This is a genomic window from Poritiphilus flavus (genome assembly GCF_009901585.1).
Taxonomy (GTDB): Bacteria; Bacteroidota; Bacteroidia; order Flavobacteriales; family Flavobacteriaceae; genus Poritiphilus; species Poritiphilus flavus.
The window spans coordinates 517,551-748,236 of the sequence record NZ_WXYO01000001.1 but is presented as its reverse complement, the minus strand read 5'-3'; the positions used below and the strand labels follow the sequence as shown (position 1 = coordinate 748,236).

The 230,686-nt window shown below is 44.9% G+C and carries 207 protein-coding genes and 1 pseudogene (2 of these 208 only partly in view); 121 read left to right on the top strand and 87 right to left on the bottom strand.

The features are described 5' to 3' along the window. The 20 genes from GTQ38_RS03150 to purD form a co-directional block, all read left to right on the top strand. Window positions 1-629: the 3' end of a DUF6909 family protein gene (locus tag GTQ38_RS03150; RefSeq protein ID WP_161433881.1), read on the top strand. The gene continues 1,063 nt to the left of window position 1, outside the view; only the last 629 of its 1,692 coding nucleotides appear in the window; its start codon lies off the left edge, out of view; the stop codon is at window positions 627-629. Next, a complete protein-coding gene (locus GTQ38_RS03145) occupies window positions 630-1,631 on the top strand; it encodes a hypothetical protein (RefSeq protein WP_161433879.1) in 1,002 nt (333 codons plus the stop codon). Between the two features lie 30 nt (window positions 1,632-1,661). Then, on the top strand, window positions 1,662-2,705 hold the full coding sequence (rfbB, locus tag GTQ38_RS03140) for a dTDP-glucose 4,6-dehydratase (protein WP_161433877.1): 1,044 nt from the start codon (window positions 1,662-1,664) through the stop codon (window positions 2,703-2,705). A 27-nt stretch (window positions 2,706-2,732) separates the two neighbouring features. Beyond that, window positions 2,733-3,602, top strand: coding sequence for a glucose-1-phosphate thymidylyltransferase RfbA (rfbA, locus tag GTQ38_RS03135; protein ID WP_161433875.1), 870 nt, complete (start codon window positions 2,733-2,735; stop codon window positions 3,600-3,602). Then, the gene (rfbC, locus tag GTQ38_RS03130) at window positions 3,599-4,144 is read left to right on the top strand and encodes a dTDP-4-dehydrorhamnose 3,5-epimerase (RefSeq protein ID WP_161433873.1); all 546 of its coding nucleotides are present in this window, start codon (window positions 3,599-3,601) and stop codon (window positions 4,142-4,144) included. Before rfbA ends, rfbC begins: the two co-directional genes overlap by 4 nt. Beyond that, window positions 4,141-5,019: a dTDP-4-dehydrorhamnose reductase gene (gene rfbD / locus GTQ38_RS03125; protein ID WP_161433872.1), complete on the top strand. Its 879-nt coding sequence runs from the start codon at window positions 4,141-4,143 to the stop codon at window positions 5,017-5,019. Before rfbC ends, rfbD begins: the two co-directional genes overlap by 4 nt. A gap of 2 nt (window positions 5,020-5,021) precedes the next feature. Continuing rightward, on the top strand, window positions 5,022-5,582 hold the full coding sequence (locus tag GTQ38_RS21160; RefSeq protein ID WP_161433870.1) for an acyltransferase: 561 nt from the start codon (window positions 5,022-5,024) through the stop codon (window positions 5,580-5,582). Then, complete coding sequence (locus GTQ38_RS03115) at window positions 5,579-6,265, top strand: cytidylyltransferase domain-containing protein (protein ID WP_161433868.1); 687 nt, start codon at window positions 5,579-5,581, stop codon at window positions 6,263-6,265. The genes GTQ38_RS21160 and GTQ38_RS03115 overlap by 4 nt, the downstream gene beginning before the upstream one ends. Then, the gene (locus GTQ38_RS03110) at window positions 6,255-7,268 is read left to right on the top strand and encodes an N-acetylneuraminate synthase family protein (RefSeq protein WP_161433866.1); all 1,014 of its coding nucleotides are present in this window, start codon (window positions 6,255-6,257) and stop codon (window positions 7,266-7,268) included. The genes GTQ38_RS03115 and GTQ38_RS03110 overlap by 11 nt, the downstream gene beginning before the upstream one ends. Before the next feature lie 36 nt (window positions 7,269-7,304). After that, a complete protein-coding gene (locus GTQ38_RS03105) occupies window positions 7,305-8,420 on the top strand; it encodes a class I SAM-dependent methyltransferase (protein WP_161433864.1) in 1,116 nt (371 codons plus the stop codon). Window positions 8,421-8,535: 115 nt separating this feature from the next. Then, window positions 8,536-9,906 carry a glycosyltransferase family 2 protein gene (locus GTQ38_RS03100; protein WP_161433863.1) on the top strand — a complete coding sequence of 457 codons (1,371 nt, stop codon included), beginning with the start codon at window positions 8,536-8,538 and terminating at the stop codon, window positions 9,904-9,906. Beyond that, window positions 9,890-11,128 (top strand): oligosaccharide flippase family protein, encoded by a 1,239-nt coding sequence (locus GTQ38_RS03095; protein ID WP_161433861.1) that lies wholly within the window; start codon window positions 9,890-9,892, stop codon window positions 11,126-11,128. The genes GTQ38_RS03100 and GTQ38_RS03095 overlap by 17 nt, the downstream gene beginning before the upstream one ends. Next, on the top strand, window positions 11,121-12,101 hold the full coding sequence (locus GTQ38_RS03090) for a polysialyltransferase family glycosyltransferase (protein WP_161433859.1): 981 nt from the start codon (window positions 11,121-11,123) through the stop codon (window positions 12,099-12,101). Before GTQ38_RS03095 ends, GTQ38_RS03090 begins: the two co-directional genes overlap by 8 nt. A gap of 33 nt (window positions 12,102-12,134) precedes the next feature. Continuing rightward, window positions 12,135-12,671: a hypothetical protein gene (locus GTQ38_RS03085; protein WP_161433857.1), complete on the top strand. Its 537-nt coding sequence runs from the start codon at window positions 12,135-12,137 to the stop codon at window positions 12,669-12,671. Window positions 12,672-12,697: 26 nt separating this feature from the next. Further along, entirely contained in the window at window positions 12,698-14,185 is a 1,488-nt protein-coding gene (locus GTQ38_RS03080; protein ID WP_161433855.1) for an O-antigen ligase family protein, read from the top strand. Further along, window positions 14,169-15,401 carry an O-antigen ligase family protein gene (locus GTQ38_RS03075; RefSeq protein ID WP_161433853.1) on the top strand — a complete coding sequence of 411 codons (1,233 nt, stop codon included), beginning with the start codon at window positions 14,169-14,171 and terminating at the stop codon, window positions 15,399-15,401. Before GTQ38_RS03080 ends, GTQ38_RS03075 begins: the two co-directional genes overlap by 17 nt. 87 nt (window positions 15,402-15,488) lie before the next feature. Continuing rightward, window positions 15,489-16,577 carry a DUF1972 domain-containing protein gene (locus GTQ38_RS03070; protein WP_161433851.1) on the top strand — a complete coding sequence of 363 codons (1,089 nt, stop codon included), beginning with the start codon at window positions 15,489-15,491 and terminating at the stop codon, window positions 16,575-16,577. A 105-nt stretch (window positions 16,578-16,682) separates the two neighbouring features. Beyond that, window positions 16,683-18,035 carry an undecaprenyl-phosphate glucose phosphotransferase gene (locus GTQ38_RS03065; RefSeq protein ID WP_161433849.1) on the top strand — a complete coding sequence of 451 codons (1,353 nt, stop codon included), beginning with the start codon at window positions 16,683-16,685 and terminating at the stop codon, window positions 18,033-18,035. A gap of 126 nt (window positions 18,036-18,161) precedes the next feature. Further along, window positions 18,162-19,148 (top strand): UDP-glucuronic acid decarboxylase family protein, encoded by a 987-nt coding sequence (locus GTQ38_RS03060; RefSeq protein WP_161433846.1) that lies wholly within the window; start codon window positions 18,162-18,164, stop codon window positions 19,146-19,148. A 188-nt stretch (window positions 19,149-19,336) separates the two neighbouring features. Further along, a complete protein-coding gene (gene purD / locus GTQ38_RS03055) occupies window positions 19,337-20,608 on the top strand; it encodes a phosphoribosylamine--glycine ligase (protein WP_161433844.1) in 1,272 nt (423 codons plus the stop codon). A 60-nt stretch (window positions 20,609-20,668) separates the two neighbouring features. On the opposite strand, the gene GTQ38_RS03050 is transcribed toward purD, so the two are convergent. Further along, window positions 20,669-20,890, bottom strand: a complete 222-nt coding sequence (locus GTQ38_RS03050; protein ID WP_161433842.1) for a DUF6341 family protein — start codon at window positions 20,888-20,890, stop codon at window positions 20,669-20,671. A gap of 191 nt (window positions 20,891-21,081) precedes the next feature. On the opposite strand from GTQ38_RS03050, the gene GTQ38_RS03045 reads away from it, so the two are divergent. The 3 genes from GTQ38_RS03045 to GTQ38_RS03035 are packed head-to-tail and all read left to right on the top strand — an operon-like array spanning window position 21,082 to window position 23,689. Beyond that, the gene (locus GTQ38_RS03045; RefSeq protein ID WP_161433840.1) at window positions 21,082-22,020 is read left to right on the top strand and encodes a DUF6427 family protein; all 939 of its coding nucleotides are present in this window, start codon (window positions 21,082-21,084) and stop codon (window positions 22,018-22,020) included. 30 nt (window positions 22,021-22,050) lie between these two features. Continuing rightward, window positions 22,051-22,653: a DUF4254 domain-containing protein gene (locus GTQ38_RS03040; RefSeq protein ID WP_161433837.1), complete on the top strand. Its 603-nt coding sequence runs from the start codon at window positions 22,051-22,053 to the stop codon at window positions 22,651-22,653. After that, complete coding sequence (locus GTQ38_RS03035; protein WP_317169032.1) at window positions 22,640-23,689, top strand: glycosyltransferase family 9 protein; 1,050 nt, start codon at window positions 22,640-22,642, stop codon at window positions 23,687-23,689. The genes GTQ38_RS03040 and GTQ38_RS03035 overlap by 14 nt, the downstream gene beginning before the upstream one ends. 13 nt (window positions 23,690-23,702) lie before the next feature. Here GTQ38_RS03035 and GTQ38_RS03030 read toward each other — a convergent pair whose 3' ends face one another. From GTQ38_RS03030 to GTQ38_RS03015, 4 genes are all read right to left on the bottom strand, one after another. Then, window positions 23,703-24,323, bottom strand: a complete 621-nt coding sequence (locus tag GTQ38_RS03030) for a TetR/AcrR family transcriptional regulator (protein WP_161433835.1) — start codon at window positions 24,321-24,323, stop codon at window positions 23,703-23,705. 234 nt (window positions 24,324-24,557) lie between these two features. After that, on the bottom strand, window positions 24,558-25,613 hold the full coding sequence (arsS, locus tag GTQ38_RS03025) for an arsenosugar biosynthesis radical SAM (seleno)protein ArsS (protein ID WP_161433833.1): 1,056 nt from the start codon (window positions 25,611-25,613) through the stop codon (window positions 24,558-24,560). 75 nt (window positions 25,614-25,688) lie between these two features. Continuing rightward, window positions 25,689-26,024 (bottom strand): arsenosugar biosynthesis-associated peroxidase-like protein, encoded by a 336-nt coding sequence (locus GTQ38_RS03020; protein WP_106144907.1) that lies wholly within the window; start codon window positions 26,022-26,024, stop codon window positions 25,689-25,691. 113 nt (window positions 26,025-26,137) lie between these two features. Then, window positions 26,138-26,899 (bottom strand): TIGR04282 family arsenosugar biosynthesis glycosyltransferase, encoded by a 762-nt coding sequence (locus GTQ38_RS03015; protein ID WP_161433831.1) that lies wholly within the window; start codon window positions 26,897-26,899, stop codon window positions 26,138-26,140. Between the two features lie 272 nt (window positions 26,900-27,171). Between GTQ38_RS03015 and GTQ38_RS03010 the strand changes: the two genes are divergently transcribed. After that, entirely contained in the window at window positions 27,172-28,959 is a 1,788-nt protein-coding gene (locus GTQ38_RS03010) for an autotransporter outer membrane beta-barrel domain-containing protein (RefSeq protein ID WP_161433829.1), read from the top strand. Continuing rightward, window positions 28,956-29,741, top strand: a complete 786-nt coding sequence (locus GTQ38_RS03005; RefSeq protein WP_161433827.1) for a patatin-like phospholipase family protein — start codon at window positions 28,956-28,958, stop codon at window positions 29,739-29,741. Before GTQ38_RS03010 ends, GTQ38_RS03005 begins: the two co-directional genes overlap by 4 nt. Here the strand turns inward: GTQ38_RS03005 and GTQ38_RS03000 are convergent. Together GTQ38_RS03000 and GTQ38_RS02995 are read right to left on the bottom strand one after the other, a co-directional pair. Further along, window positions 29,707-30,081, bottom strand: coding sequence for a hypothetical protein (locus GTQ38_RS03000; protein ID WP_161433826.1), 375 nt, complete (start codon window positions 30,079-30,081; stop codon window positions 29,707-29,709). The two genes, GTQ38_RS03005 and GTQ38_RS03000, sit on opposite strands and share 35 nt — an antisense overlap. Window positions 30,082-30,093: 12 nt before the next feature. After that, window positions 30,094-31,143 (bottom strand): ferredoxin--NADP reductase, encoded by a 1,050-nt coding sequence (locus tag GTQ38_RS02995; RefSeq protein ID WP_161433824.1) that lies wholly within the window; start codon window positions 31,141-31,143, stop codon window positions 30,094-30,096. Between the two features lie 126 nt (window positions 31,144-31,269). On the opposite strand from GTQ38_RS02995, the gene GTQ38_RS02990 reads away from it, so the two are divergent. Further along, on the top strand, window positions 31,270-32,739 hold the full coding sequence (locus GTQ38_RS02990) for a DUF5687 family protein (protein ID WP_161433822.1): 1,470 nt from the start codon (window positions 31,270-31,272) through the stop codon (window positions 32,737-32,739). 13 nt (window positions 32,740-32,752) lie between these two features. Continuing rightward, window positions 32,753-33,448: an ABC transporter ATP-binding protein gene (locus GTQ38_RS02985; protein ID WP_161433820.1), complete on the top strand. Its 696-nt coding sequence runs from the start codon at window positions 32,753-32,755 to the stop codon at window positions 33,446-33,448. Between the two features lie 62 nt (window positions 33,449-33,510). On the opposite strand, the gene GTQ38_RS02980 is transcribed toward GTQ38_RS02985, so the two are convergent. The 6 genes from GTQ38_RS02980 to GTQ38_RS02955 are packed head-to-tail and all read right to left on the bottom strand — an operon-like array spanning window position 33,511 to window position 35,925. Beyond that, window positions 33,511-33,885 carry a nuclear transport factor 2 family protein gene (locus GTQ38_RS02980; RefSeq protein WP_161433817.1) on the bottom strand — a complete coding sequence of 125 codons (375 nt, stop codon included), beginning with the start codon at window positions 33,883-33,885 and terminating at the stop codon, window positions 33,511-33,513. Window positions 33,886-33,914: 29 nt separating this feature from the next. Continuing rightward, window positions 33,915-34,574: a DUF2461 domain-containing protein gene (locus tag GTQ38_RS02975; RefSeq protein ID WP_161433815.1), complete on the bottom strand. Its 660-nt coding sequence runs from the start codon at window positions 34,572-34,574 to the stop codon at window positions 33,915-33,917. Between the two features lie 15 nt (window positions 34,575-34,589). Beyond that, window positions 34,590-34,952, bottom strand: coding sequence for a DUF1801 domain-containing protein (locus GTQ38_RS02970; protein WP_161433813.1), 363 nt, complete (start codon window positions 34,950-34,952; stop codon window positions 34,590-34,592). Between the two features lie 35 nt (window positions 34,953-34,987). Beyond that, window positions 34,988-35,278 (bottom strand): putative quinol monooxygenase, encoded by a 291-nt coding sequence (locus tag GTQ38_RS02965; protein ID WP_161433811.1) that lies wholly within the window; start codon window positions 35,276-35,278, stop codon window positions 34,988-34,990. A 5-nt stretch (window positions 35,279-35,283) separates the two neighbouring features. Beyond that, the gene (locus GTQ38_RS02960; protein WP_161433809.1) at window positions 35,284-35,610 is read right to left on the bottom strand and encodes a TfoX/Sxy family protein; all 327 of its coding nucleotides are present in this window, start codon (window positions 35,608-35,610) and stop codon (window positions 35,284-35,286) included. After that, the gene (locus tag GTQ38_RS02955) at window positions 35,611-35,925 is read right to left on the bottom strand and encodes a hypothetical protein (protein WP_161433807.1); all 315 of its coding nucleotides are present in this window, start codon (window positions 35,923-35,925) and stop codon (window positions 35,611-35,613) included. A 125-nt stretch (window positions 35,926-36,050) separates the two neighbouring features. Between GTQ38_RS02955 and GTQ38_RS02950 the strand changes: the two genes are divergently transcribed. The 4 genes and pseudogenes from GTQ38_RS02950 to GTQ38_RS02935 all read left to right on the top strand — a co-directional run bounded on the left by GTQ38_RS02950 (window position 36,051) and on the right by GTQ38_RS02935 (window position 40,459). Continuing rightward, complete coding sequence (locus GTQ38_RS02950; protein ID WP_161433805.1) at window positions 36,051-37,064, top strand: GlxA family transcriptional regulator; 1,014 nt, start codon at window positions 36,051-36,053, stop codon at window positions 37,062-37,064. A gap of 112 nt (window positions 37,065-37,176) precedes the next feature. Next, window positions 37,177-39,735 carry a type IX secretion system periplasmic lipoprotein PorW/SprE gene (gene porW, locus GTQ38_RS02945; protein WP_161433803.1) on the top strand — a complete coding sequence of 853 codons (2,559 nt, stop codon included), beginning with the start codon at window positions 37,177-37,179 and terminating at the stop codon, window positions 39,733-39,735. A 3-nt stretch (window positions 39,736-39,738) separates the two neighbouring features. Further along, a pseudogene (locus GTQ38_RS02940) lies at window positions 39,739-40,158 on the top strand (bactofilin family protein); the annotation flags it as partial. A gap of 67 nt (window positions 40,159-40,225) precedes the next feature. Continuing rightward, entirely contained in the window at window positions 40,226-40,459 is a 234-nt protein-coding gene (locus GTQ38_RS02935) for an AtpZ/AtpI family protein (protein WP_161433799.1), read from the top strand. A gap of 34 nt (window positions 40,460-40,493) precedes the next feature. Here the strand turns inward: GTQ38_RS02935 and GTQ38_RS02930 are convergent, their stop codons facing one another. Beyond that, the gene (locus GTQ38_RS02930) at window positions 40,494-40,760 is read right to left on the bottom strand and encodes a hypothetical protein (RefSeq protein ID WP_161433797.1); all 267 of its coding nucleotides are present in this window, start codon (window positions 40,758-40,760) and stop codon (window positions 40,494-40,496) included. Window positions 40,761-40,942: 182 nt separating this feature from the next. On the opposite strand from GTQ38_RS02930, the gene atpB reads away from it, so the two are divergent. The 13 genes from atpB to GTQ38_RS02865 all read left to right on the top strand — a co-directional run bounded on the left by atpB (window position 40,943) and on the right by GTQ38_RS02865 (window position 52,393). Continuing rightward, window positions 40,943-42,022 carry a F0F1 ATP synthase subunit A gene (gene atpB / locus GTQ38_RS02925; RefSeq protein ID WP_161433795.1) on the top strand — a complete coding sequence of 360 codons (1,080 nt, stop codon included), beginning with the start codon at window positions 40,943-40,945 and terminating at the stop codon, window positions 42,020-42,022. Between the two features lie 23 nt (window positions 42,023-42,045). Next, window positions 42,046-42,291 carry an ATP synthase F0 subunit C gene (gene atpE, locus GTQ38_RS02920; protein ID WP_161433793.1) on the top strand — a complete coding sequence of 82 codons (246 nt, stop codon included), beginning with the start codon at window positions 42,046-42,048 and terminating at the stop codon, window positions 42,289-42,291. Window positions 42,292-42,370: 79 nt separating this feature from the next. Next, window positions 42,371-42,865: a F0F1 ATP synthase subunit B gene (locus tag GTQ38_RS02915; protein WP_161433791.1), complete on the top strand. Its 495-nt coding sequence runs from the start codon at window positions 42,371-42,373 to the stop codon at window positions 42,863-42,865. Window positions 42,866-42,871: 6 nt separating this feature from the next. Then, on the top strand, window positions 42,872-43,411 hold the full coding sequence (gene atpH / locus GTQ38_RS02910) for an ATP synthase F1 subunit delta (RefSeq protein ID WP_161433789.1): 540 nt from the start codon (window positions 42,872-42,874) through the stop codon (window positions 43,409-43,411). Window positions 43,412-43,460: 49 nt separating this feature from the next. Then, complete coding sequence (gene atpA / locus GTQ38_RS02905; protein WP_161433787.1) at window positions 43,461-45,038, top strand: F0F1 ATP synthase subunit alpha; 1,578 nt, start codon at window positions 43,461-43,463, stop codon at window positions 45,036-45,038. An 87-nt stretch (window positions 45,039-45,125) separates the two neighbouring features. After that, window positions 45,126-45,986: an ATP synthase F1 subunit gamma gene (gene atpG, locus GTQ38_RS02900; RefSeq protein WP_161433785.1), complete on the top strand. Its 861-nt coding sequence runs from the start codon at window positions 45,126-45,128 to the stop codon at window positions 45,984-45,986. A gap of 101 nt (window positions 45,987-46,087) precedes the next feature. Continuing rightward, window positions 46,088-46,588 carry a hypothetical protein gene (locus GTQ38_RS02895; protein WP_161433783.1) on the top strand — a complete coding sequence of 167 codons (501 nt, stop codon included), beginning with the start codon at window positions 46,088-46,090 and terminating at the stop codon, window positions 46,586-46,588. 55 nt (window positions 46,589-46,643) lie between these two features. Continuing rightward, entirely contained in the window at window positions 46,644-48,110 is a 1,467-nt protein-coding gene (locus GTQ38_RS02890) for a lipopolysaccharide biosynthesis protein (RefSeq protein WP_161433781.1), read from the top strand. A 22-nt stretch (window positions 48,111-48,132) separates the two neighbouring features. Beyond that, a complete protein-coding gene (dut, locus tag GTQ38_RS02885; protein WP_161433779.1) occupies window positions 48,133-48,567 on the top strand; it encodes a dUTP diphosphatase in 435 nt (144 codons plus the stop codon). A gap of 79 nt (window positions 48,568-48,646) precedes the next feature. Next, on the top strand, window positions 48,647-49,525 hold the full coding sequence (locus GTQ38_RS02880) for a tetratricopeptide repeat protein (protein ID WP_161433777.1): 879 nt from the start codon (window positions 48,647-48,649) through the stop codon (window positions 49,523-49,525). 4 nt (window positions 49,526-49,529) lie between these two features. Beyond that, window positions 49,530-50,318 (top strand): DUF4292 domain-containing protein, encoded by a 789-nt coding sequence (locus GTQ38_RS02875; protein WP_161433775.1) that lies wholly within the window; start codon window positions 49,530-49,532, stop codon window positions 50,316-50,318. Continuing rightward, on the top strand, window positions 50,315-51,547 hold the full coding sequence (locus GTQ38_RS02870; RefSeq protein ID WP_161433772.1) for a murein hydrolase activator EnvC family protein: 1,233 nt from the start codon (window positions 50,315-50,317) through the stop codon (window positions 51,545-51,547). The genes GTQ38_RS02875 and GTQ38_RS02870 overlap by 4 nt, the downstream gene beginning before the upstream one ends. Window positions 51,548-51,556: 9 nt before the next feature. After that, window positions 51,557-52,393, top strand: coding sequence for an aldo/keto reductase (locus tag GTQ38_RS02865; RefSeq protein WP_161433771.1), 837 nt, complete (start codon window positions 51,557-51,559; stop codon window positions 52,391-52,393). Between the two features lie 10 nt (window positions 52,394-52,403). On the opposite strand, the gene GTQ38_RS02860 is transcribed toward GTQ38_RS02865, so the two are convergent. Together GTQ38_RS02860 and GTQ38_RS02855 are read right to left on the bottom strand one after the other, a co-directional pair. Next, entirely contained in the window at window positions 52,404-52,919 is a 516-nt protein-coding gene (locus GTQ38_RS02860; protein WP_161433769.1) for an acyl-CoA thioesterase, read from the bottom strand. A 55-nt stretch (window positions 52,920-52,974) separates the two neighbouring features. After that, entirely contained in the window at window positions 52,975-53,919 is a 945-nt protein-coding gene (locus tag GTQ38_RS02855) for an HU domain-containing protein (RefSeq protein WP_161433767.1), read from the bottom strand. Window positions 53,920-54,024: 105 nt separating this feature from the next. Between GTQ38_RS02855 and dprA the strand changes: the two genes are divergently transcribed. Next, window positions 54,025-55,128: a DNA-processing protein DprA gene (gene dprA, locus GTQ38_RS02850; protein WP_161433765.1), complete on the top strand. Its 1,104-nt coding sequence runs from the start codon at window positions 54,025-54,027 to the stop codon at window positions 55,126-55,128. A gap of 497 nt (window positions 55,129-55,625) precedes the next feature. Next, entirely contained in the window at window positions 55,626-55,910 is a 285-nt protein-coding gene (locus GTQ38_RS02845; RefSeq protein ID WP_161433763.1) for a hypothetical protein, read from the top strand. Between the two features lie 926 nt (window positions 55,911-56,836). On the opposite strand, the gene trpS is transcribed toward GTQ38_RS02845, so the two are convergent. After that, on the bottom strand, window positions 56,837-57,805 hold the full coding sequence (gene trpS / locus GTQ38_RS02840; RefSeq protein WP_161433761.1) for a tryptophan--tRNA ligase: 969 nt from the start codon (window positions 57,803-57,805) through the stop codon (window positions 56,837-56,839). Window positions 57,806-57,877: 72 nt separating this feature from the next. Here trpS and GTQ38_RS02835 point away from each other — a divergent pair, with 72 nt between their 5' ends. Continuing rightward, a complete protein-coding gene (locus GTQ38_RS02835) occupies window positions 57,878-58,615 on the top strand; it encodes a lysophospholipid acyltransferase family protein (protein WP_161433759.1) in 738 nt (245 codons plus the stop codon). 133 nt (window positions 58,616-58,748) lie between these two features. Here GTQ38_RS02835 and GTQ38_RS02830 read toward each other — a convergent pair whose 3' ends face one another. From GTQ38_RS02830 to recA, 4 genes are all read right to left on the bottom strand, one after another. After that, the gene (locus tag GTQ38_RS02830) at window positions 58,749-60,302 is read right to left on the bottom strand and encodes an outer membrane beta-barrel protein (protein WP_161433758.1); all 1,554 of its coding nucleotides are present in this window, start codon (window positions 60,300-60,302) and stop codon (window positions 58,749-58,751) included. Window positions 60,303-60,313: 11 nt separating this feature from the next. Next, entirely contained in the window at window positions 60,314-60,844 is a 531-nt protein-coding gene (locus GTQ38_RS02825; RefSeq protein WP_161433756.1) for an RNA polymerase sigma factor, read from the bottom strand. 42 nt (window positions 60,845-60,886) lie between these two features. Further along, the gene (locus tag GTQ38_RS02820) at window positions 60,887-61,300 is read right to left on the bottom strand and encodes a hypothetical protein (protein WP_238857757.1); all 414 of its coding nucleotides are present in this window, start codon (window positions 61,298-61,300) and stop codon (window positions 60,887-60,889) included. Between the two features lie 98 nt (window positions 61,301-61,398). After that, window positions 61,399-62,406 carry a recombinase RecA gene (gene recA / locus GTQ38_RS02815; RefSeq protein ID WP_161433754.1) on the bottom strand — a complete coding sequence of 336 codons (1,008 nt, stop codon included), beginning with the start codon at window positions 62,404-62,406 and terminating at the stop codon, window positions 61,399-61,401. A gap of 355 nt (window positions 62,407-62,761) precedes the next feature. Between recA and trhO the strand changes: the two genes are divergently transcribed. The 9 genes from trhO to GTQ38_RS02770 all read left to right on the top strand — a co-directional run bounded on the left by trhO (window position 62,762) and on the right by GTQ38_RS02770 (window position 71,929). Further along, window positions 62,762-63,793, top strand: coding sequence for an oxygen-dependent tRNA uridine(34) hydroxylase TrhO (gene trhO / locus GTQ38_RS02810; protein ID WP_161433752.1), 1,032 nt, complete (start codon window positions 62,762-62,764; stop codon window positions 63,791-63,793). 127 nt (window positions 63,794-63,920) lie between these two features. Continuing rightward, window positions 63,921-65,084 carry a PSP1 domain-containing protein gene (locus tag GTQ38_RS02805; protein WP_161433751.1) on the top strand — a complete coding sequence of 388 codons (1,164 nt, stop codon included), beginning with the start codon at window positions 63,921-63,923 and terminating at the stop codon, window positions 65,082-65,084. Continuing rightward, the gene (locus GTQ38_RS02800) at window positions 65,077-65,559 is read left to right on the top strand and encodes a gliding motility lipoprotein GldH (RefSeq protein ID WP_161433749.1); all 483 of its coding nucleotides are present in this window, start codon (window positions 65,077-65,079) and stop codon (window positions 65,557-65,559) included. Before GTQ38_RS02805 ends, GTQ38_RS02800 begins: the two co-directional genes overlap by 8 nt. 4 nt (window positions 65,560-65,563) lie before the next feature. Then, entirely contained in the window at window positions 65,564-67,912 is a 2,349-nt protein-coding gene (locus GTQ38_RS02795; protein ID WP_161433747.1) for a penicillin-binding protein 1A, read from the top strand. A 126-nt stretch (window positions 67,913-68,038) separates the two neighbouring features. Further along, window positions 68,039-68,740, top strand: a complete 702-nt coding sequence (locus tag GTQ38_RS02790) for a CoA transferase subunit A (RefSeq protein WP_161433745.1) — start codon at window positions 68,039-68,041, stop codon at window positions 68,738-68,740. A gap of 81 nt (window positions 68,741-68,821) precedes the next feature. Beyond that, window positions 68,822-69,178, top strand: coding sequence for a four helix bundle protein (locus tag GTQ38_RS02785; RefSeq protein ID WP_161433743.1), 357 nt, complete (start codon window positions 68,822-68,824; stop codon window positions 69,176-69,178). A gap of 34 nt (window positions 69,179-69,212) precedes the next feature. After that, on the top strand, window positions 69,213-69,869 hold the full coding sequence (locus GTQ38_RS02780) for a 3-oxoacid CoA-transferase subunit B (RefSeq protein WP_161433741.1): 657 nt from the start codon (window positions 69,213-69,215) through the stop codon (window positions 69,867-69,869). Window positions 69,870-70,232: 363 nt separating this feature from the next. Continuing rightward, window positions 70,233-70,778: a GNAT family N-acetyltransferase gene (locus GTQ38_RS02775; RefSeq protein WP_161433739.1), complete on the top strand. Its 546-nt coding sequence runs from the start codon at window positions 70,233-70,235 to the stop codon at window positions 70,776-70,778. Between the two features lie 2 nt (window positions 70,779-70,780). Further along, window positions 70,781-71,929, top strand: coding sequence for a serine hydrolase domain-containing protein (locus GTQ38_RS02770; protein ID WP_394350957.1), 1,149 nt, complete (start codon window positions 70,781-70,783; stop codon window positions 71,927-71,929). Window positions 71,930-71,932: 3 nt separating this feature from the next. Here the strand turns inward: GTQ38_RS02770 and GTQ38_RS02765 are convergent, their stop codons facing one another. After that, complete coding sequence (locus GTQ38_RS02765; protein WP_161433735.1) at window positions 71,933-72,631, bottom strand: LytR/AlgR family response regulator transcription factor; 699 nt, start codon at window positions 72,629-72,631, stop codon at window positions 71,933-71,935. Continuing rightward, the gene (locus tag GTQ38_RS02760) at window positions 72,628-73,593 is read right to left on the bottom strand and encodes a sensor histidine kinase (RefSeq protein ID WP_161433733.1); all 966 of its coding nucleotides are present in this window, start codon (window positions 73,591-73,593) and stop codon (window positions 72,628-72,630) included. Before GTQ38_RS02760 ends, GTQ38_RS02765 begins: the two co-directional genes overlap by 4 nt. 216 nt (window positions 73,594-73,809) lie before the next feature. On the opposite strand from GTQ38_RS02760, the gene GTQ38_RS02755 reads away from it, so the two are divergent. Continuing rightward, the gene (locus tag GTQ38_RS02755) at window positions 73,810-74,379 is read left to right on the top strand and encodes a thioredoxin family protein (RefSeq protein WP_238857756.1); all 570 of its coding nucleotides are present in this window, start codon (window positions 73,810-73,812) and stop codon (window positions 74,377-74,379) included. Here GTQ38_RS02755 and GTQ38_RS02750 read toward each other — a convergent pair. Both GTQ38_RS02750 and GTQ38_RS02745 read right to left on the bottom strand, forming a co-directional pair. Further along, on the bottom strand, window positions 74,376-75,524 hold the full coding sequence (locus GTQ38_RS02750; RefSeq protein ID WP_161434063.1) for a methionine aminotransferase: 1,149 nt from the start codon (window positions 75,522-75,524) through the stop codon (window positions 74,376-74,378). The two genes, GTQ38_RS02755 and GTQ38_RS02750, sit on opposite strands and share 4 nt — an antisense overlap. A 72-nt stretch (window positions 75,525-75,596) precedes the next feature. Further along, window positions 75,597-75,872, bottom strand: coding sequence for a hypothetical protein (locus tag GTQ38_RS02745; RefSeq protein ID WP_161433731.1), 276 nt, complete (start codon window positions 75,870-75,872; stop codon window positions 75,597-75,599). 183 nt (window positions 75,873-76,055) lie between these two features. Here GTQ38_RS02745 and GTQ38_RS02740 point away from each other — a divergent pair, with 183 nt between their 5' ends. Beyond that, window positions 76,056-76,766, top strand: coding sequence for a helix-turn-helix domain-containing protein (locus GTQ38_RS02740; RefSeq protein ID WP_161433729.1), 711 nt, complete (start codon window positions 76,056-76,058; stop codon window positions 76,764-76,766). Window positions 76,767-76,783: 17 nt separating this feature from the next. Here GTQ38_RS02740 and GTQ38_RS02735 read toward each other — a convergent pair whose 3' ends face one another. The 3 genes from GTQ38_RS02735 to GTQ38_RS02725 are packed head-to-tail and all read right to left on the bottom strand — an operon-like array spanning window position 76,784 to window position 80,260. Beyond that, the gene (locus GTQ38_RS02735) at window positions 76,784-77,530 is read right to left on the bottom strand and encodes a succinate dehydrogenase/fumarate reductase iron-sulfur subunit (protein ID WP_161433726.1); all 747 of its coding nucleotides are present in this window, start codon (window positions 77,528-77,530) and stop codon (window positions 76,784-76,786) included. A gap of 53 nt (window positions 77,531-77,583) precedes the next feature. Then, a complete protein-coding gene (locus GTQ38_RS02730) occupies window positions 77,584-79,587 on the bottom strand; it encodes a fumarate reductase/succinate dehydrogenase flavoprotein subunit (RefSeq protein ID WP_161433724.1) in 2,004 nt (667 codons plus the stop codon). Window positions 79,588-79,591: 4 nt separating this feature from the next. Beyond that, complete coding sequence (locus GTQ38_RS02725; protein WP_161433722.1) at window positions 79,592-80,260, bottom strand: succinate dehydrogenase cytochrome b subunit; 669 nt, start codon at window positions 80,258-80,260, stop codon at window positions 79,592-79,594. Between the two features lie 277 nt (window positions 80,261-80,537). Here GTQ38_RS02725 and GTQ38_RS02720 point away from each other — a divergent pair, with 277 nt between their 5' ends. The 3 genes from GTQ38_RS02720 to GTQ38_RS02710 all read left to right on the top strand — a co-directional run bounded on the left by GTQ38_RS02720 (window position 80,538) and on the right by GTQ38_RS02710 (window position 84,841). Further along, window positions 80,538-81,428, top strand: coding sequence for a RimK family alpha-L-glutamate ligase (locus GTQ38_RS02720; RefSeq protein WP_161433720.1), 891 nt, complete (start codon window positions 80,538-80,540; stop codon window positions 81,426-81,428). Next, window positions 81,406-82,371 (top strand): succinylglutamate desuccinylase/aspartoacylase family protein, encoded by a 966-nt coding sequence (locus GTQ38_RS02715; protein ID WP_161433718.1) that lies wholly within the window; start codon window positions 81,406-81,408, stop codon window positions 82,369-82,371. Before GTQ38_RS02720 ends, GTQ38_RS02715 begins: the two co-directional genes overlap by 23 nt. Before the next feature lie 454 nt (window positions 82,372-82,825). Then, complete coding sequence (locus GTQ38_RS02710; RefSeq protein ID WP_161433716.1) at window positions 82,826-84,841, top strand: sensor histidine kinase; 2,016 nt, start codon at window positions 82,826-82,828, stop codon at window positions 84,839-84,841. A gap of 559 nt (window positions 84,842-85,400) precedes the next feature. On the opposite strand, the gene GTQ38_RS02705 is transcribed toward GTQ38_RS02710, so the two are convergent. Further along, window positions 85,401-86,579: a DUF1624 domain-containing protein gene (locus GTQ38_RS02705; protein ID WP_161433715.1), complete on the bottom strand. Its 1,179-nt coding sequence runs from the start codon at window positions 86,577-86,579 to the stop codon at window positions 85,401-85,403. Between the two features lie 25 nt (window positions 86,580-86,604). Further along, the gene (locus GTQ38_RS02700) at window positions 86,605-89,457 is read right to left on the bottom strand and encodes a VPS10 domain-containing protein (protein WP_161433714.1); all 2,853 of its coding nucleotides are present in this window, start codon (window positions 89,455-89,457) and stop codon (window positions 86,605-86,607) included. 134 nt (window positions 89,458-89,591) lie between these two features. Here GTQ38_RS02700 and GTQ38_RS02695 point away from each other — a divergent pair, with 134 nt between their 5' ends. Beyond that, window positions 89,592-89,894 (top strand): hypothetical protein, encoded by a 303-nt coding sequence (locus tag GTQ38_RS02695; protein ID WP_161433713.1) that lies wholly within the window; start codon window positions 89,592-89,594, stop codon window positions 89,892-89,894. 100 nt (window positions 89,895-89,994) lie between these two features. Next, on the top strand, window positions 89,995-91,320 hold the full coding sequence (locus tag GTQ38_RS02690; protein ID WP_161433712.1) for an aminopeptidase P family protein: 1,326 nt from the start codon (window positions 89,995-89,997) through the stop codon (window positions 91,318-91,320). Window positions 91,321-91,515: 195 nt separating this feature from the next. Here the strand turns inward: GTQ38_RS02690 and GTQ38_RS02685 are convergent, their stop codons facing one another. Further along, a complete protein-coding gene (locus tag GTQ38_RS02685; RefSeq protein ID WP_161433711.1) occupies window positions 91,516-91,614 on the bottom strand; it encodes an AbiH family protein in 99 nt (32 codons plus the stop codon). 49 nt (window positions 91,615-91,663) lie between these two features. Continuing rightward, on the bottom strand, window positions 91,664-92,968 hold the full coding sequence (brnQ, locus tag GTQ38_RS02680) for a branched-chain amino acid transport system II carrier protein (RefSeq protein ID WP_161433709.1): 1,305 nt from the start codon (window positions 92,966-92,968) through the stop codon (window positions 91,664-91,666). A gap of 261 nt (window positions 92,969-93,229) precedes the next feature. On the opposite strand from brnQ, the gene GTQ38_RS02675 reads away from it, so the two are divergent. Beyond that, window positions 93,230-93,448: a hypothetical protein gene (locus GTQ38_RS02675; protein ID WP_161433706.1), complete on the top strand. Its 219-nt coding sequence runs from the start codon at window positions 93,230-93,232 to the stop codon at window positions 93,446-93,448. 159 nt (window positions 93,449-93,607) lie between these two features. Here GTQ38_RS02675 and thiL read toward each other — a convergent pair whose 3' ends face one another. Beyond that, on the bottom strand, window positions 93,608-94,651 hold the full coding sequence (gene thiL, locus GTQ38_RS02670) for a thiamine-phosphate kinase (RefSeq protein WP_161433704.1): 1,044 nt from the start codon (window positions 94,649-94,651) through the stop codon (window positions 93,608-93,610). A 160-nt stretch (window positions 94,652-94,811) separates the two neighbouring features. Between thiL and GTQ38_RS02665 the strand changes: the two genes are divergently transcribed. The 15 genes from GTQ38_RS02665 (at window position 94,812) to GTQ38_RS02595 (ending at window position 111,724) form a co-directional block, all read left to right on the top strand. Beyond that, the gene (locus tag GTQ38_RS02665) at window positions 94,812-96,077 is read left to right on the top strand and encodes a choice-of-anchor B family protein (protein ID WP_161433702.1); all 1,266 of its coding nucleotides are present in this window, start codon (window positions 94,812-94,814) and stop codon (window positions 96,075-96,077) included. Between the two features lie 3 nt (window positions 96,078-96,080). Further along, a complete protein-coding gene (locus GTQ38_RS02660; protein WP_238857754.1) occupies window positions 96,081-97,436 on the top strand; it encodes a hypothetical protein in 1,356 nt (451 codons plus the stop codon). A gap of 139 nt (window positions 97,437-97,575) precedes the next feature. Then, window positions 97,576-97,905: a HesB/IscA family protein gene (locus GTQ38_RS02655; RefSeq protein WP_161433700.1), complete on the top strand. Its 330-nt coding sequence runs from the start codon at window positions 97,576-97,578 to the stop codon at window positions 97,903-97,905. A gap of 75 nt (window positions 97,906-97,980) precedes the next feature. Then, complete coding sequence (gene sufB / locus GTQ38_RS02650; protein WP_161433699.1) at window positions 97,981-99,426, top strand: Fe-S cluster assembly protein SufB; 1,446 nt, start codon at window positions 97,981-97,983, stop codon at window positions 99,424-99,426. Between the two features lie 84 nt (window positions 99,427-99,510). Further along, window positions 99,511-100,263, top strand: a complete 753-nt coding sequence (gene sufC / locus GTQ38_RS02645; protein ID WP_161433697.1) for a Fe-S cluster assembly ATPase SufC — start codon at window positions 99,511-99,513, stop codon at window positions 100,261-100,263. Between the two features lie 60 nt (window positions 100,264-100,323). Next, the gene (gene sufD, locus GTQ38_RS02640; RefSeq protein ID WP_161433695.1) at window positions 100,324-101,640 is read left to right on the top strand and encodes a Fe-S cluster assembly protein SufD; all 1,317 of its coding nucleotides are present in this window, start codon (window positions 100,324-100,326) and stop codon (window positions 101,638-101,640) included. 60 nt (window positions 101,641-101,700) lie between these two features. Continuing rightward, entirely contained in the window at window positions 101,701-102,927 is a 1,227-nt protein-coding gene (locus GTQ38_RS02635) for an aminotransferase class V-fold PLP-dependent enzyme (protein ID WP_161433692.1), read from the top strand. A 77-nt stretch (window positions 102,928-103,004) separates the two neighbouring features. Then, a complete protein-coding gene (locus tag GTQ38_RS02630; RefSeq protein ID WP_161434059.1) occupies window positions 103,005-103,427 on the top strand; it encodes a SufE family protein in 423 nt (140 codons plus the stop codon). A gap of 50 nt (window positions 103,428-103,477) precedes the next feature. Continuing rightward, a complete protein-coding gene (locus GTQ38_RS02625) occupies window positions 103,478-103,810 on the top strand; it encodes a DUF59 domain-containing protein (protein ID WP_161433690.1) in 333 nt (110 codons plus the stop codon). 21 nt (window positions 103,811-103,831) lie between these two features. Continuing rightward, complete coding sequence (locus tag GTQ38_RS02620; RefSeq protein WP_161433688.1) at window positions 103,832-104,335, top strand: DUF2480 family protein; 504 nt, start codon at window positions 103,832-103,834, stop codon at window positions 104,333-104,335. Between the two features lie 73 nt (window positions 104,336-104,408). Beyond that, entirely contained in the window at window positions 104,409-105,335 is a 927-nt protein-coding gene (locus GTQ38_RS02615; RefSeq protein WP_161433682.1) for a DUF3078 domain-containing protein, read from the top strand. Between the two features lie 1,061 nt (window positions 105,336-106,396). Further along, on the top strand, window positions 106,397-109,327 hold the full coding sequence (locus GTQ38_RS02610) for a hybrid sensor histidine kinase/response regulator transcription factor (protein WP_161433680.1): 2,931 nt from the start codon (window positions 106,397-106,399) through the stop codon (window positions 109,325-109,327). Window positions 109,328-109,674: 347 nt separating this feature from the next. Continuing rightward, window positions 109,675-110,652 carry a carboxypeptidase-like regulatory domain-containing protein gene (locus GTQ38_RS02605; RefSeq protein ID WP_161433679.1) on the top strand — a complete coding sequence of 326 codons (978 nt, stop codon included), beginning with the start codon at window positions 109,675-109,677 and terminating at the stop codon, window positions 110,650-110,652. A gap of 54 nt (window positions 110,653-110,706) precedes the next feature. Next, entirely contained in the window at window positions 110,707-111,171 is a 465-nt protein-coding gene (locus tag GTQ38_RS02600; protein ID WP_161433677.1) for a hypothetical protein, read from the top strand. Window positions 111,172-111,211: 40 nt separating this feature from the next. After that, window positions 111,212-111,724: a hypothetical protein gene (locus GTQ38_RS02595; protein WP_161433676.1), complete on the top strand. Its 513-nt coding sequence runs from the start codon at window positions 111,212-111,214 to the stop codon at window positions 111,722-111,724. A gap of 865 nt (window positions 111,725-112,589) precedes the next feature. Here the strand turns inward: GTQ38_RS02595 and hflX are convergent. Further along, window positions 112,590-113,798, bottom strand: a complete 1,209-nt coding sequence (gene hflX / locus GTQ38_RS02590; RefSeq protein ID WP_161433674.1) for a GTPase HflX — start codon at window positions 113,796-113,798, stop codon at window positions 112,590-112,592. Between the two features lie 75 nt (window positions 113,799-113,873). Between hflX and GTQ38_RS02585 the strand changes: the two genes are divergently transcribed. Beyond that, window positions 113,874-114,848 (top strand): endonuclease/exonuclease/phosphatase family protein, encoded by a 975-nt coding sequence (locus GTQ38_RS02585; protein ID WP_161433672.1) that lies wholly within the window; start codon window positions 113,874-113,876, stop codon window positions 114,846-114,848. On the opposite strand, the gene GTQ38_RS02580 is transcribed toward GTQ38_RS02585, so the two are convergent. Next, window positions 114,845-115,561, bottom strand: a complete 717-nt coding sequence (locus GTQ38_RS02580) for a 3'-5' exonuclease (protein ID WP_161433670.1) — start codon at window positions 115,559-115,561, stop codon at window positions 114,845-114,847. The genes GTQ38_RS02585 and GTQ38_RS02580 overlap by 4 nt on opposite strands. 153 nt (window positions 115,562-115,714) lie before the next feature. Here GTQ38_RS02580 and GTQ38_RS02575 point away from each other — a divergent pair, with 153 nt between their 5' ends. Further along, complete coding sequence (locus GTQ38_RS02575) at window positions 115,715-116,827, top strand: hypothetical protein (protein WP_161433668.1); 1,113 nt, start codon at window positions 115,715-115,717, stop codon at window positions 116,825-116,827. A gap of 157 nt (window positions 116,828-116,984) precedes the next feature. On the opposite strand, the gene GTQ38_RS02570 is transcribed toward GTQ38_RS02575, so the two are convergent. Genes GTQ38_RS02570 through hemA form a run of 12 tightly spaced genes read right to left on the bottom strand, consistent with a single transcriptional unit; the run spans window position 116,985 to window position 127,993 of the window. Continuing rightward, entirely contained in the window at window positions 116,985-117,464 is a 480-nt protein-coding gene (locus GTQ38_RS02570; RefSeq protein ID WP_161433666.1) for a methylated-DNA--[protein]-cysteine S-methyltransferase, read from the bottom strand. Next, complete coding sequence (locus GTQ38_RS02565) at window positions 117,464-118,585, bottom strand: CNNM domain-containing protein (protein ID WP_161433664.1); 1,122 nt, start codon at window positions 118,583-118,585, stop codon at window positions 117,464-117,466. The genes GTQ38_RS02570 and GTQ38_RS02565 overlap by 1 nt, the downstream gene beginning before the upstream one ends. Before the next feature lie 59 nt (window positions 118,586-118,644). Then, window positions 118,645-119,961, bottom strand: coding sequence for a serine hydrolase domain-containing protein (locus GTQ38_RS02560; protein WP_238857753.1), 1,317 nt, complete (start codon window positions 119,959-119,961; stop codon window positions 118,645-118,647). Between the two features lie 15 nt (window positions 119,962-119,976). Continuing rightward, window positions 119,977-120,963, bottom strand: a complete 987-nt coding sequence (gene hemB, locus GTQ38_RS02555) for a porphobilinogen synthase (RefSeq protein ID WP_161433663.1) — start codon at window positions 120,961-120,963, stop codon at window positions 119,977-119,979. Between the two features lie 12 nt (window positions 120,964-120,975). Next, a complete protein-coding gene (locus GTQ38_RS02550; protein WP_161433661.1) occupies window positions 120,976-121,764 on the bottom strand; it encodes a PhzF family phenazine biosynthesis protein in 789 nt (262 codons plus the stop codon). Window positions 121,765-121,791: 27 nt separating this feature from the next. Continuing rightward, a complete protein-coding gene (locus tag GTQ38_RS02545; RefSeq protein ID WP_161433659.1) occupies window positions 121,792-122,730 on the bottom strand; it encodes a DUF4421 family protein in 939 nt (312 codons plus the stop codon). Continuing rightward, a complete protein-coding gene (gene hemF / locus GTQ38_RS02540; RefSeq protein ID WP_161433657.1) occupies window positions 122,721-123,623 on the bottom strand; it encodes an oxygen-dependent coproporphyrinogen oxidase in 903 nt (300 codons plus the stop codon). The genes GTQ38_RS02545 and hemF overlap by 10 nt, the downstream gene beginning before the upstream one ends. Then, window positions 123,613-124,122, bottom strand: coding sequence for a DUF6973 domain-containing protein (locus GTQ38_RS02535; protein ID WP_394350952.1), 510 nt, complete (start codon window positions 124,120-124,122; stop codon window positions 123,613-123,615). The genes hemF and GTQ38_RS02535 overlap by 11 nt, the downstream gene beginning before the upstream one ends. After that, entirely contained in the window at window positions 124,122-125,147 is a 1,026-nt protein-coding gene (hemE, locus tag GTQ38_RS02530) for a uroporphyrinogen decarboxylase (protein WP_161433653.1), read from the bottom strand. Before hemE ends, GTQ38_RS02535 begins: the two co-directional genes overlap by 1 nt. Before the next feature lies 1 nt (window position 125,148). Continuing rightward, window positions 125,149-125,829 (bottom strand): uroporphyrinogen-III synthase, encoded by a 681-nt coding sequence (locus GTQ38_RS02525; protein ID WP_161433650.1) that lies wholly within the window; start codon window positions 125,827-125,829, stop codon window positions 125,149-125,151. Next, window positions 125,826-126,740 carry a hydroxymethylbilane synthase gene (gene hemC, locus GTQ38_RS02520; RefSeq protein ID WP_161433648.1) on the bottom strand — a complete coding sequence of 305 codons (915 nt, stop codon included), beginning with the start codon at window positions 126,738-126,740 and terminating at the stop codon, window positions 125,826-125,828. The genes GTQ38_RS02525 and hemC overlap by 4 nt, the downstream gene beginning before the upstream one ends. Continuing rightward, window positions 126,737-127,993 carry a glutamyl-tRNA reductase gene (gene hemA / locus GTQ38_RS02515; protein ID WP_161433646.1) on the bottom strand — a complete coding sequence of 419 codons (1,257 nt, stop codon included), beginning with the start codon at window positions 127,991-127,993 and terminating at the stop codon, window positions 126,737-126,739. The genes hemC and hemA overlap by 4 nt, the downstream gene beginning before the upstream one ends. Before the next feature lie 203 nt (window positions 127,994-128,196). On the opposite strand from hemA, the gene GTQ38_RS02510 reads away from it, so the two are divergent. Beyond that, window positions 128,197-129,084: a helix-turn-helix transcriptional regulator gene (locus GTQ38_RS02510; protein ID WP_161433644.1), complete on the top strand. Its 888-nt coding sequence runs from the start codon at window positions 128,197-128,199 to the stop codon at window positions 129,082-129,084. Between the two features lie 6 nt (window positions 129,085-129,090). Here the strand turns inward: GTQ38_RS02510 and GTQ38_RS02505 are convergent, their stop codons facing one another. Both GTQ38_RS02505 and GTQ38_RS02500 read right to left on the bottom strand, forming a co-directional pair. Continuing rightward, the gene (locus GTQ38_RS02505) at window positions 129,091-129,930 is read right to left on the bottom strand and encodes an N-acetylmuramoyl-L-alanine amidase-like domain-containing protein (protein WP_161433642.1); all 840 of its coding nucleotides are present in this window, start codon (window positions 129,928-129,930) and stop codon (window positions 129,091-129,093) included. Window positions 129,931-129,976: 46 nt separating this feature from the next. Next, a complete protein-coding gene (locus tag GTQ38_RS02500) occupies window positions 129,977-133,498 on the bottom strand; it encodes a TraB/GumN family protein (RefSeq protein ID WP_161433641.1) in 3,522 nt (1,173 codons plus the stop codon). A gap of 214 nt (window positions 133,499-133,712) precedes the next feature. Here GTQ38_RS02500 and hemH point away from each other — a divergent pair, with 214 nt between their 5' ends. Together hemH and GTQ38_RS02490 are read left to right on the top strand one after the other, a co-directional pair. Then, a complete protein-coding gene (hemH, locus tag GTQ38_RS02495) occupies window positions 133,713-134,744 on the top strand; it encodes a ferrochelatase (RefSeq protein ID WP_161433640.1) in 1,032 nt (343 codons plus the stop codon). Between the two features lie 128 nt (window positions 134,745-134,872). Next, a complete protein-coding gene (locus GTQ38_RS02490; protein ID WP_161433639.1) occupies window positions 134,873-136,261 on the top strand; it encodes an MATE family efflux transporter in 1,389 nt (462 codons plus the stop codon). Window positions 136,262-136,271: 10 nt separating this feature from the next. Here GTQ38_RS02490 and GTQ38_RS02485 read toward each other — a convergent pair whose 3' ends face one another. The 3 genes from GTQ38_RS02485 to GTQ38_RS02475 all read right to left on the bottom strand — a co-directional run bounded on the left by GTQ38_RS02485 (window position 136,272) and on the right by GTQ38_RS02475 (window position 141,491). Continuing rightward, the gene (locus GTQ38_RS02485) at window positions 136,272-137,534 is read right to left on the bottom strand and encodes a glycosyltransferase (protein ID WP_161433638.1); all 1,263 of its coding nucleotides are present in this window, start codon (window positions 137,532-137,534) and stop codon (window positions 136,272-136,274) included. A 15-nt stretch (window positions 137,535-137,549) separates the two neighbouring features. Beyond that, window positions 137,550-139,244 carry a gamma-glutamyltransferase gene (ggt, locus tag GTQ38_RS02480; protein ID WP_161433637.1) on the bottom strand — a complete coding sequence of 565 codons (1,695 nt, stop codon included), beginning with the start codon at window positions 139,242-139,244 and terminating at the stop codon, window positions 137,550-137,552. A 63-nt stretch (window positions 139,245-139,307) separates the two neighbouring features. Continuing rightward, window positions 139,308-141,491, bottom strand: a complete 2,184-nt coding sequence (locus GTQ38_RS02475; RefSeq protein ID WP_161433636.1) for an outer membrane protein assembly factor BamB family protein — start codon at window positions 141,489-141,491, stop codon at window positions 139,308-139,310. Between the two features lie 214 nt (window positions 141,492-141,705). Here GTQ38_RS02475 and GTQ38_RS02470 point away from each other — a divergent pair, with 214 nt between their 5' ends. The 9 genes from GTQ38_RS02470 (at window position 141,706) to GTQ38_RS02430 (ending at window position 154,093) form a co-directional block, all read left to right on the top strand. Beyond that, window positions 141,706-144,837 carry a WD40/YVTN/BNR-like repeat-containing protein gene (locus tag GTQ38_RS02470; RefSeq protein WP_161433635.1) on the top strand — a complete coding sequence of 1,044 codons (3,132 nt, stop codon included), beginning with the start codon at window positions 141,706-141,708 and terminating at the stop codon, window positions 144,835-144,837. Window positions 144,838-144,848: 11 nt separating this feature from the next. Then, the gene (locus GTQ38_RS02465; RefSeq protein ID WP_161433634.1) at window positions 144,849-146,633 is read left to right on the top strand and encodes an arylsulfatase; all 1,785 of its coding nucleotides are present in this window, start codon (window positions 144,849-144,851) and stop codon (window positions 146,631-146,633) included. Between the two features lie 61 nt (window positions 146,634-146,694). Next, window positions 146,695-147,243: a CopD family protein gene (locus GTQ38_RS02460; RefSeq protein WP_161433633.1), complete on the top strand. Its 549-nt coding sequence runs from the start codon at window positions 146,695-146,697 to the stop codon at window positions 147,241-147,243. 120 nt (window positions 147,244-147,363) lie between these two features. Further along, window positions 147,364-148,779 carry a sensor histidine kinase gene (locus tag GTQ38_RS02455; protein ID WP_161434055.1) on the top strand — a complete coding sequence of 472 codons (1,416 nt, stop codon included), beginning with the start codon at window positions 147,364-147,366 and terminating at the stop codon, window positions 148,777-148,779. Between the two features lie 13 nt (window positions 148,780-148,792). Further along, a complete protein-coding gene (locus tag GTQ38_RS02450; RefSeq protein WP_161433632.1) occupies window positions 148,793-149,575 on the top strand; it encodes an enoyl-CoA hydratase/isomerase family protein in 783 nt (260 codons plus the stop codon). A 25-nt stretch (window positions 149,576-149,600) separates the two neighbouring features. After that, the gene (locus GTQ38_RS02445) at window positions 149,601-151,145 is read left to right on the top strand and encodes a hypothetical protein (RefSeq protein WP_161433631.1); all 1,545 of its coding nucleotides are present in this window, start codon (window positions 149,601-149,603) and stop codon (window positions 151,143-151,145) included. A gap of 115 nt (window positions 151,146-151,260) precedes the next feature. After that, entirely contained in the window at window positions 151,261-152,334 is a 1,074-nt protein-coding gene (locus tag GTQ38_RS02440; RefSeq protein WP_161433630.1) for a PA0069 family radical SAM protein, read from the top strand. Window positions 152,335-152,420: 86 nt separating this feature from the next. Then, window positions 152,421-152,774: a YciI family protein gene (locus GTQ38_RS02435; protein WP_161433629.1), complete on the top strand. Its 354-nt coding sequence runs from the start codon at window positions 152,421-152,423 to the stop codon at window positions 152,772-152,774. 47 nt (window positions 152,775-152,821) lie between these two features. Continuing rightward, window positions 152,822-154,093 (top strand): RNA polymerase sigma factor, encoded by a 1,272-nt coding sequence (locus GTQ38_RS02430; protein ID WP_161433628.1) that lies wholly within the window; start codon window positions 152,822-152,824, stop codon window positions 154,091-154,093. On the opposite strand, the gene GTQ38_RS02425 is transcribed toward GTQ38_RS02430, so the two are convergent. The 4 genes from GTQ38_RS02425 to GTQ38_RS02410 form a co-directional block, all read right to left on the bottom strand. Beyond that, on the bottom strand, window positions 154,086-155,510 hold the full coding sequence (locus GTQ38_RS02425) for a Gfo/Idh/MocA family protein (protein ID WP_161433627.1): 1,425 nt from the start codon (window positions 155,508-155,510) through the stop codon (window positions 154,086-154,088). The two genes, GTQ38_RS02430 and GTQ38_RS02425, sit on opposite strands and share 8 nt — an antisense overlap. A 102-nt stretch (window positions 155,511-155,612) precedes the next feature. Continuing rightward, entirely contained in the window at window positions 155,613-156,272 is a 660-nt protein-coding gene (locus GTQ38_RS02420; protein ID WP_161433626.1) for an HD domain-containing protein, read from the bottom strand. After that, complete coding sequence (locus tag GTQ38_RS02415; RefSeq protein ID WP_161433625.1) at window positions 156,269-157,006, bottom strand: lysophospholipid acyltransferase family protein; 738 nt, start codon at window positions 157,004-157,006, stop codon at window positions 156,269-156,271. The genes GTQ38_RS02420 and GTQ38_RS02415 overlap by 4 nt, the downstream gene beginning before the upstream one ends. Window positions 157,007-157,113: 107 nt before the next feature. Continuing rightward, on the bottom strand, window positions 157,114-157,524 hold the full coding sequence (locus GTQ38_RS02410; protein WP_161433624.1) for a BrxA/BrxB family bacilliredoxin: 411 nt from the start codon (window positions 157,522-157,524) through the stop codon (window positions 157,114-157,116). A gap of 126 nt (window positions 157,525-157,650) precedes the next feature. Here GTQ38_RS02410 and GTQ38_RS02405 point away from each other — a divergent pair, with 126 nt between their 5' ends. The 4 genes from GTQ38_RS02405 (at window position 157,651) to GTQ38_RS02390 (ending at window position 161,205) form a co-directional block, all read left to right on the top strand. Beyond that, window positions 157,651-158,382: a TerB family tellurite resistance protein gene (locus GTQ38_RS02405; protein WP_161433623.1), complete on the top strand. Its 732-nt coding sequence runs from the start codon at window positions 157,651-157,653 to the stop codon at window positions 158,380-158,382. Between the two features lie 52 nt (window positions 158,383-158,434). Continuing rightward, complete coding sequence (locus GTQ38_RS02400) at window positions 158,435-159,019, top strand: HupE/UreJ family protein (protein WP_161433622.1); 585 nt, start codon at window positions 158,435-158,437, stop codon at window positions 159,017-159,019. A gap of 108 nt (window positions 159,020-159,127) precedes the next feature. Then, window positions 159,128-159,586 (top strand): deoxycytidylate deaminase, encoded by a 459-nt coding sequence (locus tag GTQ38_RS02395; protein ID WP_161433621.1) that lies wholly within the window; start codon window positions 159,128-159,130, stop codon window positions 159,584-159,586. Continuing rightward, the gene (locus GTQ38_RS02390) at window positions 159,583-161,205 is read left to right on the top strand and encodes a S41 family peptidase (RefSeq protein WP_161433620.1); all 1,623 of its coding nucleotides are present in this window, start codon (window positions 159,583-159,585) and stop codon (window positions 161,203-161,205) included. The genes GTQ38_RS02395 and GTQ38_RS02390 overlap by 4 nt, the downstream gene beginning before the upstream one ends. A 63-nt stretch (window positions 161,206-161,268) precedes the next feature. Here GTQ38_RS02390 and GTQ38_RS02385 read toward each other — a convergent pair whose 3' ends face one another. Further along, window positions 161,269-161,472, bottom strand: coding sequence for a hypothetical protein (locus GTQ38_RS02385; protein ID WP_161433619.1), 204 nt, complete (start codon window positions 161,470-161,472; stop codon window positions 161,269-161,271). Beyond that, on the bottom strand, window positions 161,469-162,050 hold the full coding sequence (locus GTQ38_RS02380) for a MarC family protein (RefSeq protein WP_161433618.1): 582 nt from the start codon (window positions 162,048-162,050) through the stop codon (window positions 161,469-161,471). The genes GTQ38_RS02385 and GTQ38_RS02380 overlap by 4 nt, the downstream gene beginning before the upstream one ends. Before the next feature lie 124 nt (window positions 162,051-162,174). On the opposite strand from GTQ38_RS02380, the gene GTQ38_RS02375 reads away from it, so the two are divergent. Further along, on the top strand, window positions 162,175-162,747 hold the full coding sequence (locus GTQ38_RS02375; protein WP_161433617.1) for a DUF3109 family protein: 573 nt from the start codon (window positions 162,175-162,177) through the stop codon (window positions 162,745-162,747). On the opposite strand, the gene GTQ38_RS02370 is transcribed toward GTQ38_RS02375, so the two are convergent. Then, window positions 162,737-164,671, bottom strand: a complete 1,935-nt coding sequence (locus GTQ38_RS02370; protein WP_161433616.1) for a tetratricopeptide repeat-containing sensor histidine kinase — start codon at window positions 164,669-164,671, stop codon at window positions 162,737-162,739. The genes GTQ38_RS02375 and GTQ38_RS02370 overlap by 11 nt on opposite strands. A 9-nt stretch (window positions 164,672-164,680) precedes the next feature. Continuing rightward, window positions 164,681-165,415 (bottom strand): LytR/AlgR family response regulator transcription factor, encoded by a 735-nt coding sequence (locus GTQ38_RS02365; RefSeq protein WP_161433615.1) that lies wholly within the window; start codon window positions 165,413-165,415, stop codon window positions 164,681-164,683. A 370-nt stretch (window positions 165,416-165,785) separates the two neighbouring features. Between GTQ38_RS02365 and GTQ38_RS02360 the strand changes: the two genes are divergently transcribed. The 6 genes from GTQ38_RS02360 to GTQ38_RS02335 all read left to right on the top strand — a co-directional run bounded on the left by GTQ38_RS02360 (window position 165,786) and on the right by GTQ38_RS02335 (window position 172,217). After that, complete coding sequence (locus tag GTQ38_RS02360; RefSeq protein ID WP_161433614.1) at window positions 165,786-165,947, top strand: hypothetical protein; 162 nt, start codon at window positions 165,786-165,788, stop codon at window positions 165,945-165,947. A 28-nt stretch (window positions 165,948-165,975) separates the two neighbouring features. Beyond that, window positions 165,976-166,533 carry a hypothetical protein gene (locus GTQ38_RS02355; protein WP_161433613.1) on the top strand — a complete coding sequence of 186 codons (558 nt, stop codon included), beginning with the start codon at window positions 165,976-165,978 and terminating at the stop codon, window positions 166,531-166,533. Between the two features lie 543 nt (window positions 166,534-167,076). After that, on the top strand, window positions 167,077-167,340 hold the full coding sequence (locus GTQ38_RS02350) for a hypothetical protein (RefSeq protein ID WP_161433612.1): 264 nt from the start codon (window positions 167,077-167,079) through the stop codon (window positions 167,338-167,340). 40 nt (window positions 167,341-167,380) lie between these two features. Further along, window positions 167,381-168,313, top strand: a complete 933-nt coding sequence (locus tag GTQ38_RS02345; protein ID WP_161433611.1) for a class I SAM-dependent methyltransferase — start codon at window positions 167,381-167,383, stop codon at window positions 168,311-168,313. A gap of 324 nt (window positions 168,314-168,637) precedes the next feature. Then, a complete protein-coding gene (locus tag GTQ38_RS02340; RefSeq protein WP_161433610.1) occupies window positions 168,638-169,624 on the top strand; it encodes a ribonucleotide-diphosphate reductase subunit beta in 987 nt (328 codons plus the stop codon). 118 nt (window positions 169,625-169,742) lie between these two features. After that, entirely contained in the window at window positions 169,743-172,217 is a 2,475-nt protein-coding gene (locus tag GTQ38_RS02335) for a ribonucleoside-diphosphate reductase subunit alpha (protein WP_161433609.1), read from the top strand. 616 nt (window positions 172,218-172,833) lie between these two features. On the opposite strand, the gene GTQ38_RS02330 is transcribed toward GTQ38_RS02335, so the two are convergent. From GTQ38_RS02330 to GTQ38_RS02320, 3 genes are read right to left on the bottom strand one after another with little or no spacing between them, the layout of a single operon-like run. Then, window positions 172,834-173,751 (bottom strand): hydroxypyruvate isomerase family protein, encoded by a 918-nt coding sequence (locus GTQ38_RS02330; RefSeq protein ID WP_161433608.1) that lies wholly within the window; start codon window positions 173,749-173,751, stop codon window positions 172,834-172,836. An 11-nt stretch (window positions 173,752-173,762) separates the two neighbouring features. Further along, window positions 173,763-174,410 (bottom strand): gluconate 2-dehydrogenase subunit 3 family protein, encoded by a 648-nt coding sequence (locus GTQ38_RS02325; RefSeq protein WP_161433607.1) that lies wholly within the window; start codon window positions 174,408-174,410, stop codon window positions 173,763-173,765. After that, entirely contained in the window at window positions 174,410-176,122 is a 1,713-nt protein-coding gene (locus GTQ38_RS02320; RefSeq protein WP_161433606.1) for a GMC oxidoreductase, read from the bottom strand. The genes GTQ38_RS02325 and GTQ38_RS02320 overlap by 1 nt, the downstream gene beginning before the upstream one ends. A gap of 234 nt (window positions 176,123-176,356) precedes the next feature. Between GTQ38_RS02320 and GTQ38_RS02315 the strand changes: the two genes are divergently transcribed. Genes GTQ38_RS02315 through GTQ38_RS02300 form a run of 4 tightly spaced genes read left to right on the top strand, consistent with a single transcriptional unit; the run spans window position 176,357 to window position 180,252 of the window. Beyond that, window positions 176,357-177,361: a sugar phosphate isomerase/epimerase family protein gene (locus tag GTQ38_RS02315; protein ID WP_161433605.1), complete on the top strand. Its 1,005-nt coding sequence runs from the start codon at window positions 176,357-176,359 to the stop codon at window positions 177,359-177,361. A gap of 17 nt (window positions 177,362-177,378) precedes the next feature. Next, window positions 177,379-177,822 carry a DinB family protein gene (locus GTQ38_RS02310; protein WP_161433604.1) on the top strand — a complete coding sequence of 148 codons (444 nt, stop codon included), beginning with the start codon at window positions 177,379-177,381 and terminating at the stop codon, window positions 177,820-177,822. Window positions 177,823-177,831: 9 nt separating this feature from the next. Then, window positions 177,832-179,061 (top strand): MFS transporter, encoded by a 1,230-nt coding sequence (locus tag GTQ38_RS02305; RefSeq protein WP_161433603.1) that lies wholly within the window; start codon window positions 177,832-177,834, stop codon window positions 179,059-179,061. 54 nt (window positions 179,062-179,115) lie between these two features. Then, window positions 179,116-180,252 carry a Gfo/Idh/MocA family protein gene (locus GTQ38_RS02300; RefSeq protein WP_161433602.1) on the top strand — a complete coding sequence of 379 codons (1,137 nt, stop codon included), beginning with the start codon at window positions 179,116-179,118 and terminating at the stop codon, window positions 180,250-180,252. 113 nt (window positions 180,253-180,365) lie between these two features. Here GTQ38_RS02300 and GTQ38_RS02295 read toward each other — a convergent pair whose 3' ends face one another. Continuing rightward, window positions 180,366-180,830, bottom strand: a complete 465-nt coding sequence (locus GTQ38_RS02295; RefSeq protein ID WP_161433601.1) for an ASCH domain-containing protein — start codon at window positions 180,828-180,830, stop codon at window positions 180,366-180,368. Between the two features lie 273 nt (window positions 180,831-181,103). Here GTQ38_RS02295 and GTQ38_RS02290 point away from each other — a divergent pair, with 273 nt between their 5' ends. Genes GTQ38_RS02290 through nadD form a run of 6 tightly spaced genes read left to right on the top strand, consistent with a single transcriptional unit; the run spans window position 181,104 to window position 185,862 of the window. Continuing rightward, a complete protein-coding gene (locus GTQ38_RS02290) occupies window positions 181,104-182,156 on the top strand; it encodes a sugar phosphate isomerase/epimerase family protein (protein WP_161433600.1) in 1,053 nt (350 codons plus the stop codon). 10 nt (window positions 182,157-182,166) lie between these two features. Continuing rightward, window positions 182,167-182,919 carry a 3-keto-disaccharide hydrolase gene (locus tag GTQ38_RS02285; RefSeq protein WP_161433599.1) on the top strand — a complete coding sequence of 251 codons (753 nt, stop codon included), beginning with the start codon at window positions 182,167-182,169 and terminating at the stop codon, window positions 182,917-182,919. 43 nt (window positions 182,920-182,962) lie between these two features. Further along, window positions 182,963-183,775, top strand: a complete 813-nt coding sequence (locus GTQ38_RS02280; protein ID WP_161433598.1) for a 3-keto-disaccharide hydrolase — start codon at window positions 182,963-182,965, stop codon at window positions 183,773-183,775. Between the two features lie 58 nt (window positions 183,776-183,833). Then, the gene (locus tag GTQ38_RS02275; RefSeq protein ID WP_161433597.1) at window positions 183,834-184,691 is read left to right on the top strand and encodes a YicC/YloC family endoribonuclease; all 858 of its coding nucleotides are present in this window, start codon (window positions 183,834-183,836) and stop codon (window positions 184,689-184,691) included. Next, on the top strand, window positions 184,691-185,281 hold the full coding sequence (gene gmk / locus GTQ38_RS02270; RefSeq protein ID WP_161433596.1) for a guanylate kinase: 591 nt from the start codon (window positions 184,691-184,693) through the stop codon (window positions 185,279-185,281). The genes GTQ38_RS02275 and gmk overlap by 1 nt, the downstream gene beginning before the upstream one ends. Next, window positions 185,278-185,862, top strand: a complete 585-nt coding sequence (nadD, locus tag GTQ38_RS02265; RefSeq protein WP_161433595.1) for a nicotinate (nicotinamide) nucleotide adenylyltransferase — start codon at window positions 185,278-185,280, stop codon at window positions 185,860-185,862. The genes gmk and nadD overlap by 4 nt, the downstream gene beginning before the upstream one ends. 37 nt (window positions 185,863-185,899) lie before the next feature. Here nadD and GTQ38_RS02260 read toward each other — a convergent pair whose 3' ends face one another. The 5 genes from GTQ38_RS02260 to GTQ38_RS02240 all read right to left on the bottom strand — a co-directional run bounded on the left by GTQ38_RS02260 (window position 185,900) and on the right by GTQ38_RS02240 (window position 190,978). Then, window positions 185,900-186,406, bottom strand: a complete 507-nt coding sequence (locus GTQ38_RS02260; RefSeq protein ID WP_161433594.1) for a nicotinate-nucleotide adenylyltransferase — start codon at window positions 186,404-186,406, stop codon at window positions 185,900-185,902. Between the two features lie 145 nt (window positions 186,407-186,551). After that, the gene (locus tag GTQ38_RS02255; RefSeq protein ID WP_161433593.1) at window positions 186,552-186,947 is read right to left on the bottom strand and encodes a hypothetical protein; all 396 of its coding nucleotides are present in this window, start codon (window positions 186,945-186,947) and stop codon (window positions 186,552-186,554) included. A gap of 189 nt (window positions 186,948-187,136) precedes the next feature. After that, on the bottom strand, window positions 187,137-189,098 hold the full coding sequence (locus GTQ38_RS02250) for a sialate O-acetylesterase (RefSeq protein WP_161433592.1): 1,962 nt from the start codon (window positions 189,096-189,098) through the stop codon (window positions 187,137-187,139). A gap of 59 nt (window positions 189,099-189,157) precedes the next feature. Then, window positions 189,158-190,123, bottom strand: coding sequence for a CAP domain-containing protein (locus GTQ38_RS02245; protein ID WP_161433591.1), 966 nt, complete (start codon window positions 190,121-190,123; stop codon window positions 189,158-189,160). Between the two features lie 120 nt (window positions 190,124-190,243). Beyond that, entirely contained in the window at window positions 190,244-190,978 is a 735-nt protein-coding gene (locus GTQ38_RS02240) for a DUF6503 family protein (protein ID WP_161433590.1), read from the bottom strand. Window positions 190,979-191,242: 264 nt separating this feature from the next. On the opposite strand from GTQ38_RS02240, the gene GTQ38_RS02235 reads away from it, so the two are divergent. After that, a complete protein-coding gene (locus tag GTQ38_RS02235) occupies window positions 191,243-191,593 on the top strand; it encodes a toxin-antitoxin system YwqK family antitoxin (RefSeq protein WP_161433589.1) in 351 nt (116 codons plus the stop codon). 74 nt (window positions 191,594-191,667) lie between these two features. Here the strand turns inward: GTQ38_RS02235 and GTQ38_RS02230 are convergent, their stop codons facing one another. The 3 genes from GTQ38_RS02230 to GTQ38_RS02220 all read right to left on the bottom strand — a co-directional run bounded on the left by GTQ38_RS02230 (window position 191,668) and on the right by GTQ38_RS02220 (window position 198,507). Beyond that, entirely contained in the window at window positions 191,668-193,920 is a 2,253-nt protein-coding gene (locus GTQ38_RS02230) for an inorganic phosphate transporter (RefSeq protein ID WP_161433588.1), read from the bottom strand. A gap of 214 nt (window positions 193,921-194,134) precedes the next feature. Continuing rightward, window positions 194,135-196,963, bottom strand: coding sequence for a TonB-dependent receptor (locus tag GTQ38_RS02225; RefSeq protein ID WP_161433587.1), 2,829 nt, complete (start codon window positions 196,961-196,963; stop codon window positions 194,135-194,137). A 104-nt stretch (window positions 196,964-197,067) separates the two neighbouring features. Further along, window positions 197,068-198,507 (bottom strand): hypothetical protein, encoded by a 1,440-nt coding sequence (locus tag GTQ38_RS02220; RefSeq protein ID WP_161433586.1) that lies wholly within the window; start codon window positions 198,505-198,507, stop codon window positions 197,068-197,070. 222 nt (window positions 198,508-198,729) lie between these two features. On the opposite strand from GTQ38_RS02220, the gene dgt reads away from it, so the two are divergent. Then, window positions 198,730-200,073 (top strand): dGTP triphosphohydrolase, encoded by a 1,344-nt coding sequence (gene dgt / locus GTQ38_RS02215; protein WP_161433585.1) that lies wholly within the window; start codon window positions 198,730-198,732, stop codon window positions 200,071-200,073. Here dgt and GTQ38_RS02210 read toward each other — a convergent pair. Next, window positions 200,070-201,179, bottom strand: coding sequence for a DUF3078 domain-containing protein (locus tag GTQ38_RS02210; protein WP_161433584.1), 1,110 nt, complete (start codon window positions 201,177-201,179; stop codon window positions 200,070-200,072). The two genes, dgt and GTQ38_RS02210, sit on opposite strands and share 4 nt — an antisense overlap. Then, a complete protein-coding gene (dxs, locus tag GTQ38_RS02205) occupies window positions 201,166-202,959 on the bottom strand; it encodes a 1-deoxy-D-xylulose-5-phosphate synthase (protein WP_161433583.1) in 1,794 nt (597 codons plus the stop codon). Before dxs ends, GTQ38_RS02210 begins: the two co-directional genes overlap by 14 nt. 142 nt (window positions 202,960-203,101) lie before the next feature. On the opposite strand from dxs, the gene GTQ38_RS02200 reads away from it, so the two are divergent. Both GTQ38_RS02200 and GTQ38_RS02195 read left to right on the top strand, forming a co-directional pair. Next, entirely contained in the window at window positions 203,102-204,214 is a 1,113-nt protein-coding gene (locus GTQ38_RS02200) for a hypothetical protein (protein ID WP_161433582.1), read from the top strand. 105 nt (window positions 204,215-204,319) lie between these two features. Further along, a complete protein-coding gene (locus GTQ38_RS02195) occupies window positions 204,320-204,769 on the top strand; it encodes a nucleoside deaminase (RefSeq protein ID WP_161433581.1) in 450 nt (149 codons plus the stop codon). A 56-nt stretch (window positions 204,770-204,825) separates the two neighbouring features. Here GTQ38_RS02195 and GTQ38_RS02190 read toward each other — a convergent pair whose 3' ends face one another. From GTQ38_RS02190 to aspS, 4 genes are all read right to left on the bottom strand, one after another. Next, entirely contained in the window at window positions 204,826-205,020 is a 195-nt protein-coding gene (locus tag GTQ38_RS02190; protein ID WP_161433580.1) for a cold-shock protein, read from the bottom strand. Between the two features lie 87 nt (window positions 205,021-205,107). Further along, window positions 205,108-205,371 carry a hypothetical protein gene (locus GTQ38_RS02185; RefSeq protein WP_161433579.1) on the bottom strand — a complete coding sequence of 88 codons (264 nt, stop codon included), beginning with the start codon at window positions 205,369-205,371 and terminating at the stop codon, window positions 205,108-205,110. 1 nt (window position 205,372) lies between these two features. Then, complete coding sequence (locus GTQ38_RS02180) at window positions 205,373-207,157, bottom strand: chloride channel protein (RefSeq protein WP_161433578.1); 1,785 nt, start codon at window positions 207,155-207,157, stop codon at window positions 205,373-205,375. Window positions 207,158-207,211: 54 nt separating this feature from the next. After that, window positions 207,212-208,966 carry an aspartate--tRNA ligase gene (gene aspS, locus GTQ38_RS02175; protein WP_161433577.1) on the bottom strand — a complete coding sequence of 585 codons (1,755 nt, stop codon included), beginning with the start codon at window positions 208,964-208,966 and terminating at the stop codon, window positions 207,212-207,214. 190 nt (window positions 208,967-209,156) lie between these two features. Between aspS and GTQ38_RS02170 the strand changes: the two genes are divergently transcribed. Both GTQ38_RS02170 and GTQ38_RS02165 read left to right on the top strand, forming a co-directional pair. Continuing rightward, on the top strand, window positions 209,157-212,087 hold the full coding sequence (locus GTQ38_RS02170; RefSeq protein WP_161433576.1) for a SusC/RagA family TonB-linked outer membrane protein: 2,931 nt from the start codon (window positions 209,157-209,159) through the stop codon (window positions 212,085-212,087). Window positions 212,088-212,098: 11 nt separating this feature from the next. Further along, a complete protein-coding gene (locus GTQ38_RS02165; RefSeq protein WP_161433575.1) occupies window positions 212,099-213,406 on the top strand; it encodes a RagB/SusD family nutrient uptake outer membrane protein in 1,308 nt (435 codons plus the stop codon). A 159-nt stretch (window positions 213,407-213,565) separates the two neighbouring features. Here the strand turns inward: GTQ38_RS02165 and GTQ38_RS02160 are convergent, their stop codons facing one another. From GTQ38_RS02160 to GTQ38_RS02145, 4 genes are all read right to left on the bottom strand, one after another. Further along, window positions 213,566-217,078, bottom strand: coding sequence for an efflux RND transporter permease subunit (locus GTQ38_RS02160; protein WP_161433574.1), 3,513 nt, complete (start codon window positions 217,076-217,078; stop codon window positions 213,566-213,568). A gap of 7 nt (window positions 217,079-217,085) precedes the next feature. Next, window positions 217,086-218,255: an efflux RND transporter periplasmic adaptor subunit gene (locus GTQ38_RS02155; protein ID WP_161433573.1), complete on the bottom strand. Its 1,170-nt coding sequence runs from the start codon at window positions 218,253-218,255 to the stop codon at window positions 217,086-217,088. Window positions 218,256-218,377: 122 nt separating this feature from the next. Continuing rightward, window positions 218,378-219,712, bottom strand: coding sequence for a TolC family protein (locus GTQ38_RS02150; RefSeq protein WP_161433572.1), 1,335 nt, complete (start codon window positions 219,710-219,712; stop codon window positions 218,378-218,380). Beyond that, window positions 219,713-220,318, bottom strand: coding sequence for a TetR/AcrR family transcriptional regulator (locus GTQ38_RS02145; RefSeq protein ID WP_161433571.1), 606 nt, complete (start codon window positions 220,316-220,318; stop codon window positions 219,713-219,715). It abuts the gene before it with no gap. Between the two features lie 314 nt (window positions 220,319-220,632). On the opposite strand from GTQ38_RS02145, the gene GTQ38_RS02140 reads away from it, so the two are divergent. After that, window positions 220,633-221,607, top strand: coding sequence for a polyprenyl synthetase family protein (locus GTQ38_RS02140; protein ID WP_161433570.1), 975 nt, complete (start codon window positions 220,633-220,635; stop codon window positions 221,605-221,607). Here the strand turns inward: GTQ38_RS02140 and GTQ38_RS02135 are convergent. The 5 genes from GTQ38_RS02135 to GTQ38_RS02115 all read right to left on the bottom strand — a co-directional run. After that, on the bottom strand, window positions 221,604-223,322 hold the full coding sequence (locus tag GTQ38_RS02135) for a CRTAC1 family protein (protein ID WP_238857752.1): 1,719 nt from the start codon (window positions 223,320-223,322) through the stop codon (window positions 221,604-221,606). The two genes, GTQ38_RS02140 and GTQ38_RS02135, sit on opposite strands and share 4 nt — an antisense overlap. 6 nt (window positions 223,323-223,328) lie before the next feature. After that, window positions 223,329-224,675 carry a vanadium-dependent haloperoxidase gene (locus GTQ38_RS02130; protein WP_161433569.1) on the bottom strand — a complete coding sequence of 449 codons (1,347 nt, stop codon included), beginning with the start codon at window positions 224,673-224,675 and terminating at the stop codon, window positions 223,329-223,331. Further along, window positions 224,672-228,031 carry a VCBS repeat-containing protein gene (locus tag GTQ38_RS02125; protein WP_161433568.1) on the bottom strand — a complete coding sequence of 1,120 codons (3,360 nt, stop codon included), beginning with the start codon at window positions 228,029-228,031 and terminating at the stop codon, window positions 224,672-224,674. Before GTQ38_RS02125 ends, GTQ38_RS02130 begins: the two co-directional genes overlap by 4 nt. A 72-nt stretch (window positions 228,032-228,103) precedes the next feature. Further along, window positions 228,104-229,978 carry a RagB/SusD family nutrient uptake outer membrane protein gene (locus tag GTQ38_RS02120; RefSeq protein ID WP_161433567.1) on the bottom strand — a complete coding sequence of 625 codons (1,875 nt, stop codon included), beginning with the start codon at window positions 229,976-229,978 and terminating at the stop codon, window positions 228,104-228,106. A gap of 10 nt (window positions 229,979-229,988) precedes the next feature. Then, window positions 229,989-230,686: the end of a SusC/RagA family TonB-linked outer membrane protein gene (locus tag GTQ38_RS02115; protein ID WP_161433566.1), read on the bottom strand. Its footprint extends 2,542 nt past the window's final position; 698 of the gene's 3,240 nt are visible here — the last part of the coding sequence; its start codon lies off the right edge, out of view; it ends in the stop codon at window positions 229,989-229,991.

The window sequence follows — 230,686 nt, the reverse complement described above, 5'->3', positions numbered from 1 at the left end:
ATGCCTGTTGTTACGAGTTGGCACAGGAACTTCCGGATGATAAAAAACCTGTTATCTTTGTTATGGATTACGCTTTTGGAGAGCAGGCCTACGAGACTATTGACGAGTTGCTGAAGCCTTACCGGCCAGAAAAAGGAGAGCCGGTTTTCCTGGATATCGCCTCCATTTCCATCATGGGCAAGGCTGGGATCCTGGAGGGTGGCAAGGGAGATCTGATGATACCCTCAGCACACATTTTTGAAGGTACTGCAGATAATTATCCGTTTAAAAATGAACTTTGTGCTGAAGACTTTGAAGGATATGGGCTTAAGGTTTTCGAAGGAACTATGGTAACAGTTTTGGGGACTTCACTGCAGAATAAGGATATTTTGGAGTTTTTTCACCAATCCACCTGGGGAGTTATCGGCCTGGAAATGGAAGGTGTTCATTACCAGAAGGCCATTCAGTCCGCTTCCAAAATACGAAAGAGCATACGGGAAGACGTGAAGGTCCGCTATGCATACTACGCCTCGGATAATCCTCTGGAAACAGGAAGCACCCTGGCATCAGGAGGCCTTGGAACGGCAGGGGTAAAACCTACCTATTTGATCACAGACAAGATTCTAAAGCAAATATTCAATTCAAAATAAATGGAGAGTCAAACACCTGCAAATCCTAAAAATCCATCTGAAGAAATAGACCTGGGGCAGCTCTTTAACCTGATCGGAAGAGGATTCAACAGATTGTTCAACGTCTTCCTGAGACTTTTTATCTATCTGCGTCGCCACGGTATTAAGCTTGGTATTCTGGCAGTTATCGGATTGGCCGCAGGATTCGGGTTAAACCAGATCGTCACGAAAAAACTTAAGACGGAAGTTATTGTCAAACCCAACCTGGAAAGTCAGAACTATTTATACGATGTCATCGCCGAGATACAATCCAACATAGAAGCCAGGGACACTACTTTTTTTGCGGCTATTGGCATAAAGGCTGAAGAGATCAAAAAACTCAAGGTCGTTGTTGAACCGATGGAAAAGGAAGAGCAGGAGCGTACGGATCAGGACCTGAAATACCTGGAACTTCTGGAAAAGTATCGAACGGACATTTTGGTTGAAGATGTGGTAAGAACAGAGATCCTCAATAACACCAGCCTCAATCACAGGATCACATTTTTCTACAGATCCGCGGAAACCGGGCGGGAGAATGTCAGAAAAATAATGGATTACATAAACTCCAATGAGTATTTCAAAGAGTTAAGTGCCATTACGGTTGAAAATGCCAAAGAAAGGATGACTCAGAACCAGGGATTGGTGACCCAGATAGACGGACTTGTAGCCAACTATTCCCAAAGGATGTCCGAAAGCGGGACCCAGGGCGAAGGCAGGATCATTCTGGATCAGGAAGAGCAACTGGATATTACCGGGCTTCTCAACCTGAAAAATGCCCTGATAAGGGATATCGAAAGAAAAAAATTAGAAATATTAAGGCAAAAAGGTGCTATCCGGGTCATAAATTTAGGAACAACACAGGCGGTGCAGAAGTCTTTTTTTGGTAAGAATATCGTACTTATTCCACTGGTCCTGATGGGAATCTATATCCTTATAGATCTGCTGAGGTACCTCAACCGAAAGGCCAATGAGTTTCAGAACTGAATTAATAACAAAGAATAATTACCCCAAGGCATGAATATATTGATTACCGGTGGTGCGGGATTCATAGGATCCCATGTGGTCCGCAGGTTCGTAAAAACCTACAAGGACTATAAGATCTACAATCTGGATGCACTCACCTATGCCGGAAATCTGGAGAATTTAAGAGACATTGAAGACGAACCGAATTACACCTTCATCAAAGGAGACATAACGGATGCCGCTTTCCTGAAGGAGATCTTCCGGGATTATCAGTTTGACGGAATTATCCACCTGGCAGCCGAATCTCATGTGGACCGCTCTATTACGGACCCCCTTGCCTTCGTGAGGACCAACGTCATGGGTACGGTTAACCTTCTGAATGCCGCCAGGGAATTGTGGGGAGCCGAGACAGAGGACAAACGCTTTTATCATGTTAGTACGGACGAGGTCTACGGCTCTCTTGGAGAGGACGGTTTGTTTTCGGAAAGTTCGCCATACGACCCGAATTCACCTTATTCTGCCTCCAAAGCCAGTTCGGACCATTTCGTTCGAGCCTATGGAGAAACCTACGGACTACCTTATGTAGTATCTAATTGCTCCAATAATTATGGCCCCAATCATTTTCCGGAGAAACTGATCCCGCTTTTCATCAACAATATCATCCACAACAGGCCACTGCCAGTATATGGTGATGGCAACTACACCAGGGACTGGCTTTACGTAAAGGACCATGCGGCGGCAATAGATCTGGTCTTTCATCAGGGCAGGAATGGAGAAACTTACAATATTGGCGGGTTCAACGAATGGAAGAATATCGATCTCGTAAGGTTGCTTTGCGATCTGATGGATAAGAAACTCGGAAGGGAAGCCGGCACTTCACAAAATCTGATCACTTATGTTAAAGATCGTCCCGGTCATGATCTGCGGTATGCCATAGACGCCGGAAAGATCAGTGGGGAATTGGGTTGGAAACCATCGGTGACTTTTGAGGAAGGCCTTGCACAGACGATAGACTGGTACCTGAACAACCAGGACTGGCTGGCACATGTTACCTCCGGGGAATACATGGAATACTATCAAAAAATGTATCAATAGGCTCTTGGCTTTTATGAATAGAATTAAATGAAAGGAATCATACTGGCAGGAGGTTCAGGAACACGCCTGCACCCTCTCACCCTCTCGGTAAGCAAACAGCTGATGCCGATCTATGACAAGCCCATGATCTACTACCCGCTTTCTACCCTGATGTACGCGGGGATACGGGAGATACTGATCATCTCTACCCCAAAAGACCTACCCCTTTTCAGGGACTTACTTGGAGATGGTAAAAAGTATGGTTGCCAGTTTTCCTATGCGGTACAGGAAGCGCCTAAAGGCCTGGCTGAAGCCTTTATTATCGGAGCTGATTTTATAGGGGATGATAAGGTGGCCCTGATACTGGGAGATAATGTTTTCTACGGATCCGGCCTGGCAAAACTGCTTCAGTCTAACAACGATCCGGACGGGGGGATCATTTACGCCTACCGGGTACATGATCCGGAAAGATATGGGGTTGTGGAGTTTGACAAAGAAGGTAAGGTGATCAGCATTGAAGAGAAGCCGGAAAAACCACGGTCTAATTATGCAGTCCCCGGAATCTACTTTTACGATAATGAGGTAGTCGGAATAGCGAAGAATATCAAACCAAGTCATAGAGGCGAACTCGAAATAACGGATGTGAACAAGGAATACCTGAAGCGGAAAAAGCTGCACGTAAGCATCCTGGACAGGGGTACAGCCTGGTTAGACACCGGGACCTTTCAATCCTTAATGCAGGCTGCACAGTTCGTGGAGGTCATAGAAGAAAGACAGGGGTTAAAGATCGGTGCTATAGAAGCGGCTGCCTACGAAATGGGATATATAGACCTGCAACAGTTCCGGGAATTGGCGGAACCACTGATGAAAAGCGGTTATGGAAAAAATTTGCTGGGTATTTTAAGAAAAGAAGGATGAAGGTCATAAAGACTCCACTTGAAGGATGTTTGATCCTTGAACCAAGGCTTTTTGAAGACGAAAGAGGGTATTTTTTTGAAAGTTACAATCAACGGGCATTTAGTGAGGCCGTAGGTCGGGATATCCGCTTCGTTCAGGACAACCAGTCTTTTTCAAAAAAAGGGGTTATACGTGCCTTGCACTATCAGACCGGGGAATTCGCTCAGGCAAAACTGGTCAGGGTAAGCCAGGGCCGGGTTCTGGATGTGGCCGTGGACCTCAGACCGGAGTCCCCCACCTTCGGACAACATTTTTCTATAGAGCTGAGCGAGGAAAACAACAAACAGCTTTTTATCCCAAAGGGGTTTGCACATGGCTTCGCGGTCTTGAGTGATACGGCGGATTTTTGCTATAAATGCGACAACTATTATGCCCCGGAATCAGAAGGCGGAATCATTTATAATGATCCCACATTGAATATCGATTGGGGTATTCCGGAGGAGGAACAGATTGTTTCACCCAAGGACGCTCAATTACCCCCATTTAAAGCCCTGGTAAAATGACAAAGATTCTGGTTACCGGTTCTGAGGGTCAGCTGGGCAAAAGTTTGCAGCACATCGCCCAAGATTATCCGCATTTGCAGTTCGTATTTACGGACCTGTCGGAACTGGATATTGCCAGCGCTGAAGCCGTGGATGAGTTTCTGAGGGATGGAGCTTTCGATTACTGTATAAATTGCGCAGCCTATACCAAAGTAGATCAGGCGGAAGAGGAGCAGGAACTGTCCAGCAGCATAAACGCTGACGGCTGCAAAAACCTGGCTTTGGCCTGTGCAAAGACGGCCTGCGTTTTGATCCAGATATCTACGGATTTTGTATTTGACGGCAATAAGGCGGAACCTTATACGGAAACGGACCGCCCGAACCCACTAAGCCATTACGGCAGCTCTAAGTTGCAGGGAGAACAGTATGTTCAGGATCTGCTCGACACCTATTTTATCATCAGGACTTCCTGGGTCTATTCGGAATACGGCCATAACTTTCTGAAGACGATGATACGGTTAAGCGGAGAAAGATCTGAATTGGGGGTGGTAGAAGACCAAATAGGATCGCCCACTTATGCCATGGACCTGGCAGGGTTCCTGCTGTATTTGATTCAAACCGGATCCACGGCTTACGGAATATATCATTACAGCAATGAAGGACAGATCAGTTGGTACGATTTTGCCAGGGAAATATTCAAACAAAGCGGAGCGGATATCCGGCTTAACCCCATTAGGACAGAAGACTATCCAACCGCGGCCCAAAGGCCAAAAAACAGTACCCTAAGCAAGGCCAGGACCAAAGCGGCTTTTGATATCGAAATTCCCAATTGGAAAGAGAGCCTTAGGGTCTGTCTGAATAATATGAATGTGCTATCGCAAAGGAAAAAGGTATAAAAATGAGTGAAGAAGGCAAGAGCCAACTTAGGAAACACTTAAAATTCACCTTACGGAACAGGTGGCGAAGCTTTTATCAGTCTACAAGACTGGGCAATCTTGGAAGCCGGGTCTTTATTGATAAGCAGGTTTCCCTGTTGCGTTTTCCTGGAAATATCAACATTGACGATGAGGTGGTCTTAAAACAGGGAGCCCAGATATGCGCCTGTAACTCTTCTGCGAAAATCAGCATTGGGAAACGTACTACCGTTGGGTTCTATACTTTCATTTACGCCTCGGAATCTATAGAAATTGGAGATGATTGCCTGATCGCACCCTTTGTCTATATTGTGGATAGCGATCACTCCATCGCCATGGGAGAACGGATCAATACCCAGGCTAACCAGACAGAGGGGATCAGCATCGGCAATGATGTCTGGATCGCGACTGGCGCAAAGATCCTAAAAGGGGTTACCATAGGTGAAGGAGCAGTGATTGCCGCCGGGGCGGTAGTCAAGGAAGATGTACCGGCATATGGTATTGTAGGCGGGGTTCCCGCAAAAGTAATCGGAAGTAGAAAATGACAGGGATAGCGATTTTATGCAGGTATAATTCCTCCCGCCTCCCGGGAAAGATCCTGAAGCAGATCAACGGCAAAGAGATACTGACCTACATTCTGGAACGGCTGAGCCCTCTTACCAGGGAATACCCTATAGTGGTCTGTACATCCACCGAATCCACGGATGACCCAATCGCAGATTTTTGCGCGGAATACGGAGTGAAATGCTTCAGGGGAGATCTGGATAATGTAGCCCTGAGATTCCTCAATTGTGCCCGTGAATATAATTTTGACCATATCGTTCGCATTAACGGAGACAACATTTTCCTGGATCCCTCGTTGATCGCACATATGATCTCTACCATTGAACAAGAGCAGTTCCATTTTATTTCCAACGTAAAAAACAGGACTTATCCCAAAGGCATGAGTGTGGAGATCGTGAATGTGGCTTTTTATGAAAAATGCTTTCCTTTTTTTCAACAGGACGACCTGGAACATGTTATGACCTACTTTTACCGGCAAGACGATGAGAAGATACACTTTGTTTACGATGCGGAAGGAGTAGGGCAAGGCTTGAATTTTGCCATAGATACACCCGAGGATTTTTCCAATGCCAGCAGTATAATCTCTTCTATGGAGAAGGATCATACGGCATATGGGTATCGGGAGATCATAGAGATATTTGAAAAGTTACAATATGAAGAATAATACCTGGAAAGGGAAACACGGGCCCTTATTGATCGCTGAGATAGGAGGAAATCACGAAGGAGATTTTGAGTATGCCCTGGCGCTTACCCGCCTTGCGATCGATTCTGATGTGGACTATGTAAAATTTCAGATCTACTCCGGAGACACCCTGGTAAGCAGGCTGGAATCTCCACAGCGAAATAAACATTTTAAGAAGTTTGAGTTAAGCCGGGAGCAATACATTCAGCTGGCTGAGTTGTGTGAGGCCAAAGGAGTAAAGTTCATGGCTTCTGTCTGGAATATAGATTATGTACCCTGGATCGATGAATTCAGTGATGTTTACAAGATCGGGTCCGGCGACCTTACGGCTTATCCGGTACTTAAAGGATTCGCAGAACTGGGCAAACCTCTTATATTGTCTACGGGCTTATCCACGCTGGAAGAGGTGATAGATGCGGTGCGATTTATACAGGACGCGAATGCCCGCTATAAGGACCCGGATTATCTGGCCGTGCTGCAATGTACCTCCATGTATCCCATTCCCTTTTCCGATGCCAATTTAGCCGTAATGGCCTCATTCCGGGAAGCGTTGGGTCTTCCCATTGGGTATTCGGATCATACAGAAGGAATGCAGGCACTGATCACCTCCTATGCCATGGGAGCGGAGATCCTGGAATTTCACTTTACCGATTCCAGGGAGAATAAGGAATTCAGGGATCACAAGGTTTCCCTGACCAAAGACGAGGTTCTGGAAATGATCCTTGAGATCAGGAAAATCCAGGACCTGAAAGGAGACCCGCTTAAGCGACCTCTGGAAGTTGAAGGAGATCATGTGATCAGTTTCAGGCGAGCGGTTTACCCCAGCGCAGATCTAAAAAAAGGAACCGTTCTTACGGAAGAAAACCTCACCGTATTAAGGCCGAACCATGGGATTGACGCCAGAGATTTCTATAAATTGATCGGAAAAAGATTAAAGGAAGATGTGAAAGAGCATCAAAAATTAAATTGGGATTACATTGAATAATTTAAATACTTTTGCGTAAAAATAAACATGCCTTTTATGAAATGGTTTAAAGAAAGTCCGTTATCCGCTACCCGGGATAAGAGCAAGGAAGTTTGGGTAAGAAAGAATTCCGAAGAAATGGAAGCTTTTCCCGTGGATCTCTATTTGGGAAAAAAGACGGACCTGTTGAAACTCAAAAAGAACATCGTTGAGAACATTAAAAATAAGGTTGAATACTATAACAAGTCCCGGAAGGAATTGTATTCGGGAGAAAACGAAGCAGTTGAAAGCTGCCCGATAACTGGTATTGCCACAGATCAGGCCGAGGAGATCGCCGATATTTACGGGGCCAAATATGTACAGACCCCGGATACTGGCCACGTCTATGTAAAAAACAGGCCAAGCAAAAAGACCATCAACGATTTTTACCTGAATAACGTCACTTATGCCGCTACCTATACGGATAAATCTTCTGCGGAATCCAGGCTTAACTCCATTGCGGTGCCATGGGTGAACTGGACCATTGAAGTTTTTGAAAAGCAATACGGCAGAAAGCCAAAAAGTATTCTTGATGTAGGATCCGGTGCCGGGCACTTCGTAGAGGCTTGCAGGCGCCAGGGAATCCAGGCAGAAGGGATAGAACTAAGTGAAAGCAGCCGTGATTTCGCCAAGGAAATATGGGGCTTCGAAATGGACAGCAGGGATTTTATTGAGGCCGCCGCGGATTACGAAGGCTTCGATATTGTTACTTTCTGGGGCTTGCTGGAGCATACTCCTAATCCCGGAAGGATACTGGATGCCGCTTACCAGGTAGTTTCCAAAAGTGATGCAGGGATGGTAATTTCCAAGCTTCCCCGCTGGGACTCCCTGAGTTCCGCGATTCAACGTTTGAATCCGGAGACCATCATCCGCCATATAGACCCTATGGGCCACATTATGCTATTTACAGATGCTTCGGCGGCGGAGTTGTATTACCTGCACAAGTTTAAACCAATAGCAGCCTGGTACTACGGAATGGATGTTTACGAAACCCTGATGCAGATCGGGAACAGTACGGGAGATTATGGCGCTCTGGTCAATACCGGAGGTTTGCAGGTAGAGTTACAACAGTTTATTGACGAGGCACGCTTTTCGGACGGGCTTACCCTTGTAGGTGTTCCTTTCGATAATTAGTGCTCACTGAGGCAAGGCCTTGTTTAGGAGTATAAGCCAGAACCAAAGGCTGGATCCAGGCACTTTCTTTTCAGACGGAAAAGCAGGAATTTTAAGACTAAATTTTTGAATTCTTATGGTAAAACCGCTTATTACAGTCTATATAACGAATTACAATTACGAAAGATATATAGAGCAGGCGATACAGAGTGTTCTGAATCAAAGCTTTCAGGATTTCGAATTGCTTATCATAGATGATGGTTCTACAGACGACTCTAAAACCATTATCGAATCCTATTCTGACCATCCCAAAATTCAGGTGATCTATCAGAAGAACAAAGGGCTTAATATCACCAATAATATCGCCTTGAAACTTTCCAAAGGCAAGTATATCATGCGCCTGGATGCAGATGATTACCTGGATACGGAAGCGCTCAAAAAGATGGTGGATTACCTGGAGGCAGACCCTGAACTTGGCATGGTATTTCCGGATTATTACATCGTAGATTCCGGGAACAATATCGTGTCAGAGATCAAAAGGCACGATTTCAAAAAAGAGGTAACCATTTACGATCAACCGGCCCACGGGGCTTGTACAATGATACGTGTTAAGGCGATGAAGGCTGTTGGAGGTTACGATGAAAGCTATACCTGCCAGGACGGTTATGAACTTTGGATAAAATTCATCAGTAAATTCAAGGTTGCCAGCATCAATGAGACCCTCTTCAGCTACAGGCGACACAATAATAACCTTACCAACAATGAACTAAGGATACTGGATACCCGCTTGAAGATCAAAGATGCCTTTGTTCAAAGAGAGCGTATACCGTTGCCAAAGACCGCGGCTGTAATTCCGATAAGGCCAAATTACGACATAGCTCTTGAGAACTTTAACGGTTCTACCTTCTTAGATCGCAAAATAGCCAGCCTGCAGAGGGCCAAGAATATCTCAAAGATTATTGTGGCCTCGAGTGACCCTTTGATCGAAGAGCATATCAAAAAACAATACGGAGACGGAATTGATTTCTTCAGGCGTTCGGAGAAGATCGAAAGAATAAACATCTCACTCCTGGAAACCCTGGCTGCTATTCACAAATCCGGGATGATCGATTCCTGTTCAGCGGCCATGTTCTGTTCCGTCAATTATCCCTTTGTGGATGCCGGAATAATCAATGACGCGGTAAATACACTCTCCATCTTCAATGCCGATTCCCTAATTGGGGTAAGGCCGGAAGGAAACACCTTTTTCAGGCATACCGGCCAGGGAATGCAGGCCATCCTGAAACAGGACAGTTTTACCAGACTGGAAAGAGAATCGCTGTACAAGTACACCGGGGGGGTATTACTCACGAAAATCGAAACTGCCCTATCCACCAAAAAACTTATTCACGGGAATGTGGGCCATATCGTCATAAGCGAAAAGGCGGCTTTAAATGTGGAGTCGGCGTTCGAAAAGCAATTTTGCTTGTATCTGGTCAAAGAAAATGAGATTGAAGTGGTCGATTAAAAACTTGCTTCAAAGCGAACAAAGCCAAAACCTCATCCTTCGGGTATTTACGGTAGTAGCCAAATTTCTGCTCTCCATTCTTATTGTCAAAAAACTGGGCATCTATGAAATGGGGGTTTTTGGTATCTTCCAGACCACTGTAACCTTACTCATTTACCTTTTAGGCTTCGACTTTTACACTTATAACACCAGGGAAATTCTGAAACAGCAAGCCCGGGGTCTCAACTATTACCTGGTGAATCAGCTTTTCTTTCACGGACTGATTTACCTTTTGGTATTACCCGCGGTGATTTTTGTTTTCCTCTACAATGTGGTGGACTTTCAGTACATCTGGTTCTTTTACGGGATACTGGTTGCGGAACACTTGTCTCAGGAGCTGTACAGAATACTGATCGTTTTAAAAAGATCTGTGATCGCTTCGGCGGTACTATTCGTTCGCAGCGGACTTTGGATACTGCTGTTGTTATTGCTGTGGACGTTTAGTGATTTTGGAAGGACGATTAACTCTGTTCTGATACTGTGGCTTATAGGGGCAGTGATCTCAATTTTTATGGCCTTGAGATACGTTCCTTTTAAGCTGAACCTTAAGGAAATCGATACCAAATGGATACGGAAGGGCGTAATGATCTCCACCCCATTTTTTATTTCTACCATCTTCTACAAGATCATGGAGTTCTCCGGCCGCTATTTCCTGGATTACTTCAGCACTAAGGAGGCCGTTGGGATCTTTACCTTTTTCTATGGCATATCCAATGCGCTTTTTGTATTTGTCCACGCTACGGTGATCATAGTGATGTCGCCTCATATCATAGAGAGCGCAGGACAGGGAATAAAGAGTTTTAATACGGTTTTTGGAAGGTTCAGGAAGCAGGTACTCGTCAATACCGTAGTGGGATTTTTGATCGGCGCGGCCAGTATTTATCCCTTTCTTTATTTTTTTGACAGCCCTGAACTGTCAGAGAACAGTTTCGTTTTCTTCGTTTTGCTGATGGCCACCTTTTTCTTCTGCTGTTCTTATATCCCACATTATAAATTGTATGCCTTTAAACAGGACCACAAACTGTTGCAGGCGTCCGTATTAGGAGCTGTAATTAACCTTGGCAGTAATTTTTTGCTGGTCCCCAAATACGGTGTTATGGGTGCCGCGTTCGCCCAGATGCTCGGTATGCTGGCATTGTTCCTTATAAAGCAATTTCTATTTCAACGATCCCGACATGAGTGATTCCGTTCGCACCAATATTTTTATAGCGCATACCCCGCTGCAGAATTTTATAGCGTCCAAGATAGTAAAGCAGTACTTCAATGATAGCGGGATCAACAATATGCTTTATACAACTGTTGCTTGGAAAAATAAAGAGCACTTCAATAGCTATCATTTCATTAATAAAAACAGCTTTTTTAGCAAAACGGTCAATACCTATATGGCCAAAAAGGAAATAGGCAGGATATTAAAATCAAGACCTTGCAATCTTTTCATCCCACATACCAGTGCGCTTTTAGACAATTACTTTTTTTATAGCTTTCCCAGGGAGAAATACGGGGTTCGCATAAACTTTTACTACGAGGGAATTCTCTACTTCTACGAATATCACGAACCTTTTATTCCAAAAGTGCACTTAAAGAGAAAGTGGTTTGCGCTGTTGTGCGGTTTTGTGTACAAGAGGAACCCGACTATATTTCCTGAGGACAGTTCTGGCATATACAAGATCTACTCCATACTTCCTGAGTTTACTATTGGGCCAGCTGAAAAGATAACCAAAGTGTCTATCCTGGAAGAAGACTATATTGGTAAAGAAAATTGCGCTTTAATTATCGGAGGTAAGCCGAAAGCTCTGGACAATTCGGAAATGATATCGCTTTATGAACTCATGATTCAAAAGATTCTCTCTAACAAAAGGATAGACAAGATCTATTTTAAAGGACATCATGCAGACCAAACCACGAATTTTGAAGACGCCAATAAAGGCCTTCTAAAAGTTGATGACATCACCCAAAATAGTCCGGTAGAAGAAGTGATTGCCCGCTATAAGCCTTCTTTGGTAGTATCTTATCCCTCATCAGCTTTGGTTAGTTTAAAGTCGATGTACGAGGATAAAATTGAGATTTCGTCCTACTATATTGACGAAAAAAAGGAGCACCTGAACAAACTATGGCCTATCTTTGAGAAACTGCAAATTCAACTAACATTAATTTAAAAACTACCGCAAGTAGGGCATAATGCAAATGGCATGAGAGCAATAAGATTTAAAAAATGGATATTCCCCCTTATCTTAAGTTTGTTTTTGGCTGGAGCTTGCAAACAGTCTGGAAAATCAGGTTCTGATAAACCAGAACACGAGGATCAACTGGTTGTGCAACTTATTGTAAAGGTCAAACAGGACGACAAGCTTGAGCTGTATTATCGCAAAGGAAAAGAGACCTATAACTCTGAAAGAAGACTAGATGCTCCTATCAGAGGTTCCGAAGAATTCCAAACAGTCAATTTTGTCTTTGAAATCCTTGAGTTCCCATCTCACGTGAGAATAGACCTGGGAGAAAATCCACAACAACCCGAAATAGAAATACAACAATTGGCATTTAAGTACAACGAGGCTGAACACATTTTTACACCTGAGGAATTAAAAAAATACTTTAGACCTAATTCCTGGTTACAATTTGATTTTCAAACCCTATCAGGAAAAGGCCGGGTTGTTGATGGCAAATACGACCCGTTTTTGTCGTCAAATGAGATCTCTTATTTCGTGAACAAATTAATCCTATATTAATGCCGGGGCCCAGGTGATGCAGACTCATGGAAAATGTCAAGATAGGTGAGAACAAAGCTTTTTCAGTCTATAGTTTAGTACTGTTGTTAGCCATTTATGGTGGAATTGTCATTACCTCAGTCTTTGGAAATTTAGGGAACCTCAGTGTTTTAGATATTGGTCCGCTCGCCCTGCCTTCTCTAGGGCTTTTCGTTCTTATTTGTTTACTTGCAGTTTGGAGGCGAAAGCTATACTTTTTGTTTCTCGTCTTTGCCATTCTTGCTTTTCCTGCGCCTATTGATGATTTATTTATAAGCGTCCCACTTACAAACCCGGATGACCGTACCCAGGTGGTATTTCCAATGATAACCAGGATAGACCTATATCTAATTCTGGGAATCTTGCTGGGTGTGCTCGGCAAAGGAGGCAAACTACGGGTCATAAAGTTCTCCTTATCATTGAAAGTGCTTTTGGTCTTATTCCTTTTTGTTTTCCTGGTTAATATTTTTAAGTCATTGGACCTGTGGGATTTTAATTTGCTTTTGGCATATTCCTTTCATCTGCGATATGCCATACTTTTTCTGGTTCTTTTACAACTTTACGATATTAAAAATTATCAGAAAGAGCTGATCAACGGTTTTGTGATCAGTCTTGTTTTTCTCTTGTTGGAGGCTTATATAAATACCCTGATGCGAGGGTCAACCCGCTTGTTAAGCGGCAGTCTCTCTCTCAATTCGTTTGCCAATATATCCGCGGCTATTTCACTTTTTGTGATTGTGTTGTTGAGGCATCGCCAAATCAAGAGAAGCTTGGGAATTTTTACATTGGCCGTAGCCATGATAATCCTGATTGGGTCGGCTACCAGGGGGGCTTTCCTGACCCTGATTCTGGCCTATTTTTTGATGTATCTTTTGGGAAACCACAGGAAGATAGTTTTAAATACCCTGAGGGTTGCGGCCGGTGTTGCTCTGCTTCTCGGAGCCTACGTATGGGCTTCCAGGAACAGTCACATTCCGGATCGGTATTCCTACCAGGAGATTGCAAAAAAAATAGACATCAATCTTTCAAAAAATTCTCTAAACGAGGTGATCAAAATCAAAAGTTCCAGGGAAACCAACTCCATAAAATCCAGGATTGACCTGTTTGATGCCTCCCTGAATATGGTTGTTGCCAATCCGGTGACGGGGATTGGGGTAGGACGTTGGAACAGGCATAAGAATCTTTATAGTGAAAATGACAGAGTGCCACGCGTTTTGCTCGACACCCACAATGATTATCTGGCTTTAGTATCTCAATACGGTATTCCCTTAGGGCTGCTGTTTTCCTGGTTGATCTTCTTTTACCCCTTTTATTTGCATGCAAAATCAAAACAAAAAGAAACAGGTCCTCTTTCACATCTGTACGTTATTAATTTTGCAATGGGAATAGCAGCACTTTCAAATTCAGGGTTTTTCAAGCATCAAATCGCTGCCTTGCTGTTAATGTGTTTCTGTATCACCCTTCAACTACATAAGGATTATGCAAAAGCTGATTAGTAGGACAAAGAATGTCGATTTGATACGTTGGAGCGCAGCCATTTTTGCTATGTCTTTTAGTTTTGGTATTGCGGTTAACTCCATTTCTTTTTTCCTTTTCGTTTTTGCCGGGATTGCCATTAGTATAAATGATATAGTACGGAAAAGAGATCTACCATCTTTAAAGCAGTTCAATTTTCCACTGATTGTTTTCTTTGCCTGGATTGCCATAAGAGAAACTTTTGTAAGTCCATCCGAGGCATTTCAGGTGGTTTTCTATTATCTGGCATTCCTTATCGTTCCACTTGTAATTGGCTTTCAGGCGCAAAGGCTTAAAAAGGAACTACCCATTATCCTAAAGGCCTTTTTGCTGGGATGTATAATTAATGCCATGGTAAATCTGGGTTTCGGGATCTATCGCGGGGTGATCCTCAATGAAAGTGGAATAAATTTCTGGTATTTTACATATCAATTCCTTGCGGAACCGTTTGGTATGCAACCTATATATCTGGGGTTCTTTTATGTCTTTGCACTGCTAATACTTGTGAGTTTCAGTGAATTGCGAAAGCATAAGGTTTTGTATTACGCTACTTTCTGTCTGCTTTCCCTTAGCATCGTATTGCTTGCGGCGAGAAATGCCATGGTATGCCTCGTCCTACTAGTTCCCCTTTATCTTGTCATTCGTGAGAAAATCTCCTTCAAAAAGGTATTGGTAGTACTTGGAATACTGGGAGTGTGTTTCGCTCTGGCACTTCAGAATCCGATCATCAAAAACAGAATTCTGAAAGTGAATAAAAAGGGTAATTTCTTTTCGGGGAGTTCATTAAGAGCAGGGATATGGAATAGCGCCTATAATGCCTCCCAAAATGATATTTTTTGGGGTTCCGGAGAAAAGAAAGGAAGCATTTTGCTCTTGCAGGAGTTTGAAACCAGAAAACTGGAAATTCCCCTGAAATACAAATACCATGCGCATAGTCAGTACCTGCAGACCCTGTTGCAGTATGGAATTTTAGGATTCTTGCTGCTTTTAAGTACTTTATTGTGGCCGCTGGTTCGTTCATTCGTTCTGAGAAACTACCTTGGCCTGTTCTGGATCTTATTGGTGTGTTTAACTTCAGTTACTGAAGCCATTTTTACACGGCAATGGGGAGTTTACGGTTTTGCATTCTTCACATGCTTGTTGCTACTCAGAGAGGATGTATCCGGATCTGAGCAAAAACCAGATAAAGACACCTAAGTTTTGTGTCAATTAGAAGCCTTAGACCTAATTTGAGATTCCGCTCCAAATTAGAAGTATATTTGCGGTCAAAATACCAGCCTAACAATGAAGATCGGAATTATTGGTACTCGGGGGATTCCTAATAATCATGGAGGATTTGAGCAATTTGCAGAATACTTATCCCAACATTTGGTTAAGAAGGGGCATCAGGTATTTGTCTATAATTCACATAAACATCCCTTTCAGCAGCAAACCTGGAAAGGCGTAAATATCATTCATAGAAAAGATCCTGAGCACTGGATGGGTACGGCGGGGCAGTTCATTTATGATCTTAACTGCATCTGGGACAGCCGTCGCAGGGAGTTTGATGTAATACTGCAGCTGGGGTATACCAGTAGTTCAGTCTGGGGGTGGTTGTTGCCTTCGAAACCCGAGATATGTACTAATATGGATGGCCTGGAATGGAAGCGTAGCAAATACTCCAAGCCGGTAAGAAAGTTTCTTAAACAGGCAGAAAAATGGGCGGTATGGACCAGTGATCATCTGGTTGCAGACTCTATCGGGATTCAGCAGTATTTAAAAGAACGTTATGGCAAGGAATCTGAATACATTGCTTATGGAGCCGAGATCTTTTCAGATCCATCCAAAGAAGTATTGCAATCTTATGATTTAGTTGAATACGAATACAATATGCTGATTGCCAGATTAGAGCCTGAAAACAATATACAGACAATCCTGGATGGAGTAGTCGCCAGCAATTCAAAACAAGCTTTCCTGGTAGTTGGAAAACACCAGACGCCCTTTGGCAATTTTCTAAAGAACCGATATATGGAGCATAGTCATATCCGTTTTCTGGGGGGCATTTATGATATCAACGCCCTGAACAATCTCCGGTATTGGTCCAATCTGTATTTTCACGGGCATTCCGTAGGTGGAACAAATCCATCCCTACTGGAAGCGATGGCCTCTAACTGTCTCATCATTGCGAACAACAATGTTTTTAACAAAAGTATTTTAGGAGATGATGCTTTTTACTTTGAGGACGCTAAGGATATTACAAGTTTTATGGGCCACAATAAAAAGGACTATCTTCAATATATTGAGAGCAATACATCTAAAATTCTGGCCAATTTCAACTGGTCCCTGATCAATGAAAAATATGAAGAATTTATGGTTCGGGTCTCTAACATATAAAGCCATAAATCACTTTAAAAAAGTAGCTTTTTTACCTTAGAACCTTCACAGAAACAAGGAGCAATTACTAAAGAATTAACTGTATCTTTACGCTTAAATTCCAAAATGCTTTTTAGAAAAGGTAATTACTCCGGTTTCATCATGCCGATTTCCTATGGGATTGATTTGCTGATAATTAACTCATTTGTTTATCTATTACCTCTTCGCGTTCAAAGCCCTGTCCTGTTCCATCTTTACATTTCTCTGGGGTGGATAATTATAGCAATAAAGAGCAGATATTACGAGATCTATCGATATACCAAAGTAACGAATGTCCTTATCAAGATCTTTACACAGTTCGTTTTCTTTTTGCTCATTCTTTATTCTTTTATCGGGTTCTTTAAGCAACCGTTAATGAGCCGTCTAGCTCTGGCCCAATACTTCGCTTATTTACTGATCACGCTATCTGTAATTAAGCTTTTGAGCTATGTACTTCTTATGAACTACCGGAAAAGGGTTAAAGGTAATCTCAGGAATGTTGTAGTCATTGGGGACAATAAAAAAATGAGTCAGCTGATCAAAGTATTCAATGAGAGAACGGAGTTTGGTTATCACTTTATGAGGCAGTTTTCACCTAAAGACGAAGGCTTCAGCCCCATGTCTTGTTTTGTCTATATTATGGAGAATAATGTAGATGAGATCTACTGCTCGGTGGCGGAGCTAAGTGATGAGGAGATCACGGATTTTATTGATTTGGCGGATAACAACCTTAAAACGCTGAAGTTTCTGCCGGACAACAGGAAGATCTTTGCCAAAAAACTGAAGTTCGAATACTATGATTACCTGCCCATACTTTCTCTAAGGGATATTCCTTTGCACAACACTATTGATGCCTTTGTTAAGCGCAGTTTTGATATCGTATTTTCCCTTTTTGTCATTTTTGGGCTTCTGATTTGGATAGCTCCCCTCTTAGCCCTTTTGATCTCTTTGGAGTCCCGCGGACCGGTTTTCTTTATTCAGAACAGAACGGGATTTGACAACAGAGAATTCCAATGTTTTAAATTCAGGTCCATGACCATGAACAAGGAAGCAGATCGTTTACAGGCAGGTAAAAATGATATGCGTGTAACTAAGATTGGAAAGTTCATTAGAAAAACCAGTATAGATGAACTGCCTCAGTTTTACAACGTGTTATGGGGCAATATGTCCGTAGTTGGCCCGAGGCCGCATATGGTGAAACACACCGATGAATACGCCAATAAGGTGGATAAGTATATGCTGAGGCACTTTGTAAAACCAGGAATTACCGGTTTGGCACAGGTAAGGGGTTATAGGGGGGAGATAGAAAAGGACAGCGACATACAGAACCGTATCAAATTCGATATCTTTTATGTGGAGAACTGGTCTTTCTTCCTGGACCTTAAGATCATCGTCCAGACGGTATTAAATGCGATTTCCGGAGAAGAGAAAGCATATTAACGGACACTGGTCAACTTTGGTCTAATTTATCGTGTTTTTGTACTGAAATAATTGGTCAGACTATCGTCTCAGCGTATTTTTGAAATCAAAATAAAGCGTACAAGTACAACCTAATATTCCAATATTTTGAAAAAGGTATTAATCACCGGGGCAGCAGGCTTTCTAGGGTCTCATTTGTGCGATCGGTTTATCAAGGAAGGCTTCCATGTGATAGGGATGGATAACCTGATTACAGGCGACCTGAAAAACATCGAACACCTTTTCAAGCTGGAACAGTTTGAGTTTTACCATCACGACGTGACCAAATTTGTTCATGTTCCCGGGGAGCTGGATTACATTTTGCACTTCGCCTCTCCGGCCAGTCCGATAGATTACCTCAAAATACCTATACAAACCCTAAAGGTGGGTGCTCTTGGGACTCATAACCTCTTAGGACTTGCCAAGGAGAAAAAGGCACGTATCCTGATCGCTTCAACTTCAGAAGTATACGGGGATCCATTGGTACACCCTCAGACAGAAGAGTATTACGGCAATGTAAATACCATTGGCCCGAGGGGTGTGTATGACGAGGCAAAACGCTTCCAGGAATCCATCACCATGGCCTACCATCGCTTTCATGGCCTTGAGACCCGGATCGTAAGGATCTTCAATACCTATGGCCCCAGAATGAGGCTGAATGACGGTAGGGTGATCCCCGCATTTATGGGTCAGGCCTTAAGAGGGGAAGACCTTACTGTATTTGGGGATGGTTCCCAAACACGCTCTTTCTGTTATGTGGATGATGAGATAGAGGGGATCTTTCGTTTACTGATGAGCGATTATGTGTTACCTGTTAATATTGGCAATCCGCATGAGATTACCATAAAGGATTTTGCGGAAGAGATCATAAAACTAACCGGGACCACTCAAAAGATCATTTACAAACCTCTTCCTCAAGACGATCCGCTGGTAAGGCAACCGGATATTACCAAGGCCAAGGAGATCCTGGGATGGGAACCTAAAGTAGAACGGGCGGAAGGGATGCAAAAGACCTTTGACTACTTCAAAACCCTATCAAAAGAGGAATTGGAAAAAACGGAACACCGGGATTTCACAAGTAGAAATAAAAAATAAAACGCTCGCATACCGACTATAGAGGCCATCAGGAACACCAGCTGATGGCTTTTTCTTTTTATGCACCATCCAACACTGCACAGCTAATTCCTATCGGAAATATTACGCCTGCATTTTGTCTTTGAAATTAAAGCGGTCTGGCTAAGATATTTCTTTGGCATATCCTATTTTTGCCCAAACAACTTCATATGAACATACTTGTACTAGGTTCCGGAGGCAGGGAACACACCCTGGCCTGGAAACTAAAACAAAGCCCGAAACTCAGTGAACTTTTCGTTGCACCAGGCAATGCGGGAACGGCGTCCATAGCCACCAATCTCCCGCTTGCGGTAAACGATTTCCAGGCGATAAAAACTGCTGTCTTAAACCATAGGATAGAAATGGTTATAGTGGGACCGGAAGACCCACTGGTGAATGGAATTCACGATTTCTTCCTGGAGGATGCGGAACTTAGCCAGATCCCGGTAATTGGCCCGCAGAAACACGCTGCCACCCTGGAAGGCAGCAAGGAGTTCGCCAAAGAATTTATGAGCAGGCATAACATTCCCACAGCGGCCTATCAGAGTTTTACTTCGGAGAACCTGGAAGAAGGGCTTCGTTTTTTAGAAACCCTTGAACCTCCTTACGTACTCAAGGCGGATGGCCTTGCCGCAGGCAAAGGAGTGCTTATCCTTGAAGACCTGGATGAAGCCAAAAAAGAATTGCGGAATATGCTGCTCGATGCAAAGTTCGGCAATGCCAGCGCAACAGTGGTCATTGAAGAGTTTTTGTCCGGTATTGAATTGAGCTGCTTTGTACTTACAGACGGGCAAAACTATAAGGTATTGCCTACTGCCAAGGACTACAAGCGGATAGGCGAAGGGGATACCGGTCTGAATACGGGTGGAATGGGAGCTATATCGCCCGTTCCCTTTGCAGATGAATCCTTTATGAGCAAAGTACTGGATCGGGTGGTGGTGCCGACAGTAGAAGGACTTCAACAGGATAAGATCCCTTATGTGGGCTTTATTTTTATCGGGCTGATCAAGGTAGGTGAAGATCCTTATGTGATTGAATACAATGTACGTATGGGAGATCCGGAAACGGAAGTGGTGCTGCCGCGGATCAAGAACGATTTTGTTTCCCTTTTCCAGGCTGTGGCCGACGGCAAATTGAATGAGGTAGCGCTGGAAATCGACTCCAGGGCCGCGACAACCGTAATGACGGTTTCCGGGGGCTACCCTGAAACTTACGAAAAGTCTAAAAAGATCTCAGGACTGGAAAAGATCGAGGATTCCATAGTCTTTCATGCCGGAACAAAACTCGAAAATGGACAAGTGCTTACCAATGGGGGAAGGGTGATTGCCCTGACTTCTTTTGGGGCGAATTTCCGCGAAGCCCTGGCTATTTCCTATCAAAGTGCTGAAAAGTTGGAGTTCGAAAAAATGTACTACCGTAAGGATATCGGTTTCGATCTCTGATTGTATGGACGCGCTACCTCCAGGAAGCGTTCGTCAAATCTACAAATGTGTGGATTTAAATTACAGGTAAGAATGCGAGGTGATGCTTTTGTCTTCCTCTCCTCTGTCGTTAAATATCTTCAACTGATTTAGCCAGTATACCATGGCTATAATCCCGATAATAACGAATATCCAGTTTACAGTGTTGGAAGCCCACCAGTTCTCCATGAATCTGAAAACGTCGTAAGGCCAAAAAAGCCCGTTTACGAATAAATCTTCTATGCCTTCAAAAAATGCTCGCATCTTGGTTATATTTACGCAGCAAAAATAGGAAAACCCCTGAAAATATCTAAATTTTTGCGGCTGGGATTTAATGAACTTTAGTTTGAAGCAATGGCGTCGCCAATCGCTGGATAAGTCATTGTAAGATACTAACAGGATTATGGCCAGGAGTATCCCGGACCTACAGGAACAGCTTAATGAAAGTCTCTTAAATGATCTCTAATACCTTCGGCAATACAAAACCGGTAAACTTCATCATACTGCTCAGTTTCCTGTTTTTGTTTTATTGGACCTTACATCTTGGGCTCTTTCAAAAGCGCTATGGCCTGGAGGAATTTGCACTGCAATTGTGTGTTTGTGCCGTACTGCTCTTTAGCATTTTTGTGGTGGATTTTATTGTAAAGCGCAACCAGATAACAGGGACCAATGCGTTTACAATGTTGTATTTCACTATGCTTATCGTAGTTTTTCCGGAGGTGCTGATGGATAACAACGGAATACTCTCCACCTTTTTTCTCCTGTTGGCCTTAAGGCGACTTATAAGCCTGAAATCCCTGAAAAGCATTAAACTTAAACTGTTCGACGCCACCTTGTGGATTGGTGTGGCAAGCCTGTTCTACGATTGGGCGCTGTTGTTTGTGATCCTTGTTTTTGTGGGCATCTATTTCTATGAACCCAAGAATTTCAAGAACTGGCTGGTACCCCTGATCGCTCTTTTTACTGTGGGTGCTATTTCCTGGGGCTTTCTTATCCTGGTGGGATATACGGATTTCCTGACTTCGCACTATCGCTTTTCAGTGAATTTTGAAACAGACTATTTCGGTAGCTGGGGAAACCTGGCAAAACTGATCGGATATACCGTATGTACCATTCTGGCCGGATTGTTTGCCTTTGTGCGTCTGGGCAAGCTCGGCCTGGGCCGTATCATTACCATGCGGTTGGTGGCCATAGCCCTGATCCTGGGGCTGGTGGTAACCGTTCTAAAGACGGGGCAGGATACCTATCCCATTCTGCTAACCTTTTTTCCCGCATCGGTATTATTGACCAAATACGTAGAAGTGATCAAGAAAGTAAACCTGCAGGAGATCGTTCTTATTTCCTCAGTTTTGTTGCCATTCATCATATTTCTAGCCGGCCTGATAAGCAAATAAAAAGGTATCTTTGCCAAAATTCTGAGAGTTATGTTTAGTGCATTCGCCTTTGAGATATTCGAAGAAAGTATTCGGACCTACCATATAAAGGATGACGTCTACCAGGCTTTTACAAATCCCTATCCAACAGAAGATGTAGCCCATCTTTTGTATCGCAAAAACTGGATAGATACCGTGCAATGGCATTATGAAGATATTATTCGTGACCCGGATATTCAGCCGAAAGATGCCCTGGACCTCAAGCGTAAAATAGATGCGAGTAACCAGGACAGAACGGACCTCGTGGAATTTATTGACAGTTACTTTCTAAAAAAATACCAATCGGTAGAGGTTAAGGAAGACGCCACTATCAATACGGAGAGTCCGGCCTGGGCCATAGACCGGTTGTCCATCCTGGCTCTTAAGATCTACCATATGAAGATTGAGGCGGAACGCCCGGATGCAACGGAATCTCATCGAGAGGCTTGTAGTAAGAAACTGGCTGTTTTGCTAGAGCAAAAAAAGGATTTATCTACGGCTATAGACCAACTGCTGGCAGACTTTGAGTCTGGAGACAAATACATGAAAGTCTATAAACAGATGAAAATGTATAACGATGAAGAACTAAACCCTGTTCTTCGTGGCCAAAAGTAAAGGATCACATATACTGGTAATCCGACTTTCCGCATTGGGAGATGTTGCCATGACCATTCCGGTCTTATTCGGGCTTACAAAACAATATCCGGAACTCAGGATCACCGTACTAACAAGGGCATTTTTTAAACCGCTTTTTGAGGCACTTCCGGCTTGTGAGGTGTATGAGGCGGATGTTAAAAAAAAGCATAAGGGTTTTGCCGGATTGTGGAAGCTTTACAAAGAACTGAAATCCCTGGATATTTCCATGGTGGCTGATCTTCACAACGTATTGAGAAGCAATATCCTAAAACGTTTCTTCAGCATTTCCCGCATTCCCTTTGTTCAGATAGATAAGGGTAGAAGCGAAAAAGGGGCGCTTACCAAAGGGCGAATGTTTGAACCCCTGAAAAATACCTGGCAGCGCTATTCCGATGTTTTTGAAGCCCTGGGCTTGCCGGTTCCTCCTGAAAGAATGGACGTTTTGCCCAAGCCAGACCTGGCACAGGAGGTTGCGAACATGGTAGGCGACGATCACAGGAAATGGCTGGGAATCGCCCCTTTCGCAGCGTTTCCAGGAAAGATGTACCCTTTGCAATTGATGGAAGAAGTGATCCAAACGCTAGATAATACCAATAAGTATAAAATATTGCTTTTTGGCGGTGGCAAACAGGAGGTGGAAACCCTGGATAAGTGGGCTTCAAAATATGCCAATACCACATCTGTGGCTGGCAAACTCAATTTTTCTTCTGAGCTTGGATTGATTTCACGACTGGATCTTATGCTTTCTATGGATAGCGGTAACGGACACCTGGCCGCGGTCTATGGCGTTCCTGTTGTCACTCTCTGGGGAGTAACCCATCCCTATGCCGGCTTCGCGCCTTTCAGACAACCGCCGGAAAACGCGCTCTGCGCGGACCGAACCAGGTTTCCAAGGATCCCGACATCGGTCTATGGGAACAAATTACCTAAGGGATATGAGAAAGCCATGGCAACAATCCTTCCTCAACAAGTTATAGACAAGGTGATGGCTACGTTGGCAGACAGCACAAATTGATTGGAAGTAGTTCTTAGTTATAGGCACCTTCTTTTGTGGCGATAGACTTAAAGTATTGCCTGATCTGAGTCATAAAACGGTACTTTCTTGCACTGGGGGCATTCTCTACCATAAAAGTACGTATTCCGATATAAGAGCTCATTAAGAACACAGCAACTCCTTCACTGTCTATATGGCGATTCACATATCCGTTGAACTTACCGCGTTGAATGGATGAAACCAGGTTCACCTCCCAAACTTTGATAATGTCGCTAAGGTGTTTCATTATTTTTGGGTTCCTGCCATTGAACTCGTTGAGGAAATTACCCAGGACAAATCCGAAATCAAGCTCGTTGTGAACAGCTGTCTCAAGAGCATTTTCAAAACAGTTGGTAATAAGTTCCAGAGGATTGTCAGGACCTTCTATGGGCTCAATGAGCATACTGTACATCTTGCGTACCACCAGATTCTCCACGATTTGAATGAAGAAATCCTCCTTGGATTCAAAATGATGGTAAAATGCACCTTTAGATAGGGAGAGCTCCTTTAGGATATCGTCAATGCTGGTGTTGTAGTAGCCCTGCTTGTAGAATAGCTCCAGGCCGGTTACCTGCATTCTTTGCATGGTGGCCATGCGCTTTAGGTTCTTGTCCATTAGATTTGGGTTTATCGTTAAAACAGACTAACAAGTCTATTACAAAGAACCCTCGAATGCTGCCGCCGCCCATTTTTCAAAGTTGTACGACCATAAAAGTCGATAAACTGTCAAAATACCTGAATACAATGAATTTCACCGAATTGTCGACAGACCACTTAGTCGGTTTATTCTGTCGCTTATCGACCTTAATTAGTCCTGTCTTCATCTACCATGACTAAAATAGATACAAAATCAGGCCACCGTCCCCTGGCAGCTGCTTCCCGCCCCTGCGGTACAACCATAGCAATGCTGGGAGATTATGATGTTCCTGTTGTTCAATAGGTCTTCGTTGTAATCCGCAATGTGTTTTACCTTGCTGGCTACCTTAAGGCCCAGCATCTGGTTAAAGTCACAGTCGTACAACCAACCGTCCCAGCTAACCGAGATCGTATTGGTGCACATGACATTCGCAACAGCAGCCGGATTATAGGCATCCACCAGGGCGTACATATAATCTTCATAGTTTTCGGAGGCGATCAGATAGTCCAGAAAACGGGCGATAGGCAAATTGGTAATGGCAAATAAGTTGTGGAAATGGATCCCAAAATCCTCTATCAGGGCCTTTTTAAAATCTCTTTCAAGGGCGGCCTGGTCTCCGGGCAAATAGGCCCCGGATGGATTGTAAACCAGATCCAGTTTCAATTCACTGTCCGGAAGCCCGTAACCCACGGCATTCAATTCCTGGAGCGCTTTTATGGACTTGTCAAAAACCCCATCTCCTCTTTGTTTATCCGTTTTACCACGGGTGTAGTGCGGCATGGAAGAAACTACATGCACCCGGTGTTTCTTAAAGAACTGCGGGAGGTCGTAATACTTTTTGTTTGCACGCATGATCGTTAGATTGGATCTAACGATAAAATCCCGGATCCCGGCCTTGGCAGCTTCTTCTACAAACCAGCGAAAATTCGGGTTCATTTCCGGGGCCCCTCCGGTAAGGTCCAGGGTATGGGCGCCGGTATTGCGGATTACCTCCAGGCATTGCTCCATAGTTTCCCTGGTCATGATCTCTTTTCGGTCAGGTCCTGCATCCACGTGGCAGTGTTCGCATACCTGATTGCACATATAACCCACATTTATCTGAAGAATCTCCAGCTTTTTGGGCCTTAGTGGAAACTGCCCTATCTCGGCGATCTTATCCTTAAAATAAGGTAATTCGCCATCGGCAAAAATACCTCCGTTCAGGATGTCTAATTGGGTATCATTCTCCGCCAGTTCTACCTGCCTGGCTTTTAGTGATTTTGTGGCCATAATAGTTTTCTTAAGAAGGAGCATTAGCTGAATAATCGGATGCTGGTAGGTCCAAAAACTCAGCGGTCATCCTGCTTACATCGATAGTTTATTGTATTTGTTCATCATCTGAACCCCGTGCACCAGGGTGGCGCCACTTTCTATAGCGGCCCCGGCGTGTACGGCTTCCATCATTTCCTCCTTGGTAATTCCCCTTTGCAGACCATCTTTGGTGTAGGCGTCAATGCAATAAGGACATTTTACCACATGGGCTACTGCAAGGGCGATCAGCGACTTTTCTCTTGCGGAAAGCGCTCCTTCTTCGAACACTTTCCCGTAATAGTCGAAAAATTTATTTCCGATCTCTTCGCTCCATTCCGTGATCTTGCCAAACTTTCTGAGGTCAGCCGGATCGTAATAACTGTTTGCCATTTTTTAATTTTTTTGAATTCATAAATAGTTAGGATCCCGGCTATACCGTCCAAGCGGGAAGGGCACCAAAAAGGTGAATTGGGAAATGAGGCGAATGGCCTTATACGGATCTCCTAGCGGTTAATGAAGGGAGAGCCTTTGTTGTAGTCGAGATGAAGAAATACTTTACTGGGATGTAGATTGGGTCGAAAAGGAATGTATATGCAGTTGTGTAATACCTTGGAAAGTGCGCGGATGAGGTCTTTGGAAAACCCAAAAAACTGCCCGGCAAGATTTCGGATATCCTCCAGGGAATCTATGTCTGAAAGTACCTCCAGTTGACAGATGGCAGTATCAGACTTTAGGGCTTTTGAAATAAATGCCTCTCTGAGATCCGCGCTTTGCCAGGGGAGGGTAGCCCATTGCCGCGGTTGGAATTCCGAACGGGAAATCCCCAACAGGTAAAATCCACCATCGGCGGACGGACCTAAGACAGTCTGCCCTTCAGCGAGTAGTTCTGTCGCACGGGCCAATTGAGACCTTTTGAGTCCGGGGGTATCATTACCCAGGGTGATCACATGCTGATACCCTTGCTGGAAAATCTCTTCTACCGCATTGGTAAATCGGGATCCAAAAGTATCGCCCTTTTGCTGTTTTTCCGTCACCAGGAAGTAAGGAAGCCCGGATCTTTCAACCATGCGAACGGTTTGCCGGGTGAGTTCGTCAAAGAGATTCCCTCCATTTACAATTCTTTTGCTCCTAACCTCATGACTGGAAGAATTTGCAAAGATCAGAACGGCTGTAGTAGTGTTATGGACCCCAACTTGTCTCATCGAACTATAGTATTCCTTCGTAAACTTACGATAATTACCCGCATCACTTTGGTCGGCGGCCATTTTTTTTCATTACAAGGCAGGCTCTTAATTCGTTCTATAATATTTCAAATTGCTCATTTCGAGCCCCGGAGATCATCTGCCTCTTATAATTGATCGCCGTTTTAAAATGCGAATATTGTATGGTTTATAAGACTGAAATCATACTGCCTAAAACCTATATTTGCTTACAGTGATTTTTGTCAGAAACGTTTTCAATATTTTGTGAGATCTTGCGTTCCCTATGTGAAGCGGAAGGTTAATGATTTGCTGATATCAACAGGAAAAAAAGATTTATGAAAAAGTTAAGTTTGATAATCGCCATAGCTATCACCTGTATAGGCTGTAGTACAAGTGATGATACGGATCCTCCTAAGGAAGAGGAAGTTCCAACGGGCGTGACCTGTGATGGCAGTGTAACCCTGAGAACACAGGAAGAAGTTGATAATTTTGGCGCAAATAATTGTACCAGCTTAGTGGGTAACTTATATATTGGGGACCCATCTGAAGAGAATTCATCTATTACCAACCTGGATGCCTTGGAAAGCTTAACCTCTGTTGGCCCGGGCAGTATAAAAATCAGGAATAATCTGGAGCTGGTCAGCATAGACGGATTGGATAACGTTACGCTGGTGAGATTTAGTCTGGACATTGCCAACAACCCAAAACTGCAAAACTTAGATGGTTTCCAGAAAATTGATTCTATAGGGGGTTATCTGACGATTAAGGACAATGCTACCTTAACGGACATTTCTGGCTTAAGCAATCTCCCGAATGTAAGAGAGATAATAACAATAAGCAACAATCCGGTGCTTACCAATCTTGATGGCCTTGAAGGAATTGAGCGATTCGGAAGCTTAGTCATAGAGAATAATGCAGCCCTGGCGAATATAGACGGACTTAGAAATTCTAAAACTGCCAATAAACTCAACATATCTGTAAAAGGTAACCCTTCTCTTGAAAACATTGACGGACTAAGCGGACTAAGCGCTGCTATCGGTACAGTAAATATTGAAAACAACGAAGTTTTAACAGATATAGAGGGATTGCAGAATATCACCGCTTTGGAAGAAGCCAATATACGTGACAATCCAATGCTATCCGATATTGAAGGTTTACGCAATGTGAACTCCTTTACATATGGCCTTACTGTAAGGGGCAATGATAACTTAATCGACCTTAAGGGATTAGAAAATGTCAGTTCTTTTGGTTCCGATAGTACAATAGGTTTAACCATATGGTCTAACGACAATCTGACTAGTCTTGATGGATTACAGAATCTTGCCCAAATAGACGGTTATTTGTCAATTCGCGAAAACACTTCCTTAACCACTGTAGAGCAGCTAAATAAACTTGAGAGTGTCTCTGAAGATATCTGGATAACCGATAATGCGGCCCTGCAAAACCTGGATGGATTTGAGAGCCTGACTTCCGTATCCGGAGAGTTAAATATAGCCTCTAACGAGAGCTTAAGCAGTATAGGCGGATTTAATGGAATTTCCCGTGTTAATGCAAACCTGAATATTGAAAACAACCAAAATTTAAGCAGTATAAAAGGGTTTTCGGGAATTACATATTCAACAAATCTGTTTCTGACGGATAATGTTGCGCTTTCTAATGTAAACGGTTTTCAAAACCTTGCAGAGGTCAGAATTCTTGGAGTAATTAATACTGCTTTGGAGGACCTTGAGGGATTTCAGGTCCTTACTGAGGCTAATACTTTGCGCATTAGAAACAACCCGCTTTTACAAAGTTTTAATGGGCTTCCGAGTGTTTTTAGCCCCCGTAGTCTTAGCATTACGGACAATCCCTCGCTGCTACATCTTGATAATCTGTCCGGAGTGACTGATATTACTGGTGCTGTTGAGATTATAAACAATGACAACCTAAGCAACCTCAATGGCTTACAGACCTTAAACTCCATTCGGTTTGACCTGACCATTACCGGAAATGACCTGCTGAGCGACTTCTGTGGATTACAGAATTTGGTTGAAAAAAATGGTCTGATGGGTCTTTACGATGTGCAGGGCAATGCCTATAATCCAACCATATTTGATATTGGTACAGGAAACTGCAGTCAATGAAAAGATCCCTTGCGAATTCAAAGTCCATCGGTTTGGTGCTCTCTGGAGGCGGTGTTCGAGGCATGGCCCATATCGGTCTTATCAAAGCCCTTAAGGAACACCAGCTTGAGGTTACCGCTGTTTCTGGAAGCAGTGTGGGAGCCCTGGTAGGTGCCCTGTATTCCAATGGTAACAGCACGGATGAGATGCTGGCATTCTTTAAGGAAACCCCACTCTTCAAATACAATTTTTTTACCATTAACAAACCCGGATTTTTGGATACGGATCGTTACTTCTCCATTTTCAAGGGGTATTTTCCGGAAGATCAATTCGAGGCTTTGGAAAAAGAACTCTTTGTAGTCGCCACGGACCTCCAGGCCGGAAAGGAGAAGTTGTTCTCAAGCGGTGCGCTGATCAAGCCCTTGCTGGCCTCGGCTGCTCTGCCTCCGGTATTCAGTCCTGTGGATATAGACGGGGTTTTGTATGCCGATGGGGGTATCATGAATAATTTTCCTAAGGAATACCTTCCGGATACTGTGGATTTTGTTATCGGTAGTAACGTTTCCATTGCCGGATATGTAGAAAAAAAGGGATTGAAGAATGCATTGCAACTGGCAGGACGGGTAACCGGCCTGATGATTTATGCCTCCGGGAAAGACAAATTGCGAAACTGCGATCTGGCCCTGGAACCCACGGAACTGGAAGATATTGGTGTGCTGGACAAAACGGGGATAGAGAAGGCCTATGAAATTGGCTATGAGCACGCCTCTAGAGTCCTGGAAACAATTCTTTCCAGGGAATGACAAAGGGTAAGATCACACACCAAACCACGAAAAATACCGCCATCCCTTTGGGATAAGGCTGAGTATTAACTATAGCCGGAATAGCCACAAAAAGCAACCAGGAACTTTTGTAAATCAGCTGGAAAACCAGTACCAGCGCCATTTTCTTGGGGTAGAAAAGACCCAATATGGAAAGTACAAAAATGGCACCCCAAAGCGCTCCAACCAATCTTATGGCTTCGGAATACTGAAATGCATTTTGGAAAACTGTGGCGAGGGCTTTCCTGGGAAAGAACAGGCTTAGGATGCTGATCCAGCCAGCGACCACAATATTGGCTATATAAATGAGCTTTAGTGCCATGACTAAAAGCGTTTAGACATCGTCATAGTCTACCTTCAACACCGGAGTGGTAGGGTGAGCCTGGCAGGTGAGCACGAAACCTTCTGCTATTTCGCTATCCGTTAAGATCTGATTTTTTTCCATCTCTGCCTTGCCCTCGATTATCCTGGCAATACAGGTACTACAGACTCCACCCTGGCAGGAATAGGGGGCGTCAATATTTTCATTGAGCACCGCATCCAGAACCACGGATTTCCGATCCATTTTAAGAGAATATTCCTCATCGTCCAGGACAACCCTAAGTTCAGTTTGTCCCTCTGGGATCTCAAGAGCTTCATCTTCCGTTTCCGTACTGGTGAATAACTCGAAGAATATCTTCTGTTCCGCTACGCCGTTTTCTTTCAATTTGTCGGATACCAGATGTATCATAGGCTCCGGGCCACAAAGATAATGAGCACTAAAATCCAGGTCCTTGTGCTTGTTTTTGAAGATGTAATTTACGGTAGCCGAATCTATTCTACCGAAAAGAGCGTCGTCTTCCCGTGCCCGACTCAGAACGTAATAAAGAAAAAACCGATCGGGATAATCCGACTTTAAACCTTTTAATTCCTCAAAAAACATGGTTTCCTGGAAGGATTGGTTCCCATAGACCAGCACAAAAGTACTTTGGGGATCTTTTTCCAATACAGCCCTGGAAATACTCATGATCGGAGTGATACCGCTTCCAGCGGCGAATGCCGAGATATGGCCGGAACCGCTGGTAGGATCATAAATAAACCTTCCTTCCGGAGGCATCACCTCAAGAACCTCTCCCTCGGCCAATTGCGTATTGGCATAATCGGAAAAACCACCGCCATCCACTTTTTTGATCCCGATAGTGATACTGCTTTTCTCCGGTGAGGAGCTTATAGAATATGCGCGGCGTAATTCCTTTCCGCCAATTTCTTTTTTAATGGTTATGTATTGTCCAGGCAGGAACTTGAAAGTCTCCAGATGCTGCTCCGGAATATCAAAAGTTACGGCAACCGCATTTGGGGTAAGTGACTTTACTTTGCTTACCGTTAGGGGATAAAAATTCGCCATTTTCGCAATTTTCCCGCAAATCTACTAAAGACCGGCGTATTGGGCATGAGAAATCGAAAAAATACCTTAAGCTTGTAACAAAATTCTCCATATTTCTACTAACTCATTGGCTAATTCATCAACCCGATGTTCAGACATTTCGTAAATCTTCAATGGAAAGCCTTTTTCCGATCGGCAAGTCTTGGTAAAGACACCGCGGTTAAAGTGATCATGGGAATTTTCGCAGCAATGATGCTGCTCTATCTCGGCTTATTGGGAGTGATGCTCTATTTCATCCTGGAAAAGGCATTTCCCGGAGCAGACCCGGTCCAAAAGGTAAGTGAGTACTTTTTGTACTGGATACTGATTGAACTTTTTTTTAGGTATTTTATGCAGAAGCTGCCGGTGATGAACATCAAACCGTTTCTCACATTACCGGTTCCTAAAAGCTCCATAACACACTTCGTTTTAGGCAAGTCTGCCCTGTCTTTTTACAATTTCATGTCCCTTTTCCTGTTCGTGCCTTTTGCGGTGGTTTTGCTTACCAAGGGATACCCGCTGTGGAACCTTGTGTTTTGGATCATATCCATATTGGGAATTACATTGACACTGAACTTCGTTAATTTCCTGATCAATAAAAGCGACAAAGTACTTATAGCTCTGGCAGCGATACTGATAAGCCTCTATTTTTTGGAGTATTTCAGTCTGCTGCCCGTTAATGCTTTTGCAGGAGAGCTGTTTTACCTCTTGTACCAGAATCCACTGTTTTGCTTAGTGCCCATCGCCTTGGCTCTACTTTTTTACTGGCTGAATTACCGCTTTCTGCGGGATAAGATCTATCTGGACTCCACACTGAAGAAAAAGGTCAAGGAAGCTGTGACCTCCGATCTCGCCTGGACAAAGAAATTCGGGGATATTGCCCCATACCTGCAACTGGACCTGAAGCTTATCTGGAGGAACAAACGCACCAAGACCCAGGTTTATATTTCATTGGGTATGATTTTCTACGGCCTGATCTTCTATTTTGCGGATAGTTATGGCGCTACCTCTACCATATACGTCTTTGTGGGCATATTTATGACGGGGATCTTCCTGTCTAACTTCGGGCAGTTCATCCCGGCATGGGACAGTGAGTACTACAGCATGATCATGGCCCAGAACATTCCCTTGCGGAAATATCTGGAATCTAAAGCAGGATTGATCTCGGTTAGTGTGGTGGTCATGTTTCTACTTTCTATTCCGTACGTATACTTTGGCTGGCAGGCCCTGGCTATCAACTTCGCATGCGCGATATATAACCTGGGAGTGAATATTCCACTGATCCTCTACTTCGGATCTATGAATAAAAAACGCATTGATCTGGACAAGAGCGCTATTGGAAACATGCAGGGCACCAGCGCAACACAATTTTTAGTACTTATTCCGCTGATGCTTGTTCCCTGCCTGATGTATTTGGGCCTGAAGTTCCTTATTTCCTTTGAAATTGCCCTTGCCGTTTTTACCATTTTGGGGCTCATCGGGCTGGCCTTCAGAAAACCGCTGATGTCCCATATAACAGAAATATACAGGGCAAAGAAATACGATATGATAAGTGGGTTTAAACAAAAGATAAACTGATAATACCATTGCTATGATAAGCTCTCAGAACCTGACAAAGACTTACGGAAGTCAGACCGTCCTGAACATAGAAAATCTCGAGATCCCGAAAGGGCAAAGTTTTGGGTTGGTTGGGAACAATGGGGCCGGAAAGACCACTTTTTTCAGCCTGCTCCTGGATCTGATCCAACCTACAACAGGTAAGATTGTCAATAACGAGGTGCAGGTGAATACCAGCGAATCCTGGAAACCTTTCACCTCGGCATTTATAGATGAGTCTTTCCTTATCGGATACCTCACACCCGAAGAGTATTTCTACTTTGTGGGTGAATTAAGAGGTCAGAACAAGGCGGATGTGGATGCCCTTTTGTCTAATTTTGAGGACTTTTTTCACGGGGAGATCCTGGGGCAGAAAAAGTATTTGAGAGACCTTTCCAAAGGAAACCAGAAAAAGGCCGGTATTGTCGCGTCCTTCATTGGCAATCCGGAAGTGGTTGTCTTGGATGAACCCTTTGCCAATCTTGACCCAACCACGCAGATCAGGCTCAAAGGCATCATCAAAGAACTTTCGCAAAAGCGCGAGGTTACGGTCTTGGTTTCCAGCCACGACCTTATTCATGTCACTGAGGTTTGCGAGCGCATTGTAGTGCTACATAAAGGTGAGGTGGTAAGAGATATTCAGACCTCGGCCGAAACCCTAAAAGAACTGGAAAGCTTTTTCGGCGGGTAGAAAGGTCTGACGCGGAATTCTCCGGTCTGACCGGTGACTAACGCGTCAGACCCATTCTATGATTATCCCTCAGGATTCATGGGCGTAAAGAAGAATTCCTCCCATACAATTTTACCGTTGTCTACCTTGTAAAGGCAAATCTCTGACATTTTGGTTCTGGGAGCTCCTTTAAAGGTCACATCCATTTCCATGGCAATGGAGATGAACTTATCAGCCACCAGGGGGTCCGAGACCGTCATCCCGTGGACTTCTTCAACCATACTGTTAAAGTGCTCCGTTTTTTGCCTTACTTCTTCCAGGCCCCTTACTTCCTTCATCGGGGCTCCGTCCGGTTCAATACTCACGATGTTTTCGTCATAGAGCGTATTGATCGCATCGGTGAATTGTCCCATTCTGCAATAGCCGACCAATTTATCGGCAACTTCCTGTGTGCTCATAACTGCGTTGTTTAATGATTAATATGTCTTTATATAAGGGCGTTATTCAAAAAGTCGTTCAGTGGCTTTATTTCCCTGAAATGGCTCAATATTATCTCTGGCAGCTTCTCGGAACCGTAATGAGCCTCCAGTGGTAAGCTGGCCATAGCATAGAATTGCTTTTTGTAAATAAGCGGGTTCTTCTCCGCGGCAGGCATCAGATCCTTGTCCAGCCTCTTGGAGTTCTCACCCAACAGGTCTCCCAGTCGTTCTTTGAAGGAAGTGGCCTCCACAATCTGCAGGAAACGATCTGAGTTTTCGGCGATTTCCGCCCGGACTTTCTTAAGATCTGCTGGCTGTAGCATAAAAAGTCCACCCCCAACGTGAATACTATCCGCATCTATCCCCAGATAGTAACCGGGGAAAACGGATTTCTTGCCGTTGGGAGAAAAGCCGGCCTTCATGATCAGGTTGTAGGGCGATTTATCCTTAGAGAAACGCACATCCCTGTTGATGCGGAAAAGCGCCTTTTTGGGATCCGGGAGAATGCGATCATCCCAGTCCCTTAAAACGGGGATCAGGGCCTCAAGAAGCTGAAGAAATGGAGCTTTGACCTCCTGCTCATATTTCTTCTTGTTCTCGTGAAACCAGCTTTTGTGATTGTTTTTGGCCAGTGCCTTGAAAAATTGGGAATAATTCTCGGTGATCATAGTATTTATACTTTTTTAAGAGGCATCTTTCATGGCTATCCATTCCTTAATTACGGCCTCCAGTGCCTTTTGTTTGGATTTGATATCTTCCATATTCTCAAACCTGGCTACCCTGGCCTCCTTGCCATCACCCTCCAGTAGCTTTAAAGGATCTTTGATAAGCGCGCCCTTGTGAAACATTAGGCTGACGAATTTCTTGGCGTTCATAAAGAAGGAGGCGATATTTCCTTTGTACATAAAAGTGGGGCTTTTCCATTTTATGGCCTCTTCAATCCTGTCGTCTGAGGCCAGTATGATCTCCCGAACTTTTTGAATTTCTTTTTCTAAAGGGTGCTGTCGTTCCTGCAGGAATTTATTCACTTCCGGATTCTTATTCATTTTTTTAACTGATTAGTTTAATATGGATATAATGATTAATGTACCTCTGCATAGAACTGCGGTTCAGGTCTTTCTTTGCACATGGCATACAGTTTATGAGCGAATTCCCGGCAGTACGCAGAGCTACTGTGTCTTTCCCTGGCCTCTTCATTTTTGAAGATCATTACATGGACGAATCTTGTAGGGTCTTCCAGAAGCTGAAATGACTTATAGAACAAGGTTTCCGGTTCATTTTCCTGAATCGCCTTGACGAAAGCAGTGATTATCGACTTCGCATTTTCCACTTCTTCAGCTCTTACTTCATATGGGATCAGGATATGGACCATTTTGTTCAGTTTAATGGAGGCGCTATGGCTTTATTGGCCCAGGTCAATAATAATTCCTTGTTTTCAAAAACCTCTTTAGGGACAAGTGCATAGGGCATTCTGTTGTGTTTTGGAGCCTGGTAAGCATCAAAATCCGCTTTATTGTCCTCATTCAGTTTTAAGTAACACTCGCCAGCTCCATTGACCATCGCGAACATTTTTTTCTGACAGAATATGCCGTAACCTCCAAACATTTTTTTTGATGAGATACCCTCAATCCCACCCAGTCCTTTTACCAGTTCTTCGGCAACCTGGGAGGCTTCTCTTGTCATTTTAGCTCCTTTCTCGCCCATCTACTTTCCTTTTAAATGTTCCAGAGCTTGCAAAGCCAGGGTTTCCCAGGATTTATGGTCCTTATAGTCAGATTCATACCAACCCGTTAAGGGCTTTTTATTTTTAAATGGACTGAAAACCTTTAGATCTGCCAACTGATTTAGCTGATGGTCTACTTCACCCAGCTTAAAGACCATTTTCTTTTTCCTGGAAAAAAAAGCAAATACCTTTCCCTTATAATGTATGGCAGGAGAGCTCATCATCTTACCATGAGTCACCCCTTCATAGCGCTCGCAAAATTTATTTCTAAGGGATTCGAATCTTTTCAATTCCATTGTGACTAACGGCTCTTTTGATCAAATCTACAAAATGAACATAGGCTTTAAAATGGTCAAATAAGACACTTAAAGGGGTTGATTGTGCCAGGAGCTTCTTGTATTTTTGAAAGAAACGGAAGGTTATGAAACACGTAAGCATATTGGTTCCTAAGAAGAATGCGATCTTGAGTAATGTGGTCGGGCCTCACAAGGTCTTTTCGGCAGCCAATCAATTCCTTAAGGATTATAATGGTAAGGCTCCTTTTTTTGATATACACCTGGTGGGATTGGAAAAGGATTCGGTCCTGTACGACGGGGCTTTTTCTATCCATTGTGACAGCACCATTGATGAGGTGGAGAGAACGGATCTCATTCTGATACCGGCCGTAAGGCCGGACCATCTTCTGGAAGATCTCAAGGAGAACGAGGATTTCGTTCCCTGGATCCTAAGGCAACGCAATGTCCACAACGCGGAAGTGGCAAGCATGTGTCTTGGCGCCTTTGTTTTGGCCAAGACCGGCTTGGTAGACGGAAAGCAATGCGCCACCCACTGGGCGGCAATGGATCTGTTTCGGCAACTCTATCCTGAAGTGGGCCTGGTTTCCAATAAGGTGGTTACGGACGAGGATGGTATATACACCAGCGGAGGAGCCTACTCTTTTCTGAACCTGATGTTGCACCTGGTAGAAAAATACTGTGGCAGGGAACCGGCAATCTATCTGTCCAAGTTTTTTGAGATTGAAATAGATCGGGTGGATCAGAACCAGTTTGCCATATTTCAGGGGCAAAAAGACCACAGTGATGAAACCATCCGCCAGGCACAGGACTATATAGAGGGGAACGTTTCTAAAAAGATCTCTGTTGAGCGGCTGGCGGACCGCTATGCTGTCAGCAGACGTAACTTTGTGAGAAGATTTAAAAAAGCAACTCAGAACACCCCCCTGGAATACATTCAGAGAGTGAAGGTTGAGGCTGCCAAACGCAGCCTGGAATCTACCCAGGATAACGTCGCGGAGGTAATGTCCGGTGTGGGATATTCAGACCAAAAAGCCTTCCGGACCGTATTCAAAAAATACGTTGGGCTTTCTCCCGTGGCCTACAAGAGTAAATACAACAGGGGTACGGCAGACTACAGTCAGAATCTCACAGCCTGGTAGGCTAAAAAAGCGGATTTCTTACTCCTTCTGAAGATTAAGATAATTTTGCCGATCAATGGTATAATAATCCCGTTCTTTTTAAGTTTAAGAATACGAACGAACACCGCTAATTTTGAAACTTCGTTACACTTTTCTTCTTTTATTTTTTTGTGGGGGCTTAATATTCAACGGGTGTTCTACAAAAAAAGATGCTTTTATGAACCGTAACTGGCACGCACTGAACACCAAGTTCAATGTGCTGTATAACGGTAATATCGCTTTTGATCAGGGCAGGCAGGAACTCAATGATTCCTATCAGGATAACTACTGGGAAGTTTTGCCCGTGGAAAGACTGGAGGTAACCGAGGAGATCAAACTGGATTCAGAAGACAACAATCCCAATTTCGTATTAGCCGAAGAAAAGGCCACCAAAGCCATACAAAAGCACGGTATGGATATCAAAGACGAAGAGCGAAACCCGCAGACAGATGAGGCCTTTCTGTTGTTGGGAAAAGCCCGTTATTTTGACCAACGCTATATTCCTGCACTGGAGGCTTTTAACTACGTTCTGAAGAAATATGTAGAAAGCAACAAGCTAAATGAGGCGACTATCTGGAGGGAGAAAACCAACATACGACTGGAAAATGAGGAATTGGCTATAAAGAACCTCAAGCGTTTGATGAAGTACGAAGATCTGAAAGATCAGGAATACGCAGACGCCAGGGCTATGATGGCTCAGGCATACATCAACCTCAACGCGCCGGACACAGCCATTCAGCAATTGAAGATCGCTTCGGCCTACACCAGAAAAAATGAGGAAAAAGGCAGATACTATTTTATCATAGGGCAGTTGTACAATCAACTTGGCCATAAAGACAGTGCCAATTATGCCTTTGACAAGATCATTGATCTGAATAGAAAATCCCCCAGGGTTTATATGATCAATGCTCATATTCAGAAAATTCAAAATACCAAAATCACGGACGAAAACAGGGAGTACCTTCTGGAGTACCTCACAGATCTGGAAGAGAACCGGGAGAACAGACCTTTCCTGGATAAGATCTACCGGGAAATTGCCGAATATCATATGGCAACCGGATCGGATAGTCTGGGGTTGGTCTACTATAACAAATCTCTTAGGGCCACCAGGAACATCAGGCAGCTTAACGCACTGAACTACGAAGACCTGGCGGAATACAATTTTGATGAGAACCTGTATAAGGATGCCGGTGCCTATTATGACAGCGTGCTGACCAATCTGCCTGAGAATACCAAGAAGTACAGGGCGGTAAAGAAGAAACTGGATAACCTGGAAGACGTTATCGCCTACGAAGAGGTGGTTCAGTATACAGATAGTGTCATCACCCTTTATAACATGCCTAAGGCAGAACAGGAGGCTTATTTTGAAGATTATATTGCAAAACTTAAGCAGGAAGCAGAAGAAAAGGCGGCCGAGCAGGAGAAAAGGGCTGCTGCCGGCTTCGCTGCTTTCGCCCAAACCGCAGGAGGTAAGGAAAACCAGGGTAAATTCTATTTTTACAATATTACCACCCTGGGTTACGGACGCACAGACTTCAAAAATCGCTGGGGAGAACGCGAATTGGAAGATGACTGGCGATGGAGCAACAAGACCAGAACACTTCCGGCTTCAGAAAGCGGAGCCCTGACCACTGCCTCGGACAGCACCGCTACCGGGCCGCTAACTGAAGAGCAGAAATACTCCGTGGCTTTTTACTTGGATCAGATACCGACAGATGTGGCCGTTATTGACAGCCTGAGCAAGGAAAGGAACTTCGCCAATTATCAGTTGGGCCTCATCTATAAAGAAAAATTTAAGGAAGATCTGCTGGCCGCTGGTAAGCTGGAGGCTGTATTGGCATCGGATCCTGAAGAACGACTGATCCTTCCATCAAAATACAACCTATACAAGATCTATGAAGCTTCTGCCAGCCCGCTTGCGGAAACAATGAAAGAGAATATCATTCAGAACCATCCGAATTCCCGCTATGCGGAAATCCTCCTTAATCCTCAGGCCATACTGACGGATGCGGAAGACAGTCCGGATGCCCGCTATGCCCAACTTTTTAAGCTCTATCAACAACAGGAGTTTTTACGGGTGATCACCGGGGCAGAAAAGAACATAAACGACTTTACGGGAGACCCTGTGGTGCCTAAGTTCGAAATGCTTAAAGCCAATGCTATTGGAAGACTGCAAGGCTTTACAGAGTTCAAGGAGGCCCTTAATTACGTAGCCCTGAATTACCCTAACAATCCCGAAGGCAAGAAAGCCCAGCAGATGGTTGCAGAGCAATTACCAAAACTGGAACCTAAGGATTTTAGTCCGGAAACAGGTTCCCAGGGTACCGGAAACTGGAAGGTAGTATTCCCGTTCAAACGAAGCGATAACGAAGCGGCCCTTAGATTGAAAAAGCGTTTGGAGGAGTCCATAGAAGACCTGAAGTATAAGAATATAGTGTCTAAGGACATCTATAACCTGGAAGATCAATTCGTGGTGGTACACGGCTTCCGATCCAAGGACTTTGCCCTGGGTTATGTGGAGCTTCTAAAAATTAACAAGGATTACCGGATTGATATTGAGAATTTTGTAATTTTATCTTCCAACTACAAAACAATCCAGGTTCATAAAAATTTACAGGAATACAAAAATCAAATTTTAACCCCAAAACCATAACAAATGTTTTCAGATAACAAAAAACCTAGAACTATGAACGAAATCGGAGGACAACCCAACAGAATTGAAAAGAACACTAAGATCAAAGGAGATATTATCTCAGAAGCAGACTTCAGGATCGATGGTAAACTGGATGGTAATGTAAAAACTTCCGGAAAAGTAGTCATTGGTAAAGACGGCTATATTCACGGAAAAGTAGAATGTGTAAACGCGGATATCGAAGGAAGTTTTAACGGGGAATTGCTCGTTTCCGATCTGCTTTCACTCAAGGCTTCTGCGGTAATAGAAGGTACCGTATCAGTATCAAAATTAGCAGTAGAACCCGGTGCGGCCTTTAACGCTTCCTGTACCATGAAAGGGAAGGGCGGTCTTAGCAGCAGCTCAAGCACGAGCAGCAGTGCGGCAGCAAGTAGCAGTACTTCGTCAAGCGGCAGCGCATCCGGCTCCGGAAGTTATAAATCTTCCGTAAGAAGTAGCTCCAGCAGTACGAATGAACCAGCAAAAGCGTCCTAAGAAAAAGAATCCGCTTAATTCATATGCCAGATTTTCCGGCATCGCATTTCAAATGATTGCGATTATCGGCCTGGGCACCTATGCCGGTGTTAAACTGGATGAGGCTTATCCGAATCAGTATAGCGCCTATACGGTGATATGTTCCCTGGCTTCCGTTGGCCTGGCCATGTACTTTGTTATCAAACAGGTTTCTAAGAATTCTGAAAACTGATCGCATTGAAATGATAAAAGATATCGGCTTTTTCTTAGTGCGTCTCGTTTTGTTTTCTCTGATACTGTTTGCCGTTCACTACTATATCCTTTTCCAATTCTTCAGCGGGGAACTTTATTTTCCGCTTTGGACCATCTATTGCTTCAATGCGGCCATGGCTTTTGGGGTCTATGCTGCATTGAGGTATTACAGCGAGATTCAACCTCAGAATATGTTGAGGATTTTCCTCATACTTACACTGCTGAAAATGGTCCTGGCTGTGGTATTCTTGCTGCCGCTTTTCCTTAAAAAATCGGCTCATGTTCAGCTGGAGGTTTTTAATTTTTTTATCCCCTATTTTTTGTTTCTGTTTTTCGAAATTTTTGGCCTTTCAAAATTTCTCCAAAAAAGCTGAACAAACTGTGTTATAAGTTTGTCAGTTAATATAATGTGTGTATTTTTGCAGCGAATTTTTCGGAGGGGTTTTTACTATAAAAAAGTTCAATGCAGAATAACAGATTCAAGGCCTTTATTACCGCTGTATTTCTTACCGTATTTACATTTGGTTTTGCAGCTTCCGACAAAGAGGCGAGTTCAGAAGATAAACCATTCGATACCAAGGAGTTAATCTTTCACCACATCAAAGATAGTCACGGATTTCACGTTGCCGGAGATGTCTCGGTTCCGCTTCCTGTGATCCTTTGGACAGACAACGGTCTGGTGACCTTCATGTCAAGCGCATTTCATCACGATATTGAAGGTGAGGTTATTGTTGAACGTAAAGGCTTAAAATTCGTAAATGTTCACGAAAAGATCTATCAACTGGATAGCGGAGCCAGCACTGTGAGTTTTGACGCTGAAAGCCATCCTACCAATGCCTCAAGGCCATTAGACCTTTCCATTACCAAAAATGTCTTTTCCATGCTGCTGTCCATGGTAGTGATCTTCCTGATCTTCCTTACCGCGGCCAGATCTTACCGCAAGAGTACGGATAATGTACCTACGGGCATCGGAAAGTTTTTGGAACCCATCATCGTATTTATTCGTGATGAGGTGGCTATTCCTAATATAGGGGAGCACAAGTATCACAAATACATGCCTTTCCTGCTGACGCTGTTCTTTTTTATCTGGATCAACAATATTTTCGGCCTTATTCCATTCTTCCCCTTCAGCAGTAACCTGAGTGGAAATATTGCCTTTACAGCTACCCTGGCGGTATTTACTTTTATTATCACCTTGTTTAGCAGTAAAAAATACTATTGGAAACATATGTTGTGGATGCCCGGACTACCTATACCAATGAAGTTGTTCCTGGCGCCCATTGAGATCATTGGGATGTTTGTAAAGCCCATTGCGCTCCTGATACGTTTGTTCGCGAACATTACCGCCGGGCACGTCATCGTGCTGAGTTTAATATCCCTGATTTTCATCCTGAATACGGAATGGGCCGCACTGGTTTCAGTTCCTTTCACCGTGTTTATCAGCGTTATTGAGGTGCTGGTAGTTGCCATACAAGCCTATATTTTTACAATGCTTTCTGCCCTGTATTTCGGACAGGCGCTGGAAGCCGAACATGATCATTAATTAATTTTTTAATATTTCTAACTATGAGTTTAGCATTAGTACAAGCCGCTGCAGAAGCTGTTGATTACGGAGCCTTCGCCGCTATAGGTGCAGGTTTGGCCGCAATTGGTGGTGGTATCGGTGTGGGTAAAATTGGTGGTGCTGCTATGGAAGCCATGGCACGTCAGCCAGAGATGCAAGGTAAACTTCAGGGTTCTGCGATCGTTCTTATCGCCTTTATCGAGGCGGTGGCACTTTTCGGAGTTGTGGTTTCTTTCCTTGCTACCTAAGACAAACATCAAAACTGAGGTGCTGCGGTTGGCCGCACCTCAGTTTTAAAAGTTAGAATAATAGAGAAAAAGAAAAAACATGGATTTAGTTACACCGGAATGGGGATTGATTATCTGGACGTCCCTTGCTTTTTTGATCTTACTTTTTGTACTGGGTAAATTTGCCTGGAAGCCGATCCTAAAGGCGGTAAATGACAGAGAGGATTCTATCAAGAACGCGCTTTCCGAAGCGGAGAATGCCAGGAAGGAAATGCAAGACCTTCAGGCAGATAACGAGCGTATCCTCAAGGAGGCCCGAGCAGAAAGAGAGAGTATGTTGAAAGAAGCCAGAGAACTGAAGGATAAAATCGTTTCGGACGCAAAAGAGCAGGCTGGCCTGGAAGCTGATAAGATGATCAAACAGGCTCAGGCGACTATTGAAAGCGAAAAGAAAGCCGCTGTTGCAGACATTAAGAGTCAGGTTGCGGACCTTTCTGTAGATATCGCGGAAAAAGTGATAAAAGAACAATTGGCCAACAAAGACAAGCAGCTTAAGCTGGTTAAAGATATGTTGGGTGACATCAAATTGAACTAGGAACTCATGATTCAATCAAGAGCGGCCATACGATACGCGAAAGCGGTTTTAGACCTTGCACTGGAAGGCAAGGCTACTGAGGCTGTGGAAAAGGATATGAGGAAGGTCCTTAAGGCACTATCGGATAATCCGGAACTTCATGAAATGCTGTCAAGCCCTATCGTGAAGAGCGATAAAAAGACGACCATCCTGGCCGAGGAATTCCAAGGGAGCCATACGATCACGGACGGCCTGATCAGAGTACTGATCGCGAATAAGCGAATCACACTTTTAGAACAGGTAGCTCAAAAATATATTATTCTTAACGAAGAGCTTAAAGGAGAAGGAGTCGCCTTTGTGACCACGGCAGTTCCCCTAAACTCAGAATTGGAAAAAGACCTGCTAAAGCAGGTGGAAAAGATCACCGGGAATAAGGTAACTATCAAAAATAAAGTAGACGAAAAGATCATCGGCGGGTTTGTTTTGCGCGTTGGGGATCTTCAGTACGACGCCAGTATAGCTAATAAGTTAAACGGTATAAAACGAGAATTTACGAGTAGTATATAGTCTGAGCCCTGGCAAAAAAGACTATTCAAAGAACATAGATTTAGAAACCATGGCAGAAGTAAAAGCCGCTGAAGTATCAGCAATCTTAAAGAAACAATTATCAGGATTCGAAGCCACTGCAACCCTGGATGAAGTAGGAACAGTATTGCAGGTAGGTGATGGTATTGCCCGTGTATATGGGCTTTCCAATGCGCAATACGGAGAACTTGTAGAGTTTGAAGGTGGCCTGGAAGGGATTGTACTTAACCTGGAAGAAGATAACGTTGGTGTGGTACTCCTCGGACCATCAAAAGAGATCAAAGAGGGAGCTACAGTTAAACGGACACAACGTATTGCTTCCATCAACGTTGGTGAAGGTATTGTTGGCCGGGTAGTGGATACCCTGGGGAATCCTATCGATGGAAAAGGGGCGATATCCGGTGAGCTTTACGAAATGCCATTGGAAAGAAAAGCTCCCGGGGTAATATTCCGTCAGCCGGTAAATGAACCACTCCAAACGGGAGTAAAGGCTATAGATGCCATGATCCCGATCGGTAGAGGTCAGCGTGAGCTTGTGATCGGAGACCGCCAAACCGGGAAAACCACGGTTTGTATCGATACCATCCTGAATCAAAAGGAATTCTACGATGCGGGGAGTCCTGTATACTGTATATATGTAGCCATAGGTCAGAAGGCTTCTACAGTTGCGGCTATTGCCAAGACTTTGGAAGACAAAGGAGCCCTGGCTTATACTACTATAGTAGCTGCTAATGCTTCCGACCCTGCCCCAATGCAGGTTTACGCTCCTTTTGCTGGGGCTGCGATCGGGGAGTATTTCAGAGATACCGGACGTCCGGCCCTGATCATTTACGATGACCTTTCCAAGCAAGCTGTTGCATATAGGGAGGTATCCCTGCTTCTTAGACGTCCACCAGGGCGTGAGGCTTATCCAGGGGACGTTTTCTACCTGCACTCAAGACTTTTGGAGCGCGCGGCAAAGGTAATTGATGACGACTCTATCGCCCAGAATATGAACGACCTGCCGGAACCTTTAAAACCTCTTGTAAAAGGTGGTGGATCACTAACGGCACTTCCGATCATTGAAACACAGGCGGGAGACGTATCGGCCTATATCCCTACTAACGTAATTTCTATTACGGATGGTCAGATATTCCTGGAACAGGACTTGTTCAACCAGGGGGTTCGTCCTGCGATCAACGTGGGTATCTCTGTTTCTCGTGTGGGTGGATCTGCTCAGATCAAGTCGATGAAGAAGGTTGCGGGAACCCTGAAATTAGACCAGGCACAATTTAGGGAACTGGAAGCCTTTGCCAAATTCGGTTCAGACCTGGACGCGGCAACACTGAACGTTATCGAAAAGGGACGTCGTAATGTGGAAATCCTGAAACAGTCGCAAAACGATCCGTTTACGGTTGAAGATCAGGTAGCTATAATTTACGCCGGTTCTAAAAACTTGCTAAGAGATGTGCCTGTTGAAAAAGTAAAGGAGTTTGAGAAAGATTATATCGAATTCCTGAACGCCAAACACCGGGATGTACTCGATACGCTAAAAGCCGGAAAACTGACGGATGAGGTTACCGATACCCTTAGTGCCGTTTGCAAGGATTTGGCGGAAAAATACAGCTAAACAGTTAAGAGTGCAGAGTTAGGAGTTAGGAGTTAAACTCACAACTTAGAACTCATAACCCATAACTATTAAGTCATAACTTGAAATATGGCCAATTTAAAGGAAATACGTAACAGGATTGCATCGGTATCTTCAACTATGCAGATTACCAGTGCCATGAAAATGGTATCTGCGGCCAAGTTGAAAAAAGCACAGGATGCCATTACTGCAATGCGTCCTTATGCCGATAAGCTTACAGAGTTGCTACAGGGTTTGAGCAGCAGTTTGGACTCGGATTCCGGCAGCAAGTATTCCGACAGCCGGGAGGTAGAAAAGGTGTTGGTAGTTGCCATTACGTCCAATAGAGGGCTATGTGGAGCCTTCAATTCCAATATCATTAAGCAATGCGTATCCCGTGCACATGAGGTTTACGGAAATAAGCAGGTAGACTTTCTGACTATTGGTAAGAAGGCAAACGACCTGCTGGGAAAAAAGCACACTGTAGTCTCAGACCACAGTCCGGTATTTGATGATCTTACTTTTGAGAATGTCGCGGTAATCGCGGAAAATCTCATGGAAAGGTTTACTAGCGGAGAATACGACAGGATTGAATTGGTTTACAACAAATTCAAGAATGCCGCTACGCAAACCGTCATGACGGAGCAATTCCTTCCTCTTGAACCTATTGAAGGAGAAAACACAGGTAGCGCCGACTACATTTTTGAGCCCTCCAAAGCTCAGATCGTTGAGCAGCTGATCCCAAAATCTTTGAAAACCCAGCTTTTTAAAGCGGTAAGGGATTCTTTTGCCAGTGAACACGGAGCGAGGATGACCGCAATGCACAAGGCTACGGATAACGCTACGGAACTGAGAGATCAGTTGAAATTGACTTATAACAAAGCACGACAGGCTGCCATTACAAACGAAATTCTGGAGATCGTTGGTGGGGCAGAAGCGCTCAACAACTAAGTCGCCATAAAGGAAAATTACTTGTAAGCCCCGCATTTTGCGGGGTTTTCAGTTTGGCACCAATTTTGGTTTTATATCTTTACAGCAAGTAAGAAAACGGCATGAGATATTCTATTTACATATTATTCAGTTTGGTTATGGGCCTTGGAGGCTGTTCATCACAAAAGAAACTGGAAACTTCTACCCCTTTTGTTCTGGGGCCTACGATTTGTCAGGATTGGATTGGCGGCCGGGCAGAAAGTGGTTCGGGCAGAGTGTTGCGCATTGCTGTCCGGGAGATGCCCGATGAAGGCATAAGCCTGCAGAACGTCTATTTCCGCGGACATATGGCGAAGATTGACATGGTGATGGAGGATAATGGAATGATCGCCCTTGCAAAGTATGAACTCAAGTCGGAAAAGCCGGACATGATCATGCATGCGGATTCCACCAAAGAAGTGGGGAACCAGCCTCCGAAATTAAAGTCCAAAGAATTCCCTTTTGATCTTCAAAAAGACGAAGCCGTACTCAGTTACCTGCAGGATGACAAGATCAAATACGTTAAAATATCCGGTGTGGTAGACAAGCCAGCCCGTGTTTACAAGGGACGCCCAAAAAACTAGCTTTGTTCCAAGGGTTTAAATACGTAATTTTAATCCCTACCTAACGTATTCGCTTTTGGGGCTGTTTCAAAAACTATTCAAACATACCTTTATTTATGGCCTGGCAACTGTGTTGCCGCGTATGTTGTCTTTTCTGCTTACCCCTTTGTTCGTAAGTGTTCTTCAAACGGACGAGTACGGTGAAGTATCTATCATTTTTGCCTGGTTCGCGATTTTCAATGTATTCCTGGCCTATGGGATGGAAACGGCCTTCTTCAGGTTTTACAACGGCAAAGAGAAAAAGGAAGAGGTAGTTTCTACCTCCCTGGTTTCCATTCTTTCATCTACCTTCATATTTCTGGTTTTGGCGCTGAGTTTTGGCGGTTTTATCGCTCAGTCGCTGGACATTGATCTCCGTTACATTCGCTTTGCGATTTATATCCTGGCGCTGGATGCACTGGTGATCATTCCTTTTGCCTATCTGAGGGCAAATGAGCGCCCGATAAGATACGCAATGGTAAAGATCATTAATGTTTCCATAAACCTGGGGCTCAACCTCTTTTTTCTGTTGCTCCTACCGAAATTGGCAGAAGCAAATCCGGAAAGCCTCCTAAATGTGATTTACCAGCCCGGCTTTGAAATTTCTTACATCTTCCTTTCTAATCTAATGGCCAGCGCGGTGACCTTACTTATGATGGCTGGGATATACACAAGGCAGCCCTTGCGCTTTAATCGGGGGATTTGGCGCCGGATGCTGCGTTATGCCTTACCGGTAATGATCGCGGGTATCGCGTTTACGATAAATGAGGTTTTTGATCGAATATTGCTTTGGGAGCTACTACCCGAAGACATAGCAGAAAGCGAAGTAGGGAAGTATGCGGCCTGTTATAAGATAGCGCTCTTTATGACCCTGTTCGCCACAGCTTTCAGGCTGGGAATAGAACCCTTCTTTTTTAGTCATTCATCTACTGAGAACCCCCAGAAAGCCTATGCTCAGATCACCAACTATTTTGTGATCCTTGGCAGCGTCATCCTATTGACCGTTGTAGTCTTTGCCGACCTCCTGAAACGCATTGTGGTTCCTAATTCAGATTACTGGGAAGCAATGCCAATTGTTCCCATCATACTTTTGGCAAGTTTCTGTCTCGGGATCTATCACAACCTCTCCGTATGGTACAAGGTCACGGATCGAACGCGTTTTGGGGCCTTTATTTCGATGACAGGGGCTGTAATAACCATTTTGCTAAATGTCTTCCTCATTCCGAAAATAGGCTATTACGCCTCGGCATTAGCCACCCTGGCGGCCTATGGCTCTATGATGACACTCTCATATTTACTCGGCCGAAAGTACTATCCGGTACCCTATAACTTCCGGAAAATAGTGTTTTACCTGGGATTATCGGTTATCTTCTCCGCCCTCTCCTTCTACGTTTTTAACAGAAGTTTGGTAGTAGGATGCCTCTTCCTTTTCGTATTTTTAGCTTTAGTATATAAAATGGAAAAAGAGGTCCTGAAAAGGATTTTCCTGAAGAGGGCAAAATAATTTGCAAAATCTATAAAAGGGCATGAAAGTTAAGATCATCAATAACTCGCGTCACGCTTTACCTCATTATGAATCCGATGCTTCTGCCGGGATGGACCTGAGAGCCAATATTTCCGCATCAGTTACGTTAGAACCTTTAGAGCGCACTATTATTAAAACCGGACTTTTTATCGAGCTTCCCATCGGGTTTGAGGCTCAGGTAAGACCTCGAAGCGGCCTTGCCGCGAAAAAGGGGATTACAGTATTGAATGCTCCGGGGACCATAGACGCGGATTACCGTGGGGAAATTGGTGTAATCCTTGTGAACCTTTCTTCAGAAGCCTTTACTGTTGAAGATGGCGAGAGGATCGCCCAGTTGGTCATCGCGAGGCACGAAAGGATAGAGTGGGTTGAAGATCAGGAACTCACAGAAACCGAACGGGGATCCGGCGGTTTTGGCAGTACGGGCACCAAATAGTTAAGCCACCTCCCAGTGCTTCCTGAAGAACTATAATTGCTATATGAAAAATCGATTTTACATCTTATTTTTCTTGTGCATGGCACTTTCTCTTTTACAGGGTTTCGCCCAGGAGGATGAGGAAAGCGCTGAGGTATTTCTGGAGGATTATACCGATGAATTTCAGGAAAATTTCTTCGAAGCCCTGAAACAAAAAGGGATTGAAAATTATGATAAGGCGATCAACAGGCTTTTGGAGTGCAAAAGACTGGATGAGGAAAACCGCGTGGTGGATCACGAGCTTGCCAAAGTCTATCTTGCAGACCGTCAATTGGTTAAAGCACTTGATTATGGCATAATAGCACTAAATTCCGAACCGGAAAACCTGTGGTATCTGAACACATTAGTGGAGATTGTACAAAAACAGGGAAGTACCATAGATCATCTTAAAAACGAGATCCCGCTTGAGAACGTAAAACTAAAAGAGCATCTGGCCCTGATCTATTACGACCGCAAAGATTATCAGAATGCACTGGCGATCTTGAAACAGTTGAAAAGCAGTTCTTTTTCAGAAGATCTGACGCTCAAGATCCGGGATTCACTTCAAAAAAAGGAGATCAAAAAAGAAAAAAGACCCGAAGCTGTTGAAAATACTGAGGCGGGCACGGTAGAAGGCTACCGGATCAGGATCTCGGAAATGATCGAAAAGTCGGATTTCAAAGGCCTGAAGCAATTGGCAACGGAGGCCGTGGACAATTTTCCTTCTCAACCCTTTTTCTACTATGCACAGGGATTGGCACTACATAAAACAGGCCAGAGTAAGCAGGCGATCGGGCCCCTGGAATCCGCATTGGATTATCTGCTGGACGATATCCCCCTGGCCAATAAGATATACAGTGAATTGGCAAGTTGTTACAAGGCCCTGGGAAATTCTTCGAAGGCAAATATGTATCTTAGTAAAATAAAATCGGGTTCTTAGCGAGATGGTACCAAATCTGACATCCTATTTAAGAATAATTATGGTTTGCGCCCTGCTAATGGCTTTCTCAGCCTGCAAATCAACCAGGATTACAGCAGGTGGCACAGCGAACGAGAAACTTTCTACCCGGGCGATCATAAAAAACCATTATAAAAATCAACCCGAATTCAGGACCCTAAGTGCCCGAATGAAAATCGATTATAACGATGGAGGTTCATCAAAGAGTGTAGGAGTAAGTCTCAGGATAGAGAAAGATAAAACTATCTGGCTCAGTGCTCCTCTTGGAGTCATTAAGGCCTATATCAGCCCGGAGCGGGTTTCCTTCTATAACAAACTTCAGAATGAGTATTTCGATGGTGACTTCGGCTACCTGAGCAACCTATTGGGCGTAGAGCTAGACTATGGGAAGGTGCAAAACCTCCTATTGGGCCAGGCCCTTTTTGACCTCAGAGAAGAGAAGTACGATTCCAGGGTCAATGATGGTAACTATCAACTGCAACCCGAAGAGTCACTTGCCTTGTACAAGGCGTTATTTCAGATAGAGCCGGCAAACTTCAGAATGGCCGTCCAACAATTGTCCCAACCCCTGAAAAAGCGGCTTCTTGAGATCAACTACAAGAATTATCAGGAAAAGGAAACCCACGTCGTTCCTAACGAGGTTGGTATTATAGCCATAGATGATGAGGAAAGGACTACGATCGGGATTACTTACAGGAACATTGAATTTAATCGGGATCTGAACTTTCCTTATAAGATCCCTAAGGGTTTTGATGAAATTGAGTTGAGTAAATGAGCCGGATTCCAAAACACAGTGGATTTACCATTTTTTGCTGCCTGCTGCTGCTAGGGTTTCTCTCCTATGGACAGACCGGTGAGCAAAAGGAACTTGAAGCCAGAAGAGCTCAACTACAAAAGGAAATCAAAGACATAAACCGCTTATTGTTCGCGGAGAAAAAGCAAAAAGGGACCGTTTTGGATCAGATGGAAGGTCTGGATCAGAAGATCAATGTGCGGCAGGAACTTATTCGGGTCACCAACCGACAGTACAATCTCCTAAACCGGCAGATAAACGCCAATATCAGGAATATCAGCAAGCTTCGCGAAGACCTGGAAAGTCTGAAGGAGGAATACGCGCACATGATCCGCAAGTCTTATCAGAATCGTTCACAACAAAGCAGGATACTCTTTTTACTCTCTTCGGAGAATTTTTTCCAGGCCTTTAAAAGATTGCAGTACCTAAAGCAATACACCAAATTCAGGAAGGAACAGGGCGAACAGATCGTTGCCAAGACCGAAGAACTTACAGCACTGAACCGCGATCTGGGAGAACAACGCAAGGAAAAAGAACAACTCATAGTTGAGAACAAAAGAGCCAGGGCCCAAATGATGAAAGAGATCAAGGCCCAGAAAGAATTGCTGAAAACCATAAGGCAAAATGAAAGTAAATACGCCTCAGCAATAGATAAGAAGAAAAAAGAGGCACGGGAAATAGACCGCCAGATCGAGCGGCTTATCCGAAGCGCCATTGCGGCCTCAAATAAAAAAGCGGGTAAGACAACCAGCTCCGCTAGCAAATTTGTTTTAACCCCGGAAGCGGCCCTGGTAGCCGATAATTTTTCAGCCAACAAGGGAAAATTGATCTGGCCTGTGGCCAAAGGGATCAAAAAACAAGGTTTTGGGATCTACAAGGACGCGGTATATCCAGGAATTAAACATCAGAGCAATGGGGTGATCATTGCGACGGACAAAGGAGCCCGGGCCCGGGCGGTTTTTGAGGGGGAGGTGATCGCGATATTGGCGATTCCCGGGGGTAGCAAAGGAGTACAGATCAAGCACGGCAATTACATCAGTACTTACTATAACCTCTCTAACCTTTATGTGAAGAAAGGAGATAAGGTAGCTACAAAAGACGAATTAGGAGAAATATATACCAATCGGTTTAACGGTCTTACCCAGCTTAAGTTCTATTTGTACAAGGATGCCACCAGGCTTAACCCGGAAGACTGGATTTACCGACTCTAACAGCACTATATGAAACAAATAACTGACCTACAAGGAACCTTTACATTACATAACGGAGTAGCAATGCCTTATTTTGGGCTTGGAGTTTATTTGTCAGAAGATGGACAGGAGGTTGTCAATGCGGTCAAATGGGCCATAGAAGCCGGATACCGCCACGTAGATACCGCTTCTATTTATAATAACGAAGAAGGCGTAGGACGAGGTATCAAAGAAAGCCCGGAAGCTCGCGAGAATATCTTTGTAGTAAGTAAGGTTTGGAATAATGATCAGGGATATGACAGCACTCTAAAGGCATTTGACGCCAGTATGAAGCGGCTGGATCTGGATTATCTGGACCTCTACCTGGTACATTGGCCTGTGGCGGGCAAATACAAGGAAACCTGGAAAGCCCTGGAGCAGCTTTACAAAGAGAAGCGGGTAAGGGCCATAGGGGTGAGCAATTTTCTTCAGCATCACCTTGAAGACCTGATGACAGGGGTAGAGATTGTTCCCATGGTTAACCAAATGGAATTTCACCCTTATTTGGTGCAGCAGGAATTGTTGGATTTTTGCCAAAAACATCAGATCCAATACGAAGCCTGGTCTCCAATGATGCAGGGAAAGATCTTCGGCATGGAAACCTTTCAAAAACTGGCTAAGAAGTATGGAAAGAGTATTGCCCAGGTTGTGTTGCGCTGGAACCTTCAGAAAGGGGTGATCACCATCCCAAAATCTTCCAAACGGGAAAGAATTATTGCCAATGCGGATATTTTTGACTTCGCTCTGGAAGAAGAAGACGTGAAATATCTTGACAGCATGGATAGAGGTCAGCGCTTTGGGCCGGATCCCGATAATTTTGACTTCTGACTTGTTGTGATCAGTCGTTTAGAAATAATGCCTTGAGCTCGGTGGCGTCTCCGGGGGCCATTTTCCCTGCAAGTACCAGGCTGAGTTGTTTTCTTCTCAATGCTCCGTCAAAACGTTCCTTTTCCAGTTCTGTTTCCGGGACAAGAGGAGGGACAGCGGTAGGTTTTCCGGTTTCATCCACAGCCACAAAAGTATAGATTGCTTCGTTTGCTTTACTTCTCTCCCCGCTAAAGCGATCTTCCATCCAAACATCCAGATATACTTCCATAGAGGTTTTGAAGGTTCTGGAGATAGCGGCCTCAATGGTAAGCACACTGCCAAGCGGAACAGATCTGTTGAATGCAACGTGGTTTACCGAAGCAGTAACGGTAATACGGCGGCTATGTCTTCTGGCGGCAATACTGGCGGCCCTGTCCATTCTGGCCAGAAGTTCACCACCGAAAAGATTGTTTAAAGGGTTAGTCTCCCCTGGCAGGACCATATCGGTCATGACCGTTCGGGAGTCTTTGGGCGTTTTAGATTGCATGCAATAAATTTTCCGCAAAGATACAGCTTAAAAAAAGTAGAAAAAGGAAAGTAATCTATTTTGCAGATAAAAGCCAGGCGTCAGCAGATACCGTACGTTTTATTTTTCGAAGGTTCCTTAGCGCTTCCTCCGGATCTTCGTAGCTTCCGTAGGTAACCTGGTGAAGTCCGTATTTGTTCACCCCAAGATAGGCAGCATTGAATCCTCTTCGCTTTAGGGATCGCACTTTCTTATCCGCATTTTCCTTTACTCTGAAAGCACCTGCAATGATGTGATGGTTGCCTTTGTTTCTTTTGGTGACCTCCAGTTTCAATACGGGTAACTCCAGGGGTTTGGTATCAAAAAAAGTGGCCTCCTGTATGTTCTTGGAAACCAATTCCTGGGCCTCCTCGCGGACTACAGAAGTTGTATCCATGGTATCATTGTAAAACCGATACCCCGTAAGGCCAGTGGATAAGGCTAGCAACAAAATGGCCGCATACTTTAAATAAGGCCTGAAATTGTACTGCTTTCGTTCTTCAGGAGTAATGATGAAGGGAATTTTTTCCTCAAGTTCTACTACTTCCTCTTTTAGAACTTCCCTGGTAACAGGAGTGGATACGAACGAAGAAAAACCATAGGATGCCGTAAGGTAGTTAACCTCATAGGATGGCTGAAACTGTATTTTTGTTTCCCGGTTTAACCATAATTCTCCAATATTGGGGAATTTTATTCGTGCCCCGCTACGAAGTTTTAATCGCCATTCCTTAGCGGTTTCCAGGGTACTGCTAAGTACCTCTTCGTAGGTGCGACCTTCCGCCCCAGCGATATAAGAGACCAAAAGCCCGTCATTAGACGCCAATTGCTCGTTAAAAGAGATCACCTTGGAAGGAGGATGAAAAACATGGGAATTGCTATCTATAACCGCAGATTTAGTCTGTGTCAGGAAGGCCCCAAAGTCCGGCACAACCACACAATTATAGCGATATAACAGCTCTTCTATATAATTTTCTATTCCCATTAACGCAAATATGAAAAAAAATTACAGGGCTTCAAACTACCTTTCATAACTTTTTATTAACACAAGATCGGCATTTTTTTGTGAATAACTCTAGATATAACGTAAATGACAGCTAGTGAATTGCTTTCGGCATTAAGATTACAGAGAATCCCAAATATTGGGGACATAACAGCTAAAAAGCTTATAAGTTACTGCGGAAGTCCTGAGGCGGTTTTTTCAGACAGCAAAAGAAGTCTCTCAAAAATTGAGGGAATAGGGACATTTACCCTTCATGAATTGCACAAAAAGACATACCTGGCCGAAGCCGAAGCAGAGTACAATTTTATAAGATCCAACAAATTTGATGTCGCCCTATTTACGGATGTGGAATATCCTGATTACCTAAAACATTGTTCCGATGGCCCCTTTCTGTTATTCATGAAGGGAAATATTAGACTGGAGAATAAAAGAGTGCTAAGTGTGGTCGGGACACGTACACCCAGCCCAAATGGAAAGGCTTTTTGCGAAAAGTTCATTGAGGAACTCGCTCCCTTTAATCCTGTTGTGGTGAGCGGTTTTGCCTATGGTATAGACATTGCCATTCAGAAAGCTGCTATGCAGGCTAATCTTCAAACCATAGGTTGCCTGGCACATGGGCTAAATCAGATCTACCCAAAGCCGCATAAGAAATATCAGGCCTCCGTTGAGGTCAATGGAGGTTTTGTTACCGAATTCTGGAGCAGCAGTATCCCGGACAGAATGCATTTTCTCCGGCGGAATCGGATCATTGCCGGAATGAGTGAGGCAACAGTTGTGGTAGAATCTGCAGATAAAGGCGGGAGCCTGGTGACCGCAGCTCTTGCGAATAGTTACAATCGGGAGGTATTTGCCGTACCTGGCCGGGTTTCAGACAAGTTCAGTCAGGGCTGTAATCAACTGATCAAAGGTCATCGTGCTCAGCTCATAACTTCGGCCGCAGACCTCATTTATTTGATGAATTGGGATAAGGACACAATGGTGAAAAAACCCCGGCAGCAGTCTTTATTCACCGAAATGAACGATAAGGAAAAACACATCTATGAATATCTCACTAAGCACGGGAAGCAATTACTGGACACCATAGCCTTGGAGTGCCGTTTGCCTGTATATAAGGTTAGTTCTTCTTTATTTGAGATGGAAATGCAGGGTTGGGTGCGATGTTTGCCGGGTAAGATGTTTGAGGCGGTTTAGATTTATTATTCCTTTTTGCTTTGCAAAACCGATCTCGCAACTTCGCCATCCTTTCATTACGACGGGATGGCACCAGTCAAAGCTTTCTCGATCTATTCTTTGGAAAAGGAAACCCAAAACCATAAAGTCCTTCCCTTTTGGTTATAAATTTTCTTAAAAGTCGAATAATGCCGAAGGAAATCGGCATACTTTTCAGTTTTGATAGAAATTAGGCTGGTTTCACTATGGCCAAGGGAAGTTATCCAAAGAGCATTTTGCAAAGCAAAAGCGGCCTGGATAACGCGGAAGTGAAAGCCGCCGTCTATTTCAAGAAACTGAAAATAAGCCTAGACTTTTTTGTTTCTTTTTTGGGCGATGCAAAAAAGAACATTTATCCCAGCAATCACAGGATGGTATATTCATTTCTTTTGCTTACCCAAAAGAAACGAATCAAAGAAAAGGGAACTTCTCCGTATGTATTTTCACAGTTAGCGCGGATTTGCAATCCGTGCTTGTAATTGTCAGACGCTAAGACTTTCTATCTGGCTTTTCATTTTCTTTGCTTGTCCAAAGAAAACGAAACAAAAGAAAAGACACTTTTTGGAGAGGCATTTTTAAAGCTCCGCTTTAAAACCGAAGCCATTCTTCTAAATCGCCTCCAGGGCTTCGGCGATTCTTTACGAAGCTTGCCTCCTATGCTGCCCAAAAAGACTTGGCATTCATCAAAGCTTTTAGTACTAAAGTTAGCCGAAGGTTTTTCAGAAATAACGGTGCTGCAAGCGAAAGTGCGTTCCGCCGTGTAGTTTTGTAAATCCAATTTTTAGAAATGCCAGCCAGGCGGAAGAGAGCATGTAGCGTTAGCAGCATCCGTGGTTTTGCTAACGGCAAAAATTTCCTAAAAATCTTCTTGAACTTTTAGTTCTTTTGTTTCAAGACAAAAGAACATCAAGAAGAAGTTACTTAGAGGGTAAAAATGCGGGGCGGGTGCGATGTTTGCCGGGCAAGATGTTTGAGGCTTTATAGGTTTTCTTTTCCTTTTTGCTTGTCCAAAAAGGAATGCAAAAAGGAAACCCACAACCATAAAGAGCTTCCCTTTTGGTTATAAATTTTCTTAAAAGTCGAATAATGCCGAAGGAAATCGGCATACTTTTCAGTTTCGATAGAAATTAGGCTGGTTTCACTATGGCCAAGGGAAGTTATCCAAAGAGCATTTTGCAAAGCAAAAGCGGCCTGGATAACGCTGATGTGAAAGCCGCCGTCTATTTCAAGAAACTGAAAATAAGCCTAGACTTTTTTTGTTTCTTTTTTGGGCGATGCAAAAAAGAAAGGGCAGCTATTTGGTTCGGTATTTTCTATTCATTTCTTCGCTTATACTTCGGAGAAGGAAGCTCCTCAATTAGGCTAAAGGTTTTTAATGAAGGTTTTTCAGAAATAGCGGTGCTGCCAGCGGAAGTGCGTTCCGCCGCTACCGCGAGATTTTATCTCGTGGTAAATCTGCCTATAAAAAGCAATTACCGGGTTAGGCAGTATTTCCGCTTCTGTGAAAATCCGCACTCTCCAAAACTCTAACTTAAACTCTTGAAGAGATGAACTTAAGTTTTTGGATAGTTTAAGTTAAAGATTTGCAGTTGATCGTTTGGACGATCAGCTGGTTTTTTGTCAAGATATTCCTTGATCGCAGCTTTCCTTAAAAATCCTATTACTGAACAAATCTTCTGAAAATAGAAAATCAGTAACCGATCTTCCCTCTTACCCTATTGAGTACCTCATCGGCTATCTTCCTGGCCTTTTCGGCACCGATCGCCAAGGCTTCATCTAATTCCCCAAGGTTGTTCATATAGTAATTGAATCGCTCCCTGGGTTCCTCATATTTCTTTAAGATCAGTTCGTACAATGCCTGTTTGGCATGTCCGTATCCGTAATTTCCGCCGAGGTAATTGGCTTTCATTGCCTCAACTTCTTCATCTGAGGCCAGGATACGATACAGGGCAAAAACATTGTCTGTATCCGGATCTTTAGGTTCCTCCAGAGGGGTGCTGTCCGTAACAATACCCATGATCTGCTTTCTTAGCTGTTTATCAGCCTGGAAGATATTGATAAGGTTCCCTTTACTCTTACTCATTTTTTCACCGTCCGTACCGGGAATGTACATGGTTTCTTTTTGAACCTGGGCCTCAGGTAAAACAAAGGTTTCCCCCATTTGGGCATGGAATCGGGAGGCCATATCACGGGTCATTTCCAAATGCTGCAACTGGTCCTTACCCACGGGAACAATATGAGCATCGTACAACAAGATATCCGCTGCCATGAGTACGGGATAGGTAAATAAACCTGCGTTTACATCCTCAAGCCTGTCGGCCTTATCCTTAAAGGAATGGGCCAGGGTAAGCCTTTGATAGGGAAAGAAGCAACTTAAATACCATGCGAGTTCAGTCACCTGAGGAACATCACTTTGCCTGTAAAAAACAGTCTTTGAGATATCGAGGCCAAAGGCCAACCAGGTAGCGGCCGTGGCATAGGTGTTATGCCTGAGCTCATCCCCATTTTTGATCTGTGTCAGGGAATGCATATCCGCAATAAACAGGAAAGATTCGTTGGCGGGATTGCTTGCCATTTCAATAGCCGGGACAATCGCCCCTAATATATTTCCCAAATGCGGAGTGCCTGTACTCTGTATGCCCGTTAAGATTCTGGCCATGCGATAATTTTACTTAAGGGACAAAAGTAAAAGAAATACCATAACCCTGCTAAAATTGTTACTTTTGATTTTATGCTATCCCTGCTGAAAAAAATTGGTCAAACCCTTTACCGGATTTGGTTTTATGTTTTGGTAGCTCTTCCCATTTTTATTTGCTTCCCTTTGCTGTTATTATTTACATTTTCAGAGAAAACCTATGCTCAGTTTTTTTGGATGGCACGTAATATATGGGCTAATACCATACTTTATGGCATGGGCTGCATTCCACGTATTACCAGGGAGCAAAAGATGGAAAAAGGCAAGAGCTATATGCTGGTTGCCAATCACACCAGTATGTTAGATATTATGATGATGCTCAAAACAAGCAAAAACCCTTTTGTCTTTGTGGGCAAAAAGGAGCTGGTGAAGATCCCGGTCTTTGGCTTTTTCTACAAAAGGGTTTGTATTATGGTAGACCGTGGGGATAGCGGAAGCCGTTCGGCGGTTTACAGGAGGGCTCAGCGCAGGTTAAATCAGGGATTGAGTATCTGCATTTTTCCGGAAGGAGGCGTTCCGGACGAGAAGGTTTTACTGGACGATTTCAAAGACGGGGCGTTTAAAATGGCTATAGCTCACCAGATTCCTGTTGTCCCCATTACATTTTACGATAACAAAAAGAGGTTTTCTTTTAGCTTTTTTAGCGGAGGCCCCGGTCCCTGTCGGGTTAAGGTGCATAAATTCTTTGAAACACAAAAGCTTCAAGAGGATCAGAAAGTCACACTGAGAGAGCGTGTAAGAAAGGAAATTCTTCAGGAATTGCAGGCTGGTTAGGGGATTAAAATACTAATTGGTATATGATAAAAATTAAGAAAAGCGCCCTGCTAAAACAGGGCGCTGAAGGGTGCTACCGCTTTAAACGGTAACTAACCTAACCAACATTCTCAATTTCACAGCAATTTCTATTCTAGAATTTCAGATTAACCCCGCTGTACACTCCCACAGTGAATGGTTGGAAGTTTCCGGCTGAATCTGAAAATGTATTTAATTGATATTTGAACATCGGTTCTACATTAACCTGCATTTTAGGGGATACCTGGTAATTAAGACCAAAACCGATATTGGTACTAAAATTCAGGGAATTGATGTTGTTCGCCTCACCCATTTGAGTGCTACCACCATCCGCTTCCAGGGATACCGAATTATCTACCAGGAAAAGGGAACTTACACCACCTATGACGTTTACTCCGAATTTTTTGTCCACAAGGGCATAGTTCAGTTCAAGAGGGACTTCCAGGTAGCCAAATTGCTGCACCATGATACCATCACGAGAGGGATCTAAGGCAGCTACTTCGGCACTGTTCAATGCAAATTCCGCGGAAGGCTGTCCGCTGGCACTACTTTCAACAACCAGATTCTTGGAGGACCTGGTATAATCAATATTGTTGATCTGCGTATTTGCAGACGCAGATAAGGAGGAAGTGAAGGATACATCGTTGGTATCGTACCCATAATCTACCTTGTGGATTCCGGACCGCACACTGAGTTTTTTGGAAAGTTCGTAGGTAACCGAAAGACCATAACTCAAATTGATATTCCCCGATTTTGAGTTCGCTACAAAATTGGAGTGTATGGGAGAACCTTCACCAAAAGAATCGAAATAGACTGGTGCCACAGTTGGCCCAACAGACCATTTGGATTCTTTAGACTCGGCTATGGCTTCCTGATCTTCTTGCTGGATCTCATCAAAAATGGATTTCTTTTTTGAATCATCCAATGCTACAGCCTCCTCAGTTTCCTGGTTTTGCTCTGCTTCTTTCCCAGGCATTACCTCCTGGTTCCGGGCTATTTCCTTACTATCAGCAGGAACAATAGCTTCTGCATCTGTTTCCTTGGCCTGAACCTCCTTTTGATCTACAACTGCAACGGCCGCTAATTCCGTATCTTTTTCCGTATCTGTTAACTCTGCATTCCTGATCTGTTGTGCTGTTTGCTCATCTGGACTCTTTGTATCTACCTGAGCAACTCCCTGATTAAGTGGACTCTCATTATCCTGACCTTTGATAACAGTGGCAGGTTCCGGTGCGTCATTTTGCTGGCCATTCTGTTCAGATGCCAGGGCGGGATCGTTAACCGCGCTGTTCAAAGGGGATGTGGCAGGAGTCGATTCGTTCCCCTTGTCGTCTGTGGTTGCGGTTGGATCATCTGTTTCCTCTACTTCAGAGGAAGTCAAGGGATTTTCCTGTAATGGACTTTTAGGAGCATCCTGTGTCGCATTCTCCACATCGGTAACTGCAGGAGTATCAGCTTCTCCTTGCCCGAAAGGATTGATAATGTAAAACATTAGGGCCAGCAAGGCTGCGACCCCACCAAGTTTCCACCAGATAGGGATGACCCCTTTTCTTGATTTCTTCTGACGATCCAGGGAAGCGGAAATCGAGTTCCAGACCCTTTCGTCTGGGACTTCCCCGAAGTCCTTGAACTTCTCCCGGAATAGTTCGTCAATATTTTTCTTCTTCATGTCGTCTGGTATTAGGCGATATTGATATTTTCTTTTTTGATTTTTTCTTTCAGGATCGTCCTTGCCCGGGCAAGGTTAGATTTTGAGGTTCCTGTTGAGGTTCCCAATTGCTCACTGATCTCCTTGTGGGAGTACCCATCAAGGACATACATATTAAAAGTGAGTCGGTATTTGTTAGGGAGTTCCTGGATGTATCGAAGCAATGTGGAAAGGCTGATATCCAGGAATTCCGAATCAATTTCGATTTCTTCCTCGATATTCTCCGAAACCACATTGAGGTATTCTTCCTTTCTGTACTTTTGAAGCACTGTGTTTACAGTGATCCTTTTGATCCAGCCCTCAAAAGACCCCTTAAATTTATATTGCCCTATTTTGTCAAAAATGGTCATAAAACTGTCATGCAGATTATCCTCTGCTTCAGTCTTATTCCTGGAGTATTTCAGGCAGGTTCCAAAAAGCATTCCGGAATATTTCCGGTATAATTGTTCCTGTGCCTTTCTATCTCCTTTTTTACAATTATGTATGAGTTCTTCCAGACTCAAAATGTTGGCTAGATTATCTTCGGTCTAGTAGTTAATTCCTTTTTACAATACGGGAACCTCTATTTCTATAAATTCCGGTTCTCCATCCGCATCTTCCCCTGTCCAGAATCGGAATATGTAATCCTCGGAATGTAACACGATAAAATTAAAGGTTGCCTCAACTTCTTCCGCTTCTTGTGTACAGGCCGTATCTTGCAATTCAGATCCTACGGCTACAACATTTCTTACCGTGGTATCTGATTCACTTATATCAAATCCTTCGAAAAAAGTACAGCCGTTAGGCCTAACATAAGTTACTGAAATTTCGTAGGTCTGATTCTGGACAAATGACTCGGGTAATTCCGCGCTTACAATCTGTAAGGCGACAAAATTGAAATTAACTCCGTCGTCATCCAGGCTGCAAGATACCAGCGGAGCCGCCAGTACCAAAAGCAGTATCAACATCTTCTTCCTCATAATATTCTTATGTAATTTACCTTAAGATGAGGACTGAAGCCAAAGGTTGCTTAAAAAAACCAAAAACAAACCCTATTTGCTTTAGGGTTTACAGGGGTTTAGGCGGTAAGTGCGGCGATAGCTTCTTTTATTTTGCCTTCTAATTCCTCGGACAATTCGGGATTGTCCTGTAGCAAAGCCTTAACGGCATCCCTTCCCTGCCCGAGTTTGGTATCTCCATAGCTGAACCAGGAGCCGCTCTTCTTAACGATCTCATAGTCCACGCCAAGATCGAGGATCTCACCAATTTTTGAGATCCCTTCTCCGTACATGATGTCGAATTCCGCGGTTTTGAAAGGAGGCGCCACTTTATTCTTGACCACTTTGATCCGGGTCTTGTTTCCCTGAACACCACCATCGGTGTCTTTGATCTGTGTTGAGCGACGGATATCCAGCCTAACGGAGGCGTAGAATTTAAGGGCGTTACCACCGGTTGTGGTCTCCGGATTCCCGAACATCACCCCAATCTTTTCCCGCAATTGGTTGATAAAGATCACGGTACAACGGGTTTTGCTGATAGACCCCGTAAGTTTTCTCAGTGCCTGTGACATTAGTCTGGCATGAAGTCCCATTTTGGAATCTCCCATTTCACCTTCGATCTCGCTTTTGGGTGTCAATGCGGCTACCGAATCTATGATGACGATGTCTATTGCTCCTGAACGTATGAGGTTATCTGCTATTTCCAGTGCCTGCTCCCCGTGATCTGGCTGTGATATGATCAGGTTGTCTATATCCACTCCGAGTTTTGCCGCATAAAAGCGATCAAAGGCGTGTTCCGCATCAATAAAAGCAGCAATACCTCCATTTTTTTGGGCTTCTGCAATAGCGTGAAGCGTAAGGGTGGTCTTTCCGGAAGACTCCGGACCGTAAATTTCAATAACCCGTCCTCTCGGATAACCTCCTACTCCTAAAGCAATATCCAGGCCCAATGAACCAGATGGGATTACCTCTACATCCTCTACTACCGTGTCGCCCATTTTCATAACCGCGCCTTTGCCATAAGTCTTATCCAGCTTATCCAGAGTTAGTTTCAGGGCTTTTAATTTTGCTTCTTTCTCGCTGCTCATTTCAAATTCTTGTATAGTGTTAGGGGAGCTAAATTACCATTTCTTTTTGCATATCACAACGGCCCACGCAACCTTTTTGGAATTGCTACATCCAATGAATGAGTGTTCGTACTTAAACACAAAACATACCTTAGTTCCTGCGAACTTTGGGCAACGGTGGCCACCTTCTGAAACTTAGTTTCTATGAAAAAGAAAATATACTAGAAGTGGTCGGCAAAGAGTCCTGGTAACCCATTCAGGGCTCTTTTTCCGTTTATATGGTTCTCCGCCGAAATATCCTTATTTTTGCTGCAATTTTCTAGCAGGACGAAACATATTTCGCGCTGTTATCTTTCAACTTAATCATTGATATAGTATGCAACTGTACAATACATTAAGTGCGAAAGAAAGAGCTGCACTCATTGAAGAGGCGGGCAAGGACCGCCTAACCATCTCTTTCTACAAATACGCACACATTGGAAATCCGCAGATTTTAAGGAATTACCTCTACCTTGGATGGGACGCTCTGGAAGTGCTGGGCAGGATTTATATCGCCCGTGAAGGGGTGAACGCCCAATTATCCGTTCCGGCCGAAAACTTTGAGGCATTCAAGAACTTTTTGGATTCGGTTAGCTTCCTTGAAAACGTGCGCCTGAATATCGCCATTGAGCAGGACAATATGTCTTTTTTGAAATTAAAGGTCAAGGTGAGACATAAGATCGTGGCGGATGGTCTTAAGGATGATAGTTTTGATGTTACCGACAAAGGGATCCATGTAGGAGCGGCCCGCTTCAACGAATTGATTGAAGATCCGGATACGGTACTCGTAGACATGAGAAACCATTACGAAAGTGAGATCGGACATTTTAAGAATGCCGTTACCCCGGATGTGGATACATTCAGGGATTCGCTGGATCTCATTGAGGAGCAGTTGAAGGAACACAAGGAAGACAAAAATCTGGTGATGTATTGTACGGGAGGGATCCGTTGTGAAAAGGCTAGTGCCTACTACAAACACAAAGGTTTTAAGAAGGTTTATCAACTCGAAGGGGGTATCATTGAATATACCAGGCAGGTGCGGCAGGAGAATCTGGAAAACAAGTTTCTCGGAAAAAATTTCGTTTTTGATCACCGCAGGGGTGAGCGGATTTCTGAAGATGTGATCTCCAACTGCCACCAATGTGGGAAGCCCTGTGACACCCATGTCAATTGTGCTAATGAAGCCTGCCATCTTTTGTTTATTCAGTGTGATGACTGTGCTAAAAAAATGGATGATTGTTGTTCGGACGCCTGTAAAGAAGTGCATTCCTTACCGCTGGAAGAGCAAAAGAAACTTAGGAGAGGTAAGGAAGTGAGCAACAAGATCTTCAAAAAGGGTCGCTCGGAAGTGCTGAAATTCAAAAAGTGATTCCAAGTCCACTCCAGGGCAATGGCTTACTTTCGTTCCACGGCAAATTGTACTATCTTTACCCTTAATAATAATATGAACCTTTTTTTTCTGGGCCTCAGGCTCCGGAAGAATCAAGATACGAAATATGGGTTGTAACAGTTGTTCAACCGCTAAGGATGGACAACCAAGAGGATGCAGGAACAACGGCACCTGCGGCTCTGACGGTTGTAATAAATTAACGGTGTTTGATTGGCTTTCAAACATGTCCCTCCCAAATGGTGCCCAACCATTTGATTGTGTTGAAGTCCGATTTAAAAACAGTAGGAAGGAGTTCTTCAGGAACTCCGGAAACCTCTCGCTTTCCATAGGCGACATCGTCGCTACCCAGGCAAAATCCGGACATGATGTTGGAATAGTAACCCTGACCGGGGAACTGGTCAAGGTTCAAATGAAAAAGAAAAAGGTTGCCTCAGATGACGAGGAGCTCCCCAAAATTTATAGAAAAGCCACTCAAAAAGATATTGACAAGTGGCAGAAGTGCCGGAACAAGGAAGAGGAAATTAAAAAGCGCTCCCGCGAAATGGCCATTCTGCTCAGGTTGGAAATGAAGATCTCCGATGTGGAGTTTCAGGGAGACGGTTCTAAAGCTACCTTTTATTACACCGCCGAGGAACGGGTGGATTTCCGACAGCTCATTAAGGACATGGCCAAGGCCTTTGGGATACGAATAGAAATGCGGCAGATAGGTTACAGGCAGGAAGCACAACGCCTTGGCGGTGTTGGGTCCTGTGGCCGTGAGCTTTGCTGCTCTACCTGGCTTTCGGATTTCCGTTCGGTGAGCACGGCAGCGGCAAGATATCAACAACTTTCCCTAAATCCGCAGAAACTTGCAGGGCAATGTGGAAAACTGAAATGCTGCCTCAATTACGAACTGGATGTATACCTGGAGGCCCTGAAAGATTTTCCGTCCCAGGACAGTAAGCTGTTCACCGAAAAGGGACTGGCCTTTTGCCAGAAAACAGACATTTTTAAAGAAACACTTTGGTATGCATACAAGGATGAACCCTCTAACTGGCACGCGCTGACCAAAGACCAGGTTCATGAAATTCTGGAACGCAACAAAAAGAAAGAAAAAGTTGCCAGCCTGGAAGAATACGCTGCGGAGAACACCAATGACGATAATTTGATCTTCGAAAATGTGGTGGGACAAGATAGCCTCACCCGATTTGATCGGCCAAAACGCAGAAGAAAAAAAGGCAAGAACCAAAGACGTAGAAACCAGAAGAAAAAGTCGAGCAAGAATGCCTAGAACACTGCTTTTTCTGATGATTCTCACCCTGGGATGGTCCTGTACCGACAATCTGGTCGTTTCCCAATATCAAAGTACTACCAGAGGAAGCTGGAACAAGGACGACATCATAGCCTTTACATTTTCCGAAATAGATACCCTGGAGCATTACAATGTGTTTCTCAACGTTCGCAACGACGAGAGTTACCCGTTTAGCAATCTTTTCCTGATCACCGAATTAGACTTCCCCAACGGCCAAACGGTAAGGGATACGTTGGAGTACGAAATGGCCCTGCCAGACGGCCAATGGCTGGGAAAAGGTTTCGGAAGTATAAAAGAAAATAAGTTGTGGTATAAGGAAAACATCGTTTTTCCCGTTAATGGCGTATATACATTAAGTATTTCTCACGCGATGCGTAGAAATGGAAGTGTTGAAGGTATTGCGGAACTGCCCGGAATTACCGATGTAGGCTTCGAAATCGAAAAGCGCAACTAGAACAATGGCAAAATCCACAAAGAAAAAGATTACTAAAAATACCAATGGCTTCGGGAAATTTATCAAATGGTTCTGGATACTGTTTGCTTCAGGTGTCTTTCTCGTTGCCCTCGTCTTTTTACTCGCGTCCTGGGGGGCCTTTGGCGAAATGCCCACCTTTGAACGTTTAGAGAATCCACAGACCAATTTGGCAACGGAGATCTTATCTTCGGATGGGGAGACCCTCGGAAAATACTATCTGGATGACAACCGTACCGATGTGGCCTATGAGGACCTACCTCAAAATCTGGTACATGCCCTGGTAGCTACTGAAGATGCCAGATATTATGACCACGCTGGAATAGATGCCAGAGGTACCCTACGGGCTTTTGTATTCCTGGGTAAAAAAGGAGGAGCCAGTACCATTACCCAGCAATTGGCCAAACAATTATTTACCGGGCAGCGGGCCAGGGGATGGCAGCGCTATACTCAGAAAATAAAGGAATGGGTTATCGCAACGCGGCTGGAACGAAATTATACCAAGGAGGAGATCGTATCCATGTATATGAATATTTACGATTTCGGGAATAATGCTGATGGAATACGCTCTGCTGCCCGCATCTACTTCGGTAAAGAAGCGAAAGACCTCAAAACCGAAGAATCTGCGGTGCTCGTGGGAATGCTTAAGAACTCTTCTTTGTTCAATCCCATTAGAAGGGAAGAAATGGTTAAGTCCAGAAGAAACACCGTTCTGGGACAAATGGCCAAATACGGCTATATTTCCGAAAAAGAACGGGACTCCCTTCAGGACTTGAAAATGGACATCAACTTTAACCCTGAAAGCCATAGGGAAGGCCTGGCAACCTATTTCAGGATGTACCTTCAGGGCTTCCTGAAAGACTGGATAGATAAAAACCCCAAGCCGGCGCTGGAGGGAGAAAGGGATAGATGGAATATCTACCTGGACGGTCTCAAAGTGTATACTACTATTGATTCCCGTATGCAGAAGAATGCGGAAGAAGCGGTCGCAGAGCATATGAAGAATCTGCAAGCTGAGTTCTTTCACCAAAATACACCTCAACGCAATAGCACCGCCCCGTTTTTGGAGTTGACCCCGGAGGAGATCAGTCGAATTACGGAAAGGGCAATGAAGAATTCCGAACGCTGGAGAAAGATGAAGGCCGCCGGGAAGTCTGAAAGTGAGATCAGGACTTCATTTACCAAGAAAACGGAGATGACCGTCTTTGACTGGAATAGTGAAACCCGTGAGAAGGACACTGTAATGACCCCACTGGATTCTATCCGCTATTACAAAACATTTCTCAGGGCCGCTATGATGTCTATGGAGCCTCAGACAGGCCATGTAAAAGCCTGGGTAGGCGGCCTGAATTACAAACACTTTCAGTATGACAATGTGATTCAGGGAGCCAGGCAGGCAGGTTCTACTTTCAAACCCTTCATTTATGCCGCTGCCATAGATCAATTGCGTTATTCCCCTTGCGATTCTCTGCCGGACAGCCAGTACTGCATAGAAGCGGAAAAGCATGGCAATCCGGAACCCTGGTGTCCTAAAAACTCAGATGGCAAGTATTCTGGTAAGATGTTTACCTTAAAACACGCCCTTGCCAATTCCATCAACACGGTAACCGCCCAGCTCATAGACCGGGTAGGCCCTAAGCCGGTAGTTTCCATTGTAAAGAATCTTGGATTGACGAAGGAAATCCCCGAAGTCCCCAGTATTGCCCTGGGCACTCCGGATTTCAACGTCTACGAAATGGTTGGGGCTTACGGAACTTTTGTAAACCAGGGTGTTTATGTAAAACCGGTAATGGTAACCCGTATAGAGGACAAGAACGGAACGGTATTGTATGAATACGTTCCGGAAACCAGGGATGTGCTGAGCAAGGATGTGGCCTATGCCATGATAGATTTGATGAAAGGAGTAACCGAAGGTGGTTCGGGAACCAGGCTTAGACACACCTATAAAAAGAACACTACGGTCTATAAGGAGATCATAACCGGCTACCCTTATGAATTTACAAACCCTATTGCCGGGAAGACTGGAACCACTCAAAACCAGAGTGACGGTTGGTTTATGGGAATGGTCCCTAATCTGGTCACGGGAGTATGGGTAGGCGGCGAAGACCGGGCCGCACATTTTAGGACTATTGTCTATGGACAAGGGGCCTCTATGGCACTGCCAATATGGGCGCTTTATATGCAAAGGAATTACAAGAATAAGGATCTCGGAGTATCTGATGGTGCCTTCCCAGAACCGGAAGAATTGTCTATCAATGTAGATTGTACCAAGATCATTGAAGAAATACAACAGGAGATCGATACGGATAACGATCTGGAAGACCTGGACTTCTAGATTCAACATATTTAAGCCAGAACTTCCCGAAGAATTAATCCCGCTTTTTTGGCGGGATTTTTTTGTTAAAAACGTATTTTAGTAGACCGCAGAAATCTAGTTTTTGCAATCTATTGAATATACATTATGATACAAAAAACTGTACCAAATGTCCGGCAGGCCCTGGAGGGAGTCAGGGATGGAATGACCTTTATGTTAGGGGGCTTCGGACTTTGTGGAATACCGGAAAATGCCATTGCTGAACTGGTCCGGCTGGGGGTTAAAGACCTTACCTGTATAAGTAATAATGCCGGAGTAGATGATTTTGGATTGGGGCTCCTGCTCCAGGGCCACCAGATCCGCAAAATGATCTCTTCTTATGTAGGGGAGAACGATGAGTTCGAAAGGCAGATGTTAAGCGGAGAACTGGACGTAGAGCTTACGCCCCAGGGAACCCTGGCTGAAAAATGCCGGGCGGCCCAGGCTGGGTTTCCCGCTTTCTACACCCCTGCCGGTTATGGGACTGAGGTGGCAGAAGGCAAAGAGACCAGGGAATTCAACGGAAAGATGTACGTGCTTGAAGAAGCGTATAAAGCTGATTTTTCTTTCGTTAAAGCCTGGAAGGGTGACCAGGCCGGCAACCTGATCTTCAAGGGTACCGCCAGGAATTTCAACCCCTGTATGTGCGGTGCGGCAAAGATCACCGTTGCCGAGGTAGAAGAACTGGTCCCTGCCGGAGCATTGGACCCAAACCAGGTGCACATCCCGGGAATATTTGTACAGCGCATCTTTCAGGGAGAGCAATACGAAAAGCGTATAGAACAACGGACGGTAAGACAAAAGGAATAGAAAATTTGAAAATGTTTGCCCGCATTAGGAAAAAGGGATAATGAAGCAATGAAATCAATGGATTAATGTAGCAATGTTTTTATGAAGAGGAATCCAAATGTAGTCAAGGAGAAAACCATTGATTTTGAGTTGAAGATCATCGAGTTTTGCGAGTTGTTAGAAACTCAAAAAAAATTTGTAGTAGCCAACCAACTACTTCGGTCTGGAACCAGTATAGGAGCACAGGTCCACGAAGTCAAGAACGCGGAGAGTCGTTCGGACTTCGTTCACAAAATAAAAATTGCCCTAAAGGAACTTGAAGAAACTAAATATTGGTTGATACTATGTGAAAGATCTGGTTCTTATCCTTTTGAAAGCTTTTTGAAGGAAAAAGTAAATGAATTAGGGTTGATTCTATATAAAATTGTCAGTACAAGCAAAAAGAATCTAAACAAATAACCCATTGTCACATTGATACATTGTTACATTAGTCATGCTTGATAAAAACGGAATAGCAAAAAGAATTGCCAGAGAAGTAAAGGACGGTTATTATGTAAACCTTGGAATCGGGATCCCAACCCTGGTGGCTAATTTTGTCAGGGACGATATACAGGTGGAATTCCAGAGTGAGAATGGCGTATTGGGAATGGGGCCGTTTCCCTATGAAGGAGAAGAGGACGCGGACATCATCAATGCCGGTAAGCAGACCATCACCACACTGGCCGGGGCCTCTTTTTTTGATTCAGCCACAAGCTTTGGGATGATCCGTGGCCAACACGTTCACCTGACCATATTGGGAGCCATGGAAGTAGCGGAGAACGGAGACATTGCCAACTGGAAAATACCAGGGAAAATGGTTAAAGGCATGGGTGGCGCGATGGACCTGGTAGCTTCTGCAGAGAATATCATAGTGGCTATGATGCATACCAACAAAGCCGGGAAGTCCAAGCTCTTAAAACGTTGTACCCTTCCGCTGACCGGGGTGGGCTGTGTAAAAAAGGTGGTCACCAACCTGGCGGTAATGGAAGTAACAGACGAGGGATTCAAGCTGCTGGAACGTGCACCCGGGGTAAGTATAGCGGATATTCAGGCTGCTACGGAAGGCAATCTCCTGGTAGAGGGAGATATTCCGGAAATGAGCCTTGATTAAGGAAAAGAGTGCATTTCATCGAAAAAATTAAAACACTCGTTATTTTAACCACAAGATGAGGGCGGTTCACAACAATAATTTAGACCGAAAGGGGTTTAGATAGTATCTTTATAACAAATAAAAAAGTCGATCCCTCCCCAAATTTACCGGGATTTAACTTTTAAACCTACAGACTATGGATGCCCAAATGAACAACAGACCTACTGAAGAAGAAGTGCAAGTGTATCGGAATGACTTTTACAGTGGTATTTTGATGCTAACACGAAAACTATTCATGCTATAAAAAGCATTATTAGAAAATTTAAAAGGAGTAAGGCTTAGGTTTTGCTCCTTTTTTTATTTTTAGTTCTGATTTATCAGAACATGCAACTACAACTTCAAAAATGTACTGCCAAACATTTGAATCAGCTTATTCAGCTATCAAAGAAGACCTTTGTAGACGCTTTTGAACATGTGAATGACCCCGAAGACTTCAAGACCTATATCGATAAGGCCTTTTCTAAAGAACAGTTAGGCGCTGAGCTGAAAAACCCCGATTCTTCATTTTATTTTGCATACCTTGAACAGGATGTAGTGGGCTATTTCAAACTAAACGAAGAACAAGCGCAAACCGATATCAAGAAGGCTGAGGCTTTGGAAGTAGAGCGAATCTATGTGCTCCAGGGATTCCAGGGTAAGAGAATAGGGCAGTGGATGATGGAAGAGATCAAAAAGATCGGAATATCCAGAAAAAAGAGCTACCTGTGGCTTGGAGTTTGGGAGGAAAATGTAAAAGCTATTGACTTCTACGAAAGACACGGCTTTGTAAAGTTTGGGAAACACCCCTATTATATCGGCAAGGACCGCCAAATGGACTGGCTAATGCGATTTGATCTGCCTTCCGCAAACAAAGAAACATCTACTATATGAAAATGAGAGTTACGCTTTGCCTGACTTTGCTCTTTTGGGGAGGTCTGGTTTTCTCACAACAGAATTATTACTTCCCGGAACGCCATAACTGGGAGGAAAAGCCGGCTAAGGAATACGGTTTTGACGACACCAAACTAAATGAAGCCATCCGCTTCGCGCAGGATAATGAATATTCCGGCTCAAGAGATCTTAGGATAGCCATTCTCAAAGGCTTTGAAAGGGAGCCTTTTCACGAGATCTTAGGACCGACCAAGAAAAGAGGTGGCCCGGCTGGCTTGCTGCTAAAGAATGGATACATCGTTGGGAAATGGGGAGATACCAACCGCGTGGATATGACATTTAGCGTCACCAAAAGCTTTTTATCCACCATGGCCGGTCTAGCGGTAGATCAGGGTTTGATCCACAGTACTAGGGATCTGGTGAAAGACTATATCTGGGATGGTACCTTTGGGGGTCCTCACAATAGCAAGATCAGCTGGGAACATCTGCTACAACAGAATTCAGACTGGTCCGGCGAACTTTGGGGTGGCAAAGATTGGGCAGACCGGCCGCCTCGCGAAGGAAGCCTGGACGATTGGAAATTCCGAAAACTCAACGAACCCGGGACGGTAATGGAATACAATGATGTGAGGGTAAATGTGTTGGCGTATTCCCTGACCCATGTCTTAAGGAAACCCCTGCCTATGGTATTGAAGGAAGAGATCATGGATAAGATCGATGCCTCAACTACCTGGCGCTGGCATGGATATGAGAATGCCTGGACAGAGATAGACGGGATCCAAATGAAATCCGTTACAGGCGGCGGACATTCCGGAGGGGGGATCTTTATTAATGCGGAAGACATGGCCCGGTTTGGCTTGTTGTTCCTAAACCAGGGGGTTTGGAAAAAAGACCGCTTAATTAGCGAGCAGTGGATCGCGAAGGCTACTACCCCATCTGAACCCAACCCGAATTACGGCTATATGTGGTGGTTGAATACCAAAGGGAACAGGCATTGGGAAGGACTATCTGAAAATCTGTATTACGCCGCAGGCTTTGGCGGTAATTTTATTGTGGTGGATAAGGAAAATGACCTGGTGGTGGTTACCCGTTGGCTGGAGCCCTCCAAGATCGGGACCTTAATGAAAATGATCGATGAGGCCTTGAAATAATCCTTAACCTTTGTGCAATCTTTGCATGAAAGTGGTTTTATATGTCCTGCCGAGGGGTAAACGAATACCCTTTACGGTAAGGCGATTTCCGTTTACCTGCTCCACTTCCCTTAGATTAACGATGTAGGACTTATGGGTCTGTACAAAGAGATCCTGAGGCAGTCGATCAAGCCAGTTTTTAAGGGAATCGATATAGGATAATCGGTTTGTACGGGTAACGATGGTAACGTAATTCTTTTCAGACTCGATATACAATATCTCCCCTGCCCTGATACGATGCAGGGTTTTATCCACATTTACGAAAAGTACCGGATCCCTGCTGTCCTTGTCTTCATAGCTTTCTTTTTCGCGCATTCCCGTGCGTACCCGATTCACGGCTTTCAGGAATCGCTCAAAAGAAAACGGCTTCACCAGATAATCCCTCACAGCGTCCAATTCATAACTTTCTACGGCGTAGTTGGGGTAAGCTGTGGTCATGATCACCTGTGGAGGGTTGGTCAGGGTCCTGATATATTCAATCCCGGTGATATCCGGAAGGTTGATATCCATAAAAATGAGATCGACCTCGTTCTTTTTCAGGAAAGGATTGGCGGCGATTGCAGATTGAAAAGCCCCTACAAACTCCAGGTTATCGAGTTTGTCGATATAATTCCGAAGCACCTTTTGGGCCGGGATCTCATCTTCTATCAAAATGCATTTCATAGGAGGTTCAATCTAAGTTTAACCTTGTAGACATCTGTGGCTTCAATGGATAACTCATGCTTGTCTTTGTAAAGCAAGTTCAGTCTTTTTTGGAGGTTTTCCAACCCTATGGAAGCAGATGTGCCAGAATCTTCCTGAATTTTACTGATGTTTGTGCAAAGGCATTCCAGTGTGCCGCCCTCTACCCGGATCTGAATATCCACGGTGCTGTTAGCCGCGCTGTGCTTGAAAGCGTTCTCTATAAGGGCAATTAGAAGGAGGGGGGCGATAAAGTATCCCTGGTCATCTATCTCCTTTTCGTAGTTGATCTCCTTGATGTTCTCAGTCCTGATCTTCTGAAAGCGTATATAATTGTCTATATACTCCATTTCCTTGTCCAGCGAAACTTTGCTGGAATCACTTTCGTAAAGAACATACTTGAGATTGTCGGACAGCATAAGGATCATTTCCGGAACCTGTCTGGGCTTTTCAAGCGAATAGGAATATATAGTATTAAGGTTGTTGAATAGCACATGAGGATTTATTTGGGATTTAAGGTATTGCAGTTCCATTTCCGTTCGCTCCTTACGAACGCGAAGGATCTCTTCCTGGTTTTCCAGGTACCTGAACAGAACCCAGAGAAAGGAAAAGAAAATAAGAGGTACCAGTGTTTGCCAAAGGTAATTCGAGAGGCACTTAGGTACAGAACAGCCACATTCCGCAAAGAAATTGCAGTAAAGCTGTGTCGCGAAAAAGGCCACAACACCTATCAACAGCACATATAAGGCGTACATTTTTCTTCGAACGAAAAATGGAAGCAGGAAAACATCATTCAGATAGACCAGGGCAAGAAGAATCGTAAAGTATTGCAGGAACGGGTTCTCCTTCCAGTAGTAGTCGGAGAAAACGAAGAGGGAAATAAATATGAATAACGCCCAAAAGAGCAGGTGTATTAGTATTCGATATATGTGTTTGCCTGGCAAATTGTGTGAATTTGCGCAAAAAATACCAAAAAAAGCGTCTTTATAACCAGCCAGCGGTATCAACGGCGCGGATAGCGATACAAACAACAGAGATCACCTAAAGTTGCACTTGGTATTCATATGTTGCTCCTTGGTATAGTTATTCCTTCGGCTGAAACACAAAGCTGGTATCTCATAACGGTTGAGGTTAGATTTAAGCTCATCAAAACAGATACCATGAAAGAATTTAGACTATTTCCACTGCTAACACTCCTGATTTTTGGGTCCCTGCAAATGGCGATCGCCCAACAACTCAACTACAAGACGGTAGACAAGAAAGGCCGAGAAAAGTTACTTGGCAAAATAACCAAAGAAGGCTTGCAGCAAGACAGTTTTGCCAACTGGTTCAACCCGCAGTACGAGAATTATCAGGTAGACGAAGAGACAGTGCAGGCATTGCGAAAGCAATTGAAAAGGTATGAGATCAAGGTATTCTTAGGAACCTGGTGCGGAGACAGCAGAAGGGAAGTGCCCAGGTTTATCAGAATTCTTGAAGCGGCGGATTTCCCCAAAGAAAACTTGTCCATTATCGCTGTGGACTATGAAAAGCCCTTTTACAAAAAGAGCCCGGGAGGGGAAGAAAAGGGATTGAATATCGTTAAAGTACCCACCTTTATTTTTTACAAAAAAGGAGCGGAAACAAACAGGATTATTGAGTATCCCGTGGTTTCCTTAGAAAAGGATATGGCCAAAATTCTGAAAGAGGAAGGCTATAAGCCCAATTTTAGCGGACTCAAAGCGAACTAAAGTGTGTTGATAATGGCTGTCGCCTTATCCAGGGTCTCCGTGGTTTTGGCAAAACAGAACCTCAATTGGCTGTGATCTTCCGCATTGCTGTTGAAGACAGAAATGGGGATACTGGCCAGCTTGTGATCTACGGTAAGCCTATGGGCCAGGTCCACATCGCTCTCATCACTGATCGCGCTGTAATCCAGTAACTGGAAGTAAGTGCCTTGCGAAGGGGTAAAAGAGAAGCGCGAATCTCGGATAGAGTTGAGAAAATGGTCCCGTTTCTGCTGGAAAAATGGGCCGAGGTCCAAATAGTTTTTGGGTTCTTCCAGGTAGACGGCTAACGCACGTTGAATAGGGTGATTTACGCAGAATACATTGAACTCGTGAATTTTCTGAAATTCTTTCATCAGGGGCTGGGGAGCCGCGCAGTAACCCATTTTCCAGCCTGTGCTGTGAAAAGTCTTGCCAAATGAGGCACAGACCAGGCTTCTCTCGGCTAACCCTGGGAACTTTGAAACACTTTGATGCGTATTGTCGTCAAACACCAGGTGTTCATAAACTTCATCGCTGAGAACCAAAATATCGGTATGTTCAAGACTCTGTTGGAGCTGGTGCATGTCTTCCGCGGAAAACACCCTGCCGCTTGGATTATGTGGTGTATTGATCACCACCATTTTGGTGCGCTCCGTTATTTTAGACCTAAAGAGGTCCCAGTCTATCTGGTATGTCTTTCCCTGAAGTTGTACCGGTACAGGAATCCCCCCGTTTGCCCATATTACAGGTTCGTAGCAATCGTATGCCGGTTTCAGAACAATGACTTCATCTCCTGTTGAAACTAGGGCTGCAATAGCGGTGTAGATAGCCTGTGTGGCACCTGCGGTTACGGTAATCTCGGATTCGGGGTGATACTCCGCTCCGTACAGGCTTTTGATCTTATGCGAGATCACCTCGCGGAGGGAGTAAATCCCGGCCATGGGAGCGTACTGATTGTAGCCGTCTTTCATAGCCTTTGCGATGAGGTCTATCAACAAGGGATCTGGTGAAAAATCCGGAAATCCCTGGGATAAATTCACGGCATCGTGCTTGTGTGCCAAACTACTCATAACAGTGAAGATGGAGGTTGGCAGATCCGGCAGTTTGGAGGTGATATTGTACTGGATAGTTATAGAACTTTAAGTGAGCTGCTAAATTAGCAAATTAAACAGTTCGCATTACCCCGTATTAGATCAATACTAGTCCCTCAGGATCTGATCCAGATAGATCTTATCACTGGTTGCTTGCAATTGCCTTGCCAGGGAATTTTCAAAAGCCCTCTGAAGCAAAACAATAATGGCTTTGGAATTGGATTTGGTGAGGCTGTTAGTTCTGTAGACCACATCGCGTATAGTAGAAAAACTCACATTCGTCAAGGCCGCTATATTGGCATAGTCGTCCTTGGAGGTATTCCTTCTTAAGATGGTAGATAGTTTTTCGCTGATCGGTTTTCCAAATTCATCTTTTTCAAACATAATGGAAAAGGTTTTTAAGCGAATTTCTCAGTTGAGGAATGTGCGGTCCATCAGTCGATTGCTGATAAAACCCAATGAAATTACGCAATTGTTTATATTTGTTTGTAAATCGGTTACAGATATATGTAGAAATAATACATAAATTTCTGAATACGTAAAAATATTACACAATATTACGACATTATGTTTATACTAAAGCAATTGAGGCGCAAAAAAAGTATCAGCCAAACAAATTTGGCCGAAGCCATTGGGGTAAGCCTTCGAACCATTCAGCTTTACGAAAGGAAAGGAGCCAATATCCCTATAAAGAACCTCACTAAAATTGCCCAGTATTTTGAAATGAGTATTGCGGAGTTATATATGTATGAAGTGAATGAGACCGATGGGAAGTACAACGGAAAACCAAGATTTTCTTCCAAAGGACAGCAGGTTCAACAGGTTGGCCTGGGCAAATACCAGATCTCTGTGCCCCTTATTTCCGGTGAACAACAACGGGCATATTGCAAAAACCTACACAATAAAGATTATATTAATGGACTTTCTCATATCGGTTTCGTGATAGAGGAAGTGCAGAATAGTAGTTATGCCGCTTTTGAGATTACCAATAATTCCATGGATAACGGCAAGATCGGAGGAATACCTAATAAGGCTATAGTGCTCGGAAAGTTAGTTCCTGGGAAAAAGTTCCCTACGGAGTGGCTATCCAGGCCAAACCATCCCTGGATCCTGGTAACCCTGGAGGGTATTTTGTGTAAAAGCATTATCGCTTATGACAAAGAGGGTGGGAAACTTAAATGTCATAACCTCAATCCATCACCCGAATACACGGACTTTGAACTAAACATGGAAAATCTGGAACAGCTCTTTCTGGTAGTCAGGAAACAATTGAATTGACCAAGACGCCTGGCTCCTTAACCTTTTACGGAAGCACTTAGGTATTCCCGATTCATTCTGGCAATATTTTCCAGGGAGATCCCTTTTGGACACTCAACTTCACAGGCACCGGTGTTGGTACAGTTCCCGAAGCCTTCCAGGTCCATTTGCCGAACCATATTCTGAACGCGCTCTGCGGCCTCTACTTGTCCCTGAGGTAATAGCGCGAATTGGGATACCTTGGCAGAAGTAAAAAGCATGGCGCTGGCATTCTTGCATGCAGCCACACAGGCTCCGCAACCAATACAGGTAGCCGCATTAAACGACTTGTCTGCCATATCCTTTTCTATAGGGATGGCGTTGGCATCAACTGGTCTTCCTGAAGTGTTTACGGAGATATAACCTCCGGCTTGTTGTATTCTGTCAAAGGCAGTACGGTCTACGATCAGGTCTTTGATCACCGGGAACGCTTTGGCCCGGAAAGGCTCAATAACAATACTGTCCCCGTCATTAAAAGACCTCATATGCAACTGGCAGACCGTGATCCTTGAATCAGGACCATGGGGTTGTCCGTTTATCATCAGGGAACAGGTTCCGCAGATGCCTTCCCTGCAATCGTGATCGAACTCTACCGGCTCTTCTCCCTTAGCAACCAATTCTTCGTTCAGCACATCCAGCATTTCAAGGAAAGACATATCCTCTTCAACACCATTGAGGTCATAATCGACCATTTGCCCTTTTGAAGTAGCATTCTTCTGCCGCCAGATCTTTAGATATATTTTCACAGCTCTTTATTTTAGTTCCTGAGCGCTCTGGGCACTCAACAATAGTTTATATTTTATTTGTACGAACGTGTTTTAACTTCAATGTTCTCGTACTTGAGTTCTTCTTTATGTAAGACAGCGTCTTTAGGCTCTCCCTTGTATTCCCAGGCCGCCGCATATTTGAAATTCTCGTCATCCCTCAGGGCCTCTCCTTCAGGGGTCTGATATTCTTCTCTGAAATGGCCTCCGCAAGACTCTTCCCTTTGCAGGGCGTCTTTCGCGAAAAGCTCTCCCAGTTCCAGGAAATCTGCAACTCTTCCCGCTTTTTCAAGTTCCTGGTTCTTGGAATCACTGCTTCCAGGAATATTCACATTTTCCCAAAAGTCCTTTCGGAGTTCAGCGATCTCTGTGATCGCGGACTCCAGGTCTTTGGCATTTCTGGACATCCCGCATTTGTTCCACATGATCTTGCCGAGCTTCTTGTGATAATAATCCACGGAATGCTCTCCCTTGCCAGACATGAGTTTCTCGATCCGATCCCGAACATTTTTCTCGGCCTCATCAAATTCAGCGGAATCCGTAGGGATAGGTCCTGTCCTGATATCATCAGACAGGTAGTCACCAATGGTATAAGGCAAGACAAAATATCCATCTGCCAGCCCCTGCATAAGCGCTGAGGCACCAAGCCTGTTTGCGCCGTGGTCGCTAAAGTTTGCTTCTCCGGCAGAATAGCAACCTGGAATAGTTGTCTGCAGATTGTAATCCACCCAGAGGCCACCCATGGTGTAATGGACTGCCGGATAGATCATCATCGGGGTCTTATAGGGATTTTGATCAACGATCTTTTCATACATCTGGAACAGGTTGCCGTATTTGGCTTCAATAATTTCTTCGCCCAATTGCCGGATGGTGGCTTTGTCAGGGTCCTTTATTCCCGAAGTATAGGCCTTCTCTTTACCATAACGCATAATGGCTGCCTCAAAATCAAGGTATACTGCCTCACCGGTTTTGTTAACCCCGTGTCCGGCATCGCATCGCTCTTTGGCTGCCCTGGAAGCCACATCCCTTGGAACCAGGTTCCCGAAAGCCGGGTATCTGCGCTCCAGGTAGTAGTCTCTGTCTTCCTCTTTCAATTGGGTTGGCTTCAGTTTGCCTTCCCGGATCGCCTGTGCATCTTCCAACCTTTTTGGGACCCAGATCCTTCCATCGTTTCTCAGGGATTCCGACATCAGGGTTAGCTTGGACTGATGATCTCCCGAAACCGGGATACAGGTAGGGTGGATCTGTGTAAAACAAGGGTTTGCAAAGAATGCCCCCTTCTTATGTGCTTTCCAGGAGGCCATCACATTGGCGCCCATACAGTAAGTAGAGAGGAAGAAGAGGTTTCCGTATCCTCCCGTAGCAATGACCACCGCATGCCCTGAATGCCGTTCTATCTCTCCGGTAACCAGGTCCCTGGCAATTATTCCTCTGGCTTTTCCGTCCACAAGGACCAGGTCCAGCATTTCGTGGCGGGTGTACGATTTTATCTTACCACGCTGTATCTGCCTGTTCATGGCGGCGTAGGCCCCGAGTAGCAGTTGCTGCCCTGTTTGGCCCTTGGCGTAGAAAGTCCTGGAGACCAGAACCCCCCCGAAAGAACGGTTGTCCAGCAGTCCGCCATATTCCCTGGCGAATGGGACACCTTGTGCCACGCATTGGTCAATGATGTTCGAAGAAACCTCGGCTAATCTGTAAACATTGGCTTCACGGGATCGATAGTCCCCTCCTTTTATGGTATCGTAGAACAATCGGTACACACTGTCCCCGTCTCCCTGGTAGTTCTTGGCTGCATTCACTCCTCCCTGGGCCGCAATGGAATGCGCTCTCCTGGGAGAATCCTGGTAGCAGAATGTTTTTACGTTATAACCTAGCTCTGCCAGGGTTGCCGCTGCGGAACCTCCGGCAAGGCCGGTACCTACAACTATGATATCAATATTTCTTTTATTGGCCGGGTTAACCAGGTCAATTTCGTTTTTATGTTTGGTCCATTTCTCAGCCAAAGGCCCTGAAGGAACTTTAGAATCCAACACGCTCATAGCATTAATGCGTTAAAGGGTTAAAATGATGGTAGAGGGCAATGAAAACAAAACCCAAAGGAATTACTACCGCGAAAACTTTAGTGAAGGCTTTTATTGATGGTGTATATTTGTTGTTTACTCCCATACTCTGGAAGGCCGAAGCGAATCCGTGCCACAGGTGTAGCGCCAAAAGCACAAAGGAGACCACATAGATAACAGTGCGCCACATAGGTGCGAATTTCTCAACGGTCTCGGCGTGGTATCTTGTCGGATCCTGAGGCTTGAACTCTATATACTTGTAGGCCATTTCGTGTACCCAGAAATCATAAAAGTGCAGCGCAAGGAAAGCGAGGACTACCAGCCCTGAAATGATCATATTCCTGGAAACCCAGGAGGCATTCGCGCTCCCTTTAAACTTTACATACTTCACACCTCTGGCTCTGTTGTTCTGCAACTCCAGAACAAAACCCATTACAAAATGGATGATCACCCCCGCGATCAATATGGGTTGCAGGATATATTGCACAAGCGGGTTATAACCCATAAAATGAGACCACTCGTTAAAAGTGTCCGGGGCGATAACAGAGGTAAAATTTATGGTAAAGTGCTGTGCTAAAAAGAAGACCAAAAAAAAGCCGGAAAGCGCCATAACAACTTTCCTGGCAATTGAAGATTTTGTCAATCCGCTCATAAGGAGTTGGTTTACATGAGTGACTACAAAATTAGGCCATGGAGCCGTTTTTAACAAACTTTCAAAGCGATATATGAACTATTTAGACCCATTTAAAACTGACAAATTTGGCCTTCTTACTTTCAGGTAATCTCCAGGCACAAAAGATCGTCCTAAATCAGAACAATAAAGTATTTAGGTAAGCACTGTTTTTTGTTAAAAAAAGGGCAGTGCCAATTAGTACCGTTCTATTTTTTAACCGATATTACAATCAAAATAACTACCAAGCGCTCACCACATGGATATCGGCCTGTTATCTGTTAGCATGAATGTGTACTCAACCAAGCGTATTGCCGAAGAGGCCAAAAAGCTCGGGCATTATATTGAGCTTATTGATCACACCAAATGTTCTGTAAAACTGGGTTCCGGAAAACCACAGATCTACCTGAGGGACGAGAACATTACTAACGAATTCCATGCGATAATTCCGAGGATTGGTGCAAAGGTTACCCGGCATGGTGCCGCAATTGTAAAGCAATTTGAAATGAACGGAGTCTTTAGTACAGCCCGTTCCCTGGGAATTACAAGAGCCAGGAATAAGGTAAGGACGCTGCAGATCATGGCGCGCAAAGGTATTCCCATTCCGGAAACCCTGTTTTCCATAAACCCGGATAATATTGAAGCCCAGATAAAGATACTTGGGGGTACCCCTGTCATCATAAAACTTCAGGAAGGCACCCAGGGCCTCGGAGTAATTCTGGCCGAAACCGAAAAATCCGCTAAATCCATCATAGATACCTTTTATAAAATGGACACCAGTATCCTCATTCAGCGGTATATTGAAGAGGCCAATGGCGAAGATATCCGCATCATTGTGGTGGGGAATAAGGTGGTGGCCAGTATGAAACGAAGCAGTGCACTGGGAGATTTTCGTGCCAATGTACACAGGGGTGGAGAAACCGTCGCGGTCAAACCGAGTGCCAAAGAGCAGTACATCGCGCTGAATGCCACTAAATTTCTCGGATTGGGAGTAGCGGGAGTGGATCTGCTGAGGTCCAACAAAGGACCGCTGCTTATTGAGGTCAACGCCTCTCCCGGATTAAAAGGGATAGAGGCGGCCACCGGAGTGAACGTGGCTAAAGAAATCATTAAATACGTGGAGCAGAATGGACGTCGGAGAAGAAAATAAGGAGATCGTCATCGGAAACGAAGCCGTCCCCCCCGGAAAAGAACAGCTTTTGAAGATCAGTATTGACCGGCTTCCAACCGGAACGCTTATTGACATACCGGTATATGTTTTCAACGCCAGAAAACCCGGGCCAACAATCCTTATCCAGGCTGGTCTGCATGGGGATGAGATCAATGGGATTGAGATAGTGAGGCGAATGCTGCAGCAAAAGCGCTTCAAGATCCGCAAGGGGGCCGTGGTCGCGGTTCCCATTCTGAATATATTCGGCTTTATACATTTTTCCAGGGATGTCCCGGATGGCAAAGACGTAAACCGCAGTTTTCCCGGAACCAAGTCCGGATCCATGGCCAGCAGGATAGCCTATCACTACACTTCGGAGATACTGAGACAAATAGATATTGGGATAGATCTGCACACCGGAGGGGCACAGCGCCATAATTTTCCCCAGATCCGCTATACCGAGGAAGATGAATACAGCAAACAACTGGCCGGTATCTTTAATGCGCCTATTACCTTCCCTTCCAGGCTGATCAAAGGCTCATTCCGAAATGCTGCCTACCGAATGGGTAAGCCAACCATTGTTTATGAAGCTGGTGAAAGCATGCGTTTTGATGACTATGCAATCTTGGAAGGGATGCAAGGGATACTAAATGTGCTGAAGCACTTCGAAATGATCAGCAAGATAGAACCGCTGTATTCCGAACGTAGTGAGAGCGTGCACCTGGAAGAGAGAAAGTGGCTTCGGGCGCCCACGGCCGGGATGTTTATCCCTGAAGTTACCAATGGTAGTGAGATCAGCAAAGGCCAGGAATTGGGATTGATCACCGATACCTATGCCAAACACCGCAAGCGAATTAAGGCGCCCTATGACGGATATGTGATCTGTATAAACCATCAGGCAGTGGTCAACCAGGGAGAAGCCCTGTTTCACGTCGGGAAATAATCCGGGTTGAAATACCTGTTTGGGGGTACCAAAACCCCATTGCATCACGATACCAGGCTCTCAGAGCATCCCAAATGTTCTCTATCCGAACTGTTCACAGACCAATCGGTTTGTGCACCCATACTTTCATCGATCGCATCCAGCAAATCCTGCACTTAATCGATGAAATTCAACCTGAAATCAGCCTAAGAAATCAGGATATCCAACACATCAAAACCCAAAAACCGACCGTAGGGTCTGTTTTAAGGATCAGCGGTTTTTTGAGTTTTTATGACCATGCCTTTTTAGAAGATTCCTTAAATGAGGTCAGTTTGTTCAATAGCTGTGATCAACTGGGCATCCATGGGCCACAAAATGCACCATAACTCATAAAGCCTATGCTAAATGAGGTACTATTTATATTATTGAAATATCGGATTCCTTATCTTTGACTTACTTAAGACTTCCCCAGGTCATGAAAAGTATTTGCCGCCTTTTATTGTGTTTCCTTACCTTCTCCCTGTCTGCCCAGGAGGTGGACCTCACCAATGCTGTCCAATCCCTAAAGCTAAAGATCAATAACTCGGAAGGAGGTGAACGCCTGATGTGGATGGATAGTCTTTCTAAACTGATCCAATACAGAACGGATTTCCCATACGATTCCATCGCAAGTCAAACGATCGATTATGCCCTGGAGCTTGATTCCACGCGATTGGCTTTGGAGCATGCCATACCCCTGGTGGATCATATCACACTGGGTTTGGGAAATCCGGAGGAGGCCATAGAGTATTTCAATAACTTCAAGGACAGGGTCCCCAAGAGGCAACACTTTATGGAGTTGATCGAGTTTTACATTGAGGGATCATATAGCAATATGTTGCTCCACCGTTATGTAGAGTCCCTGGACATTCTTGAACAGGCCTACGAGTTCTCCCTTCAGATCAAGGACCGGACAATGCAGGGTGTACTTAAAGAGCATATAGGCAAGGTGCTTTGCTTTAAAGGGGATTTCCAGGAATCGGCTGCGGCACTGGAGGAGGCCCATCAGATGCTAAAGGACCATAGTAGGCCTGAATTGGCATGGCGGCCAAAGGAAACCTTGTCGATACTGTACTCCCAGAATGGACTCCAGGCGGAAGCAAAGAAAATACGTATGGAAATCATCGAGGAGGCGAGAAAATATGGGGATAAAGGAACATTGTATGATCAGTTTTACAACCAGGCCTTTGACGAGATGTTGCATGGGAACCAAAACGAACGGCTCAGATATCTTGATTCGGCAAGGGTCTATACCTATATACCAGAACATGATAAATTTGTTATTCAGGAATCCTTGGTGGCCCGTTTAGGCGCCTATGCCGAAAACGGGATGCTGGAACAGGCAGAGGCTGTAAAGCAAGAGTTGGATGAACAGAGGAAGCACAGTGAATACTTTGAAATAAAAGAATACAACCTGGCCATGGCGCACTATGAATTTGCAAAGGGCAATTACCAAAGAGCAGCCACCTTGGGGGAAAGGGAATATGCCAATGTAAAGAATACCCAGTTCTTTGAGGGCATCTATATAACCCATGGCTTTTTGGCTAAGGTGTACGACAGTCTGGGTGATCTGGGCAGGGCTCATGAACATCTCCGGGCCCACCACAGGATAAAGGACTCCGTAGGCAGCGTTCAAAAGGCGAACGGATTTTCCTATTACCAGGCACTATATGAGGCAGAAAAGAAGGATTCGGAGATCGTATCCCAGAAATCGGAGATCGCACTGTTAAACGCCAGGAACCGGGCGCAGAACATGTGGATCACTTTTGGTGGTTTGGGGATACTGGCTGTGCTTACGATCCTATACCTGGTATGGGTACAGAATGCCACCAAAAGGAAACAGCAGGCTCAGGCCCGCTTCTCCAGGAACCTGATCAAGGGCCAGGAGGAGGAGCGAACCCGTGTGGCCAGAGAACTGCACGACGGGGTAGGGCAAAAGCTGATGCTGTTGGCCAAAAGGTCAAAGTCCGGTGAGGATGCAGCAGTAAAATCCCTGGCGATGGATACCCTGGAGGAACTGCGTAGCGTTTCCCGCCACCTGCACCCGGCCACTTTAGAGAAGTTGGGTTTCTCCGGAGCAATCAGGGCGATCATCGATGAGGTGGATGCCAACACAGACATCTTTTTTACCCATAGCATTGAAGATGTGGACGAGCTGTTGAGCGATGAGAATTCCCTGCAGCTCTACCGGATCATGCAGGAGCTATTGAACAATATCGTAAAGCACTCCGGGGCCAGGGCGGTATCGGTAGACATAGAAAGGAAGGCCGGTACGATAGAAATAGTGGTGAAAGACAACGGGAAAGGCTTTAGCTTCAAGGAGAAAATTCGCGACAGTGCCAGTCTGGGCATGCGTACGCTTTTGGAACGGGCCAGGATAGCCGGTGCCAAACTCCATGTGGAGAGCGGAGCCGCTTTGGGTACAACGGTTTCCTTAAAAATGGGCATTTAGGCTACTAAATTTCTGACATAACGAAGAAGTGTTAAGGGCATCCGCGGGCTTTTGCTCCAATCATTTTAAGTCGTCCTAAGCCGCTTTAAGCCCCTGTGGGAGCTTCCAAAGTCGCTTCCTCGGCAAATCGCTAAGCACCCCTTTTCAATGGATTTCCGCGCAATCCCTGATGCCAAGTTCCCGCCCGCCTGGTATTGAACTGCGGCGCCGGGAGCACTTTTCATTAAGTGCCAAAAAAGCGGTGTTCGCTCCGTTCACTAATCAATCAATCGTTACCCAAATTTCGTCCAAGGAAATATTCTCTTCAAATTAGCCCAGGACAATCAAGGTTTCTACTGCCTTGTTTTTAGCCCTTCGCCCTCCATCCCCGAATACCTTCCAGATTAGTGTGCCTACATTCCCTGGATATTCTCAAAAGTAAGGAATGGTGAAAAAAGCAAATGGGTATTAACATATCCATTTTTGAACTAAGGTAAACTCGCAAAATATTTCTCGAAAAAGAGACGGTAAAAACCGGTCCCAAACTCCTTTTTTATTTCGTTTCCTTCCCAATAAAAATTTAGAGATAACTCAACCACCAATATTGCCTGTTCCGGGTCTTGTAGCTATCGTACCATTTACAGATCGGAAACAGGGCAAGGATCAAAACAACCCAGATAAGGTATACCACCCAAAGACTAAAACCATAGCCTTGCAATTCGGGCTGGAAGTTGATCCACAGGTCAATAACCATATCGGAAGCCTGGAAGCCGGTAGCCATGGCCGCCAGCAGTGCAAAGAAATGAATAACATATATATGTATAATGTAAAAGAACATCGGCACCCTTCCGATCACCACAAGCCATTCTGTAAGTTTTCCACGCCAGTTTTCGGCAAATGCAAGAAAGATCATTGGCAATCCCAGGGTTACCAACAGGAAAAGCAAGGAAGGTGGATATTTGGTAAGGTTAAAAAAAGAAAGTACCGTAAAGCTTGCGGTGTCCTGAACCTCCCATTTTATGGCATCCCCATAGAGGTTGGTTGCCCGGATAAGTACGAAGGCCACTAACATCCCAAGGCCAAGCCAGATCAAGGACTTCTTTCTTTTCTCCGGCGCATAGGATGGCCTGTAAAACTCACCAAAGTGATAACCGAGCAGCATTACAAATATCCACGGGATCATGGGGTAGCCTGATAAAATGGTGATATTCCCCATGGGAACCACATTGAAAACGTGCAAAAAGGTCCAGATCCCGGAAGAAACCGCGCCGCTTGGGCTATAGGAATCAAATAGATTGTGCCCTACTACAAAGAGTAAGGCCAGGGAGATGTTCAGTTTTTTGGGAAGGTGGATAAAACCGGCCAGAAATATCATAGCGATCCCCAATACCCAGATCACCTGTAAAACCACCGTACTGAAGTCCAGTTTGAACATCCAGGCGAACTTGATAATGGTCACTTCCGCAATAACAAGCCATATACCCCTTTTCAAAAGCCATACGAACAGTTCTTTCTTACTGCGCCTTTGCCCGACGAAAAAGGCTGAGGTCCCTGCCAGAAAAACGAAAACAGGCGCGCAAAAGTGGGTAATAAACCGGGTCCAGAAGATCCCGACAGAGGTCTGGCTGAGGTCCGAAGGGTCATAAAAGAAAGCGTCGTAATGGAAATAGTCTCTTACATGATCCAGTGCCATAATTACCATGACCAGGCCCCTAAGCATATCTATGGACTTGATCCTTTTGGCTCTTGTTGTGGTCATTCTTAGGTTGCTTTTGGTTGAAATGCTACTCCTTAATTAGAAACTCCCTCTGATCCTTGCTTCCTCCGCCTTCCAGATCTATACTGTAAGTCCCTGGTGGCAAATAGGTTTTCCCGTCTTTGGCGATCTTTAGTTCCCTCTTGTATTTCTTTTGATAGGCTGTTTTGCCCTTTTTGGAAAACGCCACGTCATAAGAAACGATATTCAATCCGCGGTCTGCGGGCACCTCGGTATTGCTAACGGTAATCCCATCAGGGGTTTTGATGTTAATGGCGTATTCTCCGGGACTTTTTGAATAGAATACCATGTCCAGGCCGGGGGTTTCCGCTTTGCTCCAGGGGCTGGAAGGGTTACCCCAGCTTTCGGAATGTTTGATGTCCTTAAATGTAAAAAGATGTAATCCCTTGTCAAGTACTTCGGGTGTGAGCTCTTGCAAGGCACTGATATCCGCTTTGTAGATACTACGGCCATGAGTGCCCACCAACAAATGCCTGGCTTCAGGCTGAATTACAAGATCGTGGACAGCCACATTGGGGATACCGTTTTGGAAGAGCTCCCAGGACAATCCCTGATCAAAGGAAGCATAAAGACCGTTGTCCGTTCCGGCAAAGAGCAGGTGCTCGTTTTGCGGATCTTCCAAAATCACATTTACAGCAGACACCGGAATATTCGCGGAGATGGAAACCCAGTTTTTTCCGTAGTCCTCACTTTTGAATATATAAGGTGTAAAATCGTCCCATCTATACCCATTGAGGCTGACATAGACCCGTTCTTTTTGGTGTTTGGAGGCGGCAACCCGGCTTACCCAGAGGTCTTTGGGAAGTCCGGAAGATATGTTCTGCCAACTGCCTCCCGCGTCCCTGGAGAGGTGTATTAATCCATCATCACTTCCCGTATAGAGCAGGCCGAACTGATGCGGGGACTCTGAAATGCTCGTAAGGGTACCAAAGGCCACATTGCCTTTTTTTCCGCCCAGGGTCAGGTCTTTTGAGATCGTTTCCCAGGAATCACCCTGATTCATGGAACGGTGCAGTTTGTTACTTCCCATATAAAGGATATCCTGGTTATGAGGGGATAACAGGATAGGAGATTGCCAGTTAAATCGGAATGGAGCCTCACCCAGCTCGTGTTTGGGTTGGATAGGCTGGCGTTTTTCTTTTTCGAGATCCAGGCGGTAGTAGTTCCCGAACTGAAAGCCGGTATAGACGGTATTCGGATCACGGGAATCTATCTGTACCTGCATACCGTCTCCCCCAAGTATGGATTTCCAGGGATTGTGGCCGGTCTGATGCCATTTGCTGTCTTCTTTAGCAGTATGAGGACCCATCCAGACCCCATTGTCCTGCAATCCCCCATAAACATGATAGGGTTGCTGATTATCCGCGTTAATGGCGTAGAATTGGCCCACTGAAGCGGAATTGTGCTTGGTCCAGTTCTTACCATCGTCATAGGTCATATTGAGTCCGCCGTCATTTCCATTGATCAGGTGCCCTGGCCGATTTGGATTCACCCAAAGCGCCTGATGATCTGAATGCACATTTTCCTTGCTGATGGAGCGATAAGTCTTTCCTCCATCGTCTGAAGTTATCAGCGGGACCCCGCCCAGATATATCTTCTCTTTATTGCCTGGGTTTACCCTGATCTCACCGAAATAGTAACCATAGCTGTAATACAGATCATCGATATAGTTTTCGTTCATTTTTGTCCAACTGCTACCCCCGTCCTCACTGCGGTACACTTCCGCCCCAATAACAGGAGTATCGAACAGCAGTGAATTTGCATCTTCCAGGTATTTTGCCAGATCCACAGGCTGCACAGTACCGCTTCTTACCATGGATTTTACGTTGGAAGCCTTGTACTTTTCGTGGAAATTATTGTTCTTCAGGAAATCGTCCAGTTTTTGGTCTTCCAGTTCCAAAAAAGCCGAGCCGCTCATGTTTTTGAAATCTTCCTTTTTCAGTTTGTCTGAAGACTTATCCGGGCTTTTAGGCTTGTCTCTTCTGAATTGGTTATCGTGAACCGCGTAGAGCGTATTTGCATCGAAAACGGCCAGCCCTATCCTTCCAACTCCCTCACCAGTAGGGAAACCGCTTTCTGCGGTTGAGAGTTTTTTCCAGGTCTTTCCGGCATCCGTACTTTTATAGATTCCGGAACCGCTTCCGCTTCCCCTGAAGTTCCAGGCTTTACGGTCTTTTTCCCAGGCAGCGGCAAACATAATATTGAAATCCTCCGGGGCACAGGCCAGGTCAATAATACCTGCAACTTTACTGATGTATAAGGTTTTGGACCAGGTTTTGCCTCCGTCCGTAGTCCTGTAAATGCCCCTATCCTCATTTGGGGAGTACAGGTGTCCGGTTACCCCGACCACTACTTCTTCGCTGTTTTGAGGGTTGATCAGTATGCGGCCGATATGATGCGAATCCGGCAGGCCCATATTTTCCCAGCTCTTTCCGCCATCCGCGGATCTCAGGATGCCAATCCCTGAATATGAGGAACGGGAAGAGTTATTCTCACCTGTCCCCAACCAGATGACTCCCTGCTTCCAATCCACTGCGATATCTCCCACATTCTGGGTCTGGGAGGAATCCAGAACCGGGCTAAAAGAGGTTCCGTTGTTGTTGGTGTACCACAGACCTCCTGAGGCATAGCCTACATAGTATTCCACAGGGTTTTCCGGGTTTACGTCCAGATCCACCACCCTACCGCTCATTACAGACGGGCCGATGTTTTTAAAGGGAATATGACGCAGCAGGGAATTAGTCGCCATTTGTCGCTTCTGTTTCAAGCCCTCTTCAATATGCCCTGCCTGGGTGGCAGCCGGCTGTGCAGAGAGATTGAAAACAAGGAAAACAGAACAGAGGAGGAAAAAATATCTCATTATTTAGGAGGGTTTTGCGAAACGTGAATTTAGGCATTTGCCAAGACTTGTGAAAAATTAAAAAATCGACAAAAATATCCAGATAATTTTAATTTTTCTTAATTTGAAACCATCAAAACAACTAAACTGATAAAATGGAAGCGTATTTGCCATTGATTATTCAATTGGTTAGTGGGGCATTTGGGGGCAACATAGCTGGAAAACTTTTGAAGAACATGTCTCTGGGAACGATCGGGAACTCCATAGTTGGAATTCTTGGCGGTGGTATTGGTGGATGGTTGTTAGATGTGCTTGGGATGGGAGGCGGAGCTGAGATGGCCGGTGCCGTAAGTAGTATGGACCTTTCCTCAATAATCGGCAGTATTGCCGGTGGTGGCGTTGGCGGAGGTGTACTAATGGCCATCATAGGAATACTAAAAAAAGCAATTTCAAAATAAGGAATTATAACCAACCTCAACCGGAAGGGAGGCTCAAATCGGGCCTCCTTTTTTTTGTGCTATACCCAGAATCCTTATTTTTGAACAAAGCACGATTCCGATGAAATACGATCCGATCAGCAACGCATTATTTGTAAAGAACCGAAAGAAGTTTGCAGGGCAAATGAAACCTAAAAGCATTGCCGTTTTTAACTCCAATGACATATACCCTATTAGCGCGGACAGTACGCTTCCCTTTCAGCAACACAGGGATATCTTCTACCTTTCAGGCGTAGATCAGGAAGAAAGCATTTTGCTGTTATTCCCGGATGCTATGGATAAAAAATACCGAGAGGTACTTTTTTTAAGGGAAACTAATGAGCACATCGCTGTTTGGGAAGGTGCAAAACTCACAAAAGCCCAGGCTACGGAGGTTTCTGGTATTGAAACCATCTTATGGCTTTCTGATTTTGACAAGGTCTTTTTTGACCTGATGACAGAGTCGGAGCTTATTTATTTCAATACGAATGAGCACTACAGGCAAGCCGTGCAGACCCAGACCCGTGAAGACCGTTTTATACTAAAGTGCAAGTCAGATTTTCCGGCACACCAATGGGCCAAAAGCAACCCTATCTTACAACAGATCCGCGGGGTAAAAGAGCCGGAAGAAATAGTGCTTTTACAAAAGGCCTGCAAGATCACTGAAAAGGGGTTTCGCAGGATATTAACGGCCACTAAACCTGGTGTTTGGGAGTATGAATTAGAGGCGGAATACCTGCATGAATTCGTCCGTAACCGATCACGTGGATTTGCATATCAGCCCATTATCGCGTCCGGAGTTAATGCCAATGTGTTGCATTATGTGGAGAATAACAATCAGTGCAAGGCCGGTGAACTGCTGTTGATGGACGTCGGTGCCGAATACGCCAACTATTCCAGCGACATGACACGGACTATCCCGGTTAGCGGACGATTCACAGAACGCCAAAAAGAAGTATATGAAGCGGTACTCCGGGTGAAAAATGAGGCAACCAATATGTTGGTGCCCGGAAACCTCTGGGCGGAATACCACAAGGAAGTCGGGAAGATCATGACGTCCGAGCTATTGGGATTGGGGTTGTTGGACAAGTCGGACATACAAAATGAAAATAAGGACTGGCCGGCTTATAAAAAATACTTTATGCATGGTACCAGCCATCATCTGGGATTAGATACGCATGACTACGGCGCTTTGAAAACCCCGATGGTCGCCAATATGGTCTTTACCGTTGAACCTGGCATATATATCCCGGCCGAAGAAATGGGAATCAGATTGGAGGACGATGTGGTTATCCAGGAATCGGGACCACCCTTGAATTTGATGAAGGACATCCCTATTAAAGCAGAGGAGATCGAAGAACTCATGGCGGAGGCTGAAAGTAAGTATGCTGTGAACAGTGAGCAGTAGCCAGTCTTTCATTTGAAATTTATGAATGATTTATTGTTCTTTTTCAGGAAATCTAATATCCTGAGGCAACGATTTGCATAGGCCCTTAATCCTTTCTGAAAGCTTTTGTAATTTGTAAAATCACCCTCAACTATTTTATATTAGGCCTCATTAACAAGAACGTTTTCTTGAATCTGCTGATCTTTGTAATTACGTTTAAGATTTCTCCAAATAGTCATTAATAAAATGTCCATATGAAGTAGCCAGTCCATGTGCTAAATCGAAGCCATTACCAACAATTACTAACTTATTCATTGTTCTCTTACAAATAAATTTACAAATACAAGAGTTACGGCTACAAAGACTAACTAAGGTCTTCGGAATCCCTGGGGCCCCAGTTCAGAATACCAGGAAGATTCACCAGTACAAAGGCCACCGCAGCCGGAAGGACCCATCCCATGCTAAACTCACTTAAGGGGATCCAGAATTTCAACTGCCCCATCTGGGATCCAAGACCAATACTTCCGAGAAAATCAGGAATACTGAACAGCACTGTAGTTGCCACCACCACCTTAAAGACCATGGGAGTACCCCACCTGGCCGGAAGTACATTCAGTAGTATTAGGACAATGGTAATAGGGTATATAAACATGAGGGCCGGTAAGGCCACGGCAATGATATAACCCACATTGAACTGCCCCATTAGAATTCCGAGTACACAGCCAATTACTGCGGTAACGGTATATGCGGTTCGGGAATTGGCGAAACGATATTTGATGAAGTCGGCTGTTCCTGTTACGATCCCAACAGCAGTGGTAAAACAGGCCAGTGCCACCAGAATACTCAAAAAGAGGTTTGCCGTATTTCCCAATTGTACTTCACTGATCCCGCTAAGCAGGGCTGTTCTGCTGATATCCTCATCGAACTCCTGATGCAGCAGGGCTCCGGTCAGGATCAGACCGCCATACACTAAGAACAATCCCAGTCCTGCCAGCCATCCGGCCCTGGCGATCAGCCTTTTCTTGGCCTCGTAATTTCCGGGCTCTTTTCTCAGGTTGATGGAAACTATGATCACCCCACCGACCACTACGGCACCTATGGCGTCGAATGTTTGATAGCCCTCCAGTATACCATGAGAAAATGGACTTTCAAATACAGTATCCCCAAAAATATAATCGGATGAAAAAAGGGTGATCCCAATAAGGAGTAAGAGCACCAGCAATATGGCCGGGGTAAGGAACTTTCCGATGATATCCAGGATCTTTGACCGGTTCATCACAAAAATGAACACCATCACAAAATAAAGCACACTTGTGAATATGTAGGGGAGTTCAAAAAAAGGTTGCACTGCCATTTCGTGGGTCACGGAGGCTGTTCTTGGTGACGGCAGGGATATGGATATGGCATAAACGATAAAGCAGTATATCACACTGAATACCGGGGAAACCTTCTCCGCGAAATTATACATGGTGCCCTGAAGCCTGGAATGCGCGAGAATTCCGAGAATGGGGATGAGCACGGCGGAAAGGCAAAACCCACCGGCGACCATCCACCAAAGTTCACCGGATTTAAAACCCAATTGCGGTGGTAAGATCAAATTACCTGCCCCAAAGAAAAGTGAAAATAAGGCGAAGGCGGTTACCCAGGTTGTTTTGGTACGTCCGTTCATGGATAAAATATTGGGGAAAGATAATGGAAAAAGCCTGTCTTGCAAATATCGCCAAAAGGAAGATTGATGTGCTGTTCATCGAAAAAAGAGGCGTTTGTCGAAAAAATGGACGAAAAATCGCCGGACACCCAATAAAACACAGGAATGAGACGTTCCTGTGATAAAGTATTTCCAAAAGTGCTTTTATGACGAACAACTAAACGAATCGAATGCATTTCCACGACCCCAAATCGGACCAATGCGATACTTAATACCTACATTATGAAGAAAATATTTTGCAATATTTTTGGCCATCACTATACTGTATCGAAAAAAATTACATTACACATCAAAGAGTACAAATGCATCCACTGCGGTAAGCAAGTTACCACAGACGTGAGCGGTAATCTTTCTAATCTTACTCCCGAACTGCGGGAGATCAACGCAACATTAGAGCATATATATCAGAAGAAGCACAGCGCCTCTCATCAGGCAGCTTAATTATGCTTTGGCAATCAGATCCCCGGCTTTAAGGGCCATGGGATCATAAAGTTATTCCCGAAAATTAAGACAGCTCCTTACTACTTTCTGTCGCCTGCCCCAAGACAGCAAATTAAGGTATGCACTTTTTTCGGGAATTTTTTTATCTCCTCCCCACATTTAATTCAGCGCGTTCCAGCCTTGTGCCTCCAGCTTTAACTTGGTATTGGCCCGGGTGATAAGATGTGCTCCCTCTTTGGCTTCTGTCATGTGCCCGATAACCGTAAAATTCGGGTTGCCCTTTATCTTTTCATAATCATCCTGCCCTATAGTAAACAGCAATTCATAATCTTCTCCCCCGCTTAAGGCAACCAGGCTGCTGTCCAAATTGAATTCCTCGCATCCGGCAATTACGGTAGGGTCTAGCGGGATCTTCTCTTCGAACAGATTACAACCAACTTCGCTTTGCTTGCAGAGGTGCAGTATTTCTGATGAAAGACCATCACTGATGTCGATCATGGAGGTAGGCCGTACCTCCAGCTTTTGCAGTAACTCTATAATGTCTTTTCGGGCTTCAGGTTTCAACTGCCGTTCCAGCAAGTAGGAATACATGCTGAGATCAGGCTGGTTTTTAGGATTTACCTTGTATACTTCTTTCTCCCTTTCCAGCACCTGCAATCCAAGGTAGGCCGCACCCAGGTCTCCGGTAACTACCAGCAGATCATTGGCTTTTGCTCCCTTGCGATATACCGCATTTCCTTTTTCTACTTCGCCTATGGCAGTAACGCTAATGAGCATTCCTTTGGTTGAAGAACTGGTATCTCCGCCTACCAGATCTACATTGTAAATGGCACAGGCACTCGCGATCCCCTCGTAAAGCTCTTCCAGCGCTTCCAGTGGAAACCTGTTTGAAACCGCTACCGAAACAGTGATTTGGGTGGCCATGGCATTCATGGCGTAAATGTCGGACAGGTTGACCACCACCGCCTTGTAACCTAAGTGCTTTAGGGGTACATAGCTGAGGTCAAAATGAATTCCCTCTATCAACAGGTCGGTAGAAATGACTGATTGTCTGTCTCCAAATTGCAGTATGGCGGCATCATCTCCAACCCCCTTTACCGAAGTGGATTGCTCCAGGCTAAAGTTTCTGGTCAGATGTTCGATCAGGCCAAACTCTCCCAGGGAGCTCAATTCCGTTTTCTTTGGACTTTTGTCTTCTAGCATGCCGCAAAAATAATGAGGTTAGCATATAAAGCGTATCTTTAAAATAAAAAAAGAAACCATCCATAGCCTGTGTAAGTATTTTAACAAGGATTCTCTGGGAATCAGGAACGATTTTTGATAGTGAGAATTAGCTTCTACAACTTACATATAATTTATATTTATGAAAAAGCCCTTTTTTCTCCTGCTACTTAGCTTTTTGGTCCTAATAAGCTGTTCAAGTGATGATGATAATCCCGCCAATCCACCGGACAGTATGATGTCTGATGATGACGATCCGCCGGTTGTTGTCGATGACGATACCCAAAATTCAGGTCCTTGTGAAAGCGGTTCAGCCGGAGGTTTTCCCTGTAATGGATACGATTTGCTGGGACGGATCAGCCTGGGGGAATTCAACGCGAATGGAGGTAATGACATCTGGGGCTGGACAGACCCAATGACCAGCAGGGAATACGCTTTAGTAGGGCTGGATAATGGAACCGCCTTTGTGGATATTACCGATGAGGCTAACCTTGTTTACCTCGGGAAACTACCTACAGCAACTACACCCAGCGGCTGGAGGGACATCAAAGTATATCAGGACCACGCTTATGTTGTGTCGGAGGCAGCAGACCATGGGATGCAGGTTTTTGACCTTACCCGTTTAAGGGATGTGACCGATCCACCGGTCAATTTCACCGCAGACAACCGCTATACCGGCATAGGGAATTCGCATAACATCGTGATCAACGAAGCTACAGGCTATGCCTATCCAGTGGGGACCAATCGGGAAGACGCCTTCAGCGGCGGGGTACATTTCATAAACATTCAGGATCCGAAAAATCCGGTGGCCGCCGGCGGTTACGGGGGTAGTGGCTATACTCATGATGCTCAGGTTGTTACCTATAACGGCCCGGATGCGGATTATGCAGGTTCTGAGATCTTTATAGGGGCAAATGAGACCTCTGTTGTGATCGTGGATATCACAGACAAGGACAATCCGGCCCTGATCACGGGCACGAATTATCCTAGTACCGCCTACACTCATCAGGGGTGGTTTACTGAAGACCAACGTTATTTTATTCTCGGTGATGAAATAGATGAAATTAATTTTGGATTTAACTCCAGGACCCTGGTCTTTGATCTTAGCGATCTGGACAGTCCTACTTTACACGCCACTTATTTAGGCCCTACCCAGGCCATAGATCACAATGGGTACGTAAAAGCAGATCAATACTTCCTGGCGAACTACACCGCGGGAATGCGAGTACTGGACATTTCCGGGATTGCGGACGAGACTATAGTGGAAGAAGGCTTCTTTGATACGGTTCCGGGAAATGATCAAACCAATTTTAGCGGGGTATGGAGTGTCTATCCCTATTTTGAAAGCGGCAAAATAGTCTTGAGCGATATGAATAGCGGATTGTTTGTGATCCGGGCATCTAATTAGTGCATGATGAGAGGAAGGATTGTCTTTTTAGTGGGGATGTTGCTCGTGGTTTCCTGTTCTACGGACCAGGAAGATAGTGCTATGGACAATCTGGCAACTGCTGATGAATTCGCGGGCGAAGTGGAATGGATCAGGAGTTACGGTGGTTCCGGAAATGATACGGCTCAATCAATTATTGTTACTCAGGACGGCGGATATGCGGTGATGGGATATACCAATAGTACCGCGGGAGATATTCCGGACAAAGATCTGGCGGTAAATGATTACTGGTTCCTCAAACTGGACGCTCAGGGGGAGATTCAATGGACAAGAACCTATGGCGGGAGTAAGGATGACCGAGGGCAATCGGTAATTCAAACCTTAGATGGAGGTTATGCCATTGTAGGATACGCCATGAGTTCAGACGGGGACGGTAGCAAAAATGAGGGCTTTCACGACCACTGGATATTACGATTAGACGCTAATGGTGAGATATTATGGGAGCGAAGTTTTGGTTTTGCAGGTCACGATCACTCCTACGATGTTCTTCAAACTTCAGATGGAGGCTTCTTCTTTGCCGGCTTCCTCGACGTGCAATCTTCCGAGGGTTTGGGAGATACCGGGAAAGGGGATCTTCTTACAAGACACGGAGTTGGAGAATATTGGGGGACCAAGTTGGATGCCGACGGAAATTTGCAATGGCAGCATTATTTTGGCGGATCAAATAATGACAGGGCGTACTCTTCGGCCCTGACCAGTAGTGGAGATATATTAATGACAGGCTTTTCGGAAAGCACAGATAGCGATATATCCCTGACTAAAGGAAGCTATGACTTTTGGGTGGTAAAACTCGACGCTCTGGGGAATTTTGTCTGGGAGCGTTCTTTTGGAGGTACAGGTATAGACGTTTCCTATGATATCGAGCGAACCTTGGATGATAACTTTGTCATTGTCGGGCATACCTTTAGTACGGACACGGATATCTCCGGAAATCACGGGAATTCGGATTTTTGGATGATAAAAATTAATGCCGATGGACAGTTGATCTGGGAGAAAACGCTTGGAGGTAGCGCATTTGACGCTGCCCGGGCCGTTAAGCCCTGCGCGGAAGGAGGATATATGATCTGTGGGAATTCCAGGAGCAACGACATGGATCTGGAGCAAAACGCGGGTGAAAACGACATTTGGGTAGCCAAAACAGACGAAGAAGGGACCCTTTTGTGGCAACAATCCTTTGGAGGTGCCGGACTGGACTTTGCCTTTGATCTGGTACAACATACGGATGGAAGTTTCCTCATAGCCGGACAGTCTGACAGTGCTGATTTTCAAGGAGTCACAAACAAAGGTGGCTCAGATCTGGTTTTGATCAAAATAAAGTAAGAGGTGGTTTTCTTATCCTTTAGCCACTTACCATAGATTTCCCCTATATCCTTATCCGTTATATAAATGTTAGGAATTGCGGTAAAACCCTACATATACCCTATATTTGTAACCTATTTAGAATAAATCCAATTAAGAAATGATCAAGGTATCCGATACAGCAAAACAAAAGGTGGTGACACTGATGCAGGAGGAAGGTTTTGACGCGGAAAAAGACTTTGTACGCGTTGGCGTTAAAAGTGGTGGCTGCAGCGGCCTTTCTTATGATCTGAAATTTGATCATAGTATAGGCGAAACCGATAAGGTTTTCGAAGACAATGCTGTTCGCATCATCGTTGATAAGAAGAGTTTTCTTTACCTGGTTGGGACCACTCTGGAATACTCCGGAGGCCTGAACGGTAAAGGTTTTGTGTTTAATAATCCTAATGCACAGAGAACCTGTGGTTGTGGGGAAAGTTTTTCCCTCTGATTTGGAGGTTTGAGATACTGATGCAGTTTGACTGATCCGTTTTTCAAATTTTCGAATGATCAAATCAACATAAACATGGCATACACCGAAGAAGAATTAAAAAAAGAACTCGAAACCAAGGAATACGAATACGGGTTCTTTACAGATATAGAAGCGGACACGCTGCCTAAGGGCCTCAATGAGGAGATTGTCATTGCTATTTCTAAGAAAAAGGAAGAACCGGAATGGATGACGGAATGGAGACTGCAGGCTTTTCGTGCCTGGAAGGAAATGATAGAACCTGAGTGGGCCAATATTCGCTACAAAAAACCCGATTTCCAGGACATATCTTACTATTCCGCACCCAATAAGAAACCAAAATACAATAGTCTGGATGAGGTAGATCCGGAACTTCTGGAGACCTTTAAGAAACTGGGGATCTCTCTCGATGAACAAAAGAAGCTGGCCGGAGTAGCCGTGGATATTGTGATGGATTCTGTTTCTGTGGCTACCACCTTCAAAAAGACCCTTGCAGAAAAAGGCATTATTTTTTGCTCTATTTCAGAGGCCATTAAAGAGCATCCGGAACTGGTAAAGAAATACATAGGTACCGTGGTACCCCAAAAGGATAATTTCTATGCCGCCCTGAACTCAGCGGTTTTCTCAGATGGCTCCTTTTGTTATATCCCTAAGGGCGTTCGCTGCCCCATGGAACTCTCTACTTATTTCAGGATTAACCAGGCGGGTACCGGGCAGTTTGAAAGAACCCTGGTTATCGCTGATGAGGGTAGTTATGTGAGCTACCTCGAGGGATGTACAGCACCCTCAAGAGATGAAAATCAACTACATGCGGCCGTTGTTGAATTGATCGCTTTAGATAATGCTGAGATAAAATACTCAACGGTACAAAACTGGTATCCCGGAGACAAAGAAGGTCAGGGGGGAGTATTCAACTTTGTAACCAAACGGGGATTGTGCGAAAAGAACGCTAAGATCTCCTGGACCCAGGTTGAGACGGGTTCTGCGATCACCTGGAAATATCCTTCCTGTATCCTCAAGGGTGATAATTCCATCGGAGAATTTTATTCCATTGCAGTTACCAACAACTTCCAACAGGCAGATACAGGTACTAAAATGGTGCATTTGGGGAAAAATACCCGTAGTACGATTATTTCGAAAGGAATTTCAGCCGGGAAATCCCAAAACAGTTACCGCGGATTGGTGCAGGTGAACAGCAGAGCCGAAAACGCAAGAAATTTTTCGCAATGTGATTCACTGCTTATGGGCAACGAATGCGGTGCACATACTTTTCCTTATATAGAAGCAAAGAATAAGACCGCGCAAATAGAACACGAAGCTACCACCAGTAAAATTGGAGAAGATCAGATCTTCTATTGTAATCAGCGGGGGATAGATACGGAAAAGGCCATTGCGCTTATTGTGAATGGATTTAGCAAAGAGGTACTGAACAAATTACCTATGGAGTTTGCGGTGGAAGCGCAAAAGCTATTGGAAATAAGCCTTGAAGGTTCCGTGGGATAAACTATTTGAGACCAGCTTAAGAGATTAAAAGTAGATTTTAAAAAATACCAAGGGCAATACAACATTTAAAATAAAAGAAGACGCATGCTAAAGATAGATAATTTGCACGCCGGAGTAGAAGGAAACGAAATACTGAATGGTATAAATTTAGAGGTCAATGCGGGGGAAGTCCACGCAATTATGGGCCCTAACGGTTCCGGGAAAAGTACGCTGGCTGCCGTAATTGCGGGTAAAGAAGAGTTTGAGGTTACCGAGGGGACCGTAATATTGGATGGAGAAGACCTGGAAGATTCAGCTCCGGAAGAACGGGCTCATAAAGGGATCTTTATGTCTTTTCAATACCCGGTTGAGATCCCGGGGGTAACGGTTACCAATTTTATGAGAACCGCTATCAACGAATCGAGAAAGGCAAGGGGGTTGGAAGAAATGCCAGCCAATCAGATGCTCAAACTGATCCGGGAGAAGTCTGAATTGCTTGAGATCGATCGCAAATTCCTTTCGCGATCCTTGAACGAAGGTTTTTCCGGAGGGGAGAAAAAGAGGAATGAGATCTTTCAGATGGCCATGCTGGAACCCAAGCTGGCTATTTTGGACGAGACCGATTCCGGTTTGGATATCGATGCGCTTCGTATTGTTGCCAACGGGGTTAACAAACTTAGAAGTGAGAGCAATGCGGTGATCGTGATCACTCACTACCAGCGATTGCTGGAGTATATCGTTCCTGATTATGTGCATGTGTTGCACGAAGGTAAGATCGTAAAGTCAGGGACCAAGGAACTCGCCCTGGAACTGGAAGAGAAAGGGTACGACTGGATCAAGAACGAGGCTGTAGTATAGTGCAAATAAAGGTATCCACAGGCTTTTGGCCCGGGATACCCTGAAAGGAATTCAGAAAAGATGGATTTAAAAGAAAAATTGGTTTCTTCATTTTTAGCTTTCGAGAACAACATAGATGTTGATCATCCGGTGCATGACATCCGTTCCGAAGCCATTAAGAATTTTGAGATAAAAGGATTTCCTTCCAAAAAGGAAGAGGCGTGGAAGTATACCTCGCTGAGTGGCTTGCAAAAAACCAATTTCAGCATCTTCCCCAAAGAAGAGAACGCCCTGGAGTACCGGGAAGTCAAGAAATATTTCCTACACGAAATTGACACCTATAAGATTGTCTTTATTGATGGTATTTACAGTTCATACCTGTCCGAAACCACTCATGACGGAGTGGATGTATGCCTGATGAGCGCGGCACTTACCAAGCCGATGTACCGGCAGATCATTGAGTTGTATTTTAATAAAGTAGCATCTACAGAAGAGTCGCTGACCACCTTAAACACGGCCTTCAGCAAGGAGGGAGCTTACATATACATCCCAAAAAACAAGGTGCCAAAAAAACCCATCGAGATCCTGCATTTTTCCACCGGGAACGAGGCTTCGCTTATGTTGCAACCCAGAAACCTGATCATCGCGGAAGAAAATGCGGAGTTACAGGTGATCGAAAGACACCAGAGCCTTACGGAGAATGAGGTGCTTACCAATTCAGTCACCGAGATCTTCGCTGCGAAGAATGCTATAGTGGATTACTACAAAGTGCAGAACGACACGAAGAAGGCCTCACTTATAGATAACACCTATATTTCTCAGAAGGATACCAGCGTGGTAAAAGTGCACACCTTTTCATTTGGAGGAAAGCTTACCCGCAATAACCTGAACTTCTACCAGGACGGGCAACATATAGATTCTACCATGAAGGGTGTTACCATACTGAGCGAAAAACAGCATGTGGATCACCATACTTTGGTTCACCACAAAGAACCCAATTGCGAGAGTCATCAGGATTACAAAGGGATCTATGGAGAACGTTCTACCGGTGTTTTTAATGGCAAGATCATAGTAGATAAGATCGCCCAGAAGACCAACGCCTTCCAGCAGAACAACAATATATTGATCAGTGATAAGGCCACCATCAATACAAAACCGCAGCTGGAGATCTTCGCGGACGATGTGAAGTGCTCCCACGGATGTACCATTGGCCAGCTGGACGAGGAGGCCCTGTTCTATCTTCAGTCCAGGGGTATTCCCAAGAAGGAAGCCTCTGCCCTGCTGATGTATGCTTTTGCCAATAACGTATTGGAAAGCGTTCGTATTCCAGAGCTCAAGAGAAGAATCAATAAGCTTATAGCAAACAAGTTGGGAGTTCGACTTGGTTTTGATCTTTGATCTTACTTCAAGTTGGGCCGTATTGGGGATCATCAACCCTAAAAATCCGGAAGTAAAGACATGCAAGACACCGCTTTAGATATACAAACCATTAGAAAAGATTTCCCGATTTTGTCACGGGAAGTGTATGGAAGGCCACTTGTCTACCTGGACAATGCCGCGACTTCGCAAACACCCAGGCAGGTATTGGATGTGATCGTGGATTACTATTCCCGATACAATGCCAATATTCACCGTGGGGTTCACGCGCTTTCTCAGGAGGCTACTGATGCTTATGAGTTGGCACGAAAAAAGATCCAACTACACTTTAATATCGGCAGTACCAAAGAGATCATATTCACTTCGGGCACTACCCATAGTATCAATCTGGTGGCAAACGGATTTAGCTCCATTTTAAAAGCAGGAGATGAGGTGCTGGTTTCTGCCATGGAACACCATTCCAATATTGTACCCTGGCAAATGCTATGCGAACGTACCGGGGCGATTTTAAAGGTCATCCCGATGAGTCAGGATGGAGAATTGCTGATGGATAATTATCGGGAGTTGCTTTCCGGGAATACCAGGCTGGTTTTTTGCAATCATGTGTCTAACGCTTTGGGAACCATTAACCCCATCAAAGAGATCATAGATGAGGCACATAAGGTTGGCGCAGCCGTCCTGGTGGACGGGGCACAGTCTGCTGCCCATATCAGGGCGGACCTTCAGGAACTCAATGTGGATTTTTATACCGTATCGGCGCACAAGATGTGTGGCCCTACCGGGATAGGAATACTCTATGGAAAAGAAGAATGGCTTCAAAAACTGCCTCCCTATCAGGGAGGAGGTGAAATGATTGCGGAGGTGACCTTTGAGAAGACCACTTACGCGGATCTTCCTCATAAGTTTGAGGCGGGTACACCGAACATCGCCGGAGGGATTGCCTTTGGCGCGGCCATAGATTACCTGAATAATATTGGTTTCGATGCCATTGAAGCCTATGAAAACGAATTGTTGGAATATGCAACAGCATCGCTTTTAGCCATTGATGGCTTAAAGATCTATGGCACTTCCAAACGTAAGACTTCGGTGATCTCCTTCAACCTGGAAGGTATACACCCCTATGATGTAGGTACCATACTGGATAAACTAGGGATCGCGGTCCGTACGGGACATCACTGTGCACAACCCATCATGGATTTTTTCGGCATCCCGGGAACCATAAGGGCGAGCTTTAGCTTCTACAATACCAAAGAAGAAGTTGATACCCTTGTTGCAGGAGTGATCAAGGCCAGAGAAATGCTGCTATAGCGCCCTTCTGTTATCATTTTCCCAAACTGTTGAATACCATATCCACATATCGTACTTTTGCGCAAAAGAATGAGTTTATGACCATTGAAGACATTCAGGCAGAGATCGTAGATGAGTTTTCCATGTTCGACGATTGGATGCAGCGATATGAGTACATGATAGAGTTGGGAAAATCACTACCCTTGATCGAAGAACAGTACAAAACAGAGGATAATATCATAAAAGGATGCCAAAGTAAAGTTTGGGTTCATGCGGAACTGGAAGATGATAAACTGGTCTTTACCGCGGATAGCGACGCCATAATTACCAAGGGCATCATCGCTATACTGATTCGGGCTTTCAGCGGTCAGAAGCCCAAGGATATTATTGAAGCGGATACGGATTTTATCGATGAAATCGGGTTGAAGGAACATTTATCACCTACCCGGGCTAATGGATTGGTGAGTATGATCAAACAACTAAAGTTGTACGCGGTAGCCTATCAGACGCAACTGAGCTAAACGAAGGTTTAGGAGGTTGGTGAACTGAAATGCCTTAACTTATGGAAATCATGAATGAAGAAAACACAACTATAGATACTCAGGAACTGGGTGAGAAAATTGTAAGAGTGCTTAAAACGATTTACGACCCGGAGATACCTGTGGATATATATGAATTGGGATTGATCTACGATGTTCTGGTCAACGAGGACAATGAGGTAAAGATCCTCATGACACTGACCTCTCCGAATTGCCCGGTTGCCGAGACTTTACCTGTGGAGGTTGAGGAAAAGGTGAAATCCCTGGACCTGGTCCACGATGCCGAGGTTGAAATTACCTTTGACCCACCCTGGACCCAGGAACTTATGAGTGAGGAGGCCAAACTGGAGTTGGGATTGTTGTAGGGAACTAGAAACTGAAATCAGATGTCTGAGATTGTTAACAGAGTGGCACAGAGCCCATTAGTTACCTTTGATCTGGAAGAATACTATCCGGAAGGGGAACGTGTTGCCCTGGATATCAGTGACTGGCTTTACGAGGGTCTCATTTTGCGGGAGCAGGAGTTCAGGTCTCATGTCGCTTCGCATGATTGGGCTGCCTACAAGGACAGCTATGTGGCCCTGAACTGTTCCACCGACGCCATAATTCCGGGTTGGGCATATATGTTAATAACCTCTATGCTCGAACCTCATGCTAAATTGACCGTAATCGGGGATATTGAGGCCCTTGAAACCGCGATTTACCAGGAGGTCCTGGCAGACCTGGATGTCTCTTTTCTCAAAGACAAACCAGTGATCATAAAAGGGTGTAGCAACAAGCCTGTACCGCCTAACGCTTATGTTCTGGCCTTGTCTAAAATTCAAAAAGTCGCCAAAAAAATACAGTATGGGGAGGCCTGTTCTTCGGTTCCCTTATACCGTAGAAAATAGTGTTGATAAACTCAGTGTTTTGTTAACAATTCTTACATTTGCTGTTAATAACACTTATTAAACACTATTCATTATGAAAAAATTACTCCTGGTGCTCTTTATGGCACTGGTAACCCCCATTATTTACGGACAGACCGAGGAAGAGCTCAAGGCTGAACAAGCTGCCAAGAAGGATTCCATTTCTGCAATTCAGGGTCGTGTGGACGCTTTGCAGGCACAGATCGATGCACTTCCAGGTTGGAAGGTAGGAGCTTTTGGAACCATAGGTGGTAGCCTCTCTAATTTTAGTAACTGGTACGCCCAGGGTTTCCCAAACAACTCCTCAGGTAATATTGGTTTTACCGTAAATGCTTATGCCAATCTTAACCAGGAAAAGTTTTTCTGGAGAAACGCAGCCAATGTTAATCTGACCTGGGTAAAACTCGACGATAAAGACGATCCCGATGATGAAGACGGGTTCCGTGAGGCCACAGATGTCTTCAACCTTAGCTCACTATACGGGCGAAAACTGAGCGAAAAGTTTGCCATTTCAGGTCTGGTGGAATACCGGACCACCCTTTTGAGCAACTTTAATGATCCTGGCTATCTGGATATTGGTGTAGGTGCTACCTGGACCCCAATCACGGACCTCGTTGTGGTTATTCATCCTTTGAACTACAATTTTGTCTTTAGCAGTGAGGATAACATTTTTGAATCTTCGGCAGATGCTAAGATCCTTGTAGACTATACCCGTAAGATTGGAGCGGTAAACTTTAAGACAAACCTATCCATGTTCCAGAGTTATGAAAATTCTGATCTGAGCAACTGGACCTGGACCAATTCTTTCGGTTACACCCTCTGGAAAGGCATTGGTGTAGGATTCGATTTTGGATTGAGGAGCAACAAACAGGAAGCCCTGAACTACGCTATAAATACATTGGGCAACACAACTGAAACCTTTGATACGGTGGATAACGATTTACAGACCTACTGGACTTTAGGCCTGAACTACTCATTCTAAGACAGCTTTAAATTGCTGAAATAAAAAAGCCTCCGATTCCGGAGGCTTTTTTACTTTAAGTAGGTTTGTAAGATCTGGTTTAATTCTGGTAGTCTTGGGGACTAGTTAAGTAGGTTAATTTTGTTTAGTTGGTTAAGTTCAGGGTTCGATTTGGGGTAAACACTAATCTTAAACACAATGTAAAGATATGCTGAAAGGCCGTCACCACTAAATTTATGTTGTGAAGTCGCCCTCCCGTGTTGTGTAAAATATGAAGGGTCATTTTCTTCGATAAAACGCACTTCAGATCGTGTCAATTTGCAATCCTTTGATGCTGCGAGATTGAAATTCCTCTTTTCATTCGCTTTGTCCTTCGCTACCGCGAGATTGTATCTCGTGGTTCTAGTTATACTAAACCACCAGTCTCAGACTGGCGGTAGCGCCGGGAACATCTAAAATCCGCAGTGCGCTAATCGCAAAGCGCCGTGCGAAGCCTATCAACTGACAACCGTCAACCATCAACCTTTGTCCTCCGTAGCTTTAGCGAAGGAGGACTGTCCACTGTCCACTGCTCACTGAAGACAGGGATTCCAGACCCCTCCCCAAAAACAAGTTAGTTGATACTACTGCACTTTCAAAGCAGAAGAGGGGATACTTATTCCTTTTTGCTACCCCAAAAAGGAATTCAAAAAAGGGACTTTTTGGAGAGGCATTTTTAAAGCTCCGCTTTAAAACCGGAGCCAATCTTCTAAATCGACTCCAGGGTTTCGCCGATTCTTTACAAAGCTTGTCTCCTATGCTGCCCAAAAAGAAGGCCCTAAATTAGGCCTCTTCTTTGACTTAGACCGGAAGTGTTTCAGATATAGTTGTATCACAAGGGTCTCTTGCCGGCAGTAGTTTAGATTAAGGACTGTCCACTGTCCACTGTTCACTGTTCACTGATTACTGCTTACTGGTTACTCCGACATTATCCTTTTAGAATTCGGTACTCTTGTGTTAGCCCAGTTGCCATTCTTCTTTTTAGTATTGCTACAAATGTAAATGCCTGAAAATTAGGTATCTTGTAGTAATAGCTGTTGATAATGAAAAGATCAGTATTTCTCTTTTTGTTGTTTTTTGCCTATCTGGGTTTTTCTCAATCCAAAGTAGACAGCCTGTATAAAAAGTATACCGATGCGGTTACAGACTCTGTTAAAGTTAAAAGGCTTCACCAATTGTTCGAGGAATATAAGGACAATGAGCCGCAAAATGCCAAGGTTGTTATTCTGGAAGCCATAGACCGGACCCAAAACAGCCGTTTGGATCGACTTGAGGTCATGAGTTATAATCATTACGCTGATTATCTCAGGACCCAATCCGAAGATGATTCTGCCTTAATAGTTAATAAAAAAGCGATGGATCTTTCTCTGGAAATGGGGTTTCTAAAAGGTCAATCCAAGGCTTTAGCCGGCTTAGGAGTTAGTTATGCCAGAATGGGGAATTTTGAAGATGCAAGGAAATACCTCAATGAAAACCTTGCACTAACAGAACGCCTCGGAGATTCTCTCGGGATGGCGGACACTTATATAACCCTGGGAACTGTACACACCCAAAATATCGAATATACCGAGGCGATGGAACTTTACACCAGGGCCTCTGAAATCTACAGGAAGTTCGATGATAAAGGAAACCTTTCCAAAGCTTTGGGGAATATCGGATTCGTACATCGCAGTATGGGGAATTATAACAAGGCAAAAGACTATTTCATCCAATCGGATGAGATTGCCAAGGAAATCAATCTCAAAAGGCAGCGCGCATTTTGTTCTTACAATATGTCTATTGTTTATAGAAATACGGGAGATCTGGATCGTGCCATTGCATCCAACGCTGAGGCCATAAAGATCTATGCTGAACTCGGCAATAGGAAAAGAGTTTCCTTCGGGCAATTTACAATGGGTAAAATATACTGGGAGAAAGAAGATTATGAACAGTCGTTGGATTATTACCAAAGATCCCTGGAAATCTCACAAGAGGTTCATGATTCAGTAAACATAGGCCACTCCTACGAAAATATCGGGAAATGCCTGCATAAGTTGGGACGAAATGCCGAAGCAAAGGCAAACCTTGCAAAGGCTATGGAAGTTGCAGACCGAATAGGGCTTAAAGTACTGGCGATGAATACTCATGAAATATTGGCCGATGTTCATTCAGAGGATGGTGATTACCAGGAAGCCTATACCAATATGAATGCATATGCCACTTTGCGAAATGACCTCTATACCCGTGAAAAAGTTGATCTGGCCAATGACATTGAGGCGAAATATCAGAATGAACAAAAAAGCAGGGAAATCGCATTGCTGGAATCCGAAAAGGAATTGCAGACCCTGCAACTCAACAAGCGCGTTAACGAACGCAACGGCATAATTGCCTTTTCACTGATCATGCTGGTGTTGGCAGCACTCTTATACAACCAGTACCGTATAAAACAAAACGCCAACCGGAAGCTCAAGGAACTGGACCGAATGAAATCTAACTTCTTCGCTAATATTTCCCATGAGTTCCGTACACCCCTGACCTTAATAAAGGGCCCAATTGAACACCTGGAGCAGAATCCCGATGAGAAACTCGGATTGGAAGAGATTAAGATGATAAGACGCAATGCGACACGTGTACTGAAACTGGTTAATCAACTCCTGGACCTCTCCAGAATAGACACCGGTAATTTAAAACTTGAACCGACGGAAGGAGATGTTTTCAAATGCCTTCGCGCAGCGGCATCCTCATTTAACTCTCATGCCGCTCAACGGGCTATGGACTACCGGGTCCATATTCCGCATACTGCGCTGTGGGCTTCTTTTGACCGGGACAAACTGGAAAAGATCGTTTACAATTTATTGAGTAATGCTTTTAAGTTCAGCGAAGATGGTTCTGTCATCACCCTGGAGGTGAACTACCGGGAGCAGGAGTTGCAGTTAAAGGTTTCGGACTCCGGAAAAGGTATCCCGGATGATCAGCTCCTATTCATTTTTGACCGTTTTTATCAGGTAGACAGTAGTGCCACCAAAGAGCACGAAGGTTCCGGAATTGGGCTGTCCCTGTCCAGGGATCTGGTTGAAATGATGGATGGTACTATTACGGTTTCCAGTGAATTGCACAAAGGATCCTTTTTCACGGTGCACTTGCCAATTCAGGAGATCAGAACCGGCCGCGAAACTGACGCCAAAATCCACTTGCCGGCCAATAAAATACCATCAAGGGCTTTTGAATTCTCTAAAAAAGATGCCCGGGATCTGCCGGGCATTCTGTTGGTAGAAGACAATTCAGACATGCGTAATTTTATTCAAAAGAGCCTCATTGAAAACTACCGGGTTAACACGGCTGTTAATGGCAAACAAGGTTTGAATAAGGCCATTCAGGACCCCCCTGATTTGATCATCACTGACCTGATGATGCCTAAAATGGATGGAATAGAGTTGTGTAAAAGTTTAAAGACAGATGTCAATACCAGCCATATTCCTGTAATAATGCTTACTGCAAAAGCAGGGATGGACAATAAAATTGAAGGTCTTGAAACCGGTGCGGATGACTATCTTACCAAACCTTTTGACGCCAAGGAACTGCTGGTACGTATTAAAAACCTTATCACTCAGCGTCAAAAACTTAGGGAGCTCTATACCAATCGGGAAGTTCAGGTGGATCCCAGGAAAATTACTGTCACCTCGGTAGACCAAAAGTTTCTGGAAAAGGTTTTGGATCTTATGGAGAATCGCCATGCCGATGCGGAGTTTGGGGTACCGCAAATGCAGGAAGCCCTGGCGATGAGCAAGACCCAACTGCACAGAAAGTTAAAGGCTCTGACGAATGAGGCGCCCGGGGAATTACTGCGTAATTTCAGACTCAAAAGGGCGGCTCAACTTCTCTCACAAAAGGCGGATAGCGTTACTCAAATAGCCTATGGTGTAGGCTTTAATAACCTCTCTTATTTTGCCAAATGCTTTAAAGAACTATACGGGGTTGCTCCTTCAACCTATTAAGGCACCATATCATTCCATGATTTCCCGGAAGCATTTCACAAAAACGGATCTTCTTCGGCTTTGTCTTTTTAAGTCTGTCTTTCAGGCTCCGGCAGGGCGCTTTTGAGTTTAGCGTTCAGGAGAAATTTTCCATCCGTAACTCATTCTGGCACTTCCGTAAACGATAGGCTGTAATTCATACAATACTGCTGTCAATAAGCAATAAAAATCCTTGAATTAATGCCAGCTCTCATTTGGTACCTGCCTGTCATTATCTGGAACTGGGCTATTAGTTTTCAAGTAGTTAGGAGAATAGATTTGATCGAACAAAATCCCCCTAGACGATTTAGTAACCTAAAGAAAGAAAAATGGATTCAGTAAACAAAGAAAAGCAGATTGTAGATCAACTAGACAGGGGAATTCGAACGGGCCTGTTTTTGATAGTACTGTTGGCGGTGTCTCTCAGCCTAATGATCATGGTGGGATGTAGTAGTGACAACAGCGATGAACCCCAATCAGCAGGGGGGCAAATCTCAGGGGTAATTGAAGATGAGGATGGGAATGCGTACCCGGGGGTCTCGGTAACAGCCTCCAAAGGATCTGAAAGCATTTCGCAGACCACAGATAGGAATGGAAACTATAGCCTGACTACCAGTTCCGCAGGGGCGTATCAACTCGCCGTAGAACTGCCTCTGGCTACAAATTCGGTATCCTCCAATCCTGCAAGCGTCAGTGTAACCTCCGATCAGCAAAGTACAGCAAACTTTGTTATACAGCCGCAACCGGTTGAAGCCACTTTGAATTACGGACAAGCCGATATTTTTAATGAAATAAGGGACGAAGACGGGAATGCCGTTACCACTTCCACAGTACCTATTTATGCAGCCAATTTCTTCCAGGAGCCAATCGGGAAGCTAACGGCAATAAAGGCCCCAGACGGACATCATGTCACCCTGGGAGAATGGAAACAGGCCAAAGGTGAACTTCAGGTTCACTGTGATGGAAACTCCGCTACAGTAAATATTGACCTGGAAGGGCTTATTCCGGATGGGACCTATACCTTCTGGCTTGCATTTCTCAATAAGACCAAAAAAATTGGGCAATCTGTTGGACCATCAGATTTTGTTCACCCAATTAATCCTCCTTTGAAATCCGGAACAGACAATGTGCTGACCGCTGATGCTAATGGGGAAATAGAGGCTACGATAGTTCATCATTCCTGCATTCTTACCGATGAAGTGGCCCTGGTAATACCCATCATATATCACATTAATGGAAATACATTCGGATCAGGAGTCATCCCTGATGCAGAAGAAGTATCGCATTTGCTGGCCTACTTTCAATAGGCCCGGCAAGTCCTGCAAGAAACATTTCACCAACAAGATGAATAATTCAAGAGTATGGAAACAATCAGAGAATCAAATAAATTCGGAAAATGGACAATATTCCTATACCTCGTAGTAGCGGTACTATCCGTTTCCTGTAGCAAAGACGATGATGGCAACAACTCAGACAGCCGTATTCAACTCGGACAGTTGAGTTTAGATTTGGAAGGCGACTGTAATCACAGTAGCGGAGTAGTGGGTACAGACCTCAAGATTACAATACCCTATAGTGGTACCAAAGACGACGTTATCAGCAGGTTACTGGTAAAACTTAGCCCAAGCTCGGACCCCACGGATGACTTGTCATTTAACTATAACGGTCTCCCTTTAACCGACGGGAGCGGAACATTGAGCTGGGATGGCTGCTGGCGGTTTGGGAATAACGACTGGTTTGATTTTGAACTTCGCATAGAAACCGCGGACGGTACTATCAGTTCGCCCGCTGTGATACGGGTGAACAGACCCAATGGCGCAAATTAGTTGTTGCGGAATGATCAAAATAATTTTAAAAGGGAAAGACATGAGAAAATATATTTTACTATTGCTGGGATTAATCAGTTTTCTTGGAGCATGTACCTCTGATAATGGTGAAGGCGATGAAAACATTTTAGAAAATGAAACCGGGTTTAGTTTTGAGATCTCCGGCGCGATCGAGAAAACCATTAGCGGGGAACAAATGTTCTTTTTGGCTACCTCAGACGAAGATATTTTTGGAGAATTGCTGAATACAACCTCTTTTTCGGCAGTGGATCCAGGAGATGGGCAGGTAACCTTTGGTATTACCACTTATGATATCCTAGGTAAAGGGAGCTACCCTATAGAATTGAGGGTGGCTCCTGAAGCCTATAATGGCTTTGTGAATTTTGTAGAAGATCCTGGAGTGACACCGGTTTACACACCCCTTAGCGGAGCAATAATCATAAGATCCTTATCGGAAAACAACATTTCGGGAACCCTGGATGTGATTTGCCGTGAACCACTTTCATCAAAACAAATCACAATTAAAGGCTCATTTTCTGCTGATAGGCCTTAACTAAAGATTTTTTTTATAGCAGTTGTTGTGGATTATACTAGTGCTACTTTTAAGAAATCTGGTGCAATAAGGTTTTGGGTGCTAAGTGCTAAATGTTTAATTACGTTAATCCTTCGCTACCGCGAGATTGTATCTCGTGGTACTACTTAAACCAAAACAGCAGTCTCAGACTGGCGGGAGCGCCTGCAAGGAATACAATTCCGCGCTAGCGGCCAGGTGGACTGACTACTGTTCACTTGAGATAAGTCCACAAAAAAAGCCCTTAGTAGAAGGGCCTTTTTTTGTTAAGTAGGTCTGTAAAATTTGGTTCGTTACCAATAGCCTTGGGGGCTAGTTATTTAGTTAAGTCAGCATTTTCAGTTAAGCTCAGGGTTTCTTTGGGGGTAAACACTAATCTTAAAACAGGGTAAAGATACTTCAGACGGACTACCCGAACTAAATTTATGTTGTCAACCCCAGGTGAAATGTTGTGAAAAATATCAACGGTTCTGTTTCTTCGATAAAGTGCAACTTCTGGAAGTAAATTGACAATAAAAAACCCTGACGTTGAAGTCAGGGTTAGATTAGTTAAGCAGGTTCTTTTAATTGATATGACCCTTTTAGAACAGGGGCACTGTTTTAGTCAAAATGCCGATTTGGGGCCCCGCCAAACTTTTTTTGAGCATAGCGGAGGTCGCATTAGAAGATCAAATTTCTGTCAGATTTGGGCCCCCGATTTCTCGGGATAACACTAGCACTTAATTGCAGTCTAAATGTATATCCGATGTAGCGAACTTCTAAATTTATGTTGTGTATTGGCCTTAAACTGTTGTGAAACTTAAAAACCCATTAGTTTATTGGACGGAAGTGGTTGATTAAGAAGTGATTACTCATAGAGTTCTTCAGGGTAAAGAAAATTGTTATACGGAAATCGGCTAACATGAATGGCCCGTACCTTTTCATATACGTGTTTTCTGAATTCCTCCAGATTCTCCTTATTCAGTGCAGAAATGAACAAAACATCATTTCCCAACTTGCTCATCCAGGTTTGCTTCCATTCGTCCAGGGTAAAATGCTTTTCGGTTTTTGTGGTCACCAGGTCATCGTCTTCTATAGTTTCAGGGGTATAACGGTCTATCTTATTGAAGACCATCACTGTGGGTTTGTCCGCACTGTCTATCTCATCCAGTATCTGGTTTACGGAATTAATGTGTTCTTCAAAGTTGGGGTGAGATATATCCACTACATGCAAAAGCAGGTCTGCTTCCCTAACCTCATCAAGGGTACTTTTAAAACTCTCCACCAACTGTGTGGGTAGTTTGCGAATAAACCCTACGGTATCGCTAAGCAGAAAGGGCAAGTTTCCGATCACTACCTTGCGGACCGTGGTATCCAGAGTTGCAAATAGTTTGTTCTCGGCGAATACCTCACTTTTGCTGATCACATTCATCAGGGTAGACTTACCTACATTGGTATACCCTACCAGGGCAACCCGTACCAGGGCACCGCGATTGCCACGTTGGGTTTCCATCTGACGGTCTATTTTGGAGAGCTTCTTTTTCAAAAGCGCAATACGGTCCCTGACTATACGCCTGTCTGTTTCAATCTCAGTTTCTCCGGGACCTCTCATACCTATACCACCCCTCTGGCGTTCAAGGTGGGTCCAGAGTCCGGTCAGTCTCGGAAGTAGGTATTCGTATTGTGCGAGTTCCACCTGGGTTCTGGCATAACTTGTTTTGGCCCTTTGGGCGAATATATCCAAAATAAGACCGGTTCGGTCGAGGATCTTGCAACGGAGTTGTTTTTCGATATTGCGTTGCTGGACAGGAGTAAGCTCGTCGTCAAAAATCACGGATCCGATCTCTTCGGAGCTGACGAACTGCTCAACTTCTTCCATTTTACCTGTTCCGATATAAGTTCTCGGATTCGGAACTTCCACCCTTTGAATAAAGCGTTTGGCGACTTCTCCTCCGGCAGTGTAAGTAAGGAATTCCAGCTCGTCCAGATATTCATTGACCTTTTCTTCGTTCTGCTCGCGATTCACTACTCCGATGAGTACCGCCTTTTCATATGCAATGGTCTTTCTTTCTAACATAGGCCTGTTTAAAATGCAAATCTAATCAATCAGAACCAAGTGATTTTTGTAATTTTAATTCTCCAACGTAAAACCATGCTCTTTTCTTTTCTCAAACGAAATAAAGACAAGCATCTTTATACTATCGCCTTTTACAATCTGGAGAATCTTTTTGATACCGAGGACGATCCGGATACCCTGGATGATGACTTCACTCCGGGAGGATTTAAGAAATGGTCTAAAAAGCGGTACAAAAAAAAACTTTACAAACTAGCCAGGACCATTTCGGATATTGGTCGCGAAGATACTAAAAGTGTTCCTGTACTGTTGGGGGTCGCCGAAGTTGAGAATGAAGGGGTAGTTAACGATCTGATTTCTGCAGAACCCCTAAGGGACACGGCATATTCATTTGTTCATTACGATTCTCCGGATGAACGAGGGATAGACACCGCTCTGATTTACCATAAGGATTTTTTTGAAGTATCCTACTCAGAGCCCATTAATCTACTGGTGCATAATCCGGATGGCGAAATAGACACCACCCGTGACATTTTGTATGTGCGCGGTAGCCTGAACGGCGAAGAGGTGCATGTTTTTGTCAATCACTGGCCTTCACGCAGGGATGGGGATATGGAAACGGATTACAAAAGGATCAAAGCGGCCAATACTATATTGGAGTATATGGTTGGGATTGAGAAGGAGTATTCCGATCCGAATTACATTATTATGGGAGATTTTAATGACGGACCTAAAGCCAAAAGCATTCAGGACCTGGTTGAAGCGAAATCCCTCTATAATCCCATGGAGAAATTACTGACCCCCGATCGGGGAAGTGCGAACTACAAAAATCGCTGGTCGCTTTTTGATCAGATCATCTTGTCGCATAACTTTTTGAATTACGAAAAAGGGACACACACTTTTAATAGTGCCGATATTTTTGATGAATATTTTTTAACCGAATTCAAAGGAAAATATGCAGGCAGTCCGTTCAGGACCTACGGTGGGCGAAAGTACCTGGGAGGATATAGCGATCATTTCCCGGTATATGTACAATTAAAATACAACCGTTAAACCCGAAGAATTTCGTCCTCGTGTAGCAAGTTGTTATTCCGCAAGCTGAGGAACACCTGGGCCAGGGTAATCACATCCAGTTCGCAATAGCGTACAATACGCTCCAGATTTTTGTCCTTATAGTAGACATCACGAACCATACTACCGTCCATGTCTTCCTTAGGGGAAGGGATTCCCAGTACATGAGACAATAACTTTAGCGAAGTATAATGCTTGTAATCGCCAAATTTCCATAACTCCATGGTATCTAAATGAGGTACCTCCCAGGGTTTTTTTCCAAAAAGGTCCAGTTTTGTCGGGAGGTCAAGACCGTGAATGATCATTCTCCTGGCCAGGTATGGGAAATCAAATTCCTTTCCATTATGGGCACACAGCAAGTGTCTGGCCTGGTTAAAATGCCCTTCCAAAAGCGCGTTGAAATCCTTGAGAATTTTTACCTCCTCCCCGTGAAAAGAGGTCACCCTGAATTCCCTTTCCTTTTTCTTAAGGTTAAAATAGCCAACAGATATGCAGACAACCTGGCCAAACTCTGCCCATATCCCGGCCCTTTCGTAAAACGCTTCTCCACTGATCTCATCTTTGCGCTGGTAACTGGTCTTCTGTTCCCAGAGTTCTTTTAGCGCATCATCCAGCTCACCATAGGATTCATGCGCCGGAACGGTTTCAATATCAAGAAACAGTATGTTGTCCAGAGGGATTCGATTTAATTTCATGTAGTTCTTTTAAGCTCCAAGGTTGAGGTATTAGCTGGATCAAAGGAAACAGAGCTTACTGCAATAAATGTACAAATAAACAAAAACCTTTGATCTACTGCTCTTTAGAGAGCAGATTTAAAATAGTATTCCGTATATTACAAAAAAAATTGCATGCACTTCCGAAGCTGGTTTTGCCTGATATTCCTTGCCGCACTATTTGTTGGATGTTCTTCTGATGATGATCCTCTACCGGAATCTCCGAGTTTGAGTGACTTGAATTTCAGGGTGATAGGAGAGGACCTTCAAAACATATACCAATTCAATTACGATATTGACCCGGCAAAGCAGGAAACTATTAATCTCACTCAGGAAAACATGGTTAACCGGGGGTACCTTATCCTGAGGCAGGTTGATGAACTATTGAGTTTCTACAGTTTCTCATCCGGACAGTTTTCCGCGGTGCTGAGAGATGCGGCAACGGGAGAATCCAGGCTGGTAGAAAATTTCTATGCGGCCAACCCGGAACGATCGGTCACCTGGGGGATCAATTCCCAGGAACAGATCTTTATGGGATATCTAAGTCAGGGTTTGCCTCGTAATCTTGGTGTCAGGACCATTGATATTGCTACCGGAGAAGCAAGAGACAAAATTCACGTTCTGGATGTGAACAGGGTTTTTGGACCCCTGTATTTCGAGAATCGGTTAATACTGACCTATCTCGATTCGTCGGCAGAGTTTAATGTGGCTATTGTGGATACGCAGCAGGAAGAAGTACAGCTTTTTCTGAATTATGGAGAGGCTATACCCTGTGTATTTACGGACGACCAGGGTAATATCGTAGTTCTTGCGGATATGGGAGATGGTCAATTTGATTATTTTACCTATGATGCCCAAAGTCTGGAACTCATAGAAACGCGTTCCTTTAGCTTGAATGAATTTTTCGGGCCAGGCTCCGTGCCGGTAAAGTTGATAGATGATAAACTATTTTTCAGGGACCAGTACGTACAGCCTTCCCCGGTGGTTTTTGGCCCCGGCATCTACGATTTTGCCAATGGAGCGGAAAGTGGGATTGATATGATCACCATTTCACAACAGGTTTCATCAGGACTTGGAACCATAGTCAATATCACGGATTTTGATTTTCAAAACGGATTTTTTCTTGTCAGTTATTCCAACCTTTCGCCCATAGGAGATCCGGAGGGAGGTGTTTTGATAATCTCTGAAGACAGTGTGGTCATGGAGCACATAAGACTGGACTTTTCCCCAACATTATTAGTGCATTAGTGACTTTTGGTCCAATCCGACTCTCTGGTCGGTAAATTGAGGAGTAGCTACTTTTAAAATTCTGACCTAATCAGGTTTCCAACACAAAAATCCGATCAAACGAACGTATTCAGAAGCAGTTTGCCATCCCTGGTCACGCAACAGACCCATCGGTTGGCTAAAGCTCGAAAAGGCTCTGCTGCTTATCAGGGCACTCGTGGTTTAACAACCATTTTTTCCGGTGCAAACCACCGGCATAACCGGTAAGTGAGCCGTCACTCCCAATCACTCTATGACAGGGAATAACGATCCATAAGGGGTTCTTTCCGTTGGCCGCGGCAACAGCTCTTATGGCTTTAACATCACCCAGGGTCTTGGAGAGTTCAAGATATGAGATCGTCTTGCCATACGGGATATTCAAAAGGGCCTTCCATACCTGATGTTGGAATTCCGTGCCATCCGGATCAAGTCGCAGATCAAATGTCTTTCTAGTCCCTTCAAAATATTGTTGCAGTTGGTCTGCAGCTTCCTGAAGTCCAGAAGGTATGGAAAGGGTAGGAGAAGGAGCGGTATCCAACACTTTTATAGCTTTCAGACCGTTTTCATCCCCGCTGATCAACGCCATACCCAAAGGTGTACGTACATAAGCCTCTTCCATCACTCGATCTCAGTGTTCTCTTCGATTATACCCAGCCGCTTTGCACGATCCTTCCAGTTTTTCCGGGCCAGTTGTTGCAGGTCTGCAACGTTATCACTTTCGTCCATGATCTCCAGGCCTAACAGCGTTTCAATTACGTCTTCCATGGACACCAGGCCACTGACGGAGCCATATTCATCTACCACCAAAGCAATGTGTTCCCTTTTGGCAATAAAAATCTCAAAGAGTTTTGGGATTGGGGTGTTTCGGCTGGTGACCAGGATATCCCTTCTTATGGATGAAAGCGGTTCTTTGCCATTTTTGTTGACCAGTTCCTCCAGTAAGGTATCCTTAAGCACAAAGCCGGTAATATGATCGGGAGATTCCCCAAAAATTGGGATACGGGAAAAGCGCATTTTTGGGTTATCGTCAAAAAATTCCTGGATCGTTGTTTTTTCATCCGCCGTTTTCATGACACTTCGTGGGGTCATGATGTTTTTGACGGAGACCTCATCAAATCGAATTAGATTCTTAATAACTGTGGATTCGGATTCCTGGAATACCCCTTCTTCATGGGCAATATCCGCCATGGCAGTAAAGTCCTCCCGGCTAAGAACGCTCCCATGCGCTCCTTTCTTTCCAATGAGTTTGGTTGAAAGCTGAAGTAGCCACAATAAACCAGTCCATTTCAGGGCCCATACCATTCCTCGCAAGGTGGTCGTCGTAAAACGGGCCAATTGCTTCCAGAATGTAGCGCCAATGGTTTTAGGTATGATCTCTGAGGCCACGAGTATCAATATGGTCATAATGGTAGATACTACCCCAACCATAAGGTCTTCAGTAAATTCCACCCCGAAAATGGTCCTGGTCTGACTGCCGTATAGCTGGGCATATGCCGTTTTCGCCTGAACTCCCACCAAAATAGCACCAACGGTATGGGCTATGGTATTTAGGGTAAGAATTGCAATTAACGGTTTGTCTACATCTTTCTTCAGGTTTTCCAGGGCAGTGGCAAAAGCTTTGCCTTCCTTCTTCTTTAGGTTGATGAAAGTAGGAGTGACACTCAACAGGACTGCCTCAAGTATGGAACATAAAAAGGAGAAAAATATGGAGATAAGCGCGTAAAATACGAGAAGTCCCATAAAGCTTGGTTCTAGATGGCGAAGGTACTAATTCTGTAAACTTAAATCAAAATAAGCCTTTATTGGAAGCCCTGATAAAATACCTGATGCAGGGCCGTTCGGATATTGAGTTCATATAGATTCCTATGGGTTCGGGAAGGGTATACCCGATTGGATAGAAAAATAAATACCAATTGGTTTTCGGGATCTGCCCAGACAAAAGTTCCGGTAAAACCGCTATGTCCAAAGCTGTCTTTGCTGGCCTCAGGAGCGGGATAAGCTTCTTCCAGAGGGAGATTGGAGTTATTGAGCAGGGGTTTGTCAAAACCGAGTCCGCGTCTGTTGTCATTTTCGGGGAACTGTACTTTTATAAACTCCTGAACGGTTTTTTCACTCAGGTATCGTTTACCGTCGTACATCCCGTAATTCTGATAAAGTTGCATCAATGTAGCAAGGTCTTCCGCCGTGCCAAAAAGCCCCGCGTTGCCTGAAACTCCGCCTAGCAATGAGGCATTCTCATCGTGTACCCAGCCCTGTGTAAGGGTTTTTCGATATAAAGTGTCTATTTCTGTGGGAACTATGGTGTTTTCAAAATTTCTGTATTCCGGGTTGAAACCCAGGGTATTGCAGCCCAACGGGGCGTAGAAAGTAGTTTGCAGGTATTGGTCGTATGGCATTCCGGTAAGTTGAGAGATCAGGTCCGGGAATACCAGAAAGGTCAGTCCGGAATAGCGGTACTTCTTGGCAGATTTTACTTCCGACCGGTTGACCATGCGATGGACCTTATTTTTGAAACGGGGACTTACAAAGATGTTTTCATAGGCTTGTAAGGGGAAACGATCACTTTGAGTTGTTCGCAAAAAGCGTTTTTTAAAGCGGCCTTTTTTCAGTGCCTTATTCAGAAAGATGATGTAAGGCTCCAGGCCTGCCTGGTGAGCGAGAATTTCCCTAAGGGTAAGCTCTTTCTTGCTTGGGTATTTTCGCCAGGGTTTCCAATAGGTGCTAAAAGGTTTATCCAGGTCCAGTTTCCCTTCGTCAACCAGCTTCATAAGGGCCGGAAGCGGAGCGGTGATTTTGGTAACTGAGGCCAGGTCGTATATATCGGATTTGGCTACAGCTTTAATGCTGTCATAGGTATGGAAGCCATAGGTTTGATGAAATACGGTCTCACCGTTCTTAGCGACCAGAAGTTGGGCCCCAGGGAAGGCCTGTTCCCTTATTCCGCGTGTAATGATGGAATCTACCCGGCTAAAAACATAGGTGGAATCCAATGTGGAACCTGAAACAGGGTTGGCTTCCTCTGTCATGGAATTATCCACATGACGAAGATCCGCAACCTCCTGAGAGTAAGCGCCTAAACAGAATAAACCGATTAGTATTATTGTGATTTTTTTCAATGTATCGTGCCTAAATTAGATCAGCTTTATCGCTTCTTTTGCAAAATAGGACGCGATGATGTCTGCGCCAGCCCGTTTTATCGCGATCAGTTGCTCCAACATTACCGCATCGTGATCCAGCCAGCCTTTTTCGGCCGCGGCCTTCACCATGGCGTATTCTCCGGAAACCTGGTAGACCGCCAGTGGGACTTCAATTTCATTCTTGATATCCCGGACGATATCTAAATAAGAAATACCGGGTTTTACCATAACGATATCCGCACCTTCGTCTATGTCCATTTCAGTTTCTCTCAGGGCCTCATGACGATTTGCCGGATCCATCTGATAGGTTTTTTTGTCTTTGGGGATGTTTTCCATATTCACCGGTGCAGAATCCAGAGCGTCTCTAAAGGGCCCGTAAAAAGCGCTCGCGTATTTGGCGCTATAGCTCATGATTCCCGTATTGCTTAATTCTTCATCGTCCAACGCCTCTCTAATGGTCAGTATCCGTCCGTCCATCATATCGCTGGGCGCTACGAAATCTGCTCCGGCCCTGGCATGTGTTATGCTCATCTCAGCCAGTAATTCAGCGGTCTCGTCATTGAGTACTTCTCCTTCCAATACCAGACCGTCATGCCCAACTGAAGAATACGGATCAAGGGCCACATCCGTCATAACAAGCATATCCGGACAGGCATCCTTTATGGTCTTGACACCCCTTTGCATTAAGCCATCCTGGTTGAGGGCTTCTGTTCCTTTGTTGTCTTTGAGGTCGTCCGGGACCTTTACAAATAACAGCACAGCACCCAGGCCCATACCCCATAACTCTTTCACTTCTTCTCTTAGATAATCCAGACTCATCCGGAAATAGCCGGGCATGGAGGGAATAGCCTCTTTTACCCCTTTGCCTTCTACGACGAAGAGCGGGACTAAAAAGTCATCCGGAGACAGCCGAGTTTCTCTTACCAGGCTGCGAATGGCTTCACTTTTTCTTAGGCGCCGGTTTCTGCGTAATGGATACATTATTCTTGAGTTTTAAACTTCTATTTCTCCGATCAGGTATGGAACGGCCTTTCCTGCGATCTTAACGCGTTCACCCAAATACTCACATTGCAGATTTCCCCCTCTGGCCGAGAGTTGTCTCGCCGTCATTTTTGTTTTTCCGAGAACTTCAGACCAGTAGGGTGTAAGACTGGTATGAGCCGATCCGGTAACCGGATCTTCGTTGATCCCGGACTGAGGGGCAAAGAAGCGGGAGACAAAATCAACCGAATTCCCAGCTGCTGAAACAATGACCCCTCTCGCATCAAGCTGACTCAATTTTAAGAAATTCGGGCGCATGGCCTCAATGCCTTCCTGATCATCGTATATCAGCAAAAAGTCTGTTTTTCCTTTAAAGGTTTCCAGGGGTTCTTTACCCAAAGCTTCGTTCAACAGGGTCATAGACGCTACTTTGGTAAGGGTGTCTGCCGGGAAATCCATAGTCATGGTCCCATCAGCATCCCTCTTTACCACAAGTTCACCGCTTCGCGCTGAAAAGAAACGCAGCGTATCTCCATCAGGTTGATAATAATTGAAAAGCACATAGGCAGATGCCAGGGTGGCATGGCCGCAAAGATCTACTTCCACCTCAGGTGTAAACCAGCGGACCTCATAGCGATCCTCATTTTTAACTACGAAAGCCGTCTCCGCCAGGTTGTTCTCCATGGCGATCTGTTGCATAAGGCTGTCGTCCAGCCAGTCTTCCAGGATACATACCGCTGCGGGGTTTCCAGAAAAGGGCTTGTCCGTAAAAGCATCTATCTGATAAATGGTTTGTTTCATCTCATACAAGCGTTTGATAGTATAAACTTAATCAAAACCGAACTTACTATTGAATTTATCTGCCGCCTTTACCCATTTTTTTGGGGCGTCGAAACGGTAACCCAGGTAAAACTCCACAAAACCAATAGTATCATCAAGCCGTGTGTAGCGATCGGTATTATGACTAAGGTATAACAGTCGACTATTTAGTCCTGTAAAAAACCGTTCAGAATTATATCCAAATACAACACGGAAAACCGTTTCAAAAAGCAGTGAAGTATTATTCCCGCTATCAGAGCGGGTAATATTTATTCCCAGGCCAGATGTATTGCCGGCGCCCAGGATAAAATGTTTTCCAATAACCAGATTGTAGTAATAACCAGGGCCGAGAGCAAAGTCGTAAGATTGGCTGTCACTACTGAAGTCATCACTGTTTAGGTCGAATTTGGTGTAGTATGCGGTAAAGCCCGGAATAAAGCTCCCGGCACTTTTTTTCTGCCATTCATTCTGAAAACCAATAGCCCTGAACGAAAAGCGTTTGTTGAAAATATAGGACGTAGTCCCACCTATTTTGAGTGTACTCACATCGGGAAAAAATACAGCATTGCCCGATGAGGTAAAGGAAAAACCTTTTTGACTGTAGAAGTCCAGAGTTTGCATCCACCTGCCCAGAAACATTCTGAAATTAAAGGTGAGTAAACGAGTCCCACTATTGTCGTTATTGGCATCAAAGAAGTTCGGGGCGAAGCCCAGATCCAATTCTATAGACCTGAACAAAATGGAACCGCCGAGGTATACTTTATCATTCGGTTCAAGGGTAATTTGTTGACCCGATCCTGTGTCATTGACAATAAAGGTATTGGAAGTGTTCTGAAGCCCTAATCTAAAAGTGATCTTTTCCGGAAATGACCGTATGTAAGTGCTATCCTGACCGAAGAAAAAGAGAGGACAAAGCAAAAAGTACCATAACCATTGTTTCAGATCCAAGACCTGGGTTTTTTCAGAATGTTCAGCAAACGCTCTTCCTCACTTCCCTCTACGGGTTTGTGATCGTATCTCCACTGTACCTTTGGTGGCAGGCTCATCAGAATGCTTTCTATCCTTCCATTCGTTCTAAGACCGAATAAGGTGCCCTTGTCATGAACCAGGTTAAACTCCACATAACGACCCCTTCGGATCTGTTGCCAGTCCTCATTTTCCTTGGTGTATGGGAGTTTCTTTCGTTTTGTAACGATTGGTATATATGCATCCAGGAAATGATCCCCTACTTCGGTAACGAAACTGTACCAACCTTCCATATTCATGTCCTTATCTGCCTTGCAATAGTCAAAGAACAACCCCCCAACTCCTCTGGCCTCATTTCTATGCGTATTCCAAAAGTAGGAATCGCAGCGCTCTTTGTATTTACCGTAGAATTCCGGATGGTGCTTATCGCAGGCTTCCTTGCATACCTGGTGAAAATGTCGGGCGTCCTCGTCAAACAGATAATAGGGTGTAAGATCCTGCCCTCCGCCGAACCATTGATCCACGATTTCACCATCACCGTTGTACAATTCAAAATAGCGCCAATTGGCGTGAACGGTCGGTACCATAGGGCTTTTAGGATGGATAACCAGGCTTAGTCCGCAGGCGAAAAAATCACTGTCCTTTACCCCAAAATAAGCTTGCATGCTTTCCGGAAGTGCTCCGTGTACCGCGGAGATATTTACCCCGCCTTTTTCAAAAACTTCCCCGTTTTCGATCACCCTGGTCCGTCCTCCACCACCTTCGGCGCGCTCCCAAAGGTCTTCACGGAATCTGGCCTTCCCATCAACTTCTTCAAGCTTCCCACAAATGGTGTTTTGCAAGTCCTGTATGTATTGGTAAAATTTATCCTTCATTTTTATCTGCTTCTACAATATGTGCCAACTGACCTTCTGGCAATTTTGTCAATTCTTCAATTTGCGAAACGAACTGAGAGGCATCTGTCTTCTCTTGGAGCAAGCTGATCAAGGCTTCTACTGACAGATCTCCCATTTTCGTGTATAGGTGCCTTCCAACCTTGTTGTTGTGCAGATCCATTTCCCGGGCCAGTGGTTTATTTGGAAGGAAATCCTCGTGGAGATCAGTGATCTTCTGTGTCCAATCGAGTATCCTTTGTGGTTCCCCGGACCAGGAACTACACTTTTTAGCGATCAGGTAATTCCAAAGCGCATGTCTAAAGGCGTTGGCAGCTGTATTTTTATGATGTTGTTTTCCATAGTTAGCATTAGAAATGGCTACGGTCAAGCGAGTTGCCTTAAGGGTGGGGCTTATCATCAAGGGGTAGCGGAAACCTAACTTTAGCAGCTTCCATAGCTGATTCGGTTTTAGTATTCTTATTAGCCGCCAGAGCCTCATTATTCATGATATTCCTTCACCGCATTTATAAAAGCCTCCACGTTTTCCAAAGGGATGTTGGGTAAAATCCCATGCCCCAGGTTGACGATGTATTTGTCCTTCCCAAACTCATCTATCATACGCTTCACCCGCTTTTTTATCTCTTCTGGTGGAGATAAGAGACGGGAGGGGTCAAAATTTCCCTGAAGCGTTATGTTGCCTCCGGAAAGGTAACGTGCATTCCTCGCGGAACAGGTCCAGTCTACGCCCAGTGCAGATGCCCCGGACTGGGACATTTCCTTTAAAGCGAACCAGCAACCCTTGCCGAAGGCTATTACAGGGACCAGCCCTTTAAGAGCATCGACAATCTGTTGGATGTACTGCCATGAGAATACCTGGTAGTCATCCGGTGCCAGCATCCCACCCCAGGAATCAAAGACCTGGACGGCATCTACCCCCGCACCCACTTTTTCCTGCAAATAGGCAATAGTGGTATCGGTTATTTTTTGCAGCAACTTATGGGCGGCTTCGGGTTGTGTAAAACAGAATTCTTTGGCCTTGTCAAAAGTCTTGCTGCCCTGGCCCTGAACGCAGTAGCATAGGATGGTCCACGGTGAGCCGGCAAATCCGATGAGCGGGATCTCGCCAGCCAGTTTTTCCTTGGTCATTTTTATGGCCTGCATCACATAGTCCAGCTCCTGTGTAACGTCCGGAACCTGAACCTTATCTACATCTGCCGCATTGCGGATAGGTTCCGGCAGATAGGGCCCGAAGTTGGGCTTCATCAGTACCTCTATATCCATGGCCTGGGGGATAACCAGAATATCACTGAATAATATCGCGGCATCCATTCCGTACCTTCTTATCGGTTGTACCGTGATCTCCGAAGCCAGTTCCGGGGTCTGGCAGCGGGTAAAGAAATCATATTTCTCCCGTATGGCCATAAACTCCGGCAGGTATCGCCCAGCCTGTCGCATCAGCCAAACAGGGGGCCGATCTACCGTTTCTCCTCTTAGCGCTCTAAGGAAAAGATCGTTCTTAATCATGTCAATTTAGTTTTGTATAGTAGCCGCGATCCGTTCCTAACTGATCCGGAATGGTCAACAGCTTAATTACATCTTCTATCGTTGGGTGCTTCGCGACACAAACATTTTTAGTATAAACCAGAGCTTTTTCTGCCGTGGTGGTACCGATGCAATAAGCTGTAGCGATACCCATACTATTCATACTACAGAAACTCTCTACCCCACTTGGACTAAAAAAAAGCAGGCTGTCAAACTGTTGCTCGAACTTTTTGTGGATGAGCTCCGTCTTGTATACTTCTATTTCAGCCAGAGCAATGCCTGCAGTGGTCAGAATAGTAGGAAGTTCCTTTCTGGAGCGATTCCCACGAAAGAACAAAAAAGATGTGTTTTTATGATTTTTTTCGATAAAACGCGCTAATTCCTGGGCATTTTTAGCACTTTTTACCACTTTTTGCCCATTTTCTTCCAAAAACTGCTTCGTTTTACTTCCAACACAGAAACAAGGTCTGCTTTGGAGGTTGGCCTTCAAAAATCCTCTTACGGCATTTTTGCTGGTGAATATGTGGTAATCCGCGGTCTGATTGGTATTTATGTCAATTAACTCAACGTGAATGGCATCGTATTCCACAAGTTGGTATTGGTCCGATGGAATAGCCCGTCTTTGATCTTTGGTCAGTATCTTGGTTGAGAGTACATTCCTCATTTACTCATCTGCATTTTTATGGACCTCATCAGGGCTTCTCCTCCACGGTTTAGAATATCCAGGGCACATGCCTTTCCAAAATCTTTTATTTGGTCCATTGGGGTTGTTTCGTTCACCATGAACCTTTGCTGACCATCCAGGGAGAACAAGGCGCCCTTAAAATGTATTTCATCTCCAGAACTCGTTGCCAATGCTCCTATCGGGGCGGTACAACCACCTTCCAGGGTTTTCAGAAATTCCCGTTCTATGGCGGTACAGTGATCTGTTGCCGGGTCGTTGAGGGCAGCCAGATTACGTGTCAAGTCCGTTTCGTTTTCCATGCAAACGATCAACATGGCGCCTTGTGCAGGTGCTGGTATCATCCACTCCAGGGCTGTATGGTTTGCCGGTAGCTTCCCAATACGCTCCAGACCGGCCTCCGCAAAAATTGCACCGTCCCATTTATGATCTTGAAATTTCTGAAGTCTCGTATTGACATTGCCTCTAAGATCTACCACCTCATGCATGGGGTAGCGATGCAACCACTGCGCCTTTCTCCTAAGGCTGCCTGTGGCTATGGTTCCTTTGGCGTTTAGAAAATCCAATCCATCGTGAACCAGAATATCCCGGAAACTTGCCCTTTTTAGAACCGCCGCTTTAACAATACCCCTGGGCAAGGTGGTAGGTACGTCTTTCATGGAGTGTACTGCAATATCTATCCGGCCTTCCAACAAGGCAATATCAAGGGTTTTTGTAAAGATGCCGGTTATGCCTAATTCGTAGAGTGGAAGATCCTGACGGAGGTCGCCATCGGATTTTACCGGAACGAGTTCTGCCTCATGCCCTAATTGCTGCAGCTTTTTTTTTACGGTGTTCGCCTGCCATAACGCGAGTTCACTATCTCGCGTTCCAATTCGGATTGGGGCACTCATTTGGAATCCAGTTCTAGTTGAAATACTTTTTGTATGAGTTCCAGGCTGTCCTCCGCATTGTGATCACTTTCCTTGAGGTGATTGGCAAATTGCCTGGTGATCTTCTGAATGATCCGCTCCGAAACGATATCTGCCTGTTGGGAGTCGAAGTTGGCGAGTTTTTTGGACTGGTAGTCCAATTCCGCGTCTTTAAGCGAATTCAATTTTTTCTTCAGGGCATTGATTACCGGGGCAAACTTCCTCGTTTCCAGCCATTGACTGAATTCAGATTTGATCTCTTCAATGATCTCTTCTGCCTGAGGAATAAATGCTTTTCTGCGCTCCAGGGTCTCGTCTGTTATTTTGGAGAGATCATCCAAATGAACCAGGGAAACGTGCTCAAGTTGGGCAACTTCGTTCGAAACGTTTTTTGGGATGGAAAGGTCCAGTATAAGCAAGGGCTTTTTGTTGTGGATCAGTTCTTTGGTGATCGTCGGTGACTGAGAGCCTGTGGCCACGATCAGTATATCGGTCTTCCTGATCTCCGAAGCGAGCTCGGAATAGGGCCGGACTACCAGGTTAAATTTGCCTGCTATCTTTTCGGCCTTATCGCGGGTCCGATTGATCAGGGTAACATGGGAGTGATCGGTGTGCTTGATCAGGTTTTCACAGGTATTGCGCCCGATTTTGCCGGTTCCGAATAACAAAATATCTTTATTAGCGATGTCCGGTATCTCCTTTAAAATATACTGTACAGAAGCAAAAGCTACCGAGGTAGCACCCGAGGAGATCTGGGTCTCCGTCTTGATGCGCTTACTGGCCCTGATAACAGCGTTGCAGAGTCTCTCCAGAAAAGGATTAGCCAGGCCGATCTTTTTAGATCGGATAAAGCTGCGTTTAAGTTGACTGATGATCTCAAAGTCTCCCAGGATCTGGCTGTCCAAACCGGTCCCAACTCTGAAAAGGTGGTTGATCGCTTCCTTGTTTTTGTGGACATAGGCGACTGCCTGAAATTCTTCGACGGTTCCTTTCGTATTGTCGCAAAGTAATTTTATAAGCTGAAAAGGGTGTTGTGCGAAACCGTGTAATTCTGTTCTATTACAGGTTGAAGTGACGAGCAGCCCGTCAATACCTTCTGCCTTTGCCTGTTCCAGCAAAGCCACTGCAGAAACTTCATCAAGGCTAAACCTGCCTCTTATATCCGCGTCGGCCTTTTTGTAGCTAAGGCCTATGGTGTAGAAAGAATTATGTCTGGAAATATGATAACGCTGCATTCCCTAAATTAGATCGGAAACAAAAATACACGCCTGCCTTCATTAAAAATAACGCTAGAGGAACAAAATATGCCGAAATAGGTTTAGGGCAGCAGTCAAGCCGGTTTTCCGGAATAAAATTGCTATTTTTGTAGGAAATATAGCGTTTTTGAGCTAATCTATTTAGAACAAATCTAAATAAAAGACGTCAATATCCAATTTTTATGCAAGTTGAAAGTGTCGCCAAAGGTTCTTTAGATGAACTAAAGATTGAGGAAGGTTTCGTAGTGTTGAAGGCGCAAAACGATGCCGCCAGGGCTTTTAAGGTCAATCGGTTTATAGACCGTTCCTTTATTCAATTCCACTTTTGTTCCAAAGGGAATCTCAAATTTATATTTAACGAGGGCAGGTATGCCCTGGACGTTCCGGAGGAGAATTCCCTCTTACTCTATAACACCCAGGCAGACTTACCTCTGGAGGCTGAGGTAGCTCCGAATACCTGGATGGTCAGTATTATTATGAGCATTCGCAAGTTTCATTCACTGTTTTCCAGGGAGGCTGATCATATTCACTTTCTAACCTTGGAGAACAAGGACAAGAAGTACTATTCCCAGGAACATATTTCGCCTTCGATTGCCGTCATTCTGAGTCAGATCATGAACAATAACATACATAGTTCCATACAGGAATTATACGTAAAGGGCAAAGTTTATGAACTGATATCGCTCTACTTCAATCACAGTGAAGATGCGGATATGGAACAGTGCCCGTACCTGGCAGACGAAGATAATGTCAACAGAATTCGAAAGGCGAAGGAGATCATAATCAACCGTATGGCAGAACCTCCTACCCTCAATGAACTGGCCAAGGAGATCGGTTTACCTCTAAAGAAGTTAAAGGAAGGTTTCAAACAGATATATGGGGATTCCGTTTATAGTTTTCTTTTTGACTACAAGATGGAAATGGCGAGAAAAATGTTGGAGTCCAATACCTATAACGTCAATGAAGTAGGACTTAGGGTGGGTTACAGCACTTCCAGTCATTTTATTGCTGCATTCAAGAAAAAGTACGGCACTACCCCCAAGAAGTATTTGATGTCACTTAACGGCTAGTACTGCCTATAAAGGCCTGGCGACAATTATTCCCGTATTCTTACTGATCTTTTTGAGATAGTCTACCAGTGGTAATTCAGATACCTCCACCTGTCCGGAAGAAGAAGCATGTAGTAGATGGATACGTCCGTCGGCCTCCCGGGTGGCAATACCGGTATGAGTAACATCCAAGCCTGCAATTGAAGTAGCCAATGCGATGATATCCCCGGATTTGATCAAAGATTCCTGGGTGGCGATCTGATCTTGCGATAAAACGCAAATTGACCTGCTGTTTAACCCTTTTTCCGCCCCTACGATCTTATCGAAATTCGAGTCACTTTTAAGAAAGGGGTAAAGATCCCGATGGGTACTCATAAAGTTGATCTCTTTCTGCAAAGGCTGCCCGCCAAGTTCTGCAGTTACATCCTTCATCAGGCCTTTCTGTTCGTTATTGGCGATCCATTCTGTAAAATAATGCAACCTGGAACCATAGCCATCCAATTCTCCATCCCTATATCGTATCTTCTCCAGTGTGGCTACAAAGGAATCAAAATCCGGATTTTTGGTACGCATTATGAGACTGAAAGCAAGGACATTCTCAACATAAGTAGTGCAATCCAATCCGTGAAGATTGACCACCAGGGATTCCACCTCGCCAATCTCAAGGGTCTTGGCTACATAAGGCGTGCCCAGAAAGGTCTTGCCTATTGCTACCATGTTCTCACCTGCTTTTTTGATCTCCACAGATTCTAATTCCCCTATCTTCTTATGAAAGGCTTCTTTGTCTTTGGCAGAACAAATAATATCCTGGGCCAGGCAGGCAGATACTGTGCAGCAAATGAATAATATGGCAAGCTTAATTTTCACCGAAATAGAAGTTTTGCTTAAAAATAGGGAATTATTTAGCAGTAATTCAATAACCGTAGTGTCCGTAGCCCTGATAGCGATCTGGTCGGTATACCATGGCGCGCTTTCGGTCTTTAAGAATAAAAGCCTCCTGGGCGTAACCTATGGTTTCCTCCTCCGTATCCGTATCCTCTATTCTTAGGCCTTTGCTCTGGTAAAAGGGCTTGGTGCTCAATGGTTTTCTCTGCTCATATACCACAAGGTATATTTTTCCATTCTCATTCTTGTTCTGTTTGTTTCGCAAGATGAAGTAATAGCCATTGTACTTGTCGCCGCGATACATTATGGGGCGCTTTTCAAGGAATTTCAGACTGTCCCTGGTCTCGCTAAATTTTCTCTTTTTGAATAGAGCGCTCTCGGCCATAAACTGTTGAGAAGCATAAGAGGAAGGGAATAGCGTGGACTTATCGATACTTTCCAGACCGTCGTACAACTTGGCGCGACTGTTTATGTCTGCCGCCAGACCGTTAAGAAGCTTTTGAGGGATCTGCTCTCCGTTTTCTGCAAGCAATACAGCATAGGTGCATTGAATTTCAGGATCTTTTAACAGTAAGAGTTTGTCAAAGAACTGTCGCACATGCTTTTCGTTACGGAATGGGAATAGTAGTGTGGCATAATCCCGGAGAATAAGGTTTTGTTTGCTGTTTGCCCTGTTATAGCTAACCCTTTTGTTCTCGTCCGAATTATAGCTTCCCAACTGTCTTTTGAGCTGTATCCTCGCGTCGTTAAGGATCTGCTTCTTATATTTTTTATAGACTTTAGGTTTAAGCAAACCTTCTGATTTCAATGAAGCCAGCAGGGAGAAGACCGGGGATTTATATTCCGGGATGCTTCCATAGTCCAGGATTTCAGGGAAAAGCTTCCTGGCCAGCTGCAGGCTGTCCCTATAAGGACTGAAGATCTTCTGGATCTCCAGGGATTTGGAAACCAACGGTAAATCCTGGGTGAGAAGGTTCAGAAGTAATTCTGTAGATTCCTCGTCCTGTGAATTTGCAACAGACTGCAAGATCTTGGCCTGAGCCGTGGAATTATCATACGAATTGGCATAGTAGTTCCTAAAAAATGAAACAACCCTGGGGTCTTCAATCTTACCAAGTCTTTGGATCAGGTGGGACCGGATGTGCTTTTTATCTGAAGGGAAATCAAAATTCTCGATATAATGGGTCAACGAATCTATATGTGATTCGTCAAACCGCAAAAAGCGATAGCCTTTACTTGCTATACTGTCATTCTCCCGTAAAGCGGTAAAGAAATCCTGTGTTTTATCCTCCAAAATATCACGCCCAATAAGGGTATCCAATGGTTTAAAATTCGAAAAGAACTCCGAAACAAATCTACTGGGCTGTTGTACGGTATCAATAACGGCTTTAAGCTCGTAAAGCAAACCTCCCTTAAGCACATTCTTTACCAGTATGCCCCTGGTACTGGCAGTATCAGTAAGGGTAAGTTGTAATTCATACAATCCATCCGATGGTTTAGCGGTGCACTCTTCCTGAATGCATAGCTTCTTTTTCGCGTATTGTTTTTTCCGAAGTGCCCATACGGAATCGATGGTTTTGAACATCAAAAAATCGTGAGACTTTGTCAGTTCTACCGCAATGGATTCATCATTTTTGTTGGTATAACGCGTCTTTTTGGTATAAGCGTCATAGGGCTTGGGTTTAGACCTTCCCTGATAGTAATTATTACTGCTTTCAACGAATTTGGGCGGTTCAACCGGGGAAACGGTTGTGAAGAAGAGGGCGGTATCCCTGATCTTCTCAAAGGCCTTGGAATAGCTTGGATCGTTTAATTTGAAGGAACTGAAATAGCTGGAGGCTTCCTCCGGATCTTCTGTCAAAACTCCCATTAAATAATAATCTCCCCTCCTGAAAACAGTATTTAGATGAAGTGATTTCCTGGATTTGGGATCCAACTTGCTGGTCGAAACGAAACCGTCCTCGACGAAACTTTCCTTAGAAGGCTTTATTTTAAGGTCCTGCAGGAAGCGCTTTTGAATATGCTTAAGTTCAAAAGTATCTTCCTCTATAAAAGAAAAATCGTTCAAGGTCGCTCGCCTCAGGAAATAATAAGTATCCGTCAGTGAGTCATAGGCTTCCAAATTCCGCTTACCGGAACGGAACCTGTTCTTAAAACTGTAAAGAGAAGGCAGCCTGATACTGAAATCCTTAAACCCGGAACTTAAGGAAAGCTTTTTCGCAGGTTCATTTTTGAATTTCAGACTGTTGAAAATGGTATCCGAACTTACTTTGACGAAATCCCCTTCTCCCCCCATCTTAAAAATGAGTATCTCCAGGGGAGTGATAAAAATTTGATAGCGCTGATGATCTCCGTTCTTAAGTTGATTTCGAATATCCAGCCCTTCAAAAGGACCTTTTTGTATCCTTTTCTTGTCCAGGATCTTACCCGGTATATTCTCAAAAAGCAAGGCGTCTATCTCTGCCAAAGTTCGTATCCCATCCTTTTTTAAATAGGCATATGTGGGTATCCTGTTTACGATCAAATAACTGCCATTTGCCAGGTCGGGAGCAATGTATGTAGTAGCCCAAAATTCCGATACAGGGTATAGCTTTTCAGGAAGGCCTATGGTAAAAAAGTCATCGTCCGGCCCCTGAGGGAGATAGGCGTTGCTCTTTCGCTTCTTTTCAAATTTAGTCTTGAGTTGCAATCCTCTGGAGGTGGAACGGGAGATCAGTGGCTTTACCGTATAGCCCTTATCCCGAAGTAAGGAAATAACACCCTGCTCCCCCGGTAAATGTGCAGCACCGATTCCGGCAAAAACCTTTCCATGGCGCATAACAGAATCCAGGCTGTGGGCCATATTCCTGTTCCTGATATACAGCATGTTCTCCAAATAGTGATCCGTATACATGGCCCGGTCTATGGAGTCCAGAAGGTTGATATTCCTCTCCCGGTAGGCGTCCTGCATTAGCAGCATCAGGTCTTGCCTTTTCATGCGCTTCTGCAACCATTCATCCGGTTTGGGCTTCACAGCATTCATACTGGCCCGCCCCACCAGGGCTGTAGCTTCTTCAAGATCTTCAAGCGCAACAATGGGCTTTTCAAACTTGGCACCGGCCTGATATATGAACATATCCAGGTAGGTCTCTTCTTCGAAGTTTTGGGAATACTCATTGGTACGATAAAGTATATTATTGAGCATGCCGTCCTCAAAAGCGAGATAACTGGCAAGTTGTTCTTTGGTAGGTGCTCTTACGCTAAACGCTCTGGTATAAAAGCCTGCTGAAACTCCGCCGTTATTCTGGTATCCCATAAAGCCATTGTTCAGGTCGCTTTCCAACCAGGTGGCCGGATCAGATTCCAGGGCAACCATATCACTTTGATCCAGTGCTTCGTAGAACACATCGTCTAAACGAAAGGCAATCTTCTTACTCACGTGCATGGTTCCGTAGAGATAAGAACTCTTGTCAAGTCCATTACCGGAAATCTCCCATAGCAAACTGTTCTTCTCCTGGGCGCTGAGCACAAAGCCTGAAAAAAAGAATATGAAAACAACAAAAATGCGCATGTCCGCTAAAGATTTAAGACTAAGTTGCCCAAAAAAACGGGCAGTTCAAAATGCTTTAGATGAATTAACAGGAAATTATGTTAAGCTTCTCAAAATGATTCCCGTTAGTCAAAATCATAAGATTCCTTTATAGGTACATTCGAAAAACAATTTGCATTATCCTAACGGAATTTCCTTGCTTGTCGTATTTTAGCGCTGCTAAAATTACAACGCTATGAAGGGAGTTTTACTAGTGAATTTGGGTTCTCCTGACAGTCCTACCCCTAAGGACGTAAAACCTTACCTGGATGAATTCTTAATGGACGAAAGGGTGATTGACGTGCCTAAGTGGCTGCGTATACTTTTGGTCCGCGGAATTATTCTACAAACCAGGCCCAAGCGATCCGCAGAAGCCTACTCCAAGATCTGGTGGGAGGAAGGCTCCCCGCTTATTGTGATCTCAGAGAGGTTTACCACAAAGGTGCGGTCTAAAACAGCCTTGCCTGTTGCACTGGGGATGCGTTATGGATCCATGTCTATAAAAAAGGCCCTTCAGGAACTGAAAGGTAAAGGGGTGGATGAGGTGCTTTTGGTACCTTTATATCCTCATTACGCCATGAGTTCCTATGAAACGGTGGTGGTAAAGACCATGGAAGTACAAAAGGCTTCGTTTCCCGAAATCAGGATTACCACCCTCCCGGCCTTCTATAAGAATGACAAATATATCAAGGTGCTTTCGGAGGCCATTGCTTCTGGCCTGAAAGACATCGATTACGACCACATATTGTTCTCTTATCACGGTATTCCGGAACGTCATATCAGAAAATCAGATCCCACCAGCTTTCACTGTAAAATAGACGGAAGCTGTTGCCAGACTAACTCTGTGGCCCATCACAGTTGCTACCGCCATCAGTGTTATGACACTACTGAACGCGTAAAGGCTTTTCTCAATCTCCCTGATGATAAGGTGAGCTCCTCGTTTCAATCCAGACTTGCAGGAGACCCCTGGCTGAAACCCTATACGGATTATGAATTTGAACGTCTGGCCAAAGAAGGAAAAAAGAACCTCGCTGTCATAACACCGGCCTTTGTTTCGGACTGCCTGGAAACCCTTGAAGAGATCGCCATGGAAGGTAAGGAGCAATTCCAGGAAGCGGGGGGAGCGGAATACAAACACATTCCCTGTCTGAACGATAGTGATCCCTGGGTGGAATTGATGGTAGAATGGATTGAAGACTGGAACAAAAAAGAAGTTTTACCCGTCTGAGATCGCCCGCTATTCCATTTCCTCGGATTACATAAAGGAATTAAGGACAAATGCGAGGCAAAGCCTGGAAAAAGAGCAAATAAAGGATTAGTTTTGCACGGCAACCTCGCCTTACCCTAAAACCCCATATGGCAAAAGTCTCCGCGGAACAATTAGGCACTGAACCTATCGGAAAACTACTCGTTAAACAAGCCGTGCCGGCTTCAATCGGCATTCTTGTAATGAGCATTAACGTACTGGTAGATTCTATCTTTGTAGGGAACTGGATAGGTTCCATCGCCATTGCGGCCATTAATGTAGTACTGCCTGTTTCTTTCTTTATCGCGGCTCTGGGGATGGCCATAGGAATTGGAGGAAGCAGTATTATTTCCCGGGCCCTCGGAGCCGATAACAAGGAAAAAGCCCTGCGAACCTTTGGGAACCAGATCACCCTTACCTTGCTGGTGACCGTCTCCATGGTAATTCTCGGCCTTTATTTTGTAGATACCCTAATTCCGGCTTTTGGTGGAAAGGGGGGCATATTTGAACTGGCCAAGATATATTACATCATTGTGTTATACGGAGTGCCCTTTCTGGCGCTTTGTATGATGGGAAATACAGTCATCAGGGCAGAAGGGAAACCTAAGAATGCCATGATCGCCATGATTATCCCATCGGTTGGAAACCTTTTCCTGGATTACCTTTTTATTTATGTTTTTGATTGGGGTATGCATGGGGCAGCCTGGGCTACTACAGCTGGCTACCTTCTCTGTTTTGGCTATATCTTCTGGTTCTTTCTTTCCAGGAATTCCGAGTTAAAACTTCGCCCCTTGCACTTCGGATTGCAAAGACCCATCCTAAAGGAAATTGGGGCGCTGGGTTTTGTGACCCTGGCCCGGCAAGCCGTGGTGAGCGTTACCTATTTATTGATGAACAATATTTTATTCAACCTGGGAGGAGAGGCCATGGTTGCGGTTTACGCTATTATCGGAAGGATGCTGATGTTTGCCCTGTTCCCTGTTTTCGGGGTAACCCAGGGGTTCCTGCCCATAGCGGGTTACAATTACGGGGCTAAAAAATACCAAAGAGTACAAAAATCTATCAATACCGCGATCAGATACGCCGCTTATATGGCAACCCTGGTCTTTATAGGCCTTATGGTATTCCCTGCGGAGATTGCCAACCTGTTTTTAAGTGATAGACCGGGGATGGACGCTGCAGAATTGGCGACCAACACCTTTGTTTTGGAACATGCCCCTGCTGCAATGCGTTGGGTTTTTGCGGCTACACCCATTATCGCCCTGCAGTTAATTGGAGCGGCTTATTTCCAGGCTATCGGCAAGGCAATTCCTGCCCTGTTGCTTACCCTTACCAGGCAGGGGTTCTTTTTTATCCCACTCATTCTGATACTTCCGAACTTTTTGGGAGAACTGGGGGTATGGATCTCCTTTCCCATAGCCGATGTATTGGCGACTATCGTGACCGGGTATTATCTGAGGCGTGAAATTAAGCGGGAACTCGTTGTTTCTACAGCCTGATAGTATTCGATCAATCAGTCTGGTTTACTATGGCTTCTGCTAACTCATTTTCATATTTTTCCAAGGCCATCTGTCCGGCTAGTTCTTTTGCCTTTGCTTTGTAAGCATTGTTCTGCCAGAGGTCTGACAATTTAGGATCGAAGTTTTTGGAATTAAGGGAGGTTATTGACGGACCCTTCGGTCCGACCCCTTTTTCGCTCAGGATCTTATTCCACAAGAACTGATCAATGATATGAGGAATGATCATGGAGGCACAAGCGTACTTCATAGCCATATGCGAAGTCCCCGAACCTCCGTGGTGTACCACCGCATAGGTCCTGGGAAATATGTAATCGTAGGGAATGCCATGGACAAAATGGATCAGCTCCCTATTGAAATCCGAAAGCGGTTCCAGGCCACCCTCTGCACAGTTGATCAGTGCAGGTATTTGATACTTCTCAAGAGCCCTTACAATGGTCGCTGTTTTCCTCTGAGGCGCAGGGTTGATCATACTTCCAAAAGTAACGAGCACGAATTTGGGATGTTTCTGCATGAAGGCCTGTAAAGCTTCATCCGGTTCCCAATTCAGGATCTTGTTTCGCTCGTGATAACCGAGTACCTGTACGTGAGAAGGCCAATAGGAAGGCCGGGAAAACAAAGAAGGAGAAATGGTATAGATGGACGGCGTCTCGTCCAGCATCTTTTTTACCATAGTGTTGGCAAGCATGGATTCAGGTACCAGCCCCTTGGCATCACTTTTGGTCGCTTTGAGCAATCCGAAGCGGGCCAGGCCATAGGTAGCCCTGTTAAGGAAGGGTCCTAAATCCCGGTTGAACATCACATGCGCCTGATCTTTTACAGGATGCATTACATAGGGTACCGGCAGTACCAAAATATTCTTCCCCGGGTTTTCCTGACCCCAGAAAAATGGGTAAAGGGCTTTGGCATGATGTACAATACGATCCGGTTTTTCAGTTTCGATGAAATCCTTCTGACGTTTTACCAGCTCTTTTCGTATTGGGGCGAAGATCCTGGCCATTTTGGAGTAGGCCTTGATCTTTTGCCATACAGAGGCGCTTCCGCCCATGGCAGCTTTGCCGATATCACTCTCTAAAAGGTCTATGAATTCCGGACCTAAAGACCCAAACCGAAAGCCCGAGGCTTCAGCAAGGCTGCGGAAGTGTTCGGGAAACAAACAAACAACCTCATGTCCCCGTTTTTGAAGTAGTTCGCCTACCGCCAGGAACGGTTCCATATCTCCCCTGGTACCTATGGAGGCCAAAAGGATTTTCATAAATTGGTTTTTTCTTTAATATCCGGCTGCCATGCCGTCCTTCCTGCTTTCAGAGGCCCCGTGGTACACCTTGTTCTCATCATCCCATAAAATGGCCTGATAACCTCCATAGGAACCTCTGGTGAATCCTACGGAATGGCCCCGGCCCATAAGGCCGCGAATCGTTTTATAGGGTATGCCGGATTCCACACGTACCGTGCCTCTACCTTCTTTTCCCGTACCGATAGGGCTGGAGCCCCCGCTATGGTCCCAACGCGGAGCATCCCCGGCTTCCTGTAGATTCATCCCAAAATCGATCAGGTTCATGACTATCTGGGTGTGACCCTGAGGCTGGAAATCACCTCCCATCACCCCAAAACTAACATAGGGCTTTCCGTCTTTCGTAATAAAAGCCGGAATTATGGTATGGAAGGGCCTTTTTTCCGGGGCATACGTATTGGCCTGTCCTTTTTTCAGGCTGAATAATTTCCCCCGGTTCTGCAACATAAAGCCCAGCTGGGGAGGTACAAGACCTGAACCCATTCCCATATAGTTGCTTTGAATGAGTGAGATCATATTCCCATCCTTATCGGCCGCTGTCATGTAAATGGTCTCACCTACACTTATTTCCCCGGCCTTGTAGGTGCTGGCGCGATCCTTAATTAATTCCCTTCGTTTATTGGCATAGTCTTCCGATATCAATTCGGCGACCGGGACCTCTGCAAAATCCATGTCAGCATAATACTTTGCCCTGTCTTCAAACGCTAGTTTTTTGGCTTCGGTGAAGAGATGCAGGTGTTCTGCACTTCCGAATTCTATGTTTGAAAAATCATAACCCTCTAAGATCTTCAGCATCTGTAAGGCCGCAATTCCCTGTCCGTTCGGTGGAAGTTCCCATACATCGTACCCGCGATAGTTTACTGAGATCGGTTCTACCCATTCAGACCTGTGATCCGCAAGGTCCTTTACAGAAAGAAATCCGCCCTGGGATTTCATAAAATCCGCGATGGTCCTGGCTACTTCACCTTTGTAGAAAGCATCCCGTCCACCCTTTGCGATCTTTTTATAGGTTTCCGCCAGATACGGGTTCCTGTAAACCGCTCCTTCTGCCGGGAGTTTATTGTTGTTCTGTGCGATATAGGTCTCCGCAATATTCGGGAATCCCTGACTTTGGTAGTATGGGATAGAGCGTTGCATATACCACGCGATCAGTTCCGTTAAGGGAAAGCCTTTTTCAGCATAGGCTATGGCGGGTTGTAGCAGTTGCTCCATAGGTTGGGATCCGAACTTCCCGTGTAACTCAAACCAGCCATCCACTGCTCCGGGAACACTAACCGGAAGAGGCCCGAGGGAGGGGATCTCATCCATGCCTTCCTTTTCAAAGTACGCCAATTTAAGACTCCCGGGCGATCGACCGCTTGCATTTAGTCCGTAGAGTTTTTGTGTTTTGGCATCCCATACAATGGCGAACAGGTCCCCACCAATGCCGCAACCCGTAGGTTCCATTAAACCCAGGGCGGCGTTGGCTGCAATAGCAGCATCCACCGCATTGCCACCAGCTTTTAAGACATCCAGTCCAACTTGAGTTGCAAGCGGATGACTAGTGGCTACCATGCCGTTTTGCGCCAAAACCTCAGAGCGGGTTGCGCTCAATTCCCCGGTGATACGGTCTTGTGCTGAAACAAGGTTAACGGCTAATATCACCAATAATATACTAATAGGTATTTTCATATTGTGTCTTTAGATTATATGGATAATTACTTCTGTCTTTTATGTTGATTTACAGTTACTTACTTATAATGAGAAAGCTACGTAAGCAGCTCCTGAAGGGGTTCCCATTTTCCCTCCCCCACAGGCTATGACCACGTATTGTTTCCCGTTGACCTCATAGGTCGCCGGGGTCGCATAACCTCCTGCCGGCAAATCGGTTTCCCAGAGTTTTTCTCCCGTTCTCATATTAAAGACCCTGAACTTTTCGTCTTTTGTGGCACCGATAAAAAGGACTCCCCCTGCGGTAATAACCGGACCGCCGTAATTCTCTGTACCAGATTCGGGATACTCAGGATCATTCAATTTCTCTTCATTCCCTAGCGGGACTTTCCACAGGTATTCACCGGTATTCAGGTCGATGGCGTTGAGTGTCCCCCAGGGCGGTTTCACAACCGGGTAACCTCTGTCATCCTTAAACCGGCCAAATCCAACCATGGCATAGGGTAGCTCTGGGGTATCTTCGGCCCTGTGATCTGATATTTCAGGTTCTTCAATTCCTTTTATGAATGCTGAGATGCTTGCCAGCTCATCCTCGTTGAGGTTTGGCATTGCCGGCATCGCACCTTTTCCATTGTGAATTATCTCTGAGATCGCTTCCCTGGAAAGGCGGTCTTTTACATTTTGCAATTCCGGTATAGCTCCGAGGCCTTGCAGGTCTCCTCCGTGACAGCGAGCGCAATGGATCTGCGTTAAGGTAGCCCCTTTGCTAAGCCTTTTGCCATCTTTTTCACCAACCTTGGCCATACGAACAATCCAGGCCATTTCATTGGCATTCACATACATGACCCCATTTCTGGGATCAACAGCGGCGCCGCCCCATTCCGCACCGCCGTCGGCCCCCGGGTACAGAATCACCCCGCGCGTATCTATGGGGATGAATTGACCTTCGGAAGTTACAGAAGCTAATTTTTCACTTACGGTTGGGGGGCTGATATTCTGATCCTTATCTATGAAATCGTCAACAAATGCAGGTCTTTCCGGTGCATAAAGGTCAGCTTCTGTCAGCATCTGTCTGGCAAACGGGAGAGGTTTCACAGGGAGGCTCTGAGAGGGCGCCGTCTGATCTCCTTCCAGTTTGGTGGCAGGATAGGTCTTTTCCTCAATAGGAAACAGCGGTGTTCCAGTTAACCGGTCGAATACAAAGATATGTCCGCTTTTGGTAACCTGGGCGACAGCCGGGATCAGTTTACCGTCCATTTCTACCGTCAATAGGTTAGGAGGAGCTGGAAGGTCCCGGTCCCAAACGTCGTGTTTTACAAACTGGTAATGCCATACCCTTTCCCCGCTGTCTGCCTTAAGGGCCAATAGGGTATTGGCAAAAAGATTATCTCCTAACCTGTCACCTCCATACCAATCGAAGGCCGCGGAACCGGTCGGAATAAAAACTAATCCATTGGCCTCATCCAGGGCCATTCCAGCCCAGTTGTTTGCTCCTCCTGTGGTTTTGTAGGCTTCTTCAGGCCAGGTTTCATAGCCGAATTCACCTGGTTGGGGTATGGTGTGAAAGATCCACTCCTGCTTTCCGGTCTTGGCATTAAAAGCCCTTATATGTCCCGGAGCGGCACCCGGAGACTCCGAAGTGCGATGACCAAGTATAATATAGTCCTGAAAAACCACCCCTGGTGTTGTCATTACCAATGGTAATTTATCAGCTGGTCTTCCCAGGCCCTCACGAAGATCTATACTACCCCCGTCTCCAAAAGTCTCTACTATAGATCCTGTTTGCGGACTCAGGGCGTATAACCTGGGTCCGGAAGCGTAAAACAGTCTTTCGTCCTCTGGCATTTCTCCAGGCCAATACAGCATTCCACGACTCAGCCCAAGGCCCGTCTGATCCGCTGCTTCGGGTTTAAACTCCCAAAGAAACTGCCCGGTATCTGCCTTTATCGCAAAAAGTGAATTTGTAGGTGATATGCCGTAAAGCTGGTCTCCCAGTATGAGTGGATTTGTTTGTATCTGGGTATTTCTGCCTTCCTCCAATTCGCCACTTTGGTATTGCCAGGCGATTTTTAATTCGCTCGCATTTGTAGTATCAATTTCCTGCAAAACGGAATAATGTGTTCTCTTAGGATCGCCCAGATAGTGAGACCAGGAACTGTAATCCGGATTGACTGAGATGGCCTCCAGTAAGGCCTTTTTATCTTCTCGCTGTTCACAAGCTAATAGGAAAAGGAGTGAAATGATGATAAACACGAGCCCGGTTCGCATAAAATTGTTTTTCATCGTTTCGCAATACTAGTTTTCAGATAGGATTCCCACTTGCTTAAAAGTACTAAAACTTTTGCGTAGCACTCTCATCACAAATCAGCAAAAATCATACTGCCGGAAAATGTCTGCTGCAACAATAACTTTTGAATTTCCTGCTGAGGTCAACTAAAAAACATTCCCTACATTTAAGCTGGACTAATTCAAAAATCTAAACATGAAAAAATACTACTCCGGCCTAGTGATGCTGACCCTGGTTTTATTGTGCTTACCGCTATCAACCCAGGCACAGAGAAAAAAGCGAAGCACCATTACTAACCCTTACCAGGAAAGCCTGTATTCCAGTCTAAAATACCGTTTGGTAGGTCCCTTTAGAGGAGGTAGGTCTGCTGCCGTAACCGGGGTTCCCGGAGAACCCAATCTCTTTTACTTTGGAGCAACAGGAGGCGGGGTCTGGAAGACTACAGACGGAGGGCGCCACTGGGAAAACATTTCGGATGGCTATTTTGGGGGTAGTATCGGGGCCGTAGAGGTTTCTCAAAGCGACCCAAACGTTATTTATGTCGGAGGTGGTGAAAAAACACTAAGAGGAAATGTGTCCTCAGGATACGGGGTTTGGAAAACCGAAGACGCCGGGAAGACCTGGACTTCGGCAGGGCTCGAGAAAAGTCGTCATGTACCCCGAATCAGAATTCACCCCAGGGATCACAATATAGTCTACGCTGCAGTGCTTGGGAATATCTATAAACCCACTGAGGATAGAGGGGTATATAAGAGCACCGATGGCGGGAAAACCTGGCGCAAGACCCTTTTTGTAAATCAGCAGGCCGGAGCCGTAGACCTGGTGCTGGACCCTAACAACCCAAGGATCATTTACGCATCAACCTGGAGGGCCCAAAGGACTCCCTATAGTCTTAGCAGCGGGGGTGATGGCTCTGCCCTTTGGAAGAGTACGGACAGCGGAGAAACCTGGAAAGAAATATCTAAAAACGAAGGATTTCCAAAAGATACTTTAGGCATTATCGGAGTCACAGTGTCGCCCAAAAACTCACAACGGTTATGGGCCATCGTGGAGAATAAAGAAAAAGGAGGGCTTTACAGAAGTGAGGATGGCGGAAAGAAATGGACCCAGGTTAACAGCGAACGCAAATTGCGGCAACGAGCCTGGTATTATACGCGGGTATATGCGGACACCGAAGATGTGGACAAGGTGTATGTTCTCAACGTTCGTTACCACAGATCTACGGATGGGGGCAAGACTTTTGAGACTTTTAATGCACCACACGGTGATCATCATGACCTTTGGATCGCTCCGGAAAATTCAAACAGAATGGTAATCGGGGATGATGGTGGCGCACAGGTCAGTTATGATGGTGGCGAGACTTGGAGTACTTATTACAATCAACCTACAGCGCAGTTTTACAGGGTAACTACGGATAATGCTTTCCCGTATCGTATTTACGTGGCTCAGCAAGACAATTCCACAGTTCGGATTAAACACCGCTCAGACGGAGGAAGTATAGATGAAGATGATTGGGAACCAACCGCTGGAGGCGAGTCTGCGCATATCGCGATAGATCCAACGAACAATGAAATCGTGTATGGCGGAAGCTACGGAGGATTTCTGACCAGGGTTAATCACGACAATAATACCGTCCGGGGAATCAACGTCTGGCCGGATAATCCCATGGGCTACGGAGCAGAAGGCATGAAATATCGATTCCAATGGAATTTCCCCATACTGTTCAGTAAACACGATCCGAAAAAGCTATATACCTTTTCCAATCACGTACACATGAGCACCAATGAGGGCCAGAGCTGGCAATTGTTAAGTGGCGACCTTACCCGTAACGATCCAGACAAATTGGTATCCAGCGGAGGGCCAATTACTCAGGACAATACGGGTGTGGAATATTACTGCACCATTTTTGCGGCTAATGAAAGTCCTTTAAAGGAGGGTCTGATGTGGGTTGGTAGTGACGATGGACTTATTCATCTGACCCGTGACGGAGGTGCCAACTGGGAAAATGTGACACCTGCGAATATGCCGGAATGGAATATGATCAATAGCATTGAACCTTCAGCATATGACGAGGGAACCTGCTACGTCGCCGCAACACGTTACAAACTAGGAGACTTTAAACCTTATTTGTATAAAACAACGGATTACGGCCAAACCTGGACAAAGATTACGAATGGTATAAACGGGGAACACTTTACAAGAGTGCTTCGGGAAGACCCTAAAAAACAAGGATTGTTATATGCAGGAACAGAGACCGGTATGTATATTTCCTTTAATGATGGAGCCAGTTGGCAACCCTTTCAATTGAATTTGCCCATTGTCCCTATTACCGATCTGGCATTGAAGAATGACAACCTGGTGGTCGCCACCCAGGGCCGAAGTGTATGGATCATTGATGATCTTACAGTATTGCATCAATTGGACGATTCCATGAAGACCTCGGCAAGCTTCCTTTTCAAACCGAAAGACGCTTACCGTACCAAGGGGAGTGCTGCGGAAAAACCGTCCAAAACGGCCGGGCAAAATCATCCAAACGGGGTAGTGTCTCATTTCTTCCTCAAGGATCTACAGGAAAAAGACAGTGTATCGCTTACCTATACAACGGTTTCAGGAGATACCCTGGGGCATTTTTCCAGGGCCTCAAAGAAAAAGGATAAAAAACTAAAGGTGGCCAAGGGAGGCAATACCCATGTTTGGGATACCAGAGGAAAGGGAGCGGAAAAGCTCAAGGGGATGGTCCTTTGGTGGGCAAACCTGGAAGGGGCAAAGGCCGTTCCCGGGGAATACGTGGTGCATTTGAAGGTAAATGACCAAAGCAGCTCGCAGCGATTTAAGATCCTCCCGGATCCAAGAGCTGAAGTATCAGTGACCGATATGCAAAAACAGTACGACTTCATTTCGGACATCAACAATACCGTAGACAAGGCTCATCAATCCATAAAAAAGATCCGAAAAGTAACAGAAAAACTGGATGCCTTCATCAAGCAATATGAGAATAATGAGGAAACCAAAGAGCTTGTAGAAAAGGCTAAAAAAATGAAAACGGATTTCGGAACAATAGAAAAGGCCTTGTATCAAACCAAGAACCGAAGCCGGCAGGATCCTCTTAATTTTCCGATCCGCCTGACCAATAAATTAGGGCATTTGAATAGCCTGGTATCGCTGGACGATTTTCCACCAACCGATCAGGATATTGCAGTGAAGAACGAATTGACGGCTAAGATAAACGAACAACTAAAAGCCTTTGACGCAATGGTAGACGATGAGATCTCTGCTTTCAATAGATCCTTTAACGAATTGAACCTAAACTACTTGTTTGTGAAATAAACTTCAGAAAAATGACTCAAACTGGCACCGAAAATTATCTTTCGCTAAAAAATACCGTCCGACTGTTTTTGGTTCTCCTCTTTCACTCTGTGACTTTCGGGCAGAGTCAGTCCAGCCCTAATGTTCTGGTGATTATTACTGACGATCAGGGTTATGGGGATCTGGGCGTTACAGGGAATCCTCATATCAAAACCCCGGTCTTGGACGCTTTTGCCAGGGAGAGTATCCGCTTTACAAACTTTTACGTCTCACCGGTTTGTGCCCCAACCAGGGCAAGCCTTATGACCGGGCGTTATTCCTTAAGGACCGGAGTTAGGGATACCTACAACGGAGGCGCGAATATGGCATCTTCTGAGATTACTATAGCAGAGTTGCTGAAGCAAAAATCATATCGTACCGGAATATTCGGAAAGTGGCATTTAGGAGATGTCTACCCGCACAGACCTATGGATCAGGGATTCGATGAGTCCGTCATCCATTTGTCCGGAGGAATGGGTCAGGTAGGGGATTTTACCACCTGGTTTCAGGGAGACCGCAGTTATTTTGATCCGGTTTTATGGCGTAACGGAAAACAACAGGCGTATCCTGGTTATTGTAGCGATATTTTCGCCCAGGAAGCCATCAGTTTTATTGAAGCGAATAAGGAGGGTCCTTTTTTCTGTTACCTTTCTTTTAATGCGCCTCATACCCCTTTGCAGGTTCCGGAGAAATACAATCAAATGTACCGGAACGTAGATCCTTCCGCTGACTTTGCTGACCCTAAAGGGCCTTTTCCAAAGATGACCAGGAAAGATAAGGAGGATGCCAGGAAGGTTTATGCCATGGTGAGCAATATTGATGATAATGTGGGCAAAGTACTGGACAAACTGGAAGAGTCTGGTATTGCGGAAAACACTATCGTGATTTTCCTTACGGATAACGGTCCGCAACAGCGAAGATACGTGGCCGGCATGAGGGGCCGTAAAGGAAGCGTATACAGAGGTGGGGTACGCGTGCCTTTTTATATGCGATTTCCGGCGAAGTTCGACGGAAATAAGGACATTAGTACGAATGCGGTCCATATGGATATACTACCCACTTTGGCAGAAATTTGCGGACTTGAACTTCCGGTCGACAGAAGGATTGACGGACGAAGCTTGTTACCATTGTTAAACTCAAATGAACAGCAGCAATGGTCTGAAAGGCCCTTATTTTTCTATTGGACCAGAAAATATCCCGAAAGGTATTATAATATGGCATTAGTTCGTGGAGACCAAAAGCTGGTGGCTAATACGGACCATGATGGAAACATCCTGGACTATGAATTTTACGATCTGAAAACGGATCCCTGGGAGTTGGAAAATCGGATTGAGGATCAGAAGGACATGGCCTTACAATTAAAGGAAGATTTGGACAAAACCTATCTGGAACTCGTCAGCTCTCCCAACCTTGTGGACCCTCCCAGAGCAATTGTCGGGGCAACAGCATCGGAAGCGGTAGTACTCAATAGAAATGATGCCGAAGGAGACCGGGGGATATGGGCACAGGAAGAGGTATTTGGTAAATGGCGCGTTACCATAAAAGAGGGTTATTACAAGATTAGATTTAAATTCATCAAACCGATTCAGGCGGGAGGTAGAATGGTCCTGGAGGCAAATACTTTAGTAGCTCAACAACGTAATGAAGATCAGGATACGGATGAGTTGATCATGGAAAACGTATATTTCCCGGATCTGGAATGTGATCTCATTCCTTTTTATGGTATTGGTTCCAAAAGGATATTTCCTTTTTGGGTAGAGCTTACCCGATTAAATTAGGTTGCTGATTCGGAAAAGCGACATGTTTTACGGAACTTAGCAGCGCATTTCTTGCTTTCTTATGGAATACTACAACTATATCAAAGCCCTTCACCTCATTTTTGTGATCACCTGGTTTGCCGGCTTGTTTTATATCCCAAGGCTGTTTATCTATCATATTGAGGCCTCGGAGAAGGCCTCGCCGGAAAAAGAGATCCTTAGTAAGCAACTCAAATTAATGTCTAAACGTTTGTGGTTCATCATCACCTGGCCCTCCGCCATTCTTGCGACGGTCTTTGCCATATGGTTGCTGCTATTGATGCCATCCTGGCTGGCGCAGGGTTGGATGCATGTAAAACTTGCCTTCGTAGTATTGCTCTTTGCGTATCATCTAAGAACGCATCAGATCTACAAGCAATTGCAGCGTGATGACATCCGCTATACCTCCAGATTTATGCGAATTTGGAATGAAGGAGCCACACTAATTCTCTTCGCGGTGATCTTTTTAGTTGTGCTGAAAAGCGCTTTTAACTGGATCTACGGACTCGTGGGCATCCTGGTGCTGGCGGTATTGCTCATGCTGGGCATCAGGCTTTATAAAAGGATACGGGATAAGAATCCGGAAGCCTGAGCCGGGTTGGATCACTGCTATTCTGCTGAAACATTTTTGGTGTGATTATTGCTATCTTTAAGGTCAAATTAAACTTCCTTGTTTAAAAAGTTATCCCTTAGGTCACGGATTTTCATTACGATGATACTGCTGGTACTGATCGCTTCGGTATTGATCGCTGGTGTTACTATTTATCAGTACCGGGAACAGTCCAAGGATTATCACCAGAACCGGCTTCTGAGAAAGGAGGCACAGATACAACAGAGTATCAGCTATACCCTAAGGGAGACGACCTACCCCGCAACCACGGAGTACCTGGGCCGAATTTTTAAGGATGAGATATACCAGATCGCGGATGTGCAGAATATCAATTTCAATATCTATGACCTGGAAGGACAACTGATCAAAAGTTCCCGTCCCACCTTTAATAACGACTCCATCTCCATCTGCCTGACCGCCGACGTGCTTAACGGTTTACTTTCGAGTGCGGAGCAACGATACGTTGAAGAAAATGCCGCGGCCGGGGAAAGATATCAGGCTTCCTACACCTATATTCACGATGTAAAAAGCAAACCAATTGGTATTTTAAATCTTCCTTACCTGGAAGACAATACCTTTAACGATATGGAACTGAGGGAGTTCCTGCTAAGGTTAGCCGGGGTATATCTTCTGATGTTGCTGATTGCCATTGCCCTGGCCTACTTTATTTCCAAATACATTACCAGGTCGCTACAGACCATTTCGGACAGGCTGACTGAAACCCATCTTACCAAACGAAATGAAAAGATCATCATTGAAGATCCCAGTGAAGAGATCGGTAAGCTGATCGATTCCTACAATGGGATGATAGATGAGCTGGAGCAAAGTGCTGCCAAGCTGGCCAGAAGTGAAAGGGAGCAGGCCTGGAGGGAAATGGCCAAACAGGTAGCCCATGAGATCAAGAATCCGCTTACTCCAATGCGACTAAGCGTTCAAAGTTTTGAACGGAAATTCGACCCGGCAGACCCTAACGCCAAGGCCAAAGTAAAGGAATACTCCAAGACCCTGATCCAGCAAATAGATACTATGAGCAGTATCGCCTCGGCCTTTTCCAGTTTTGCTGAAATGCCTGCCCAACAAAACGAAACCCTGGATGTGGTTAAGATCGTAAAGCTGGCCCTGGATATCTTCAATGAAGATTATATTCACTTTATCAGCGAAGAAGAAAAGCTTATCGCCAAATTAGACCGTACCCAATTGATCCGGGTGGTAACCAACCTGGTGAAGAATGCCATTCAGGCAGTGCCTGAAGTTGTTTCTCCAAGAATACTGGTATCGGTTACAGCGGCCGGAGAATATGTAAAGATCTCCGTTGCTGACAACGGTATCGGTATTGATGACGGCTTTAAGGATAAGATATTCGAACCTAAATTTACCACCAAGTCCAGTGGAATGGGATTAGGTTTGGGAATGGTCAAGAATATAGTTGAGACCTATAAGGGGGAAATCGATTTTACTTCCCAACCCGGAAAAGGGACCGTTTTTACCGTAAAGTTCCCGAGAGAAAATCAATCATAAGAAAACTTCAAAAATGAACTTCAAGAATATTTCTGTAGAAGAAAAAGAGGCGGTTGCCATTGTAACGGTAAACCGACCGGAAAAGCTGAACGCCTTAAATGTGGACACAATTTCGGAACTGCATAAGGCCTTTGAAGGTCTGGATCAGGATCCGGACATCAGGACCATCATCCTTACCGGAAGTGGTCCCAAAGCTTTTGTTGCCGGGGCGGATATTGCCGAATTCGCGGACTACTCGAAAAAAGAAGGGACCAGGCTTTCCAAAAAGGGCCAGGAGCTACTTTTTGATTATCTGGAGAATCTGCAAACTCCCGTAATAGCAGCTGTAAATGGTTTTGCTCTGGGTGGGGGTCTGGAATTGGCCATGTCCTGCCATTTTAGAATAGCCAGCGATAACGCCAAAATGGGACTTCCTGAAGTATCCCTCGGGGTAATACCCGGATACGGCGGTACCCAGCGTTTACCTCAATTAATAGGCAAGGGCCGGGCTATGGAATTGATCATGACCGCTTCTATGATCGACGCCAATACGGCCGCCGCCTATGGCCTGGTAAACCGGGTCGTAGCCCAGGAAGAGCTTATGGCTGAATGCCTGAAAACAGCTGCCAGGATCGCAAATAATTCGCCCGTTGCCATAGGAAAGGCAATAAAAGTCATAAATGAAGGTTTTAAGAGTAATGCAAGCGGTTTTGATGCCGAAATAAAAGCTTTTGGTGAGTGCTTTGGAACAGACGATTTTAAAGAAGGAACCACGGCTTTTCTCGAAAAACGCAAAGCAGATTTCCCGGGAACATGATATGAACTAAAGTTGATATCAAACCATGAAAAAAAGCTGTATTCTCTTTGTGGCGATCTTTGCCATGTTCCTTGGTTATGCACAAGAAATTCCGATAGACTACAATTTCGGAGAAAAATATAATGATCGGTATAAGTACTCTAACCTGGTCACCATTGCCGATGACGGTACTGGGGGGTATATTCTGGTTAGGTCTTATTTCACAGGGCTAATCCTAAAGCCAAAAGGTTACTTCATAGAACATTATAGCAAGGAACTTCAACTTTTAAATGAGTACAACTATAAACTCAAAGGACCAGAGTTTGTAGAAGGCTACGTTAAAAACGGTCAGTTGTATTTGTTGTTCCTGGACTACGATCTGCTTAGGGAAACCTATAATTATGTAGTCCATAGAAGTCCAATTTCGGAATTCAATTTTACCAGCGAAACCATACTCTCTGTTCCTTCCAAGCCCGTAAACAACCCTTTGGATAAGAATTACTATAACAGGAACTTCAGCTCCGGCTTTACGACTACCGCCTTGTTCAATGAGGAAAAATCTGCCTTTGTGATCAGCACCCATTTCAAGAAGGGGAAAACGAATAAACATCATATCCATCTCTTCAATGCTTCCTTAAAAAAGATCTTTGAGCACGATTTTTCAGTCGAGGTGGAAGAGAAGAACTACGCTTTTGAGAATATTGAGATCTCAGCAGACCTTAGCAAGGCATACATTGTAGGGAAGGCTTATTTTAAGAAAAAGCGTTTTAGTGCATTGGAGCGAAAGTTCCAGTATGAACTCATTGCCGTATCCGCCCGGGGGAGCAAGATCCAGACCTTTGACGGTCCCGGTAAGTACTCGGAGGGATTGAAACCCATCCTGCATAAGGACCGCCTGGTTTGTGTTGGTTTTTACGCGGACCGTAAGGACAACCGCTACAACGGCATAGCTTATTTTGACCTGGACCCCTCCAGTCTGCAGTTGAAGACAAAAAAGTACAATCCGTTTTCCACGCAGTTCATGTTCGACAAATTCGGAAAGGAAAATGCAGAGCACGTCAAGAATCTGATCTTTAAAAATGTGAGCTTTACCGGGGCGGGCGATCTGCTGTTCAACGCGGAAGAGTACTTCGTGACAAATAGTATTCAGGCGAATTCCAGTGGCGGACGGGTAATGGTTGAACGTTTTCATCACAATGATATCGTCAGTGTAAAACTCGATGCCAATGGCAATCTGGCCTGGGCTCGCAACATCAATAAATCTGAAGTCACTCAAGGCGATGGTGCCTACGCGTCCTACAGTTCGTGTACCAAAGCCGGGAAAACTTACTTCTTTATAAGCACTTCCGCGGAAAACCCACAGTTGCTCAATAATGAAAGGATGGTCTTTAAGCAGGGCCTGAGCCGCAATCGCAACGTCTTTGTGATACAGCTGGATGAAGCGGGAAAAATGAGCTATGAAAAGATCATAGACGACAAGGAAGCCAGGCTGCCATTAATGGTTTCCAAACCGCTTATGGATTCGGATGCTGTCATTTTTTATGCCAAGCGGGGCACCAAAAAGCAATTGGTGAACCTGGCGATCAATTAGCTATAGGGCTTAATTTTCTCAAGACAAAGAGGTCTTTAGAGGGCCTAATGTTAAATCTTCAATTGGATTCAATCATATTGGAATAATTCCATAAATTTGGAATAAATCCAATTCATTGAAAGAAAAAGAGTATCTAAAAGGGCGTGGAGCGCAGAAGAATCCGCCCAACAAGTTTTTGCAATATCTATACGAAGCCAGGGATGATTTTCTGGAGTATTGCAGGCTGGAAGGCGAAGAAGCTGAATCCAACAAAACCCAATACCTCCCGGTTTTTCCAAAAACCATTGTAAATAAGGTTACCAGCCCGGATGTGGGTATGATGTATTCCATGAATCCCTATCAGGGCTGCGAGCATGGATGCATTTACTGCTATGCCAGAAACACTCATGAGTTTTGGGGTTACAGCGCAGGCATGGATTTTGAACGCCGTATCCTGGTAAAGGAGAAAGCCGCTGAACTGCTGGAGGAAAAACTACTTTCTAAATCCTGGAAAGCGGAAACCATAGTGATGTCCGGGAATACGGATTGTTATCAGCCGGCTGAGCAGAAATTCAGGATCACCAGGGCCTGTCTCGAAGTTTTTCTCAAATACAGGCATCCCGTGGGCATCATCACCAAGAACGCCTTCATTTTAAAAGACCTGGACATCATAAAGGAGCTCAATAAGCACCGGCTTATAGGGGTAAATATTTCCATCACCTCCCTTTCGGAAAAAACGAGGCGTATCCTGGAACCCCGGACGGCCTCTTTGAAGAAAAGGTTGCGAACCATTAAGGTGTTATCTGAAAACGACATTCCTGTCAATGCCATGCTTGCTCCTATCATACCGGGTATAAACAGTCATGAGATCTTAAAGCTGGCGAAAACAGTTTCGGACCATGGCGCCCTGTCTTTCGGAATCACAGTGGTTCGCCTGAACGGTGCCATAGGACAGATCTTTACCGACTGGATCCGAAAAACGCTTCCGGATCGGGCAGAAAGAGTGTTGCACCTTATAGAGGACTGCCATGGGGGCAAGCTGAATGATAGTAGATTCGGAATTCGAAACAGAGGAGAAGGCAAGATCGCACAGCAGATCAGGGACATGGCAAATCTGGCCAGAAAAACATATTTCAAGGACAAGTCCTTTCCGGAACTCAATAAGAATTTATTTGAGACCTATAAGAGCGGCCAAACTAAATTGTTTTGAAGATAATTATATTTATTGTCCAATCGCCCAGGGCTCATCCGTCTTCAATGAGAACAAAAAGCGATGTCTAACTAAAAACAAACATTATGAGTAACTTTTTGTATTTATTTAGAGGTGGTGATAAGGCGTATCAGGCCTTGTCCCAGGAAGAGAAACAAGCCCATATGCAGGAGTGGTTTGTATGGATGGATGGATTAAGGGGGAAGGGATTGCTGGTAGACGGGCTGCCGCTTTCGGAAGACGGAAAAGTCATCAGGGATAGAGGAGAGATCATTACCAATGGCCCCTTTGCAGAAGGAGCGGAGATGGTAGGAGGCTATCTTATTGTCACTGCTGATTCCCTGGACCATGCCGCCGAGATATCCAAAGGCTGCCCCATTTTCGATTATTCAGGGGCCTTTGTGGAGGTGCGTGAGATCTTATCCATGGAGCAACACTAAAAACTTTTTAAGAGCCCCGACAATACCGTCGGGGTCAATTTTTCTCTATGACCAGCGGTGATCCCAGGAAAATAGTCGACCACCTTTTTCGTTCCGAATACGGAAAGCTTATTGCTGTCCTCGCGCATAAATTTGGCCCATCCCAAATAGAGCTGATTGAGGACGCGGTACAAGATTCCTTATTGAAGGCCATGCAGGTATGGGGTTATAGCTCAACCGTCCCGGATAATCCAACAGCCTGGCTGCTGCGAGTGGCTGGCAACCGTGTTATCGATTCACTTCGCAGATCTAAAAAACTGGACAGAAAAGAGGAGTTTAAGACAGACCATGGCATTACTCCTGCATTCTTTGAGGAGATGGCGCTGGAGAGCAGTATTTCGGACAGCCAGTTAAAAATGATCTTCGCCTGTTGCCATCCTTCACTTTCACAGGAATATCAGCTCGTATTAAGCCTTAAGCTTATTGGTGGTTTTAGCAATAAAGAATTGGCAGATGCGCTCTTAAAAAAGGAAGAAACCGTGGCCAAATCCTTTACCAGGGCCAAGCGACGGCTTAAGGAGCAGATCAGCACCCTGGAGACCCCGGTGGAGATCGGCTTGCAGTCCAGGTTATTTGTAGTAATTCGGGTGATCTACCTCTTGTTCTCAGAAGGTTATGCTGCTACGACTGGTTCCCTGCTGATCAAAAAAGATATCTGCTATGAGGCTATTCGGCTTGCGTTGATCTTGAGGAAAAACCCCTTCTGTCAACATGCCAACCTGGAAGCCTTAATTGCCCTGATGTGCTTTCACGCTTCACGATTTGAGGCACGTCTGGATCAGAATTCAGAATTGGTAGACCTGGAGCACCAGGACAGAACCCTGTACAACAGTGAATTGATCCGCATAGGCATGACGCACCTGGAAAATGCCGGCCTCCCCGGGCAGCCATTGTCTAATTATCATTTGGAAGCGGCCGTTGCTTACCAACACTGTGCGGCTAAAACCTTTGAAGAAACAAATTGGGATCAGATCCTTCATCTTTATGATCTGCAGTTGAAAAGGCAGTACTCCCCCATGGTAGAACTAAACAGATTGGTTCCCTTATTACAAGTGAAAGGTCCTGAGGAAGCCTTACAAGCCTTAAATCAAATAAGCAAACAACCGCATTTTTCCGAATCGGGATTGTTTTATGCCATCAAAGCAGAGATCCTTGGTAAACTCCAGCGTTTTGATCAGGCTGAAGCAGCGCTAAAAACGGCCATAGAGCTTTCGCAGAACGAGCTAAGGAAAACACATTTAAAGAAGAAACTAGCGGCTTTGTCAAAAACAACTAGCTGAGTTCCCAACCTTTTCTGTAACTACCTTTTACCCATTCGTTAGCTCTGTCGTAATTGGTAACTCTCATATTTTCTCCATCCCAAAGGATCTTGCGTCTGCCCGGATACGCAAATGGGTCCCAATCTCCGAGTTTTTTACCGGGCTTTAATTCTTTGTACTGGAAGGCCTTGATGGCCAGGTTACCCATAAGTACGGCTTCCGTTAACGGGCCAGACCTTTTGAAATCAGAAGAGGTTTCCGTACCGGTAAGACAGCCTTCAACCCAGTTCCGCTGATGTCCACCGGTATCTCCTTCTATCCTTGTGAGATATGGTTTGGGGGGATTGAGAAGCCCCATCATTTCAGAAGGAAGCAGTCTGGCATTGCGGGAATAAACGTCACAAACCAAGATCCCTTTGGTACCATAGAACACGGTTCCACCTCCGGTATCCCCGATCTTCTCATCGTCCTTTAATTCGTCCGGAAGGTCTGGCATAATTCCTCCGTCATACCAGTTCAATGCAATATCTCCGTGTTCCGGGGTATTGAATTTCAGGCGTACAATGGAAGAGGACGGGCAAGAGGCGCTGTAATCCGCTTCCACAAAGTCGCCAACCCAATTGGTGGTACAACTCGCCTCGGCTTCTGTTGGATAACCCAGATCCAAAACCCCGAAAGGTGTTTCCATGATATGGCAGCCCATATCGCCCAGAGCTCCTGTTCCAAAATCCCACCAACCTCTCCATTTGAAGGGAAGGTAAGCATCGTTATAGTCGCGTTTCGCTGCCGGACCCAGCCATAGATCCCAATCGAGGCCTTTGGGAATACTGTGTTTTTCCGTAGGCACCGGTACCCCCTGCGGCCAGACGGGCCTGTTGGTCCAGCAGTCCACTTTTTCTACTTTGCCGATAATGCCGGATTTGATCCATTCTTTGGCTTCACGGCTACCATCGCTGGAGGCTCCCTGGTTGCCCATTTGGGTGATGATCCCATTTTCTTTGGCGACCTTCGTCATCATACGCGCCTCGGCAATATTATGAGTGAGCGGTTTTTCCACATAGGCGTGCTTTTTGGCCTTCATAAAAGGCAAAGCAATAGGGGCATGGGTATGATCCGGAGTGGCTACCATAATGGCATCTATTTCGCCCAGGTGCTTGTCATAAACTTTTCTGAAATCCTTGAATCTTGGCACCTTGGGGTATTTCTTATAGCTGTCCGCCGCTCTTCGGTCGTCTACGTCACAAAGGGCAACGTACTTCACTTTTCCTGTATCATCAAGCCCGCTCATGACTCCGGATCCTCGTCCGCCTACCCCAAATGCGGCCACATAAAGCGTGTCGCTGGGAGGAACATGTCCTTTGCCAAGGACGTAACTTGGTACTATTGAAAAGGCAGCGGTAGACGCCGTGGCAGTCTTAATAAATTTTCTTCTTTGCATTGTGGAGGATGTTTGTAAATGAAGCTGGAAGATACGAAAATTTGATCCCAAACTTCTAGTAAAAGGACGGACTTATCATTTGCCGTGACAAATGTTAGAAAACTAGATATCACCGTCCCATTCGCGGTAAAATTGCCGAAGATATTCCAACATGAACTGGTGCCTTTCTTCCGCTAGTTTTTTAGCGGTAGGCGTATGCATCTGATCTTTTAACAGCAGCAGTTTTTCGTAAAAATGGTTAATGGTAGGGCTGTTGTTCTTCTTGTACTCCTCCTTGCTCAATCCTGGTTTGGGAGGATTTTCCGGGTCGTAAAGGGGCCGGTTCCTGAAGCCGCCATAATTAAATGTGCGAGCTATTCCTATGGCTCCTATGGCATCGAGCCTGTCGGCATCCCGGACCACTTCAAGCTCCCTGGAATTGAAACCAGCTTCCGCTTTATCCAGGCTGTTCTTATAAGAGATATGCCGTATGATGTTTACCACATGATCCTTTGCGTTGTCCTGAACCGGCAGGGTTTCCAGAAATTCCTTTGCCTTCGCCGGGCCTATCTCCTCGTCCCCATTGTGAAATTTAGAATCCGCGATATCATGTAAAAGAGCACCCAGGCTCACCACCAAATGGTCTACTTTTTCACCTTCGGCAATCCGAAGACTGGATCTGTAAACCCTTAGGATATGTGACCAATCGTGCCCTCCTTCCGCATGTTCCAGACTCTTTTTTACGAAAGCCTTGGTTCGTTGAACGATCTCCTTGTTACTCATTTGAATTCAGTAATTCCGCTAACCACCTGTTGCTCCACGGTTGCGATTATGGTTCCGTGATCCTCGGTAATATCATGAGGTTGGTGTATGTCGTAAGTAAGGTGATTTCCGAGTCCGTAAGGAAACTTGCCGTATCGCAATAATTTCCATGAATTGTTAATGCTAATGGGTACAACAACTGCGGAAGGAGCGGCTTTCATCAGCACCTTTAGGCCGGTAACCTGAAAAGGCTTAGGATGCCCTGTTCTGCTTCTTGTACCCTCAGGAAAGATAACGGCACTTCTACAGTTTTGCTCAATATAATCCCCTAGTTTGGCAATTTCTCTCAGCGCTTGCTTACTGTCTTTTCTGTCTATCAATACAGACCCTCCATGCCTTAGATTAAAGGAAACGCTGGGGATTCCCTTTCCCAGTTCTTTCTTACTGACGAACTTGGGATGATGTGCCCGTAAATACCATATTATTGGCGGGATATCGTACATGCTCTGATGGTTAGCTACGATGATCAGCGGTCTGTCCGTAGGTAGATCGTGCGTATTCCGAAAAGTATAGCGCGTTCCCAATAAGTTCGTGCAGCGCATAAGGCACCAGTTAAGCCAGGTTACACTTCTCTTGTGGGCATCATACCCAAAAACCTTCAGACAAAACCATTGTATGGGGTGAAATACAAGCAGGCACAACCCGAAAAATACAAAATACAAAACGGTCAGCGGGTAGGAGATGAACTTTTGCATCAGAATTAATTTAGGTTGTATTGCAAAAGTAAAAAACCGCCCATTAAGAGCGGTCTTTGCACAATGTTTTTACGTCAAAGGAATTTCGGGTTCCCTGGACCGGCGTATTAACAAAATTCGTTATACGCCTCCGTAAGGTTTTCGGCTATGAGTTCTGCCGGACGTCCCTCGATATGATGCCTTTCTATCATGTGCACCAATTCCCCATCCCTGAATAAGGCCATACTGGGCGAAGAAGGTGGAAATGGGATCATCAGGTCTCTGGCCGCATTCACGGCTTCGGTATCTACACCGGCAAAAACCGTGATCAGATGATCCGGGGTTTTTTCGTTTTGCAAACTCATTTTAGCTCCTGGTCTGGCATTCGCAGCTGCACAACCGCAAACAGAGTTTACCACAACCAGGGTAGTGCCTTTTTGTTTTATAGCCTTTTCTACCTCCTCGGCTGTATATAATTCGTTAAAACCGGCTACTGCCAGGTCTTCACGCATAGGTTTTACTAATTCTGCAGGATACATAAACTTATTTTTTTTAGAATTACAAAGATAACCAATTTGTCTTATTTTTTTGCAATACCTTATCCTGGCACTGCAAGTTTCTTTTAGAGCTTAAAGTCCTATCTTTGGCAAAATTTTTTAATACACATGATCAAGTGGTTCGCCGCCATTCTCGGGTATTTTCTGTTTCGTTTCCCAGGGGCCATTCTCGGCTTCCTGGTGGGAAGTTTCCTGGACAATTTTAGCAGTGGTGGGAATACACGAACTGTATTCCAGGATTTTACCCGGACCTCTGTCTCGCCCGAAGATTTTGAACTGCACCTTTTGTCTTTATGCTCTATCGTGATCAAGGCGGATGGAACGGTAAGCCAGCGCGAGTTGGATTACGTCAGGCAGTATTTTCTAAGCACTTACGGAAAGGAAAAGGCCAATGCCATTTTCAGGACATTTAATGAGGTCATCAAAAAGCGGGAGATCTCGGCTCAGCGTATTTGTGCCTTTTTAAATCAAAGAACCCGCTATGAGGTGCGACTGCAACTGCTGCATTTTCTGTTTGGGATCGCGCAGGCGGATGGTGCGGTAAGCCCTCCGGAGATTGATAAAATAAGGGAGATCGCTGGATACCTGCGCGTTGGCCATCACGATTTTGAAAGTATAAAGGCGATGTTCATCCGCTCTGCAGACAACGCCTATAAGATCTTGGAAATTGACAAGGGTGCTTCTGATGATGAAGTAAAAAAAGCCTACAGGACCATGGCAAAAAAATATCATCCGGACCGGGTAAATACTGCGGATGAGGCGATCAAGAAAGGGGCTGAAGAAAAGTTTAAGCAGGTCCAAAAGGCTTATGAGGAAATTCAAAGGGAAAGAGGACTTTAGGCTTTGCTTATTGGCAGCTCTGTTCAGTACTAAGTATTTTTAAATAGTTTCTATGCAAGATTTTTGGTTTTACCTCAAACTGGGCTTTCATCATGTCCTGGATCCCACCGCCTACGACCATATACTTTTTTTGATAGCGCTGGCTGCTCCCTTTGGTTTCAGGAGTTGGAAAAAGGCCATCATTCTGGCCACAATTTTTACCGTGGCACACTGCCTTTCCCTGGCACTTGCGGCATATGGATTAATGGAAGTCAGCGTTAGCCTGGTTGAATTCCTGATTCCGGTCACCATACTTATCACCGCCCTTTTCAGCTTCTTTTCCACTTACGGCAAGTTCGAAAACCAGGGAATGGGTATCCTTATGGCGTCTACCATTTTTTTTGGCCTTATTCACGGCTTTGGGTTTTCAAACTACTTCCGTATGCTAATGGCGGAGGAAACAGAAAAGACCATTCCATTACTCGGTTTCGCTACGGGAATTGAGATCGCACAGGTACTGATCATCCTGTTCGTTTTGTGTCTGGCATATATTTCTCAGGATGTCCTCGGGATAAAGAAAAAGTATTTTGTCAGGGTCCTGAGTATCCTTATTTTCCTAATTACCATACCCTTAGCTATAAAAACCGCCCTTTGGTAGAATTTCACTTAAAATTAACCGTTTAGGGTTTGTTAGGCTATGCCAAAGCGGGTATCTTAGTGGCTTGGCTGCAATATACAAGCAGGCCTGCTCGAAAAAGTCGTTTGAATGAAGGAGAGTAAACAGGAAAAATACGATAAAGCCTATTTGAGAATGGCATATGAATGGGGGAAACTGTCGTATTGCAAACGAAAGCAGGTAGGAGCTATTATCGTAAAGGACCGAATGATCATTTCGGATGGCTATAACGGAACCCCAACGGGTTTTGAAAATTTTTGTGAAGATGAGGAGGGGTACACCAAATGGTATGTACTTCATGCAGAGGCCAATGCTATTTCCAAAGTAGCCTCGTCTACACAATCCTGCGAAGGAGCTACCCTTTACATAACCCTTTCCCCTTGCAGGGAATGTAGCAAACTCATTCACCAGTCTGGCATAAAACGTGTGGTATACCAAAAGGCCTACAAGGATGAATCCGGATTGCGATTTCTGGAAAGGGCCGGTGTTGAGTTATTGCATCTGCCTGTTATTGATAGCCCGGGTGTAGAAATTAAGGAGTTCGAATGAAAAGATCGTATTATATATGGCCAACCGTTATTGCCCTGGCCTTGGCCTTAGGGATTTTCGTGGGGGGAAAGCTACACTTCAATGACAGCCCTGAGAAACTCTTTACCACAAACTCCAAGAAAGATAAGCTCAACAGGCTTATTGATTATATTGATTATGAGTACGTGGATGAGATCAATACGGATAGTATTGTGGATGTCACGGTAAATAATATCCTGGATAAACTTGATCCGCATTCCGTATACATTCCCAGGGGCGAAATGGCAAAGGTTGCCGAGAATATGAAGGGAGATTTTGTAGGTATCGGGATCAACTTTTATCCTTACAAAGATACCATTACGGTAATACGCACCATAGAGAACGGTCCCAGCTTCTTAAAAGGCATTAAACCCGGAGACCGTATACTGATGGCGGATAAAGACACCCTTTACGGGCAGGGATTGTCCAGCGATGCGATTGTAAACCGGCTCAAGGGGAAGATTGGCACCTCCGTGGAGCTCAAGGTCTACCGAAAGACCGAAGACCGTACCTTTACCGTGAACCTGAGAAGGGACCGCATCCCCATTAAGAGTGTGGAAGCGTATTATATGCTTACCCCGGATATGGGTTATATCAAGATCAACCGATTTGCCGAGAGCACCTATAATGAGTTTACACATGCCTTAAGGGCATTACAGCAGTACGGAGCCACTAAATTGACCCTGGATTTAAGGGATAACCCTGGTGGTTATCTCGGTATTGCGGAGCAAATGGCGGATGAATTCCTGCCAGATGGAAAACTTATACTTTTTACCAAGAACAAAAAAGGTCAGATAGACAAAACCTTCGCGACCCGTAAGGGAAATTTTGAGAACAAGCCGGTCTATGTCCTGATCAACGAGCGCTCTGCCTCGGCCAGTGAGATCATTGCAGGGGCACTGCAGGACAACGATATAGGGACTATTCTGGGAAGACGGTCCTTTGGTAAAGGTCTGGTGCAGCGTGAAATGGAGTTGGGAGATGGTTCAGCGGTAAGGCTAACGGTTTCAAGGTACTACACTCCTACAGGCCGGTCTATCCAGAAGGATTATCAGAATGGTAGCAAGGACTACTATCAGAAATTTACAGACAGATACCACAGTGGAGAACTGGTTTCAGTAGATAGCATCAAGGTTGCGGACTCTTTAAAGTTTACCACCCCTAAAGGCAAAACCGTATACGGGGGAGGCGGAATAATTCCGGACGTATTTGTGCCTATAGGGACCAACGAAGAAGAGGCTGTGGAAAGCATGGAAAGCCTTGGATTTATGTCTCGTTTTGTTTTTGAACACCTGGAAGAGGACCGCAAGCGGTACTCCAATTTTACAAGGGATGCATTTATAGAGGAATTCAGGGTAGACGACATCCTGTTTGAACAATTTGTCGACTATGCGATCAACGCGAATATCAAGATGAATTTCTACGACCACGAGGAGAAGTTGAAGCTCTATCTGAAGGCCGCCTTCGCAGAACAACTATTCTCTCCTAACCTGCACGCCAAAATAAAGTCCGCGGGAGACCGGATGCTTCAGAAGGTGATGGAATTAGACCGACCCACCATTCAGCAACGCGAAGCGGATCAGATTGAAGCCCAGAACTAGGGATTACCATTTTTATTTTTTAGACATTAGGGAACCTGGCGGACAGCAGGCAGGGATCTTTACCTAATCTTTTTCCACCTTCTTCTGGATCTTTTTTGAGGTGATAAAAATAAGCAGTAGCACAATGGCACAAAGTGGCGCAAGAATACCGATCATAGCGACTGTACTTTCCCCGGCAAAGGGATCCTGAAAGTTTACTAGGGTGGTGTTATAGGCCATTAATCCAATAGCCAGGACAATTAGCACCGCGGTTAAAATTCTGTTCATTTGAGGGCGATTAACTGATTGATATTAGCCGTAAAAAGTTTTACTGCAATGGCCAGTAGTATAACCCCAAAGACCTTTCGGAAAATACTTAAACCATTCTTGCCTAAAACCCTTTCTATACGGCTGGAGGATTTCAATACAAGATACACAAAAATAATGTTTACAATTATGGCCACAATGATATTCTCCACCCGGAATTCTGCTCTTAGGGATAAAAGGGTGGTCATGGTCCCCGCCCCGGCAATCATAGGGAAGGCCAAAGGAACTATTGAAGCACTTTCGGGTTCGCTATCCTTGTACAAGGTAATTCCCAGGATCATCTCCAGTGCCAGAAAGAACAGTACAAAGGCACCCGCGACCGCAAATGAATTCACATCGATCCCGATAAGATTGAGGATCTCCTCTCCAATGAAGAGGAAAGCGACCATTATACAGGCAGCCACAATAGAAGCTTTACCGGATTGAATTCGTCCCGCCTTCTCCCTTAGACTGATAACAATAGGGATACTTCCCAAAATATCGATCACCGCGAAAAGGATCATTCCGGCTGTAATGATTTCTTTAAAACTTAAGCGCATCACCATAATTTTAGAAAGCGGCAAATTTACGTCATTTAAGAGCGGTTTCAAGCATGCTGATCGCATTTAATTTTGTACATATTTATAGGCAAAGAAGTATATTTGAGGCCTATAGCATCAGCTTATGTTTCAGTTGGGAAATTGCATCGTATCCGAGGAGATCATTGAGAACGACTTTGTCTGTAATCTCAATGCCTGCAAAGGGGCCTGTTGTGTAGACGGGGAGGCCGGCGCCCCCCTGGAAGATAGTGAAACAGAGATCCTGGTTGATATCTTTAAGGATATAAAACCCTTTCTGCGGCCCGAAGGAGCAGCGGCAATTGAGGAACAAGGTTGTTTTGTAAAGGGCGATGATGGAGAATGGGAAACCCCACTCGTAAATGGTAGCGAATGCGCTTATGTAACCTTCTCCCCATCCGGTATTGCCAAATGCGGCCTGGAAGAGGCCTACGACCAAGGGGCCACCAGCTGGAAAAAACCCGTTTCCTGCCATCTTTATCCGGTTCGGGTGAAAGAATACTCCAAACTAACCGCCGTGAACTACCACAAATGGCAAATATGCGATCCGGCTTGCGCCCTGGGAACAGAGCTACAAGTGCCTATTTACAAATTCGTTAAAGAAGCCCTGGTGCGGAAATTTGGTGAAAAGTGGTACAAAGAATTAGAGGAGGTGGCCAAGTCCTTATCTAAATCGTAGGAATGCTCAGGTTTACACGGGTACCCGCCGCCCGGCCATCATCGCAAAAGAGATCCTCGATGGTCACGTCAAAAGAGTTCTGATAGTCTTTTGAAAAGTTCGCAAGACGTTCTTTCGTAATGTCAATTCCGACCGATTTCCGTTTCAACACTTTGCTTGCCTTGAGCCTCTCTGCGGCTTCCCGGCCCACCCCATTGTCCTCAATGGAGATTGAAATAAAGCCTTTCTTTTCATGAGCGACCCTTAACAATATGCGTTTTTCACCTTCTTTGGAGGAAAGCCCGTGCCAGAGGGCATTTTCTAAAAAGGGTTGCAGAATCAGGGAAGGTATCTTGATGATATGAGGATCAATACCTTCGTCTACTTTGATCTCAAATTGAATTTCGTTGGAAAACCTGATGTTTTCAATATTCATATACAGTTCTACCGTCTCCAACTCTTCCGCCAGGGGTATCTCTTTGAGGGAAGAGGCCTCCAGGATCTTTCGGACCAGTTTGGAAAATTTGTTGAGGTAATGAACCGCATTCTTTTTTTCGTTATTGATGATGTATAGTTTGATGGAGTTCAGTGAATTGAACAAAAAATGGGGGTTCATCTGGCTACGCAGCATGCTCTGCTCCAGTGTAAGCATCTTTTTCTCGCTTTTTAACTGGTATTGACGGTATAGAATATAGAGGATCAGGGTAAAGAGGGCCAGCAATAAAGCACTTACCAGCAAAGTGTTCTGATTCCTCCGCAGTTTTAACCTAACGATCTCATTTTGCTTGGCCAGCGCCTCGATCTGGTTGTTCTTTTTTTCGGTGTCATAGCGAATGATCACGTCATTGACATAACTGAGGTTAAGATCGTTCGTGACCATTTCATCAAACTCCTCCGCCTTCTTAAAATAGTCCAGGGCGCTCTTGTATTCACCCCTGTAGTTAGCTAATTCGGAAAGCAGATCATAACTCCTGGAAATGAACCTCGGCAGGTTGTGCTTTCTGGCCATATCCAGTCCTTGTCTCAGATGGTCTTCCGCCTCATCGAACCTTTTCAGTTCCATCAACGCCCAACCCAGATTGATCAGCACCGAGACGATGATCTGTTTGTCCCCAGTTTTTTCTGCGGACAGCAGGGTGGGCTCCAGTATGGATAGGGCATCCACCAGGCGATTTTGCTTGATATAGATTTGCGCAATACTGTTCTTACAGATGGCCTTACCCGGATCCGAATTGATCTCCTCATCATAGGCCAGGGCCTGTCTGAAATATTTGAGGGCCTCATCCAGTTTCCCCTGTTCTTCAAGGCATTCTCCTATGTTCTGGCTATTTACGGCAAGGCCCCTCGTATTGTTGAGCTCCGCCTCCAGTTCCATGGACTTTTTGAATTGCTCTATGGCCAGGTCACACTGTCTTAAGGTCTGATAGATATTACCGATACTATTGTGCGAGACGTTGATGCTTCTTTTGATACCTTCCGAAGGACTTTCAATAGTCTCGGCAAGCTCCAGGGCTTCCTGGCTGTAATCCAGCGCCGTTTTAATGGCATCCATTCTTCGGTAGACCACGCCCAGCATATTCAGGCTAAAGATCCTGAACTCGGTATTGTCTGCTTCAACAGCGGCATCCAGTCCCATCTGGTGGTATTCAATAGCCCTGGAAAAATCGGAAAGATTGCGGTAGCGGGTTCCAAACTGGTTATAGGCATATGCCAGCCCGTCCAGATAGTTGCTTTTGGTGGCTTCTTTGACGAAGTATTTCATCAGGACGGTATCCCGCCGGTTGGGCCTCAACACATCATTGATCTCCTTATAGGTTCTGGGACCAGCCTCAATAAGGCTGTCCGCGGCCTTGCGGAAATCAGCTGGAACGCCCTGGCTGAAAACACTAAAAGGCAGGAGCAGGCCAACGGCAAAAGGGAGGAACTTTGTTCGTGACAACCGCATAAAAGGAAATTATATCAGATCCAGAAAATCCGATTTCTTCTGGCGTGAAACTGGTATTTTGTGGTTGGATTGAAGTACCACATAACCATCTGTCTTTAGAAACTCTTTAATTTTGGTAAGATTAATAATGTAGGAATTGTGAATCCTGAAAAAGGAATCGCTTGGCAATAGCTCGTTAACTTCCTTGAGCTTTTTGGTAAGTACTATTTTTTGCCCGTCTACCAGGTAAATGGTACTGTAATTTCCATCAGATTCGGCGTAAAGTACTTCATCGCTCTCTAAAAATAGCAATTTGCCATCCGTATTCAGGGTGATCTTTTTATGAATGGGGTTGGAATTGAAATTCAACAGTATCTTTTCCAGCCTTTCCGCCGTATAGTTCTTAGCGTTAAACTTCTTGATCTTGGTTATGGTATCCTTTAGATCGTCTGTATCTATCGGCTTTAAAAGATAATCTATAGCCTCGTTCTTCAGGGCCTTAATGGCGTACTGGTTGTAAGCCGTGGTGATCACCACCGGGAAATCCTTGTTTTTCAGTTTTTGTATGAACTGAAATCCGTCCATGGTGGGCATTTCTATGTCTAAAAACAAACAATCGGGGGTATGCCCATCCAGATAGGTCAATGCCTCGAAGGGATCTGTAAAGGAAGCTACTACGTTGATCTCATCACTAAAATTCGTAAGCTCCCAGGATAGACTTTGTAGCGCTTTTATTTCGTCATCTACTATAACTGCTTCCAACATAAGCTATAATTGATATGATTAGGTAAGTTAGTCAAAAATAGCGTTAATGGATTTAGCCGCTCAAAAAAATGTGCCGATAGATCGATTTTACGTGTGGATGGTTCCAAAATACCTAAATCCGACATTTTAAAGGGGTATATTCTGGCAGAATAAGGCTATGGTATCCGGGGTACGCAATCTCACATATTGGACTAAAATACTGTAAATCAACATAATAAAATAAAAAATCGCCTGTAATTGGGCCCTAAAACCATTTATACAAGATTTTCTACCATTTATACAAAACAGTCGGGAACATTGGAACGCTAGGCCTACTTTGGCTACAGCAATACGGATCAAAGCATTCACAGTAACTAATAAAGAAATTGAGATGAAAAAGTGTTTTATTTTCTTCACCCTGTTCATAGTTGCATTGATCACTGCAGTCTATACAGACACCGAGGAAGATCGCATGAGCGGTCAGGAGGTGGTCATGGAGCAGCAAATTTCCAAGCCGCTCTTTCATGAAGACGGCATTACTGAATCCAGATAAGCGGGCTTAACCATTAAAGAGAATCCTCATGTCAACAGCACTTAACAGACTTCTTGGGCCGGCACTGCTTAGTATTGTATCCTTAATTTTTGTTTCCTATATACCGGCAAGTTCAGAAAGTGGATATATCCATGTATTTCCAATAGAAGGAAGTTATGAACTGAATACCGATGGGGTATATCATTTACAGCTTAGGGGCGAGAGCTATTTTGAGATAGGAACCGAGAAAACTGCCTCCGGAAAACCATTTAAGGTGATTAAACTCAACCTGAAAAGTGGTGAAGGGCATGCCGATCATTCACTTGGATTTGTGATCTCTCAAAAGGGGGAAAATACCATTTCATTACCAGGAACATTTCAGGTAAACGAAAAAATAGATGGCTTTCTCGATAGCTTCGAGGGGGTATTCGGATTTGCCAATATCCCGGATCTCGGAGAACAGCCATTTTTTGCGAAGCGTGGAAAGATCACTATATCGAAAACCGGCTTAGATAAACTAGGCGGAAGAATAGATGTAAGATTAGTGAATCCTGAAGGTAAACAATTGATTATCAAAGGAAATTTCACGGCAATACCCCGGATTTAAGCGGGAAAAAGAGTATATTTAATATAGCTTAATAATACTGTCAAACCACAGGTACGGCTCAGATAGGGGTATGTTTAAATTAGAATATACCATTGCTGAAAAGCAGCCTACCGATGGAATTGCGAATTGGAAAACCGAACCAACGTGTTGGTTTTGGCATTTGCTCGATTTATAGGTTTCGGGGGAACTACCTAGATCAGTAGACCGATTCTAGCAATTAAAATCATATGCATTGGGGGCCGTACGGTTTGACGGTTTTTATACCAAAAAGGGCCACATCCCCTAAAAGGCTAAAAAGCTTCCCCATACCGCCGCCAGAAAGGCTTTTTCCACCCTGCTTACCTATGGAACCCCTCATTTTAAAAGCCACACCTGCTCGAAACTGATCGATTGTATTATATCTCAGGCCTCGCTATGGATAAATACCATTTATACAAGGCTACAGGGCATTGATACAATTTCAGTTTACCAAACTTCCCCAATTATGTACATTCAGTTCAGGATTAGATCTTAATCCGCCTGACCATTAAAATTTACGCGATTATGAAAACCTCACTCATCCTTCTACTGGCCCTGCTACTTAATACCAGTCTTATTCTGGCAACACCCCTGGCAGCATTGTTAGAGCATACTAACCCCTGGATATTTATCGCTTTAGAAAGTTTGTTGCTAATCGGTTATATCCTGAATAAATGGGTAGGAGCGTTGAGGAAGGACTTTATGATAGATCTCGGTTACCTGGATGTTTATACTGTGGAAGATCGCAAAAAAACATTAAAGAAACCCGGATCAAAACCCCGGCCATAGTGGACTAAAGAGAGAAGTGATAACACAAAATGATCAATCTATGCCTGATGCACTTACCACCGTAAAAAAACAGCGGTATTACCTTGAACTGCTCAAAGGAATTGCAGAAGAGAAACAACTGGATCAGACCGGGTTTTATCAGCTAGATGCGCTGCTGACCGTCCTGGGAAGCGAAGTCCGTAACAGGCGGATATCGAGGCAGGAAATTGCCTATGTCAATACCATCTTTGGAATGGATTTCTTAAAAGAGACCCTACAGGGCAGAGGCCTGTTAAAACCCTGTGGTTATTCCGGGGATTATCTGATACTGGATCGTATCTATACCTATTACACTTCAGACGATCCGAAGTATCGTCTTTGGGATGCCTATTTCCAGCAACAGGTCGCCATGAGGGCTATCCGGCATCGGAAGACCTATTTTCAGGATCTGGTGATGGCCAGGGTCGCGGAAAACAGGAATTTGAGAATACTTAACGTTATCAGCGGTTCCGGAAGAGAATTGATGGAATTATACCGGGAACTCCCGCCGGGCCACAATGTGAATACTACCTGTGTGGAAATGGATGATGACGCCATCGCCTATTCCAAAGGGTTAAATGCAAATTACCTCAGGAAGATCAAATATGTCCATACGAATATTTTCAGCTATAACAACCCTGTGGGGCAGGACCTCATCTGGGCAGCGGGACTCTTAGATCGGAGCAGCGACGAGGAAGTGGTTAGCGCATTGGAGCTATTCAAAAACTGGCTGAACCCGGGAGGAGAAATTGTCCTTGGGAACTTTAACGCCAAACACTATCCAAGTCGGGATTATATGGAACTGTTATGTGAGTGGGAACTCAACTGTCGCACCGAAGGAAAGCTGACAGAGCTTGCCGGAAAGGCCGGGTTCGGGTTTGATCAGATCCGCATCGGGGCTGAAAAAGAGAACCTGATACAGTTCCTGCACCTCAAGGTAAAATCCGATGCTTAGAGACTGAAGATCTTTTATTTAAAATTTTGCCCCAATTTTTATAAACACCCTGGTGTGTTTAATTGCAACCGGACGGTATTTTTTATACTCTCCGGTTTATTTTATTTCTGTTCAAGGGCCACCAAAAAATTTTCGATTTTAGCTGTTTCGGCTAAGCTCTGTAAACATCACTTGCGAGCCTAGATTTCAACACCTTGTGTTAAAAACTTTGGAGTCAATTTGGTAAAACAGACTTTACAATTTGATTACATTTTTCAATCTTTGTTGATCCCAACACTTAGCAGTTTTTCACTCATACACTAACTAAATTAAAGCCATAAAATTATGTCCGAAGCCGTTGAGCCCATTCTGAAGGAAAATAAAGATAGATTTGTAATATTCCCAATTGAACATCACGATCTGTGGGATTGGTACAAGAAATGTGAGGCCTGTTTTTGGACTGCGGAGGAAATAGATCTTCATCAGGATCTGGCGGATTGGAATAATAAACTCAACGATGACGAACGCTATTTTATAAAACACATCCTGGCATTTTTTGCCGCTTCAGACGGTATCGTAAATGAAAACCTGGCTGAAAATTTTGTAAATGAGGTGCAGTATTCAGAGGCCAAATTCTTCTACGGCTTCCAGATCATGATGGAGAATATTCATTCGGAAACGTATTCCCTCTTGATCGACACCTACGTCAAGGATGAAAAAGAAAAAAATGTTTTATTCAAAGCCATAGAGAACTTTCCAGCTATCAAGAAAAAAGCGGATTGGGCGCTACGATGGATAGATTCTCCAAGTTTTGCCGAAAGGCTGATCGCTTTTGCAGCTGTAGAAGGGATCTTCTTCTCCGGCGCGTTCTGCTCTATTTTCTGGCTGAAGAAAAGAGGACTAATGCCCGGACTTACATTTTCCAACGAGCTGATCTCCCGCGATGAAGGTATGCACTGTGATTACGCTGTTCATCTTCACAACAATCACCTGGTAAACAAAGTGCCAAAAGAGCGTATCACAGAGATTATCGTGGATGCTTTGAATATTGAAAGAGAATTTATCACCGAATCCCTTCCGGTGAGCCTTATAGGTATGAATGCCAAGTTGATGACCCAATACCTCGAGTTTGTAACTGACCGCCTGCTGGTAGAACTCGAGTGTGAAAAGGTTTACAATGCCACCAACCCATTCGACTTTATGGATATGATCTCCTTACAAGGAAAAACCAATTTCTTTGAAAAGCGTGTATCTGAATACCAAAAAGCCGGTGTGTTGAACAAAGAAAAGGATACCGATTCCCAGAAAATCAGCTTCGACGCTGATTTCTAAATAAGATCAATTTCTAAAACCCCGTCTTGTAGGGTTTTTTGTGACCAAAATTAAAACGTTAAACCTTTTAACAGAAGGATTTGACCCAGCCGACGTATAATTAAACAAGTGTAGCAAAATGTATGTAATAAAAAGAGATGGTAGAAAAGAGCCGATAATGTTCGATAAGATTACGGCCAGAGTTCGAAAACTGTGTTATGGACTAAATACCCTGGTAGACCCTGTAAAAGTAGCGATGCGGGTTATCGAAGGCTTGTATGATGGCGTTACCACCTCTGAATTGGATAATCTCGCGGCGGAAATAGCAGCGACCATGACCACTGCACATCCGGACTACGCAAAACTTGCTGCCAGGATCTCTGTTTCTAACCTCCACAAGAACACCAAGAAGTCTTTTTCCGAAACCATGAAGGACCTGTACGAATATGTGAATCCCCGTACAGGAAAAAAAGCACCGCTACTCTCGGATGAGGTATACAAAGTGATTTCCGAAAATGCGGACAAACTTGATTCTACGATTATCTACAACCGCGATTTTGGATATGACTATTTTGGGTTTAAGACCCTGGAGAGATCATACCTCCTAAAACTGAACGGGAAGATAGCAGAAAGGCCACAGCATATGCTGATGCGGGTGGCTGTGGGTATCCATCTGGACGATTTGGATTCTGCCATTGAGACCTACGAATTGATGTCTAAAAAGTATTTTACCCATGCAACACCTACTTTGTTCAATTCAGGGACTCCCAAACCTCAAATGTCTTCCTGTTTCCTCCTTGCGATGAAGGAAGACAGTATTGATGGTATTTACGATACGCTGAAACAAACTGCCAAGATATCCCAGTCTGCCGGCGGTATCGGGCTGTCCATTCACAACGTACGTGCTACAGGCTCTTATATAGCTGGGACCAATGGTACCTCTAACGGCATAGTGCCTATGCTGCGGGTTTTTAACGATACTGCCCGATATGTGGATCAGGGTGGTGGTAAAAGAAAAGGAAGCTTTGCGATCTACGTGGAACCATGGCATGCGGATATTTTCGATTTCCTGGACCTGAAGAAGAATCACGGGAAAGAAGAAATGCGCGCCAGAGACCTTTTCTATGCCATGTGGATCCCGGATCTGTTTATGAAAAGGGTAGAAGCCGATGGAGAATGGACACTGATGTGCCCAAATGAATGTCCGGGACTTTTCTCTAGTCATAGCGAAGAGTTCGAAGCTTTATACACCAAATATGAAGCCCAGGGGAAAGGCAGGAAAACCATAAAAGCAAGAGATCTATGGGAAAAAATACTGGAATCGCAAATAGAGACCGGTACCCCATACATGCTGTATAAGGATGCCGCTAATAGAAAGAGCAATCAGAAAAACCTGGGAACTATCAGATCGTCCAACCTATGTACGGAGATCCTGGAATACACCTCAAAGGATGAAGTGGCCGTTTGTAACCTGGCGTCCATCGCTTTACCAATGTTTGTAAAAAATGGTAGCTTCGACCATAAAGAGCTGTTCAAGGTTACCAAAAGGGTTACCAAAAACCTCAACAGGGTAATTGACAGGAACTACTATCCGATCAAGGAGGCCAAGAATTCCAATATGAGGCACAGACCTATAGGGCTGGGTGTACAGGGATTGGCCGATACTTTCATCATGCTGAGGTTACCATTTACCAGTGACGAAGCAAAGAAACTAAACCAGGAGATATTCGAGACCCTGTATTATGCCGCGGTTACCGCTTCTATGGAACAGGCCAAAGAAGAAGGACCTTATTCTACTTTTGAAGGATCGCCCATGGCGGATGGAGAATTCCAGCACAACCTCTGGGGCGTTAAGGACGAGGAGCTTTCAGGGCGATGGGACTGGGAGAAGCTTCGTAAGAATGTAAAGAAACACGGTGTTAGGAATTCCCTGCTGGTGGCACCTATGCCAACGGCTTCAACATCTCAGATATTGGGTAATAACGAGTGTTTTGAACCCTATACTTCTAATATCTACACCCGTAGGGTGCTTTCAGGGGAATTTATTGTAGTTAACAAACATCTGTTGGAAGACCTGGTAAAACTCGGTCTATGGAATGAGAACCTCAAGCAGGAGCTTATGAGGGCCAACGGATCCATTCAGCATATCGATATCATTCCGGATAACATCAAGGAGTTATATAAGACGGTGTGGGAACTGAGTATGAAAGACATTATAGATATGTCCAGGCACAGAGGTTACTTCATTGACCAGAGTCAGTCCCTAAACCTCTTCATGGAAAACGCGAATTACGCCAAGTTAACCTCTATGCATTTCTACGCCTGGAAGAGCGGCCTGAAAACCGGAATGTACTACCTGCGTACCAAAGCTGCGGTAGACGCTATCAAATTCACCCTGGACAATACCAAGAAGAAAGAGATGCCGGTCAGTGTCGCGGCGGAAGCAGAAGTAATGGCTGCCAGCCCGGAAGTCGCGGCAGACCTGGATGTGAAAACCACTCCTGTACAGCAGGAAGTGGATGTAGAGCCCATGTCGCCGGAAGAAATGAAAGAACTGATCGCGAAAGCCAAGGAAGGTCAGGCTGATGACGACTGCCTGATGTGCGGGTCGTAGCGGATTAATTAGTGTTTATTCATAAAAGTACCTCAGGTTCAAATGTCATTGTCCGTGGCGAAGAACCTGGGGTATTTTAGTAATAGAAAACAACAAAAGAGGGCTAAAGTAATCTGATTTAAGAACAAAAAAGGGTAACGGCCAAATTGCAATGGCTAAAAGTGGTAGGTAATAAGTTCTAAGAAAGGGTCTTGATCCTATTTATTAAAATAGGGTCTCAAGACGTTATAGGAAACAACGAACAATGCCGTGTAAACCAATAACAGTATATAATAATTCTCCATATCAATGCCCCATTTTGATAGTGTCTTATTAATATACGTGAGGAAACCGCAAAAAGATCACGGAAAATTCCAAAAGATTCGTTTTAACTGTTAAAATTTCAAGCCTGAAGGGAAAACGATTCTAAAACGGCTATTTTTTGAAAAATTGGTGATAAACTATCTTGCCCGCTAAAAATAGCAGCCCATAGATCATCAAAAGAGAAATATAGAGTTCCATAGTAGGTTAGACGGTAAAGAGGTGCCCAGCCTTTCCAAAAAGAACGTTAAAAGACCTCATTTATTGGATGAAATAAAAAAAATGTAGGAAAAAGCCGTGATTTAGTCGATTGAGGCTAGAGGAAAGTATCCACTTTTTTATAGGCGTCTATCACTGCCTGCTCCCCTTCCTTGTCCGGTTTGGAATTTCCGTGCTCCATCCCAAGAATTCCCTGGAAACCTTTACTGTGGATAAACTTAAATACATTGGTATAGTTGATCTCGCCGGTCGTTGGCTCTTTGCGTCCCGGGTTATCCCCGATTTGAATATAGCCTATCTCATCCCAGCAGGTATCCATATTGGGGATAAGATTGCCTTCCTGGATCTGTTGGTGATAGATATCGAATAGGATCTTACACGAAGGTGAGCCCACGGATTTGCAGATCTCATAGGCCTGTGGTGATCCGGTAAGGAACAGACCGGGGTGATCTCTGAAATTAAGGGGTTCCAGCACCATTACCAGGCCATGGGGTTCCAGTATGTCACAGGCCTGCTTGAGGGATTCAATGACATTGGCAGTCTGATATCCCATGGATTTCCGCAGATCCACAAATCCCGGAACTACAGTCATCCACTTTGCATTAACACGTTTTGCCACTTCTACGGAGCTGCGAATGTCTTCCAGAAATTCCTCGCGTTTGGCAGCTTCTCCTGAGGCGAGATTGGGCTCCCTCCAGTAGATCTTATGAGCCACAAACACCCCCATTTCCAGGCCTCTTTCCTGCATAGTAGCAGCCATTTTTTCCTGAAGTGCCACTTCGCGACCTTTCATGCCGTTGTCTTCAAAGGCCGTAAACCCCTGATCCGCCATAAAGTTCAGCTGAGCAATTGGGTCCTCCCCTGCATGATGCTTAAACATCCCAAGGTGAGGGGCGTATTTCAGGTTGAATTTATGAGCGGGTGCAGTTGCTGAAAAGGCATAGCTAAAGGGAGCGCTTATACCTAAGGCTCCCGATGCTAATGCTGTATTTCTTATGAAATGCCTTCTTTCCAAAATGCCTTGGTTTAGAGCGACCAGGCTTTGCCACCGGTAAGTTCGTTCACATCTCCGCATCCGATATATTCTCCGGGTACGGGCAGATAAGCCAGAACTTCTTCTCCAATGTATTCTGTGGTCTTATAACCCCAAATGGTCATTTCGCGCAGGCTGTTGGCAAAAGCAAATCTTGCCGCTTCATCGTTCAACTCAGCAGATTTTCCTTCTCCCATAGCCATCATGAATTCTTCTATGGCCTTTTGTTGGACCTCTTCCTGTTCTTTGGTAATCTTCAGGGAACTCGCTAAAACGGGCTCCAGGTCCTCTGGTCCTAACTCCCCGGCGTTTTCCTTGCCTGAATCCTTAAGGGCCTTCTCAATGAATTTTCCAATGGTCATCTTGGCAAAGTCCTGTTGCTCCTTTGGTATGACCTGGTCTATAAATCGGTCTATAAATATATTGACCTGTACCTCAGTGGCAGAAGGGGTATCGGTTTTAGGAAGGATGATATCCACCAAATGCGTCAGCACAGAGCCTTCTTCCGGTGTAAAGAAATCCGGAGTCCATTCCAGGACTTTTTCGCTTTTGCAACTCTGAACAATGCTTATCAGGGTAGGAGTAGCTACGGTAAAGCCCAGTGCCAGCCCCATATTTTTTAATGCGATTCTTCTTTCCATTATATTGCGCCTTTTTTAAGTTGTTCGGCCGCGTGGTTTGCGGCTCTGGCTGTAAAAGCCATATAGGTTAGGGATGGGTTTACACAGGCTGCCGAGGTCATAAATGCTCCATCGGTAACGTAGACATTCTTAACGGCATGTACCTGGTTGTAGCCATTGAGAACTGAGGTCTTCGGGTTGCGCCCCATTCTCGCGGTGCCCATTTCGTGAATTCCCAGTCCTATAGCTCCTGGATCGTCAAAAGGTTCTACATCCCGGAAGCCGGATTTTTCCATCATGTCTACCGCCTGCTGCATCATGTCCTTTCGCATATTCAATTCGTTCTCCTTTAATTCGGCGTCAAAAGTAATTGTGGGTAGTCCCCATCCGTCTTTTTTGTCGTAATCCAGGGTCATTCTGTTGTCTTCATAAGGCAATATCTCCCCGAAGCCGCCCATTCCGAATGACCAGCCACCTGGTTTAAGGATAGCATCTTTCAGATCCTTGCCGTAAGACATTTCAGCAATGGTTTCCTGCCAATTGCCTCTCTGCGCTCCGCCCTGATAGCCGTAGCCACGGATAAAATCTTTGGTACCGGAATCGCCTCCTATATTTCTGAAACGTGGAATATAGATCCCATTCGGTTTTCTTCCTTTGTAATACTTGTCGTCAAAACCATCAAATTTGCCTGAGGCACCAACTCTGAGATGATGGTCCATGATATTCCTGCCGAGTTGGTCCGAATCGTTCCCCATACCATCAGGGAAGCGGTCCGACCTGGACTGCATTAGGATGGCAGTTGAAGCCAGGGCCGACGCACAAAGGAAAATTACTTTCGCCTTAAACTCATGGGCTTCTTTGGTTACACGGTCTATCACTTTTACACCGGTCGCTTTTTTGGTGTCCGGGTCGTATATGATCTCATGTACAATGGAATCAGGCCTTAGCGTCATATTCCCCGTTCTTTCCGCCGCGGGCAAAGTAGAAGAATTACTGCTGAAGTAAGCTCCGAATGGACATCCGCGGATACAGCGGTTCCGGAATTGACAGCGATTTCTGCCCTCAAACTGCTTATTACTGTTTATATGAGCTACACGGCCAGCGGTAACCACACGTCCCCCGAAATTCTCAGCGACCTTTTCACGGAAATGCTGTTCTACGCAATTCAAGTCCATCATGGGTTCAAATTGTCCGTCGGGAAGTTGAGGTAGTCCCAGCAGCTCACCCGACACCCCTATATAGGATTCAACCTTGTCATACCAGGGGGCGATATCTTTGTATCTCACTGGCCAGTCCACGGCGATGCCATCTCTTCTGTTGGCCTCAAAATCAAGATCACTCCAACGATAGCTGTGACGACCCCACATGATAGAGCGCCCACCAACATGGTAGCCACGCATCCAATCAAAACGCTTGGTTTCGTTATAGGGATGTTCAAGGTCATTGACGAACCAGAAATTGTGAGGAGCCTTAACGGTATATCCCGTTCTTGCCTGCTTTAGTTGTTTTGCCTGTTCTTCCCTCGGTAGCTCACCGTTATTTGGAAAGTCCCAGGGATCCAAATTGGCAGTGGGATAATCTTCAATATGCTTTACCATTTTACCCCTTTCCAATACCAGAGTTTTCAGGCCCTTTTCGCATAATTCTTTGGCTGCCCAACCTCCGCTGATACCGGTGCCAACAACAATCGCATCATACGATTCCTGTTCCTCATTGTAATAAAATTTACCCATGTATAGTATTGTTTATTTTCTAAAAGTATTAAATATAAAATTAATTTTCTACATTTAATCAGCCTAATAATTTAGAGACTTTTCAGTAGAAAACAGGCGCTGTTACGGATATTACAAAATGACCCCTAACATGCGTTTTTACCAACAAAAAATCCGCGATCCAGGTCCTTGAGTTAGAAAGGAATATCTTTTCGGAACTGAGATCTGCAATAGAACCAGAAAACCAATTAACACATGAAAAGAAGACGTTTCATTCAGAATAGTTCCCGTGCGGGAATGGCAGTAACGCTATTAGGAATTTATTCCTGCAAAGAAAAAAAGAAAGAAGAAAGCATGACCGAAGAAGCATCCGAAGAGAGCATGGCCGATACTGCTCCGTTTTTTGAGCTTTCCCTGGCGCAATGGTCCATTCACAGAATGATCCGGGAAGGAGGCGTAGACCCTTACACTTTTGCGGAAAAGGCCAAGAACTGGGGATTTAGCGGACTGGAATACGTAAGCCAGTTGTACAATCCTGAACTATCCGATGCGGGTTATTCGGCAGAAGCCATGGCGGGTTTTGTGGATCGTTCCAATGCGGAGGCGGAGAAACACGGCATGAAAAACCTGCTGATCATGATCGATGGACAGGGCGATCTTGCTACTTCAGATGCGGCAGAGCGAAAAAAAGCGGTTGAGAATCACTTTAAATGGGTAGACGCGGCAGCCGCCATGGGATGCCATGCCATCCGGGTGAACCTGGCCGGAAGTGACAAACCAGAGGAGTGGGTTCCCAATTCGGTGGACGGACTAAGCCAGCTATCCACTTATGCCAAAGACCAGAATATCAATGTGATCGTAGAGAACCATGGCGGACTTTCGTCAAACGGAAAGTTGCTTGCTGAGGTTATGACCAAAGTGAATATGGATAATTGCGGTACCCTTCCGGATTTTGGAAACTTCTGCATCCGCCGAAAAGACCCTAAGGATTACAGGGCCGGATGTGCCGAATCCTATGATATTTACCAGGGCGTTACAGAACTTATGGTGCACGCTAAAGCGGTAAGTGCCAAGTCGCACAACTTTGACGAAGCGGGCAATGAAACGGAGATTGATTATGTTAAAATGCTGCAGATCGTTAAGGACGCCGGTTACACAGGCTTCATTGGGGTGGAATACGAGGGAAGCGAATTAAGTGAAGAGGAAGGGATCATTGCCACAAAAGAACTGATGTTGAGGGCTGCCAAAGAACTCACTTAAAAGCATACTCCTTATATATGAAAGTTTTCTTTAATCAACTTTTTGATTACAATTTCTATTGCAACAAAAAACTCATTGAGGAGTGCAATAAATTGGAAAATGTTCCGGAAAAGAGCATTAAGCTCTTCAGTCATATTCTAAACGCGCACCACATCTGGAATGCCAGGATATTGGGGAAACCTCCGGAATATGAGGTTTGGCAAATCCACGAGATCAAGGACTGGGGGGATATTCATTATGAAAATCAGCGGAGTTCCTTTGAGATAACCACCAATAATGACGATTTTGAAAGGCGCATAGATTACGAGAATTCAAAAGGGCGGCTGTTTACCAATACACTTCAGGATATTTTGTTTCACATCATCAACCATTCCACGCATCACAGATCACAAATAGCCCTGGATTTCCGGGAAAATAAGCTGGAGCCACTTTCCCTGGATTTTATTCACTACAAAAGATAGCGGTACTCTATGAAGCCTAGAATCCAGTTACAGCTATCCCTAATGATGTTCCTCGAGTTTTTTGTTTGGGGCAGCTGGTATGTGACTATGGGTATCTATTTGCCGAACAGCCTGGATGCAAGCGGAGCTGAAATTGCACAGGCCTATTCTACCCAATCCTGGGGAGCTATTATTGCACCATTCGTTATTGGGCTTATCGCGGACCGTTATTTTAATGCCGAGCGCGTATTGGGGATACTTCACCTTGGCGGAGCCTTCTTGATGTATCAAATCGCCAATGCTACGGAATTTGGTGTTTTTCATCCCTATATTTTGGGATATATGATCTTGTACATGCCCACCCTGGCACTGGTTAATTCGGTATCGTTCAATCAGATGGACGATCCGGCGAAACAGTTTTCTTTTGTCCGGGTATTTGGAACCATTGGCTGGATCGTTGCCGGCCTGATGATCAGCTATGTCTTTCACTGGGATTCTCAGGAAGGCGTACAGAGTGGCCTGCTTAAGAATACCTTTTTAATGACGGCGGTGGTTTCTGTATTTCTCGGCATCTTTTGTTTTACACTGCCAAAGACCCCTCCTACCAGAACCTCCTCAGAAAAGATCCGGATAGCGGATATACTGGGGCTAGAGGCCCTAAAGCTGCTTAAGAACAAGAACTTTCTCATTTTTTTCCTTGCATCGGTACTCATCTGTGTACCCCTGGCCTTTTACTATCAACACGCCGGGCAGTTTCTCGGAGAGATCGGTGTTAGTAACCCTGCGGGTAAGATGACCATTGGACAGGGATCTGAGATCCTTTTTATGCTGCTTTTACCTTTCTTCTTTAAGCGCTTCGGGTTTAAACGCACCATGATCGTCGCCATGCTGGCCTGGGCGGTTCGTTATATGCTTTTCGCCTATGGCAATGCCGGTGAGCTCGCATTTTTGTTGCTTCTCGGAATAGCGCTACACGGGATCTGCTACGATTTCTTTTTCGTATCCGGGCAGATCTACACAGACAGCAAGGCCGGGAAAGCCTATAAAAGTGCTGCTCAGGGTCTGATCACCCTGGCTACTTATGGTATCGGTATGCTGATCGGTTTCTGGATAGCCGGCAAGATCACTGATGCCTATCTGATCGAAGAAGGCGGACATCTCTGGGAGACCATCTGGATCTATCCCGCGGCATTCGCAGTATTTGTAATGCTGTTCTTTATGATCTTCTTTAAAAATGAAAAAATTGAATATAAGTCTTAGATATTTTAAATAAATTACAAACACAGCTAACAGCTAAAATAAGAACATAAGAAAATGGCAAAGAAAATACGTTTGGGTATCCTTGGAGGGGGGGGAGATTCCCTTATCGGAGTACTACATCGAGTAGCCTCCCATATCAACGACAATTACGAAATTGTAGGAGCGGTCTTTAATCCGGATCACGAGGCGAATCTGGCATTCGCGAAGGAAATCGACATTCCCACTAACAGGATTTACAAGGATTTTGATACCCTGGTAGAGGAAGAAATGAAGCTTCCGGAGTCTGAGAGAATGCAGGTGTGTTCCATTCAGACACCCAATTTCCTGCATTTCCCCATGGCGAAGAAACTGCTGGAAAATGGCTTTCACGTGATATGCGAAAAGCCCATGACCACCACCTACGAAGAAGCCAGGATACTTCAGGAAGCGCACCAGAAGGCGGGGACTGTATTTGCAGTAACCCATACTTATACGGGTTATCCAATGGTACGTCAGATGCGTGAGATGATCAAGGCCGGCGCCCTGGGTAAGATACATAAAGTAGATGCGAGATATTACCAGGGATGGATCAACCCCATTATCCACGACAAAGATAAAAGGTCTTCTGTCTGGAGACTGGACCCGAAAAAAGCCGGGATCAGTTCCTGTATGGGCGACATAGGGGTACACGCCTTCAATATGATAGAATACACTACCGGACTACAGGTAAAATCCCTGCTTTGCGATTTCAATTACCTATATGAAGACAACCAGATGGATGTAGACGGTACGGTGCTTATCCGGATGGGAGATTATGTTAAGGGGGTCATTCGCGGAAGCCAGGTGGCAACAGGCGAAGAGAACGGACTGGCGATCAGTATTTACGGAGAAAAGGCGGGATTCCGATGGGAACAGGAGAAACCCAATTTCCTTTACAGGTTAAGCGATACGGAACCGGTTCAGATCTACAAACCCGGCCATGCCTATAATTCGGACTTTTCTTTGGACGGCACAAAACTTCCACCAGGACATCCGGAAGGGATCTTTGATGCCATGGCCAACATCTATCTTGGAGCAGCCCGTGCAATACGGGGCGAAGACCAGAATGACGGGGCTTTCCCAACCATGTTGGACGGGGTAAGAGGACTCAACTTTATTGAAGCCACTGTAGCCTCCCATAAAGGCGGCAACGTCTGGGTGGATATGGACTAGGTGAGCAAAGTAAGATAATAATTAAGGTGTCGTATCTCGACTGCCCGTCCGACCGAGTCATCCGGGCGCGGCGCTCGATATGACACCTTTTTTTATTTCTTCAAGGTCGAAACTTATCTTTCGAAGACTTTTTCAAAGATCTCGCAAACCACGATCATGCTTTCCCTGGGCACCCTGCCATGGGGTTCCAGTTCTCTGGTGTAGTAATCCCAATGCGTTTTTTTCCAGTAATCCAGGGAGCCGTCTCCCTCCCCTTCAATCTTGGCATAGGAAGATCGAATACTGAAAAAAGGTTTTAGCCTTACCGCAACCGTGCGTACAATACATTTGGCCTTTCCTTCCCAATCCGTGATAATGGTGAAATCACCGATCTTGGGAAGACGTTCCTTGCGGTACTGAAGTCCTAAAAGCGAATGCGAAGTAGCCCTCTTTTTGCCTTTCAATACAAGGCCAAGGCATTCATTGGCATCCTTTTCATTATCGCAAAAGTGAGTTACCCTGGGCTCGTCAGCAAAGGCGTATTCAGTATGCTTATCCAGGTAATCGCCCCACAGGTTTCTTGCAGATGCGTTTTTCATAGACGGTAAGATTTGCTACAGGGAATAGGTACTGTCATTTTCCCAATTTTTGACGGTCTTAAATACAACGTTTTAATCCGCATTCGTAGTATGGTTTTTATCAAAAAAGTTGGTTTGGATTCGCGAACTTATTTTTCTTTTAATCTTTTGTATTTCCTATATTTATAACTTCCCTTAAACAGGAAGTTTCAAGGAATTCTATCTTCTAAATATAGGATTTAATTCTTAAAATTTACACAACGTAACCATTAGATTAATTCAAGGAACCGCAAAATGAAAACAATTAAAGGACCCGCCGTCTTTCTGGCACAATTTGTAGACGATAAAGCACCATTCAATTCGCTGGATGGTATGTGCAAATGGGCGGCAGACCTGGGGTACAAAGGAATACAAATTCCAACCTGGGAGAGCTTTCTGATCGATATTGACAAAGCTGCCGAAAGCCAGGATTATTGTGATGAGCTTAAAGGCAAGATCAACTCCTACGGATTGGAGATCACCGAATTGTCAACCCACCTGCAGGGGCAGTTGGTTGCTGTGCATCCGGCTTACGACCTGATGTTCGATAATTTTGCCCCCGATAGCGTAAAAAACAATCCAAAAGCCCGGACGGAATGGGCAGTTGATGTGGTTAAGAAGGCTGGAACGGCCAGCAGGAGGCTGGGAATCAAAGCGCATGCAACCTTTTCAGGGGCCTTGTTATGGCATACCTGGCACCCATGGCCTCAAAGGCCGCCCGGACTGGTAGAAATGGGTTTCGAGGAGTTGGCAAAGCGATGGTTACCTATCCTCGATCACTATGATGAAGAAGGTGTGGATGTATGCTATGAGATACACCCGGGAGAAGACCTGCACGACGGGGATACCTTTGAACGTTTTCTGGAGGCCACCGGAAATCACAAAAGGGCCAATATCCTCTACGATCCAAGCCATTTTGTTTTGCAACAGCTGGATTATATCACCTATATAGATCATTATCACGAGTTTATTCGCTCTTTCCACGTCAAGGATTCCGAGTTCAATCCGACCGGAAAAAAAGGAGCGTTTGGAGGCTATAATGACTGGGGAGATCGTGCCGGCAGGTACCGCTCTCTGGGCGATGGACAGATTGATTTCAAGACGATCTTTTCCAAGCTGACCCAATACGGATGCGATGTCTGGGCGGTGATGGAATGGGAATGTTGTATCAAGAGTCCGGAGCAAGGTGCCAGGGAAGGGGCCAAATTCATCCAGGACCACATTATCGAAGCTACGGAAAAAACCTTTGACGATTTTGCCGGGGGGGATATAGATCAGGAAATGTTGAAGAAAATATTAGGAACCTAAATAGAATCCGATGAAAAGAATTGTAATCGCGGTATTGATCTCCACCTTTTTCCTCGGGTGTAAAGGCAAGGCTGAAAAGCAAGACATGGCGGATTCCGAGGACATGACTGAAGAAGTGCAACAAGAACAGGAAAAGGAATGGACCATTCTTTTTGACGGCTCTTCTTTTGAACATTGGAAGGGTTACGGTGAGGATGAAGTACCAGATACCTGGAAGTTGGAAGACGGGGCCATGGTATTTTACCCTCCTGAAGAACGTCCGGAGGGAATGAGCTATAATATCGTCACCAAAAAAGACTATACCAACTTTGTGCTCTCCCTGGAATGGCGGATCGCCGAAGCAGGAAATAGTGGCATTTTCTGGGGTATCAAAGAAGACGAAAAGTATGGACAACCTTACGAGACCGGACCGGAAATTCAGGTGCTGGACAATGAAAAACACCCGGATGCCAAAAACGGCACCACTCACCAGGCCGGATCACTTTACGATATGGTGGCTCCATCGGAGGATGTCACAGTTCCGGTTGGGGAATGGAATAGCTGTGTGATAACCATTAATCATGAAACCCAGCAGGGGAGTGTGGTTTTGAACGGTAAGGAGATAGTGAACTTCCCTGTTTCCAATGAGGCCTGGAACGAAATGGTCTCCAAATCGAAGTTCGCGGATTGGGAAGGATTTGGGAAGTATACCACGGGCAAAATTGGCTTACAGGATCACTGGGATGTCGTGGCATACAGAAATATTAAGATCAAAGAATTGTAAAATCGTCTTCATACGCTGAAGCAGTAATACCAAAAACCAACAAATGAAAAACTGTTATTTTTTTGTTCTGGCACTCCTTATTCTTTCTTGTAAAGGAGAAGCGCAGGAAGTAAAGGAGTCTGACCAGATGGCGGTACCTGAAGTAATTGTTCATGAAGAATACACCGGCGAGGAGCCCACTAAACCAGAAGAGACCGAGTTTTATGAGCCGGTTCCACCTACGGTAAACCCAACCGGGCAGAATGGGGTACCCAGTGACGCCATTGTTCTTTTTGACGGCAGTAATTTTGACTCCTGGATGATGGCCAGGGACAGTACCGAAGTATCCTGGTATCTGAATGATGATGGAAGTATGACCGTTAAGGACAAGACTGGAAATATTCGCACCAAGCAGAATTTTGGTGATGTACAATTGCATTTAGAGTGGCGCTCCCCTGCCGAAGTTCAAAGAGAGGGGCAGAACAGGGGTAACAGCGGTGTCTTTCTGAATGGACTCTATGAGGTACAGGTTCTGGACAACAATGATAACGACACCTATGTGAACGGGCAGGTAGGCTCTATCTACAAGCAACACACCCCTCTGGCTAAGGCGTCCGTGCCCACCGGGGAATGGAATTCCTATGATATTATTTACCACGCTCCGGAGTTCAACGAGCAAGGCCAGAAAATAAAGTCGGGTAGGCTTACCCTTATTCACAACGGGGTGCTGATCCAGGACCATGTAGAGATCAAGGGAACTACGCCATATATAGGCTGGCCTAAGAACCCGGCACATGGTAAAGGACCTCTTATGTTACAGGATCACCAGGATAACAGTAGGGTCAGCTACCGGAATATTTGGATACGTGAATTGTAAGCTTCACGCTATCAAAGCTTAAAATTTAGCTACCTTTGGCGAAATCTAAAATCGCGATATGATCCAATCCATGACAGGATTTGGGAAGCATGTGGTACAGCTTCCATCGAAAAAGATCACCGTTGAGCTAAAATCTCTCAATAGCAAGAGCCTGGACATTAATGCCCGGATGCCTGCTACCTACCGGGAGAAGGAATTGGAGCTTAGAAAAGCGATAGCCGAGGAACTGATCAGGGGAAAAGTGGATTTTGGATTGTATGTTGAGATGACCGGCAGCGAGACTACCGCAGAAGTAAACCAGAATGTTGTACGCCAATATATGAATCAACTACGCGGTATTGCTGATGGCGATGAGTTGCGATTGCTGGAGATGGCCGTGCGACTACCTGATGCCTTGAAAACGGACAAGGATGATATTGACGAAGAGGAATATCTCACAATCCGGGAAAGCCTTGGAAAAGCACTGCAAGAGGTAAACCGATTCCGGACTGAGGAAGGCAAGATACTGGAAAAGGACTTTCTGGATCGAATTGCAGGTATCCAAAAACTACTAACCCAGGTGGAGGCCATGGACCCGGAAAGGCTTTCAACCATCAGGGAAAGACTGGAAAAAGCCGTATCGGATCTTAAGACTGAGGTGGATGCCAACCGTTTTGAACAGGAACTTATCTACTACCTGGAAAAATACGACATTACTGAAGAGAAGGTCCGACTGAAGAATCACCTGGATTACTTCAAAGAAACGCTGAATTCTAAGGATTCAAACGGGAAAAAGCTAGGTTTTATCAGCCAGGAGATCGGAAGGGAGATCAATACAATTGGTTCCAAAGCCAATTATGCCCCTATGCAGCAGCTGGTGGTACAGATGAAAGATGAGTTGGAGAAAATTAAGGAACAAATGCTGAATGTACTCTGATGAAGGGAGGTAAGCTTCTCGTATTTTCGGCCCCTTCCGGAAGTGGAAAAACCACCATAGTGAGGTATCTGCTGGAGCAACCCGAACTAAATCTCGCTTTTTCAGTCTCAGCTACCTCAAGGCCCAGGAGGGCGAGGGAAAAGCACGGGGAACACTACTATTTCATATCCATCTCAGAGTTCAAAAACCACATTAAAAATGGCGATTTCCTGGAATGGGAGGAGGTCTATCGCGATAATTTTTACGGAACTTTAAAAAGTGAGGTGGAACGGCTCTGGGCCGAAGGTAAAAATGTCATTTTTGATATAGACGTAGCAGGAGGTCTTAGAATAAAACGGAAATTCCCTGAACAGACCCTGGCCGTTTTCGTTAAACCCCCAAGTGTAGACGAGCTAAAGATCCGCCTCAAAAAAAGAAGTACCGAAAGCAATGACAAGATCAATATGCGCATTGCAAAGGCTTCAGTAGAACTCGCAACGGCTCCACAATTTGACAAGGTTATCAAGAATTACGACCTGAAAGTTGCCTTAAAAGAAGCTCATAAGCTGGTAGCAGAATTCGTAGGGGAACAAGCAGATGAAGAGGAATGAAACAGGTTGGACTTTATTTTGGCACCTTTAATCCCATACACATTGGCCACCTGGTAATTGCCAATCATATGGTGGAGTTTTCGGATCTTGATGAGGTTTGGTTCGTGGTCACCCCTAAAAGTCCTTTTAAAGTAAAGAAAACCTTATTGGACAACAATCACCGCTTTCAAATGGTATACGAAGCTGTAAAGGATTTTCCCAAGCTTATCCCCAGTAAGATCGAGTTTGATCTGCCACAACCGAACTATACCATCAATACGCTGATTCATTTGGAAGAAAAGTACCCGGAAGGATACCGCTTTTCCCTGATCATGGGAGAGGATAATCTTCAGAGCTTTCACAAATGGAAGAACTACGAGCTCATTTTGGAACGCCATCAGTTGTATGTTTATCCCAGGATCACAAAATCCGAAACTCCGGATAATCTAAGAGAACATCCTAATATACATTGGATTGACGCGCCAATAATGGAAATTTCTTCCACCTTTATCCGCAAGCAACACAAGGCAGGTAAAAACATCCGGGCTATGCTGCCGGATACTGTGTGGAAGTATATGGACGAAATGAATTTTTACAAATAAATTCAACCTCTTCGTAAAGCGACTACTACTCCAAGGCCTATTGAAATTCCCCTTTCTCATTTACTTTTACACGAAGGATCTCATCTCCATTCCGGAGTTTTAGTTTGTAACTCTGTGTTGCCCCATCCTCATGGTTGTATGATACTCTATACACTTCACCGATAACCTCCCATTCCGGGAATCTTTTTTGTACGGCTTTACCAACCGCTTTGGGAAGTTTCATATCCCTGAACTTTTCGATGGTTCTCAGAATTTTACCTTCCTGATCGTAAACCGCAACGATCTTACCATCCGGGATATAAAAATTAACGGTATAGAATTCATAATCGTCCTGGTAGAATTCCGCGTCCTGTACATCAAAAGTGGCTACTTCTTTTCGCAAGCGTTTTACGGGGATTGCAGCCTCTGTATTATCCGTCTGGTCCAGGTATTTGTAATTGACCGCCATTACTACTACCTCCGTGAGTACTTCCGTTTTTACTTCCTGAGAAAGTACCTGAGCTGTAAAACCAAGCGCCAGGGTATATAAAACCAGCCTTTTCATAACATGGGCTTTTAGTTTGGCAACTGTGTTGCTAAAGGATTAGTGATAAAGGTAAGTGAACCCGCTGTGTAGTAATATGACAGGGATCAGTTCTAAGAATGATGGCCAGAGGCTGCTTCGGCCTCCCGGGAAGCAAGAAAAGGACCTATTTTAACAGGTCTTGTGCCCAGATTTTCGCTTCGTCCAGGGAATTGAAGACGCCCATTGGGCAGGCTACGAATTTTTGCTCCAGCGCGGCTATTTTTCTGCTCATTTCGTTGTAGGCGACCACCCCGTATCCGATGAGATTGGAAAAGATCTCTTTGGCTTCCATATGTAAGGTAGGGTCTATGGAATAGGAATTCTTACGATCGGAAATATACACCAAAGAGGTATCCATGTCGTAATATTCCATGCCAATGGAGAACAGCGGCAAGGCCTTTTCAAAGGTGACCACTGTACCTTCCTTGATCTCGGAGATCACCAGGTTCGGATAGAATCGAAAGACGCCAATATCCAATTCGTGGACCGCCAACAAATTGTTTGTAAGGGAATGAATCATGGGAACTCTTAATTTTCCTAATTAAGATACGAAAACTATGACTATAATTTGTAATCCTAATCAAAATTCAAAAGCCATACTTCACTTAAATAGGTTGATTGGCCATAGATTATAGCTGCTTAAAGGACCACTTGTCAGTCTATTTGAAGAATAAAGAATTCACGGAACGCCACTTTGCATTCCCTACGATCAATCCCACTGATCTGTTCTAAAAGGGGTGGCAGGGAGACCTTCTTCGTTGTAAAGGTTTGCCTTATTTGGGTTATCTCCCCAGGCGTAGCGAACGGCCACCGGTTCCTTGATTTCCGACGCATGCACCTCAATAGTGTTCCCGGAAATTCGGGCATTGGCCCATACGAATTTTTTGTCTGCTCCGGCTATGGCAAAACCACCAGGCGCATTGCCATCACTGGTTTTAAGGCCACTGTCCGCATAGTTGAATTTTAGGATCAGTTTGCCTTTATCCGCAGACATTTCACGAAAAACAGGACCTGAGGGAATTACTTTTTTGCCGTACGCCAGTTTTTGAGCCGCAAGTCCAAGTCGATAGCCCACATCCTGTTTATTTCTGGGGTGAATGTCGTTTTCCTCCCCAATATCTATGATAACAGCCTGTGCCGTATTGGGTAGTTCCATGGCCCTGGTCTGAGACTCCCGAAGTATTGCCCAGCTGCTGGCTTCCGATGGACCTTTTGGAGCCATAAAGTTTGCCAGTTGTACGTAAAGGAAAGGAAATTCGCCCTGAGCCCAAAGCCCTCTCCAACTGCTGATCATGGTTTTGAACAGATCAGCATAGGCAGAAGCATCCTTTTGGCTTCCCGCGTTGGATTCCCCCTGGTACCAAAGCACTCCCTTAATGGGGAATTTGAGTATGGGATGGATCATCTTATTATAAAGAAGGGTAGGTTGCTGGTTAGCAGACTGGTCAGCGTTATTCAATCGAACCATGCCCACTTTATACTTCCAGGAACCTGCCAGGGAAATTTCCTCATCCCCCACTTTAAGGTTAAGAAGTTTGGAATCTCCGTATATACCACCTCCGCCACCGGTATCATCTACCCTTACGGTTATAATATTGGTCCCTTCTTTCAGATATTTGGAAGGCACCTGGTATACTCTGTTCTTGTTGTAGGCCTGCTCCATTTCTCCAACCTTATGACCGTTGACCCAGGTCTGATCACTGTCATCTATAGGCCCCAGGCTTAAGGTCGCATCTGCCATTTGCCTTCCTTTTCCCAGGGTGATCGCCTTGCGAAACCAAAAGACACCGTCTGTTTTCTCCCAACCGTTCTGCTCCCATAAAGCCGGAAGATCCATAGTTTTCCAGTCACTGTCTTCCAGGTCTTTTGCGGCCCAGACCGCCTGATCATCAGTCATTCCCTTATCTTGTTCCGGAATTTCACCTAGCTTACTCTTGAGCATTTTCAGGAATTGCGCCTTTTCTTCGCTCCTTTTTGCCTCGAGCTCAGCTGCCATTTTCCCTGGATCCTCATAGCCCAGGTCTTCTGCACGTATCCAGGGTTCAATACGGCTTCCTCCCCAGGAACTGTTCAATAGACCTATGGGGACGCCTTCGGATTTGTGAATGAATCTTGCAAAAAAATACCCCACTGCTGTAAAGTCGCCAACGGATTCCGTAGACGACACTTCCCAGGAACCCCCCGCGAGTTTCGCTTCGGGCAATGAAGAAGAGGAGCGGGGGACCTTAAAATGCCGGATATGCGGATAATTCCCATTGGCTATCTCAGTTTTAGCATTGTTGGAATTCGCTACGGTCCATTCCATGTTGGACTGTCCTGAACACAGCCATACATCTCCGATCATCACATCGGTAAAGTTGATCTTTTCTTCTTCACTTGTAATTTGCAGGGTATAAGGTCCGCCGACCTTTTGGGTTGGTACTGATATCTCCCAATATCCATCCGCACCGCTAAGGCCATTAAAGTTGTTACCATTAAAGTTGAGTTGTACCTCTTTGTTAGGTTTAGCCCAACCCCATATTTTGAGAGGTTGATCCCTTTGCAGCACCATATGGTCAGAGAAAATTTTAGCGGCTTCCAGCTGCGCATTAAGAGGAGTTGCGAAACCAAAACTCACTAACAATAATAGATGAAAAAGCCGATACTTCAGGAGGTTGGGAAGCGTATACATTCGTCGATTTTTAGGATACTCCTAAAAATACGAAAAAAGAGGTACCTCTGGTAGCCTGATTACCGTAAGGGATCGAACAGGATCACCTGGTATTCGTAATCCACGAGCTCATCATTTAGGGTTACCCCGCTGATGCTTACGGTATAGGCCCGGTCTTCTTCTGAATTCAGGTCGATGCCGTCTGGCACCCATACGATAGTAGGATCTCCATAAACGGTGCTAAGGGCTTCTACTTGCAAAGAGATATTATTCCCATTCAGGTCCCTTACGCTCACGCTTGCAGTTGAAAAATCAGCCCCTGCAATCGAGAACGACCATCGGGGATAGACTACAGCGTCCGGAACATATCCTTCTGGTGGCCATGCGATGAATTCCGGAGCGTCGCCTGGAGGAGTTCCGGCATTACCGAGAACCCAAATAGCGTTGGCCTGATCGGTATTTCCGATCCCTATCTCAGCAAGTCTGGGCCAGAGCAGCCATCTTCTGTGGCCGACAGGTCCGTTATTCGCTCCCTGGTCCCGGACATAAGAAGTTATGGCTTCCGCATTTCTTGTTAAAGTAAGCAAGGAGTTTCCGGCACCCTCATCCCCATCACTGGTATAACATTTCCAGCTGTTTGGAGGGTTGTGCTCCAACTGGTTGTTAGCGTCCATCATTAAAGCCGCATGTTGCGCTTTCATACTCTTAGTGGCGTTTTCCGAGATGGTATTGTTCAGGCCTGCGGCATTCCTGAAGTAACTCAAACGCATAAAAATCTTGTCTTTTGTGGCCTGGGGTACCTCGCCGGGATCACAGCCAGGTTCGTCCCCATTCCAGGCAGTGTCTGTTGGGGTGGTCTGAGAAGCCAGGTAAAGATCTTCGTATAAGGTTTTGGCGGAGAGGCGGGCTGTATTGTCTACAGGAAGTTCCTGTTGCATTTCTTCCTCAGGCGCGTCTGAGTTGTCGTCACTACAGCCGATGAGAAAAACCAGACAGCCACATAAACTTAGGGTTAGGATCTTGGACAGGGATTGGGTAAAACGCATAAGGCATGATTTGTTACGATAAAAACGGCATTAGTGCGGTTTTGGTATCCATTTTTCGACGAACGGATACCATCGTACAAATAAGGCAATCCAAAATCCTTTAAAGTGACCTGATTCGGCTTAAAACCCGGATGCTTTGGTGAGCGTGTCCTTACCTAAAAATTGTTCATTCTCATTGTAGTACCAACTTCTTACTTTCGGCATTTTGATACCTGAAACCTCTTCCATTCCATTGAGTAAGATATATTCTCCGCCTTTCTGCCCACTTGGGCTTTCGGGATCCTTGCGATAGAATTGGTACACTTCCATGGCATAGGTATTTGGATCAAAATAGAAATACCAGATATCACTGCCAACGCTTTCTTCATAGGTCACTTTGAGTACCAGGTAGGTCTTCCCTTTAAAGGTTTTCTCCTGGACCTTTGGGTCCAGAATAGTTCCGGGATCCTTGAGCTTCATGGGTAGACCATATAGGTAGGTGTAGTAATTCTTCATGGTTTCGGCCCGCTCACAACTAAGGCGGTGTTTTGCCGCCTCTTCCTCAGAAATTGTCGTGCTGCCATTGAGCTTAACAGTGCAGTTCCCTTTGTCCAGAATGTATTCTGATCCAATATCGTCTTTAGTAGCTTTCAGGCTGAAATAGGTGGATGGCAGGTCTATAGTTACAATACTCATACGGTCACTAGACTTTGGCGTAGACATCGTAATAGACAATTGCCCTTTAAAGTTCTCCCACTGTCCCTGGGGGTCGTGGTAAGCAATGGATCTGGCGAGTAATTCCGATCCTGAAAGTGATTGGGCCATGCCGTAGAGGCCCCAAAGAATGCAAAGGGTTCCAAGGAAAAGTTTCTTCATGAGATTGTATTTCAGATTGCTTAAGGAAAGTAACCAAATATCATTGAGGGCTAAAGGCTGTTTTGTAAATTTTTTTCGATGAATGTAAATTCTTACGAGGGGTAATTAAAACCATAAATAGTTAAAAATCAAAGGTTAACGCCTCCAATGTTAAGTTAATGTAAATTAATTGTTAGATAAAGATTGATTCAACGTAAAATAATCGTATATTTGTTACGTTAATGTAAATGAAGATAGCAGATTTCAATTAAATCAAGACGAGATATGAGGATTTTAATTACCATAATAGCCATTGCAATTACTGCGGTAGGATATTCTCAAGATATTAAGCCCAAATTCGAAAAAGAAGGAGAGTCCGTAAAAGCTACATATTATCATGAAAATGGTGAGGTAGCCCAGTTGGGATTTTTCAAAGAAGGAAAATTACACGGGGAATGGAAGATGTATAATGAAGATGGGAAGAAGATAGTAATGGGCCAGTACAATCTTGGAAAGAAAACAGGGAAATGGTTTTTCTGGGAAAAAGATGGATTGAAAGAGGTGGACTATGCGGACAATAAGATCGCGAATGTCGTCAAATGGAGAAACTCAGAAGCCGTTGTGCTAAATAAGTAACAGCTAAAACCCCCTAAGGATCCCGATGTTCGCATCGGGATTTTTTTTGCCCTAATCCAGGGTAAATGTCTTGTTTAGACCTGGATCTCGTTAACGTGAGCGTCATAGATCTCCAGCAAATTCATGGTAGCTGTAAGCAAATCTTTAGTTTCGGAAAGTAGACTAAAATAAAGCGCCGTATTTTTTGGGCTTGATTCATCATCCCTTGTCCGGGCCACCTGTTTGGCAATTTTCTCATTGATATGGTCAAAGAATGTGTTCTTGTCAATGATAAGCGGAGTGAGCTCCGTATAGTCCTTGGTTTCAAATACCCTGGTTACCTTGGAAAAAAGATCATCCATATAGTGATCCGTTTCTTTAAGGTCTTTGATCTGGTTAAAGCGCAGCTTTTTGTGATTGTTATTCACATGCTTATAACCGGCCTTGGAAATGTACTCTAGGGATTGGGTCATATCTTCAAGGTAGTTCAGCATTGAAATATAAAAGTTACTGGTCCCTACACTGGACTCATCCAGGTTTTTGATGAAGTAGAAAATATTATCCTTTAGCTCTTCTACTTCTGCCTCCAGTTTGGTGATGCCCTTTTTGCTCTTCTTAAGGCGGTCTAAGTCGTGTTTGGCCAATCCATCTATACAGGAAGTATAGATCTTATTTGCTCTTTTCATGGTCAGGGCCACATTGTCCGCACTTTCCTCGATCAGTTCTTTAATGGAGCGACTCTCCGCTTTTTGCAGACGTTCTTCCCTGTTGATCTCCTTCATCTTTTTGTTGTGTGAAAGGTAGTTCCTTCCAATAAGTAAAAATGCCAGGATCAGCAGGGCAGCTATGGCCCAGACACCTCCGAGATGAATGGTGTAAGCAATAATAGCAGCGGCGGTAAAGGCGCTCAAAGCAGTAAAAAACCAACCGCCGATGACGTTCAGCACCCCTGCAACCCGGTATACCGCGCTTTCAGGGCCCCATGCTCTGTCCGCAAGGGATGATCCCATGGCCACCATAAAGGTTACATAGGTGGTTGAAAGCGGAAGCTTCATGGAAGTCGCGATGGAGATCAGCACACTGGCTACCATGAGGTTCACCGCGGCCCTGACCATATCAAAAGCGGGCAATTCCTGGGCACGTGTTTTTGGAATGTAAACGTAGGGTTTTAAAAAGCGGGAATCTATCTTTTTCTGCAGACTTCTTGGAAAAAGTCCGGTAAAATTTTCTGTTGCCCTTATGGAATACTTGACAATTACCCTGGAAAGGTAATTGGGTTGAAAGCGTTCTTCCCCTTCGTCTTGGCGGGAAAGGTCTACACTGGTCTTTACCACATTCTTGGCCTTGGAAGAAAACCAAAGGGTGATGACCATGATAATGCCAGAAAGAAGCAATAGCAATGTCGGTGTCTGCACGGCCGCCGTAAGGCCCTCCATGGTGTATTCATTCGCGTTGATGCCGGATCCCTGCCAGGCCTCAAAGGATTGTAAGGCCGCTATAGGCACCCCAATGAAGTTTACCAGGTCGTTTCCGGCAAAGGCCATGGCCAAAGCGAAAGTTCCAAGTATGATGATAAGTCTGTAAATATCCCACTTAAACACTGTAGTTACTGCCAGGGATACCAGGGACCAAACGATGAAATTTCCAAGCAGAAAGAGCTCCGTATTCAAAGCTATGAATTCGTTTACGGTCCCGCTTAAGACGGCTGCGCTTTTCAGACCTTTTACGATGATAAAGTAAATGATCCCGGTTATAGCAAACCCCCCGAATAGGGCTCCAACCCATTTGGGTTGTTCCTGGAATTTAAAGGAAATGAAAACCCTGGCAAGGAATTGTACCAGTGCTCCTATAGTGAACGCTACCACAACAGATAGCAAAATCCCTAAAATGATCTGGGTAGCCTTATCGGTATTGATGTAGTTACCCAGGGTTGATATGGTACTGTCTACCGCCACGATCTTTACCATGGAAATGGCCACCGCGGCACCCAAAAGCTCAAAAACAATGGAAACAGTGGTCGATGTGGGGAGGCCCAGGGTATTGAAAAAGTCGAGCAATAGTATATCGGTGATCATAACCGCCATAAAAATGATCATGATCTCGGCAAAGAAAAATTCTCCGGGATTAAAGATCCCCTTACGGGCCACCTCCATCATCCCGCTGGAAGACATGGCGCCAAAGGCAATACCAATACTGGCCACTATCATGATGGTCCTGAAGGAAATAGCTTTAGAACCAATAGCGGAATTCAGAAAGTTAACAGCGTCATTACTAACGCCAACCACCAGGTCAGTGATGGCCAGGATCGCCAGAGCGACGATCATAAAGAGATAAATGTTTTCCCCCATTAAGCGTCAATTAACCACAAAAATGGCATTATAAGTTGGTTACAGTGTTAAAATAAAGTTATGAAAGCAGCTTGCTGCCGTACGGCCCTAAAGTACGTTTTCAGAAAGAATGTTGCAACCACTTCTTTAGTTTACAGGATTTTGCGAAATGACAGGAAGAAAAAACAAAGAAACCCCCGTTTGTACGGGGGCCTTCGTATAAACTGGCTTATCCTTAAAACCTTAAACTATAACCTAAAGAAAAGGCCCTCCCCGGACTTCTCTTGGAAAAGGTACGATTTTCTGCTCCAAAGGATTCGTACTCGCTTTCCACATCGTCTTTGAGTAAGTTGCTTACTCTGAAGCTAATACTTTGATTGTCGTTTTCTCCAAAGGCCTTGGTGAGATTGAAATTCAAATTGTGAAATGGCATGGTAAAAACATCGGGGACAAATCCGGTTCCCACCACTTGTAAGGTCTTGCCCTGAACATTATAGAACATCCCTATTTGCAAACCGTTTTCTTCTCCCTGATAGCTCAATCCGGCATTGATCAGGAATGGCGACTGCCCCTGAAGCTCTCTGGAATCTCCCAGGGTTTCTCCTTCCCGAAGTCCCAATTCTCTTAGGTTTCTTTCCTGCTCACTAAAGATCTGCTTGGAATCGATGATCGAAGTGTTGATATTAACGCTAAAATTACTGAAGGCGGCAGCAAGGAAACCAAGATTCTTTCTCAACTCTAATTCCACACCAATTACCTCGGCATCACCTAAGTTCCTGGGAGTGAAGTTATCTGAGGAAGACTCAAAATACGTCAATTCTATGGGGTCCTGAAAGGTCTTGAAGAATCCGCTAATTGCTATCATCTCTGCACTTTCGCCGTACCACTCAAGTCTTAGGTCAAAATTATTGATGTAGGTAGGTTGCAGATCGATATTACCGATGAAGGTGTTATTCGATAGTGGATCGAATATCTTCGCGATGGACGCTTCCTTAAAAGAAGGTCTTGCCGTAGTCCTGGAGTAAGAACCTCGAAGATTCATTTGTTCTGTCAATTCATATATCAGGTTTGCTGTCGGGAAGAAATCAAATTTGTCCAGAATGGTCTCGTTATCAAAGATCACCTTGGCCGGGTCATTGATGTCCCTGTTGTCCTCACCGGTATAAAGCGACTCGAACTTCTCTACTCTTAAACCCAGGATGGTCCTAAGTTTGCTTCCAATTTTAAACTCATTGGACACATAACCGGCAATGTTCTGCTGGGTGGCTTCAAAGGTATTTGCAGGTTCCGCTATGGAGATATCCGGATCGATAAAAGATCCGGAATTATTTTCCACCGTCCACAGGTTTTCTTCCAGCAGTATATTATCAGCTATTCCCTCGAATTGTGTTGTAGTGGTATTATTTTCAATCTCGAAATTCAGGATACTAAAGTCCCTTTGCTTATAGGAACCAAATGCCCCGAATTGCAGTTTCGCGTCTTTATTAGACAATTTGTACTTCCTGGTGAAGTCCAATTTCGCTACGGCGTTAATTTCCTCCAGTTCCCTCCATATCCTTTTGGGCTGATTATTTTGAGGTATTGAAATTATATCCTCTTCCACCTGGAAGGAGGTTGTACGAATGTCCTTATCATTAATTCTTGACAGTGTAGGAGAGAGTGCCCATTCCGTAGTCCAGGTCGCATCTTCGTTAGTATGTGTCCCGCTTAACAAGGCATTGGAAATAGATCTTTCCGTATACTCCAGGTTGTCCTTGGAGAAAATGATAAAGTCAGTAAAATTCAAGGTCTGACTAAAGTCACCGGCGGTAGATTCCCCGTTTTGAATATGAAGTAAATTGAGCCGATACTTCGATTTCTTAGTTTTAAAAGATCCACCTAATAAACCGCTTAGGAGCACGTTGTTCTTCCCAATATCCCCGGACTGTGTTCTATCTGTTGCAAGTTCAAATACAGAACGGTCCGGATCCCTTCTAAAGAAGTTGTTCTCTGCGTCTTCAAAGAAAGTTGTAGTATTCCGGTAAGAGGCAGAGGCGAGGAATCCAATTCTATTTTCCCCTTCTCCAACATTGTATTGGTTCCCGGCTGTAAACCCAAAATTGTAGTTCATAAAACTACTTTCTCTAAGAGCGGACAGCGTGGGAGTAAATTGCTTCGTAATTGTAGTAAGCCTTGGATCAAATTCAAAACGGTTTGGGATATCCTGATTCCGGTTGATCGGAACATCTCTTGTACCATCATCAAAACCTAAGAAATCAGTATCCCCACCCTGGTAGCTTAGGTATTGATCATTAAAGTGCATATCAGGGTTGAACGATCCGCCCACGGAAAGACTATACTCCTCTTTTGTCGGATAATCCTTGGTTACTATATTGACGATACCTCCGGTAAAATCTGCAGGGTAATTGGCTGATGCGGATTTAAGGACCAATACGTTATCAATAATATTAGTTGGAAAAATATCTAACTGAATGGTGTTCCTGTCCGGATCCAAGCCAGGTATGTCAACGCCGTTTAAGATAGATTTGGTATAGCGGTCCCCAAGTCCCCTTACATAGACGTATTTACCTCCTTGTACAGATACCCCGGGAACTTGTTTAATGGCTCCCGCCACATTACTGGAACCGGACTTCTTAAAGGTTTCCGCAGAAAGACCATCTAAAAGATTGACAGCCTTCTTCTGAATACCTAAAACCGCGGTCTCTGTATTTTTTCTTACACTTACGGCAACAACTACCTCGTCCAGCCCTTCGGCCAATACCTCCATGTTTACATTTACCGTGGTGACTGCCCCTTCCTTAACTTCAATATCACTGATCTCTATTGTTTTGTACCCCAGAAAAGAATAAGACAGGGTATAAACACCAGGATCCAGCGAGAGTACGTAATTACCGTCAAAATCCGAAGTTGTTCCGGTAGTTGTGCCTTTAACAACAATATTGGCAAAGGCGATGGGATCTTGAAATTCAACATCGATCAATTTCCCGGTTACCTCTCCTTTTTGAGCAAGGGCAAATTGAAAAAAGAGACAGCTAAGCAATAAAAATTTAAAACGCGTCTTCATCAAAATATGTATCAATTGGATTTTTCTTAACAAACCAAATGCCCGCCTCTGTGAGGCGAGCAATTAGTAGAAGATTATTATATGAGCTTGGTTTGACGGATCAATTAGAAACCTAAGCCAGCTTTATTATTTGAATATGTCCAACTAAAGGCAGAAAGTGTAGCACCTACAGTGTTAGCTCCTTCGTCTACCATAGTAGTCCAGGCAGCCGCTCTTTCTGTGAAGTCAGGCATAAGGATAATTTCATTTTCGTCAACATCGTTGGAATCATCGTCATCGTCACAATTCGAAATACAACCAACTTTTTCCTGGAAGATCGAGTTGTCAAAACCTACCACTTCCCAGGCAGAGAAGGTAATCAAGCCATCAAGGAAATTCTGAGAAACCTCATTGTTATCCAGTTCAACGTCTTTCCCATCCTGGAATCCAAGAGCGTAAACGTTATTAGTAGCCCCTTGCGCGTCGCTTCGGTAATCTGCGTATTCACCGTTTGGCGCTACGGAACTACCAAAGATTGTCGCGTTTTGCAGTACAAAAGAGCCAGTCGCTGATCCTTCAGGGCCGTCTATTTCGAAAGCGTGATCCGAAACATCGCCGGCAACCACCACCACATTGTCAACAGTTCCTGAATAGGCCTGGTCAATGTCTATAGCATCATCTCCCTGAGCCCAAACGAACAGGTTTGAAGCGTTTACAGTTCCTCCGAAGAATTCTATTCCATCATCCACGTTGGCTACCACCTCTATATTGTCGATTGTTGTTCCTGAACCAACAGCACCCAGAGTAAGACCGTTGATTTCATTTCCTTCCCCGATCAGGGCTCCACCGTGACGGATGGAGATATATTGAAGCGTTCCGCTGTCATCCGCGTCATTTGGCGCATCACCAGGACCGTATAGTCCAAAGGTGTCATCCGCAGGAATTCCTTCTATTTGTACTTCAGTAACATCATTTCTAAAAGAGGAGGCTGCTCTTCCAAGAACAAGTAATCCACCCCAAAGACCTCGGTCGTTCTCACCCAGATTGGTTCCGGCAGTCTGACCAACAACAATGTTGTCCGCTTCAGCGGTGAAAATGATTGGGCTTTCGGCGGTACCTACCGCTTCAATTTTAGAATCTCTTTGTACGATCAAAGCTGAAGCCAGGGAACCAGATCCAGGCCTACCCTTAATAATGGTACCTGGCTCAATGGTAAGGGTAACACCTTTCCCAACTACCACTTTACCAGCTAAGAGATATATATTACTTGCTTCCCAGGTAGTGTCTGATCCTATTTCTCCGGAAACTGTAATTATTTCTGCACAAGAACCACCGAAATCAACGGCGGTCTCATCTCCGTTCTGGATACCGTCATTACAGGTAGCCACTTCGTTAGTACACGGTTGGCAATTAGGACCACCACAGTCTACATCTGTTTCTCCCTGATTCATCACACCATCATTACAGGTTGCCAATGGCTCTATTATTGCAGGCTCATCATCATCTCCGCAAGAAGAAAGTGTTAGTGCTGCTATGGCTAACATGGATAAGAGTAATTTTTTCATTTGTCAAGTATTTTATCGTTTTATGAGTTTTGGCTCGATTATAATTAGACACTGCAAATAAAATCAGCGGCTGTAAAAGTCATGTTAGCCACAGATTAAAGATTCATTGCCTTAGCGTTACTTTAATGTTATGAGATTAACGGAGTGTTAAGAAGTAAGAATAGTCTGTAGACCGGCCCTTTTTAAAAAGATGTATCTTGCGCCGGAAATGAATTAAGGCCTATGAAATGGGAAAAACTCCTTTCCTTAAAGCGCTTCGGAGATACCCGAAAAAGAGAACGTAAAGATCAGGATGAGACCCGCTTGGGTTTCGAAGTGGACTATGACCGGGTAATATTCTCCTCCGCCTTCAGAAGTTTGCAGGACAAGACCCAGGTGATCCCACTTTCGGAAACGGATTTTGTTCATACCCGGCTTACACACAGCCTGGAAGTCTCTGTTGTTGGGCGTAGCCTTGGAAGGATAGCCGGCAGGGAAATATTGAAAAAGCACCCGGAACTGGAGACGGATCTGGGCTATGGGTTTAATGATTTTGGGGCGATCGTTGCCGCAGCGGCCCTGGCCCATGACATCGGGAACCCCCCTTTCGGTCATAGTGGGGAAAAGGCTATAGGCGCATTTTTTGCAAATGGGGCAGGTAAGAAGTACCGCGACTCCCTTAGCCCTAAACAATATCAGGACCTGGTTGATTTTGAGGGGAATGCGAATGGCTTCAAATTGCTCAGCGAATCACGGGAAGGAGTGCCCGGAGGACTTAGACTAAGCTATGCTACCCTGGGAGCCTTTACGAAGTACCCCAAGGAGTCCCTCCCTAAAAAACCCAGCCGTCATATTGCGGATAAGAAATACGGTTTCTTCCAATCGCAAAAGGCCTTTTTCAGTGAACTTGCCGAAGAGCTGGGCCTGGCCCAGACCCGTACAGGAGAGGACATTTCCTATTCCAGGCACCCGTTGACCTTTTTGGTGGAGGCCGCCGATGATATCTGTTATACTCTTATCGATTTTGAAGACGGGATTAACCTGGGTTGGATCTCCGAAGATTACGCCCTGGAGTATCTTATCAAACTGGTTAAGGACCGTATTGATATCAAGAAGTTCCATGGAATGGGTAATAGGCAGGACCGCCTGAGTTACCTGAGAGCAGTTGCTGTTCAGACCCTGATCACCGATGCGGTAGAGGTATTCCTGGATAATGAGAAGGCCATATTGGAAGGGACTTTTGATGTAGCCCTCCTGGATAAAAGTAGGTTTAAGGCGCAGATAGAAGATATTATTCAACTTAGTGTAGAGAAGATCTACCGCTCGCAGGAGGTTGTGGAAAAGGAAATTGCAGGATATCGCATCATTTCGGATATCCTGGAGGTATATACCGAAGCCATGGTCAAAAGCATGCAAGGTCTGGCTTCTAATTATGATAAATTGGTCGTTGGAACGCTACCTGAGATCAACCGGAAGCCGGGAGTAGATCTTTACGAGGTTTTGCTGAACAGCTGTTGTTATGTGGCCAGTTTGTCCGATGGTTCCGCAGTCCATATCCATAGGAAGATCACGGGCAAAAGCCTTTAGAAGGTATAGGCCATACCTATTCCCAATAGTTGTTTGAATTGGATCCTGGGCTCTCCCGGATCTGTTACCGTACCGTCTTCCGCGAGCTGCTCATCGAACAAAATATCATCGTCATAAATGATGTGAGTACCTATATTGGCGTTGATGTATTTGTTTACCGTGAGGTCAAAATTCAGTTGCCAGTCTATATCCACGTTTCCGAAAGAGCGAAGGTAATCCGTGTACATACTGAGTTTGTGATTCATAACCACATTTTTAAGGACCTGCTTTTCCAGACTGTTGGTAAGCAAAAATCCAAGTTCCATAAAGGTGTTCTTTCCGGGTACCAATACATTGCCTTCGTCATCCAAAACAGCTTTGTCTACTCCGAAGGCACCCCGATCTGCCAGGTCCTGATCCAGCACAAATGTGGACTTAAGGGTGATTGGTGAAATATAGAGATTAAAATTCTTCCCTTCAGGGATATAAGAGGCACCAGCCCCCATAAAAAGATAACCCGGAGCCATAAACCTGGATATTGGCGTCTCGCGGTCCGGATATTTGAAACCATCGGCAAACTGGGTGTTGAGGTTGGCTTTTACCGAATAGTACCAGCTGCTGATAGTATCCTGCCTGTAACCGAAAGTAGAACTGAGCCTGATCGCGTCGTCTGTCTTACGCCATACTCTGCCTTCCTGGGCGTTCCACCCAAAGCGTAGTTCAAGATCGTTATTCCACTGTACGTAACGGAATTTGTAATTACGGGCAAAGATCGCGTTCCCGATGGCAGATACAGAGTTGTCTCCACCGGCATTCCAGTTCACAAATGCAACTTCGCTGAGATTCACTGTTATTTTATTCCTTTTCTCCCAAAAGGAAGGTGGCCTGAAGCGCTTGAAGCGTTGGGTCAGCGGCTTAGTTCTATTAAACGAAACGCCGGGATTCCGGAGCTGTACTCCCCTTGGAATAAAACGGATCTGTTCCTGTTGCTTCCGGATAACTATGGTGTCTACAACGGTAGTGTCTGGTGTCGCGGGGGTGGGAATGCTGTCTTGAGCATGCAGCATTGCCCCGGCCAGAAATAGCAGGCAGCTGTAAAGTATGCGCTCCCGCCTAAGGATTCGCATAGCGCGTTTTAGTAATTGCGTTTTTAAGGGATTCCGGGTCAATGCCTGCTCTTTGATGTAATTCTGATACCTGGCCGTGTTCTACAAAATGGTCCGGTATTCCGTAAACTTCGATGTTGTTCTTATAATTATGGGTAGCCGCGAATTCCAGTACGGCACTCCCAAAACCTCCGGTTTTACAACCATCTTCTACGGTAATAATATGTTTATAGCGGTCAAAAATATAATGCAATTGTTTTTCATCCAAAGGTTTAACAAATCTCATATTGTAATGACCGGGGTTTTGCTCATTATCCAATTCTTCAATAACCTCTTTTACTGTGTTGCCAATGTGCCCAATACTGAGTATCGCGACACCCTCTCCTTTTCGCAATTCCTCGGAACTCCCAATGGCAATTTTATTGAAAGAATTTCTCCAATTCAAATTTACCCCTCTACCTCTGGGATAGCGAATGGCAAGCGGACGGTCCAGGCCAGTTTGTGCGGTGTACATCATATCCCTGAGCTCCATTTCGTTCATCGGTGAGAAGATTACTAAGTTGGGAATGCATCTCAAATAAGCCAGATCAAAGACGCCGTGATGCGTAGGGCCATCCTGACCCACGATACCTGCCCTATCCAGGCAAAAGATCACTGGTAAATTTTGCAGGGCTACATCGTGTATTAGCTGGTCATAGGCTCTTTGAAGAAAGGTAGAATATATGTTACAAAAGGGGATAAGCCCTTCCGTGGCCATTCCGGCTGCAAGGGTTACCGCGTGCTGCTCCGCAATGCCAACATCAAATGCCCTGTCTGGAATTTCCTCCATCATATATTTCAGGGAACTGCCCGTAGGCATGGCCGGAGTGATGCCTATTATTTTCTTGTTTTCCCAGGCAAGTTCTACGATCGTATGCCCAAAAACATCCTGGTATTTCGGTGGCAGGTCAGATCTTCCCGACTTTAGTATCTTTCCGGTTTCCTTATCAAATTTCCCGGGTGCATGGTAGGCAACCTGATTTTCTTCTGCTTTTTGAAGACCTTTTCCTTTGGTGGTAATGATATGCAACAACCTTGGCCCTTTGATCTCTTTCAGGCGTCCCAGGGCAGCAAGCAATGCCTGCAGATCATGCCCGTCTACCGGTCCGATATAGTTAAAATTGAGGCACTCGAAAATATTTTCGTCCTTGGCTGTGCCTTTTTTTACGTTTGTGAGGTATTTTTTCAGCGCACCTACGCTCGGGTCTATACCAATGGCATTGTCATTTAATACTATCAGTACATTCGCATCGGTTACACCTGCATGGTTGAGGCCTTCAAAGGCCATTCCGCTGGCTATGGAGGCGTCTCCTATGACGGCGATATGATCCCTTTCTTTTTCCCCCCTGAGTTTAGCGGCCAGGGCCATGCCCAAAATCGCTGAGATTGAAGTGGAGCTATGGCCGGTTCCAAAATGGTCAAAAACACTTTCGGTACGCTTCGGAAAACCACTGATCCCCCCGAGTTGCCGATTGGTATTGAAGATCTCTTTTCTGCCGGTAAGGATCTTATGTCCGTAGGCCTGGTGACCCACATCCCAAACAAGCCGGTCTTCCGGAGTGTTGAAAATGTAATGCAGGGCAATAGTGAGCTCTACCACCCCAAGGCTGGCCCCTAAGTGGCCTTCTTTTGTGGAGACAATATCTATGATGAATTCCCGCAATTGAGAAGCCAGTAGCGGAAGCTGATCCGGTGATAATTCCCTCAGATCTTCAGGTCCCGAAATTTGGGCAAGGATGTTTTGGTCTAAATCAAATTTCATCAGTTAACAAAGCTACAACTTTTGTGAGTTTGGTGCTGTTTTTAGGGCACTAGACAACATTGTAAGGAAATACGGCAATTTCTCCCTTCAGGAATACGTTAGCTGATCAAACCTAAAAAAACCATTTAACCTTATAAACCTTATGAAGAGATCAATCACAACAGCCCTTATAGCCGGAGCGATCATCCTGGCATCTTGTAGCAAGGACGACAAAGAGACCGATGGCGGTATTTCCGATGATGCGGTAGAGCAACTGGAGAATACACCATTACAGGCCAACGAAGTTTCCGATAACATGATCATTCTTGGAGCAACCAAAAATGATGGGGCACCTCCAACGCCCAACGACGGTATTTCGCTGGACCTTTCCGGGGCGGAAAATACAGCCTTCCTAAGCGAAGGATTTAACATACCTCTTAGCTCTAATGGCAACCTGGTAGGGGCTTATCTTCAAATTAAAGCCAATGACGGAGAATTGGCAGACAGTTATTTTGATATTGATATTAATGCTAACCAGGCAGGGAAAACAGCAAGTAGCATCTTAAAAAGCTGGAAAGAAAAAAGCGGAATTACCAGGAAAGAAGATGATGTTACCCTGGACGTGGATTTCGAAGCAGCTATTGAACCCGGTACATTTTGCTATGTTCTTTGTGTTTATGACGGTGAAGGGAATATCAGTAACCCTCAGGAAGTATGTGTAACTGTAGAGAGCTGGGGAGGTAAAAGCGAAGCAGCTGGTAAATGGAATTATGTAAAGGAAGATGTGACCCATGATGGAGAGACAGAGAGTTATAGTGTAGGAGAGCCGGATTGTTACGTATTCACGGATTTCTGTGCAAATCAGGAAGAGTATCAGGCTTCTGAGTGCTATACTCTGGAGTACGGAATTCTTGAGATCAACACGGATGGTACATTCAGCCTGGATTTTAAAGGAGAGGATGAAAACCTGAACTACGAGGCTTCCTACAATCAATGTGAAGCGGTATATGACGCCAAGACGGTTTACCGTGTTCAGACATCCGGATACTGGGCCTATGTGGATGATGAAAATCGCCTGACGTTGGTAGGTTACGAATTTTCCATTGAAGAAGAGGGAGCTTCAGAATCTGAAACTCTTGAAGATGGAGAAGGAGAACTGGTCTATGATGGGCAAGCCTTTTTCGATGGTAACATGCTTAAGATACTCGAAGAAGAAGATGAAGATGGTGATGGTGTGAGTGACAGTACTTATGAATATTTCTTTGAAAAAGATTAAATACAACCCACTTTTAAGAAACCCTGATGCTGATCTTAGTATCAGGGTTTTTTTGTTGGTATACCTGAACATACACCCTCGCCCTAAAATTGTATTTTTGCGCCTATGGATTTCAGATTAGATGATGCCTACTTTATGAAAAAGGCGCTACAGGAAGCAGAAACTGCCTATGAGCTGGGTGAAGTTCCCATAGGGGCTGTCATTGTAGTGCAGGACAGGATCATTGCCAGGGCCCATAACCTTACGGAAAGATTGAATGATGTTACGGCCCATGCCGAAATGCAGGCGATTACAGCCGCGGCTAATTTTTTGGGGGGAAAGTATTTGTACAACTGCACCCTTTATGTTACCCTGGAACCATGTCAGATGTGTGCCGGGGCTTTGTATTGGAGCCAGATCCCAAGGGTGGTTTTCGGGGCATATGACCCACAAAGGGGATTTACTGCAATGGGCGGGCAGTTACACCCAAAGACCGAAATTGTAGGCGGGGTCATGGAAAATGATGCCTCAGAACTCCTGAAAAGGTTTTTCATAAAGAAGCGAAACCTGAATTAGGAGCAAAAAAAACCCTGACGCAATGGTCAGGGTCGTCCATTCAAAATAAAATATTCTTATCCGATTACCTGAATTTGTGCGGCAACCATACCTTTTCTTCCTTCTTCTTCCTGGTATTCTACTTTGTCTCCTTCGTTTAACTCAACTCCGTTCAATGCGGTAACATGCACGAAGATGTCCCTCCCGGTGTCGTCATTGGTGATGAATCCGTAACCTTTGGATTCATTGAAAAATTTTACTGTTCCAGTCATTAAATAAAAAATTAAATAAATATATAGGTACGAAAGTATGGTTTTTTGGCCAGACCGGACCCGGACAGCGGTAAAAAACGTAGAAAATTATTGATTTTCAGACTTTTTCTTGTCCTGACCCCTCATTTTCTTAATGTTTTCGTCCGTTAGCATATAGTCTTTCATTTTTTTGCCTTTGCTCTCTTTGATGAGAAACATGGGCATAGCGATCAGGAAGAGACCAACCGTACCAAAACCTATGAATTTATTCGCAAGCTGGGGTTTCTCTTCCTTTAAGGTAAAGCCGTAGATTATGGCCCCAAAAGAAAGCAGTACAATAGTAACGATGATGTATTTTACCTTGATGCGCATATTATTTGGTAAAACTAATCAACTTTCTCCGGTATGCCGTAAGAAGTTTGGATTTTGATACAAAACCGAAGTATTTCCCATCCTTGATGACCGGGAGGTTCCAGGCTCCACTGTCCTGAAATTTTTGCATCACTTTTTGCATGGAATCCTCCTCGTAAAAAATGTGTTCGGGTGCCCTGTGCATAAAAGATTCTACACTTACCTTGTCGTACATTCCCGTATCAAACATAAATTCACGGATATCGTCCAGCAAAACAATCCCTACCAGTCGTTGCTCCTCGTTCACCACTGGGAAGATGTTCCTGGTGGATTTGGCTACCGAGCTGTGTACCATTTCGCCTAATGTCATTGAAGGGCTTACCACTTTAAAATCCTGCTCAATTACATCGTCCAGCTGCATCAGGGTCAATACGGTTTGGTCCTTATCATGCGTAAGGAGAGCTCCTATCCGGGCCAATTCCCGGGTATAAATAGTATAGTCAATCGCGTTCCTGGCAATGAGGTACGAAATTGCAGCGGTGATCATCAGGGGAACAAAAAGCTCGTATCCTCCGGTAATCTCAGCAATCAAAAAGATGGCGGTCAGTGGGGCGTGAAGCACCCCGGCGATAAGCCCGGCCATGCCTATCAAGGTAAAATTGCTCTCGTTTACCGAGAAGCCCAGCCCGGAATGATTCACCACTTTGGCCACTACATTGCCTAGGGCGCTTCCCATGACCATGGTAGGGATGAATATTCCTCCGGCCCCGCCTGCGGCAAAGGTGGTAGACATTGCAACCGCCTTAAATATGGTTATTCCGAAAAGCAGGGCGATCACCACCCAAATATTACTGGTATAATTGTCAAAAGGGGTTTTTCCCAGGGCTTTGATGTGGTCTCCATCTAACAGGTCATTGATAAACCCAAAACCTTCCCCGTATAGGGGAGGGATCAGATAGAGCATGACCCCAATGGCCAAACCTCCGAAAAGCAGCTTGTATTTGGGGCTTCTGAACCGTTCAAAAATGGACAATATCCCAAAGTACATTTTGGTAAAATACACGGACGCAAAGGCCGTTCCTACTCCCAACAGCACATAGAATAAAGTGTCTTTAATCTCAAAAGGGGCGCTTATAGAAAAATTAAAGAGGGTCTCATCACCCAGAAAAAAATAAGAGGTCAGTACACCTGAGATGGAGGCGAGGAGGAGCGGGAGCAGTGAGACCATGGTAAGGTCCAGGCTAAACACTTCCACCGCAAAGATTATGGCCGCGATCGGGGACTGAAATATGGAGGCTATGGCCCCCGCCGAAGCACAGGCGATCAGCAGCGACCTGGTCTTGGTATTAATGTGTAACAATCTTCCGAAATTGGAACTTATTGCCGCTCCTGAAGCCACTGCCGGCCCAAGTAGCCCTACGGAACCCCCAAATCCTACGGTTAATGGCGCGGTCACCAGAGGGGTGTATATCTTTTTAATACTTATAATCCCCTTTTTCTTGGACAAAGCAAAAATGATGGAGGAGATCCCGTGTTCCAGTTTTTCGCGGTGAACGAATTTGACATACAGATATACCAGCGTAAGACCGACAACCGGGAGAATAAAATATAGTTGGTTACTCGAAAAAACAATTCCTTTTTCCAGCAATGATTCTATGAAATAAGTGAAGTTTTTCAGGGAAACCGAAGCGAGTCCAGCCAGAAATCCCACTGCCACGCTGAGTATGTGCGTAAAGGTTTTATTGGAAATATGCTTGTATCTCCACTTTAAGACTCTGGTGTAAAGGGTGTCTTTATGGCCTGGCATTTCAGAGCTATACGCTTAAAGGTATTAAAAATCCCGCGCTAAGGCGGGATGGTTTTATGAGGGCATATCCAATTTCAAGTTCAGTTCTTTCAACTGTGCGGCATCAACGGGCGCCGGGGCATCTATCATTACATCGCGTCCGCTGTTGTTTTTGGGAAAGGCAATAAAATCCCGAATGGTTTCCTGCCCTCCCAGAATAGCCACCAGACGGTCCAGGCCAAAAGCGATACCCCCGTGAGGTGGCGCTCCGTACCTAAAGGCGTTCATCAGGAATCCGAATTGGGCCTCTGCTTCTTCGGGGCTGAACCCCAGATGTCTGAACATTATGGCCTGGGTTTCGCTGTCGTGAATACGAATGGAACCCCCACCGATCTCATTTCCGTTCAATACAAGGTCATAGGCGTTCGCTCTTACTGCCCCGGGATCAGTTTCCAGCAGTTCTAATTGCCCGGGTTTGGGGGATGTAAAAGGATGGTGCATAGCGTGGTAAGTCCCACTTTCTTCGTCCAATTCCAACAACGGGAAGTCTACCACCCAAAGTGGGGCAAATTCATCTGGCTTTCTCAAACCAAGCCGTTCTGCCAGTTCCATACGCAGGGCGCTGAGTTGTGATCTGGTAGCCGAAGTCTCCCCGGACAAAATGCAAATGAGGTCTCCCGCTTTAGCTCCAGTAGCTTCCGCCCAGGCGGCAAGGTCTTCCTGGGTGTAGAATTTGTCTACGGAAGATTTGTAGCTGCCATCCTCGTTGCACTTTACGTACACCATGCCCTTGGCTCCTACCTGTGGCCTGCGGACCCAGTCGATCAATTTATCTATCTCCTTACGGGTGTATTCCGCGCCACCGGGTACCGCAATACCAACTACAAGTTCTGCCGAATTAAATACGTTGAAATCCCGCTGCTGAGCAAGCGCATTGAGTTCGGCAAACTCCATACCGAATCGGGTGTCCGGCTTGTCGTTGCCGTACCTGCGCATGGCTTCGTCATAGGTCATCCTCGGAAAACTGCCGATCTCTACCCCTTTGATTTCTTTTAGCAAGTGTTTTGTAAGCCCCTCGAAGACATTCAAAATGTCTTCCTGTTCTACAAATGCCATTTCACAATCTATTTGAGTAAATTCCGGCTGACGGTCTGCTCTCAGGTCTTCGTCCCTGAAACACTTTACGATTTGAAAATACTTGTCCAGCCCTCCAACCATGAGCAACTGCTTAAAAGTTTGAGGCGATTGCGGTAAGGCGTAGAACTCTCCCTCATTCATCCGGCTTGGCACCACGAAATCCCGGGCGCCCTCCGGAGTGGATTTGATCAGGTAAGGAGTTTCCACTTCAATAAACCCCTGACCGGAAAGGTAGTTCCGTACTTCCATGGTCACCCTGCTACGGAACATCAGTTTTTCTTTAATGGGGTTTCTCCTGATGTCCAGGTAACGGTATTTCATCCGAAGGTCATCACCTCCATCCGTCTCGTCTTCAATGGTAAAAGGAGGTAATTGTGCTTCGTTGAGTATGTTGAGGGTATGTACCAAAACTTCAATATCTCCGGTGGCCATGTTCGGGTTTTTAGAAGCCCGGTCAATGACCTTCCCTTTGGCCTGGATCACGAATTCACGCCCCAGGGTTCTGGCAACCTCCAATACCTCGGCTGAGGTCCTCTCCTCGTCAAAGACCAATTGGGTAATACCATAGCGGTCCCTAAGGTCTACCCAAACCACAAATCCCTTGTCACGCACTTTTTGAACCCAACCGGATAAGGTTACCTCTGTATTAATGTCTTTTGCCCTAAGCTCACCACAACTGTGACTTCTATACATACTATGCTCGTTTTTTTACAGCCGCAAAGGTAAGAAAGATAAGCCGCTTATCGCCAGACTACAACGTACAATTTTGACCTCTTTGCAAGCCAATTTTTAAGAATCTCTTATGGAGAAAATTCTTAAAAAAATTTTAATTCCATGATTTCTTTACTACCTTGTTTGTATAGCTAATTCAAAAATCACTATTATGAAACGGACTTTTGTGAAAGGTACGTTTCTGATATGGTTGCTTGTTTTGCCGCTTATGGCATATTCTCAAGTTACCGTTTCAGGAACGGTTACCGACGCTGACAGTGGAGAACCGCTGATCGGCGTGACTGTTATTGTCAAGGGATCAACTACTGGAACCCTGACAGACATCGATGGAAATTATTCCATCAACGCCCCGGAAGGGTCTACCTTAACTTTTTCCTTTATCGGTTATTCAGATCTGGATGTAGCAGCAGCTGATGCCGGTGATGTGCAGATGCAGACGGATGTCACCAACCTGGACGAGGTGGTGGTTACCGGTCTGGTATCCAGCATTAAAAGGTCTAATCTCGCCAACAGTGTTTCTACGGTAAGCAGCGAGGCACTGACGGGGACTACCACGGGATCTACCCTGGATGGAGCCCTTTACGGAAAGATGACCGGGGTTAATATCAATGCGGCTGGTGGCGCTCCCGGTGGGCAGACAGCCATGCGTTTGAGGGGTATCTCGTCTCTGTCGGGGAATAATCAGCCCCTTTTTATTGTAGATGGGGTATACATCAGCAACGTCCAATTGACCAACGGATCTGCGGTTGCTTCAGGAGCGAACGCGGGACGTGAGGAAGGAGGATCTAACCGGGTTTCGGATATCAATCCGGACGATATTGAAAGTATAGAAGTATTAAAAGGAGCATCAGCCGCGGCCATTTACGGAACCAGGGCTAATGCAGGGGTAGTGATCATAACTACCAAGCGTGGAGCGACCGGGAAAACTACCGTGAAGTTCGACCAGGATATCGGGTTTAACACTATTCAAAATTTTGCCGGAAGAAGGCAGTTCACTTCAGCGACGGTTGCCTCTACTTTCGGGGATGCTGAAGTTCCAATTTTTGAAGCCGCGAGAGATGCCGGCAGAATATTCAATTACGAAGAAGAATTATACGGGGAAGAAGGGCTTATTTTAGACAGCCGACTAAGTATCTCCGGAGGAAATGACAAAACCACCTTCTATTTTAATGCCAGCCGCAGGGACGAAGACGGGATTATGCAACGTACAGGATATGAGCGGAATTCACTTCGTCTTAACCTGGATCATAGATTCAATGATAAGCTAAAGGTTGGATTTTCCTCTAACTATATTAACAGTACCGCAGACAGGGGTCCTGTAGGAAATGAAAACAACGGGGGATTCAGTGTTGGTTATAACCTGGCTCTGGTAACCGCAGACTGGGAGGATCTCTTCCCGGATGAGAACGGGGTGTACCCTGATGGCCGCTTTGCTGCTACCAACATTATTTTTAACCGGGACAGGATCGATAACTCCGAGGAGATCAATCGATATGTTCAAGGGGCAAATGTGGAATACAAGGCCATCACTGATGAAAATTTCCAGTTGAGATTTACCGCGAATGGAGGTCTGGATTATTTTGAGGCCAAGACCTTCGTATACATTCCGGAATCTCAACAAACTCAGAGGGCGACAACTCAGGGTTTTGTCAGTGCAGGTAATACCAATTCGCTGCAATTGAACTATAACGCATTTGCAGTTGTGGATTATAATGCCGGCAACAACATCAATATTAACGGGCAGTTTGGTATGTCTTACCTGAATTTTGAGAGTGATGCGATCATCAATCAAACTACGCAGTTATTCCCTAATCAAACCAACCTGGCACAAGGGAATTCATTTGCGGTATTCCAAAGGCTGACCGAGGAGGAAGAATTTGGACTGATAGGTCAGAGTACGGTAAACTGGGATGATAAGATCATCGCTACTGCCGGGATACGTTTTGACAAATCCAATCTCAATGGGGATCCCAACAAATTCTTTGCATTCCCAAGGGCTTCGCTGGCTGTAAACGTGGCCAACTTTGATTTCTGGAACGTGGATGCGGTGAACCTTTTCAAATTAAGAGTCGCTTATGGGGAAACTGGTAGCAGTGCTCAATTCGGATCACTGTTTACACCTCTGGGCCCGACTTCAATAGGAGGAGTTCCCGGATTAGGGCTTCCTACAGTTGGTCAGAACAACCAATCCGCGCAATTGGGAGATGCCAATCTGGAACCAGAGACTTCTCAGGAGATCGAGTTCGGAGCGGATTTCTCATTCCTTGATGGAAAAATTGGTTTGGAATTGACAGGATATAAGCGAGATGTAAAAAATCTTATCTATCCGTTCTCTTCTATTCCGCTTTCTTCCGGATTTGCCAATACGATCAGAAATGATTTTGACCTAAGCAATAAAGGAGTAGAGATCTCACTTAGTGCCAATCCGATCAGCAATTCCAACATCAATTGGAATACCACTTTGAACTGGTGGACGAACGACGCGGATGTAGAACGCCTGGGGGTAGGTGAGTTCCAGCCCTCTGGAGAAGGTTTCAGCCTGACTTTTGGAAGCTCTTTTATCAGAGAAGGTGAGACAGCCACTTCACTTGCGGCTAACATTAACGGGGTGACCACCATTATTGGGGATGCTGCTCCGGACTGGGAGATGAGCTGGTTCAACCAGATAAAGCTTTTCAGGGATTTTGACCTTACCTTCCTATGGCACTGGAAAGAAGGAGGAGATGTCTTGAACCTTACCAAATTGCTTTCGGATTTTGGAGGTGTAACCCCGGATCTGGACAACCCTGATGTGATAGCCAACCCCAGGTTCGGAACCTTTGGTGCGGCGGGTTATATAGAAGACGGAACCTATATTCGTTTGCGTGAAGTAGGACTTTACTGGACTGTTCCCGCCGAAATAGACTGGTTTGAGAGACTTCGGATCGGGGTTTCAGGCAAGAACATCCTAACGATTACAGACTACACAAGTTACGATCCGGAAACTTCGGCTTTCGGCCCTTCGGGATTGTCGCAGGGTATTGAAGTTGCTCCATTCCCAAGTGCAGCACAGTATTACTTTCATGTAGGATTAACCTTTTAGAAAAAATTATTATGAAGACGATAAAAAGTTTGAAAATATTAGGGGCCTCACTGCTTCTGTTCTCGTGTTCGCTGGATGAGGTTACAGATCCCAACCAGCCAAGTATTGGAGGAGTATTGGGCAACCCTACAGAGGAGACCCTGAATTTCCTGGCACAGGGATTGGAATCCAAAGCGAGAAGTGGTTGGGGTGGATATATAACAGCCACTGGATCTATTGCTCGTGAATTGTATGATTTTAACGCATCAGATCCCACAACCACAGCTACGCTGATCGGTAAGGAAGGGGTACAATTAACCGGCTCTGAACCACAGCTTACGGGTACTATGTTTGCCCGTTATCAGGCGGTAAAGAATGCGGATTTTATACTGGATGCCCTGGCAGATGCTCCGGTGACCGATGCACAGAAAAATGGCTACAGGGGTCTTGCATTGACCTATAAAGCCTATATGCTCCTGGATGTACTGAACCTTCTTGGAGACAACGGGGTGCGTATAGACGTTTCTGATCCGAATAACCTCGGGCCTTTCGTAAGCAGAGCAGAGGGGTTCCAGGCCCTAAGGACTTTCCTGGATGACGGTTTTGCCGCCCTCCAGAGTGGGGAATTTGCAATGGAATTCTCTACAGGTTTCGACGGGTTTAATACTCCGGCTACTTTTGCTCAGTTCAACAGGGCAGTTGCGGCCAGGGTGGCCATCCATCAGGAAGATTATGCCGGAGCACTTTCGCTGCTGCAGGACTCTTTCCTTTCACTGGATGCTGCAGACCTTGCAATTGGTCCCAAGCGCATATACGCTCAGGGAGGAACAGAATTATTGAATCCTATCTTCAAAGCTCCACAGCAAAGTGGAGACCAGTATATTGTACATGACAGGTTCATCAATGATATCCAGGCAGGAGATACACGTATAGATAAATTCAGAATGCGGGACGATCCTGTTGCCAGGGATGGTTTGAACGGTACGCATGAGATAGATCTCTATGCCAGTGCAACTACGCCTATAGATCATATCCGAAATGAGGAATTGATACTGATCTACGCAGAGGCCAGTATCCAGCAGGGAAATCTGACCGATGCGGTTGACGCCTTGAATATCATCAGGAACGCTTACGGCCTGGGAGACTATGCGGGGACGGTTGCGGCACCCGAGCTTACAGACGAAATGCTCTATAACCGCGCTTACTCTTTATGGGCTGAGGGACATGCTATGTTCGACCTTAGGAGGTATGACAGGCTGAATGCGACCTTCCTTCCTATAGACAGGGCAGGAGATATCATTCACACTCAATTTCCAATTCCTCCTTTCGAGGAACAGTAGGAATATATAGCCGCCCGGGAAGTGCGTTCCATCGGTGGTCGCCTTGAGCGGAGTCGAAAGGTTTGTAACTATAATTAGATACAAACGCATTAGTTCTCGACTGCGCTCGAACTGACCAAAAGATTGCACTCCCCGGGCGGTTTCTTTTTACCAGCAGACCTAAGCTGCCAGTTCTAACTCTTCTTCTTTCTTTACAGGTACCGTCCTTTTACTTCGTATCCACAATTTCAGGCGGTAAACGATATTGAACAATACCGGAACGATGATCAGGGTGAGGAAGGTGGCCACAATAAGTCCGAAGATCACGGTCCAGGCCAAAGGTCCCCAGAAGATCACATTATCACCTCCCAAATAGATCTTAGGATCGAATGTTGAAAACAAGGATACAAAATCGATGTTCAGGCCTATTGCCAGTGGGATCAGCCCCAGCACGGTGGTTATGGCCGTAAGGATTACCGGTCGCAACCTGGCTTTTCCGCCACGTATGATCACTTCCGTTACCTGTTCCCTGGTCAACAGATCCTTGTCTTCCAGGCCAAGGGCCACTTTTTTACGGTCAATTAGTATCTGTGTATAATCCAAAAGCACCACCCCATTGTTTACCACAATACCGGCGAGGGAAATAATACCCATCATGGTCATCATGATCACAAAAGGCCATCCGGTGAGCATCAATCCGCCGAATACACCAATAAAACTCAGGAATATGGCCGTCATGATGATCGCTGGTTTGGAGATGCCTCCAAACTGGAATATCAATATTAACATAATGAGACCCAAACCGGCAAAAAATGCGCCCATCAGGAAGTTCATCTGTTTGTTTTGCTCTTCGATCTGCCCGGTAAAATCGATTTTTACTCCGGCAGGAAGTCCCTGGAATTCTTCCATTTCCTTCTGGATCTGCGCAACGATCGCACCCGCGTCAGTAAATCCGGGTTGTAATCCGGAATACACGGTTACCACACGCTTTGTATCCCGGTGTTTGATGGCGCTAAAGGAAGAGGTGTTCCGCTGTGAGGCCACGGCAGAGACAGGGATTTCCTTGATCTGACCTGAAGCCTGATCCCTGAAAATGATGTTCTGGTTAAACAGGGCACTGGTATTGTAGCGCAGATCTTCATTAAACCGGACATTGATATCGTAATCCTCACCATCCTTCTTATAGATACCTGCTTTATCACCGAATAGGGAACGTCTAAGTTGGGTACCAACCTGGCCCACTGCAACACCCAGTTCTCCGGCTTTTTCCCGGTCTACAACCACTTGCATACTGGGTTTGCCTTTGTTTACATCGATCTTGAGTTCTTCAATACCGGCAATGTTCTTGGTATTGATGAAATTGCGCATTCTTTCTGCCGTATTGATGAGGGTATCGTAATTGGAGCCCTCAATTTCAATGTTTATGGGATAACCGGCAGGCGGCCCAACGGCATCTTTTTCGACAGAAATGGCGACGCCGGGATAAATACCCTTCAGGCCGTCCTGTATCTTTTTTCGCAGGATCTCAGTGTCATTTCCTTCCCGGAATTTAAACTCACGCATAGATATGGTGATCTTTCCCCGGTGTGGCATCTCAGCGGCTGATCCGCCTTCTGTAAAGGGATTTTCCGCTCCTTTTCCAACCTGAGAAACTGAAGATTCCACCAGCACATTATGCCTTCCTCTCATATATTCATCCCCATCGGCAATGGCATAGACGCGGTTTTCAATGTCCTGGGTAATCTCATTGGTCTTTTCAATGGCTGTTCCCTGAGGGTATTCTATGTATACATATACTTCGTTAGGGGTATTGTCCGGGAAAAACTCCACTTTGGTCCTGCCACTTCCCAGGGATGCCCCAAAGGACATAAATGCAGCGATCAACAATAATACGGTCACACTGAAGTACCAATAAACATTCCTGCCTTTCAACGCATGTGTAATCCGTCTTTCGTACCAGTTCTCAAAGCGAACAAGCGTACCTTTCTGGAATTTCAGCGCTGCCTTTTTCAGGAAGTATTTGTATATCCAGAACATACCGGCAACGACGATCATCAAGGTCCCCAGGCCTCTGACCTCTCCACCTACAATGAAAATGAACAAGCCAAAACCTCCGAGGATCAGGGTAAGACGTATCAACTGTTTCCTGGTCAGTACCTTTTCGCCCACTTCCATAAAGCTGGATACCAGCATAGAATTCATAAAGATGGCCACAAACAAGGATGAACCCAGAACTACTGAAAGTGTGATCGGGAAGAAGATCATAAACTCTCCCATGATCCCCGGCCACATACCGAGTGGCACAAACGCGGCCACTGTAGTTGCAGTAGAAATGATGATAGGGAAAGCGATCTCACCAATCCCTTTTTTCGCTGCTTCAATACGGGACATTCCCTCTTTATCCATAAGGCGATATACGTTTTCCACAACTACCACCCCATTATCCACCAGCATACCCAGACCCATGATCAATCCAAACAGGATCATGGTATTCATAGTAAAGCCCAGGGTGGAAAGGATCATAAAAGACATGAACATCGACATGGGAATAGCAAATCCCACGAAAAGTGCATTCCTGAACCCGAGGAAGAACATCAGTACGGTAACCACCAGTATAATCCCGAAAATAATGTTGTTAACCAGGTCACTTACCTGGTTCAGCGTACGGCTGGAGGAGTCATTGGCGATCGTAACTTTAAGGTCTGCAGGGAAATAGTTTTCCTGTGACTCTTTAACGATCTCCCTGATATTGTCTGCAGCGGTAATGGCATTTTTGCCGGATCTTTTTTTGATGTCCAGCATAACCACACTGCTTCCATGCTCTCGCGCATAGGTGGTCTTGTCTTCTTCCTTGAACGTAATATTGGCGATGTTTCTAAGATAGACCGCCTTACCATTCTCGGACTTTACAACAAAATTGTTCAGCTCTGAAGGGGTTTCAATTTCTCCCAGAATGCGAATGGTCCTACGCTGTCCGCTGGTCTTAAGGTTTCCCGCGGAAACCGTCATATTACCATTCCTAATGGCATTTATCACGTCTTCAAAGCTAACCTTCGCTGCCATCATCTTGTAGATGTCCACAGCCACTTCCACTTCTTTTTCCTGGGCACCTCGAATGTCTACCTCCTTGATCTGAGGCAGGTCTTCTATGGCATCCTCCAGATATTCCCCGTATTCCTTGAGCTTCTCTACCGGATAATCCCCGGTAAGGTTCACATTCATGATAGGGAAGGATTCGGACAGATTCAGATCAAACACATTGGGTTCTACCTTTGCCCCGTTGAATATAGGCCAGTCTTCTCCCGCTTTTTCACTATCAACCTCGTCCTTGACTTTCTGTTTGGCGTTTTCCACCGTGATCTCCTCATCAAATTCCACTACGATCATGGAGTAATCTTCCTGAGAAGTGGAGGTGATCTCTACCAGGTTACTGACGTTTTTAAGTTTGTCTTCCAGCGGATCGGTGATCAGTCTCTCAATATCCTCCGCGGTATTGCCCGGATATAAGGTGCTGACATAGATCTTGGTTTCCTCAACTTCCGGAAAATCCTCACGCGGCATTGAAAAGTAGGAAGAAAGGCCAATGAGGAAGAAGATGCCAATCATCACATAGATCACCGAAGGATTATCAATCGCCCAGGACGAAAGCCTGAACTCTTTATCCGCATTCTTTTGCTGTCTGCTCTTACTCATAGTACTTTTATTGAATAATTCTGATTTCCTGATCTTCCCTTACACTTCGGGCACCTTCCATGATAATTTGCTCACCTGAGTTTATACCTGATAGTACCTCAACATAATCTCCCTGGGTTTTCCCGGTAGCAATGATCCTTTTGGACGCTTTCGCGATACTCGCTTCGTTTTTGTCTATGGCAGTATAGACGTACTGCTCACCTTCCGCATTTTCTGAGATCACACTCTGAGGAACCAAAATAGCCTCTTTGTTGGTATAATCGTTGATCTTTACGCGGGCTGTCAGGTTAGGTTTAACCATTCCATTTTTGTTAGGGACGGGGATCTCTACTCTGAAGGAACGGTTTGTGGGGTCGATAAAATTCCCGGTTTCCCTTACCTGGGTAGATACGCTATCGTCCAGGACCGGGAAATATACCTGAACGGGTTTGCCTTTGCTGACACCCCCCAGATAGCTTTCGGGAACATCTACTTCTATGTACATATCAGCCAGGTTGACAATCCTGAATACTGCCACTCCGGTACCCGGAGATACTACAGTCCCCTGATCCTGAAGCACATTGTCAATAATACCTGAGAAGGGAGCCCGTATGGTAGACTTGCTTAACTGACTCTGTGTAGACTTTACGGAGTTATCAATGGCTTCGTAGTTCGCTTTGGCCTGAAGAAACTGTATCTCCGAACCAATTTTTTGATCCCACAGCCTTTTTTGACGTTCGTAGGTCGTTTTGGCCAGAGCAGCTTCGGTTTTAAGCTGTTCCAGAACGCTGCCTACTCCTCCATCATCAATTTTAGCCAGCAGTTGTCCCTTGCTTACGCGTTGGCCTTCTTTGACATAAACACGGACAAGAGCGCCTGCCATTTCGGGGTAGATCAGGACATTTTGCTTTGTAGACACATTACCCTGAAGGTCCAGATAGTGATGGAATTCCTGGGTTTTAGCCTCAAAGGTGGTGACCAAAGGAAAATTCTTATTGGTGTCCAGTGCATCGATCACGGAATCCAAAAGCCTGATCTCTGTTCCCAGCTGCTTGTGCTGTTCTGAGATCTCCTGCCGCTTGGATTTTAAAGCGTCCAGGTTGCCATCTGCAATCAGACCTTCCATGGACTTTTGTTCTCCCGCTCCACATGCCGAAAGCAGTATTCCGGCAATTAATAAGTAGCTTAATTTCTTCATCGCTCTGGTTTAATAGTTGATAAAATCTTGATGTTTATACGTTTATTCGTTAAATGCGTTTAACTGTGATTTATAAATTGATCTTCATCCACCTAAACTTCTAAACAGTTAAACCCATACACTTAGTTATTCAATATTGTTTCTAAAGTTGTTTTTCGATTGATGACATCAACCATAGACTGAAGGTACTCCTGTTGGGCAGTGTACAACTGAGTCTGCGCCTGGCGCAATTCAAAGCTGGAGGCAATACCCTCGCTGTATTTTATTTGATTTTTTCTTTCGATACGTTCGGCCAGGTCCAGGTTCTCTTTACTGGTTCCGTATTCTTCAATGGCCAGTATGTAATCGCTCTTGGCATTTTCCAGTTGTAACCGGATTCGTTCTTCGGTCTGTGTCAGCTCTGTTTTGGCTTTTTCCAGGGCTATTTTTGCCCTTTGGGTACTTGCGCTTCGCTTAAAAGAGCTAAATAGCGGAATATTCAGATCGAAGCCCAAGACAGAAGATTCAAACCATTGTGTACCCTGACTCAGGAAATTGAAGCTGTCGCTAAAAGAGTTACCCCCGTAGTTAACAAAGGCATTCAGTGTGGGTAAAGCCCGGCTTTTAGCCAATTTCAATTCGTAGAACCGCTGCTCATTAAGGTTCAAAACCAGTTTGTAATCCACATTGTTCTCCATATTGAACTCAGATTCGGTAAGCGTGGGATCTATTTGCTTTTGAGTAAGATCGTCAAGACTCTCTTTTAACTCCGTTCTGTTGTCTATGGGTAATCCCATATTCAGATTGAGCATTTGTAACGTAATTTCCCTTAGCCTGATTGCATTTTTCAGCTGGCTGTTTACACCAGCCAGGGTAATTTGCAATTGCTCTACACTTTCCTCATCCCCCAGACCATTTTCAAAAAGCTTCCGCGTTTCAAAGAGGTTTTTGTCCAGGGTGGCTTTGTTATTTTGTAGAATTATCACACTTTCTGTGGCCAAAAGAACATTTCCATAAGCCTCTACCACAGCCTGACGTACATCTTGTTCGGTTTTTTCCTTATTGTTCTGGCTGTATCTCATAAAAGCCTTAGTGGCCTGAACACCCACGATATAAGAACCGTCAAAGATCTGCTGTGTCAAAGTCGCGGTGGCAGTTGCCTGCTGAGGCTGGCCGAAAACAACTTCCTCAAAATCACCCGGTTCTCCACCGAAAAATTCAGCAGGGATCTGAGCCACAGGTTGTATTAATTGATTCTGGTAACTAATGGCTCCGCTGATCTGAGGTAGTCCATCCGCGATGGTTTCCCATTTCTGTTTTTGCGCATCTATGATGTCCCGGTTTGCATTTATAGCATTGTAATTATTCTCCAGGGCATAGGCTACGGCCTCTTCCAGGGAGAAACTGTATGGGATCTCCTGGGCCTGGGTATAATTAACCGTAAGTAATAAGACAAGAATGAAAAAAAGATTTCTCATTTATTGTTGATTTGAATTGATGATTTCGTTTAATATTTTTCTACCCTTAGGGGTTACAATGCCACGCAAATGGTATTCCAGGTAATCGTCCATTAGATTAATAATCGGAAACTTATCCAAGGGGAAAAGCTTTTGGTCCTTTATACTAGTGACGCCTTTATAGTATATTCTAGAGACAAAATCGATATCTAAATTTTCGCGATATATGCCCTGAGCAATTCCTCTGCTCAGATTGTCCATTACACTTTCACGCATCACCTCGAACTCCATCTTGCTGATCGTCTCATATATTTTGGGATAATACTTCTGAAGCTGGTATTGAGGAGACGATTTCTCGTTCTTCAGATGCATCATCGCAAACTTTTTGATATCGTATAGCTCTGCAATAGGGTTCTTGGCCAAACTGCATATTTCTTCAATTCCCTTTGAAATGGTATAGAAAAGATGTTTTGTACTTTCTTCTACCAACTTGTTCTTATTCTCGTAATGAGTATAGATGGTTTTTTTGGAAATACCCATTTTATTGGCCAGGTCATCCATAGTAACACTCTTAAACCCGAGGTCTATGAATAATTCAGTGGCCGTATCTAATATCTTTTCTTTCATATTAAGGGCCACAAATATAGCAGAGGAAACTAAAGAAACATAAAAAGTTTCCCAAGTTTTACATTTTTTTAACTATTTGTTAAATCCCTTTGACAAAATTCTAAATGCTCATTTTGCTCCGCAAGTAGCTCTATAAAAGGCAGTCATAAAAACCAGGAGTATCTGAATTGTCAAAAAAGGGCTTAAAACCACCCATTAAACTTTGAGCGGTAAAGGGATATCATGGAAAGACCAGGGGCTCTTGGCAGCAGGAAACCCGTACAGCTTGCATGCTATTCTTTAAACATGCCTTATTTTTGGGGAAAATTTTCTGGATGCAGAACCTAGATTTTTATCGGGAGGCTTTTGAATCTTATTTGAAAGCGTCTACCGCAGCTAAAGAGCCATTGGGTCTCTATGAACCCATGGCCTACATCCTAGGGCTTGGAGGCAAGCGTTTGAGGCCCAGCTTAACACTGTTGACCTCAGAGTTATTCGGAGGGGATTTCCATTCCGCTTTGGATGCCGCTCTGGCTGTAGAGATCTTCCACAATTTTTCCCTGGTTCATGACGACATCATGGACGATGCCCCTTTGAGAAGAGGGAAGACTACGGTTCATGAGAAATGGGATATCAATACCGGGATACTGTCAGGAGATGTTATGCTGATAAGGGCTTATCAATGTCTGGAAAGTTATAAGGGCGATATTTTTAAGGAATTGCTTAAACTGTTCAGCCGAACAGCGGTTGAAGTCTGTGAAGGCCAACAGTACGATGTTGATTTTGAAAACAGGAATGATGTGACCATCACGGAATATCTGAAAATGATAACCTTTAAAACCGCTGTACTCATTGCCGCGGCCATGAAAATGGGAGCCATTATTGCCAAAGCTTCTAAAGAAGATAGCGCCAATATCTATGAGTTCGGAAGAAACCTGGGTATAGCCTTTCAGCTTCAGGACGATTACCTGGATACCTTTGGAGACCCTGAAACCTTTGGTAAACGCATCGGAGGGGATATTGTTGAAAATAAAAAGACTTTCCTCTACCTTAAATCATTAGCGCTTGCAGAGGAGAGCGACGCCAGGGAACTGGAAGGGCTATTCACTCAAACTCCCACAGACCCTACAGAAAAAATTGAGCGGACCAGGGAGATTTACATGAGCTCAGGAGCAGCCCAGCATGCCAGGGATGAAATTCAGAATTATACTACCAACGCCTTCAAAATCCTGGATGAGATGCAGGTCTCAGAAAACAACAAAAAGGCCTTTAAGCAGATTGGGGAGAAATTGATGCAGCGGAAGGTTTAGGATTTGGCAGTTTTCTTTGATCTAAAACGGGGCAGCCGATTTTGCCTGTTCAAAACAAAGAGTAGTAAAGCAATGACTATCAGAACCGGTAGAACGATAAAAAACACATTGGTCTTGTCTTCGATTTCGGTTACGGTGAGCAGACTATTTATTTGAGGGTTCAGAATATATTGCTTTTTTCCTCCGGCCCAGCTGACAATCACTGAATCCACCTTTTTTGCGGATCCAAGCCCAAAATGAGCGATCACAGAGTTTTGAGACAAGTGGCTGGATCCTCCTCCGTCTATTTCACGCATCATACGGGTTTCCCCCACGACCACTTCAACCTTAGAGCCAATGCCGTTTTTCTCTGCCCATAACCCGTCTAAAGCTACCTTTAGCCAATTACCGGTGTCCATATCGTTCCGAAACAGAGTGGTAACCGAAGCCGTGGGATACTCCTTTACAGGGATCTGGTTTACTACAAGGATATCCAGATCCCCGTCATTATCCATGTCAAAAAGGACAGACCCCCGGCCTACACCATAGTCATTTACCCCCATCAATCGTCCTTTTTCAGTAAATAGGCTGTTGTTATTTTCAAAATAGAAGTTGCCCATCGGAACGCAATTCGGATTAAGGTCTCCATTAGAGACATAGAGGTCAAGATCCTGGTCGTTATCAAAATCGCCAAAGTTAGCACCCCAACTAATGGCAAAACTATAGGCACCTAATTCCTTGGCACGGTTTATAAAGGGCTGATCATAACCCTGACTTTCCATAAAGAAATTGAACTTTACGTTGGTTATGTAATAGTCCAGAAAACCATTATTGTCATAATCCCCCACAGCAGAACCCATGGCATTGATCTTTAGATCCATGGCAGTGGATTTACTCACATCTCTGAAGGATTTTCTGGGATAACGGTTTTCGTATAAAAAATTCGGTACTGCTTTATATCCAAAATCCTGGTTGACAAGCAGATCCTGATCTCCGTCATTGTCAAAATCCGTAAAGGTCCCCCCAAAGCCGAAACCCTGATGGTCCAGACCGTAGGCCTCTGTTTGGTTCTCAAAATATTTCCCTTCCTTGTTGATCAGCAAGTAAGGTTTGGCTGTTCGGTTGGCATTTACAATGGTCTCATCCTTCAGTACACCTAGTTTGCCTTCGAACTCCAGGAAATAATTGCCGACAAACAGGTCCGGGAACCCATCAGCATTCACATCTCCAAAACAGGCACCGGTACTAAAGGAGTTCAACTGATCCAGTTGATATTCCCTGGTGGCATCCGTAAATGTAAGGTCCCCATTATTGATAAACAGGAGGTTCTTCGCCCTGGGAATGACATTAGTGCTATCCGTAGTATTGATGGTGGTGATAAAGAGATCCCGCCAACCATCCCGGTTAACATCGGCGCTTACCACACCCTGGGTAACATAATCCTGAGATACTTTGAGCCCTGAACTCTCGTAAATGTCCTTAAAGGTTCCATCTCCATTATTCAAATAAACGGCATCTTTGTTCATGCCACCGGTGATATAAAGATCCTCAAAACCGTCTCCATTAATATCAAGCACGGCCGCCCCTCCTCCGAAAGTACCCTCGTAAACCTTAAACCGGTGATCAATACCCGCCCCGGCAGTCACATCCGTAAATGGGGTTTGGCTGGTCATTGTTGCCGCGACCAGCAATGTCATAAATGACGAAAATCGAATATTATTTGTCAGGCTGAACATTTGATTTCAATCTGTTTTCCATTTAAGTGAGACTACATTATTTGCTATTCTAGCTCCTTCCTCCAGTCCAACTTCGTTATCCTGAGGGGTATGAATTCCTCCGTAGAAGCGGGAGTCTGCGGTTTCCTGTGCCGCTGCCCAAAAAGAATCAAAACTTCTGATCACGAAATCAGTGTCCCTCACTTCATCGCGTTCCCTGCCCTCATGAGCCCGATCCACGAAATGAAATTCCTTTCCGAAAACTTCTTCCAGAGTGGTGGCTGCGGCAGCGGCCTGGATAGCGTGTCCTGATGGAAAGGAAGGGAAAGGAGGATCCGGCCAAAAGGACTCCCATTCCTGATCAATATGCTCAGGGATAAAAGTATTGGGCCTTTCAGAAAAGAAGTGATATTTCCATTTCCAGCATTGTATGAAAGCATCCGCGACGGCTATGCTGACCTTGGCATAGGCCTCGGCACAACGGATCAGGGAAGGGTTCTTCTGTTCTACCGCCAGGGTGGTAATATAATAGGAATGACCAGGAGGCGTAAAGCTTACATCGGGATCATCTCCCCACCAGATCGCGGCTTCTTTCTCTTCCTGGGTTAATTCCAGGTCTTTCTTGTAAACCTGTATGAATTGTTCGTAATACGGAGAGCCTTTAATAGTATCGTAAGGGATCATTTCCGGGATGGGCAGGGTAGCGTTAACTGCCAGGAATGTACGGTTTTTGCCCCAATGCGGGTGAAGCGGATGGTGACTGAAGGATTGTGCAAACAAGGGTGGTTTCCACGAGCCCGGCCTTTCGGGATGTTCCAGGCTCTTATCAAAATTTCTAAGATAACCCCTGTGGCCACCGTCGGTCTTGGACCATTCAAATACAGCTTTGGAGACCGATTTGCCAAAAGCCACAGACCGCTCAGCAATTCCTTCGTCCCCTACTTTTTTAGAATACTGTTCATAAACCGCATTCTCCAGCGAATCTATCCGCTGTTTGTTCTCTTCTGAAGTCTGGAGATAAATGCTTTTTAAAATATCTGCCTGGGCTGCATTCATGGCCAATACCCAATTATAAGTCTTATCCTGTTCAGGCCTTGGAAGCCCTTTTAATCCGTTTAGCTGCTCTGCGATGGAATGATGCGTATCGTAGCCATGAACTATGGCCTCGTACATAGTCAGTCCTATATATCCGAATCCTCGGGAGGCGAATGTAGGGGAATTTGCAGGAGTATATTGGGTGATATACAGAGACATTTTTGCCCATTCCAGGGCAACGTCCTGTTCTGAGAGTTCCTTCTCTCTTTCACAGGCTGAGATGAGTAAGGCAATCAGGATCAGGATACAGGTTATATGCCGGTATAATCGGGTATTCATAATAAGCTATCTGGATTTGGTTTTATAAGGTACGAACTAATAGGTTTTTGATGAGCGCTGAGGTATAATCGATCATTTACGATGAGAGAACTGCGGACAGCCCCCCGGACTTCAAGGCCGGAATCCAACTGATTGACATAATCAAAACTCCCGTCGCCTTTTCCTTTCATAAATATACCGTAGTTAGCATCGAATTTTCCCAATCTCAATTTAAAATGGTGGTTGTTGCCGAAAAGGAGCATGTCCGTATTTCCATCTTTATCAAAATCTGATACCGATATATCATAAACTGGTGAGTACTGTGCCTGGAAAGGTAGTTCGGCCATTTTGAATCTTCCTTCAGAAGTTTTTAAAAACAAAGCTGTCTCCAGATGATTAACTGTTAGCTTTTTGGCGGCTGCTAAGTCCTCCTCTGATAAAATATCTTTGATGCCGGCATCCGCATAGCTTTCATAACTGGTAAACCTGGAGCGCAAATGGGTGAGTTGCCCCAGCAGTTCATCCCGGGTAAGGTAAGGATAGCTCGTTTCCTTTATGTAATAGGAAAACAAGGGGTCTACAGAGCCATTACGGTCAAAGTCGGCATAGAGCAGTTCTGCAGGCCTTTCGTTAGATACCCTGAACTGGATATTCGATCCCATATTGCCGATCACGAGATCAACATTTCCATCGTTGTTAAAATCACCCAGGCTGATCGTATTCCACCAACCCTGGTAAAGCTGATCAAAATAGTTCAGCGTTTCATTTTCGAGCTTTCCATTCTTATTAATAAAAACCGTAACGGGCATCCATTCCCCAACCACAATAAGATCTTCATGTTCATCATTATTCAGGTCTGTCCATACCGCATCGGTGACCATGCCGATATTGGAGAGGCCCTGGGTCAGGTCATGGCTATGGTCCGAAAAATTGCCCTTGCCATCGTTTATGAGCAAATAACTACCGGGCGTTTCCGGATACCTACCCGGAACTATCCGCCCGCCCACAAAGAGATCCTGAGCGCCATCCCCATTAAGATCTGTAGCAACTACACAGCTTTTGCCGGAACGCATTTTTGGAAGTGAGCCAGGGCTTTTGGAAAAATCTCCTTTGCCGTCTCCCAGGTACAAACGATCTTGTAGCAGTGGGTCTTCAGGCTCAAAGTTGTGATAGCCGCCACTGGAAACATAAAGGTCCTGAAATCCATCTGCATTGGCATCAAAAAAGAGGGCATCCGCATCGTGTCTGGAGGCATCTGCTTCCAGAAAGTTAGTGTTGAGTTTCCTAAAACTGCCATTTTCTAACTGCATAAACAGGGATCCGCTCTGATCTTTAGAGCCTCCTACAAATACATCTTCCAGTCCGTCGTTGTTTATATCGCCTTTTGTCAGGCAAGGACCCATATGCGAGAACTGTGAAAGCAGTAGCGGCTGACGCTTAAAATCGTTTATGGAAATGTTTTGATCTGTATGTGTTATTAGTGAGGGTACTTCCTGGAATTGAGATGGTCTTGCTGTAGTACGTATGTTTTTTTCTTCTGCGTTCCGTTCTTCAAGTTGCAGTTTTTGATTTGCGCTGATGTCTACAAGCGTTTGCTTTTTCCCTCCAGGCCATTGCACCCTTAGTGAATCTATTTTCGTGCTATTTCCCAGGCCAAAGTGCAGTACCGAAGAAACTGTGGATAGATAGCCCCGGGTTGGCATTTGTTCCAGTTTTTGCATTTGCCCTCCGTGATGGATCACCACCTTGCTTCCAAGGCCTTGGGTATTCTGTTTTTCTCCTTTTAGCGCTATTTGCAGATAGTTCTTTTGATCGTCTGAGCTGTTGTTTCTGTAGATAGCGGCGGCTTTGTTTATGTTATTAACGATGAGGTCCAGATCTCCGTCATTATCGAGGTCGGCATAGGCCGCACCGTTGCTGTTACTTGGCTGATCCAGGCCAAAAGCAGCTGTTTTATCTGAAAACAAAGTGCCATTTTGGTTGGAAAAAAGATAGTTAGTGACATTGGAGGAAGGCATTTCCTCAATGATCTCCAACACATCCGTTCTTTGTAACCTTCCTTTGGATTTTACATAGTTGTCCATATAATTGATAAAATCCAAATTGGTGTAATCCCGGAAATACCCATTGGTAACAAACAGATCCTTTAGACCATCATTGTCGTAATCCGCGAGCAGAGCCACCCAGCTCCAATCCGTATTCGAAATCCCTGCTAATTGTCCCAGCTCACTGAATGTACCGTTTCCATTATTGAGTTGCAGCATGTTTCGCATATACTGGTAATGGAAACCACTCCTTACATTCAGGTCGAACTTATCATAGTTGTCCGGGCTAAGCAGTAGCTTTTGCCTTCGGTTGTCTTCGGGTAACATATCCAGGGTGATGATGTCCTGAAAGCCATCGTTATTGATATCCGCAATATCGTTACCCATGGAAAAATGACTGATATGGCCCATGCTTTCCTTTATCCTGTCCGTAAAAGTGCCATCGCCATTGTTCATATACAGATAATCCGGAACGGCATAATCATTAGATACATAGAAATCCTGCCAGCCATCATTATCAATATCACTAATGCCAAGCCCTAAGCCATAGGTAAGGGCAGAACCACTGATTCCGGCTTCCTGTGTAACATCTTTGAAAGTGCCGTTCTGCTGAGCGTAAAGACGAACGCCTTGCAAAGGATCGTCCTTTTTCAGGAATTCTTTAGTTGCCGCAACATTGAGAATGGGTAAGGATTTGGGATTGTGATTTAATAACAGTGCATCGAGGTCTCCATCCTGGTCGTAATCAAAGAAGTGTGCCTGGTTGCTAAAGGCCGGACTGTCCAGCCCGTACTTTGCAGCCTGATCTTCAAATACGGGGATGTTGCCATCTTTATTTCCCGTATTGATAAAAAGCTGGTTTTGTCGCTTTGCCGGCGGCAGTGCCCCGGAGTAACAAAGATAGAGATCTAACCTGCCATCCCCGTTTACATCGGCAGCGGTAATACCGGTTTTCCAGGGGCCGGGCCTTCCACTGACGCCGGAGGAAGCCGTAACTTCCTTAAACTTTAATCCACCTTCATTGATATACAATTTGTTTTCGCCCATATTAGAAGTAAAATACAGGTCTACCAAGGCATCGCCGTTAAAGTCTGCCGCGGCTACACCTCCTCCGTTATACAAATACTCATAAACAAGGACATTGGCATTAAGACTTTCTTTGAGCTGGTTTTGGAAGTGCACATTGGTTTCCTCCGGAGACAACAGGGTAAAGACTTTTGATACAGTATCGGGTGGATCTTCTTTGGTGTTCTCTCCCTGCCGCCTACAGCCGACCTGAATACAACAGAAGGCATATAGGGCCAACAAATATAACGGTGTCAGTTTTTTCATTTAATGAATAAAAATAAAAAAATCTACCTCAAAGCAGAGGTAGATCTTTTATTCAAATAAGAAAAAAATACCTTAATAACCCGGGTTTTGAACCAGTAGTTCATTCCTGTTAAGTTCGTCTCTACTGATTGGGAAATAGTACATTTTATCGTCCCAGGTTCGGGTTTCAGTTTCTGTATTATCCACTACGGTGTAGGTATAATCATATACATCTTTGTCATGCCTGTAGGGTACATGAGGCGTTTGGCCGGCTTTAAGCGTAGCCTGAACATTCATCACCTTAATTCCTCTACCCAGGGTTTCCGCAGCGATCATCCATCGGCGGGCGTCGAAAAAGCGGTGCTCTTCATAGGCCAGCTCAACACGTCTCTCATTTCTATAAATATCCATAAGAGCAGCACCTGATTCCGTAACCTCTGGCATACCTACCCTGAATCTTATTCTGCTGAGCCAGGTTCGGGCCTCACCTTCATCACCAGTCTCCAGGCAGGCCTCAGCGTAATTCAGAGCCATTTCCGTATATCTTATGAACGGCCATGGTACCACTTGCGCACTGGATTGATTGTCTACCAGTCCCGGATCCGGGTCAATAAACTTGCGGACATAATAGGAAGTACGGCTTCCATTCCAGTTCTCAATAGGTGATTCGCGGGTATCCACTCCGGGGATTATTCCACCACTGCCGTCGTCATACGCTCCACTTTGGATCTGGTCTACCGGGTCTATCCCTGCAACATCAGAGGGTCTTGGTTTCCAGTCTGCGCCGTCGTACAATACCGTGGCATAGAACCTCGGATCCCTGTTGGCGTATGGATCCGCCGCGTGGGTTGGGTTGTTCCAGTCGAAATCTGAGCCATCCATCATCTGATAATCATCTACCAGTAGTTGGATAGGCGTATTTCCGGCCCAGTTGTGATACCCATTGGGGCCATTATTGATACCCTGGTGAATTCCTCCGAGGGGCCAACCGCTTTCTACAGTAAACAGTGGTGTATGTGTGCGTTCAAAGAGCAATTCCGCTCTTGCAGCGGCATCACCTACTGAGCTTCCTCCACCCATGGCTATAGAAATGTAGTTATTCCTACCTTCCTCAGCGGATACCGGGGCAGCAAGGTCCAGTTTGTATCCGGTGGTGGCATCCAATACCGCTTTTGCCGCGGCTTTAGCAGCATTCCAACGAGCCGTTCGGTCTCCGGAAGGGTAGGCTACTAATTCCAAATTTGCATAGCTTCCTAATACGCTAGAGTTAGCGCTTGCCGTAGGTCCATCTCTCAGGTCACTTGCCGCATATAATAGCACTCTTGCTTTGAGGGCCATGGCGCTTAGCATGGAAGCACGGCCTGGTGTTTCCGGCTTGCCTTGAAGCAAGGTAGTTGCCTGATCCAGATCACCAACAATGAAATCAATATTTTCCGCAAAGGTATTTCTTGCGATTGAATAGTCTTCATTTAATTCATAAGGCCTATCTATAAGCGGAACACCGCCGTAATACCGCATCAATTGATGGTAGTAGAATGCCCTTAAAAATAAGGATTCACCCAAAAGCCTGTCTCTCAGGTCCGAATCATTAAATGTAGACTCTGGTAATTCCTGGATGGCGATATTCGCCTGTCTTACGGCAAGGAACAACTCATCCCATTGTGGAACTATTCTGTTATTTCCAGTACCGGCATCACTCAAAGTACCTTCGGTGATCACATTGATACCCCTACCAGAGTGTGTAAACATGGCTTCATCTGTAATAGCAGAAAGCCCTTCTTCTTCAAATCCACCGTAATTCAGATAAGAATATACGTTGAAAACAAAGGCTTCAGACAAGGCTCCATTACTCCAGGTGGCATCGGCTGACACCTTGTCCAGTGGCTCGGTGTCCAGAAAATCTTCACTACAAGCCACAAGAATGAGAAGCACTGTCGTAAACCAGATTGCTAATCTTCTTTTTTTCATAACTGATTTATTAAAACGTTAAACTAAATCCTGTGTTAATTACCCTAGCCTGAGGGTAGTATGTCCCAGCGCTGTTTGTTGCTTCTGGATCGAAAATATCATTTTCTGCGATCGTAAACAAATTCAAAGCACTTACAAATACCCTGAACTGAGACAATCCGAACTGATCTATCCATTTGGCGGGGAAATTATAAGCCAACTGAATGTTTTTCAGACGAATATAATCTTTACCGAACAATAAATAGGTATTATTTCCAAAATCTCCACCAGTGTAATAGGTGTCACCTCTACTGGCTAACCTTGGGTGGACCCTGCTAGGGTTATCTATACTCCATCTATTGTCATGAGAATACTTCAGATAGTTACCGATATCACCTGATTCCGTAAATATTCGGATTGAGGAACCGGTTGCTCCCTGAAAGAGTACATTAAGATCAAAATTCTTCCAGGAGGCATTAAAAGTAGCACCAAAGTTAAAATTCGGTGTATCATTTTCTTCCAACCTCACCTGGTCGTCCGCGTTAATTACTCCATCTCCATTAATATCCTTGAACTTCATGTCTCCGGGTTTAAGCTCCGGGGTTACCGCACTGTAGTCCAAAGTGTTGTTGGCGATATCTGCCTCATCAAAGAAGGCACCATCTGATTCGTAGACCAGATAGGAGCGAATAGGTTTACCTTCCAGGCGTTGATAGCTGGGCGCTCCTG

Excerpts from the sequence above, each read along its gene's own strand:
- GTQ38_RS03145 (WP_161433879.1), top strand. The coding sequence starts at position 630 with ATGGAGAGTCAAACACCTGCAAATCCTAAAAATCCATCTGAAGAAATA.
- rfbB (WP_161433877.1), top strand. The coding sequence starts at position 1,662 with ATGAATATATTGATTACCGGTGGTGCGGGATTCATAGGATCCCATGTG.
- rfbA (WP_161433875.1), top strand. The coding sequence starts at position 2,733 with ATGAAAGGAATCATACTGGCAGGAGGTTCAGGAACACGCCTGCACCCT.
- rfbC (WP_161433873.1), top strand. The coding sequence starts at position 3,599 with ATGAAGGTCATAAAGACTCCACTTGAAGGATGTTTGATCCTTGAACCA.
- rfbD (WP_161433872.1), top strand. The coding sequence starts at position 4,141 with ATGACAAAGATTCTGGTTACCGGTTCTGAGGGTCAGCTGGGCAAAAGT.
- GTQ38_RS21160 (WP_161433870.1), top strand. The coding sequence starts at position 5,022 with ATGAGTGAAGAAGGCAAGAGCCAACTTAGGAAACACTTAAAATTCACC.
- GTQ38_RS03115 (WP_161433868.1), top strand. The coding sequence starts at position 5,579 with ATGACAGGGATAGCGATTTTATGCAGGTATAATTCCTCCCGCCTCCCG.
- GTQ38_RS03110 (WP_161433866.1), top strand. The coding sequence starts at position 6,255 with ATGAAGAATAATACCTGGAAAGGGAAACACGGGCCCTTATTGATCGCT.
- GTQ38_RS03105 (WP_161433864.1), top strand. The coding sequence starts at position 7,305 with ATGAAATGGTTTAAAGAAAGTCCGTTATCCGCTACCCGGGATAAGAGC.
- GTQ38_RS03100 (WP_161433863.1), top strand. The coding sequence starts at position 8,536 with ATGGTAAAACCGCTTATTACAGTCTATATAACGAATTACAATTACGAA.
- GTQ38_RS03090 (WP_161433859.1), top strand. The coding sequence starts at position 11,121 with ATGAGTGATTCCGTTCGCACCAATATTTTTATAGCGCATACCCCGCTG.
- GTQ38_RS03085 (WP_161433857.1), top strand. The coding sequence starts at position 12,135 with ATGAGAGCAATAAGATTTAAAAAATGGATATTCCCCCTTATCTTAAGT.
- GTQ38_RS03080 (WP_161433855.1), top strand. The coding sequence starts at position 12,698 with ATGGAAAATGTCAAGATAGGTGAGAACAAAGCTTTTTCAGTCTATAGT.
- GTQ38_RS03075 (WP_161433853.1), top strand. The coding sequence starts at position 14,169 with ATGCAAAAGCTGATTAGTAGGACAAAGAATGTCGATTTGATACGTTGG.
- GTQ38_RS03070 (WP_161433851.1), top strand. The coding sequence starts at position 15,489 with ATGAAGATCGGAATTATTGGTACTCGGGGGATTCCTAATAATCATGGA.
- GTQ38_RS03065 (WP_161433849.1), top strand. The coding sequence starts at position 16,683 with ATGCTTTTTAGAAAAGGTAATTACTCCGGTTTCATCATGCCGATTTCC.
- purD (WP_161433844.1), top strand. The coding sequence starts at position 19,337 with ATGAACATACTTGTACTAGGTTCCGGAGGCAGGGAACACACCCTGGCC.
- GTQ38_RS03050 (WP_161433842.1), bottom strand. The coding sequence starts at position 20,890 with ATGCGAGCATTTTTTGAAGGCATAGAAGATTTATTCGTAAACGGGCTT.
- GTQ38_RS03045 (WP_161433840.1), top strand. The coding sequence starts at position 21,082 with ATGATCTCTAATACCTTCGGCAATACAAAACCGGTAAACTTCATCATA.
- GTQ38_RS03040 (WP_161433837.1), top strand. The coding sequence starts at position 22,051 with ATGTTTAGTGCATTCGCCTTTGAGATATTCGAAGAAAGTATTCGGACC.
- GTQ38_RS03030 (WP_161433835.1), bottom strand. The coding sequence starts at position 24,323 with ATGGACAAGAACCTAAAGCGCATGGCCACCATGCAAAGAATGCAGGTA.
- arsS (WP_161433833.1), bottom strand. The coding sequence starts at position 25,613 with ATGGCCACAAAATCACTAAAAGCCAGGCAGGTAGAACTGGCGGAGAAT.
- GTQ38_RS03020 (WP_106144907.1), bottom strand. The coding sequence starts at position 26,024 with ATGGCAAACAGTTATTACGATCCGGCTGACCTCAGAAAGTTTGGCAAG.
- GTQ38_RS03015 (WP_161433831.1), bottom strand. The coding sequence starts at position 26,899 with ATGGCCGCCGACCAAAGTGATGCGGGTAATTATCGTAAGTTTACGAAG.
- GTQ38_RS03010 (WP_161433829.1), top strand. The coding sequence starts at position 27,172 with ATGAAAAAGTTAAGTTTGATAATCGCCATAGCTATCACCTGTATAGGC.
- GTQ38_RS03005 (WP_161433827.1), top strand. The coding sequence starts at position 28,956 with ATGAAAAGATCCCTTGCGAATTCAAAGTCCATCGGTTTGGTGCTCTCT.
- GTQ38_RS03000 (WP_161433826.1), bottom strand. The coding sequence starts at position 30,081 with ATGGCACTAAAGCTCATTTATATAGCCAATATTGTGGTCGCTGGCTGG.
- GTQ38_RS02995 (WP_161433824.1), bottom strand. The coding sequence starts at position 31,143 with ATGGCGAATTTTTATCCCCTAACGGTAAGCAAAGTAAAGTCACTTACC.
- GTQ38_RS02990 (WP_161433822.1), top strand. The coding sequence starts at position 31,270 with ATGTTCAGACATTTCGTAAATCTTCAATGGAAAGCCTTTTTCCGATCG.
- GTQ38_RS02985 (WP_161433820.1), top strand. The coding sequence starts at position 32,753 with ATGATAAGCTCTCAGAACCTGACAAAGACTTACGGAAGTCAGACCGTC.
- GTQ38_RS02980 (WP_161433817.1), bottom strand. The coding sequence starts at position 33,885 with ATGAGCACACAGGAAGTTGCCGATAAATTGGTCGGCTATTGCAGAATG.
- GTQ38_RS02975 (WP_161433815.1), bottom strand. The coding sequence starts at position 34,574 with ATGATCACCGAGAATTATTCCCAATTTTTCAAGGCACTGGCCAAAAAC.
- GTQ38_RS02970 (WP_161433813.1), bottom strand. The coding sequence starts at position 34,952 with ATGAATAAGAATCCGGAAGTGAATAAATTCCTGCAGGAACGACAGCAC.
- GTQ38_RS02965 (WP_161433811.1), bottom strand. The coding sequence starts at position 35,278 with ATGGTCCATATCCTGATCCCATATGAAGTAAGAGCTGAAGAAGTGGAA.
- GTQ38_RS02960 (WP_161433809.1), bottom strand. The coding sequence starts at position 35,610 with ATGGGCGAGAAAGGAGCTAAAATGACAAGAGAAGCCTCCCAGGTTGCC.
- GTQ38_RS02955 (WP_161433807.1), bottom strand. The coding sequence starts at position 35,925 with ATGGAATTGAAAAGATTCGAATCCCTTAGAAATAAATTTTGCGAGCGC.
- GTQ38_RS02950 (WP_161433805.1), top strand. The coding sequence starts at position 36,051 with ATGAAACACGTAAGCATATTGGTTCCTAAGAAGAATGCGATCTTGAGT.
- GTQ38_RS02935 (WP_161433799.1), top strand. The coding sequence starts at position 40,226 with ATGAACCAGCAAAAGCGTCCTAAGAAAAAGAATCCGCTTAATTCATAT.
- GTQ38_RS02930 (WP_161433797.1), bottom strand. The coding sequence starts at position 40,760 with ATGAGCCGATTTTTTAAGGAAAAGCGGCAGCAAGAATACCACAGCCAG.
- atpB (WP_161433795.1), top strand. The coding sequence starts at position 40,943 with ATGCAGAATAACAGATTCAAGGCCTTTATTACCGCTGTATTTCTTACC.
- atpE (WP_161433793.1), top strand. The coding sequence starts at position 42,046 with ATGAGTTTAGCATTAGTACAAGCCGCTGCAGAAGCTGTTGATTACGGA.
- GTQ38_RS02915 (WP_161433791.1), top strand. The coding sequence starts at position 42,371 with ATGGATTTAGTTACACCGGAATGGGGATTGATTATCTGGACGTCCCTT.
- atpH (WP_161433789.1), top strand. The coding sequence starts at position 42,872 with ATGATTCAATCAAGAGCGGCCATACGATACGCGAAAGCGGTTTTAGAC.
- atpA (WP_161433787.1), top strand. The coding sequence starts at position 43,461 with ATGGCAGAAGTAAAAGCCGCTGAAGTATCAGCAATCTTAAAGAAACAA.
- atpG (WP_161433785.1), top strand. The coding sequence starts at position 45,126 with ATGGCCAATTTAAAGGAAATACGTAACAGGATTGCATCGGTATCTTCA.
- GTQ38_RS02895 (WP_161433783.1), top strand. The coding sequence starts at position 46,088 with ATGAGATATTCTATTTACATATTATTCAGTTTGGTTATGGGCCTTGGA.
- dut (WP_161433779.1), top strand. The coding sequence starts at position 48,133 with ATGAAAGTTAAGATCATCAATAACTCGCGTCACGCTTTACCTCATTAT.
- GTQ38_RS02880 (WP_161433777.1), top strand. The coding sequence starts at position 48,647 with ATGGCACTTTCTCTTTTACAGGGTTTCGCCCAGGAGGATGAGGAAAGC.
- GTQ38_RS02875 (WP_161433775.1), top strand. The coding sequence starts at position 49,530 with ATGGTACCAAATCTGACATCCTATTTAAGAATAATTATGGTTTGCGCC.
- GTQ38_RS02870 (WP_161433772.1), top strand. The coding sequence starts at position 50,315 with ATGAGCCGGATTCCAAAACACAGTGGATTTACCATTTTTTGCTGCCTG.
- GTQ38_RS02865 (WP_161433771.1), top strand. The coding sequence starts at position 51,557 with ATGAAACAAATAACTGACCTACAAGGAACCTTTACATTACATAACGGA.
- GTQ38_RS02860 (WP_161433769.1), bottom strand. The coding sequence starts at position 52,919 with ATGCAATCTAAAACGCCCAAAGACTCCCGAACGGTCATGACCGATATG.
- GTQ38_RS02855 (WP_161433767.1), bottom strand. The coding sequence starts at position 53,919 with ATGGGAATAGAAAATTATATAGAAGAGCTGTTATATCGCTATAATTGT.
- dprA (WP_161433765.1), top strand. The coding sequence starts at position 54,025 with ATGACAGCTAGTGAATTGCTTTCGGCATTAAGATTACAGAGAATCCCA.
- trpS (WP_161433761.1), bottom strand. The coding sequence starts at position 57,805 with ATGGCCAGAATCTTAACGGGCATACAGAGTACAGGCACTCCGCATTTG.
- GTQ38_RS02835 (WP_161433759.1), top strand. The coding sequence starts at position 57,878 with ATGCTATCCCTGCTGAAAAAAATTGGTCAAACCCTTTACCGGATTTGG.
- GTQ38_RS02830 (WP_161433758.1), bottom strand. The coding sequence starts at position 60,302 with ATGAAGAAGAAAAATATTGACGAACTATTCCGGGAGAAGTTCAAGGAC.
- GTQ38_RS02820 (WP_238857757.1), bottom strand. The coding sequence starts at position 61,300 with ATGAGGAAGAAGATGTTGATACTGCTTTTGGTACTGGCGGCTCCGCTG.
- recA (WP_161433754.1), bottom strand. The coding sequence starts at position 62,406 with ATGAGCAGCGAGAAAGAAGCAAAATTAAAAGCCCTGAAACTAACTCTG.
- trhO (WP_161433752.1), top strand. The coding sequence starts at position 62,762 with ATGCAACTGTACAATACATTAAGTGCGAAAGAAAGAGCTGCACTCATT.
- GTQ38_RS02805 (WP_161433751.1), top strand. The coding sequence starts at position 63,921 with ATGGGTTGTAACAGTTGTTCAACCGCTAAGGATGGACAACCAAGAGGA.
- GTQ38_RS02800 (WP_161433749.1), top strand. The coding sequence starts at position 65,077 with ATGCCTAGAACACTGCTTTTTCTGATGATTCTCACCCTGGGATGGTCC.
- GTQ38_RS02795 (WP_161433747.1), top strand. The coding sequence starts at position 65,564 with ATGGCAAAATCCACAAAGAAAAAGATTACTAAAAATACCAATGGCTTC.
- GTQ38_RS02790 (WP_161433745.1), top strand. The coding sequence starts at position 68,039 with ATGATACAAAAAACTGTACCAAATGTCCGGCAGGCCCTGGAGGGAGTC.
- GTQ38_RS02785 (WP_161433743.1), top strand. The coding sequence starts at position 68,822 with ATGAAGAGGAATCCAAATGTAGTCAAGGAGAAAACCATTGATTTTGAG.
- GTQ38_RS02780 (WP_161433741.1), top strand. The coding sequence starts at position 69,213 with ATGCTTGATAAAAACGGAATAGCAAAAAGAATTGCCAGAGAAGTAAAG.
- GTQ38_RS02775 (WP_161433739.1), top strand. The coding sequence starts at position 70,233 with ATGCAACTACAACTTCAAAAATGTACTGCCAAACATTTGAATCAGCTT.
- GTQ38_RS02770 (WP_394350957.1), top strand. The coding sequence starts at position 70,781 with ATGAGAGTTACGCTTTGCCTGACTTTGCTCTTTTGGGGAGGTCTGGTT.
- GTQ38_RS02765 (WP_161433735.1), bottom strand. The coding sequence starts at position 72,631 with ATGAAATGCATTTTGATAGAAGATGAGATCCCGGCCCAAAAGGTGCTT.
- GTQ38_RS02755 (WP_238857756.1), top strand. The coding sequence starts at position 73,810 with ATGAAAGAATTTAGACTATTTCCACTGCTAACACTCCTGATTTTTGGG.
- GTQ38_RS02745 (WP_161433731.1), bottom strand. The coding sequence starts at position 75,872 with ATGTTTGAAAAAGATGAATTTGGAAAACCGATCAGCGAAAAACTATCT.
- GTQ38_RS02740 (WP_161433729.1), top strand. The coding sequence starts at position 76,056 with ATGTTTATACTAAAGCAATTGAGGCGCAAAAAAAGTATCAGCCAAACA.
- GTQ38_RS02730 (WP_161433724.1), bottom strand. The coding sequence starts at position 79,587 with ATGAGCGTGTTGGATTCTAAAGTTCCTTCAGGGCCTTTGGCTGAGAAA.
- GTQ38_RS02725 (WP_161433722.1), bottom strand. The coding sequence starts at position 80,260 with ATGAGCGGATTGACAAAATCTTCAATTGCCAGGAAAGTTGTTATGGCG.
- GTQ38_RS02720 (WP_161433720.1), top strand. The coding sequence starts at position 80,538 with ATGGATATCGGCCTGTTATCTGTTAGCATGAATGTGTACTCAACCAAG.
- GTQ38_RS02715 (WP_161433718.1), top strand. The coding sequence starts at position 81,406 with ATGGACGTCGGAGAAGAAAATAAGGAGATCGTCATCGGAAACGAAGCC.
- GTQ38_RS02710 (WP_161433716.1), top strand. The coding sequence starts at position 82,826 with ATGAAAAGTATTTGCCGCCTTTTATTGTGTTTCCTTACCTTCTCCCTG.
- GTQ38_RS02705 (WP_161433715.1), bottom strand. The coding sequence starts at position 86,579 with ATGACCACAACAAGAGCCAAAAGGATCAAGTCCATAGATATGCTTAGG.
- GTQ38_RS02700 (WP_161433714.1), bottom strand. The coding sequence starts at position 89,457 with ATGAGATATTTTTTCCTCCTCTGTTCTGTTTTCCTTGTTTTCAATCTC.
- GTQ38_RS02695 (WP_161433713.1), top strand. The coding sequence starts at position 89,592 with ATGGAAGCGTATTTGCCATTGATTATTCAATTGGTTAGTGGGGCATTT.
- GTQ38_RS02690 (WP_161433712.1), top strand. The coding sequence starts at position 89,995 with ATGAAATACGATCCGATCAGCAACGCATTATTTGTAAAGAACCGAAAG.
- GTQ38_RS02685 (WP_161433711.1), bottom strand. The coding sequence starts at position 91,614 with ATGAATAAGTTAGTAATTGTTGGTAATGGCTTCGATTTAGCACATGGA.
- brnQ (WP_161433709.1), bottom strand. The coding sequence starts at position 92,968 with ATGAACGGACGTACCAAAACAACCTGGGTAACCGCCTTCGCCTTATTT.
- GTQ38_RS02675 (WP_161433706.1), top strand. The coding sequence starts at position 93,230 with ATGAAGAAAATATTTTGCAATATTTTTGGCCATCACTATACTGTATCG.
- thiL (WP_161433704.1), bottom strand. The coding sequence starts at position 94,651 with ATGCTAGAAGACAAAAGTCCAAAGAAAACGGAATTGAGCTCCCTGGGA.
- GTQ38_RS02665 (WP_161433702.1), top strand. The coding sequence starts at position 94,812 with ATGAAAAAGCCCTTTTTTCTCCTGCTACTTAGCTTTTTGGTCCTAATA.
- GTQ38_RS02660 (WP_238857754.1), top strand. The coding sequence starts at position 96,081 with ATGATGAGAGGAAGGATTGTCTTTTTAGTGGGGATGTTGCTCGTGGTT.
- GTQ38_RS02655 (WP_161433700.1), top strand. The coding sequence starts at position 97,576 with ATGATCAAGGTATCCGATACAGCAAAACAAAAGGTGGTGACACTGATG.
- sufB (WP_161433699.1), top strand. The coding sequence starts at position 97,981 with ATGGCATACACCGAAGAAGAATTAAAAAAAGAACTCGAAACCAAGGAA.
- sufC (WP_161433697.1), top strand. The coding sequence starts at position 99,511 with ATGCTAAAGATAGATAATTTGCACGCCGGAGTAGAAGGAAACGAAATA.
- sufD (WP_161433695.1), top strand. The coding sequence starts at position 100,324 with ATGGATTTAAAAGAAAAATTGGTTTCTTCATTTTTAGCTTTCGAGAAC.
- GTQ38_RS02635 (WP_161433692.1), top strand. The coding sequence starts at position 101,701 with ATGCAAGACACCGCTTTAGATATACAAACCATTAGAAAAGATTTCCCG.
- GTQ38_RS02630 (WP_161434059.1), top strand. The coding sequence starts at position 103,005 with ATGACCATTGAAGACATTCAGGCAGAGATCGTAGATGAGTTTTCCATG.
- GTQ38_RS02625 (WP_161433690.1), top strand. The coding sequence starts at position 103,478 with ATGAATGAAGAAAACACAACTATAGATACTCAGGAACTGGGTGAGAAA.
- GTQ38_RS02620 (WP_161433688.1), top strand. The coding sequence starts at position 103,832 with ATGTCTGAGATTGTTAACAGAGTGGCACAGAGCCCATTAGTTACCTTT.
- GTQ38_RS02615 (WP_161433682.1), top strand. The coding sequence starts at position 104,409 with ATGAAAAAATTACTCCTGGTGCTCTTTATGGCACTGGTAACCCCCATT.
- GTQ38_RS02610 (WP_161433680.1), top strand. The coding sequence starts at position 106,397 with ATGAAAAGATCAGTATTTCTCTTTTTGTTGTTTTTTGCCTATCTGGGT.
- GTQ38_RS02605 (WP_161433679.1), top strand. The coding sequence starts at position 109,675 with ATGGATTCAGTAAACAAAGAAAAGCAGATTGTAGATCAACTAGACAGG.
- GTQ38_RS02600 (WP_161433677.1), top strand. The coding sequence starts at position 110,707 with ATGGAAACAATCAGAGAATCAAATAAATTCGGAAAATGGACAATATTC.
- GTQ38_RS02595 (WP_161433676.1), top strand. The coding sequence starts at position 111,212 with ATGAGAAAATATATTTTACTATTGCTGGGATTAATCAGTTTTCTTGGA.
- hflX (WP_161433674.1), bottom strand. The coding sequence starts at position 113,798 with ATGTTAGAAAGAAAGACCATTGCATATGAAAAGGCGGTACTCATCGGA.
- GTQ38_RS02585 (WP_161433672.1), top strand. The coding sequence starts at position 113,874 with ATGCTCTTTTCTTTTCTCAAACGAAATAAAGACAAGCATCTTTATACT.
- GTQ38_RS02580 (WP_161433670.1), bottom strand. The coding sequence starts at position 115,561 with ATGAAATTAAATCGAATCCCTCTGGACAACATACTGTTTCTTGATATT.
- GTQ38_RS02575 (WP_161433668.1), top strand. The coding sequence starts at position 115,715 with ATGCACTTCCGAAGCTGGTTTTGCCTGATATTCCTTGCCGCACTATTT.
- GTQ38_RS02570 (WP_161433666.1), bottom strand. The coding sequence starts at position 117,464 with ATGGAAGAGGCTTATGTACGTACACCTTTGGGTATGGCGTTGATCAGC.
- GTQ38_RS02565 (WP_161433664.1), bottom strand. The coding sequence starts at position 118,585 with ATGGGACTTCTCGTATTTTACGCGCTTATCTCCATATTTTTCTCCTTT.
- hemB (WP_161433663.1), bottom strand. The coding sequence starts at position 120,963 with ATGTATCCATTACGCAGAAACCGGCGCCTAAGAAAAAGTGAAGCCATT.
- GTQ38_RS02550 (WP_161433661.1), bottom strand. The coding sequence starts at position 121,764 with ATGAAACAAACCATTTATCAGATAGATGCTTTTACGGACAAGCCCTTT.
- hemF (WP_161433657.1), bottom strand. The coding sequence starts at position 123,623 with ATGAAGGATAAATTTTACCAATACATACAGGACTTGCAAAACACCATT.
- GTQ38_RS02535 (WP_394350952.1), bottom strand. The coding sequence starts at position 124,122 with ATGAGGCTCTGGCGGCTAATAAGAATACTAAAACCGAATCAGCTATGG.
- hemE (WP_161433653.1), bottom strand. The coding sequence starts at position 125,147 with ATGATTAAGAACGATCTTTTCCTTAGAGCGCTAAGAGGAGAAACGGTA.
- GTQ38_RS02525 (WP_161433650.1), bottom strand. The coding sequence starts at position 125,829 with ATGAGGAATGTACTCTCAACCAAGATACTGACCAAAGATCAAAGACGG.
- hemC (WP_161433648.1), bottom strand. The coding sequence starts at position 126,740 with ATGAGTGCCCCAATCCGAATTGGAACGCGAGATAGTGAACTCGCGTTA.
- hemA (WP_161433646.1), bottom strand. The coding sequence starts at position 127,993 with ATGCAGCGTTATCATATTTCCAGACATAATTCTTTCTACACCATAGGC.
- GTQ38_RS02510 (WP_161433644.1), top strand. The coding sequence starts at position 128,197 with ATGCAAGTTGAAAGTGTCGCCAAAGGTTCTTTAGATGAACTAAAGATT.
- GTQ38_RS02500 (WP_161433641.1), bottom strand. The coding sequence starts at position 133,498 with ATGCGCATTTTTGTTGTTTTCATATTCTTTTTTTCAGGCTTTGTGCTC.
- hemH (WP_161433640.1), top strand. The coding sequence starts at position 133,713 with ATGAAGGGAGTTTTACTAGTGAATTTGGGTTCTCCTGACAGTCCTACC.
- GTQ38_RS02490 (WP_161433639.1), top strand. The coding sequence starts at position 134,873 with ATGGCAAAAGTCTCCGCGGAACAATTAGGCACTGAACCTATCGGAAAA.
- GTQ38_RS02485 (WP_161433638.1), bottom strand. The coding sequence starts at position 137,534 with ATGAAAATCCTTTTGGCCTCCATAGGTACCAGGGGAGATATGGAACCG.
- ggt (WP_161433637.1), bottom strand. The coding sequence starts at position 139,244 with ATGAAAATACCTATTAGTATATTATTGGTGATATTAGCCGTTAACCTT.
- GTQ38_RS02475 (WP_161433636.1), bottom strand. The coding sequence starts at position 141,491 with ATGCGAACCGGGCTCGTGTTTATCATCATTTCACTCCTTTTCCTATTA.
- GTQ38_RS02470 (WP_161433635.1), top strand. The coding sequence starts at position 141,706 with ATGAAAAAATACTACTCCGGCCTAGTGATGCTGACCCTGGTTTTATTG.
- GTQ38_RS02465 (WP_161433634.1), top strand. The coding sequence starts at position 144,849 with ATGACTCAAACTGGCACCGAAAATTATCTTTCGCTAAAAAATACCGTC.
- GTQ38_RS02460 (WP_161433633.1), top strand. The coding sequence starts at position 146,695 with ATGGAATACTACAACTATATCAAAGCCCTTCACCTCATTTTTGTGATC.
- GTQ38_RS02455 (WP_161434055.1), top strand. The coding sequence starts at position 147,364 with ATGATACTGCTGGTACTGATCGCTTCGGTATTGATCGCTGGTGTTACT.
- GTQ38_RS02450 (WP_161433632.1), top strand. The coding sequence starts at position 148,793 with ATGAACTTCAAGAATATTTCTGTAGAAGAAAAAGAGGCGGTTGCCATT.
- GTQ38_RS02445 (WP_161433631.1), top strand. The coding sequence starts at position 149,601 with ATGAAAAAAAGCTGTATTCTCTTTGTGGCGATCTTTGCCATGTTCCTT.
- GTQ38_RS02435 (WP_161433629.1), top strand. The coding sequence starts at position 152,421 with ATGAGTAACTTTTTGTATTTATTTAGAGGTGGTGATAAGGCGTATCAG.
- GTQ38_RS02430 (WP_161433628.1), top strand. The coding sequence starts at position 152,822 with ATGACCAGCGGTGATCCCAGGAAAATAGTCGACCACCTTTTTCGTTCC.
- GTQ38_RS02425 (WP_161433627.1), bottom strand. The coding sequence starts at position 155,510 with ATGCAAAGAAGAAAATTTATTAAGACTGCCACGGCGTCTACCGCTGCC.
- GTQ38_RS02420 (WP_161433626.1), bottom strand. The coding sequence starts at position 156,272 with ATGAGTAACAAGGAGATCGTTCAACGAACCAAGGCTTTCGTAAAAAAG.
- GTQ38_RS02415 (WP_161433625.1), bottom strand. The coding sequence starts at position 157,006 with ATGCAAAAGTTCATCTCCTACCCGCTGACCGTTTTGTATTTTGTATTT.
- GTQ38_RS02410 (WP_161433624.1), bottom strand. The coding sequence starts at position 157,524 with ATGTATCCTGCAGAATTAGTAAAACCTATGCGTGAAGACCTGGCAGTA.
- GTQ38_RS02405 (WP_161433623.1), top strand. The coding sequence starts at position 157,651 with ATGATCAAGTGGTTCGCCGCCATTCTCGGGTATTTTCTGTTTCGTTTC.
- GTQ38_RS02400 (WP_161433622.1), top strand. The coding sequence starts at position 158,435 with ATGCAAGATTTTTGGTTTTACCTCAAACTGGGCTTTCATCATGTCCTG.
- GTQ38_RS02395 (WP_161433621.1), top strand. The coding sequence starts at position 159,128 with ATGAAGGAGAGTAAACAGGAAAAATACGATAAAGCCTATTTGAGAATG.
- GTQ38_RS02390 (WP_161433620.1), top strand. The coding sequence starts at position 159,583 with ATGAAAAGATCGTATTATATATGGCCAACCGTTATTGCCCTGGCCTTG.
- GTQ38_RS02385 (WP_161433619.1), bottom strand. The coding sequence starts at position 161,472 with ATGAACAGAATTTTAACCGCGGTGCTAATTGTCCTGGCTATTGGATTA.
- GTQ38_RS02380 (WP_161433618.1), bottom strand. The coding sequence starts at position 162,050 with ATGCGCTTAAGTTTTAAAGAAATCATTACAGCCGGAATGATCCTTTTC.
- GTQ38_RS02375 (WP_161433617.1), top strand. The coding sequence starts at position 162,175 with ATGTTTCAGTTGGGAAATTGCATCGTATCCGAGGAGATCATTGAGAAC.
- GTQ38_RS02370 (WP_161433616.1), bottom strand. The coding sequence starts at position 164,671 with ATGCGGTTGTCACGAACAAAGTTCCTCCCTTTTGCCGTTGGCCTGCTC.
- GTQ38_RS02365 (WP_161433615.1), bottom strand. The coding sequence starts at position 165,415 with ATGTTGGAAGCAGTTATAGTAGATGACGAAATAAAAGCGCTACAAAGT.
- GTQ38_RS02360 (WP_161433614.1), top strand. The coding sequence starts at position 165,786 with ATGAAAAAGTGTTTTATTTTCTTCACCCTGTTCATAGTTGCATTGATC.
- GTQ38_RS02355 (WP_161433613.1), top strand. The coding sequence starts at position 165,976 with ATGTCAACAGCACTTAACAGACTTCTTGGGCCGGCACTGCTTAGTATT.
- GTQ38_RS02350 (WP_161433612.1), top strand. The coding sequence starts at position 167,077 with ATGAAAACCTCACTCATCCTTCTACTGGCCCTGCTACTTAATACCAGT.
- GTQ38_RS02345 (WP_161433611.1), top strand. The coding sequence starts at position 167,381 with ATGCCTGATGCACTTACCACCGTAAAAAAACAGCGGTATTACCTTGAA.
- GTQ38_RS02340 (WP_161433610.1), top strand. The coding sequence starts at position 168,638 with ATGTCCGAAGCCGTTGAGCCCATTCTGAAGGAAAATAAAGATAGATTT.
- GTQ38_RS02335 (WP_161433609.1), top strand. The coding sequence starts at position 169,743 with ATGTATGTAATAAAAAGAGATGGTAGAAAAGAGCCGATAATGTTCGAT.
- GTQ38_RS02325 (WP_161433607.1), bottom strand. The coding sequence starts at position 174,410 with ATGGAAAGAAGAATCGCATTAAAAAATATGGGGCTGGCACTGGGCTTT.
- GTQ38_RS02320 (WP_161433606.1), bottom strand. The coding sequence starts at position 176,122 with ATGGGTAAATTTTATTACAATGAGGAACAGGAATCGTATGATGCGATT.
- GTQ38_RS02315 (WP_161433605.1), top strand. The coding sequence starts at position 176,357 with ATGAAAAGAAGACGTTTCATTCAGAATAGTTCCCGTGCGGGAATGGCA.
- GTQ38_RS02310 (WP_161433604.1), top strand. The coding sequence starts at position 177,379 with ATGAAAGTTTTCTTTAATCAACTTTTTGATTACAATTTCTATTGCAAC.
- GTQ38_RS02305 (WP_161433603.1), top strand. The coding sequence starts at position 177,832 with ATGAAGCCTAGAATCCAGTTACAGCTATCCCTAATGATGTTCCTCGAG.
- GTQ38_RS02300 (WP_161433602.1), top strand. The coding sequence starts at position 179,116 with ATGGCAAAGAAAATACGTTTGGGTATCCTTGGAGGGGGGGGAGATTCC.
- GTQ38_RS02295 (WP_161433601.1), bottom strand. The coding sequence starts at position 180,830 with ATGAAAAACGCATCTGCAAGAAACCTGTGGGGCGATTACCTGGATAAG.
- GTQ38_RS02290 (WP_161433600.1), top strand. The coding sequence starts at position 181,104 with ATGAAAACAATTAAAGGACCCGCCGTCTTTCTGGCACAATTTGTAGAC.
- GTQ38_RS02285 (WP_161433599.1), top strand. The coding sequence starts at position 182,167 with ATGAAAAGAATTGTAATCGCGGTATTGATCTCCACCTTTTTCCTCGGG.
- GTQ38_RS02280 (WP_161433598.1), top strand. The coding sequence starts at position 182,963 with ATGAAAAACTGTTATTTTTTTGTTCTGGCACTCCTTATTCTTTCTTGT.
- GTQ38_RS02275 (WP_161433597.1), top strand. The coding sequence starts at position 183,834 with ATGATCCAATCCATGACAGGATTTGGGAAGCATGTGGTACAGCTTCCA.
- gmk (WP_161433596.1), top strand. The coding sequence starts at position 184,691 with ATGAAGGGAGGTAAGCTTCTCGTATTTTCGGCCCCTTCCGGAAGTGGA.
- nadD (WP_161433595.1), top strand. The coding sequence starts at position 185,278 with ATGAAACAGGTTGGACTTTATTTTGGCACCTTTAATCCCATACACATT.
- GTQ38_RS02260 (WP_161433594.1), bottom strand. The coding sequence starts at position 186,406 with ATGAAAAGGCTGGTTTTATATACCCTGGCGCTTGGTTTTACAGCTCAG.
- GTQ38_RS02255 (WP_161433593.1), bottom strand. The coding sequence starts at position 186,947 with ATGATTCATTCCCTTACAAACAATTTGTTGGCGGTCCACGAATTGGAT.
- GTQ38_RS02250 (WP_161433592.1), bottom strand. The coding sequence starts at position 189,098 with ATGTATACGCTTCCCAACCTCCTGAAGTATCGGCTTTTTCATCTATTA.
- GTQ38_RS02245 (WP_161433591.1), bottom strand. The coding sequence starts at position 190,123 with ATGCGTTTTACCCAATCCCTGTCCAAGATCCTAACCCTAAGTTTATGT.
- GTQ38_RS02240 (WP_161433590.1), bottom strand. The coding sequence starts at position 190,978 with ATGAAGAAACTTTTCCTTGGAACCCTTTGCATTCTTTGGGGCCTCTAC.
- GTQ38_RS02235 (WP_161433589.1), top strand. The coding sequence starts at position 191,243 with ATGAGGATTTTAATTACCATAATAGCCATTGCAATTACTGCGGTAGGA.
- GTQ38_RS02230 (WP_161433588.1), bottom strand. The coding sequence starts at position 193,920 with ATGGGGGAAAACATTTATCTCTTTATGATCGTCGCTCTGGCGATCCTG.
- GTQ38_RS02225 (WP_161433587.1), bottom strand. The coding sequence starts at position 196,963 with ATGAAGACGCGTTTTAAATTTTTATTGCTTAGCTGTCTCTTTTTTCAA.
- GTQ38_RS02220 (WP_161433586.1), bottom strand. The coding sequence starts at position 198,507 with ATGAAAAAATTACTCTTATCCATGTTAGCCATAGCAGCACTAACACTT.
- dgt (WP_161433585.1), top strand. The coding sequence starts at position 198,730 with ATGAAATGGGAAAAACTCCTTTCCTTAAAGCGCTTCGGAGATACCCGA.
- GTQ38_RS02210 (WP_161433584.1), bottom strand. The coding sequence starts at position 201,179 with ATGCGAATCCTTAGGCGGGAGCGCATACTTTACAGCTGCCTGCTATTT.
- dxs (WP_161433583.1), bottom strand. The coding sequence starts at position 202,959 with ATGAAATTTGATTTAGACCAAAACATCCTTGCCCAAATTTCGGGACCT.
- GTQ38_RS02200 (WP_161433582.1), top strand. The coding sequence starts at position 203,102 with ATGAAGAGATCAATCACAACAGCCCTTATAGCCGGAGCGATCATCCTG.
- GTQ38_RS02195 (WP_161433581.1), top strand. The coding sequence starts at position 204,320 with ATGGATTTCAGATTAGATGATGCCTACTTTATGAAAAAGGCGCTACAG.
- GTQ38_RS02190 (WP_161433580.1), bottom strand. The coding sequence starts at position 205,020 with ATGACTGGAACAGTAAAATTTTTCAATGAATCCAAAGGTTACGGATTC.
- GTQ38_RS02185 (WP_161433579.1), bottom strand. The coding sequence starts at position 205,371 with ATGCGCATCAAGGTAAAATACATCATCGTTACTATTGTACTGCTTTCT.
- GTQ38_RS02180 (WP_161433578.1), bottom strand. The coding sequence starts at position 207,157 with ATGCCAGGCCATAAAGACACCCTTTACACCAGAGTCTTAAAGTGGAGA.
- aspS (WP_161433577.1), bottom strand. The coding sequence starts at position 208,966 with ATGTATAGAAGTCACAGTTGTGGTGAGCTTAGGGCAAAAGACATTAAT.
- GTQ38_RS02170 (WP_161433576.1), top strand. The coding sequence starts at position 209,157 with ATGAAACGGACTTTTGTGAAAGGTACGTTTCTGATATGGTTGCTTGTT.
- GTQ38_RS02165 (WP_161433575.1), top strand. The coding sequence starts at position 212,099 with ATGAAGACGATAAAAAGTTTGAAAATATTAGGGGCCTCACTGCTTCTG.
- GTQ38_RS02160 (WP_161433574.1), bottom strand. The coding sequence starts at position 217,078 with ATGAGTAAGAGCAGACAGCAAAAGAATGCGGATAAAGAGTTCAGGCTT.
- GTQ38_RS02155 (WP_161433573.1), bottom strand. The coding sequence starts at position 218,255 with ATGAAGAAATTAAGCTACTTATTAATTGCCGGAATACTGCTTTCGGCA.
- GTQ38_RS02150 (WP_161433572.1), bottom strand. The coding sequence starts at position 219,712 with ATGAGAAATCTTTTTTTCATTCTTGTCTTATTACTTACGGTTAATTAT.
- GTQ38_RS02145 (WP_161433571.1), bottom strand. The coding sequence starts at position 220,318 with ATGAAAGAAAAGATATTAGATACGGCCACTGAATTATTCATAGACCTC.
- GTQ38_RS02140 (WP_161433570.1), top strand. The coding sequence starts at position 220,633 with ATGCAGAACCTAGATTTTTATCGGGAGGCTTTTGAATCTTATTTGAAA.
- GTQ38_RS02135 (WP_238857752.1), bottom strand. The coding sequence starts at position 223,322 with ATGTTCAGCCTGACAAATAATATTCGATTTTCGTCATTTATGACATTG.
- GTQ38_RS02130 (WP_161433569.1), bottom strand. The coding sequence starts at position 224,675 with ATGAATACCCGATTATACCGGCATATAACCTGTATCCTGATCCTGATT.
- GTQ38_RS02125 (WP_161433568.1), bottom strand. The coding sequence starts at position 228,031 with ATGAAAAAACTGACACCGTTATATTTGTTGGCCCTATATGCCTTCTGT.
- GTQ38_RS02120 (WP_161433567.1), bottom strand. The coding sequence starts at position 229,978 with ATGAAAAAAAGAAGATTAGCAATCTGGTTTACGACAGTGCTTCTCATT.